Genomic DNA, 181,269 nt, shown 5'->3' on the forward strand with positions numbered 1-181,269 from the left:
TAAGTAGTACGAATATCGCTTAAAGCGGTGGCAAAAGTGATAAAAGCAGTTTGGCTTTGGTATACAAAAGCCAGCGTCTTGAGACGCTGGCTAGTGGAAGAGGCTTATAGCCTCAGAGAAAACCACCCGTTTTACGGGTGGTTTTTATTCGCCATGATACACTATAAGAATATTAGATGATATATTATTACTATTTACATATGATAATAATTGTTATATGATGTGACCATAAAGCGGAATTCAGAAACCATTGAAGAAACAAATATTTTTTTGCCTATATATGTGAAAAAATTAACAAAAAGGAGAATTACTATGGATCAAAAAACAATCAGCCAAGACATTTTGCTAAGAATGGTTAAATCATTCGTAAAAAATGAAGTGGCTCCATATGATATGGAAATAGATCACACACGTTCTTACGTAAATGATCTATTGGCAAAGATTAAGCAAAATGACTTTTTAAGTCTAATGTTGCCTGAGGAATATGGTGGTGCCGGCTTTGATGGACGAACAACGGCTAAAGTAATTAATGAGATTGCCAAAGGTAATGCTAGTTTAGCTGTTACTTTAGAAGGTCACTTCAAGTCGATCGACCAGATTGTGAAATATGGTAATGATGAACTAAAAAATGAATACTTGCCACAGACTAAGAATCGTATTATGGCCTTCTCGATGACCGAACCAAGTGGTGGATCTAATCCGATGGGAATTAATTCACATGCTGAAAAACGTGGAGATAAGTGGATCATCAATGGTGATAAAATTATGATCACTAACGGTGGATTGGCTGAAATTTATTGTGTCTTAGTCAAAACAGCTCCAACCGAATTATCATTTTTCGTGGTTGATAATGAAATGGAAGGTTTTGAATACGGTAAGCAGGAAAATTTCTTAGGTCTTACAGGTGTTCCAGTCGGCGAAATTGTTATGGATAATATCGAAGTTGACGAATCACACTTACTTGGAAAAGTTGGCATGGGAAAAGAAATTGGTGACAGTGCTCATAACGACGCTCGTGTTTTAATGGGAGCCGTTTTAACTGGAATCATGGAACACGAACTTGACTTAGTTACTGATTACGCAACTCACAGAAAGGCTATTGATACGCCAATCATTCAAATGCAGGGAATTCAGAGAAAAGTTGCCGATATTGCTATTTCAAAGGAAACAACAAAATTGCTTTATCAAAAGGCTGCTTGGATGAAAGATCACGGTCAAGATTACGAAGAAGAAGCTGCCATGGCAAAAGCCTATGGATCAAGAAGTGCCGTTAAAGCTGGTGATGATTCATTACAGATCTTGGGTGGATATGGATACAGTTTGGATTATCCAGTTGAGCACTTGATCAGAGATGCCCGTGCAATGGAAATTGCCGAAGGAACCGTTGAAAAGATGAGAACTGCAATTGCATTAAAAGAAGCGGAAAGTCGCGCTTAGGAGGATATTATGAAAATAGTCGTAGGAATCAAACAAGTACCAGAAACAACTAACGTTAAAATCAATGAGAAGACTAAGAATATTGACCGTCGCGGCATTAGCGGTGTGATCAATCAATATGACCGTCATGCTTTGGAAGCTGCTTTTGAAATAAAAGCTAAAACGGGTGCAGAAGTTATCGTCATGACTATGGGTCCAGATGACTTTGTAGTTTCTTTACAAGAAGCTTTGGCATTGGGAGCTGATTCAGCCGTATTGTTATCTGATCGTGCTTTTGCAGGTGCTGATACTTTGGCAACTGGTTATGTTTTAAGTGAAGCCATTCAAAAAATCGGGGATGTAGACCTAGTTATTTTGGGACAACAGTCAGTTGATGCTGATACTGGTCAAATGGGTCCGATCGTTGCTGAATTTTTGGGAATTTCTCAAGTCACTTATGCTAGTAAGATCGATGTTGACAACGAATCTCTTCATATTAAACGTTACCTTGAAACAGTTGAGCAAGATATCACCGCTAAATTACCAGTATTGCTAACGGTGACTGATCAAGCTAATGAACCAAAATACGTTAATGTAGTAGAGATTGCTAAGAGTTTTGAAAAACCAGTTACGACATGGCATGCTAGTGATTTAAATCTTGATGATGATCGTGTCGGTCAAGCGGGATCTCCTTCAGTTGTAAGAAGCATCTCTTCACCAGAGGCTGTTGTGAAAGATAACCATAAATTAGCTGAGAATCCTCAGGACGCTGCCGATGAATTAGTTAAAATCTTAAAAGAGAAAAATATCTTAGTGGAGGACAAATAAATGGAATTGTTAAAAGAAAATTGGATTTTTGCTGAAGTAGATTTAAATAAAGTTAATCCGATCACTTACCAATTGATTACTAAAATGAATCAAATTAGTAACTTACCTGTTACTGTTGTCCTCATTGAAGGTGCTTCTGAAAGTTTAGAAGATGACATTAAAGAATATGGTCCTGATAAAATCATTACTATTAAAAACGATCAGTTATCTCAAGGTAATGATTTAGAAATGACTAATGCTTTGGATACTTTAATAGAAAAAACTGGTCGTCCTAACAGTTTTGTGTTTGCCGCAACTGTTGTCGGTCGTTCGCTTGCGCCAAGACTTCAGGCAAGACTTAGAACTGGTTTGACAGCTGATTGCTTGGATCTTCATTTTGAAGATGACGATACACTGGTACAAACAAAACCTTCATACGGTGATAACATCATGTGTGAGATCGTTGTACCAAATCATCGTCCTCAAATGGCTACAGTTCGTTCCAATGTCTTTGAAGCTAAGAAATTTAACAATCCAATGACTAAGGTAATTAACATTACTAACCTGAAAGTTATATCTGATCAGCAATTGACTATTGCAAGTAAAGCATTGCCACAGAAGAGTGCGAAGAGTATCAATGAGGCAAGCAGAATCGTCGCTATCGGTCGTGGTGATAAGACCGAAGAAAACTTAATAAATGCAAAGAGATTAGCTGATAAAATGCATGCGGTTATTGGAGTAACTCGTCCATTAACTGACCTGGAAGAATTCGATATTAATGATCAAATTGGTCAAAGTGGTCAAAGTGTATCGCCTGAGATCCTTGTAAACTTGGGTATTTCTGGGGCTGTCCAGTATACAGCCGGTATCTCTAATGCTAAAACTATTGTGTCTGCCAACACAGATAAGGATGCTCCGATCTTTAAGTATTCCGACTATTACTTCGTTGGGAATGCTGAGGAATTTTCTAAGGCGTTAGAAAAGGCGCTACAATAACAGGTAAAGCGGTTTTCATCATTTGATGGAAATCGCTTTATTTAGTTTATATAATATCTAATATTTGCAAATGAAATTCATATTTGTTAGGGTAAATATGTGTTGCTATTATTTATAAATTATGAATAATGGCGTTTTTATTACTTGGAATAATAACTTATAAGACTTATTTTAAGTCTGAAATGAACAAGATTATGATTAAATAGCTCTCACTAAATTGAGGGCTAATTTTATTCATAACGACATATACAGAATAGGGAAGAAGGATTTAATGAGTAAGAAAGTTGAAGTTAAAAATTTAACTAAGATTTTTGGTAAGCACGTTGGCCGTGCCAAGGAACTTATAAAACAAGGTAAATCTAAATCGGAAATTCTGAAAGAAACTGGAGCCACCGTGGGAGTGGACCAAGCAAATTTTGAAATTGATGATGGCGAAATATTCGTTATCATGGGACTTTCAGGTAGTGGTAAATCTACATTAGTACGTATGATCAATCGCTTGATCGAACCAACTGACGGTGAAGTATTGATCGATGGCGAGAATCTAATGGAGATGGATAAGAAGACTCTTCGTGAGGTTCGTCGTAAGAAAATGAGTATGGTTTTCCAAAATTTCGGATTACTACCTAATAGAACGATTATGGAAAATGCCGAATATGGTTTGGAGATCCAAGGTGTTGATAAAGAAGAACGCCGTAAGAAAGCACAAAAGGCTTTGGAACAAGTTGGTATCACCGGTTATAACGATGAATACCCTGATCAATTATCTGGTGGTATGCAGCAACGTGTTGGTCTCGCTCGTGCTTTAGCTAATGATCCACAGATACTTTTGATGGATGAGGCCTTTTCAGCACTTGATCCATTGAATAGAACTGATATGCAAGATCAATTGTTGGATATTCAAGAAGGCTTGAAAAAGACGATTATCTTTATCAGTCATGACTTAAATGAGGCGTTAAAACTGGGTGACCACATCATGATCATGCGTGATGGTGAAGTTATTCAAACGGGAACACCGGAAGATATTTTGACACATCCTGCTAACGATTATGTTGAAGAATTTATTGAGAATGTTGATCGTAGTAAGGTTCTAACTGCCGGTAACGTTATGATCCGTCCCGTGACGATCAATATTGACAAGGCTGGTCCAAGACTTACTTTGAAACGTATGAAGAATAATGAAGTTTCAACTGCTTATGTTGTTGATAACAAGCGTAAATTGATCGGTATCGTCGATGCTAATGATGTTATTGATTTGGTTAGACACGATAGCAGTGACCTTCGTTCAGTGGTTAAGACGGATGTTCCTACTACTAATGAAGAAACTCCTATTTCTGATTTAATGGATGATATTTCACAGACAGGTATTCCATTTGCCGTAACTAATGACAAAGGACAACTTAGAGGAATTATTGTTCGTGGTGCCGTACTTGGTGCCCTTGCAGGAAATGAGGTGAGCGAATTTGAGTAGTATTCCACAATTACCATTAGCTGATTGGATCGATAGTTTCGTCAATTGGTTGGTACAATTTACAGGTTTTTTCAATGCGATAACAAATTTTATCGGCGGAATAAATAACGCCTTTCAATGGGTCTTTGATTTGATCCCAATTTGGCTCTTTATTGCTTTGATCTTAGCGTTAACTTTCTATGTTAATCGAAAAGATCAACGTTGGAGCTTACTGATTTTTGAATTTTTAGGTTTATTGTTGATTTGGAATTTAGATTTCTGGCGTGATATGACACAAACTTTGACTTTAGTTTTGACGTCTAGTTTGATCGCACTAGTTATTGGTATTCCGTTGGGTATTTTGATGGCTAAGAGTCACATTGCTGAAGTTATCTTGAAACCAGTTCTTGATTTCATGCAGACAATGCCAGCCTTTGTTTATCTGATACCAGCTGTTGCACTATTTGGTATTGGGATGGTTCCCGGTATCGTCGCTTCAGTTATCTTCGCCATGCCTCCAACAGTTAGAATGACTAACATGGGTATTCGTGAAGTACCTGATGAGTTGATCGAAGCAGCTGATTCTTATGGATCAACTGAATGGCAAAAGTTGTTCAAGGTCGAACTTCCAATTGCTAAAACAAGTTTAATGGCCGGAGTTAACCAGAGTATGATGTTATCTCTATCAATGGTCGTTATTGCTTCCATGATCGGTGCCATGGGTCTTGGAACTAAAGTTTACTTTGCCGTAGGTAGAAATGATGCTGGTGGTGGTTTCGCCGCAGGTCTAGCAATCGTTATCTTAGCAATTATTTTAGACAGATTAACTCAATCATTAACAAGAGATCATAAAAAATAGGAGGGATTGTTTGAAGAAAAAATTAAAGCTTTTAAGTCTTTTCTTTGTAACATTACTGATTATTCCAGTGATCACAGCTTGTAGTTCACAGACAAAACCTTACAATAGTAAGGGAAAGTTAGGTTCACAAATAAATTACACGGTCACTGGGATCGATGCCGGAGCTGGTATCATGTCTTCAACTCAAAAAGCTTTAAAAGCTTATGGACTAGAAGATCAGAACTGGCAACTGCAAACTAGCTCGACCGCTGCAATGACCAGTACTTTGGACAAAGCCATCAAAGACAAGCGCCCAATCGTTATTACTGGTTGGCAACCACATTGGATGTTTACTAAGTATCCCATCAAATTCTTAAAAGACCCTAAAAATGTTTTCGGTAAGTCTGAAAGTATTCATACGATCGTTCGTAAGGGTCTAAAAGAGGATAAGCCAGAGGCATACACGATTTTGGATCGTTTCCACTGGAAACCAGCCCAAATGTCTGAAGTTATGCTAAAAGTAAATAATGGGATGGACCCACAAAAAGCTGCCAAAGAGTGGATCAAGGCTAATCCTAAATTAGTTGCAGAGTGGACTAAAGGTGTTAAAAAAGTTCATGGTAAATCATTAAAAATGACTTATGTTGCTTGGGACTCTGAAATTGCCTCAACTAATGTGATCGCGCAAGTATTGCGTGACCAAGGTTATAAGGTAACGATTCAGGCTATGGAACAACAACCAACTTGGGCTGCCATAGCTACAAAGGCCGCTGATGCACAAGTTAGTGCCTGGTTACCTAAGACGTCTGGTCTGTACTATAAAGACTATAAGGGTCGTTTTGTTGATTTAGGACCTAATTTGAAAGGTGCTAAAGTCGGTTTAGCTGTACCTAAGTATATGAAGAATATTAATTCAATTGAAGATTTAAAAAATAAATAGAATCTCAAAAAGGACGAAACTTTTGTTTCGCCCTTTTTATGTACTGATGGAATATTATATATGACTATTAAATATAAAAAATATATATTTAGAAAATTACCAATATGAATATGGTAAGCGATTGCTCAGGAGTATATAATTCTAGATATGAGGATATTATATTTTTATATAGAGGTGTTCGCCGAATGAACATACAGTATTTTGTAGATAGAAGAAAAAAACTAGGACTATCGCAAAGAAATCTTAGTGATGGTGTCTGTACTCAAGCAACTTTGAGTAAATTTGAGAATAATGGTCAAATTCCATCACTGCGAATTCTGATTCAGTTATGTAATCGTTTGGATATTTCTTTAGACGATATTATGGGTATCAGCGATAGCAAATCCAAGAAGATAGTCACGTCAATGAATGAAGTTGAATTCAATTTGATTATAAGTGAATTTAACAAATCTTGGAAAATTATGAACCAAATCGACGTTCAACTTTTAAAAGATGATAAAGATGCTTTGATGCAATACTACTATTTGAAAGGATATCTGAATATCCTCGATAAAAGCGGTGATCTTTTTGAAGCTGTTTTCGATTTTAATCAGATCCTGACAGATCTTGATCCCGACGGGAAAACAATTTTTACTTTCTTAGCTTATACCGGGATGGGAATGGTTTATGCTAAGCAATCAGATTCCGATAAGAGTGAATATTATTTTAGCAAAGTCTTTAATGATATTTATGGGATGCCGATCGATGATGTCAGTAAAATATGGCGCTATATCAGTATTATCTTTTATTGTGGAGTTTATTACTCTAACCAAAAAGATTACGAGACGGCCAATACATTGTTAAATTATGGTGTAAAGGTATGTGCGGATAATCATGTGACTTACTATATTGCTAGGTTGTATTTACAATTGGCGGTTAATGTTTGTGATACACAGGGGGCAGATGAAGAGTTACATGGTTTGTTGAATCGTGCTAAGGTTTTCTCTGAGTTTAATCGTAATCATAACGAGTTGGTTGAGATCGAGAAAATGATAAAAGAATGTGGCGAATAGAATAGTATATGTTTGCCGCCTGCGGGTGCGCGGGACGGTCTGCTGTGGGAACGATGCCAGCCAAGGTCTGGCATCTCGGTTTTGAGCTTTGCTTTGCAAATCTCGAAACTCGTCCATTCTGTAAGCTCGTCTTCGACAATCTAACAGAATTTTCACTGCTGGCCGTCCCTCGCACCCGCTGGCTAGTTTTGATTTTTATTATATATATAGAAGTTTTGGAGTATCCATTTTGGATACTTCTTTTTTTGTGTATGATCATGGGTGAAATAAAACTGAGTCGGAGGTTGATAGAAATTTTACCTGCAGTAAAAAGGATGACTTTTGAGATTTGCACAGCAAAGCTCAAAATCAAGACCAGAGACCTCGGCTCAGGTCGGTCCTACTGCAGGTAAAAATTTCTATCAACTGGAGACGGAAAACAACTATCGAAATAAAATAACTAATATGATATGCTTAATATCCTTTTGAACAAAATTAAAATTATTGGGGGTTTGACATGACTGATACACAATTTATCGAGATAGTGAACGACCGCGAAAATAACCTGAAAAATATTAATTTGAAGATTCCAAAGAACAAACTGACTGTTTTTACTGGTGTTTCTGGATCAGGTAAATCATCGATCGTTTTTGATACGATTGCTCAAGAAGCTGGGCGTCAATTGAATAGTACTTACAATAGTTTTACAAGATTATATTTACCTAAGTACAAGCGACCAGATGCTGATGAAATTCATAATTTATCGACGGCGATCATCATTGATCAAAAGCCACTAGGTGGTAACGCTCGTTCTACTTTAGGAACGATCAGTGATATCAGCCCCTTATTTAGAATTTTGTTTTCGAGATTTGGCATGCCCAAATATGGTAATGCCAGTAACGCGTTTTCTTTCAATGATCCCGAAGGAATGTGTCCGCAATGTGAGGGTATCGGTAAGAGTTACGTTGTTAAACTGGATGCGGCTTTAGATTATAATAAGTCGCTAAATGATGGTGCTGTATTGTTACCGGGATATTCTAAGAATTCATTTTATTTACAGACGTTACTAAATTCTGGATTATTTGATAACGATAAAGTTGTCAAAGATTTTACTGATGATGAGATGGAAAATCTATTAAATGGAGAATCGAAGATAACTGTTAACTATAAAGGTAATTCGATGCAAACCAATTATGAAGGTGTCATCAAGAGATTTTATCGTACTAATATTCAAGAGAATAAAACTATGAGTGATGGTGCTCGTAAACAAATCGAAAAATTTGCTGAAATGTCAACATGTACCATGTGTCATGGAACGCGTTTCAATGACGACGTTTTAAAATCTAAGATCAATGGATATAATATTTTCGATTTAACAAATATACAGTTGGATATTTTACTGAAAACTTTGGATCAGTTTACGGAGAAATCGATGAGTTCTTTAGTAGAAGAATTGAAGAAACGGATTAAAAGTTTGATCGATATTGGCTTAGATTATTTGAGCCTAACTAGAGAGACTTCAACTCTTTCTGGTGGTGAAAGTCAGCGTGTTAAGACTGTTAAGTATCTTTCAAATAGCTTAACGGATCTGATTTATATTTTGGATGAACCCAGTACGGGATTACATCCAAGGGATGTTCATCGATTAAATGATCTATTACTTAAATTACGTGACAATGGTAATACGGTATTGGTGGTCGAACATGACCCTGATGTAATAAAGATTGCTGACTTTATTGTTGATGTAGGTCCTAAAGCCGGTATTCATGGTGGTCAGATCCAATTTACAGGGAGTTATCCTGAGTTGCTAAAATCGAAGACCTTGACCGGTGAGTATTTACTTCATGAATTGCCAATGAATCAACATCCTAGGGTGGCCGACAAATTTATCAGTAGTACTAAGAGTGATTTGCATAATTTGAAGAATGTCCAATTAGATGTTCCCAGTGGTTTATTCACCGTCATAACGGGTGTTGCAGGATCTGGTAAGAGTACTTTAGTAGAGCAAGTATTTGCTAAAGAAAATCCCGATGCAGTGGTTATCGATCAGACCCCATTGCATGCCAATAGTCGATCAAACTCAGCCACTTATACTGGAGCCATGAACGATATTAGAAAACTATTCGGTACAGAGAACGGCGTTGAAGATGGATTATTCAGTTACAATTCCAAGGGTGCTTGCCCTAACTGTAAGGGTAAAGGAGTGATCGAACTCAACATGTCATTTATGGATAATTCAGAGATTGAATGTCCAGTATGTCATGGTGGACGCTTTGACCCTGAAGTATTGCAATATAGATATAAAGATAAAAATATCGTCGAAGTTATGGACCTGACGATTGAAGAAGCAGTTGAATTCTTTGACGATAAAAAAATTAAGTCCAAATTGAGGAAGGTTCAAAATGTTGGTTTGGATTATTTAATGCTTGGTCAATCGCTGAGTACCATCTCTGGTGGTGAAAGCCAACGTTTAAAAATTGCCAAAGAGTTGAGTAAAAAAGGAAATATTTTCATATTAGACGAACCAACAACTGGTTTACATGTTTCGGATACAGAAAATTTAATCGGAATTATTAACGACTTAGTTAATAAGGGTAATACCGTTGTTGTTATTGAACATAACGTTGATGTTATGCGTAGTGCGGACTGGATCATTGATATTGGTCCTGATGGTGGTTCTCGCGGTGGCGAGATTATTTATCAAGGTCCGGTTAGTGGCTTAGTAGGTAATAAGGATTCAGTTACTGCTAGATATATTTAATGTTTTTTTCCGCCTACTTGCACGAGGGGCAACGACCTGGGGTGGGACCGGCCAGCCAAGGTCTGGAATCTCGGTTTCGAGCTTTGCTTGTCGCAAATCTCAAAACACGTCCATTCTGTAAGCGCGCCATCGCCCTCATGCACTACGGTTAAATTAGCTTTTGCATATGAATAATATAGAAGGATTTGAATTCAGAATGATTCTGAATTCAGATCCTTTTTTAATTGGTGAGCATATAAAGTAGTGTTCATCTTCACATAAAAACACAATAAAAGTCTACAAATTTGAGTGTTGTAGTCGTTCGCATAATAGTTGGAATTAGTCAAATTTGTAGGCTTCATAACCACCACCAACTTAAGAAAAAAAATATTTCAAAATATGAGGGGCACTAATAAATAAATTTATGTAAGCTATTACCACAAGATGCTTTTCAGCAAATAACAATCGTTATTTCTAACAATTGTTTAGTATATATGAACACGCGAGGTGGTAAGTATGAAAAGAGTACGTGGTATTTTTTACCCTATAATATTTTCATTAATGTGTATCTTAGGAGTACTGACATTAAATAGTATGAAAATTAAAGCAGCTACTAGCAGTGATGTTTCTGTTAGTGTTGAAACGCCGGTTTTGGAGGCTAAGACAAATGCCTATGTTGTTGACCAGACTTTGAAATCAAAAATCAGTACTGACAATACGATCATGGATAGTCAAGCACAGTCGTATGTAGACACGGATACTGTCAATCCTGGCGATGATTTGGAATTTAATTATTTAATGCTTTTTGACAATGGTGATGCAATTTCTAATATGCGTGCAACTATCAAATTACCTGACAACGTTACTTTTGCAACAGGTACATTGGGTCAAGTGGTTTACTTATCTAGTGACGGGACTAAATCAACTAGTGTAGATATTTCTTCTGACGATATAAATACTGATAGTAATTCTTTGACTCTACCAGTTGATGATATTGGTACGGGAAAAGATTATGCTTCAGCTCGGATCGTTTTGAGTGCTAAAGCTGGTTCAGCTGGTAAAACAGTTGCTGCATCACATGTTGATTATGAGGCTGACAACTATGATGACGCTGCTGATACGCCTAAATTTACGATTAAAGACTCTGCCAATTCAATTGTTGCGGCAACTAATAATAGCTCCGTGCAAGCATTTGAAGGTGAGAATTTTAACTTAATTGGAACGATGGACTACAAGAATAACGATGGTGTAGTTTTTAAAAATGAAAATATGTATATTTACTATACGATCGATGGTGTGGCACAATTACCAGTTCAAGATACTGCTAGTAGTGATAAAAACTTTTCACTTATCATGCGGCCTCTAGCACTGGGCAGCCATACGATAACAGTTCAAGTCGTTCAACCAAACTACAACGATACTGGTGAAACAATTGTTTCAAATATTTTAACTTATGATGTTAATGTTACTGCTAATTCATTGATCATAACTAAGGATAAATCTTTTGCTGGAGACGGATATACAGTTAACGATAATGATCCCGTTGATATTAAGGGTACTTATGAACATGCTAATGGTGACCCGGCTCATGGTACAAAGAATTCATTATCGATAACAGCACAGATCACATCCAAGGCCGATACAGATGACCCTAATGTTCAAGATGAATATAATGTTGATGCTCCCGGGATAGCAGGGACTAAATATGATGACGATGGGACTTTTAGTTTTCAAGTGGTTCCAGTTGTATACAAAATGGGAAATCATGGATTTTTAATTGATCAATCACTAAGTTACGAAGATTATATTAAAAAATACGGATACGTTGGGTTGGAAGTTGGAAAAAATATAGTGACGGTCAAATTGACTGACGCTAAGGGACATGAGTCAGATGAAACACAATTTGTCATAAATGTACCTGATGTACAGCCGGAATTAAGTTTGGATACGACAGACATATATTCAAATAATCCTAATACTGGATTAGGTGCTGATTACGACATTCCTATGAATGTATCTTATGTTGGGAAGAAATATCAATTCTCAATGTCGACTATTTTTACTATGAATACTTTGAATGATGTTTCAATGAGAAATGCAGTGTATACAAGTGATGAGCTTCAAACTGAAGAAAGTGTCATTAGCGGTATCATGATGGTAAATTCACTGACTAAAAAGTCGCTTTATGGATTCTCGGCTGATGATCCGGTAATAGCTGATAAACCTTATCCCGCTTCGTATTACTACCGTGATGCCTATGGTAGAAAATCTAATACTGTTGATTACACGATTACTTTCCGCTCAAAATATATAAGTATTAAAACTGACGATAGTTATAAATTTAAGAATTTCAAAAACTTTGAACTCACTGGAGGTAACAACAAACGTGACGGTGATTGGGGAGTTGCGGTTGAAAGTTTCAAGTCTAGTTGGACTTTAACGGCCAAAGCTACACCGTTTTACCAATATCCTGATGGGAAAGATCCTATCAAGTTGAATAGTCAAATGGTTTTTGTTAACCCTGATGATTCTAATAGTTCAACAGAATCTATGGAAAATAATCCAGTTGTTGTAGATAAATATACTGGTTCTAGTGCTTCCGATAAGGTCATTACGACAGATGTTGCTTCCAAGTGGGCCGATGATTCGGGTATCCTATTGACCAGACCTGGGGGATTGGCTAGTTACGTTGGAACATATACATCTACTATAACTTGGGAAGCCGCTGATAGTGTTTGATTTTGCCGTCTCCATGACTGAGAATATTGACCGGCTATGCGGACCGGCACGAGCCAAGGTCTCGTACCTCGGTTAAAAGCCTTGCAAAGTTCAGCAAGTCTTTTAACTCGCCCGATGTTGTAATGGCTAAAGCCATAACAACACTTTCATAGCTGGTCAATATTCTCATTCTCTCCGCCTCGAGTTGTGTTTGAAATAATCTATTTAACTATATAGAATAAGAGTTGTACTACACTTGATTTATCAGGTGTGGAACAGCTCTTTTTTTATTGAATATATTAAAGTATGTCATATTTGGTTACACTTTCGTGTTTTTAGCTTGTCTATGCCACTTTTAGCAAGAATTTCTTAACTAATATGAAGCGCAAGTGTGGCCGAATTACTGTAATATATTAGTATAAAATACTTTATAAATTAAATTTAAAAGATAAATATCAAATTGTTGGAATTTTCAAGTTACAGGCGGGGTGAAAAATATGAAGAACAAGGGGAAGTTCATCTATTCTCTGATGCTTTCTATAGTTGGGATAGTCTTTTTCGTATTAGCAAGTGGTTCACAGGTCAAGGCTGCAGATAGTGAAATGTCTGTTAGTGTCCAAGATGCTGTTTTAAAAGCTGATACTAACGCATATGTTGTCGATCAGACAACTAAATCCAAGATCAGTTCTAATAATACTGTTCTAGATGATCAAGCTGCATCATATGTTAATGCAGAATCAGTTAATCCGGGTGACAGTCTGGAATTTAACTATCTGATGAATTTTGTCAGTGGTGAAGCAACTGCCAATATGACAGCGACGATCAAACTACCTGATAACGTGACATTTGCGACTGGAACAATTGGTAAGGTGGTTTATTTGTCGAGCGATGGTAAAAAGACTACTAGTGTTGATATCCCCGACACTGATCTCGACAAAAAGACTCTAACAGTTCCGATCGATGACATTGGAACCGGAAAAGATTATGCATCTGCACGCATTGTCTTAAGTGCTAAAGCTGGTGCCGCTGGTAAAACAGTTGATCAATCACATATTGACTATGAAGCCGACAACTATGATGATGTTGCCGACACACCTTCATTTGACATCAAAGATGCATCTAACTCTATTGTGGCAACTGCAGATAACAGTTCAGTAGGTACATATGAGCTTGATGATTTTAATTTAACCGGTACCATGGACTATAAAAAAGATGACGGCGTCGTATTTGAAAATAAAAACATGTATATCTATGCCACCATTGATGGTAAAGAACAAGTTATTGCGAATGATACGCAGAGCGCTGATAAGACATTCAATCTGCTTATGAAAGGATTACCTATTGGTGATCATAAAATAACCGTTCAAGTTGTTCAGCCAGATTATAAGAGTACTGGTGAAACAATTGTTTCAAATATTTTGACTTATGATGTTAATGTTGCTACTAATTCTTTGATTATTACTAAGGATAAAGCATTTGATGGTGATGGATATAAAGTTAATGATAACAACCCAGTTGATCTTAAAGGTACATATAAGCATGCGGATGGTAGCCCTGCACATGGGACTTCAAGAGGTCTAAGTATAAGTTATCAAATAACATCTCGTGCCGATACGGATACTCCTAATGTACAGGATGCTATCAGTGGAACTGATAATGATAATGGTAATATTGATATTCCTCTGAATCCTTTATTCTATAATAAAACTTCAGCCGGTACAATTTTGGATCAAGCACTATCATTCGATGACTATATTGCTAAATATGGTTACAAGGGATTAGAAGTTGGTAAAAATGTTGTTACTATAACACTGACAGATTCTAAGGGACATGAATCTGATCCTACTAAATTTGTCATCAATGTTCCTGACTTTACACCCGAGTTCACTGTTGATACAGAAGATGTAAAGTCTGATTCTGCTAGTAATAATACAATAGGAACCTCATATAATGTGCCTACGACGGTAAAATATCCCGATGGATACAAATTTTCAACTGGTAATATTTTTGGTTTCAATAAGTTAAATGGAATTGAGAAACCCGCTTTTTCTTCTCCCCCTCTTGATAATGTTTCAGAAGGAGATCAAATATTTAGTGTTTATATAGATTCTGATGATAATTATGGAAACATTGATAAGGATGTTCCCTTAGCAGGTGCATTACATTTTAAAGATGTGTATGGCAGAACAGCCAAAGATGCAGATTACAATGTGGTTTTTAGATCTCACTATGTTGATATCAATGTAGGAACCAATCTTAAATTTAAGAATATGAAAGAATCAATGCTTGTGGAAAATGATACCTTTATCCAAAGGGATGGAGATTGGAACATTTCAGTAAATAGTTATAATTCACCTTGGCTTCTAAGAGTTAATGCAACGCCTTTTTATAAACAGGTTGATAATGGCAGTTCTAATATTAAGTTGAATGCCAATATGAGTTATTTACAGCCTTCAGAGGATAATTCGCCAGGAAGATTTCCAATTATAGGTTCTGAAAGTAATACTGAGATTGATCAGATGGGTCCCGGATTAGTTGAAAAAGATCAAAAAATGACAAGAAATGTCTCTGAAGGGTGGAATGATACAGATGGTATTTTACTTCGTCCATCATATTCTTTTATAGGTTATGCAGGTACGTATACTTCAACAATGACTTGGGAAACGGTGGATAGTCTTTAAATCTAACGATTTAAAGGCTTTTTTGATCCAATCATCAATTTCCACCAAACTAAATATAGTATTTTGATACGCATGTATAATGGAATGAATATAAGATACTTAAAACTCAAATAATTTTGTAGAATCAAAATATCTAAACCAATTATTCAGGTGCGAGGTATTGCTATGAATAAAGTAAGCCTTATATCTCTTATCTTTCCCATAACAAGTTTAATGATGCTCTTTATACTGGCAACTGATACTAAAGCTGATCAAAGTGAGGTCTCTGTTGGTGTGCTTGAACCGGTACTGACGGCGAAGACTAATGCCTGCGTAGTTGATCAAACTTTAAAAGCTAAGATTAGCAACAATAACGCCGTTATGGACCTACAAGCTCAATCATATGTTGATACTGACAGTGTTAATCTGGATGATGAAGGAATTTTATTTGCGGAAAATTCTAACTATACGACCTATCCGGGTACTTATACATCAACTATTTTTTGGGAAGCTACCGACAGTGTCTAATTTATTCAATAAAATTTAATTTTGATGTGATCCCTGCTGCAGTAAGTGGCAAGGATCTTTTTTATGCACGATTATGTGAAATAATTTAAATTAATGTTGAAACTTCTAATTTTTAGCGTTAGTATACAAACATTCAAAACAAAAGGAGGTTACCGCATATGTTTAATAAAAAATCGCAAGTCAAAATTAACACAGCTGTAGCTTCTTTATTAGTCTTATTACTCTGACGCAGGACTCTGACAATTAATGTCGAGCCCTATTTGCGTTATTGGATGGGGCTGGACGTGTAACTAACACCCCATCTAATCGATGAGGTGTTTTTTTGTAGTTAAAATATTGAAAGGTGTGTGTCAAATGGGAAAATATCAAATCGCTGTATTATCAGGGGATTATATAGGTCCAGAAATTATGAAGGCTGGATTGAAAGTTTTGCAGGCGGTTAGTAAAGATAAGAATTTTGATTATGAAATCAAGGAGTTGCCGTTCGGTGGTGCGGCAATCGACAAAACTGGTGATCCATTACCACAAGAAACTTTAGATAAGTGTAAAGCCAGTGATGCGATTCTATTAGCAGCCATCGGCGGACCCAAGTGGGATCAGTCACCAAAACGTCCCGAAGAAGGCTTATTAGCAATCAGAAAATCATTAGGATTATTCGCTAACATTCGACCGACTAATATCAGTTCAGTGATGAAACCATATTCACCAATCAAGATTACCGATCCAGTCGATTTCGTTATCGTTAGAGAACTTACTAGCGGTATCTATTTTGGACAACCGAAATCACAAACTAAAGATGAAGCAATTGATACTATGCGTTATAACGCTGATGAGATCACAAGAGTTACAAAGATAGCCTTTGATATGGCGATGAAGCGAAAACACCATGTCACTTTAGTTGATAAGGCCAATGTCTTGGCTACCAGCAAGTTATGGCGTCAGATCGTAGGTGCGATTGCTAAAAAGTATCCAAAAGTAACCTACGATACTAGCTATGTTGATGCGGCCGCTATGAAGATCATCTCTGATCCATTCCAATTCGATGTGGTTTTAACAGAAAATCTTTTTGGAGATATCTTGAGTGATGAAGCCGCTCAAATAACCGGATCTCTAGGTACTATTCCTTCAATGAGTAAAGGCCAGACGGGTCCAGCACTCTATGAACCGATCCATGGGTCAGCGCCAGATATAGCTGGAAAGGGAATCGCAGATCCAATATCAATGATCAAATCGGTCGCTATGATGTTGGACAACTCCTTTAATAGAAGCGATTTAGCGCAAGAAATTTATCTTGCCATTGATCGTTCGATAAACAAAAAGGTCACGACGCCAGATCTTGGTGGCACAAGTTCCACACAAGAAGTTACAGAGGAAATTATCAAATCAATTCAAGAAAGCAGGAATGAATATGTCACAAACGATGTTCGATAAAATTTGGGATAAACATGTAATTACTGGAAAAGTTGGTGATCCACAATTGATGTATGTCGATTTGCAACTACTACATGAAGTTACCTCACCACAAGCTTTTGAAGGATTAAGAGAGAATAACCGAAAAGTAAGATGTCCAGATAGAAATTTTGCCACGATGGATCATAATGTTCCAACGATCGATATTTTTAACATCAAAGATGTAATTTCTCGAAATCAAATCGATACATTAGGAAAAAATGCTAAAGAGTTTGGAGTCAGATTAGCAGGCATGGGTAGTGAAGATCAAGGAATTGTTCACGTTATCGGACCACAATTAGGATTGACACAACCGGGCATGATCATTGTCTGTGGAGACTCACATACTGCGACTCATGGAGCTTTTGGATCTATCGCATTTGGAATTGGGACCAGCGAAGTTGAGCATGTCTTGGCTACGCAAACCATTTGGCAGACTAAGCCTAAAACGATGGGGATTCATATTCATGGCAAGCTTCCTAAGGGGATTTTTGCTAAAGACATCATTATGGGGATCATTGCTCGTGAGGGTGTGGCTTTTGGAACTGGATATGCTGTTGAATATTACGGCGATACTATTTCCAACATGAATATGGAAGAGCGAATGACCATCTGTAATATGTCGATCGAAGGTGGTGCCAAGATGGGCAGTATTCAACCTGATCAGACAACGTTTGACTACGTTAAAGGACGTAAATATGCACCTAAAAAAATCGATCAGGCTATCGAATATTGGAAACAATTCAAGACAGATGACGAATCAGCTTTTGATAAAATTATCGACTTTGATGTCAGTGATTTAGCTCCATTTGTTTCATGGGGAACTAATCCAGGGATGTCGGTACCAGTCGATAAACCATTCCCAGAAATTAAGAATGCTGACGATAAAAAAGCTTATGACTATATCGGCTTACAACCCGGTCAAACGGCTAAACAGATTCCCATCGGCTATGTTTTCTTCGGCTCATGTACCAATGGTCGCTTGTCAGATTTAAAGATTGCTGCGAATGCACTAAAAGGACATCACATTGCCAAAGGTGTGACGGCACTGGTAGTTCCTGGATCACGTGAAGTTAAGGAACAAGCTGAAAAATTAGGAATTGATCAGATTTTTAAAGATGCTGGTTGTGATTGGCGTGAACCAGGATGTTCCGCTTGTTTAGGTATGAATCCTGATCAAGTTCCTGCCGGCGTACACTGTGCCTCAACTTCAAATCGTAATTTTGAAGGTCGTCAGGGTGCAGGTGCCAGAACACATTTGGCTAGTCCAGCCATGGTGGCCGCCGCTGCTGTTCACGGTCACTTTATTGATATCAGAAAGGAAGCAATTTAATGAAGCCTATTACACAGATTACTAATACAACGATTCCTTTAATGAAGGACAATATCGATACTGATCAATTGATCCCTAAGCAGTTTTTGAAAAATATTTTAAAAACTGGCTATGGAAGAAATTTATTTTATGATTGGCGGTATTTAGCAAACGGGGCAAAGAATCCAGACTTTATTTTGAATCAAGATAAATATCAGGGTGCTAGCATTTTGATCACGGGGGACAACTTTGGTTGTGGTTCATCGCGTGAACATGCTGTTTGGGCATTGAAAAATTATGGATTCGAGGTAGTTATTGCCGGAGGATACAGCGATATTTTCTATATGAATAGTACAAAAAACGGTTTACTAGCGATTACGTTGCCAAAAGATCAACGTGAAATTTTAGCTAATATTTCTGCGAATGAAGAGATAACAGTTGATCTACCTAATCAAGAAGTACGATACAAGGATCATAAATTTACCTTTGAAATTGATCCGTTGTGGAAGCATAAATTTGTTAATGGACTGGATGACGTTGCCATAACTATGGGATACGACGAACAAATCAGTCAGTACGAGGCCAATATGCCAAATTTTAATTAGGATTGAAGGGATGTTTTGTGGAAATTCAAGAAAAAATGCAATTGCAGAGTAGACTCGATCGGACACATGAGTCACCGCTATTTTATAAGGTTTTCGCACTAGTATCAGGAGGGATGATCCTCGATGCAGCTGACGTTTACATGGCTAGTGCGGTTGCCAGTACAACGCTGAAAAATAATTGGTCAACGATTCAGCAAAATTCATATTTTCTATCAAGTGGTTTTTTAGGATTATTTATTGGTTCAATAATTGCTGGATTTGTCGGTGACTTAAAAGGTAGACGTGTTGCCTATCAGATTAACTTGATTCTATTTGGAGCATTCACATTCTTAGGTGCTTTTGCTCCCAATATGACATTCTTAATATTTTGTCGGTTGATGTCCAGTATTGGATTGGGTTCAGAAATCGTTACTGGTTATTCGATGGTCAACGAATTTGCACCGATTCACAGTCGTGGTAAATGGTGCGCTACTACTTCGTTGATTGCTAATTGTGGAGCACCGATCACAATGCTATTGTGTACGATGATTATTCCTAAGTTTGGCTGGCGACCAATGTTTGTTGTTATTGGAGTTATTGCTGCTATTCTCTGGTATTTGCGTCGTGATATTCCAGAATCTCCACGTTGGTTGATGACGCACGGACGTGAAGTTGAGGCACGATCAATAATCGAACGTTTGGAAGTTAACGGTAGTAATGCTGTGGAAATCAATGTAAAACCTCACGAACAGGTTCATCATTCATTTGCTATTAGTTTGTTTGTCGCTACTGTGGCCGTTTCAGCTACTATAATTTGTCAGTACACTTTCACTTCTTGGGTACCAACACTACTAGTTCAACGTCATATTAATATTGGAAATTCATTGGGATTGTCCACCTTGATGATGCTGGGTGCACCGGTTGGATGTGCTATCGGTGCGTATCTTGTGGATAGGATTGGTCGCAAGATGACAATTGTTCCAGCATTCTTCTTTACAGCTATCTTTGGGATGATTTATGCACAACAATCACAAGTATCTGCTGTTGTTATTGTTGGTTTCTTGTTGACAACCTGTTTCTATATTTTGATGGCTAGTGTCGTAGCCGTATACGTGGCGGAACTCTTTCCAACTAAATTTAGATTTAGAGGTTCAGGTATTGCCAACGGTATCGCTAAATTATTCACCGTAGCCATGCCGATCGTAGTTGCTTGGTTATTGTCATTCACTGATGCCAATGTAATTTTTTGGATCATCAGTGCGATTGCTGTTTTTGCGGGAGCAGTCGTTTGGTTCTTGGGTGATGAAACTAATCAAAAAGATATTAATTAACAAAAAAATCGACTAAATTTTAGTCGATTTTTTGTAGTTAGTCGGGTAAGATTTGAACACTTTGAATCAATTCGTTTTTAACAGTTATTTCAAAGGGACTAGTGCCATTAAATCCATTTCCAGTCACTTTTAGATTTACGATCCAGTTACCAGAACTGTCTTCTTTAGCATCAACCAGTTCAAAATGTGATTGTTTACCAATGTTGTCTGTTTTGTTCCAAGTAGAAATTTCCTTAGGACCGTTGTAAATATTCCCCCAGTCATTCAAACTAGCATCTTCTGAAAATAATCCAACAAACGATTCTGAATTACCTTCATTTGTATATTTAATGAAATTATTAATAGCAACAGGCAAATTTGTTTTACTCATAGTAATCTCCTCAATAATCCTTTGCCTTAATAAAAACACTTTACTTGGAGTAAGTAAACGTACTTGCCTTTTAACGTTAATCGGCTAGACTAGTTATAGTAGAAAACTTGAGGTAATTATATGTTGGATAAAGAAATTAATATAACTGATGCTGAATGGCGGATCATGCGTGTTATTTGGACACTCGATTCAGCTACATCTAGAGAGTTGATCGATATTTTAGGTGAATCAATGGACTGGAAGCCTGCCACTATCAAGACTTTGTTACGACGTTTGTCTGATAAAGGAATAGTAGAAACGAAGAAAGACGGTAATAAATTTATTTACACTGCCACAATGGATGAAAATGATACAATCGACCTTGCCTCAAAGAAATTTTTCAATCAAGTCTGTGCTAAAAAAGTTGGTTCGGCGATTGCTTATTTGATTGATAATTCCGAACTGACTCAAGACGATGTGGATAAGATTCAGAGTTCTTTAGACTCTAAAGAACCAGTCAAAGAAATCGAGTGCAATTGTATTCCGGGTAATTGTGATTGTTAGGTAAAATGTAAAAAGATATCTGATTTATTTTCAGCGGCGGCTATGGCTGTCGCTTTTTTTGTTGCCAATACAAACGTATGTTTGTATAATAGAGTTGCAAACAATTTTGGGGGATGAACAAGATGTACGATTACAGTTACGAGCCCAGACATGTGATTTTTATGATCGACAATAAGTCTTTTTATGCGTCAGTAGAGTCAATTGAACGTGGCTTAAATCCATTGAAGTCAGTATTAGTCGTTATGTCACAAGCTGATAATGCCGGAGATGGATTAGTTTTAGCCTCGTCACCAATGGCAAAGAAGCTCTTTAATATTTCTAATGTTACTCGTTGCAGCGAGGTACCGGTCAATGATCCTCGTCTAGTTATTGCGGCACCAAGGATGAACCTTTATATCAAACGTAACTTGCAGATCAATGAAATTTTCAAAACTTTTACAGCTGAAGAAGATATTCAACCTTATTCAATTGATGAATCAATTTTAGATATGACTCACAGTTGGCACTTGTTTGGTGAGAGTCCATTTGAAGTGGCACGTAAAATTCAAATTGAAGTAAAAAAAGAATTAGGACTATACGTAACCGTTGGTATAGGTGACAATCCTTTATTGGCAAAATTTGCTTTAGATATTGAGGCTAAGCATGATTATAGTTTAATTGGCGAGTGGCATTATGAAGACATTCCTGATAAATTGTGGCCGATTCATAATCTTAGTCAGCTATGGTCGATCGGTAAGCGGACTGCTGCCAAGTTGGAGAAAATAAATATTTATTCTGTTTACGATTTAGCCCATCATGATCCCTACATGTTAAAGCAGAGATTCGGTATTATGGGCAGTCAGTTGTTTGCTTTGTCATGGGGCATAGATCGTTCGGTAATTAGAAAAAAATATCGTGCGAAAGAGAAGTCTTATGGAAATTCACAAGTTCTGCCTAAAAATTATGAAAAGCAAGCAGAGATAGAGGTAGTTATCAGGGAACTGGCGGAGCAGGTGGCTTCCAGATTACGAGCTCATCATAAATTGACTGGGTGTATCAGTTTAGGTGCCGGATTCGCATATAAGGACAAACAGATAACAAACAGTAGTGGTTTTGTCCATTCAATGAAGATCGAACCAACTAATCTTAATAAAGAATTGGCCGATACGGCTATCCAAATGTTTCGTAAATATTGGCAAGGGCAGGCAATTCGTCACTTGTATTTCTCCGGGGATAAATTATCTGATGATAATGTTTTGCAGTTGGATCTATTAGATGATAAGCAGGCTAGAGTAAAAGAAAAACAAGTCGATGAAACCATCGACTCGATCAGAAAAAGATTCGGTTTTAAGTCGATCGTAAAAACTTCCAGTTTATCTAAAGGCGCTACGGCAATTAGTCGTAGTAAATTAGTTGGTGGTCACAATGGAGGTAACGCATATGACTGAATACGATTCGGATTTGGTGACGCGCTTCCTACATGAATATCAAGATCGAGGAATGATGAAGTGGAATGGATTCTATTTATCGGATCATACGTCTAAGTTTAATAAAATGGCTAAGAGCGACCAAAAGAACCGTGAACGGTCACATTCTGAACAGATGGAAAATACTGAAATTAATGCCGTCATTAATCAAGCCATAGTCAAAAAGTTAGCGGTCGTCATCGAATTAAACAGTCGTACTTTAGATAATGAGATACCAGAATTTATCGAAGGAAAGATAACTGGGTTCTTGGGTAATGAGTTATTTATTGGTCAAGAGGGTGTTGCTTTAGATGAGATATATTCAATCAAAATAAAAAAGCAATGAAGAGAGGGATTTTCTTCATTGCTTAATTTCTAGGGGATGTATTTAGTATAGAAGGGTAATTCGTAAATAAAGATGATTTGTATCAAGTTTAAGCATTTTGATAATTTTTAGCTTTTAAGTTACTGATCGTTAGCATGAAGATCAAGCTGATGACATAAAGTGTTGAGATGAAGGTCATAACTGTCATGATATTGTAGTTATCTAAGATCCAACCGATAGCTAAACTTGAGAAACCACCGATACAGCGTCCTGTGTTCATAATGACGTTATTAGCCGTGGCACGGATTTCTGTTGGATAAAGGCGACTGACAACAGCTCCGTAACCAGCGAACATTCCGTTTGAGAAGTAACCGACAATTGCGCCAACGATTATCAAGGAGAGCATGTTAGTTGGCAATGTTAGTACGAATACGCCGATAGCTGATGCAGTTAAGAACAATCCGAAAGCTAGACGAGGTCCTAAATTGTCTAAGATCCAACCGAAGGTCAACATTCCGGCACACATACCAAGGATAGTAGCAATCATCCAAGTTGAACTGGCAACTGTTAAGTTGAGTTGTTTTTGCATGATTGTTGGCAACCAGTTCATAAGTCCAAAGTAACCGGCGATTTGAACGATAGCCATGATCATTAGTGCAAATGTTTGATAGGCGATCTTTGGTGTAGCAAATAATTCTTTAACACTACCATGCTTAGTCTTGGAGGATTTAATGAAAGTATCACTTTCACGCAAGTGATGTCTGATGAAAAATGTGATGATAACAGGGATGATACCGAATAAGAAGAGTGCGTTCCAACCTAGAGTTGGGATAACGATCGTTGCAAGCAGTGCGGCAAAGATAGCACCGACTTGACCAGCCATACCGACCCAAGATGATACTCGACCGAGCTTTTTCTTAGAAAAACTTTCAGCAAGGACGGTCATACCGATACCGTACTCACCACCACCACCGATACCGGCTAAGAATCTGCAGATGTAGATGGTTGTGAGGTTGTGAGCGAAGAACATTGCTCCAGTTGCGATAGCGAAGATAAAAATTGTATAAGTAAAAGTCTTGATACGACCGAATTTATCGGCTATGATTCCAAAAAAAATACCACCCAATAACATACCAACATTAGTGATCGTGGAAATTAATCCCGCTTGGGTTCCGCTCAAATGCAATTCGGCAATGATAGAAGATAAGGCGAATGATAGAAACATTACGTCCATGTTCTCCAATCCGAAACCTGCAGTTGTGGAAGCGACCACTTTTGCTTGGTAGTTATCTGGATGGTTTGATTGTGTAGATACTATTTTCATTCTATTTTCCTCCAAAATGGACGCTCACGGGCGCCCTTTATTTTGCTTGAAAACATAGTAGCATGCAGAAATAATATACACAAGTGTATAAGCCTTTCGAAATTTGATCAATCGCTGATGCGACAAGGCTTAAAAAAATTAATATTTATTCTTTTATGAGATGGGCCCGATAGATAATAACACCAGTAACCGCTAAAAGAGCAGCGAAGACTGCTATTACGATCATGATATAAGAACTCTTTTTAAAAATACCAAATAGCACTGGTCCAAAAGCCGCCAGAAGGTAACCAGCAGATTGTGCCATACCGGAAACTTCAGCTGTTTGGTAGGGATTAGTAGTCTTATTAGTGAAGAAGAAAATGGCTGTATTGAAAGCAATTCCTTGGGCAACTCCAGCAATGATAGCCCAGATGACTAAGTAGACTCCAGAAGTAGTATTAACTAGAAATGCTAAGGGAGCAACAAAATAACCTAAAACTACACAAGTTGTTAAGAGTCCCATTCCGACCTTTTTGGGAGCTAACATGGGCACAATAAATGACAGTGGTAACCCAGCAATTTGTAAGACTGTCAGCAGGTTACTGGAGAAGATAGTTGTAACGCCATGATTGGCTAGAACCGTTGGTAGCCAAGTTAAAAGTGAGTAGTAGATCAATGATTGGAAACCAAAGTATAACGTTATTAACCAACCTAAAGATTGATTCCAGACGCTGTGATAATTAGGGGTTTCTTCCTCTTTGTCAGCAGCGTCTCTTTGATTATTTTTAACGTTGGGAATCCAAAAAATAAATGCAATAATACCCATAACTGACAAGATGGCTAGGGTAGAACTGAGGCTGATCCGAGTTATCAGATAACCGGAAAATGCGGTTCCAATGGCACCGATCAGAAGCATTGATAAAGTATATAAAGCTGTGCCTAACGGGATTTGCTTTGGCATGTGGTCCTTGATGATGGCTGGAACTAAGACGTTTCCACTGTCGATTCCGATACCGACGAGAGCTGTTCCCAAGAAAAGCGCCCAGACGGTTGGGATAACACGCAGATAGCTACCTGCCAAAAGTAGAATGAAGAATAGAAGAATCGTTAATTCGTTACCTTTACGTTTAGCGATTTTAACGATGATCGGTGAAAATATAGCGAAAGCAATCAAAGGAATGGAGGTCAATAAACCTGCCATTGAGCTAGGAATATTGAGATCACGCTCAATACTTCTAAGCAGCGGCGGCATGATAGTGATCGGCAAACGCAGATTGGCTGCGATCAACATCATGCTGAATAGAAAATAGTTCTTTGATGTTTTGGGTGTATTTGTTTCGGATAATGAATTCAAAAGATATCCCCCTCAATATTAGTTACTTAATCATTCTAGGACAGAATAATGAATGGAACAAATTAAATAGGGATGTGCAATCTGCACATCCCTATTAAATTACTATCTATTTAGCAGCTTTTTCTTTCTTATCGGCACGTTTTCTAAACAAGTAGATAATGGCAGGTAAGACTGTCAAAGCACTGATCAATGAGTAACCTGTATCAAGTACAGTAATTAGACCAAATGATCTAAGAACTGGGAAACTTGAGAACATGATGGCTGAGAAACCACCCATAACGGTTAATCCTGAAACAGTGATAGCTTGTCCAACATGAGATACGGCATCAATAATGGCTTGTCTGCGCGTGACTTTATTGAGTCGCTCCTCACGATATCTCTCTAGGATCAGGATCGTAAATTCGGTACCGATACCTAGAACTAATGAACTTAAAGCAATTGTAACTGGGTTGTATGTTGTATGCATTAACCAAAGAGTTAGTGGTGAAAGTCCAAGTACGACCAAAATAGGAAGCACTGGATAAACAGCTAATCTGAACTCGTGGTAAACCAATAACAATACAACGAAGATAATGATCAAGCCGGCAAACATGATCAAGTTATGATTTGAAGTTACGTTACTTACACCGATCAACATCATAACTTGTGGACCTGCAGGTGAGATCTTCAAGTCATTATGATTACCACCAATATCCTTGGTGATCTTATCCATCAAGTTTTGTTGTTCTTTAGATGAAAGATGTTGGTTGACCTTAAATTGGATCGTAGCGTATCCATTATTATTACTAATAACTGTCTTCTTCAATGAATCAGGGATGTTCTTGATTCCAGTATTCATAGTTGATTGACTAGAATTTAGAGAACCACCTAATTGCTTATATGTAGATGAAAGACTAGTTACACCAGTAATATCTTTATACTTGTTGTTTTCTTTCTTACCCATTTGGTCGATACGTTTCATGGTAGCTTTATCACGAACGTCGTCGCCTTTAACTAGGTAATTGATATAAACGGTTGAACCAACTTGCTTTTGAAGATACTTAGTATTTTGCAATTCAGACATATCTTGAGGGATCATCTTCAAAATATCTGTTTCAGTACCGATATTTCTTTCAACGAAGAATCCAAATCCTCCAAGAACTAATGCAATGATAAATACCCATGCTGCATGCTTAGTAACGAACTTAGCATAGCTAGCTAACCAGCCGGATAAACGAGTTGTACCATTCTTATGTTTTTCTTTTCTGATCTTATTCTTAGCGACAAATTTAGCGTGAGCTTTTTCTGAACCGTCTAAGAGTGTGAAAGTACTAAACATCATGAAGAACTCAACAATGTAGACACATAAAACACCAAGTGCCAAAGTTACACCGAATTGTTTCATCATTGGAGCTTTAGAGAAGAACATAGTTAGGAAACTAAACATCATAACTACTAAAGCAATTCCGACAGCAGGTCCCATCTTAGTAATAGAAAGCTTGATCGAACCTTCTGAATCTTCAGAGTTACGATACTCGTCTTCGTAACGGTTTTGGAACTGAACCCCAAAGTCGGTACCAAGTCCAATAATAATTGGTAGAGTAGCCATTGTGGCAAGTGTGATAGGAAGGTTGAACCAACCCATCAAACCGAATGTCCAAATCAGACCAATTAGAACGAATAGTAATGGTGATAATCTTCTTCTAACAGGGAAGATCAAGGCCAAGATGATCAACATGATGATCACAGCAATAACAACCATGACAGCCATGTTTTGGATAACAACGTTTTTAACTTGTCCGATAACTACAGGAGTACCGGCAGTTCTGACTTTAACGTTGCCCTTAAAGTTAGTATCTTTAACAGCCTTATGAACGTCTTTCATCAATTTAACATTGGTGTCCATGTCGGTTGTATTCTTAGTATTAACCATTAATACGGTATGTTTAGCGTTCTTAGGTAATAATTGCGAAATGGCAGATGGAACTTTACCGTTGTCACTAAGAAGAATGTCTCTTAAGAGTGCGTTAGACATATTTTGTACCTTAGGGATCATTGGTAGGATACTTTGTTCAAGTGCTTGTTTTTGTTGATCATTTAAGATCGTCATTGTATAAGCTTGAACTTGTTTAGTCTGAGTAGCCGTCAACATTCCCATAAGTTGAGTTTGTGCAGATGCTTGGACTTGTGCGGCAGCAGCTTGTTGTTGTGCTGCGGGTAGTTGAGCAATTTTAGCAGTAGCCTGTTGTTGTGCAGCAGCCACTTGTGCTTTTTGAGTATCTGTTAAAATCGTTGGTACAAATTGTGTAACTTGAGCTGTTTGCTCAGTTGTTAATGAACCTTGGATCTTAGTCATCAAAGCAGCCTTTTGCTTATCAGATAATGAGTTTAAAACATCCTTTTGAATCTTAGGAGTTAAAGTAAGATTTAACCCCTTCATATTAGAAGCTTGAGTTGGATTATCAGCTAATTGTGACAATTCATCATTCATTAAAGCTACTACATTAGTAGTTCCACGAACGTTGTCCAATTTGCTGATCTTCTTGTCCAGCGTATTGAGCTTCTTCATATTTTTTTGTGATAGTATTTGATCCTGCTTGCCACTTACCATGACATAAACAGCATCACCACCGAAGTTCTTTTGATAAGTTTGCGTATCTTTATAAGGTTTAGAATTGGAATTAACGAAAACATCATTACTGAATTTCATTTCAATTCTAGGCAAACCTATGGCAAGAATTACGGTAATAGCTGCAACAATAGCGATCCACATTTTGGCATGCTTGTGGACACTATTGCTGAGTGTATTGAAAAATTTCTCCATAATAATCTCATCCCTTTCAGAGTTTTCCTCATAATGACGATTATAGCTATTCGGGAAAAAAAATTAAGAAACAAAAAAAGCCACCAGTCTCAAAATGAGACAAAGTGACGATTCTGTATTATAAATTAGACCATTTTTTGAAGAAACTTTCAGCAAATCCAGTGAATTCCTTCATTGGTACTTGAAAGTCGTGATCTTCGAGATACTCAACTAATCCAACTAATCCACCAACAATGAAGCTGATCATTAATTCTGGTGTATCAGATGTGATGATCGTTTGGATCAACGGGTCATCTTGACTTTCAGGTTCTTTATACTTACGTTCAACTAAATCTTTCAAAATACTGCGAAACTCTGGATAGAGATTGGCCTTAGTTTGATATTGAGGTGAGATGTGGCGCATGAAGTTATTGTTGGTTTCGATGAAGTCAGCAATCTGAGCAACAATCGTTTCGGCATTATTAGTGTTGCTGATCAGGTCATCTAATAGGTAGGCAAAGACGGATCGCAATAAAACGAATTTGTCAGTGAAGTAACGATAGAAGGTACTGTGATTGATCATAGCCTCCGTGCAAATATCAGCAACAGTGATTTTTTCAAAGGATTTCTTCTCCAATAAAGAAATCATTGCGTCGATGATATTTTTCTTTGTTCGCTGTGTTACTTGTGACATACTCTTCCTCCTAAAATACTTTTACATCTTCATAACGAGTCATTAATTGATTAAAGTCGTAGTCTTTTAATTTTTTAACATTGTCTTTACCATTGAAAAAGGCCGTTAAACTACCAGCTAACATCAGATTCAATGGTAGATCGGCAACATTTCTGACAGCAACGACAGGGATGTTGTTAGCAAAGGCATAACCGCATTCCCAAACTGTTCCTGAATCAGGTTCTGGTTCGTTTTCTTCTATCTTATAGTCTAACATTGCGACAACAACATCAGAAACGTTGATATTGTTAATGTCATGTTTGAAAACAGCTGATTGCCATTCAAAGGAGCCAACTTTTGCATCAGTGTATTCAGCACTAGCAGGGCGGAAGATATCTCCGATAGTTTCGTTTTGTTCTAATAGTGCTTGGATTTCATCGAGTCGTTTGACCTGTTGTTCATTGAAGAAAGGTCCGGCTAAATAAATACGATTTTTCTTGTTCATAAGAGTCTCAAGATAAGGAAACCCAGTATTTCAATGCTGGGAGGAATTATCGGTTTATGAGACTGCCTTTCTTAATTATAGTTTGTGTTATTTCCTTTTGATTTTTAATTGGAACATACGTTCTGGTGCGGGTATAATATATATATAATCTTGATCAGAAAGGAGAGACAAATGCGTAAATCAATGGCAGATTACCAGTACCATTACGGCTTGAAAGTTAGATGTTATCCTTCAGACAGGCAGAAACAAATCATTGAACACAACATCAATGGTTCTAGGTTTGCTTACAATGAAATGGTTGCCATTGATAAAGAATTGTATCAACTCCGTAAATGTGAGTTGTACATCAAACAAGTACAAGATCGAATTGACTATTTAACTAAACGTAAGGAAAGCACTAAGTATTTATTTTTCTTACACTCATGGCTACGTCAGCTCAATGTTGGAACTGATGTAACCAGTATGGCTATTAGAAGTTATAAGGCTGCATGGAAAATGTTTAGAAAAGTCCATTCTACTGGTATTCCAAAATTCCACAAGAAACAATATTCTGGTAGTTTTCAACTACCAAATAGATACTCGTCAAAGATTTCAACGCCATCTTTGTTTAATGGAAAAATCAGGTTTATTGACAATAAGCACATGAATATTTTTTTGATTGGACGTATCAGAGTGTCTGGAGGTCACAAGATATTATTGAATTATTCTGATATTCGTATGGGAACTGTAACTGTATCAAAAGACTCAATTGGAAACTATTACATTTCACTTCAACTAGCTTCTGATACACCTTTTGTAGAATCCAACAAAAACACATGTGGATCACTTGGAATAGATCTTAATACCGAGAATTTTTTAACTACTTCTAATGGAGATGTTGTAGCTAATCCAAGGTATTATCGGAAGAACAAGAAACTCCTTGCCAAACAACAACGAATTCTTTCAAGGAGACATCTCAGAGCTAAGAAGGAACATCGTTCATTGCGGGACTCAAAGAACTACCAAAAACAAAGAGTACTTGTTGCCAAACTAAGTAATAGCGTAAGTAATCGTCGAAACAACTTCTTAAATGAAACATCTACTGCACTCATCAAGAACCACGATTTGGTGGTAGCTGAAGAATTAAGAAGTAAAAACTTATTAAAAAATCACGCATTAGCTATGAGTATCAGTGATGCTGGTTGGAGAACATTTCTACAAATGCTTGAATACAAAGCAGAAATGTATGGGACAATTTTTGTTACGGTTGATCCAACGTACACGACTCAAACATGTTCTGATTGTGATTACGTTATGAAGGGTGAAGAAAAGTTAACTCTTTCCGATAGAACTTGGATTTGCCCAAACTGCAGACAATACCATGTTCGAGATCACAACGCAGCCAAAAACATATTGGCTAAAGCAATATAAAAATATTAAGTCCGTTTGGCAACTTGCGGACTTTAAAGACCTTGGTAATTACTATGTAAGACCTGGAATACTTCGGTATATAGGCAACGGTGTATCTAGGTAAATTGTGATGCTATTGTAATTAGTTGCATTAGTTCTCACAAGCTCCCTACTTCAGTGGGGAGTAGTTGACAAAACTCTCCTTTTTGATATGTACCTATTATACTGGAAGCAATCAAAAATTCCTTATAATTTCCTTTAAACAAATATTATTTTTCGCGAATTATAAATGTTTTGAAACTTGATATTATTTTTTCGTGTAATGAGTTGAAAATTCTTTAAAAGTTCAAATTTAGATGGTATAAAGAACATAGCACGGAGGATGACGAGCATGGAAACTAAAAAAGATTTAAAAAAGAACAAGCGCAATGTAAGTTACTTAGCATTATTTGGCATCGTAATGGCCTTCATTCTATTAATATTTTAGAAACCATTTTAAAATTCAAATCAAATATAGTCAGTGGAGAAATTATCCCCACTGGCTTTTTATTTTATAGAATTATTCGCACAATAAGGACAAAGTCCCTGAATTATTCTGCTATACTAAATTCGTAATAAATTGAAAAGAGGATTAATTATTATGAAATTGGGGAAAATAGGGATGTCTGCTTTAGTATTGCTTTCTTTAGCCGCACCAGCTGCTGTCGGTATGGCAACTACAACAACTGTTAATGCCAGTGATCAAGATGTTTTAACTAGTACGTCAGATGATGGAACCGGAATCGTCATGCATATTTATGGTATTGTCCATGTCAGCGATGTTGTTACTCATAAAGCTTTTGTACCAATGGTTTCATTTAATGAAGATGGAACAACTTCACCAGTTACTAACAGAGCTTTGTTAAATGACACTCCTTGGCAATCAGATATTCAAAGAATTGCAAATGATACTAGGTATTTCCGTGTATCGACGAATGAATGGGTATCTTCAGCATATGTGACTAACTACGAGTATATAAGTGGCTAAACATTTAGGGGGGGGAATATTAAAATGAAATTGAGAAAAGTGATTTTATCAGCGTTATTGTTAGTATCATTAGGAGCTCCAGCAGTAATGAGTTCCGCTACAACTGTTAATGCTGACTATGAAGAACCAGGAACAACCGTATATGTATTAGGTGTTATTCATGTGGCCGATATTGTTACTCAAGGAAACTTTGTGCCAATGGTTTCATTCAATGCGGATAATAGTGTCTCTCCTGTTACTAACCGTGCGCTGCAGAATAACACACCTTGGAGATCAGATATGAGAAGAATAGGTGCAGATGGTGAAGAATACTTTCGTGTATCAACGAATGAGTGGGTCAATTGGGAATATGTAGCAAGTAACGAACTCATAAGCGAATAAATCTAAAAACTCTCAACTTGCCTAAAAGCAAATTGAGAGTTTTTTTAAATTATTTTTTAAAACGATTGCGATATTTCAAAGCAACGTTTACCAAACTAAGTAATACTGGAACTTCGACAAGTGGACCGATAACGGCTGTGAAAGCTTCACCGGAACTGATGCCGAAGACACTGACAGCTACGGCAATTGCTAATTCAAAGTTATTACTTGCAGCAGTCAATGATAATGAGGCCGCAATGGGATAACGGGTGCCACGATGATGAGCCATGCCAAACGAAATAAAGAACATGATCAAGAAATACAATAGAAGCGGAATGGCAATTCTAACAACATCAAGTGGTAATTCAACGACCTTTTCACCTTTAACAGAGAACATAACGATGATGGTAAAAATCAATGCCCAGAAAGTTATCCGACTGATTTTGGGAACGTAGACATTCTCGAACCAACTCTTACCTTTGAAATGAATCAACAAATAATGAGAGCTGATCCCGGCAAGAAATGGAATACCAAGATAAATAGCTACACTCTTGGCAATCGATGCCATAGGGACGCTGACAGTGTGTGTCTGCAATCCGAGCCAACCCGGAATAATGGTGATAAATAGGTAGGCGAAGAATGAATAGAAAACAATTTGAAAAATAGCGTTAAAAGCAACTAATCCAGCAGTGTATTCACCATCGGCCTGAGCAAGTTCACTCCAGACAATAACCATGGCAATACATCTGGCCAAACCAATCATGATCAGACCGGTCATATAACTAGGATAATTGTGTAAAAAGATAACCGCTAAAGCAAACATGACGATTGGACCAAGAACCCAATTTTGGAACAGTGAGATTAGAAGTGTTTTCCAATCCTTAAAAACATGTCCCATTTCTTCATATTTAACTTTGGTTAGTGGTGGGTACATCATCAAAATCAATCCAATTGCGATTGGAATTGAAGTTGTACCAACTGACATGCTATTGATAACGTTAGCCGTGTTAGGCCAGAAGAAACCAACAGCAACACCGATGATCATAGCTAAAATGATCCACCAAGTCATATAACGATCAAAAATAGATAGTTTCTGACTAGTTTTCTCCAAAATAAATCCCCCCTAAATTTGTATATATAGATAAATATCTATGTAACCATTTTCATGATAACTTAAATAGATTGTGAAATCAAAAACTATTTGGGGTTGGGGTGGCGCCCACGGTAGTGAGGGTGGCTGGCCTGCCGTGCGAGCGGTGAGAGCCAAGGTCTCTCACCTCGATTTTGAGCTTTGCTTGCGCAAATCTCGAAATCGTCGATTCCGTAACGACAGAAGACCGCCGCCGTAACGGAATTTTCACTGCTGGCCACCACTCTCACTACCGTGGGCTTTATTTGTTTAAGAATTAATATATAGTGGATCAAGTTTTTAAGATTATAGAGCAATATAAAAAGAGAAAACCCAGTAATCGAGTCCCCAGACTAAGGCTGGGGACGGTCGCGTAACAGGTGGAATTACTCAAAGTCTCCAGCGACAGTCAAACAGCCAACAACCACTCAAAACTACTTGTCAGGTTTAACCAACGAGTTGTCATTAGTACCAAACCACTTCTCATTTATTTTTTGCAATTGACCATCATTAGCCAACTTTTGAAAAGCGTTGTCGATCTTTCTCTTCATAGTCTTGTCACCTTTTCTCATACCAACAGCGAAGTCTTCACCATCGAAGCCACCAGTTGTCATTTGATATGAATCAGGATCTTTTTCGTGCTTGATGTAATATCCAGCATAAACACTATCGATCAATAGTCCTTGAATTCTGTTAGCATCAAGGTCCATCAGTGCGTTGTTGAAGGAATCATACATAACAGGTGATTGATTCTTGATGTAATCTTTTAGCATCTTAGGGTGTTCATCTAATAAACTGGCACCAGAAGAACTAGTTTGAACACCTAGGGTTTTATCTTTCATACCAGCAAAACTATTGATGTTTTGTTTTTTCTTTGTGACCAATATTTGGCGATTAGCCATGTAAGGACGTGAGAAGGCTAATTGCTTTTGACGTGCAGGTGTAATGGTATAACCGTTCCAGATGAGATCAATTGTACGATTACGCAATTCAGTTTCTTTCATGTTCCAATCGATCGGTTGAAAGTCAGCCTTGATACCGTATTGTTTAAAAACGGCTTTGGCAAGGTCAATATCATATCCTACTAATTGACCATTCTTTTGACGAAAGCCCATGGGAACAAAGGTATCGTCTAAACCGATAATGACACGGCCACGTTTTTTGATAGTTGACCAAGTGTCAACGGTGTTGGCCTGTTTGGCGACTGACTCGGAACTGGTACTGCTTTGACAACCGCTCAAAATGGTTACGAAGCAAGCCAAGAGGGCGATCATTGCAAATATTTTCTTTTTCATAATTTAATCCCCCTGATAGTTATTTGTTAATAGGTTTAACTTCGAGTAATTGATCGGCAATTTTTTTGGCAAATTCAGGGTCGTGGGTAACGACGATTTGAGTAATACCAGTTTTCTTGAGATCAAGGATCAATTGAGCTACGGCATCACGCAAGCTAGGATCAAGGGCTGATGTAGGTTCATCGTAGCAGAGAATCTTTGGCTGCATTGCAAGAGCACGGGCAATGGCAACACGTTGTTTTTGACCACCAGACAATTCAAAAGGATATTGATCAGCGTGGCTGGATAATTCCAATTGTGCTAGTAAATCTTTAGCTGCTTTTACGGAAGTCTTTTTATCTTTTTTTAGAACCATTTCTGGTGCTAAAGCGACATTTTGAAGAACTGTCAAATGGGGGAAAAGATTGAAATCTTGGAAGACTACACCGACAACACGTTCTTTGGCAGATTCATCGGCAGGATCAAAAGGTGCTCCGTCGAGCATAAATTTACCAGAATCGGCTTTTTCAAGTCCGGCGATACAACGAAGTAAGGTTGTTTTACCAGCACCTGAAGGTCCAACAACACTAAGAATGGCGTTGTCCTTAACTTCAAGATTTAAGTTATTTAAAATAGTTGTTCCTTCAAAACTCTTTGTGATATTTTCTAGCTTTAGCATAAAAATTCCTCCCAAATCCTAACGATAGTAGCTGAAGTGTTTCTCTAAAATACGTAAAACCCAAGTGCAGACGAGTGTTAACAATAGATAGATAACACCGACTAGTAATAATGGAACTAAGGTAACGTCACGCGAACTGGCAATATTTCCGGCACGGAGAAGGTCGCCTAATCCGATTACGTATACTAATGATGAATCCTTAACCAAGTTGATAACTTCATTACCAATTGATGGTAAGACGATTTTCAAAACTTGCGGTACGATAATTTTTCTGATCGTTTGCCAATAATTTAAGCCCAGAACCTTGGCTCCTTCAAATTGACCTTTACTGATAGCTCCAAAACCACCACGGAAAATTTCAGCAAAGTAAGCTGTGTAATTTAATATGAAAGCGAACAATGCGGCATCATATCTTTCAAAAACGATATGGAAGAAAGGCATGTTTGGCAATCCATAAAAGACGAAGATCAATTGTAGTAACAATGGTGTTCCACGCATGACCCAAATGTAAAATGAAACTAACCAGCTGAGTGGTTTAAATCTTGAACTGCGTCCTAGTGATACCAAGACACCTAATGGTAATGAACAAACTAAAGTCCAAAAGAAAACCTTCAGTGTCATTACGGTTCCGCTTAATAGCGAAGGTAATATTTCTAAAATATAGTGCATGTTTTTTCCCCCTGACTGTACAAAAAAAGTCCTCCAGCAAATATGCTAGAGGACGTCGTGACGTGGTTCCACCTCAATTTGTTAATGCTTCACAGCACTAACCTCAGGAAGTTATTGTAACAAAAAAGCCCTCTTAGTCATACGACTAAGAGGGCGATTTAACGCGGTACCACCTCTGGCTTCTTAATATCTCACGATACCAAGCTCACGAAGTTACAATAACTTCAGCGATAACGGCGCTACCGAAATAACCTACTAAGGGTTCAATTATTTAACTTACAGATGTGTTTCGTTACTTACCGGATCGACTCCCACCACCGTCGACTCTCTGGACCAAATAAAGTAATTACTCTTCTGTCATCGTTTTTGTACTGTTTAAATGTTGAAACTATCGTACGTCCTTCTAAATCGAAAGTCAAGAATATTATTATATATTCGATTGACAGTATTATAAATATATACTATATTAATAACTAATCAATATTATACGACGTATAGTATTATAGAAAGAGGAGATTATATGGCAATCCAAGCCTCAACCGAGATTTTGGAGGGAAGTGTCTTAGCTCTGCTCACTAGAGAGGACTACTATGGTTATACGATAACTAAAGAAGTTCAAAAGGTATTTCCAATTTCAGAATCAACTATGTATCCGATCCTGCGCCGCCTAAAGAAAGAAGGCTGGTTAGAAACATATGACCAGGCCTATGAAGGTAGGAATCGTCGATACTATAAAATAACCGAATTAGGAGAATCACAGTTAACTTCTATAAAGAAAGATTGGTCTGACCTAAAAGAAGCTACAGACAAAATTTTGGAGGATAAAGATGGAGAATAAAGCTGTAAATGAATACATTGATGAATTAAAAGTTTATTTACATCCATTAGATGAATCAGAACGAAATGATGTTTTGGAATTCTATCGTGAGTATTTGATTGATGCAAATTTGATTACAACTGACGCAATTGTGAACGAGCTGGGACTTCCCAAGAAATTGGCCAGAAAAGTCTTAGCTGATTATTCAATTAAAATGTCTGAGGATAATTATCAACATGTGGATAATGGACGCATCAGTGATAATGAACGTTTCAAAAAGAATCTGGGTATGATCGGGTTGATCTTACTAGCTTTAATGGCATCGCCAATCGCCATTCCTGCTGCTTTTATTTTAGTTCTAGGCTTAGTTTTATTCTTTGGCTTGGGAATATTCTTTATTCTATTGTTTATGTTCTTATTAGCATTGTCAGTTATTTTAGGGATCGGGGCCATTTTTATTGGTATATCGGTGATCTTTGAATCAATTGCCACTTCGGTCTTTTATATCGGTGCGGGATTATTGATCCTTGGTATCAATTTCTTCATTATTCCGATCGTTATAGCAGTTATTCGTTGGGTCTTTGACCTTGTAGTTATCTTCTTTAGATGGCTAGGTAAAAAATTACTTTATGGACGTAATACACCAATGAAGGGGGAAAATAAATAATGCGTAAGTATTTTGTAACTGGCTTCTACCTATTAGTTTTAGGAGCCATCCTCTGTGTCGGTGGATTTTTGGCTGGCGGCGTGCAAATGGTTGCTTGGAATCATGGATTTAAGATCTCTGAAAAGGTTAATGAAACGAACGATTTGAGTAAATTTTCTAAAGTTAAAGTAAAAGGCAAAAATGTTGAAGTTAGAGTTCAAAAAGGCAATAAGTACTCGATACATATAGTTGGTGATAAATTACAGGCACCAACGTATGAGGTGAAAAAAGACACGCTAGTCGTTACAGGTCATAAGAGAAGAGCGGCTGTCAATTGGGAAGATAGAGGCGAGCAGGTCGTTATAACGGTGCCTAAAAAAGAGAGTCTAAAGAAAATGCACTTTGACTTAGCCGATGGCAATGTCAGATTGAGAAACTTGAAGATCGATAAATTAACCAAATCTGATAAGCATTGGAGCAGTGACGCTACAATTTACCTCGATAATGTGACCGTTACTGAAAAAAATGATAGTAAGTTCTTCCTTGATTATGGTTATATTCAAATCAAGGATTCGACTATTAATAATTTAAATTTTGTAGCTGATGATGACACAATCGTTGATGTTAAAAATTCTACTTTGAATAATTATAAATTCAATATGAGTGACTCGAAATTGAAAGTTGCCAATTCGACGCTAAATGGTGGCTCAATTCATATGGATGATGGACATGTTCATCTTCACTATAATGATATCAAGGGAACAAATGATTATATATTGACTGACGAAAGTACCTTAAAGACCGAATCCGGCAAAATGAATGGAGTTGATCTAAACGCTAAAGTTATTGATTACTTTGGTGAAAGAAAAGATGGAACTTACCAATCTAATCCGGATTCTGAAAATTTATTAAGAGTCAACGCCACTGACGGTACGATCCGCGTTCGCTAAATTAGTGTCGCAAGATAAGTTTTGATATAATGGCGTTATTGTGAGGGATATTAATGAATAACGCTAATTATAGAAAAGTTTCACTTTTAGAAGTTAGAAAACAAGCACGACAAACGTTTCGCAAAGATATCAAAGGGAATATTGCCTTGAATATTTTTCCGATCATCTTGCGTTTTATTGGAATGTATTTCATGGTCAAAATTTATACACAATGGTTTGCCAACTTGGGTATAAATATCAGTAATACGCAACAGGCTACTGAACAGTTGACCAAAATAATGCAAAAGATGTCATCCAGTCCAGAGGCTGCGTCTAAATACGTTTTGACGTTGACGCCTGCCACAAGTCTGGCAATTTATGCATTCACACTCTTTTTCTTGATGATCTGTATTGGAGTTTCATATACGTTGGTTGATTATATGAGAAATCCTGATTCACAGATCAATGCTTTGAAGGGGAGCTTACAAGTATTCAGTTCGCAATACTTCTTCCCAGTAGTAATGTTATTAGTTATTTTAGGATTTTTCGTTGAAGCAGGGTTAGCAATCTATATCATTCCAGGTATCTGGTTTATGTTGATGTTCTCTCAGATTTTCTTAGTCTTCAAAGATAATCTTAATAATACTGGAAAGTGGTCGTTACGTTCTGCGTTTGGCAGTTTTAGCGGTAGTTCTCGATTGATGAGAGGTTATAAGTTTTCACTATTGTTATTAGGTATCGAGTTTTTCTTCTGGGAAATCTTGAATCTTATGACTTCTGAATTGTTGTCGATCTGGTTACATCCTTATGAACAGCTTACATTGGCTGCTTTTTATCAGAAAATAACTGAAAGTAAAGAGTAGTTTTGCTTTGCCGCTGGGGATTTCAAGTAATTCCACCTGTTGTGCGACCGTCTTCGGCCAAGGTCCGAAGACTCGATTCCAAGCTTTGCTTGCGCAAATCTCAGAATCGTCAGTGGAGTAAAACTCCACTTTCACAACTGGTTCCATTACTTGAAATCCCCAGCTAAATTTCTGTGAGTATTCGTATAAAAATAATGCCCCGTAAGTATACGTATTGTATATTTACGGGGTGTTTTGGTATGTAATGTGTTTTTAGTTTTGCACCATATTCAAATGAGTAGCAAATTCCCTTTTTAAGTTCTATTCATTTAAATATAATTCTGGTAAATTATTTAGAAACTGTTTGCGCACTGAATCAGTTGTCAAATTGACCTTGCCAAAATGAATCCAATTGGTATTTTGTGGGTTGATGCCTAAATCAGCAAAAGTTCGATTAATAAGGTTACCTTGAATAGGATTTCCAGATTTATTTATTAAATATTCTTTGGTTATGGTTGAGGTCGTAATAACAGTGGCTTTAGAAATATATGTTAGAAGTCCCTTCCAAGGTTGATCTTCATATGCAAAATGCTTCAGCATGACTTTGTCAAAAAAACCTTTCAATTCTGCGGGAACGTTGTGCCACCAAATTGGAGTAATAAAAATTAATTCATTAGATTTACTTATTTTCTGCTGATATGATTTAACTAATTTATATGGAGTTTCACCACGACCATACATTTTTAATTCTTCTGCCGAGAATCGAGGTTCAAAATTGTCTTTGTATAAATCGATGATTTGATAAGATTGTTCTGTTTCATCGAAGTGTTTAGTTAATGTTGATAAAATTGCATGATTATAACTGCCCGTATAGGGATGTACGTAAATGATAGTTTTCATGAATTATTTCTCCTTTATTAAGTTAATTTATTGTATGGTAGTATGTCGTTAACAACAAGTACGCAAATAAAGGTGCGGTACTTACCTAAAGGAGAGTATAAATGGAAGATATTAATTATATTAAAGAAAATCGCTTAGAAGATACTGGTTTCGCTTATACTTTAAAATTAATAAGTGGTAAGTACAAAATGCAGACATTATATGCAATATCATTAAATCAAGGTCCGTTAAGATATAATGAACTAAAAAGGTTACTTACGCCCATATCATTTAAAAGTTTAGCTAACACACTCCGTGAGTTAGAAGCGGCAAAGTTAATATATCGAAAGGAATATCCTAAAATACCTCCAAAAGTGGAGTATGGTTTGACAAAATTAGGTGAATCCTTGATTCCAGTTTTGGATGCTATTTGTACTTGGGGCGAAAAACAGATGAAATAGTTTTGGTATGTAATATGTTTAGCTTCCGTCAGTGGAGTAGAATTATACTCTCACAACGGATTCCATTATTTAAACTATCTGACTAAGTTGTTTGAAATAATCAAAAAAATAAAATATCCCGTAAGTATACATATCGTATATTGCGGGGTATTTATTTTGGATTGATATAATGCTATCAGAGTTTTTGTATAGTTGTTTGGAATTTATAGTATATTAAAATATCTCTTCTATTCCTAAAGGAGTAAACAAATCAAGCCGAAGATGAATAGGAAAGTCTGCCTGCTGTGGAACCGGCATCAGACCATGGCTGAGGCCGGTTCCACAGCAGGCAGACTTTCCTCTCCACCGTAGGCGGAATACCAACCTATATCTTAATAACCTGTGTCCGAGAGCGTAACTTCAATAAAGGACCATTAAACTTGTCCAATGCTTGTGTCAGTTCCATACCGGTCAACTTGTCACCGAACTGAACCACATCATATAAAGCATTTGACTTTTTCAGCATAAAATTGGCTTTTTCAAATTTATGATCCAGATAAAACTGATGATATTGTGACTGCTTTTCTTTTAATGGACCTACCATCAGACAAATATGTTTCTTGTGAAACGTCCTAGTCAGTTGTTCTAGAGCTTTACCACCAAATCCTTGTCCTTGAAATTTTTGGTCGATAGCTAAGTAGCGGACTAGAGCCGTGTCCTTATTTCTGATCACATAGGTGAAGCCGATCCATTGTGATTCATTGTATATGCTGAACAATCTGACAAATTCTTTTTTTGATCTGGATTTAAAAAGCCAGAGAGGAATGCGTTCATTTTGAGAAAAGTTTTCCTTATAAACACGTTCAATTTGTTTCATATCAGCATTTGCTTTATTTTCATCTAAAATTAACATGATCTATCTCCAATAAAAGTTTCTCTTACTTCTAGTATAACTGACAAGTTATATTTTTCACGTTTTTGTTTTCTCAATATGAAAGCGGTAACATATATTTGAAATTTAAAACTACTTGGAGGCAAGGGGAATGGCAAAGTATCAGGATCGTTTGGATTCAATCAAGAAGAACTATGGAACTTTGACTAAAGCATCTGGTGAAGTCGGCAAGGACTTCTTAGCTATGCACGCCGCTGCTTTGGAAGATGGTGCGATTTCACATAAAAACAAGGAATTGATGTGTCTATGTGTGGCCATTTCGATTCGTTGTGAAGGCTGTATTTTAGATCATTTGAACAACGCTATTGAAGCAGGCGCAACAAGAGAAGAAATTGTTGAAGCTGTCAATACTGCAATTCTTATGAGCGGTGGTCCAGCCTATGTTTATGGTGGAACAGCACTTGAAGCTATGGACGAACTTCTTAAATAGACTCCAAATAAATAAGCAAAGGGAACGAGGAAGCTCTTGAAACTTATTTAAAGTAATTTTAAAACAAAAACGCATCCATTCATTTGCTATCGTCGGCAGATGAATAGATGTGTTTTTTGTTTACTTTCTTTCTTCAACGAAAATATAATCAATTGCTTTGGCTCCAATAGTCAACATGGTACCATCGTCTTTTTCAACGACTAAAGAGCCGTCAAATTTTTCATGTTTGATAATTCTGATCGTATCGTCAATTTCTAGACTTAAACTACCAAAATATTGTAGAAAGTCATAATTATCAGAGATACGAACGATTTGGACGTGGACGCCATCTTTGACCATACTCAATAATTTGTCGTCAGCATCGGTTTCTCCTTGACCATTACCGGGGATAATTCCACCGTGTGGACAACGTTGAGGATGGCCTAGAAAATCATTTAGTTGCGTCATTAAGTCATCATCAGATGAATGTTCCAAAGCATCAGCGTGATTATGGACGTTATCGACTGGATATTTTAGGCAATCATGTAAAAATACTTCCCACAAACGGTGAGTTTTGACCAATTTTTCTGAGACTTTATTTCCCTTGGGAGTCAAAGTGATCTTATTATAAGGTGAATGTGTCAAATAACCCTCGCTAGCTAACGAATTAAGCATTTCTGTAACCGAAGGTGCAGAGACATTCATAATTTCTGAGATACGCTTGTTGGTAATTTTTGTAAAATCAAAATTCAACTCGTAAATAGTTTTAAGATAATTCTCTTTGTTAGGTGACAATTTTTTTACCTTTCGTGTGAACTAAATTCTATATTAGTTAATTAATTATAACGCAGATTGAAATTTTTGGCCGATCAATAATGTTAAAATAATTGATATAGGAAGGGGGAGGATCAATGAACGTGCCAAAACGTAAAATTGATTGGTTTGGACTCGTATTTGGAGTTTTATCATTGTATGTTGGCTATTTAGTGACGTGGTATCCATTGAATAGTCTTTCGGCAATCGCTTTTATTATAGGTTTATTAGCTATTTTGAGAGGTGATTATCGGCTTTGGTTTGGTTCACAAATGGGGCGTTTTTTAGGCTCAAATAATGGTTGGACTGTTCTCTCGGCGATTGCCAATATTATTATTGGTATTATTTTTATTGTCCATATTAACGTGGGCGTAGCGATAACGGTATACATGTTTGCTATTTGGTTCTTGTTGGATGCAATTTTCCAATTGCTTACCGCTAGATTCTATCATTTCTTCGGAAAAAAATATTATTGGATAATTGTTATCGTAGGTGCATTGAACCTAATATTTGCCATAGTTTTATTATTTAATCCGGTTTTATCAGGAGGAGTTATTGTCTTTATGTTGGCATTTTTCTTCTTTACCACTGGTATTGCTGAAATTATTGAGGCATTTTAGTAAAAAGTATTTTGCAAAAATACCTTATCTGATAAAATAAAGGGTGAATAACGCCGTCTTAGCTCAGATAGGTAGAGCATCACCATGGTAAGGTGGGGGTCGTCGGTTCAAATCCGATAGACGGCTTTTATCTCGTTTGAATTTTCGCCGAGGGGACGGAGTAATTCCACCTGTTGTGCGACCGGCGCGAACCGAGGTTTCTCGCCTCGATTTTGAGCTTTGCATGCGCAAATCTCAGAATCGTCAGTGGAGTAAAACTCCACTTTCACGACTGGTTCCATTACTCCGTCCCCTCGGCTAGTTTTATGTTTATGATATTAATATTCCTTAGCGTTACACGTTGATCAATGTGTATGCTGAGGATTTTTTTATTTGGAGTTTTGTTGGAGAGCTGAAGTAATTTCGCCTGTTGTGCGACCGGCGCGAACCGAGGTTTCTTGCCTCGATTTTGAGCTTTGTATGCGTAAATCTCAGAATCGTCAGTGGAGTAAAACTCCACTTTCACAACTGGCGAAATTACTTCATCTCTCCAGCTATTTTATCTTTATTAAATTAAATACTCCTCAGCCTTTTACATTTAAGATGATGTATGGACTAAGGAGTATTTTTTAATTTTAAATTATTATATCGATCGAGCCGAAGGAAGTGGGAAAATTGGTCAGCGGTAAAAGTTGCGTTAGTACGGTGGTTTTCCGTGCTTACGCAACAGACGATTACGAGATTTGCGTAGCAAAGCTCATAATCGAGTTCTCAGATCTTGGCTGAGAACGGTCTAACCGCAGACCAACTTTCTCAACGACCGCAGGCGGCAGTACAAAGCCATTATCCCAATGTTCCACCAATCAAATAAGTTATCAACATAGTTAAACTACCGGTAATAACATTCCGAATAATAAACTTTAAGGAATTGTTGTGACCTAATTTAGAACTGATATAGCCAGTTCCCATCAATGCTAAGATCATAGCAAACATGGTTCCGACTATTTTATAAGGATCAGGGATAAGTGTTATCGATATCAGTGGCAAAACTGCTCCACAGATAAAGGAAAAGAAAGAACAGATTGCAGCGTGCCAAGGATTGAAGTAGTGATGCAATTCAATGTTGTACTTGCTGCGCAAGGTTGTTTCTAGTCCATGTGATTTCATTAGTTCTTTAGAACATTGTGAAGCTAGTTCTGGAGAAAGTCCTTCATTGATATATTTTTGCGTCAAACGATCGGTTTCTTCCTCACGATGTTCATTTAAAGTTGTCTCTTGTAATCTGGTCATTGTTTTTTGGGTATCACGTTGAGTACTAACTGAAACGTATTCTCCACCAGCCATGGAAAAGGCACCGGCAAACATACCTGACAATCCGGCAATGAGTAAGGCCATCTGTCCTTGATTCGCTCCAGCAACACCGAGAACGATACCGGCAACTGAAATAATGCCATCATTTGCTCCCAGAACTCCGGCTCGAATAATATTCAATTTTTCCGATAACCGATAATTACTGGTTAGTTTTTGCATTTTTACTGTGCCCAAGGATATTCCATTTTTCATACGCCAATCTCCTTAACAACTATTAATTACCTACATTATAGGGTCTTTAGTAGCGTTTTCAAATAGTATTGGAATAATTACTATATAAAGTAGTTTAATTATTTTGTATTCCATTCACCAATATCAAAAATTAATTGACTTAAATGCTGGTTTGACAGTCATTGTTTCTAGCGTGATAATTTATTCGATTATTAAATTTTATAAGTATTTTTTTGTCTAGGGGGGCAAATTCAATGACTAAAAAAGGAAGTAAATGGGCACTATCGTGTGTGGCGACTAGTGCGGCCGTTCTTTCATTTATTGCAGTTTCAAATAATACCTATGCCGACGTTAATTCAGCACAGCCAGCTGCAGATGTAACTACGACGAATACTAATACTGATCAAAATGATGTAAACAGTAATACAAATAATCAAAATCAACCAACGCAACCACAACCACAACCACAACCACAATCTCAAACGCAACAATCACAAGTACAGCCAGTACAACCTGTTAATAACCAGAATGTTCAATTGAGAAATTCCAATAGAATGTACATCCAGTCTATTGCACAGGCGCCAACTAATGTTGGATCAACAATACCTGCACCAGCAACACAAGCGACTCAAACACCAGTAACGTATGCATCTAATGATGCTGTTCAAGACGGTGGAAATGTTGAAGATGATCATCCAGCTGTTAATAATCTGTTAGACTATGCGGCTTATTTCCATATTTTTGCTAACGAAGCAACTTTGAATGCTCATACTAACGGTAATGTTGCTGTTGGGACTTTGACCGGCAATGTTAACTTTGGTACTAATATCAAAGAAGAACTTTTGGATAAAGATATCTCATATATTCAAAATATTAACAAAATTGCTAATAGTTCATTTGTTTCTGGGGGAAATACTAGAACGAACAAAGTGGTCTTTGGTGACAATGTTGATGTTGACGTTTCTAACGCTACCCGTACTAAAGTCGATGGAACGGATATTGATCATCTAAGTGATGCAGAAACATATGAAGATAAGAATGGTAATACTTACATTGACTTTGCTAAGATATTTGCCAATTTGGATATAAAGTCAGAGCATTACGCTTTGATGGATCCTAACGTGGAAGTTAAGGCTTCTGATTTTCCTGACCAAAATAAGCGTGTGATAAATTTAGGAGAAGTAAAACCTAACGATCAAAATCAAATTGTTATTAATTTGTCTAGAGATGTCTTGGAAGCAAATACTCCTTTGACAATTTATGGCTTATCACATGATGAAACCGGTACGACAGTCATTATCAATGTGGATACTGAAGGTGAAAGCAATTTCAATATTAATTCACAGATAAAAGTTATTTACAATAATAAAGATAATCGTCCTGATCCAAGCAATAATTCAGATGAGGAACGTCCTAATCAAGAGACCGAATACTTTGGCGATAATCATTTGTTATGGAATTTTTATGATAGTGAAGCTAGCAACAAAATCTATGGTGGAACAATCAATGTTGAACGCCCATTCCAAGGCAGTATTTTAGCTCCAGAAGCAACAATCAATGCTAATCAAAATCTTGATGGTAACATCGTCGCCGATAAAGTTAATGTAAATGCTGAAACTCACAGATGGGATCTTCAAGATTCTTCTAAAGAAGGGACTTTTATTCCACCAATGACATTGCCTGGTATAGGAAATCCGGAGTTACCTGGTTTTGGTGTTGACCCAGTTGATCCCGAAAAGCCAACCGATCCTGATGATAACGGCGGTGGCGATAACGGTGGTAATACCACTGACCCAGAGAAGCCAACTGATCCTGATGATAACGGCGGTGGCGATAATGGTGGTAATACCACTGACCCAGAGAAACCAACCGAACCTGACGATAATGGCGGTAATACTACTGATCCAGATAAACCTGAGCCAACCGATCCAGAAGAACCAACTGATCCCGAGACCCCAACTGACCCAGATAATAACAAGGGTGACGAAGATAATAACGAAAATGAAGAAACAGATGAAGATGGTAATGAAGAAAGCGAAGAAGCTACTGATGAAGATTCAGACGGCTTACTTCCAGGCGGTTCACTTACTAACGGTTCATCCGAAAATAACCATAATTTGATAACTGGTGAAACTAATGCAGCTACTTCAAATTCAAATAATAACTCAAATTCCAATAAGACAACTGGTACTACATTCCCACAAACAGGAATGAAGTCAACTGGTTTGATCAGTATTCTAGGAGTTGCTTTGGCAGCAATTGTTGGAATGTTTGGATATAAGAGACGTAAACGTAATTAAGCTAGGAAAAGTTGATAATTAAATTTATCAACTTTTTTTGTTAAATCTTAAGCTCTAACTGACAGACAATCGGCATGTGATATAATTACTAGGAAAATTCATTGATTGGAAGATATATTATGCGCGTAGGAGAATCTCAAAGTACCGACTTTACCAGATATTTGATCTGGATCGTGTTTGCGGTCGGAACGCTTGCCTTAAAGAATATTGTTGCAACTGAAAAAGGGCTGAACAATACTCTGGCTGCTGTTTTTTTTATTGTTGGATTGTTTTTAACTTTTTTGATGGTACGGAGATATCTGCGAGAGAGAAACTCATTTGTCGATAATCCCGATGGATTCGTGGAATCGCTGACTGCCAATATCGGATTTGTTGCTTTAATGGTTATTTTGGTCTGTGCAATGAGATTAGCAGTTAGTTATTTACAGGTTACTGGTAAATTGCCACAGTTCGTTAATGACGATATTGCGAGTTCTGATCAGAAAGTATTCCTATTCAATTTAGTTGCTAATGTGCTGATCATTACTGTTCAGCAACAGATGGTCCAAACAGGATTCTTTTTTAATTATTTCTTTAGGAAGAGTACATCTGGGAATGCCATTACTGGTGTAATCCTCAGTGGTGTGATTGCCGGAGCAATTACTTTGCCGGGATCGGTGATTCAATTCTTCATGAATATGGCATTAGGTTGGTGTATGGCTTTGACTTATCTATACACCAAGGATGAAAAAATGGCTATGTTAGTTGCTATTATCAGTGCCGTTGTTGGAACAATTTTAATTTAAGGCTTACTATACTAAAAGTTTACATTCACCTGTTAGTCTGTATTCAAAAGCTAATGAGGTGATAGGATGATTATCAGATCAATCGTTTCAAGTTATAATATGACATTATTACCTGAGTACCTTGTTGGTATGATTCAACAAAAAAGGCCACCTTTATCTTTATAAAGAATGGTCAAATCAAAAATAACTCCTGAGAATTTTTCTCAGGAGTTATTTTTTTAATGTTTATTTTTAAAAATAAAGAATTTTGATAGAACGTAATTACCGATAATTGCCAAAAGCTGACCAACGATTTTTGAACCAGTACCATTGGCACTAAGAAGAGAAATCCCAATCCAAAGTGTGGCTGATTCAATCAAGAAAGTTAAAATTCTAGTTCCATAAAAAGCTAACATTTCTCTAAAGGCGGTGTTTGATTTGTGACGGAAAACGATAACTCGATCAACCCAGAAACCAGCTTGAACACCTAAGAACCAAGCAATAATATTAGCAAATTGATAATTAAGATGTACTACACGATAGAAAATGAAGAATGCACCAAAGTTTACAACAACTGAAAGTAATCCCCAAAGTAGATAGCGAACGGCTTGCTTACCGGTACTTTCTTCAATAACTGGTGTTTCTTCGGAATTAAAAACGGTTCCGGCATCGTTAAGACCCTCGGAAATATCGTCAATAACTTTTGTTAGTGAACTTTCTTCAAGGTCTGTTTTTTTATTCATGATATTCATCTCTCCCAAATTTAAAGCCTATACATTTATATTAAACCTTTTTATTGAGTCTAGAATAAAATTTATTTATCTGAAGCAGATTAATTGGTTACTTTTGCTTTTCCCAATAATGGAGATAAGTCTTTTTCAGCACATAATGTCAAACTATGCATGGCTCTTGTACAAATTGTGTAGAGAGTATCGCGGCTTCTAGTATCAGGGTAGTTTTCACTAGAGATATTGTGACCAATAACGGCATCGAATTCTAGTCCCTTAGCTAGATAAATCGGTAAGACAAGGATTCCTTTAGGGATAGAGCGGAAGTCGGCAGTTACTAGTGTGATCAAGGATTCGTCACTGAAGTGAGTATAGACTTGTTCAGCCTGAGCCTGATTTCTGGTTAGGATAGCTACTGTCCCGTATTTTTTGTTGAGCTCACGAGCAGCTTTTTTCATACCTTCATAGTAACTAGTTTCATCATTAAAAACTTTAACAACTGGATCTTCTCCTTTTCTGGAGAATGATTTGACCTCGTCACCATTAGGCAAAAGGTTTTTGGCAAAGTTAGTTATTTCAGCGGTTGAACGGTAACTTTGATTCAAGGTTATCGTTGTCACTTTCTTATCTTTAAATAATTCATGAATACCAGTTATCAAATCTTTATTACGATACGAACTTGTCAAAATATCCTGTGCTTTATCACCTAAAAGAGTCAACTTAGCATTAGGGAATGACTTAGAAATATATTTGAGCTGAGCCATGGTGTAGTCTTGGATCTCATCGATAAAGATATGTTGAATATTACGATTAATGCCGCTTTCAGTGATGAAATTACGTAGATAAAGAATTGCTACGGCATCACTTAATCCCAGCTTATGAGCTTCAACACTGTGGTCAATTGCTTCAACCATAGTATTCCAGATACTATCTGAAACTAAATCTTGTTTTAGGTTATTTAGTATGAAGACGTATTCTTTATAAGGATCAAAGAAATAGTTGTTGATCAAAGCGTTATAGATCGGAGCATAACGGTCACGTAAAAATTCTTCAGCAATGATCGAACGTTGATTAGTTGATTCCTCAATATTATTGTCAGTGATGATTTGCTGGAAATCTTCATCTGAAAGATTATCAATTTCAGCCTGAACCCAATCTTCGTCACGATCTTCATGGATTCTCTCTTTTAAACGTTTGATCAAAGTATTTTTAGTTTTTAGAAAACGGTCGGGAATACTGTAAGCCTTGTTTTTAGAGTTATAAATATCAGCAATTTCTTCCTTAGTAAAGAAGGGCTTTCCTTCAAAAATGACATCTTCAAAATATAAAGTGTGATCTTTATTAGACTGTTCGATCTGTTCCAGCTTATCTAGAAATTCAGAGCTTTCCTTGAATAAGCGGATCTTAATAGTAGTTTCAGGAAGATTATGTTCATCTTTTTCGTAGCGTTCGAACATTGTTTCCACTTGAATACCAGTTAGGCGTAAGGCAATAAATTCATTGAGAGTGACTTGACGCATATTACGTTCACCTAGACTTGGCAGAACTTCAGAAATATAACTACTAAATAGTCTGTTTGGTGAGAATAAGATGATTTTATCAGCGTCTAGAGTTGAACGACTGTGATACAGCAGATAGGCGACACGTTGCAAGATAGCGGATGTTTTACCACTTCCGGCAACACCTTGAACCAATAGAACATCGGATTTAGTATCGCGAATGATAGTATTTTGTTCACGCTGGATCGTTGCCACGATGTTTTGAAGATATTCGTCGTTATATTCACTAAGGACGGATTGTAGGATCTCATCGCCGACTGTTTCATTAGTATCGAACATGTTTCTGATTTCATTGTGTGCAATTTGAAATTGACGTTTTTTTTGAAGGTCAACTTGCGCTGTTCCAGTTGGAGTAGGGTAGCTGACGTTTCCGAGTGTACCGTTGTAATAAATTCCGGATACTGGTGCACGCCAATCGTAAATTAGAAAGTCTCCATCGTCATCTTGTAAAGTTGAAGTACCGATGTAGAGTGTATCTTTCTCTCCATCTTCGACGATATCAATTCTTCCAAAGTATGGCGAACCTTGTAGGTTTTCTAGTTTTAACTTATTTGATTCGAGAATGTTTTCATTCTCAACTGCTAGAGAAACTAACTGTTTCTGTTGTTGAACAGAAGCGTTGGTTTCCATTTGGTCATCGACTTCAAGGGTATTGACCTTAGTATTCTCGCCATAGTTACGCTCGATCTTACTAGTTTCTGTGTGAGCCTTAGCTAGACTTTCGGTGGCACGTTCAATTTTGTTGTCGATTTTATCAGCAATTTGATAAACTCGTTGTTGTTCTTCTTCTTTTGTTTCATTAACTGTCATTAACGTCCCTCACATTGACAATTTGTCTGTTTTTCACTATGCTATAAGCAATTAGAGTATAGTAAAGCATAAGCATTTTTAAGTACTATTTCAAGTAAGTTGAATCAGAGAATGACTTCTAGGCTGCAAAAGTCATCGACCTTGAATTAGGAAATGGAATGGGTGGTCACCTTACAGCCTTAGAGTGGTAGAGATAATTCTACAAAACAGGTGGCACCACGTGTAAGCGTCCTATTGGTAATTTCAATAGAGCGCTTTTTTTATGCTAATTTTAGGAGGAAATTATGAAAACAAATACAATTCTAACTGGGGATCGTCCCACAGGAAAACTTCACATTGGACACTATTTAGGTTCATTGAAGAACCGTGTTAAGTTACAAAATGAAGGTAAATATAATATGTTTATCATGATTGCCGATATGCAGGCTTTCACTGATAATGCTAGAAACCCCGAAAAAGTTCGTAACAGTTTGATTCAAGTTGCACTTGACTATTTGTCAGTTGGAATTGATCCTGCTAAGACAAATATTTTAGTACAATCACAAATCTCAGCCTTGAATGAATTAACAATGTATTATTTGGATCTTGTTTCAGTTTCACGTTTGGAAAGAAACCCAACTGTTAAATCAGAGATTCAACAAAAGAACTTTGGACAAAGCATTCCTGCTGGTTTCTTAACATATCCTGTTAGCCAAGCCGCTGATATCACGGCTTTCAAAGCTGATACTGTGCCAGTTGGTGACGATCAAGAGCCAATGTTGGAACAAACTAGAGAAATCGTTCGTACTTTCAATAGTACATATAAGAAAGATGTCCTTGTTGAACCAGAAGGTGTCTTCCCACCTAAGGGTCAAGGTAGATTACCTGGTATCGATGGTAATGCCAAAATGAGTAAATCATTAGGCAACTGTATCTATCTTTCAGATTCTGCTGACGATGTAACCAAGAAAGTTATGTCAATGTATACTGATCCAGAACATATCCACGTTGAAGATCCTGGTAAGATCGAAGGCAACACAGTCTTTACATACCTAGACGCATTTGCAACTGATCAAGCTAAAGTAGCCGAATTGAAGGAACAATATCAAGCCGGTGGTTTGGGTGATGTTAAAGTTAAACGTTATCTAAATGATGTTTTGCAAGAAATGCTAGAGCCAATTCGTCAACGTCGTGCCGAATACGAAAAGGATTTACCAGGCGTTTATGATATCCTTAAAAAGGGTAGTGAAAGAGCTAACGAAGTGGCTAACCAAACCCTTTCAGAAGTTAGAAGTGCTATCGGAGTCGATTATTTTAAATAAAAAAAATCTATTAAAAAACATCCTTATTCAAATTGAGTAATAGGGATGTTTTTTAAAAGATTTATATTCAATTTGAGGAGAAAAAATGAAGCCTACAATTAATGACGTTGCTTTTGAAGCAGGAGTATCAAAGAGTACCGTTTCGCAATTTTTGAATAAACGTTATCAATACATGAGCACTACCACGCGTCAAAAAATTGCTGAAGCAATTGAAAAGTTAGAATACCACCCTAACCAAATTGCTAAGAGTCTGAAACAAAAAAACACTAATGTAGTCGCCTTTATTTGTGCCAATTTATCATCCAGATTTTCACTAGAATTACTTGCTACTATCGAAAACTATTTTCAAAAAGTAGGATATTCAGTCATCATTGCCAAAACGGATGATGATCCTAAAAAAGAACGAGAGTTGATTGAATCCTTTATTGCTCGTCAAATCGACGGGATAATTGTTTTCCCAACATATGAAAATAAAGAGTTCTATGAAACTCTTCATAAGCAAAAGATTCCAATAGTGTTTGTCGATCGTTTACTAAAGGGTGTTGATATACCTAGTGTTTTGCTAGATAACAAAGCGGCTGGATATGAAGCAACTAAGATTATGCTGGATAAAGAACATAAAAAAATTGCCATATTGACTTTCCCATTGGGTGACGATATTACGACTCGTGTTGAACGTTTGGAAGGGTACAATCAGGCTCTTAAAGAGGACGATATTACTGAAAACTCAGAATATATTATCAACTGTCAACGTGAAGAAGTCAGTGAAAAGCTGACCGAGTTAATGAACCTTGGCAATCCGCCAACAGCATTAGTCATCACTAATGACATTCTATTAGAGACTGTTTTGATGTGGGTCAAAGAACATAATATATCTGTTCCTAATGAGCTATCATTGGTTGGAATTGATAACGTTAGTTTTGCTCGTTTATTTGATCCGGAGATCACCACATTGGCTCAACCAATTACAGATATTGGCGAAAAGGCTTCAGAATTATTACTAGAAATTATTAAAAATAAATTTGATCCTAAGAGTGAGCTAAGGGTTACTAGATACCGTCCAGAGATACATTTACGTTCCTCAGTTAAAGAAAATGATTAGAAAATAAAAAAAGAAAACGCTTGCAAAGATATTCACAAGTGTTATATTAAATTCAGATAAACCGATTTAGTGAATTTTTGTTAATAACCTAAATTCATGTGATCGAGTGAGGCTGAATTTTTTTTGGAGATTTACTAAACCGGTTTATTTAGAAATGGATTTCTTTGCGCAGAGAGACCATAAATAAGTCTTAATGGGGGTATTCTGATGGATATTTTTATTGAAATCATTAAAAAGCCGGCTATAATCATCGCCTTAGTTACGTTGATCGGTTTGATTGCAATGAAGAATAAACCTTCAAAAGTTATTACGGGAACCATTATCTCTTTTGTAGGTTTTTCAATGATCAAAATGGGTAGCGGTATTTTAGCCACTGTATTGACTGCATTTAGTAAACTATTTAACAGTGCATTCAATGTCGAAGGTATTGTGCCTAGTAACGAGGCCATGATGGCCATGACAATGAAGGACTTGGGAAGTATTGCCTCGTTGATCTTGGTCGTTGGTTTGGTAACAAATATTTTGGTAGCAAGATTCACCCGTTTTAAAGCTGTTTATTTATCTCTACACTTGGCATTATTCAGTTCTTTCGCCATTGCCGCTGTTTTTGAAATGATTGGTTTAAGTAATATCTTGGCAATTGTTTTTGGTGGTATTGGGTTAGGATTCTACATGGCAATTTCTCCAAGTTTATTGGGGCATTATACAAAGGACGTTGTGGATTCAGAGGAATACACGATTGCTCATTCTGGAACATTGGCTTACTTATTAGGTTCATTTGTTGCCAAGAGATTTGGTAATAAAGAACACGATGCAGAAAAAGTTAAGATGAATGATAAAGTTATGTTCCTGAAAGATCCAATCGTTGCCACAACATTGACAATGTTCATTTTATTCATTGTTACTTGTATCTTTGCGCAACAAGCTGTTTTAAGTAAAGTTACTCTTGGTGAGAACTCATTTATTTTCTCACTTGAGAACGCCGCAACTTTTGCTGCTGGTCTTTACATTGTTAAGGCCGGTATCAAGATGTTTATCGACGAGATCGTACCTGCATTTAAAGGATTTGCTAAGATCTTTGCTCCTGGTTCAATTCCTGGTGTTGATGTTTTGGTCTTATTCGATAAGGCACCAAACACTGCTTTGATCGGGTTCTTAGTTTCGTTCCTAGTAGGTGTAGTTATGATCGTTATCTTGCCACTAGTTGGAATGCCAGTAATCGTACCTGGCTTGATGGCTTGTTTCATTACTGGTGGTGCTTCAGCAATCTTGGGTAATGCTGAAGGTGGTATCAGATGTGCTGTTATAGCTAGTGCAATTGATGGTTTATTACTTGCCATTATGCCAGCCGTATCATTAGCACTATTTAGTACACTAGGTGTTCACGGAACAACTTTTGCCGATCCCGATATGATTGGTTTGGCAGGGTTATTCTGGTTAATATTCCGTTGGTTTTAATTGATTCATAGAGATTTCTAAAATAGAAGGGAAGAATGGATTATGTTTTTTTATGATAAAGATATTAAATTAGGTAGAGTAGACGACAACACATTGAGAAAGGTACTTTCATATGGCGAAGGCCTAATGAATACTTTGGTAGTATTTGAAAAGGGATTAGCACCTGATTCAGTTATTCCTTATCACAAACACGTACATGTACAAACTACATATGTATTGAAGGGTTCATTCAAATTTTCGATCAAATACCCTGATCACACAGATACACAAGAAGTTCATGTTGGAGATACAATTTATTTCCCAAGTAATTTGGAACATGGATGCATTCCATTAGAGGATGACTCCAGACTTATCGATTCATTTACACCAATTCGTGAGGACTTTTTATAGGATTGGTTTAAAAAATTAAAAACGTTTTCTTATAATATGCTGTATTTAACTCTTGATTTTATCAAGAGTTGGGTATAGCATATTTTTTGTTGCTATTTTACAACTTTTATTTTTTATTTTAGTGAGGAAAAGTATGGATGATTATAATTTAATCGGTTTTGCGGTTCGATTTATTATGCAAAAGAAGCGAATTATTCGACGGTATCTAAAGGATACCGATTTGAATTTGGTTGACTGTATGGTAATGATGATCACTAATCGACATCCTAATTGCAATCAAGAAAAGATTGGGGAAATCACATTGTTTGATGGTGCCATAATTGCTCGTTCTCTAAAGAAGCTTGAGCAAATGGAATTCGTTATTCGACAGGTTGACCCTAATAATCGTCGTAAGAAAATTGTTCAGATCACTTCAGCGGGTGAAGAATTTGTTAAAAGACTTCGAGCTGACTTTAAAGATGCCAATAATGAAATTTATTCAAATTTGACTGGTGAAGAGCTAGATCAATTGGAGAAAATTTTGACTAAAGTCTATGCAAATTTCGATAACATTAAAATACCCAATAAGTAATTTAGAGCAATATTATAGGAAGAAGGAAATGCATTATGGGTTCAAGTAATGAACACTTGGATATAAATGGAAAGCCATTTAACCGTAATCTATTGGTTTTGGTTCTTTTGGTCGGTACATTCTGTACAGTTTTAAACGGTACAATTTTAACTACAGCTTTTCCAACTTTGATGAAGGAATTTAACGTAACTACTTCAGCTGTTCAATGGTTAACAACTGGATTTTTGATGGTTAACGGTATTATGATTCCTGTCACTGCTTGGTTAAGTAATAACTTTAGTACAAAAATGCTTTATATTATTGCTATGTCAACATTCTTAATTGGAACAATTATGTGTTTTACTGCTCCAAATTTTGGAACTATTCTAGCTGGTCGACTGATTCAGGCTGTTGGTGTTGGTATTACAATGCCACTTATGCAAGTTGTTATGCTGTCAATTTTCCCAGCTAACCAACGTGGTACTGCCATGGGACTTGGTGGCTTAGTTATCGGACTTGCTCCAGCCATTGGACCTACTTTGTCAGGTTGGATCATTGATAACTTTACATGGAGAGATCTTTTCGGAATGATCATTCCTATTGTTGTTATTGTTCTTATTTTAGCTTTTATTTTTATGCGTCCAGTTATTCAAACAAAACGTACAAAACTAGATATATTGTCACTTATTTTATCAACCTTAGGATTTGGTTCGGTTCTTTATGGATTCAGTTCTGTTGGTGATGATGGTTGGGGTTCACCAATTGTTCTTTCAACTATTATCGGTGGTATCATTGTTATTCTATTGTTCGGTTATCGTCAATTGAAGATGGATACACCATTCTTGGAGTTACGTGTCTTTAAGGTTAAGAAATTCTCCATTGCTGCTGCCTTGTCATCAGTAACTAACATGGCCATGATCGGTGTTGAAATGATCTTGCCATTGTATCTTCAAATCGTTAAGGGTATGAGTGCTTTTCATTCTGGATTAACATTACTACCTGGTGCACTTTTGATTGGTGTCATGAGTCCGATCACTGGTCGTGCTTTTGATAGATTCGGTCCTAAAGACTTGGCCCGTATAGGTATGTTCTTATTAACAGCCGGAACTATTCCTTTCTTATTCCTAACAAAGACAACACCGGTACTTGATATTGTTGTCTTATATATGATCCGTATGTTTGGTATTTCAATGGTCATGATGCCTGTTACGACAGACGGTATGAACTCTCTACCATTTGACTTGATGAGTCATGGTACAGCTGTTAATAACACTGTTCGTCAGGTATTCAGTTCAATGGGTACAGCTATTTTGGTCAGTGTCTTGACTAATGTTACAAACAACACTAAACCAGGACATTCATTACTAGTAAAGGCTCCATTACAATATAAGAATGATTTCTTTAATGCCACTCTAGGTGGTTATCACGCTGCCTTTATGGTTGCCATTTTATTCTGTTTGGTTGCCTTTGGTATTACATTTATGGTTAATAACAGTTCTAAATCAAAAGAACTTAATATAAACAATATTGATGAAGTGGCAGGTGATAAGTAATGATAATTGTTTCAATAATTATTTGTGCAGCTTTAGCTTATTATTTTGCAGTCTTTCTTCAAAATAAAAAAGTTGGTTATGGTTTATCATTTACCTTTATTGCATTATTTTTGATTAGTATTGTTTTATTGGTACTTAATGAAAATAATCATTTCGGTATGGAAAAAGTTACTTCATCAAGCACTGAACAGATTCAAACTGTTAATAAAGGTTCTAAATTATTACTTTATAAGAAACTTGGAACACAAGGTAAGGAAGATGTGTATGTTTATCGCACACCTGAAACTGCCAAGGATAAAAAGCCTCAAACAACCAAAGTTGATTTACATGTTACTAATAAGGTAAAAGTAGGAAACTACGATGCCGCAACTTTAACTAAGAAAACAACTCGTTGGGAATATAAAAATGACTTCTACTCATTCTTGTTTGGAATTTCAGATAATAACAAGGAATTCATCAAGCAGACAAATACCTTTAAGGTTGGTAAGGATTGGTTAGTTTTAACAACTGATCAGGCTAAAGAATTGAGTAAAAAGGCACAAAGCAAATCATTTAAGACTCAGATGAAGACAGAAGGGGCAACTTATGTTAAGGCCGCAATGATGAAGGCTATGCAGGAGAACCCAACTATGACTTCAGCTCAACAAAAGAAAGTTCAAGAGCAAGCTACTAAAGCCTTTAAAGCTCAAGCTATGGAAAAATTAGTTGAGGAGATCACTGAAAAATAATTAACGTTTTCCTGAATTATATATAATAGAAGAAACACGAAAAAAGCAGTTATTCGCCGAGATTACGAATAGCTGCTTTTTTGCTGATCTAATAAGGAGTTGTTTTTTTGCGCGCCTAGAATAGGTGTATACAGGAGAGTTGATCTGGGCGCGCAGTTTTATTTAACATCTAAGGAAACGACACCTAATCCGTTGTCGAATTTAGCTTGCCAGTTTCCTTTAGTAAGTGATGGTGGTAAGACGAAAGTACCTGACGATACACGTTGATCCTTTTTGAGCGTTTTACCTTGTGTAGCCAATTTGTCCACTAACCATTTGAGAGATTTCAGAGGATTTCCTAATACTTCTGAAGACTTGCCTGATTTCAATTCTTTACCATCGTGAGATAAAGTACAGCTTACATTTTCTAGTGTCGCTACATCTTTAAAGAGCTTAGTATCGAATTCTTCTCCGTATACGACTACACCACCGACAGCAGCATCAGACATAACCATGTATTTTGAAAGACTAGGGAACCAGTCTTTGAATCGTGAATCTGGTACTTCTAATGCTGGAGCAACAGTTGTCTTATTTAGTAAATCTTCTAAAGAGTCATCTGAACTAAGATCTTCTTTAGCTCGAAAAGCTAACTCTACTTCAACAAGTGGTTCCATGAGATCACTTAAATTCACGCTTGTAGGTGCTTTTAGAAAGTGGTCGGCCAATTGGGCACCATATAGCGGTTCATCAGAATCAAACATATCCTGAGTTTGTTTGCTGGTAAGTGATACTTTATATCCGCCTACGGGACCGTCCTTTAGTTTCATCAACTGATCTTGAACACGATAAGCGGCGTTGTCATCTGGCGCACTATTTGACCAATCGGATTCTGTTAAAGGTTTCTGAGATTTCCAAGCCTCAAATAGTGCTTTGGCAAATTTTGTTTCTGTTTCTGATAAAGTATTTTCTTTAACTGCTGAATTTTCTGACATAAGTGGAGCCTCCATAAATTTTATTTAAATTTCTAATCTGAACTTTAATCTGACCTTTACTAATATTGGATTCCATAGAGACTCACCTCACTTATATTTTTATTGAATAAAAAACGTCCTTTGACGACTTAATATCATCAAAGGACGTTTAAAACGCGTTACCACCTTTATTTACAACATTATTACTAATGTTGCCTTAAACAAACTGTGAACAATTTGCCGGCACGATAATGAGTGCAACCAGTGCCATCTACTTTGGTTTCCCATTTTGAGGCACAACTGTCAGGTGATATTGAAGATACATATACTATTGTCTCGCATCGACCGACAACTTTCTGAAGTAGTCTGTATTTCAAGTTCCTGATGAACGTTTATTTATTCGTTTGATTGCTATTAATTTAATTCTTTTATTACAAAATGTCAACCGAATATTAAAAATAGATTAGTTTGATTTTAATTTATTCAGAATTGAACTCAGAAAAGTATACTTAGGATTACTCGTTATTTGTCAACAAAGCTTTTTTAAAACACGGTTCTAAATATCAAAATATTTGTTGTATAGGATATACATCAGGGTGATAATGAAATTATTGGAGAGGGGGATTTTATGGGAATTAAAGGAAATCTTATTTTAGCTGTGGCAGCTGGTTCGATGTTATTTATGACACCGAGAGTAGTCCAAGCAGATGAGGTGGATCAGACACAGACACAGGCTGTTACGGCAACTGATAATTCGGTAAATGATACAACATCGAATCCAGCTAATACTGAACAGCCAAGTAGCTCAGTCACACAACCAGTGTCGACTACACCTGCTTCAGCAGATAATACAAATAATACAACAACTGCAGATACGACAACAACGGTAAACAATCAGAATCAATATAGCGATGAAGCAGCTGATGGTATTTTTCATGTCAACGGTTCAATTGCTTTCTTATATCAGGGAGATGGTACGAGAGTTGATAATCGTGCTTTAGGTGCTAATACACCTTGGTATACCGATACTAAGAGAACTTGGAATGATGGTTCAGTTTATTATCGTGTTTCTACTAATGAGTATGTAAATCAAACATCCGGTAATTTTAAAAATAACGTTGAGGATTACAGCGGAACTGCCAGTGTAACTTATGATAGTGATGTTAAGTTATATCAAGGTTATGGCAAGAATGCTGTAGATACAGGTAGTACGGTATCTCAAAAATCTGATTGGAAAGTGGATAAGCGTGTTTCAAATGGGGGTCAGTATTGGTATGAAGTTGGAAATAACGTTTGGTTACCACAATCATCAGTTGTCATTAATGACAGTACATATCCAGAAGCTGACTGGGTTGCAGGTGTACCACTGATCTCGCAACGTCCGGAATTGCCTAATGGTTGTGAAATTACTGCCGTTACTATGATGTTGCAGTATGCCGGAGCAAACGTTAATAAGATGCAATTAGCATATGAAATGCCAAGAAGTTCTGATCCTAACTATGGTTATATGGGTCAACCTTGGGATAGTACAGGTGTCACGATTTTTCCATCAGCTTTAATGCGTTTGGTAGAAAAATATGCTGGTTCAGCTAAGAATTTAAGTGGACAAGGTCTGGATGCTATCAAATATCAAATCAGTATTGGTCATCCGGTAGTGACATGGCATACATTACATGGATTCTTATATCATGCTTTGACAGTAACTGGTTATGACAGTAATTATATTTATTACAACGATTGCTGGTTAAATCAGTCTATGCAGATGGGTATAAATGAATTTATTAGTAATTGGAATACACAAAATCGTATGGCAATTAGCTATTAATTAATTGTTTTTTAAAAAAGATATATACAAGGGGAAAATAATGAAAAAGAACCAGGTATTTTTGTGGAGTAGTTTTGTTTTATTGTTAGCCATTGGAGCAAATCAAGAAACTGCAAAGGCTGATACAACAAATACGACTGATCCAACATCAGTTCAAGTACAAGGACAAGCTGCAGAAGTGCAACAACCTGTTGATCAAGCCGTAGCTGATGCACCTCAAACAAATTCAGTTCAAGATACAACAGTTCAAGCAAATTCTGAACAAGCTTCAACTACTCAAACAAATACAACTCAAAGTACAACAGATACGTCAGTTCAAGATACGACAGCTCAAGCTGATACAACAGATACAACAAGTAATGCCAACCAAGGTGTTATTACACCTGTTAATGGCGGAGTTGTAACTACTTTTGACAAGATCACACGTTTATATCGTGAAGATGGAACTATGATCGATAATTTTGGATTATCAGCTAATTCACCTTGGAGAACTGATAAGAAGTTAGCTTTAAATGCACAAAATTATTATCGTGTAAGTACCGATGCTTATGCCAATTCTAACGATGTTACTTTGACATTCGGTGCTGATGCTGATGGAATTGTTCAAGTTAAAGGTAATGGTGCAGTTCCTTATTCTCGTGAAGATCAAGGATTCACAAAGAATGATCAAAATAGTAATTTCGCAGCTGGCTCATTGTGGAAATACAATAAGACAGATGACTTAGACGGTTTAACTTACTATCAAATTGGAAGTAACGTTTGGGTAAATGCGTATGACGCCGCTCCTTATGTTGCTTATCAAAACCCAGCTGGCTGGCTACAGGTTGAGAATGCTCAACTTCAACCAGAAGGTCCTGTCGGTTACGAACTATATAATGACGTTGAAGGTGTCAAAGTTTGGTTAGTAAGAAGATACTTTGGTCAATCAAACAGACACACTATTTATGATGCAAATACTGCATATTATGTCAGAAACTTCCAATCAAATCATGGCTTGCCAGTAACCGGAATTGTAAACTTGGCAACGTGGACAGCTATGGGATTCTCAGAAGACTCATGGTATGGCATTGATTCATATGTTGCACCACTTCAAACAAACACGTTAAGCACACGTTCAGATCATATTGAAGCTATGATCAATCAAGCCTACAAATATGTTGGTCAACCTTGGATCTCTGGTGCTTCAAGTTCACCAGAATATGGTGTTGATTGTTCTGGACTAGTTGTTCAAGCTTTGTATGCTTCAGGTGTTAATCCATCACCTGTAACATCAATTCAACATGCACAACCTGGTAATGAATGGAATTCACGTATGTTGTTTACAGATAATAGAATTCATGCCGTTAACTTTAATGATCGTCAAAGAGGAGACTTGATTTTCTTCGCTGATCCTTCAACAGGTATTGTATGGCACGTAGGTATTTTATTAGATGCTAACTCAATGATCGATTCATGGGGACCTTACGTTGGTACTTCAGGTATTTACAGCGGTAAAGGTACAATCGTCGGTGTTAAACGAGTATTTTCATAATTTTTGAATTGTTTAAGAGTAGATGAAAATCTGCTCTTTTTTATTGACTTCATTAGTGGTTTTCGGGCAGACTTTTACATGCAAATATTTTGGCTAAATCAAAGTTAATGTCATAATTGAGAAAGCCAATATAAGGGGTGACATGAGTGAAAAATATTTTAGAAATCAAGGATCTTTCTTATCAAGTAGGGGACAACAAAATTCTCAAACATATCAATTTACAAGTTGAATCTGGACAGTACCTTACTTTTATCGGACCATCTGGTAGTGGGAAAAGTACTTTGATGCGAATAGTAGCTTCAATGTTGACAGCCACTTCGGGTGATGTGGTTTTTGATGGCAAGTCGATTAAGGATTATGAGCCGACAAAGTATCGTCAACGTGTTTCGTATGCTTTTCAGCAACCGACATTGTTTGGAAAAACAGTCAAAGACAATTTGGAGTTTCCATTCTTAGTGCGTAATCAGGAATACGACCAAAAAAAGGCCATCTCGGCATTAGAGATGGTCAACTTAGATGAGAGTTATATCAATAAAAGTGTTAATGATATTTCTGGTGGTGAGAAACAGCGGATCGCTTTATTGCGTAATTTGTTATTTAGACCAGAGATTTTGATCACTGACGAAGTGACTACAGGTCTTGATACGGAAAATAAAGAAATCGTCCATCAGATGTTGGAGAAATTCAATAAAGAAGATCAAATGACAATTTTACGGGTAACACATGATGAGTCAGAAATTGAGCACGCTGCACACAAAATTACTATCAAGGATGGTGAAATGATCTAATGTCTAATAATTTAACCGTTTCAAATACGACCTTAGTTTGGGGCTTTGGTCTTGTTCTAGTAGCGTTAGTGATCGGATATCGTGAGAAGTTGGGGATCAATAAAGATGTCTTGATCGGAGTTGCTCGAGCCATCGTTCAATTGTCAATTGTTGGGTATATATTAAAATTTGTTATCAAAACGGATGATAACTGGCTGACGATGGCCTGCTTTGTTATCATTGTTATCAATGCTTCTTGGAATGCTGGCAAGCGTGGGAATGGAATTCCTAAGGCTTTTCGGAATTCTCTCTTAGCAATCAGTGTTGGTACGGTAGTTACTTTAGGCACTTTAGTTTTAACAGGTTCAATTAAATTTGTTCCAGAGCAGATCGTCCCAGTGACAGGTATGATCGCCAGTAATATCATGGTTGCTATTGGTCTGTGTTACCGCAATATGTTGCAGACTTTTACTGATCGTGAACAGCAAGTTTTGGAAAAATTGGCTTTAGGAGCCGACATTAAATTAGCCTCGATCGATATTTTACGCGACAGTATCAAAAGCGGTATGCAGCCGACAATTGATTCGATCAAAACACTTGGTTTGGTAAGTTTACCGGGGATGATGTCGGGACTCATCTTTGCTGGAGTAGATCCAGTTAAAGCTATTAAATATCAGATCATGGTTACCTTTATGCTATTGGCTTCAACTGGATTAGGTTCAATTATTTCTTGTTACCTGGGATATCGCGAATTTTATAATCAACAAAAGCAACTGAATTCAAAATTATTACAATAATTTGTTTATTACAGTTGCTTTACAGTTGCCGGCAAATCTAAAGTTTTTCTTAAGAATATGTTATATTTACACTGTTGAAAAGATCAATGGTTTGAAAAAGACCAAATTAAATTAGAATTATTACAAATTTTCGGGGGATTTCTCTTATGATTAAAAAATCACTACTAACAAGTGCTATCGTTTTAAGCACGCTTGCATCTGCAGCTGCACCTATTTCAGTATTGGCTGCTGATACTAATTCAGACGCCAATGTTGAACAAACAAGTTCAGACTCAAATGCAAGTAAGACTACAGATACAAATGTTATTGCAGGATCAGACGTAAAAGAAGCCGATCCCGATATTGCACATATTGAAACAGTACAACCTTCAGCAGCTAAGAGTTCAGCTCAAGGTGCTTTGGTTCAAGCAGCTTCAGGTACTACATCACAACAACAACAAGCATTCTTAGATATGGCTGTTCCAATGGCTCAAAAGGCCGCTAATGAATATGGTGTCTATGCATCAGTTATGTTAGCTCAAGCTATTCTTGAAAGTGGCTGGGGAGCATCATTACTAGCAACTCAAGGTAACAACTTGTTTGGTATCAAAGGTGATTATAATGGTGCCTCTGTTACTATGAAGACTTCTGAATGGAGTGCTTCACAAGGTTGGTATACTATTTATGCTAACTTCCGCAAGTATCCTAGTTATTACGAATCATTTGCTGATAATGGTGATAAGCTTCGTAATGGTGTTTCATGGGATTCTTCTTACTACAAGGGTACATGGAAAGAAAATGCATCATCTTACAAAGACGCTACTGCATGGCTACAAGGCAGATACGCAACAGCTCCAACATATGCAAGTAGTTTAAATAACGTTATTGAAACATATAACTTAACTCAATATGACAAAAATGAAACTGACGATTCATCAACACAAGCACCTGGAGATGTAAATGTAATTAAGGTTAATAATTCTAATGCTATTTACGTTCCAATGGTAACTTTCAATGGCGATACAATTGGTAAAGCTACTCGTGGTTTACAAAACAAGACTCCATGGCAAACAGACCAAGTTAAGACTTATAATGGACATGTCTATTACAGAGTTTCAACTAACGAATGGGTCGAAGATACATACGTAATTTAGAAAATTAAAACTTTGTGAAGAAAAGACCTACTATGTAGGCCTTTTTTTTTATATAATTGTTTCAATGGGATGTGATGCAATGTGAAGTTAGCAGTAATCGAAATAGGATCTAACTCCATTAGGACATCAGTGTATCGTTCATCAAAGCGTAATCGCTTCAAAACGCTGGATCGTTGGCGTGAACCAGTACGACTAGGTAAATCAATTGCCCAAAGCCGACTATTAACTAATGATCAAATTGAAGAGACCATTGATGTTTTAAAAGAATTTCAAGATAGAATTAGAAGATATGATGTAGATCGGATCAGTTTGATAGCCACAGCTGCTGTCAGATTGGCAAAGAACCAAAATCAGTTGGTCTTTGCCGTGCTCAAAGAAACGGGTCTGCAACTAGATATCATCGATGAAAAGGAAGAAGCATTTTATGATTATGTTGCCGTTCGCAACACGATGAGAATCAAAGATGCTTTGATAGTTGACGTTGGTGGCGGAAGTTCAGAGATCAGTTTGGCCAAAAAAGGTCGTCTAAAATATGGTCTAAGTATTCCGATAGGTGCTATTTCTATCTCTGATGTTCATTTAAAGAGTAATCCGATCAAAGAACATGAGTTGGAAACAGCTCGAAAAGATATCAGCAGACGTTTAGAGAGCTTGAAGTGGATGAACACAAGCGCCACATTTGTGGGCTTAGGTGGTACACTAAGAGCGGTTACAAGTATTCTGAATCGCGAAGGCAAACGTAAAAAGAACCTCCACAATTCGGTTATTACTTGTGAGCAATTAGATGATTTATTTTATAAATTAGCTCATGCAACAGTAGAGGAACGCAGTCACATCAAAGAATTGAGTGATGGGCGTTATGAAGTTATCTTAGGTGGTATTTTAATTATTTCTGAGATAATCAAAAAAACCCCCGCTAAGGAAATTCGCTTTTCAAATTTCGGTGTGCGTGAGGGTTATGTATTTAATTATTTCCACAAAATGGATCGTCAAGATTAGGCACGACTAGGTAGAACTATTTTTGAACTTTCAATGATGTGATTTTCCATGCCATGAAGTAATTCATTCATCCAAAATCCACTTGTAAGATTTAGTTCGGTATCTAGTGCGTAAACCTTTAAGACGTAATCATGAGTTTTATCGGGTGGAACGGGTCCATTGTAGCCAACTGCATGCTTGTCAGTTTCACCAAGCAGGGGACTAGCAGAACTGTTTTTACCTTGAATGACTGATTCAGGAGCTATTTGACTGTAATTTTCAGGAATTGCATCAACAAGAGGAATATTAGCCGCCGTCCAATGAATCCATTCAAAACCACAAACAGGAATTGAATCAGGATCAGTGAAAGTGAGTGCCAAACTCTTCGTATTTTGAGGTATATCCTCTAAATTAATTGGGAAACTGATTAACGGTTTCCCATTTTTAATAGTTTCTTTTTCGGCGTATTTACCGTATTTATCAGGCAATAGACCATCAACTAACGCAACATTTATTTTCATATTATATTCTCCTTAACTTGGGATAAAAGAGGTAATTATTGATGGAAAAAATAGAAAGAAAAAGTATATCTAGTAACATCTTAGAACAAATCGACAGGATTGAACAATCCAGTAATAAGAAAGTTGTTATAAGTTCTGATTATAAAGATCATAGAACTTTGACCTTAGATCAAGCAAGCCATGAGATAAAAGCTGATGAGATCGACGTTGTCGTTACCAACGAAGTTTATCGTGATTTTGTTTTGGCACATGAGTTGTATCATGTTGAAATTGAATTATCTGATGGACCTAAGATTTATAACGCTGTTACTAGTGGTCATAATGACGTTGACGGTCGAATCATTTCGACAGCTAACTCATTACAAGAGACATTGGAACATGCCTTAATAGTTAAAAAACAAACTGAAGACGGCACTTATACACATGATATTAAGATGAAGTATTTGGAGGGGATCGGAGAAGCACTTGATCCAGGAGTTGAGATCGACCCAGCCAATATGAGATTCTTCAGAACATTGTTGATCTTTGATGCGATGGTATTCGGGGAACATACTAAGGATTATTCTTTGAAAGAAGAATATCCAACTTCATTTAAATATGCTAAGAAGTTATCGGATGTTTTAGATGATAATGATTTAACATCGAATTTCCAATCTCGTCGAGCTTTGATCCGCTTATTGGAAGATTACAATGATGTGATCATTTCTAATGGTTTTGAAGGAATGCACTATCATGAATTCTTGAATATCACGCCAGTGATCTCAGAACGTCAATTACGCTTGACTTTAAACCAAGTTTATCAAATCAAGCATTCTAACTTTGCTGATCGCAGATATAATGAAAAAGCATTTGTTCTATTAGGAATCAATGACGGTCAAAGTGTGGCTTCATTAGATATCGACCCTAATAAAGTTGATCCAGAATTTTATCAGAAATATTATCAACAGACAGTTAAAGAAACGTTTGAAAGTAATGACGTACATTATCTAATTAGATAGGAGGGTTTTTATGTCAGACGAAATTACAGAACTCAAGGATTTGATCGAGAAAGCAAAGTTCGTTACTTTTTTGACTGGTGCAGGTGTATCAGTGCCGTCAGGAATTCCTGATTATCGTTCAAAGGGCGGAATTTATCATACAGGAAGTTTTGAGACGACTCCAGAATACATGCTGAGTCATGATAATTTAGTGAATCATCCGGATGCCTTTCATGATTTTACCGTGGAAAATCTTTATTATCCTGATGCTAAACCAAATATTATCCACAAAAAGATGGCTGAGATCAGCAATCAAAAGGGTATGATCGTGACACAAAATGTAGATATGCTGCACACTAAGGCTGGAGCTAAAAATGTCATAGAATTTCATGGCAATCTATACGATAATATTCACTGCCTAACTTGTGGTAAAGAGTTTGACTATAAATACTATCTAAAAGACGGCAGACATCATGAAGATAATGGTGTCATTCGTCCAGGTACGACTGTTTTATATGGTGAAAGTGTTAACCCGATCAATTTAATGGGGGCACAAAAGGCAGTATCTGATGCTGATTTGATCGTAGTTGTCGGAACTAGTCTAAAAGTATATCCTTTTGCTGGATTACTGCGCTATCGTAAAGAAAATACAAAATTAGTAGTTGTTAACAAGGCTGATTTAGATGTTTCAGAAGCTGATCTTTCAATCGCTGACGATGCAGTGAACGTCTTTGAACAACTTTAAACAAAATTATTAATGATTCTCTGGAGGATTTAAGATACATGACTGATAAGAAAACTTTTTATATTACAACTCCGATCTATTACCCCTCAGGTAAGTTGACGATTGGAAATTCCTATACAACTATCGCCGCTGATACTTTGGCACGTTATAAACGTAATGAAGGTTACGACGTTTTCTTCCTAACAGGAACAGATGAACATGGTCTAAAGATCGAACAAAAAGCTGAAGCTAAAAACATGCAACCTCAAGAATATGTTGACATGATGGCTAGCGACATCAAGAAACTTTGGAAATATTTGGAAATTTCAAACGATAAGTTCATCAGAACTACTGATGATTATCATGTTAAAGCCGTTCAAAAAATCGTTGAACGTTTGATCAAGCAAGGCGACATTTACTTAGGTGAATATACTGGTTGGTATTCAGTCGATGATGAGGAATACTTCACAGAATCACAATTGGCCGAAGTTTACCGTGATGATAACGGCAAAGTTATTGGTGGACTTGCTCCATCAGGTCACGAGGTTCAATTGGTCAAAGAACCTTCATATTTCTTCAAGATGAGCAAATATGCTGATCGTCTATTGAAGTATTATGAAGACAATCCAACATTCATCGAACCAGAAATTCGTAAGAATGAAATGATCAATAACTTTATCAAACCAGGTTTGGAAGACTTAGCTGTTTCAAGAACTACTTTCAAATGGGGTGTGCCAATTCCTAGTGATCCTAAGCACGTTGTTTATGTTTGGGTCGATGCTTTGTTGAACTATATTACGGCTCTAGGTTATATGGGTGAGGACGATTCGCTATTCAAGAAGTACTGGCCAGCTAATGTTCAATTTGTTGGTAAGGAAATCGTTCGTTTCCATACTATCTATTGGCCAATTATTTTGATGGCACTCGATATCGACCTTCCTAAACAAGTCTTTGGACACGGTTGGTTGTTGATGAAAGACGGTAAAATGTCTAAATCTAAAGGTAACGTGGTCTACCCAGAAATGCTTGTTTCACGTTATGGACTAGATTCACTACGTTATTATTTGATGCGTGCAATGCCATTTGGTAATGACGGTGTCTTCACTCCAGAAGATTATGTTGATCGTATTAATTATGATTTAGCCAATGATCTCGGAAATCTTTTGAACAGAACTGTTTCAATGATCAATAAATATGATGGCGGCAAGATTGTTTCAATCGATACACTAACTGACTTTGACAAAGACTTAGAGAAGACTGCTAATGACACTATCAAAGATTACCGTGAGCACATGGATAAGTTTGAATTTCCTGAAGCACTTGCTAGTGTTTGGGCATTCATCAGTCGTGCAAATAAGTATATTGATGAAACAAAACCTTGGGTCTTGGCAAAAGATGATGAAAAGAAGGCTGAACTACAATCAGTTCTTGGTCATTTAGCTGAATCATTGCGTTTGATTGCTGTATTGATCAGTCCAGTTATGACTCAATCACCATACAAGATCTTTGCTCAACTCGGTTTGAACTTTGAAAACGATGCTGCGGTTGAATTTGGTAAGACAGTTGTTGGTCGCACAGTAACTGACAAACCAGAGCCAATTTTCCCACGTCTTGACGCTGAAGAAGAAGTTAAATATATCAAAGACAAGATGGCCGAAGAACAAGCTAAAAATGGCGCTGGTAAGATGAGTAAATCTGCCGCTGCTAAGAAGAAAGCTCAAGAAGAAAGTAAAGATGACTATCCAAAAGAAATTGACTATGATGACTTTGCTAAAGTTAAGATGGTCGTTTGTGAGATCTTAGATGTTAAACGTGCCGAGAATGCTGATAAGTTATTACAATTCAAGTTGGATGACGGCTCAGGTATCGATCGTCAAATTCTTTCAAGTATCTATGAATTCTATCCAAACTTTAAAGAATTGATCGGTAAGAAGGTTATCGCTGTCGTTAACTTGAAGCCAAGAAAGATCCGTGGCGAATGGAGCAATGGTATGCTTCTTTCAACTGAAAAAGGTGACGATGTACAATTAGCAATTGTTGATAATTCACACAAAAATGGAGCTGTTTTAAGCTAATGCAAATTTTTGATTCGCATACACATTTAAATGACGAGGCCTTTGCAGGTAAAACTCAAGAGTATATTGATCGTGCCAAAGAACTTGATGTTGACGAGATGGCTATTATTGGTTCAAACGAAGAATTGAATATTGAAGCTATCCGCTTAGCACAAAATTACAAGCATTTACATGCTGTGATCGGCTGGCATCCTGAATTCGTAAAAGAATACAATGAATCTCAATTGATCAATCAATTAAAGTTGCCTGAAGTTGTAGCTATTGGTGAAATTGGTTTGGATTATCATTGGCCAGAAAATCCTAGTCATGAAGAGCAACAAAAAGTCTTGATCCAACAATTGGATGTAGCACAACAATATGATATGCCAGTGTCGATTCACTGTCGGGATGCTTTTTCAGATATGTATAATATTTTGAAGAATCATGATATGTCGAAGTCAGGTATTATCATGCACAGTTTTAATGGTGATCTTGATTGGTTAAACAAGTTCTTAGATCTTGGTTTGATGATTTCGTACAGTGGTGTGGTTTCTTTCAAGAATGCACCCGAAGTTCATGAATCAGCCAAACATACGCCGTTGGATCGGTTGCTCGTTGAAACTGATGCCCCTTATTTAGCACCAACACCATATCGTGGACATCAAAATGAACCGGGATATACTCGGTTTGTGGTTGATGCTATTGCTAAATATAAAGATATTGCACCAGACGAAGTTGCTAAGCATACGTTTGAGAATGCTAGAAAAGTTTATAGAATAGATTAAGTATGAAAAAAATAAAAGAAATTATTGTAGTAGAAGGTAAGTCTGATACTAACCGTTTGAAGGATTGTTTAGGTGAAGTAGATACGATTGAAACACGCGGATCAGCTTTAAATGAGGAAACAATTCAACGAATTAAAAAAGCTCAAGTAGATCGTGGAGTAATTATTTTTACTGATCCTGACTTTAACGGAAATCGTTTGAGAACAATTATTCAAAAGGTTGTTCCGAATGCTAAACAGGCCTTCTTGCCTAGAAGCAAAGCTGTTCCTAAGAAGAGTGACGGTAGTTTAGGAATTGAACATGCTCGTGATGAGGATATAAAAAAAGCTTTAGCGGATGTTTATTCCACTAAAGAGCTTGAAGATGAATATACTAATGCCGATATGGTCGACCTTGGTTTGTCAGGGGATGCCGCTTCGTCCAAACGTCGCGAATTTGTTGGCTTAGAACTGAAAATTGGCTACACTAATGCTAAGCAGTTCTTGAATCGTCTGAATATGTTCAATGTAGCTCCGGGTGATTTGATAGCAGCGGTTAAAAAATTTGATAAAGGGAGTTCACATGACTCAAAGTAGATTAAGCATTTCTGATCCAATTCGTACCAATGATATTATGCGCAAATATAAGTTACGGGCTAAGAAAAGTTTAGGTCAGAACTTTTTAACTAATGAGAAAGTTCTGGATGATATCGTTGATGCTAGTGGATTACAATCTGATGAAATAGCAATCGAGATCGGACCTGGTATTGGAGCCTTAACTGAAAAGTTAGCCCAAGTTGCCGAGCAAGTTTACGCCTTTGAGATCGATGAAACCTTAATACCAATTTTGGAAGATACACTAAGTTACTATGATAATATTGAAGTTTTTAATGAAGATATTTTGAAAGTTGATTTAGATGAATTCGTTAGAGAGCATGGATTAGAAGGTAAGACTATTAAAGTAGTTGCTAATTTGCCTTACTATATAACGACACCGATCATGTTGAACTTGATAAATAGTGACTATCCTTTCCAATCATTAGTTTTGATGATGCAAAAGGAAGTTGCCGAACGTGTCACTGCTAATCCGGGTCATCGTGAATACGGCTCATTGACGATCGCCGTTCAAACTAGAATGACGGCTAGGATCGATCGTATCGTTAGTGCCAAATCATTTATTCCTCGTCCAAAAGTTGATTCAGCTGTAGCTGTTTTGGACAGAATCCCAAGTGATAAATATGACATTGAGGATCCTGAATACTTTCATAAGTTGATCCGTTCATCATTTGCTCATAAGCGTAAAAATTTGATGAATAATCTTCTTAACTGGCAAGGTCGAACTGATGAAAATAGAGCTAAAATCAGTGCTGCTTTTGAAAAGTGTAATATTGCTGATAATGCACGTGGAGAACAAGTTTCGATTGAGCAGTTTAAACAACTAGCCGTTGAACTAAAGAAAGTAATGTAAGCAAACCTGTTATTATAACCAACTCTTGCTTATTATGCAAATACGTGGTAAAATGGCACTCCTAAGGAGTGATTATAATATGCCAACGTCATTGAAGACAATTAAGAGCCGTTTAGATGAACACTTAGGTGAAGGTCTAACGGTTGTAGCACAAGCAGGTCGTAAGAAGGTTGTTCGTCGCAAGGGTACTTTAGCTGAAACTTTCCATTCAGTATTTGTAGTCGACTTAGATCAAAATGAGAACTCATTCGAGAGAGTTTCATATAGCTATGCCGATTTACTTACTAAATCTATCGATATTACTTTCGATAGTGAGGAAACTGAAGAAGTAGAAGCTGACGCCGAATAAGTCGCTCCTTACAGAGGATCACGAGTGTAAAGTGATCCTCTTTTTTTGCGCTCTTTTTTTAATCAAAATTGCTATTAATTTCCTTAAGACCGAAATCTGACAATTATATTTAAATATATTGATAAAAATATATGACGCTTATCTGTATAATATAATTTATGGAAACGAAAACAAAGTAGAAAGTAGGACTTAGAGACATGAAAAAAAGTGTAAGTATGATTATTACTGGACTCGCTGCGGGAGCACTTTTGACGAGTTCGATGATCAACGTACCAACTATTCAAGCCGCTAACGTGGAAAATAGTACAAGTAAAACATCAAGTGATGATGTTGATGAAAATGGAATTTCAGAAAGTTTGAAGGCAGCATTAGTTAAAGGCAAATATTTTAGTGATGAAAGTGAAATAACTCCCGAAAGTCTAAGTGAATTAACTGATCCAGCTGGTTTGGGACTATCTTTGGTGATGTCACAAGTTACAGATATTTCCGGGCTTCAATATGCAACAAAAATTACTAAATTGGATTTAGGATTTAATAAGATAACCGATTTGACTCCATTAAGGAATTTGAATTTAACACGTTTGTCAATCAACAATAATCCGAATTTGATTGATTTAAGTCCATTGGAGAATATGACTAATTTAACTTATCTCCATATGGAAGGAGATAACATCAGTGATATTACTCCGCTCAAGTCATTAACCAATATCACTGATTTAAAAATTTCAGAAAATCATATCATTGATTTTAGTGCTTTAGATAATATGACGGCTATTACTGCATTAAATATGACCCCCCAAACAATAAGTGAGGATTCGGAAGAATTAAGTAAGAATAGTTTTGAAATAGACCTAAATGATTACCTTAGCTCTGGTGGAACAATTTCTGATGCGACGGCAAGTATCAAAGGTAGTGACGCAGAGGTTGGAGTAGACGATAAATCTAATGTTGTTACGGTTTCAGATATTACGGCAGGAGATACTCTAACAATTAACTTCGTTGAGACGATTAATATAAACGGGGTGGATAAAGATGTTAGTATGACTATCACTCAGCCATATACAATCGGTGACGGAAATGTGGTTACAAAACCGGTTACTATGAAGATTGGCGATACTTGGAATGATAGTTTGGGATTTGTTAGTGCCACAGATCCTTTTGGTGATGAATTAACATTAGAAGATTTCGATGTCAATACTGGTATTCTCAATACAAATACAGAAGGTGATTACCAAGTAACGTATACTTCCAAAGACTTTCCAGGAATAACTGGAACTGCTGATGTTACGGTAGAAAAAGACAACAACACTGGTGGCAACAATTCGGGTGGTAACAATAACGGATCGAATACTGGTGACGTATCTGAAATAGATGAGATGTTACTAACTAGTAAAAAAGCTGATTCGATTGCTATCTATGATGCTAATGGAAATAAAACTTCAGACAAAACTCTTAGTGGTGTGACTGACTTTACAACAACTAAAAAGAGCGTTGTTAATGGAGTGACTTATTATCAAGTAGGTGACGACGAATGGGTCAAAGAAAGTGATGTAGCAGAATACTTCGAGTATTCCGGAACGGTTCAAACTAACTCTGATTCAATCAAAAAATTGTCGAATCTAAATGGTGACAGTTCAAATCGTGGTTTGGCACAGACGACTGATTGGCAAGCTGACCGTTACGCATATATTAATGGTAATAAGAGTTATCGTGTATCGACAAACGAATGGGTAGCGGCAGATCAAACTTTAGAAATAACTCCAGTTAGCGGAGTGTTAACAATTAATGAAGAAGCTACACTTTATCATGACAATGGTAAGAAGTCTGACCGTGGTTTGGCTGCTAATTCAGCGTTTGTGACTGATAAGACTGCTACGATCAATGGTGAGAAAATGTATCGTGTATCAACAAATGAGTGGGTGCCGGCAAGTCAGGTTACTATGAATTAGTTTTTTTATTGTCTACGGACATGAAGAAAGTTTGTCTGCTATGCGACCGATTCCAGCCAAGGTCTGGAATCTCGATTTTGAGCTTTGCTTACACAAATCTCAAAATCGTCGATGCTGTAAGAGCGACTACGTCACCCTAACAGCATTTTCACAGCTGACAAATTTCTTCATGTCCTCCGGCTTGATATGCGGTGAGCTGTAAATAATAGTGAACATTACTATAAAGATGATTTCAACATTTCGTTGGAATCATTTTTTGTTTTAATTGGTATTGAATATAATTCTCCAATAACAGCCGGAGATTTTTAGTAATGGAACCAGTTGCCACAATGGCGTTGGAACGGTGAATTTTCCGTTCTTACGGCATGAATGATTCTGAGATTTGCGTAAGCAAAGCTCAAAATCGAATCTTCAGACCTTGGCTGAAGATGGTTCGGCAACAGGTAGAATTACTAAAAATCGGAGGCGACATCCCAAATCACAACCCCCAAATACAATAAAGTTCTTGAAAATCTTAATAAATTGATGGAAAATAAGTGAATTAGTGCATTATTTACATTATAATTTTAAATAGAACACGTTTTTTGAGGAGAAAAAAGATGAAAACACGAAGAAGCGAACGTTTGATTGACATGACACGCTACTTATTAGAACGCCCACATACGCTGATTTCATTGGCATTTTTTGCCAAGCGCTTTGAATCAGCTAAGTCATCTATTTCAGAAGATCTGGGGATCTTAAGAAGAACTTTTATGATCAGAGGGATCGGAGTTTTGGAGACCTTGCCAGGTGCTGGTGGCGGAGTGATCTTTACACCGGGTATTTCTAAACATGAGGCAACTGAATTTATTGAAGAAACTTCCAAACGTCTAGTTGAGCCTAGTCGTATTTTGCCAGGTGGATATTTATATCTGACGGATTTATTAGCTGAACCTGATTTATTGAGAACAATCGGTCGTATGATCGCAACTCAATATTCCCAAAGTTCGATTGATGTGGTCATGACAGTCGCTACTAAAGGTATTCCCATTGCTCAAAGTGTTGCCAGCTTCTTAAATATTCCTTTTGTTATCGTTCGACGTGATTCTAAGATCACTGAAGGTTCAACTATCAGTGTCAATTATGCGTCTGGTTCTTCAGATCGAATTGAAAAAATGGAGTTATCAAAGCGCAGTTTAGATGAAGGATCACGTGTATTGGTCGTTGATGATTTCATGAAAGGCGGCGGTACGATAAATGGTATGCGCAGTCTGATTTCAGAATTCAACGCCATTTTTGTTGGGGCCACTGTTTTTGCAGAGAATATTAAAATGGATCAAGAATTACGAGATAAGAACGTTACGTCAATTTTTAAAGTCGAAAATATCGATACAAATAACAAAATAATTAGGATCGAACCGGGCGATTACTTGACTAAAACCGATTTCAGTTATTTTGAGTAAAACCTAATTGAGCATAATGGAATAAAAATGCTATTATATATAAGGATATTTGAATGACTGAAAAGGAGTTTCCGATGTCAAATCGTTATGTAATAGTTCTTGCTGCCGGTAAAGGCACAAGAATGAAGTCTAAGCTTTATAAAGTTTTGCAACCAGTTGCTGGTAAAGCAATGGTCGATCATGTTATGACCCAAGTCGAGCAATTAAAGCCCGACTTGATCGAAACTGTGATCGGTACTGGTGCTGAGAAAGTTGAAGATCTTTTAAAAGACCGTACAAAGTATGTTCTACAAAAGGAACAACTTGGAACAGCTCATGCAGTTTTGCAAACTGAAAAGGATTTGGGTACTAAAAAAGGAATGACGCTGGTTGTTAGTGGTGATACACCATTATTTACAGCCGAAACTTTTGAAAACCTATTTAACTACCACGAAAAAGAACATGCAGCAGTCACAGTTTTAACTGCTGCTGCAGATGAACCTTTTAGTTATGGAAGAATCGTTCGTGAAGACGATGGCAGTGTTTCTAAGATCGTCGAAGAAAAAGATGCAACAGAAGCAGAAAAAGAAATACATGAAGTTAACACTGGGATTTATTGCTTTGATAACGAATTATTATTCAAGAGTTTACATCAAGTAAAGAATAATAATGCGCAAGGTGAATATTATTTACCAGATGTTGCCTCCATCCTCAAAGAACAAGGTAAAAAAGTCGTTGCTTACCAAATGGATGATTTTAGTCAATCAATTGGTGTTAATGATCGAATTGCTTTGTCACAAGCCGAAAAATTGATGCGTAAGAGAATCAATGAATCACATATGCGTGATGGTGTGACCTTAGTTGATCCTGATAATACTTACATTGATTACGGTGTAGAAATCGGCAATGACACAGTTATTGAACCAAATGTTAAAATCTCTGGTCAGACAAAGATCGGTTCCGATTGCTTGATCGGCTCAGGTTCTAGACTTGAAGATGCTACAATTGAAGATAACGTTAAGATCATTAGTTCAACCGTTGAAAGTGCAACTATGCATAAGGGCAGTGACTTGGGTCCTAATTCTCACTTGCGTCCAAAGGCAGAAATCGGACAAGATGTTCACGTTGGTAATTTCTGTGAAGTGAAGAATGCAAAGATCGGTGATCGTACTAAAGTAGGACACTTAACTTATGTTGGTGATGCTACATTAGGAACCGATATTAACGTCGGCTGTGGAGTTGTCTTTGTTAATTATGATGGTGTTAAGAAGTGGCACAGTAATATTGGCGACCATTCATTCATCGGTAGCAATTCTAATATTATTGCTCCGGTCGAAATGGCAGATCATTCATTTATTGCTGCTGGTTCAACCATTACTAGTGACATACCTAAGCATGCCATGGCAATAGCAAGACAGCGTCAAACAAACAAAGAAGATTTTTGGAACAGATTACCACTATCAAATAGTGAAGATTGGAAATAAGGGTGGAAAATTAATGTCATATCAAATGAGTGATAGACCAATTAAAATTTTTGCATTGAATTCAAATAAACCTCTAGCAGAAAAAATTGCTGAGGAAGTTGGACTTCCTTTAGGTAAGTCATCCGTTACGCGTTTTAGTGATGGTGAAATTCAAATTAATATTGAAGAAAGTATTCGTGGTGCAGAAGTGTTCTTAGTTCAATCAACTTCAGCTCCAGTTAACGATAACTTGATGGAATTATTGATCATGATCGACGCTTTGAAGCGTGCTTCAGCTCATGTTATCAATGTTGTTATTCCATATTATGGCTATGCAAGACAAGATAGAAAGTCACGTTCACGTGAACCTATCACTGCTAAATTAGTTGCTAACATGCTTCAACGTGCCGGAGCCGACAGAGTTCTAGCACTTGACCTTCATGCTGCACAAATTCAAGGATTCTTTGATATCCCTGTTGATCATTTGATGGGTGCTCCATTGTTGGCTGATTATTTCTTGTCAAATCATCTAGAAGAAGGCGCCGTAGTTGTTTCACCTGATCATGGTGGTGTTACACGTGCCAGAAAACTTGCTGAATTCTTGAAGACACCAATTGCTATTATTGATAAGAGAAGACCTCGTGCTAATGTGGCCGAAGTTATGAATATTATCGGTAATGTTAAAGGCAAACGTGCCATCATTATTGATGATATGATCGATACAGCCGGTACAATTTCTCTAGCATCACAAGCATTGATCGATGCCGGTGCTACTGAAGTTTATGCATGTTGTACACATCCAATTCTTTCTGGCCCAGCTATTGAAAGAATTGAAGCTTCTCCAATTAAACAATTGATCGTTACAGATTCAATTAATTTGCCAAAAGAAAGAATAATCGACAAAATGGTACAAGTTTCAGTTGGACCATTAATCGGTGATGCAATTCGTCGTATCCATGAAAATGAACCAGTTAGTCCATTATTTGATACACGTTTCAAACGTAACTAAATAAAAAGAACGGAATTTTTCCGTTCTTTTTTGCTAACTAAAAATAGACAAAGGTAGGGAACATACATGGAAGAAGTTAATACATATCTTGAAGATCTAAAAAATACGATTGAACAAAGAGATCCTAATCAGACTGAATTTAAAGAAGCTGCTTTCGAGGTCTTGGATAATCTAAAACCGGTTTTAAAACGTCATCCAGAATACATTGAACGTAATATTTTAGGATCATTGATCGAGCCGGAACGAGTATTTCAGTTTAGGATTCCTTGGCAAGCAGACGATGGTTCTTTTAAAGTGAACCGTGGTTTCCGTGTTCAATACAATTCAGCGATTGGACCTTACAAAGGTGGCTTGAGATTACATCCCAGCGTTAACTTAAGTATCGTTAAGTTTCTAGGTTTTGAACAGATCTTCAAAAATAGTTTAACTGGACTTCCTATCGGTGGTGGCAAAGGTGGTAGTGACTTCGATCCTAAGGGTAAATCAGATTCTGAAATCATGCGCTTTTGTCAAAGTTTTATGACCGAATTACAAAAACATATCGGTCCAGATCTGGATGTCCCCGCCGGTGATATCGGAGTTGGTGGACGCGAGATTGGTTTTCTTTATGGACAATACAAACGTCTTAATGGTTCAAAGCCGGGTATTCTTACAGGTAAAGGACTTGATTATGGTGGTAGTTTAGCTAGAACTGAAGCCACTGGTTTTGGCTTGATCTATTATCTCAATGCTTTATTGAACGGACAAAATGATAAGTTGGCTGGCAAGAAAATTAAAATATCAGGATCAGGTAACGTAGCCATCTATGCTTTACAAAAAGCTACTGAATTAGGTGCTAAAGTTGTAACTATGTCAGATTCTAATGGTTGTATCTTTGATCCTAATGGAATTGACCTTGATATTGTCAAACAAATCAAAGAAGTTGAACGTGGACGTATCAGCGAATACGTTAAACGTGTTGAAACTGCTACATATTCACTAGATTCGGTTTGGGATCTCGATATCAATTATGATATTGCCTTGCCATGTGCCACACAAAATGAAATTAACGAAAAACAAGCTGAGTTGATGGCAGTTAATGGGGTTAAGTATGTTGCTGAAGGTGCAAATATGCCAAGTACGCCTGATGCTATTACAGCTTATAAGAAACACAAGATCATCTATGCTCCAGGTAAAGCTGCCAATGCTGGTGGTGTCGCTGTATCTGCTCTTGAAATGAGTCAAAATAGTGAACGTTTATCTTGGACTTTTGAGGAAGTAGATAAACTATTGAAAGATATCATGGAAAGTATTTACGCTAAATCGGCTCAAGCTGCGAAAGATTATGATCTTGGTGATGATTATCAAGCTGGTGCTAATATTGCCGGTTTTGAAAAAGTTGCTCGTGCTATGTATCAACAAGGATTGGTATAGGGTGTCGTCTCTAAAATTGAGAATATTTAGCTTCTATGCGGAACGGGTCGAACACGCCCGATGTTGTAAGAATTAAATTCCACAGTGGATAAATATTCTCGGTTTTTCGTCTAAATCCATATCTATACGAAAATATGTGGCATAAACGTGTAACAAAACATAGCTTTTTCCGCTTAAAACAAATGGCTCCAGTAATCCAAATTCGGATTACTGGAGCCATTTGCCTTAATGCTCGAAAGTTGACCATGTTTTGTCACACTCTCTATTTTTAATACTTAATATCTTCGATTATGGTCGTTTCGTTGTTGGTATCTTAATAAGTCACGGATCTGTTGCAAATATTCTAGTTGTGGATCAGTTTCTTCGACGTTTTCATCAAATTTACTTCTTGAACCGTCACGACGCATTTTGTTCATTAATTTAACGATCATAAAGATCACAAACATAATGATCAAAAAGTTGATGAGGGCATTTATGAAGTCACCAATTAGAAATGTTGCGCCCAAAAATTGAAATTTCATATCTGTTAGGTCGATTTGACCAATAAATAGACCGATCAATGGGTTAAGAATATAGGTAGTCAAGGCTGATACCAAACTATTAAAAGCGGCACCAACGATAACACCAACAGCAAGGTCAACAACACTACCACGAGAAATGAATTCTTGAAATTCCTTAAACATGTCGCGCAATCTCCTTCTTCGTTGTTACTTTATTGTTGATTAAAAGTACAACAACAACTTTACTATATTTTTGAGTTTTTAAAAGGGGATGTAATCAGAATTTTATTTAAATTTATTTATTCAGTAATTTTTGCAATATGCTCTTTGTATGCTTTTTTAACATCACGTAGTGAAGTAAGGTGTAATTTTTTGTTGACTTCATCAGTCATAGCTTGCTTTGTACCGGCATCCCAGTGATAAAAGTCTGACATGTATTCGATAACTGGGGTTTGAATTTCCTTTTCATGCTCAATATTAAATAACATTTGACTGCTGCGACGTAATAGATAGTCGATAGGATGTTCGACCATTTCAAATTGAAGTCCATACTGTAACATTGCCCAATCGATCCTAGGTAAGTTATTTTTTGAGGCATCCTTTGGCAATAATTTATAAACTGTTAAAACATTTGATCCATATCTTTGAACTAATTGTTCAGCTTCTTCACGTTCAAGGTCATAGTTTACAACGCCTTCTTGAGCCATCTTATCGAAGAATGATAACCAACCTGAATCACCGCCGACATCACCACCTGATAGGGTCAGGTTTTCAGTCTGTTCAGATTTGTATTCAAAATTACCTTCAGCATCCAATTGACGTGCCACCAGATCGACGATCTTTTCGGCCATTTTACGATAGCCAGTTAATTTGCCACCAGCAATTGAAAGCAAGTTGGAGTGTGACTGGAAGATCTCATCTTTACGAGATATTTCAGAAGGTGATTTGCCTTCTTCTTGGATCAAAGGACGAACGCCGGACCAACCGGATTCAACATCTTCAGGTGTCAAAGCCTGTGGAAGGTCGAACATCTGATTAGCTGCAGCCAAGATATATGTGACATCTTTGACCGTGATATTTGGTTCTTTAGGGTCGTCGTTCCAAGTTGTATCAGTTGTTCCAATGTAAGTTTTACCTTCACGAGGGATGGCAAACATCATTCTGTTATCGTGAAAAGGTGTATCAAAATAAATGGAATTTGAAATCGGGAACTTTTCGTGATCAATTACTAAATGGACTCCTTTAGTTAAGTGCAAGTGTTTGCCGACATTTGATCCATCCATTTCTCTGATCTCATCAACCCATGGGCCACAGGCGTTAATAACTTTTTTAGCGAATATCTCACCGGTCGTACCAGAAACTAAATCTTTGAATATAACACCACAGACTTTATTTTGACTGTCATACAGTAATCCGGTTACTTTGGTGTAATTAGCAATCAGGGAACCTTCTTCATTAGCTTTCTTGACCACTTCCAAGGTTAGTCTAGCGTCATCAGTGCGATATTCTACATAGACGCCTGAACCTTTGAGATTTTCACCTTTAATAAATGGTTCTCTCTCTAAAGTTTTCTTAGGGTCAAGCATATATTTTCGTTCAGATGACTTTACTTGAGCCAAACGGTCATAAACATCTAAACCGATCGAAGTGGTGAATGGTCCAAATGTTCCTCCGTAATAAAAGGGGAGCATCATTTTTAAAGGAGTAGTGATCTGTGGAGCATTGTTATAAACAATGGCACGTTCACTACCAACTTCATGAACCTCATTAATTGCAGCTTGTTTTAAATAACGCAATCCACCGTGAACTAATTTAGTTGAACGGCTAGAAGTACCAGAAGCAAAATCACGCATTTCCAAGAGTCCAGTTTTGAGACCACGAGTCTGAGCGTCAAGCGTAATGCCGCTACCAGTTATTCCGCCACCAATGACCAAAAGATCTAATTCTTGATCCTGCATAGATTTCAAATTATCGATTCGAGTCGTATTTGAAAATTCTTTCATAAATAAGCTCCTCCTTGAAGATTATAATTACATTCTATTAAAATAAGCCAAAAGTTGAAAGCGTTTCAAACTGAAATAAAATTAAACAATCATATCATTATGGATATGACTTTGAAATGCTTGATAATAGTCACTGAAAATATCGTTAGAATGTTCTACTATCATGGATTTAGGGAAATAGAATCTCTCATCTCCACTGATCTTTCCAGTCAGAGCATTGACTAAACGGCTAATGGTTGAAAGTTCGATTAAGGAACCATCATCTTGCATAATTTCAATTTGAGTTTTACGTTTGTGCTGTCTGGGATTATAAATGTCGTACGGTAAGTCGAAACTAGTGTTGATAGCCGTGTAGTAATCTTTGTCAAAACCAGCACTCTCAACTAAATCAGCTAATTCAGGTAATTTTTCTTTAGTATCAGAATTATATTGAGCTGATTTAAAAGGCTTTCGGCTTAAGAAACGATAGGCAAGATCCTTTAGGATCTCGTCTGGATAATTTTGCCAAAGCGTAAAATAGGTATTTAAAATTCCGTCATCAAGCGACAAATAGTCGTCGATACTAACGTTACCAGTAAAGAAAGGTACTAACAGACTAGGCATTTCAAAGCCATTCATTTGATTATGTTCATAAAGATCTTTGGCACGTTGCAACAGCTTAGTTAGGACAACTTCCATACCACGTGATACGGGATGGAAATAAATTTGTTGATACATTTGGAAACGACAGAGGACGTAATCTTCAACGGCATGCATACCATCGTTGTCAAAGGCGATCCCTTTATTGTAAGGACGCATGACACGTAAAATCCTTGTGAGATCAAACATACCGTATTTGGTTCCAGTAAAGTAGGCGTCACGTAACAAGTAGTCCATTCGATCGGCGTCAATTTGACTGGAGATCATTTGTACGACTTGTGGATTAGGATAGGTATGGTCGATAACGCTGGCCACCTTTTCGGGAAAGTCATCAGAAACTTGTTTTAAAACTTGATTGATCTCCGTTTCTGGTGAAGTAATAATTTTTTGAGTCCACATTTCGTGGTCGGTATCAAAGATGTGTTCAAACGTATGTGAATAAGGACCGTGACCTAAGTCGTGTAATAAAGCAGCACAGAGAGCAACGATTCTCTCATCGTCATTCCAAAGCCCGTCACCAGGTTTTTTAGTTGGATAGTTTCGCTGAAAGTTGTCACAGATCTGACGAGTTATCTCATAGACGCCCATACAGTGTGTGAAACGAGAATGTTCAGCACCTTGAAACGTAAATGATGATGTGCCTAATTGTTTGATTCGACGTAAGCGTTGAAATTCCTTAGTATTGATCAAGTCCAAGATTACTTTGTGTTGAACATGGATGTAATTGTGGATCGGGTCACGAAAGACTTTCTCTCTTGGCAACATTTGAATTTTCATTCATTGACCTCCGCTAATTTATTATTTTTGTAAATCAAATCTTCCATTGTTTGTTGGTAAGCATCGAGATAAGGGGCGGACTTTTGCACGATATTGAATTGCGAACGATCGATCGTATATGTTTGTTCGATCGTATCGAGAATATTTTTCTTAGCCATATCGATCGTTAAATCTTGATCTAATAGAATATCCAGACCTTCCATACAGTGAATGTCGATTTTAGGAAAGCCGATTTTCTCATTGACGGGATAGTCACTGATCTCATAGAAATCCTTCATGAGCTGAGAACGCTTTTTTTGATTGCCGGTAATACTGATATATGCCATGATTGCCACACCATCTCCGGAACGTCGTTGAGAAATACCGGCGATCTTTTTACCATTGATACTTAAATCGTAAGTTCCTGGACAATATGAGCGTTCGATCGTACCAGTAGCAATATCATCTGAAAAAGCCTGTTGCATTATTTTGTGCATTTCTTCATATGCTTGGTCAATTGTGATATTGTTTTTATCAGGTAAAAATAACGTGAAGTTTAAGATTCCGTCATCTGTCACGACACCGAGACCACCTGAATTACGAACGTAGTAGATATAATCTTTGTCGGCTAAACTTTTTAGTCCGCCTTGGAGATTACTCAGACGTTGGTCTTGTAGTCCTAAAATTACGGTCGGCGGTGTAGTCCAGAAATGAGCCACTGGCATTTTGCTTTCGGAAACAAAACGTAAAATGGCCCCAGTATCTGCAAATGGATTGAGCATTTCTTCATCTTTTTGAATTTGTTGGTCGTATAATAATATTGTATTGTTCATTGACTGGATCACTTCTTCTAAATATAATTGTTATTTTAATTTTATCATGTAGAGGCGCTATATATTGGAAAATAATAGTTTAGATGTAAATGTAGAGTTGAATATGGAGGTTTCTCAAGCAGGGGAATTGACACATACGCGAATTTCGGAACTGGGGAAATTAACTCGTGTCGGTAATTCAACTTATTTACGCTTTAACGAAAAGCTTGAAAACAACGACCGAGCCAAAATAATGGTAAAGGTCGCTGATAACGGAGAGATTCATCTAAAGCGTGTTGCTGAGGCCACAAACTTGGCTTCATTACTATATTTTACGGATCAAGAACATAATAGCGGACATCTGCAAACGGAATACGGAATCATGCCATTGCAGACTTTTACTAGAAATTCTCAAGTAGAAATTCTCGATAGACCGCTTTCAGGAAAAATAAACATTGATTATGACTTGATTTACGATAATAATATAGTAGGAAATTATAAGTTTAGATTGATTTTTAAGGCGTAGCTAGATATGATTATAAGTAAGACGCTGCGAAAGGACGTGTACCGTTTGGAACTTGAAAAATTCAAGAATCAAAATAAAGAGGAGCTTTCTCTAATTGAGGTAGCCTACGAAATCCTTGATAATAATAACAAAGAAGCCATGAACTTCTCTAACATTGTTAATAAAATTCAAGATTACTTAGGTAAGACTGACGATCAGATTAAAGAAGGTCTTCCACAATTTTATACCGATTTGAATAATGACGGCAGTTTTCTCTCGCTTGGGGAAAATGTCTGGGGATTGCGTGAATGGTATCCATTTGACTCTGTTGATGAGGAAGTTAATCATCCTGAGGACAACGGAACTGAAAATACTCACAAGGCAGCTCAAAAGGTTAATGCTTTCTTGAGTGATGATGATGAAGATGATGACGTAATTGATTATGATAGTGATCTAGAAGTAAATGAAATGGATGATGACGATGAGAGCAGTGACACAACAAGTGGTCCTGACTTATCTAAATTCACTAATTCTGATTTAGCTGTTGATGATGACAGTGATGACGAGCAGGATACAGGTCTAGATGATGGTATCGAAGGTCAATTAACTGAATTTGACAGTGACGACGCTGACGCAGACATCGACTTAAACGAAGAAGACGATGATGACGACGACGATGAAGATGATGAAAACGATGACATCTAATTTTATAGATTAAAAGTTTGACGATTGAGTTATATAACAGTATTATATTGTTTGGGCTCTATTAGATTGTCTAATTACAAGTTCCCTGTTCAGTGTGAATAGGGGACTTTTTTATTTTTATTTAAGAAATCCCTTTCAAAAATAGCAATAGTATGTGGAGGAAAATATGACTAAATATATTTTTATTACAGGTGGAGTTGTTTCATCTCTTGGCAAGGGTATCGTTGCTGCATCCCTCGGTAGATTATTAAAGAATCGCGGACTTAAGGTAACGATGCAAAAGTTTGACCCTTACATCAATGTGGACCCAGGAACTATGAGTCCTTATCAACACGGTGAAGTTTATGTAACAAACGATGGTACAGAAACTGATCTTGACCTTGGACACTATGAAAGATTTATCGACAATGATCTTAACAAGTATTCAAATGTTACAACCGGAAAGATCTATTCTGAAGTAATTCGTCGCGAACGTCGTGGTGATTATAACGGTGCTACTGTACAGGTTATTCCACATATTACAGATATGATCAAACAAAAAATTATGCGTGCTGCTACTACTACAGACTCAGATGTAATTATTACAGAAGTCGGTGGTACTGTAGGTGATATTGAATCACTTCCATATCTTGAAGCATTGCGTCAAATGAAGTCAGAAGTTGGTTCAGAGAACGTTGTCTACATCCATACTTCTTTAGTTCCATATTTAAGAGCTGCTGGTGAAATGAAGACTAAGCCAACACAACACAGTGTTAAAGAATTACGTGGTATCGGAATCCAACCTAATATTTTGGTTGTTCGTACAGAACAAGAAATGCCACAAAGCATGAAAGACAAGATCGCATCATTCTGTGATGTTGATTCAGAAGCTGTTATTGAATCACGTGATGCTGAATCACTTTATGACATTCCTTTGAACCTTCAAGCACAAAACTTCGATGATATCGTATGTCGATACTTGCACTTGAATACTAAAGAAGCTGACATGGGCAACTGGAATAAACTAGTAAATCGTGTCCATAACTTGAAACATACTACAAAGATTACTTTGGTCGGTAAGTATACAAAGTTACAAGATGCTTATATTTCTGTTACAGAAGCACTTCGTTCTGCTGGATATGTATATAATACTGATATAGAATTAAAGAAGATCTCAGCTGACGAGATTACTGAAGATAACGTCGCTGAACTTCTAAAGGATGCTGATGGTATTCTAGTACCTGGTGGTTTTGGTAGCCGTGGACTAGAAGGTATGATTACAACTATTAAGTATGCCCGTGAAAATGATGTTCCTTATTTTGGAATTTGTTTAGGTATGCAAATGGCAAGTATCGAATTTGCTAGAAATGTTGCTGGTATTAGTGATGCCACAACTGGTGAAGTTGATGCTGATGCTGATAATAAGATCATTGATATTATGGCTGACAAGAAAGATCTTGAAGATCGTGGTGGTACATTACGTTTAGGTGCTTATCCATGTAAATTAAAGCCAGGTACAAAGACTGCTGCAGCTTATGGCAATCAATCAGTTATCCAAGAAAGACACAGACACAGATATGAATTTAATAATGATTATCGCAAACAATTTGAAGATCTTGGACTAAGTTTCTCTGGTGTTTCACCTGACAACCGTTTGGTAGAAATTATCGAAATCCCAGAAAACAAATTCCATATTGCTGTGCAATATCATCCTGAATTCCTATCCAGACCAACAAAGCCAGAAGGATTATTTAAGGCATTTATCGGTGCTGCATCTGGTCTTGATGAAGAAAATATGTAGTATTAGTCAATAATAGTTAGGGAAAAGCTTATGCAAAAACTTGTAATAAATGGTGGAAAAAAGTTATCAGGTGAAGTTACGATTGGAGGCGCTAAGAATAGTACAGTGGCGCTTATCCCGGCCGCAATTTTATCAGATACTCCTGTGGTATTAGATTCAGTGCCACAAATTAGAGATGTTAAAAACTTACGTTCAATTTTGCAAGATATGAACGTTTCTTCTTCAATGGAAGATGATGTATTAAAGATTGATCCGACACAGATTCAATTTGCCGAATTACCTAGTGGTAAAGTAAGTAGTTTGCGTGCCTCGTACTATTTTATGGGTGCAATGCTAGGTCGTTTTGGTAAAGCAGTGGTAGGTTTCCCCGGTGGGGATGACATTGGACCTCGTCCTATTGATCAACATATCAAAGGCTTTGAAGCACTTGGGGCACATGTTGAAAATAAACATGGACAAATCATTATTACGACTCCAAACGGTGGTTTGAAGGGCGCTAAGATTTTCTTAGATATGGTTTCAGTTGGTGCAACTATCAATGTTATTCTGGCAGCCGTAAAGGCCAAAGGAACAACTGTGATAGAAAATGCCGCTAAAGAACCAGAGATTATTGACTTAGCAACTTTTTTGAACAACATGGGAGCAGTGATCCGTGGCGTAGGTACTGAAACTATCCGAATTGAAGGGGTAGATAACCTTCGTTCAAATAATGCTCATACAATTATTCCCGATCGCATTGAAGCAGGAACTTATTTAAGTTTGGCTGCAGCAAACGGCGGTGGAATTTTAGTAAAGAATATTATCAGTGAACATTTGGATGCCTTTATCGCTAAGCTCGATGAAATGGGCGTAAACTTGGATATTGGTGAAGATAGTATTTATGTTAAAGAGTCACCTAACCTAAAATCAGTTAATATTAAAACGATGCCGTATCCTGGTTTCGCAACGGATCTACAACAACCCATAACGCCGTTATTGATGCAGGCAAGTGGTGAGGCAATGGTAATAGATACCATTTATCCTAAGCGAGTTAAACACATTACGGAATTGAATAAAATGGGTGCTAATATCACTAGTGAAGATGATTTGATCTTAGTTAGAGGTGGAGCTCATTTACAAGGTGCCGAGGTGTCAGCTGAAGAAATTCGTGCTGGAGCTTGCTTAATGATCGCCGGGTTGATTGCTGACGGTCAAACTGTGATCAATAACGCTGAAAATATTCTTCGAGGATATGATCAGGTCGTTAAGAAATTGCGTGCTTTGTCAGCAGATGTTGCCTTGGTGGGTACAGATGATCTAATTTAGTATTGACAAATTAATATTATGTTGGTAAATTTACTTTTAGATTAAAACAAGAAGGGGAGTGCAGCCGTTGAGAAATTAAGTTGAAATTTTAAATTATACAAAATAACTGTGTAATTTGACTTCGACTTTATTTCTACAACTGCGCCTTCCTGTAATATTTAAAACGGAAGAACGCTGTTTGTGTAGCGTTCTTTTTTTGTTGGAATGAAACTGGTCAAATGCACAAAGGAGTGCATGCTATATGGGAACTATTCAAATAGAAAATATGAGTTATAAATATGATCAAATGGTGAATAACTTGTTTGATTCGCTTAATTTACAGATAGATGAAAGTTGGAAACTCGGTTTGATCGGACGCAATGGTCGTGGCAAGACAACCTTGATGAAAATTTTATTAGGTAAATTACCATACCAAGGTAAGATCGTCTCCAACTTGAACTTTTATTACTATCCACAGACCGTTACTGATAAAGATCGATCAACGGTTGAAATCGTCAAAGAATTGACTGACCTTGAAGATTATGATCTTTGGAAAATTGAAGTTGAGTTGGATAAACTTCAAGCTAAGGCGGATATCTTAGAACAAAACTTTTCAACTCTAAGTCCAGGTGAACAGACAAAAGTCTTATTGGCAATTTTGTTTATTGATGACTATGGCTTTCAACTGATCGATGAGCCAACTAATCATTTGGATATAGAGGGACGTAAAGTTGTCGCCGATTATCTAAAGAGTAAACAAGGCTTTATTGTTATCAGCCACGACAAAACTTTCTTGAATGAAGTTATCGATCATGTTATTTCGATCAATCGTCAAAATATTGATGTCTACAAAGGCAATTTTGATGTTTGGGAACAAGAGAAGAGTCGTCAAGATGCATCTCAATTAGAAGAGAAAGAACAACTACAAAAAGATATTTCAAGATTGCACGAGACAGCCGTTAAACGGGAGAACTGGTCTAATCAATCTGAAAAGCAGAAGAATAAAACTGGTTTGCAAAAAGTAAATCTCGATAAGGGATTTATTAGTCATAAAGCGGCCAAGATGATGAAGAAAGCTAAGACGGTTTCTAAACGTGTCGATTCGGAAATTGAAAAGAAACAAGGCCTGCTTAAGAATATTGAGATCGAAGAACCGATCAAACTCAACTATAAGGAAGTAACACATCCTAAAACGCTTGTGACAGTTGATAACCTGGAACTAGTCCATGATGAAGTAAAGACACCTGTAATCAGCTTTAAGGTACCGATCAACCAAGTTGTTTCATTAGTCGGACGTAACGGTATTGGTAAGACAACTATCTTCAAGCAAATTTTAGGCATTAAACAACCATTTAAGCAGAATGGTGAGTTGAAGATTGCTAACAGCATCAAAGTATCTTATTTGGCTCAAGAAGACGAATTAACTGGTGAGATCAGACAACTTGCTGAAGATAGAAAAATCGATCCAGAAATGATTTTCTCTAACTTGCGTAAATTAGGTTTTGAAAGAAATTTGTTCGATCAACCAGTTGAGAGTATGAGTCAAGGACAAAGAAGAAAAGTTGCATTGGCAATCATCTTATCTCAAGAAGCAAATCTTTATTTGTGGGATGAACCTTTGAATTTCTTGGATGTTATTACTCGCCAACAAATTGTCGATGCAATAAAAAAACAGCATCCAACGATGCTGCTGATCGACCACGATAAAGACTTGATCAATGAAATATCTGATCAAAAAATAATCTTGGAAAACTAGAATTATATTGAATATTATTGCTATCCATGATAACATTAAACACCGTTAGTAAATTTAATCTCTATTTCTGCAAAAGATTTAGGGCAAAGGAGCGACATAGAATGAAAACAGGAATTCATCCAGATTACCATCAAGTTGTATTCATGGACTCATCAACAGGTAAGAAATTCTTAGCTGGTTCAACAGTTAACTCAAGTGAAACAACAGACTTCGAAGGTAACGAATACCCATTAATTCGTGTTGAAATCTCATCAGACTCACATCCTTTCTACACTGGTAAACAAAAGTTTGCTCAAGCAGATGGACGTATCGACCGTTTCAACAAGAAATATGGTTTGCAAAACAAATAAAAAGCCATCCTTTCTCGGGAAGGCTTTTATTTTTTAGCTTTTTTTGACTTCATGTGTGAGAATACCCAACCGAAGTTGACTAAAGCCAAGATACTTGTACTTATGAATACAGCAGAGTAGCTTAGAATGCTGGAGATGTATGAACCTATTAAAGGTCCACAGACATTTCCGGCAGCCTGAAATGAAGCATTGTATCCGAAGATTCGTCCGGTATATTTCGCATCAGAGTTCTTTGCCAGAAGGGTCTGAACTTGTGGAAATAGACAAGCGTCAGAAACTCCGACTAAGAATCTCAACATACCTAGTTGCCAAACATTTGTAACAAAGGCTTGTGGAATATATACGATAACGGCGAATAGCAGACCGCCGATCAAAATCTTTTCTGTACCGATCTTATCACCTAGTGCACCAAATCTTGGTGCGGCGATAACATTAGCGATTCCGGGCATTGCAGCTATTACCCCTGCAATTAGGGTGACTTTGTCTGACCCGTGCATCAATTGCTTAACGTACAGACTGATGATCGGATTGATTGAATTATTGGACATCTGGATGATCATTGTTGTAACAAACATTGCCAGGATTAAGTTTGGATTTTTAGACTTATGGAAAATTTCAGATGTGCTGGCTTCTTCATCTTTAGTAACTGGTTTGAAGTCTTCCTTTATAAAAATGACTACAAGGATAAAAGCTGTAAACAGCAGTGATCCAGTAACCATAAAGGGAATTCGGAAACCTAGGTATTGTGCGATAACACCACCTGCAAGTGGTCCTAGTAAGGTACCAGAGATAACGCCGGTATTTAATGTACCGAGAGCTTTCCCACTTTCGGACCTTGGTGCAGTTGATGCGATCAAGGTGCTAGCGTTACTAACGAAACCTGAGAAGACACCCTGCAATAGTCTTAAAGCGACTAATTGCCAAGGAGCAGTGACGAATGCTTGTAAGAAAATTACAATCGACATTCCTAAGGCGGCACGGATCAGCATTAGTTTTCTACCTTTACGATCGGCGATCTTTCCCCAAATAGGAGAGGCGATTGCCATGACTAAAAAGGTTGCTGAGAAGGCCATACCATTCCAGATCACAAGTTGGCTTTTGGTTAAATTGCCTAGCTGATTAATGTATAATGGCATAAAGGGTGTAATCATACTAAAGCCGATTCCGGTCATGAAAGTACTGAACCAGAGAACTTTTAGATTTCTTTTCCAATAGTTATTACTCTGTGGCTCGTCTTTTGTCTGGAAAGTCATAGTAAATTAAGTCCTTTCTAAGTATTTTAGTATACTCTTTTTATATGAACAGTATTAAATATTTTTTTTAGAATTGGGGAATTCTTTTCATGAAAATGAAGTTAAAAGAAGTTTATTCTGCTTTAAAATTAGACGTTGACGATATTGCTGATATTGACGTTACTGGGGTCTGCTTTGACAGCCGTAAAGCTAAGACTGGCGACTTGTTCTTTCCATTAAAAGGGGAACGTGACGGTCACGATTTTATCGACAGTGCAGTTAAGAATGGTGTGCATGCCACAATATGGCAAAGTGATCATGAGATTCCCAACCATGATATTCCTTATGTCGTGGTTAAGGATGTCTCGAAAGCTTTCGATACTTTGGCTAAATACTATCTTGCAAAAGTTAACCCTAAGGTTATAGCAGTAACTGGTAGCAATGGTAAGACAACTACAAAAGATATGATTGCTAGTGTCTTAGAAACAAACAATAATGTTGCCAGGACCCAAAAGAGTTTTAACAATGAAATCGGTGTTCCATATACGATCTTAAATATGCCTATCAATACTGAAGTTTTAGTAGTAGAAATGGGGATGGACCGTACTGGCCAAATCGAACACCTCAGCAGTTTAGCTAATCCCGATATTTCAGTTATCACAATGATCGGTGAAGCTCATATCGAGTTTTTCGGTACTAGAGATAAAATTGCTGATGCTAAGATGGAAATTGTTTCACACTTGCAAGAAGATGGCAGATTCATATATAACGGGGATGAGCCTTTACTTAGAGAACGGGCAAAAAATGTTAAGCAACGCAAGTATACTTTCGGAAGCAAGGATGATGAGACCCTTTATGCAACTGAAATAAATGCTGGTAAGAATTCTACAAGCTTCAAGACCAATCTTTGGCCAGAGATTGAATTTACAATTCCAATGATGGGCGATTATAACGTGAATAACGCACTTGCAGCATTATTGGTTGGACTAGAATCACATATTAAACCAGAAGCAATGCAGAAGGCTCTAAAGAACCTTTATGTAACAGAAAATAGAACTGAGTGGTTGAAAGCAAGTAACGGCGCTGACATTTTAAGTGACGTTTATAATTCTAATCCAACCGCTGTGATCGAAGTTTTGAGCAACCTCAAGAATATTCCAACAGAAGGAAGAAGAATCCTTGTACTGGGTGATATTTTAGAGTTAGGCGATGCTTCTAGGGAACTACACGAATCATTGGCAGACTATATAAATTCAGACGATTTTGCCAAAGTATATTTGGTCGGCGACTATATGAAATTCTTGGCCGACAAGCTGGCTGTAAAATACAGTTCAGACGATTTGAATTGGTATCAAAAAGATCAGTTAGACAAACTAACTGACGATATAAAGAAAGAATTAAACTCAAGTGACACATTATTATTAAAAGCAAGTCATGGAATCCATTTAGAAAACGTTTTACATGCGTTAATTTAAGTTTGCCATTTGAGAATGATAGAGAAACGTGATAAAGTAAACGTCTGTGATTTTATCGTGTTTTAACTTGGAGGATTTTTGTGAAATTTAACGAATTAAATTTAGATTCAAAACTATTAAGTGCTGTTGATGAAGCCGGGTTCGAAGAAACAACCCCCATCCAAGCACAAACTATTCCACTAGTATTAGCTGGTGATGACGTAATTGGACAAGCCCAAACAGGTACAGGTAAGACAGCTGCCTTTGGACTTCCTATCTTGGATGCAGTAGATACAGCTTCAAGCGACATTCATGCCTTGATTATTTCACCTACAAGAGAGTTAGCTATTCAAACTCAAGAAGAGTTATACAAATTAGGTAGTAAGAAAAAAGTTAGAGTTCAATCAGTATATGGTGGCTCTGACATTAGAAGACAGATTCGTTCTTTAAAGAATCACCCTAACGTTCTTGTTGGTACACCAGGTCGTTTACTCGACCACATTAACCGTCACACGGTTAAGTTAGCAAATGTAAAAACAGTTGTTTTAGATGAAGCTGATGAAATGTTGGACATGGGATTTGTTGAGGATATCGAAAGTATCCTTTCAAATGTTCCTCATGAACATCAAACATTGTTATTCTCAGCTACAATGCCTAAGCCAATCATGAAGATTGCTGACAAATTTATGACAGAGCCAAAAGTTGTTAAGATCAAGTCAAAAGAATTAACAGCTGACAATATCGATCAATACTTTGTTAAGGCCCGTGACTTTGAGAAATTTGACCTTATGACACGTATCTTTGATGTACAAGCTCCAGAACTTGCATTGATCTTCGGACGTACAAAACGTCGTGTTGACGAATTGACAAGAGGTTTGCAAGCTCGTGGATACAACGCCGAAGGTATTCATGGTGACTTGTCACAAGATAAAAGAACTAGCGTTTTACGTAAGTTCAAATCTGGAAAATTAGACTACTTAGTAGCTACTGATGTTGCTGCCCGTGGACTTGATATTTCTGGTGTATCACATGTTTATAACTATGATATTCCTCAAGATCCTGACAGTTACGTTCACCGTATTGGACGTACAGGTCGTGCCGGACACTCAGGTGTTTCTGTAACATTTGTTACACCAAACGAAATGAGCTACTTACGTACGATCGAAAACCTTACTAAAAAACGTATGACACCACTTGCTCCACCTTCAGATACTGAAGTTCTAAAGGGTCAAATGGAATCTGTTAAAGATGAAATTAAAGATACTTTAGCTCACAACAAGATGGATCGTTTCGACGACATCGTTACTGAATTATTAGGTGAGTATTCAGCTGAAGATCTTGTCAAAGTATTGCTAAATGACATGATCAAGGATGCCGAGAGTGTTCCAGTTAAGATTGCTCCTGAAAGACCACTTCCATCAAGAAAAGTTAGTCGTAACAAGTCTGGTCATGGAAGACGTCATCGTGGTAATGGCGGCGGTAATTACCGTGGCGGCCGTGACGACCATCGTTCAAGAAGACATGATGATCATCGTGGTGGACACTCAAACCATTCAAACAGTGACAAACGTCGCAGTGGAAATGGCAACGGTGGTAACAAGAAGAAACAAGGTCAATCAAAGAAGTCATTTAAGATTAGAACAACAATCTAAGCTTGATAATGTAGAAATACAATAAAATGATTTATAATAAGTATTATGAGGGGACAAGGTAATTAATTTTACTTTGTCTTTTTTTGAGAAAAAATGATGGAGAATGATAGATGATAAAAGGATTGGGAGTAGACATTGCCGAAATTGAGCGAGTAAGAAATATCTACAAACGTTTACCAAAGTTTGCAGATAAGGTTCTTACGTCTGAAGAATTTGAAATATTTAATACCAAAAAAACTGAGAAGGCCAAGATGACCTATTTAACAGGGCGTTTTTCTGCTAAAGAGGCTTTTACTAAAGCTATGGGCACAGGTCTAGGTAAGATTGGTTTTCACGATTTAAGTATCCTTAATCACGAATCAGGTCAGCCTTACATCAAAACAGATATTTTTTATGGTAAAATATTCATTTCCATTTCAGATACGGATGAATTAGTGATTACGGAAGTAATTCTAGAGGAGGATAATTAATGTTACCATCAACACATAGACCTGCCTACGTTGAAGTGAGCCTAGATAATTTAAAACATAATTTACAAAGTGAGATTGCAAGTGTTCCTAAAGGAACGGCAGTATTTGCCGTTGTAAAGGCGAATGCTTATGGTCATGGACTCGTCAGAGTAGCGCAAGCAGAAGTTGAATATGGAGCCTCTGGACTCTGTGTGACAACATTAGATGAAGCTCTAGAGATACGTAATGCTGGAATCAAAGTTCCCATTTTAGTTTTGAGTATTACTCCAGTGCAGCATGCAATTTTAGCAGCCAATAACGATATTTCTTTGACGATCGGGTCACTAGATTGGTTAGAACAAGCTGTTAAAGAAAATGTTTCTGATTTGAAGATTCATATTGGTGTCGACAGTGGTATGGGTCGAATCGGCTTCCGCAATAAAGCTGATTTGATCGAAGCCTGCAACTATATCAAAGATAATCCTGATAAATTTATACCGGAAGGATTGTTTACACACTTTGCTACAGCTGATAACCCCGATAAAACCTATTTCTTGAAGCAAGTTGCACGTTTTAAGGAATTGAAGTCAGACCTACCACTAGATTTCAAGTACGTTCATTGTGCTAATACTGCCACTGCTTTATGGCATCAAGACTTGGCCATTAATATGGTCCGCTTCGGAATTGGTCTATATGGACTTAATCCGTCAGGAACAGATATTCCTGAAGTTCCGTTTGAATTAAGACCTGCGTTGAGTCTTCATTCAGAATTAGTCTTTGTTAAAGAAATCGCAAAGGGTGAAAAAGTTGGTTATGGGGCTACTTATACTAGCGACAAGTCAGAATGGATCGGTACTGTTCCGATTGGATACGCTGATGGCTGGTTGAGAAGGATGCAAGGTTATGATGTTTTGATCAATGGTCAGAGATGTCAAATCGTGGGACGCATCTGCATGGATCAATTTATGGTCCGCCTACCTAAAGAATTACCAGTTGGAACTAAGGTTACTTTGATCGGTAAAGACGGTAATGAAAAGATAACCGCTACTGATGCCGCTAAATACGCTGATACTATCAACTATGAGATTCTCTGTTGTTTGACAGATCGGCTACCCCGGATCTATAAATAATCCGGAATACAAAAAAAGGATGATGCCTAGGCATCATCCTTTTTTGCTGCAGAAATATTCCTACAGTACATTTTTAGTTTGAATTGTGAACAATCCAATTTATATTCTCTGGCGGGAATGTGTGGGAATCGAACCCACCCAAGAAGCTACTAACCCCTCATACTAGTTTTGAAGACTAGAAGGAACACCAGAACCTATCCACTCCCAAAAACAATGATAGCATAAAAATTTCAATATTCAATGTGGCATTTTAAAAAATCCTATGCAGGGTTAATATATATTCCATTTGTATATAAAATCTCTACATTGTGATTGATTGTGTTAACAGATGTAATCGGACAGTATACTACAAAGAAAGGTATATTGGTAGTGTGTCAAGTGATTTTTTAATTTAAATAAATATGTAAATTGCTATTAAAATTATGAATATTTTGTGATACTATGAACTTGCGAATGAAAACGTCAACAATATTTCGCTATCATATTTGGAGGGAGGTGAAATGATGGAAAAAGTCACATATTTACTAAAACAACATGTTGGTGCACCCGACAAGCCAATTGTCGAAGTTGGTCAACATGTTCTAAGAGGGGAACTTATTGCAGAACCTAATGGATTAGGTGCTAATATCCATAGTAGTTTAACAGGAACAGTCACAGCCGTTGAGGATGACAGAATTATTCTAGATCCCGATGAGGAACAAGACATGGAGGACTATGTCAAACTTCCTGAAACTGATGATTATCTAAAAGCAATTGAAAATGCCGGTGTCGTAGGTGCTGGTGGTGCTGGATTCCCAACAGCAGTAAAACTTTCAAATAAGATTCCCGGCGGTTATTTAATCGTTAATGCCGCTGAATGTGAACCACTATTTTGTCATAATACTGAGGTTGAAGAACGTTATCCAGAACAAATTGTTCGTGGAATTAAATATTTACTAAAGATCACAGGAGCTAAGGTTGGTTATATTGCAATCAAGAAGATTCACCATGCTGCAGTACTTGCACTTGGTAAAGCTTGCAAGAATGAACCAAATATTCAAGTCAAATTCTTGACTAATATGTACCCAGCTGGTGATGAAAGAGTTATTGTCAGACAATTACTCGATATAGTTCTTAAACCAGGTGAGTTACCTATTAAGGCCAATGCAATCATTCAAAACGTTGAGACAGTTAAGAGAATTGTCGAAGCTATTGAATTGAGAAAACCTGTTATTGATAAAGATATTACCGTTGATGGAAGAGTTAAGGAACAATCGACTGTATACGAGAATATTCCGATCGGATTGTCAGCTAAACACTTTATTGATGCATCAGGTGGTTACGTTAATCCACATGGTGATATCACAGTTGGTGGTCCATTTACTGGACACACTGGTAGTGAAGATACACCTGTTACAAAGACAACAAGTGGATTCTTAGTAGCAATGCCATACCCCGATACTCATGGTAAGAAGTTCGGTATTCTTGAATGTGAGTGCGGTGGTCAAGAACCTCGTCTTAGAGAAATAGTTGATAAAATGGGTGGAAAAGTAGTATCTTTCCGCCGTTGCAAGAGAATGGTTTTAGTAAATGGAAGATATCGTTGTAGTCTTCCAGGAATTTGTCCTGGACAGGCAGATGCAGTCCTTGGAATGAAGAAAGAAGGAGCTGAGTCAATTTTGACTGGTACATGTCAGGATTGAACAAACACCGTAACCGGTGTAGCTCCTCGTGTAGGAGTTTCAGTTTATCATTCTACAGATCACGTTTTAAGAGCAGCAGGTCATAGACTATATCGTAAACTTCCATCTGATTTTCAATCTAAGTAATTTTCAAGGGAGGTAGACAGGATATGTCTATAACTAAAGAAACAGCCATGGACCATATTAATGATCCAGCTGTCCTATGCTGTAGAGCAGAGGGCGGAATTACTATCGAAGCACCAAATTTGGAAGATCCATCATTATTTGATGACTACGTTGATTCCGGACTTCTAGAATTACCAGATGATGTTTTAAAGATTGGTCAAGTACTAGGCGCAACATTGAGCAAAACAACAGATGCACTTATTCCTTTAACAGCTGCAAATGTTGATAACATTCAATCAATGGATGACGATAGTGATGACGATGACGCATCAGCTGATGACGATAGTTCAGATGCAGACAATGCACCTGTAGCTACTGAAGACGTGAATACTGCACCAAGTACAACAGTTGCACCAGCCTCTGTTGCAAGCACTTCTAATGGAACAATCAAGATCGATATTGCCGAAGGTAAAGGAATTCATTTAGAAGTTCCTATGGCCTCAGCAGTATCAGCTGCACCAGCAGCTCAAAGTGAAGCTAAATTAGCAGCTGACGGTAATGCCGCTGCACCAGCTTCAGATGACTCAGCAGACGCTTCATCAGATGATGACGAAGTAGAAGCAAAAGTTATCAGAGAGCTAGAACGTGATCACGTTCAAATCGACAAAGTAGTATTTGGCGACAAGACTGAGATCGATGGTACAACTTTGACTATTAGAACACCTAAAGACTTGTGTAAAGAAGCTGTTGAAACTCAAGATATCGTTAAAGATATGACTTTAGATATCATTACACCTGACGATTATGACAAATATAGTGAAACAATCATGGATGTTCAACCTATTGCTACAAAGACTGAAGGAGAAATCGGTACAGGTGTTACACGTGTAATCGATGGAGCTGTCTTCGTATTAACAGGTACAGATGAAAACGGAGTTCAAATTGGTGAATTCGGATCATCTGAAGGTGAAATGAGCAAGAATATTATGTGGGGTCGTCCTGGTTCTCCAGATAAAGGCGAAATCCTCATTAAAGCTCAAGTAACAATTGAAGCAGGACGTAACATGGAACGTGTAGGTCCTTTGGCTTCCCATAAAGCCGCTGATGTTATTACTCAAGAAATCAGAGAAGCCCTTAAGAAGGCTGATGCTGGTCTCATTACTAAGAAAGATGAACTCAAACAAGTACGTCATCCAAAACAAAAACGTGTTGTTATTGTTAAGGAAATCATGGGACAAGGTGCTATGCACGATAACTTGATCATGCCCGTAGAACCTGTTGGTACATTAGGTGCTAAACCTAACGTTGACCTTGGTAACTTACCAATCATGCTATCACCTCTTGAAGTATTAGATGGTGGTATTCACGCTTTGACATGTATTGGACCTGCTTCTAAGGAAATGTCTCGTCACTACTGGCGTGAACCAATGGTTCAAGCTGCTATGGACGACGAAGATATTGACTTAGTAGGTGTATTGTTTGTTGGTTCACCACAAGCAAATACTGAGAAATTCTACGTTTCTAAGAGACTTGGAATGACAATTGAAGCAATGGACCTTGATGGTGCTATTGTTACAACTGAAGGATTTGGTAACAATCATATTGACTTTGCATCACATCTAGAACAAATCGGTTCAAGAGGCGTTCCTGTTGTTGGTATGTCATACTGTGCCGTTCAAGGTGCTCTTGTTGTTGGTAACAAGTACATGGACGCAATGGTTGATAATAACAAATCTGCTCAAGGTATTGAAAATGAAATTCTTGAGAATAACACATTATGTCAAGAAGATGCAATCAGAGCTCTAGCTATGTTGGAAACAAAGATGGCTGGCGGTAAGATTGAAAAAGCTGAACGTAAGTGGAATCCAAATGTTAAGGAAAATAACCTTAAGGTTATCGAAAAACATGATGGAATCAAGATCGACAGAGCTCCAAATGAGCAATCATTGCCAAAGAGCAAGAAGAGACTTGAAATCTACGAAAAAGAATAATGAATGAAGGGTAACTGGTATGGATAATTACGATTTATTAAATTACGCATCTACAGAACGACTTTTCGAAGGAATCATTTCTGAAGTTACAGATGCAGGTGTCATGATTGAATTAAAGGGAAGATTAGGTACTCTCAAAATACCTAAGAGAATGTTGATTTCTGAACATGAACCACAAATTGGTCATGAAGTAGGATTCTTAATGTCCTATCCCGAAGTCCTATCCGAAACCCCGAATGCAGATTACGTTAAAGCTATTGATGATTATAAAAAACATCAAGTTGAGATAAAACAGCGTACTAAGGAAAGGAAGGAAGAATAATGTCCTTAAAGAAGTATGATGGCTTACAGTCAGAAATTTATGTTCCTATCACACCTCAGCCTGTTTGGGCACCTGTTACAAAAGAGCTGAAAGATATGAAGATCGGAATTGCTACGGCTGCTGGTGTTCATCTAAAGAGTGATAAAAGATTTAATCTAGCCGGTGATACAAGTTACCGTGAGATCCCTTGGGATACAAAAACGGATGATTTGATGGTATCACATGGTGGTTATGATAATAGTGATGTTAATAAAGATATTAACTGTATGTTCCCAATCGATAGATTGCGTGAACTTGCAGATGCAGGCTTTATCAAAGGCTTAGCACCCACAGAATATGGTTTCATGGGTGGTGGTGGTGACATCGAAGCCTTTACAGATAAAACTGGTCCAGAAATTGCTCAAAAATTAAAGGCTGAAGATGTTGATGCCGTAATTATGACTGCCGGTTGAGGAACTTGTCATAGATCTGCCGTGATCGTGCAGAGAGCAATCGAATCCGTTGGGATTCCTACAATTTTAATTGCCGCATTACCTCCAGTAGTACGTCAAAATGGTTCACCTAGAGCTACAGCTCCTCGTGTACCAATGGGTGCTAACGCTGGTGAGCCTCACAATGTTGAAATGCAAACAGGCATTGTTAAGGATACTTTGAAGCAATTCGAAATTCTTGATTCACCAGGAAAAATTGTGCCTTTACCATATGAATATATAGCTAAGGTCTAGTTTGACCATAAAAGGAGGGTATATATTATTCCCTCCTTTTATTGTTAGTAAGGGGATTTTCAAATGAATAAAAATACTCTAACTATAAATGCATTTTCAATGCAAGATGTCACAATTGGACCAAAGTATCATATAACAAATACCAGTCTAGAGATTCCAGATCATCCATTGTTTGATATTGACGATCGGTTAAAATCCATTAAGGTCAAACTAGTTGATCCCAAGGATTGCCATTTTAAAATAAATACAATTATGGATGTTATCCCAATTTCTACAAAGGTTTTGGGTAATATAGGCTACGGCATGTCAAACACACTGACTGGTGTCAGTGTGATTTTGACTGGTGCCGATGAAACTGGTGTGCAATTGCATGAATTTGGTTCTTCAAATGGCTATCTTGATGAAAAAATTAAATTTGATACAGATGGTACCCCTAGTTCTGATGATACGATCATCTTAATTGATGTGACTTTGAAATCAGACTTTGAGTTCAATCGTAAAACCTGTGAAATGGTGTTTAACAGTGCTGATCAGTTTTTACAACCGATCAGAGAAGAATTGAAAGTTATGAACGGTCGCAATGCTGCTGAAAGCTTTGAATATGAAGATATTAAACATCCGGGTAAGCCAAAAGTTGCTGTCGTAAAAGAGGTAGCTGGACAAGGTGCCATGTACGACAATATGGTTTTTGCAAAAGAGCCAGGCGGTATTGAAAAAGGTATATCCATTATTGATATGGACAATATGCCCATTCTACTTTCTGCGAATGAATACCGTGATGGTGCTATTCATGCCTTAGTTTAGGAGGTAGTGAAATGGGTATTGGACCTTCAACAAAAGAAACAACTATGCATCATTTCCATGATCCACTAGTCAGAGTTGTAGCAAGCGACCCTGATGTAGATTTTCAAGGAGTTATCCTCGTGGGAACACCTCAAGATAATTATCTAAAGAATCTGGTAGGTCGAAGAACTGCTTTTTGGCTCGAAGCTATGCGTACTAACGGAGCTATTATTTCAGCCGACGGTTGGGGAAATTCCGATGTGGATTTCATTAACACAATGACTGAGATAGGTGACAAAGGTATCAGTATAGTTGGGCTGAAGTTTATTGGTAAGCAAGCGGGATTTGTGGTCGAAAGCGAACACACAAAATTTGTATTAGATATCAATAAATCAAAAAGTGGAACTGAAACTGAAATTGTTGGTGACAATAATCTTAATGAAAAAGACGCTCATAAAGCGTTGGGACTATTAAAATTAAAAATGAGAAAAGATGGACAAGTTCCAAAATAGGAGGAAAACATAATGCAATTTAGTAGAAGCATGACTGCAATCGATTCACATACAGCTGGAGAAGCAGCTAGAATTGTTACCGGTGGTATTCCAAAGCTAGTTGGTAACACAATCGCTGAGAAAAAGCAGTATTTGATCGACAATTATGATGATATTAGAACATCACTCATGTTAGAGCCAAGAGGACATCATGAAATGTTCGGTGCTTTCTTACTTGAACCATGTAATCCAGAAGCCGACTTTGGTATCGTCTTCATGGATACTGGTGGTTACTTGAATATGTGTGGTCACAACACAATTGCTGCTGTTACAGCTATCGTTGAAACAGGTATGGTTGATGTTGAACCAGGCGCAACTGAAAAGAAGGTTGTCTTAGACACACCTGCTGGATTAGTTCACGCTGTTGCACATCTAAAAGAAGGACTACAAGTAGAAAGCGTTTCATTCCAAAACGTACCATCATTCCTATACAAGAAAGACGTTAAAGTAAATGTTCCTGATATTGGGGAAATTACTTTGGACATCTCATTTGGTGGAAGTTTCTTCGCAATTTTACCAGTTTCAGAAATTAATGAAAAAATTGAAACAAGTAATTCACAAAAATTAGCAGATGTAGGTATGAAGATCTTGCACGCTGTTAATGATCAAGTTGAGATTCAACATCCAACTTTGGACCACATTAAGACAGTTGATTTAGTTGAAATGTATGGCGAACCAAAAGATGAAGAATCAACACTTCAAAATGTTGTTGTCTTTGGTGACGGACAAGTTGACCGCTCACCTTGTGGTACTGGTACAAGTGCTAAGATGGCTACATTACATGCTAGAGGAAAACTTGATATTGACGAGAAATTCGTTTATGAAAGTATTCTAGAAACAAAATTCTACGGCCGTGTTGTTAAGGAAGTAGAAGAGGGCGGACTACCAGCAGTAATTCCAGAAGTTACTGGTTCAGCCTGGATCACAGGATTTAATAATTTCATGTTCGACCCAACAGATCCATTGTCAAAAGGTTTCGAACTGAAGTAGAGGAGGAAACGCCGTGGTTTTAGTTGTACAAATTATTCTAGCAGTAGTATTAATCTACTTTGCTATCATATTTTTCGCAGATTATTATAAACACAGACATGAAAACGACGGTAACATTGTTGTTGCCGGAGTTATCGGTGCAATTACCAATTTCTTAGATACATTAGGTATCGGAAGTTATGCACCTACGACCTTATTATTGAAGGTTACTAAATTTTTGAAATCAGATAAACTGATTCCTGGTACACTTACAGTTGCCTGTACCATTCCAGTTATCACAGAGGCATTTCTATTTATTGATGCCATTAAAATGGAAGGTGCAACCTTGTTATCAATGGTTGCCGCAGCTGCTATTGGATCATTCACTGGTTCAAAGATCATGACAAAATTCAATGAAAAAATCATTAGAATTATCATGGGTATTGCGCTATTCTTAACGGCTATCTTAATGTTACTATCACAACTAGGTGTCATCAGTGCTTTAGGTGCTGGTAATACAGCCCTTGGACTTCACGGTAGTAAATTAGTTATTGCTGTTGTTGTTAACTTTATTTTGGGTGCACTTATGACAGCCGGTGTTGGTTTGTACGCACCATGTATGGCCCTAGTTTATATGTTAGGAATGAACCCAGCCGTTGCATTCCCAATCATGATGGCTTCATGTGCTGTGCTTATGCCAGTTGCAAGTAGAGAATTCGTTAAATCAGGTGACTACAATAGACGTGGTAGTATGGGTATCACAATTGGCGGTATTATCGGTGTTGTAATTGCCGTAACATTCGTTAAGAGTCTTGACCTAACTGTTCTAACATGGCTTATTATTGTTGTTGTTACATATACTGGTCTATCAATGCTTTATCAAGGTATCAGACAAAAGAACGCGGCTTAGTTTTTAAATTGAGGTTTCTATTGAGGTTTTATTAAATTATACGGAGGGGATTATTATGGATACAGCTGATAGATTGATTGTTTGTGGTGGATGTAATGCTAAACTTGGTCCCGGAAAATTAGAGAACATTTTAAAGGATCTACATCAAGATAAAAAACCAAATGTAATGGTTGATTTTGAAACAACAGATGATGCTGCTATTTTAAAAATAAATGATGACACTGCAATTATTCAAACAATTGATTTCTTCCCTTCAATGGTAAGTGATCCGTATCTATTCGGACAGATTGCTGCTACTAATGCTCTTAGTGATGTTTGGGCAATGGGTGGTTCAGTAGTTTCTGCTTTGAATATTGTCGGTTTCCCTGAGGAAATGAATCAATCTATTTTACACAAGATCCTAAAAGGTGGACTCGAAAAAGTAACTGAAGCCGGTGGCTTCTTGGCGGGTGGTCATTCCATCCAAGATCACCGTCCAAAGTACGGACTTTCAGTTAATGGTATCGTTTCACCTAAGAAGGTTTTGAGAAATGATACGTGTAAATTAGGTGATGATCTGATTTTAACCAAACCTTTAGGTGTTGGTATTGTCACGACTGCATACGGAGCTGAACAAATCGGCGAAGAGGAATTTAATGAAGCCATTAAAAGTATGACGACATTAAATAAATACGCTGCTGAAATTATTAGAGATTATCCTGTAACAGCATGTACTGATATTACGGGATTTGGCCTCTTAGGCCACTTAAATGAATTTTTACATGACGAATATACTGCTGAACTAGATTCAACAAGTATTCCCATGATCCCCGCTGCATATGATTGTGCTGAAGAGCTATTAGTAACCGGTGGTGGCCAACGTAATCGTATCTTCTTAGATGGCAAGATCGACTTCACTTTCGATGATCCTGCACTTGAAGAAATTCTGTTTGATCCCCAGACATCAGGCGGTTTGATGTTCAGTGTAGATCCAAAATATACTGATGAAATATTAGACAAATTAAACCAGTTGGAGCTTCCCAGTGCAAAAATTGGTAAGATTGTACCGAAGGGTGATTCAGAGATCGTAGTTAAATAAGGAGAGTGTAATTTTGGAAAAAATTAATGCGTTAGATAAAGTTTGTCCAGCACCAATTATTATGGCAAAGAGAGCCTTGAAAGAAACTGATGAAGTTGAAATATTAGTAGACGATGATATGGCACCTCAAAATCTTAAGAAGTTAGCTGACCAAAAGAGCTACGACTATGATGTTAAAAAAGGTGATAATAATCAGTTCACTGTCACATTAAAGAAAACTGAAAAATCACATGATCAAGCCGAAAGTTCTTCCCTCAATGACCAAGGCAGTTCATATATCGTTGTGATCAATACAGACATCATGGGGCATGGAGACGATACCCTTGGTAAGAATCTCTTACATGGGTTCGTATCTTCATTAACTGAACAAGATGTTTTGCCTGATAAGATCCTTTGTTATAACGGTGGTGTAAAACTACTTGTTGAAGGATCAGATTATTTAACAGACTTGAAGGCCCTTGAAGAAGCTGGCGTCCAAGTTATGGGATGCGGAGCATGTCTCGACTACTTCAACTTAAAAGATAAACTAGCTGTAGGTACTATCACCAATATGTTCAGTATTGTTGAAATGATGAGACAACAGAATCGTATCGTAAGACCAGATTAGAGGCTAAGATAAAATGGAAACAAAATTTGGATTATTGACATTTTCAACTACGCATCAGGCCATCGCAACAAACGAACTTTTAAAGAGTAAACAAGAGTTTGAAACCAGCATAATTTCGACACCTGGAAAGATTTCGGCTGGATGCGGTATGAGTGTCAGGTTCAATTATTCAGATAAAGATGCTATTTTGAAACTTTTAGCTGATGAAGATCTGCAGTTTCAAAACATCTATGTGGGAACACGTGTAGGTGTCAGAATCACTTACGAATTAGACGATTAAAAGGAGTTATCATGGAAACAATAGGTCAAGATCAAATAATTATAGCGACTGCAGGACATGTTGATCACGGTAAAACTACTTTAATCAAAGCTTTGACAGGAATCGATACTGATTCCACAGAAGCAGAAAAAAAGCGAGGCCTAACCATTAACTTGGGCTTCGCTTTTTTCGACTTACCGAATCATGAACAAGTAGGTATCGTTGATGTCCCTGGTCACGAAAAATTTCTAAAAAATATGATTGCAGGACTTAGTGGAATAGACTTAGTTCTCTTAGTTGTTGATGCCGCTGAAGGTATTATGCCTCAGACAATTGAGCACGTTGACATTATGTCATTACTTGGAATCGACAATTATATTGTTGTTTTGAGTAAGATCGATACAGTCGATGATGAGATGAAAGAGTTAGTTACAGAAGACGTTAAAGACTTCTTAGACAAACATAAAATCGATGCACCGATCCTCGATGTTGATGCTATCAGTGGTACCGGTATGAAAGAATTGATCAAGGTTATGGATGAAAAAATTGAAAACATCGAAAAGCCTAAGGTCAATGATATTCCAAGAATCAATGTAGACCGTTCATTTTCTATCAAAGGCTTTGGTACGATCGTTACCGGAACACTGCTTGAAGGTGAATTGAATACTGATATGACTCTGGAAGCCTTTCCTAGCGGTAAACAAACTAAAATAAGAAATATCCAAGTTCACGATCGCAACGTAAAGCGTGCTGAACCCGGAACTAGAACAGCTATCAATTTGACGAATCTAAAGACATCCGAGATCCGCCGTGGGGATGTTTTGACACTTCCTGACAATATCAAGAAGACGTGGATGCTCGATGTTGACTATAAGATGTTGCCAGATAAGGATGCCAACTTACTAGGGTTGTGGACTCGTGTTCGTGTATATTTAGGTGCACGTGAGATCATTGCTCGAGTGGTTCCTTTAGGTATCGAACAAATTGATGCTGATAAAGATAACTATCTCCAACTTCGTTTGGAAGAACCAGTTGCCGTCAAGAAGGGTGACCGTTATATTTTACGGACGTATTCACCTATGGTTTTGATCGGTGGCGGTAGTGTGCTTGACCCTAATCCGGACAAGCATCGTCGTTTTAATGAAAAAGTATTGAAGCAATTATCAGTCAAAGCCTCTGGTAATCAAGAACAAATCGTCTTAGATTTCCTTGATAATTCGAGTGCTTTAGGATCAAAGATCCCTGAATTGGCAGACTATTTGAACTTATCCAATGATGATGTTCAAAAGATGATCAGTGATTTGGTAAAACAAAAAGAAGTTGTTAAGATATCTGGTTTGATCATCAAAAAGTCTAAACTAGAAGATTTCGATAAAGAAATTCTCGACACACTTTGGAATTACCATAAAAAGAATCGCCTGCAAAAGGGGATGCCAAAAGAGGAATTGATCACTAAGTTCAAGATTTCAGTTGATGACAATAAGATAATGGAAAAAATCTTAAAGAAGATGGCTGAATTAGGACAGATCAATATCTTAGGATCACTGATCGCTGCTGGTGACTTTGAGGTCAAATATAACAAGTATCAACAAAAGGCTCATGATGAAATTATTAGTGAGTTGAATAAATCACCATTGATGCCACCTAACTTTGATGATCTAATCGGATCTGATAAGACTAAGGAAGAAGTGCTTAAGGCTATTGAAGGTGAAGAGGTTCTTCGTTTAGGTGAAAAAAACGTTATGTTAAAATCCGCCTTTGACGAAGTGTCCAAGAAAGTCGTTGATTATTTGAAAGAAAATGAAACGATGACTTTGGCTGAATTCAGAGATTTAACTGGAGCTAGTCGTAAGTACGGAATGATGACACTTGAGTATATGGACAAGTTAGGAATTACTCGTAGGAAAGAAAATATGAGAATTTTGGCAAAGAAGGAATTATAATGATCTATTTTGATAATGCTGCAACTACTGCAATTAAACCCAAAGAAGTCGGAGAGAGCGTTTCAAATGTTTTGGTAAGTGGTCTTTATGGTAATCCCGGTCGTGATTCATCTGAATTCAGTGTTAACAGTGGGGTTGTCGTTAATCAGACTAGAGACAAGCTTGTAAAGCTGTTTAATGTTCCATCCAATGATTTAGTCACATTTACGACTAATGTCACTGAGAGTCTTAATACAGTTTTGAAGGGTATCCTTAGGGAAGGTGACCATGTCATCACAACTGATTACGAGCACAATTCTGTTTTGAGACCTTTGGCTCAATTAAAAGAGAAACGAAATGTTGACGTTGATTATGTAACTTTTGATAAAGAGACAGGGTTACTCTGTGTTGAAGATTTTGAAAAGTATTTGAAACCCAATACTAAAGCTGTTGTCTGCAATAATGCATCAAATGTAACTGGCTATGTTTTGCCGATCAAACAGATCAGTGGGTTTTGTCAGAAGCATGATCTATTATTGATCGTTGATGCAGCTCAAACAGCTGGAGTCGAAGACATCGATATTCAAAGAGATAAAATTGATGTTCTTTGCTTTACTGGTCACAAATCATTGTATGGGCCACAAGGTATTGGAGGGATCTGTTTTAGAAAGCCAATCGAAATTGAACCACTAAAGAGCGGTGGAACTGGAATTGATTCTTTCAACACGAGTATGCCTAAATTCTTCCCAACACGTCTTGAAGCGGGAACAATGAATGTGCCTGGTATCGTTGGCCTGTCAGCAGGTATAGATTACGTAAATAAAAAAGGTATTGATAATATTAAAAATTATATTAATGGTCTTGTTTCAAGAATCATGGAAACTTTACAACAATACCCAGAAATCAAGATCTATACTCCATTTAATGCTGAAATCACTGGTACAGTAGGTTTTAACATTGGTGATATTGATTCTGCTGAAGTCGGTCAGTGGCTTTGGGATAATTACCAAATTGCTACTAGACCTGGAGCTCACTGTGCTCCACGAGTTCATGAAAGATATGGCACAGTAGAACAAGGTATCGTTAGAATTTCATTGTCCAGTTTTAATAAGGATGAAGAAGTGGATACTTTCCTAAAAGCAATCAAAGAATTTATGGATATTTATAGAAGGGGACTCTAATGGATCAAAAAAAGTTATTCAGAAGTTTACCATCAGTTAATGATTTGCTAAATTCCGATAAGATATCAGAATTGTCAAAAACAGTCGGTGCTAATGAACTGAAAAACTTGGTTCAAGAAGCAATTGAAGATGCTCGTCAATCAATTTTGAGCGGTGATATAACTGATGCCGGCGAAGTATCGATTGAATGCATGTATCAAGATTTACTAAGTAAGATGGATGATGATCGAGTTTTAGAATTACAACCAGTTATCAATGCTACGGGAGTAATTCTCCATACTAATTTAGGACGTGCCAAGTTGGCCGATTCAGCCCGTCATGCTATCGACGCCATTGCTAGTAATGCAACTAATTTGGAATATGACATTACTTTAGGAGAGCGTGGCGATCGTTACAAGGCAATCGGCAAGTTGGTCAGTGAATTGACTGGTGCCGATGATGCGATTGTTGTTAATAATAATGCAGCAGCCGTAATGCTAGTCTTGAGTACCTTCTTTAGTAATAAAGAGATCATTACTTCTCGTGGTCAATTAGTTGAGATCGGTGGTTCGTTCAGAGTACCTGATATTATCACTTCAACTGGTGGTATCTTGCGTGAAGTAGGGACAACTAACAAAACTCATCTACGTGATTATGAAAATGCCATTAATGAGAATACTGGTGGTTTTTTGATCGTTCATACAAGTAATTATAAAGTTATCGGCTTTACCGAAACACCTGATTCTAAGGAATTGAAGAAGTTAGCCGAAAAGTATGATTTACCACTTATGAATGATCTAGGAAGTGGTTTGATGCTTGACCTATCCGAATATGGTTTAGGCAAAGAACCAACTATCAGCCAAGAATTACAGAATTGTGATTTAGTTATGTTCTCAGGTGATAAATTACTTGGTGGACCACAAGCTGGTATTATTGCCGGTAAGCAGAAGTATATCGACAAATTAAAACACAATCAGTTATTGAGAGCTTTGCGTGTTGACAAGATGACTTTGGCTGCTTTAACTGAAACTTTGAAGATTTATCGTGATCCAGAAAAGGCTATGACTGAAATACCAGTCTTGAATGCCTTAACTGTTATTGAGGATAAGTTAAAAGAACGTGCTGAAAACTTGTTGTCATTGATCAAAGAGAAGACTTCGTTTGATGCTGAAATAGTTGCTGGAGATACAGTTGTTGGTGGGGGTTCATTCCCAGATGTTAAATTACCAACATACTTGTTAAGTCTTGAGTCTGATATTCCGGTTGTGAAGTTAGATAAGCTTTTGAAATATGTTAAATATCCATTGATTTCAAGAGTTCATGATGAAAGTATTTTGTTTGATATTAGAACAATTGATGATCCAGAATTTGATAAGATCATTACTGATTTAAATGAAATCAAGAAATGAAAAAAGAGATCAGCTAGTTTACTAGCTGATCTCTTTTTATTATAGTGTGTGTTTATCTAAAAGTTTTCCGGAATTCAAATCATCGATTTCTGAAACTATAAAGCTCTTTTTCTCTAAACGAGTGATGATATTCTTCAAATCTTCGATGGTTGTTTCAGCAGGCAAAGTAAAGAGATTTCTTCTTACAACTTCATTTGTCTTTGCATCAAGCGTGATACAACCTGATATTGAAACGTATTTAGCAATGATCTTTAACATCTTTGCCAGATCACCACGTTCACCGGTTGAGCTAACTGTTAAAACATAGCTGCTGACTTCCAGATTCCAAGCGTCAGACAACATTGTCAAAAGACTGGCATGAGTCAAAATACCATAAAACATATTTGATTCATCCAAAACGGCAATGTAAGGAAGATCTTTGATATTAAAGAATACTTTGAAGAATGGTGAATCAACATTAATTGTCTTGGTAGCATTCTTCATCAGAGTTGTGACGGGAAGACTCATGTCGCCTCCACGTGATTTATGACGGTAGATGTGCATTTTGTAAATATTTCCCCTAAATATTTGACCGCTTTCATCTAGGATAGGAACACACCTAAAACCTGATTCCTCAAGGACTTTCAACGCTTCTTCAAGTGTGACAGTTTCTTTTACTGTAACTAATTTATCTTTTTTAAGTACTAATGACTTAACTAACATATATTTCACATCCAATCCAACTATATGAAAACAATGATACAGTAAATTTTCACAAAAAAAAAGAATGCCTAGGCATTCTTTTATCAATATTAAGGATTATTGACGACCCTTGATACCTGTAGCTTCAAAACCATCTTTAAGAATCTTTGTAAGTTCTGCAGCTGATTGTTTCATTTGTTTTGATTCTTCGTCATTTAATGGAACTTCAATGATTTGTTTTAGACCTTTACGGTTGATGATAGCAGGTGAACCGATATAAATATCAGAAACGCCATATTGACCAGTCATCATGTTTGATAGTGGAAGAACAGTGTTCTCATCACTTAGCAAGGCTTTTGAAATTCTTGCAAGAGCAGTACCGATACCGTAGAATGTAGCACCCTTAGTATTGATAATGTCGTAAGCTGCGTTAACAACCTTCTTGTAGATAGCGTCAAGAGTATCTTGTGTAACTTCTGGATGTTGTTCCATCCATTCAGCCATTGTTACGCCACCGATTGATAGATGTGACCAAGCAGCGAATTCTGAATCACCGTGTTCACCCATGATATATCCGTTAACTGAACGAGGGTCAATTCCTAATTCTTCACCAACGAATTTTTGTAGTCTAGCAGTATCTAGTGATGTACCAGAACCGATAACACGTTCCTTAGGGAAGCCTGAAAGTTTCCAAGTAGCGTATGTCAAGATATCAACTGGGTTTGCGGCAACCAAGAAGATACCATTGAATCCTGATTCAACGATTGGATCAACAATTGTCTTCAAGATGTTAAGGTTTTTGTTAACTAGATCAAGTCTTGTTTCACCTGGTTTTTGTGGTGCACCAGCAGTGATAACAACAAGATCAGCATCTTTAGCATCTGAATATTCACCAGCGTGAATGTTCTTAGGGAATGAGAATGGAAGTGCATCAGCAAGATCCATTGCGTCACCCTTAATCTTATCTTTAGCGATATCACAGATAACTAATTCTTGTGCAATACCTTGTAGTGTCATAGCGTAAGCAAATGTTGAACCTACAGCGCCGTCACCGACTAGAAGTACTTTTTGATGATTCTTTTCGTTTGTTGGAGTCGTCATATTAAATATCATCCCTTCAAAATAAATATGTTCCGCATACAATTATACAAATAAAGCATGAAAATAAACAGGGGCATTGTAAAAAAAGTAAAAATTAACTAGTTTTAAAATGATATAATTGAAGTTCGAAATGAGGTATTGATATGAAATTAATCGTTGGTTTAGGAAATCCCGGAAAAAAGTATGATCGCACAAAACACAACATGGGTTTTATGACGATTGACAAATTAATGGATGAATATGGTCAAACACAGATGAAAAAGGACTTTGAAGCAGAATATTGTAAATTCAAAGTTGAAACTGAGACAGTCTTTTTAGTTAAACCATTAACTTTCATGAACGAGTCAGGAAGAGCAGTTAAATTCTTGATGGGCTATTATCAAATTCAACCAGATGAAATTATGGTCATTCACGATGATCTAGATATGCCAATTGGTAAAGTAAGATTACGTGCCAAGGGTTCAGCAGGTGGTCATAATGGAATTAAGAGTATAATTTCATCTGTTGGGACACAAGATTTCAAACGTATTAAGATAGGTATCCAGCATCCTCAGAAACAAACCGTTGTAAATTGGGTCTTAACACCATTTTCAAAAGATAACGAACCAGTTGCCTTAGCTGGAATTGATAAAGCAGCCGATGCCGTTAAAGATTGGGTTGCTGGAGATAGCTTTGATCAATTGATGAATAAATATAATTAGAGGGCGTAGGAGGGGCGTTCAGCTTCTGAGCATTGCCTAGAATAACGAAGATGACGTTTTATGTCATATTCGTTATTCGTAGCAAGCACAGGAAGTTGCCCCTCCGTAGCCCGTTTAGGATAGAGGGTTTAGAGAAAGGCGTTCAGCTTCTGAGCATTGCCTAGAATAACGAAGATGACGTTTTATGTCATATTCGTTATTCGTAGCAAGCACAGGAAGTTGCCCCTCCGTAGCCCGTTTAGGATAGAGGGTTTAGAGAAGGCGTTCAGCTTCTGAGCATTGCCTAGAATAACGAAGATTACGTTTTATGTCATATTCGTTATTCGTAGCAAGCACAGGGAGTTGCCCCTCCGTAGCCCGTTTAGGATAGAGGGTTTAGAGAAGGCGTTCAGCTTCTGAGCATTGCCTAGGAGAACGAAAATGACGGTTTGTGTCATATTCGTTATTCGTAGCAAGCACAGGAAGTTGCCTCTCCGTAGCCCGTTTAGAGGGTAGATCCCTCAGAAATATAAGAACAAATAAATTGTTCTCACAAAAAAGGGGCCAAAATTGAACTTAATAGATTTTATTGCTAAAAAGTTAGATTTAGGGAAATTTATTAGCCAAATCAAACCAGATACCAAGAACATGCTAACTGGTTTGACGGGCTCAACAATTTCCCTTTTTGTGCTGGAATCATTAAAAGAAACAAATAAGAAAATATTGATGGTGGAAAATACTAATTTCCACGCCAATAAAACATATGATGACTTAAATCTGCTCGACAGTGAGCACGTACATATTTTTCCAGTTGAAGAGGCTATTTCAACTGAGATTGCTACCAGTTCACCAGATGAGTTGAGTCAACGGCTGGATTCTCTGAATTTTTTGATCAGTGATGAATCGGGAATCGTCGTTACGTCAGTCGCCGGTTTGGAATATGCGTTATCAGATAAAGAGTTGTTTAAAGCAGCTCAGTTAAATATTACAAAAGATCTTGAATATGACTTGGAAAGTTTGAACAGCACTTTTGTTCAGATGGGTTACAACAAAGATAAATTAGTTGCTAAGCCGGGAGACTTTGCGATCCGTGGTGATATTGTCGATATTTATCCATTGAATGTTGATAATCCGGTTAGAATTGATTTCTTTGGTAATCAAGTTGAGAAAATTAAATACTTCGATGCTGAAACACAGCGCAGTTTGGAAGAACTAGACAGTATTAATTTGTCACCAGCTAATGATCGAGTAATAACTGATGAGCAGATTCAAGCTGGATTAAAGAAGTTAAATAAGAGTTTTAATAAGCAATTAGATGCCGCAGATAAAGATACCAAAGATAATTTGCAGACGGCTTTTGGACAAATCATTGAAGAATTGTCAGAGAATATGCGTCCTGATAACATTGGAAGTATCATCAATTATTTAAATGATAAGCCAAGTAGTTTGTTGGATTACTTGAGTAGCGATGATTTGATTATTTTCAATGAATATAATCGTTTATTGGAGCAGTCTAAAGACAATTTGGCTGACAATCAGTCATGGTTAGCGAGTCAATTAGAGTTTGGTAAAAGTTTGCCTGAGCAGACGATTCGTCAAGATTTTATTGATGTACTGAAAGATAATAAGAATCCACAAGTATATTTATCAGCCTTTCAACAAGGTATGGGGCATATCCGTTTAAATCAGTTAGAAAATGTTCCAGTCAGAAGTATGCAACAATTCTTTAGTCAAATGCCGCTGCTAAAATCAGAGGTCGAACGTTGGCAAAAACAGGACTATACCGTTTTACTACTTATTAGTAATGAGAAACGAATTTCTGCTATCAACAACACCTTGGTTGACTTTGGAATTAAAGCCACTCTGACAGATGACAAAGTTATTGAACACCAGACACAGATCATGAATGCTCGTTTGGGATTGGGTTTTGAAATACCTGAAGAAAAAGTTGCCATTATCACAGAAAAAGAGCTATTCAATAAGCAACCTAAACGAAGACGTCATCAGACTTTAGCTAATGCAGAACGTTTGAAGAGTTATAACGAACTAAAACCAGGCGACTATGTTGTCCATGTCAATCATGGTATTGGTAAGTTTATTGGTATGCAGACGATGGAAGTTGATGGTAAACATCAAGACTACATAACAATCGAATATCGTGATGATGGTAGATTATTCATTCCTGTATCACAACTTGATATGGTGCAGAAGTACGTTTCGGCTGAAGGTAAATCACCACGAGTCAACAAACTTGGTGGTAATGAGTGGCAAAAAACCAAGCGTAAAGTTCAATCCAGTATTGAAGATATTGCTGATGATTTGATAGATTTATATGCTCAACGTGAGGCTGCTAAGGGCTTTGCCTTTCCTAAAGACGATGAAATGCAGCATGACTTCGACAATGCTTTCCCATATCCAGAAACACCGGATCAATTGCGTTCAACTGACGAGATCAAGCGAGATATGGAAAAGAATCATCCAATGGATCGTTTGTTAGTTGGGGATGTTGGCTTTGGTAAGACTGAAGTTGCCTTGAGGGCGGCTTTTAAAGCTGTTGAAGCAGGTAAACAAGTTATCTTCTTAGTACCAACGACCTTGTTGGCTCAACAACATTACGAAACGATGAAAGACAGATTTGAAGGATTCCCAGTCGAGATCGGTATGTTGTCCAGATTCCAAACTCGTAAGCAGAGTAAGGAAATTGTTGAGAAAATGGAAAAAGGTGAACTTGATATTGTTGTGGGAACACATCGTTTATTATCAAAGGATGTAAAATTCCACGATATTGGTTTACTTATTATTGATGAGGAACAGCGTTTTGGTGTTAAACATAAGGAAAAAATCAAGCAATTAAAGTCTAATGTGGATGTTTTAACATTGACCGCAACGCCGATCCCCAGAACTTTGAATATGTCGATGCTTGGTGTACGTGATCTGTCATTGATCGAAACGGCACCAAGTAATCGTTATCCAGTCCAAACGTACGTCATGGAACAGAACTATCAAGTTATAGCTAGTGCTATTAAGCGCGAGATGGAACGTGGTGGTCAGGTCTTTTATTTGCATAATCGAGTTGAAGACATGGAGCAAGTTGCCAATCAATTACAAGCGTTAGTACCAGAAGCTAGGATCGCTACGGCACACGGTCGCATGACTGAAACACAAATGGAAGGTGTCATTTCTGACTATTTGAATGGCGATTATGATGTTTTGGTAACGACGACAATTATTGAGACGGGTGTTGATATGCCAAATACCAATACTTTGATCGTGGAGAACTCGGACCGTTATGGATTATCACAACTTTATCAGATCCGTGGACGTGTTGGACGTTCTAGCCGAGTTGCCTATGCCTATTTGATGTATAAACCTAATAAAGTTTTAACAGAAGTTGGTGAACAACGTCTGGAAGCAATCAAGAACTTTACTGAACTTGGTTCAGGATTCAAGATTGCTATGCGAGACTTGTCGATCCGTGGTGCCGGTAATTTACTTGGTAAACAACAACATGGATTTATTGATTCGGTTGGATTCGACCTGTATACCCAGATGTTAAATGATGCTGTGGCTAAAAAACGTGGTCATACTAAAGCTGAAAAAACGAATGCCGAAGTTAATTTGGAATTGGAAGCTTATATACCTAAGACTTATATCAGTGATGAACGTCAAAAAGTCGAGTTATACAAACGTATTCGTCAAATTGATTCCGATGAGAACTATCAAGAAGTCCGTTCAGAGTTATTAGATCGTTTTGGTGAGTATCCAGATGAAGTTCAAAACTTATTAGATATTAGTTTGTTGAAGACTTCATTGGATGAATCACTTATCAACAGCGTTGTGATGAGAAATGGCATGATAAATATTAAATTTGCTAAAAAAGCCAATGATTATTTGACCGGTGATTTAGTGTTCAAATTCTTAGGTAATACAACTATGAAGGCGACAGTCCACAATAACAATGATGAATTTAAGATTACCTTGGATTCAGGTAGTGTCAAAAAAGGTGAATGGTTCAAACAATTTGATACCTTCGCTCAAAAAATGGCTGAAGAGTTTGATAAATTAAAGAAAGTTAAAACAGAAGAATGAGAAAAGAAACCTCAAGAGCCATACAGGGGACTTGGATTCTGACGATTGCCTCACTGTTATCTGAATTATTGAGTGCAATCTATCGGATACCTTTGCAAAATATTGTTGGGGATCGGGGCTATTTCATTTATCAACAGGTTTATCCCATTTATGGGATATTTTCTGTCTTAGCATTGTCGGGATTACCAGTAGTGATCTCAAAAGTTTTTGCACAACAAGGTAGTGATGCTGCTAAAAGTAGACTGATGAAGAATACTTTTGGATTGTTACTGGCGGTCTGCATCTTGATTACTATTTTGTTGTGGGGAGCATCTAAAAAATTAGCATTTTTTATGGGTGATCCTAATTTATATCATGAAGTTCGTGCGGTATCGTTAACGTTTCTGTTGATACCGTTTGAGGCGAGTTTACGAGGGTACTTTCAAAGTGAACTGATCATGGAACCGAGTGCCATTTCGCAAATATCTGAACAATTGGTCAGGATCATTGTGATCATAGGGGCTGCGATGCTATTTGGCAAAGGGATGCTTGATGAATATCAGATGGGGACACTTGCAAATAGCGGTGCCTTTATCGGTGGACTATTTGCGGTAGTAATTTTAGGGATCGCAATGTTAGTCAGGCATCCACTTGTTAAAAGTAAGCAGTCGTCTGATTTGAAATTGGAAAAGGGTTTGAGCTTAGAGGTTGTTTTAATAATCATCTTCACTGGTGTGACGATCTTCTATCAGTTTATCGATTCATTTTCGATGTTGCGTTTACTGATGAGAGCTGGACACCAGTTAGCTGAAGCAGAAATCCTAAAGGGTGTCTTTGATCGTGCGCAACCGTTGATTCAATTAGGCATCGTTATTTCATTGTCATTTGTTTCGACAATCATGCCGCAATTAAAATCAGATAAGTTTGATATGAATAAACAATTGATCGGTAAAATGATGCGTGTTTGCCTGTGGTTGGCTACAGCAGAAACGGCTGGATTGATCTCATTGATGCCAGTCGTTAATACGATGTTGTTCACTAATTCAGATGGATCATTTGCTTTAGGTGTTTATATGTTGTCGATCGTGATTGTTTCAGGGATCAACTTGTTAATAGCCGTTACGAGCAGCGATAATGAAAAAAACCTAGTCAAACTGGTAATATTCTTAGTATCGCTAGTAGCAAAAGTTGTACTTAATATTTTATTGATACCACATTTTGGTATCGTTGGTGCGGCCTTAGCAACCGTCTTGAGTGAACTAATAATCCTAAGTGGTCTATTGATGATTTATTCAAAAGATCGGGGAACATTGTTGATCGGTCGCAGGTTCACAGTCAAAGTATTATCGTCAGGTTTATTTATGGCTTTATGCATCAGAGCGTTAGAAAAGTTTATGAATCACTATTTGTTTTTAACACGAGTGAACAGTGTTTTAATAAGCATAGTATTGATCCCAATAGGTATAGTTATCTACTTGTATTTATCGAAAGTACTAAACATTTTGGATAAATCAGAGTGGAAGATATTACCAATGGGAAAACTATTTATAAAAATTATGAGGATTGAGTGAAAAATGAGATTAGATAAATTTCTAAAAGTAAGTCGTATTATTAAAAGAAGAACAGTTGCCAAAGAATTTGCCGACAACGGACGTGCTACGGTCAATGATCGTGTAGCAAAATCATCAACTGATGTATCAGTAGGGGATGTCTTGGAAATGCACTTTGGTGAAAGAACTATGAAAGTCAGAATCCTTAACATCAAAGAAACAACTAAGAAGAGCGATTCAGAAGAGATGTTCGAAGAAATCGACTAAATGTTGAGATTAGATTAAAAAGCTTAGAAAACGGTTCAAATCAAGCCCCAAAATTGGTATACTCAATGTATTAATTTCTAGGGGAGTAGTAGCATGGAAGTACATAAATTAGCTAACTCTAATGTCTCAGTTTTAAAACCGAAACAAGTAAATAATTCCCAAAATACTAGTCGAAGTAACTATGTTCTAAAAATTCATAAGCGTCGATTAGCCGCAATTGGGATTGTTTTTGCATTAGTGATTTGTGTACTGGGCTTTCAAATAATTAGTGCTCATCAAGCTTATTCAAAAACAGTTGGCAACATTGAAGTTAGCCAAGAAAAATTGAGTAAACAAAAAGCAACTAAACATGATTTGAAGATCGAAAAGTCACAACTTAATAATAAGAGCTATCTAGAGAAATATATTCGTGAGAAGTATATGTACTCAAAACCTGGTGAACAGATTTATAATTTGCCAGATTCAGCTAATACTTTTCAAAAATAGGGAAAGGGATTTTTTTATTTAGATGACAGTTGAAGTAGGATCCAAAGCAGAAGGTAAAGTTACTGGAATTACAAATTTTGGAGCATTCGTTGACCTAGGAGAAGGACAAAGCGGAATGGTACACATCAGTGAAGTTGCTGATGGATACGTTAAAGATATCCACGATGTCTTAAAGGTCGGAGATACTGTAAAAGTTTTGGTTCTTAATGAAAAGGATCATAAAATTGCATTGTCTATTAAGCAAGCCAGTGACAGACCAAGACCTAAGCGTCACTTTGAAAAGAAACCGCAACATAAACCGGTAGAAAATTTTGATGATATGATGTCTGACTTCATGAAACAAAGTGAAGAGAGAATGACTACCATTCGTAAAAATACTGAAGGTAAACGCGGTGGCCGTGGTGGCCGTAGAAGCTAAATTAATTAAAAAAGCGTTTCGTTTACAAGTCGTAGGCGAAGCGCTTTTTAGTATATAAGAAGGACAGTATGAGAATAGAAAATGAATTGATCGGAGCAGTAAAAAAGGTTTTACACAAGTACCAGGCCAAACGAGTTTTGATTGCTGTTTCTGGTGGTGTAGATTCGATGGTCTTATTGACAATTGTCAGTAAGCTTTTTTCCAACAAAGACTTCGGCGTGGTCAACGTTGATCACGACTTGCGTCCTAGTAGTGCTGAAGAAGTAGAATTTTTGAAAGATTTTTGTCAGCAACATGATTTTAAATTCTATACAACTAAGTGGACTAATCATCCGAGTGATATTGGTATGGAAGCGGCCGGTCGCAAGTTTCGCTATGACTTTTTTGCCCAAGTAATGAAGCGTGATAATTACGACACATTGCTGACAGCACATCATGCTAATGATTTAGCTGAGAATATTTTGATGAAGCTGATCCGCTCTGGAAATATTTTTGAGGTCACAAGTCTTAAACAAAGACGTAATTTTACAGTAGGACAATTAGTCAGACCGCTGTTGCAATTCAGCAAAGCTGACTTAAAAACCTATGCTAAGACTAGAGAGATAAAATACGTTCAAGATGAGACAAATTTTGAGAATATTACTATGCGTAATCGATTACGGAATAACATTTTTCCAGAATTAGAACAGGAAAACGGTCAAGTATTGTCACACTTTAATTTATTTGATCAGCAGTTGAATGCTTTGATTGATTTGGCTGTAGATAAATTTTCTCAGATAGAATTACAAATGGATATATCTAATTTGGCAGGTAAGTTAATGCCTGTAAAAGTTTTGGATCATAATCAGCAGACCTTATTTTGGGGAAGCTTTTTTACTCGAAAACTACCTATCTCCGTCAGCAATAAACAAATTGACCAAATAATAGAGGTAATTGAAAATGATCATCCTAATGCGTCTGTTAATTTAGAAGATAATTGGATCTTTCAAAGGTCATATGAGCGTTTTATAATTCGGAAATCGCAATCCTTAATAAATTTAAAAAAATTGATTCAAGTCAATCAAACCGTCAAAATAAATGGGTATAATTTAGTTGTAAAACGTGTTCCAGTTTCAGAAGCAGATATATTAGTTAATAAAATTCCTGAGCAAATTATGCTGCGAACAAGACAGGCGGGTGATAAATTAACTTTAGATAATAATCGCCATCAGAAATTAAGCAAACGATTCATTAATAAAAAGGTTCCTGAGTATCAAAGAGATCATTCAATTATTTTATTATTTGATAATCAGATAGTATGGGTTGAAAAAATCTATAAGATAAGCGATTATTTTAAACAAGGTAATTATGGTTTCAAAATAGACTTTAGATGAGGTAGGAAAATGAATTCAGATATCGAAAGGGTTCTAGTATCACAAGAAAAAATCGAGGAAACAAATATTCGACTAGGTAAAGAATTGACCAAAGACTATGCTGACAAGAATCCCTTGTTTGTTTGTATCTTACGTGGTGCTGCTATGTTCATGATGGATCTAGTAAAAAATATTGATATTCCAATGGAATATGATTTCATGGATGTTTCCAGTTATGGTGGTGAAAATACATCAACTACTGGTGAAGTTAGGATCATTAAGGATTTGGATACACCATTGAGCGGTCGTGATGTGGTTATCGTCGAGGATATCATCGATACTGGGTACACGTTAGATCGTTTGATCGAGTTGTTTAAGACTCGTAACGCTAAGTCCATTAGGATCGTTTCATTTTTAGATAAACCAGCTAGAAGAATCAAGCATGTTCATGTAGATTATGTTGGTGTTCAGATACCGGATGCCTTCGTTGTAGGGTATGGAATGGACTTCGATGAACATTACCGTAACCTGCCTTATGTCGGCGTTTTAAGCCCAGAGGTTTATTCAACAAAATAATTAGGATAGCGGTATAATTATTATTGCGTTAATATCCACCAATGTTACAATATGTAGCGTCTAATTAATTAGGAGGAAATGTATGAAAAACAATCGAAATAGGTTAATCAATAATAGCCTGTTTTACATCTTGCTCTTTGTTGTTTTGGTGCTTGCAGCAAGTTGGTTTGCTGGTGGTCAATCCTCAGATCAATCTAAAACGCTGAGCCAAGATCAATTTATTACTCAACTTAATAAAGGAAAAGTTAAGAGTTTTAAAATCGAGCCTATCGGAGGAGCTTATCAAGTAACTGGTGAATACAAGAAAGCTCAGAAGACTTCGGCTACTAAATCAGTTTCTCTATTTAGTCGTAGGCAATCAACGACAACGTCAGAAGTAACACAGTTTACTTCTACTGTATTGCCTAACAATGATACTTTAAAACGAATCAATAACGCAGCGGAAGCTAAGAGTGTTAAAACGACTGCTGCTCCTAAATCACAATCCTCACAATGGATTTCATTGATTCTAACCTTAGTCTTACCATTCCTTCTCTTCTTCTTCATCATCTTTGCAATGATGGGTCGAGGCGGACAAGGTGGCGGATCTAATCGAGTTATGAACTTTGGTAAATCCAAAGTTAAACCTGAAGATCCTAAGAAGAACAAAGTTAGATTCTCTGATGTCGCTGGTGCTGAAGAGGAAAAGCAAGAACTTGTTGAGGTTGTTGAGTTCTTAAAAGATCCAAGAAAGTTCGTATCGCTTGGTGCTAGAATCCCATCGGGTGTGTTACTCGAAGGTCCTCCTGGTACTGGTAAAACCTTACTTGCTAAGGCTGTAGCTGGTGAAGCTAAAGTTCCATTCTATTCAATCTCTGGTTCTGACTTCGTTGAAATGTTCGTCGGTGTCGGTGCATCTCGTGTTCGTGACTTGTTCGAGAATGCCAAAAAAGATGCTCCATCAATTATCTTTATTGATGAAATTGATGCTGTTGGTCGTCAACGTGGTTCTGGTACCGGTGGTGGTAATGATGAACGTGAACAAACGCTTAACCAATTATTGATCGAAATGGATGGATTTACAGGTAATGAGGGTGTCATCGTTATGGCCGCTACTAACCGTTCTGATGTACTTGATCCTGCCTTGTTACGTCCAGGTCGTTTTGACCGTAAGATTTTAGTTGGTCGTCCAGATGTTAAGGGACGTGAAGCTATTCTTAAAGTTCATGCTACAAATAAACCATTTACAGATGATGTCGATCTAAAAGTTATTGCTCAACAAACCCCTGGTTTCGTTGGTGCTGACCTTGAAAACTTACTTAACGAAGCTGCCTTAGTTGCTGCTAGACGTGGTAAACAAAAGATCGATCCTTCTGATATTGATGAAGCTGAAGACCGTGTTATTGCTGGACCAGCTAAGAAGAATCGTGTCATTTCTGATAAAGAACGCCATATGGTTGCTTATCACGAAGCTGGACATGCTCTTATTGGATTAGTCCTAAGTGATTCACGTGTCGTTAGAAAAGTTACGATCGTTCCACGTGGTAAGGCTGGTGGTTATGCCATCATGCTTCCAAAGGATGATCAAAACTTAATTACTAAGAAAGAATTAACTGAACAAATTGCTGGTTTGCTTGGTGGTCGTACAGCCGAAGAAATTATCTTTGGTTCGCAATCATCCGGGGCTTCAAATGACTTTGAGCAAGCCACTCAAATTGCTCGTACAATGGTTACTGAATATGGTATGACTGATCGTTTAGGCCAAGTTCAACTTGAAAAGAACGGTCAACCATTCGGTGGTGGAAGTTACCGTGCCGAACCTTCATATTCAGAAAGTACAGCTAATGCAATTGATCAAGAAGTTAAACGTTTCCTTGATGAAGGTCATGAACAAGCTCGTGAAATCATCGAGAGTCACCGTGAACAACATAAATTAATTGCTGAAGCATTGCTCAAGTATGAAACACTTGATGAAAAGGAAATCTTAAGTCTCTTCAATTCAGGCAAGATGCCCGATGGTGACTTGAAAGAGGAGTTCCCAAGTGAAAGTGCTGCTACTTTTGAACAAGCTAAACGTGCTGTTGAAGCTAAGGACGCCGCTAAGCAAAAGTCTGACGATTCTAAAGAAGAAGACAGTAGTACTGATACTGAATTCCCTTCAGAAAAGAAAGATGACGACAGTCATAGTGACGATAAGCCAAATACTGATGAATCAAGTGATCAAAACAATCACGACGATACACAGGATAAATAAAAGAAGCGACTCGTTTGAGTCGCTTTTTTGAATGAAAAATATAGGAGAATACAATGACAGATACATTAACAAAATCAGTTTCTAAAGATGGAAAATTCAGAGTATACGTAATCAACGCAACTGATACAATTGCTGAAACTCAAAAAAGACACGACACTTGGTCTAACTCAACAGCCGCTTTAGGCCGTACAATGATCGGATCGATTTTAGTTGCTACTTCAACACTTAAAGAAGATGAAGTTTTGACAACAAGAGTTGTTGCTGATGGACCCGCCGGTGCGATTGTAGTTGATGCCAATGCAAAAGGAACCGTCAAAGGATATATTCAAAATCCGCATGTTAGTTTGCCACTTAATGATGACCATCATATCGATGTCAAAGGTGCTGTTGGTACAAACGGGACTTTAAGCATCACTAAAGATCTACATATGAAAGATCCTTTTACAGGTCAAGTTCCGATCGTATCTGGTGAAATTGGTGCCGACTTTACATACTACATGGCGAAGTCAGAACAGATCCCATCGGCTATCGGAGTTTCAGTTTTTGTACAACCCAACGAGACTGTCGGTGCCGCCGGAGGTTTCTTGATCCAAACGTTGCCTGGTGCTAATGACGATGACATTACTAGGATAGAGAATAACCTTAAAATAGTTCCTAATTTATCAACTCTTTTGAATGAAGGATTGACTAATGAAGAAGTGTTGAATAAGTTGATGAATGGTGCTGATATGAAAGTTCTTGATACAATGCCAATCGCTTTTAAGTGTGATTGTTCAAAAGATAAATTCTCTAAGTCTTTAGCAACTTTATCAAATGATGAACTTCAAGCTATGATCGATGAAAATCATGGTGCAGAGGCTGTCTGTAAATTCTGTGGTAATAAATATCAATTCAGTGAAGATGAATTACAAAGCATTATTTCTGAAAAAAAGTAATGATGTTTGCCAATTAAATATAAAATTTGTTATCATGACAAGTTGTAAATAAAAACGTGAAAAGTTTTTTGAGGTAGACAGTATGGAATGGAAAATAGGTAACGTTACAATCTCTAATCAGGTTGTCGTTGCACCTATGGCAGGTATTACTAATTCATCCTTTCGGGTCACTGCAAGAGAATTTGGAGCTGGATTAGTTGTCTGTGAAATGATCAGTGATCAAGGTATTAGGCATCGTAATCTTAAGACCTTGGGCATGATGCTTGTGGACCCTAAGGAACATCCAGTTAGTATTCAAATTTTTGGCGGCACGACTGAATCATTGGTCAGCGCGGCTCGGTATGTAGCCGAAAATACTGGTGCTGATATTATTGATATTAATATGGGATGTCCAGTGAAGAAGGTTACCAAAATTGGTGCTGGTTCCAGTTGGCTCCGTAATCCGGATAAACTTTATGAGATGGTAAAAGCCGTCAGTGAATCAGTTGATAAGCCAGTCACAGTCAAAATGAGAACAGGTTGGGATAATGATCATATTTTGGCAGTTGAAAATGCATTAGCCGCTCAAGAAGCTGGTGCCTCAGCTGTAGCAATGCACGGTCGAACCAAGTCACAGATGTATAGTGGCCATTCCGACTGGGAGCTTTTACACGAAGTGGCGCAACATTTAACCATTCCTTTCATTGGCAATGGGGATGTTGTGACACCTCAAGACGCGAAAGCAATGATCGATGATGTCGGTGCTGATGCTGTAATGGTGGGTCGAGCTGTCATCGGAAATCTTTGGCGTTTGAACGAAATGAATCATTATTTGGAAACAGGCGAGTTGCTTCCTGAACCAACTATTGGAGAAAAAATTAATATGGCTAAACTTCAACTCCAACGTCTGGTAGACTTAAAAGGTGAGCATGTTGATGTTCCAGAATTTCGTCAACAGGCAGCATATTATCTAAAGGGGATTCCCCATGCAGTCAGAACTCGTGCTAAAGTAGTGAATGAAGATTCAGTACAGGGAGTTTTTGATGCACTAGATCAATTTGTTGAAAGTTACGAACAACGAGAAGCGAGATCTTCAAAAAATTTCGTAGACAGGGGGAAAAGTTTTGAGTAACGAGAATAAGAAAAAGCAACCAACTAAAGAAGATATAAAGAAGACAAGAGTCATGAATGACCAACTACGGGTCAGACGTGAAAAACTTCAAGAACTTTATGATGAAGGTGTAGATCCATATGGTTCACGTTTTGTCAGAACTGATTTGGCAAAAACACTTCAAGACAAATATAGCGAAGAAGCTAAGGATGTCTTAGAAGAACAAAATACACCAGTTATCATCGCAGGTCGTATGATGACTAAACGTGGTAAGGGTAAGGTTGGATTCGCTGATATCAAAGATAGAAGCGGTAAGATCCAAATTTACGTACGTAAAGACGAAGTCGGTGAAGAAAACTATCACATTTTCAAACGTTCAGATATCGGTGATAACTTAGGTATCGAAGGTCATGTTATGAAGACTGATATGGGTGAATTGACTGTTAAAGCTACTAAGGTAACTATGCTAGCTAAGTCACTTCGTCCACTACCAGATAAATTCCATGGTTTAACAAATGTTGAACAAAAGTATCGTCAAAGATATCTTGACTTGATTGCTAATGATGACAGTTTTGATCGTTTCAAGAAACGTTCAAAGATCATTTCAGCTGTTCGTGAATATTTAGACGGTGAAGACTTCCTAGAAGTTGAAACACCAACTTTGAATGCCCAAGCCGGTGGTGCTAATGCTAAACCATTTATCGCCCACTACAACGCCTTGGATGAAGACATGTATCTTAGAATCGCTTTGGAGCTACCTTTGAAGAGATTAGTCGTTGGTGGATTTGAACGTGTCTATGAAATTGGACGTGTTTTCCGTAACGAAGGTCTAGATACACAACACAGTCCTGAATTTACATCACTTGAAACATATGCTGCATACTTTGATTTCAATGATGTTATGGATGAAACAGAAGGCATCTTTAGACATGCTGCTCAAAAGGCACTTGGAACAACACAAATCACTTATCAAGGTGAAGATGTTGATTTAGGCAAACCTTTCAAGCGTATTTCAATGGTTGCTGCTATCCAAGAAAAGACTGGTATCGACTTCACTCAAGAAATGACAATTGATGAAGCTCGTAAACTTGCTGATGAAAATAATGTTCACTACGAACAATATTGGAAAGTCGGTCATATTATCAATGAGTTCTTTGAAACTTTCGTTGAAGAAAATATCAAAGAACCAACATTCATCTATGGTTACCCAATTGAAGTTTCTCCTTTAGCTAAGAAGAATAAGAAAGATCCAAGATTCGTAGACCGTTTTGAAGTTTATATCCTAGGTCATGAATACGGTAATGCCTTTACTGAATTGAACGATCCAATTGATCAACGTGAAAGATTTGAAGCTCAAGTTGCTGAAAGAAATGAAGGTAATGACGAAGCTGAAGGTATCGATAATGATTACGTTGAAGCTCTAGAATACGGTATGCCTCCAACAGGTGGACTAGGTATTGGTATTGATCGTTTAGTTATGTTGCTTACAGATGCACCAACAATTCGTGATGTTGTCTTGTTCCCAACTATGAAGCCAGAAGACAATAGTAATAACCCAGAATAATTAAATATAAAAAAAATAAAAAAGTTAACGAAAATTCGTTGACTTTTTTTGTTGTTTTTAGGTATACTAATATAGTTGTTGAAACAGAGCACGACATGGAGGATTAGCTCAGCTGGGAGAGCATCTGCCTTACAAGCAGGAGGTCACAGGTTCGATCCCTGTATCCTCCATTAAGCGCAAGCTTAGTGGTCCCATGTTTTGCGGGTGTGGCGGAATTGGCAGACGCGCTAGATTTAGGTTCTAGTGTCCAGTGGACATGAAGGTTCAAGTCCTTTCACCCGTATTCGATATTTAAAATATTGAAGTCGATTTTAAATGCATCACTTGATGCCGACTTAGCTCAGTTGGCAGAGCATCTGTCTTGTAAACAGGGGGTCGGAGGTTCGAATCCTCTAGTCGGCATTATTATGCGGAAGTAGTTCAGTGGTAGAACATCACCTTGCCATGGTGGGGGTCGCGGGTTCGAATCCCGTCTTCCGCTTCATTGATAACACAGATAAATCGGGAAATAGCTCAGCTTGGTAGAGCGCTACGTTCGGAACGTAGAGGTCGCAAGTTCGAATCTTGTTTTCCCGATTTGATAAAAGAGATCATCACTTCTTATAGAAGTTGATGATCTCTTTTATTTGTGCTGATTATTAATGTGATTCCTAATAAATATGTAATAATAGTAGTTAAGAAATGTAAGCAGACGAAATGCTTAATTACCCTATGAGTTAAATCACTTGCATTTTTACACAACAGAATTATACTTTCTACACCAAGAAATTTATAAGTCGAGGTAGTTAAAATGGACAAAGTATTTACCGAAAGCGCTAAGAACGCACTTGTTTTGGCTCAAGAGCAGGCCAAGACATTTCATCACAATGCTGTTGGAACAGAACATATTCTTCTAGGATTGACTATGGAGAACGATGGTATTGCCGGTATTACTTTGAGAGATCTCGCCGTTAGTGAACGCGATGTTGAAGAAGAAATCGAACATCTAACTGGTTACGGAGATGTCTCATCTAATACCGCCAAGGGTATTTACCTCCCTTATTCTCCTAAGGGACAAAAGATCCTTTCAAATTCACAAGATGTTTCTGATCAATACAACACTAGTCGTATTGGAACAGAGCATATTTTATTGGCCATTTTAGACGATACTGATAATTTAGCAAACCGAATTTTAACTAATTTAGGATTAAGTTTAACTAAGACAAAGAATCTGCTTCTTAACAAGATGGGGATGTCAACTAAGAGTGGTCCTCGTGGTATGGCTGCTAACATAGCTAATGCTAACCGTAAAAAGAAGCAACCAGCAGGAACACCTACACTTGATTCATTAGCACGTGATTTAACTAAGATTGCAGCTGATAATCAAATCGATCCTGTTATTGGCCGTAAAAAAGAAGTCGAGAGAACTATTCAGATCCTTAGCCGTAGAACTAAGAATAATCCAGTATTAGTTGGTGAACCAGGTGTTGGTAAAACAGCTATTGCCGAAGGTCTAGCTAGTTATATTGTTAAAAAAGAAGTTCCACTTGATATGCAGAACAAACGTATCATGATGCTTGATATGGGTTCATTAGTAGCTGGTACTAAGTATCGTGGTGAGTTTGAAGATCGTTTAAAGAAAATCATTGAAGAAATTTATAAAGATAAGCACGTTATTTTATTTATTGATGAATTACATACTTTGATTGGTGCTGGTGGCGCTGAAGGTGCCATTGACGCCTCAAATATCTTGAAACCAGCTTTAGCTCGTGGTGAATTGCAATTGATCGGTGCCACAACTCTAAACGAGTATCAAAAGTACATCGAAAAGGATAGTGCTTTGGAACGTCGTTTCGCTAAGATTGTCGTTGAAGAGCCAACTGAAGATGAATCCGTTGAAATTCTAAAGGGATTACGTCCTAGATATGAACAACATCATGGTTTGATCATTTCAGATGAGGCTATTGAGGCTGCAGTTAAACTTTCAACACGTTATCTAACAAATCGTTTCTTGCCAGATAAGGCCATCGATCTAGTTGATGAAGCTTCTGCTAAGGTAAGGATCCATAATGTTTCTAAGCATAATGATCTGGATGATTTGACTAGCCGTTCAATGAAGTTGATCGATGACAAGAATAATGCCATCTTAGATCAAGATTTTGAAAAAGCTGCTAAGATTCGTGAGAAGGAGCAAGACCTTCAAGAAAAGATTGCTGAACTAAAAGAAGCCAAAGAAACAGGTCATGCTAAACAACCAGTTGTTAAGGTCAGTGATATTGCTGAAATTATTGCTGAATGGACTGGTGTTCCGGTTAAACAGATCACTCGTAAAGAGAGTGAACGTCTATTGAATCTTGAAAAAGAACTTCATAAGCGTGTTATCGGACAAAATGATGCCATCAGTGCTATCTCTCGTGCCATTCGCCGTGCTAGAAGTGGTATGAAAGATCCAGATAGACCAATTGGTTCGTTTATGTTCTTAGGACCTACTGGTGTTGGTAAGACTGAACTTGCTAAGTCAATTGCTGAAGTTATGTTTGGTTCAGAAGATAATTTGATCCGTGTTGATATGTCAGAATACATGGAACAATACAGTACTTCTAAATTGATCGGTTCAGCACCTGGCTATGTTGGTTTTGATGATGGTGGTCAATTGACTGAAAAAGTCAGAAATGAACCTTACTCAGTTATCTTGCTTGATGAGGTTGAAAAAGCTCATCCAGATGTCTTCAATATCTTGTTGCAAGTTCTTGATGATGGTATCTTAACTGATGCTAAGGGACGTAAAGTCGATTTCCGTAATACGATCATTATCATGACTTCTAACTTGGGTGCCCGTGCATTGCAAGAAGACAAGTCTGTCGGATTCGGTGCTAAAGATGTTCAGGATGATTACAAGGAAATGCAAAATCGTATCAATACGGAATTGAAGAAATTCTTTAGACCAGAGTTCTTGAACCGTATTGATGAAACAATCGTCTTCAAGTCCTTAGATCGTGATCAACTTAAAGCTATTGCTAAGATCATGAGTGGTAACTTGAGAAAACGTCTTGAAGATCGTAAAATCGAACTCGTTATCTCACCGGCGGCTTACAGTGATCTGGTTAAAGATGGCTATAATCCCGAGTATGGTGCTCGTCCGATGAGAAGAACTATTCAAAGAGAGATCGAAGACCCAGTCAGTGAGCTCTTGCTTATGAATAAAGTAGGCGAAGGCGACACGATCAAAGTTGGTTCTAAGCAAGGAAAATTGACTGTGACTGTTTCAGAAGAAAAAAAGCAAAAGAATGAAAAATCACTCACACACTAATCTCTATCTATTGACATTATTATTTATAGGTAGTATTATCTTTTGTGAGATTCAAAGTTCAAAACGTAAGTCACGATCTATTGTCCGTGGCTATGCCGTATAGAAAAAGCAAAAGTAGAATTTAAGATTCTATTTTTGGTTTTTTTTTGCCTAAAAACAGGTAATAAAAACGTTTTCTTGCAATTTGTAACGAAAATGTAATATTCGGCCTGCGTTTGAACAAATTATATGTTGAGGTGAAAAATTTGACTTATCATAACGTTAATTATGGTGCACACCGTGTTCGTCGTAGTTATGCAAAGATCAAGGAAGTACTTCCACTGCCAAATTTAATAGACATCCAAACAAATTCTTATAACTGGTTCTTAGATGAAGGACTTAAGGATATGTTTGATGACGTTATGCCTATTGATGATTTCGGTGGAAATCTTTCATTAGAGTACGTTGATTACAAACTATTGGAACCTAAATACACAGTTGAAGAAGCAAGACAACATGATGCTAACTTTTCAGCACCATTGCATGTCACGTTGAAATTAACTAACCATGAAACAGGCGAGATCAAAACTCAAGATGTTTTCTTTGGCGATTTTCCAATCATGACAGAACAAGGTACCTTTATTATTAATGGTGCCGAACGTGTTATTGTTTCTCAATTAGTACGTTCACCTGGTATTTATTACAATTCAGATACTGACAAAAATGGTCGTATCAACTTTGGTACAACAGTTATTCCTAACCGTGGTGCTTGGTTAGAATTTGAAACAGATGCTAAAGGTTTGGGATACGTTAGAATCGACAGAACTAGAAAATTACCTATTTCTGAATTGATCAGATCATTAGGTTTTGGTGCTGATTCTGAAATTCTTGATATCTTTGGTGAGAATGATACTTTGAATTTGACTCTTGAAAAAGATGTTCATAAAGATACAAGTGATTCTCGTGTTGAAGAAGCATTGAAGGATATTTACGAACGACTCCGTCCCGGTGAACCTAAGACGGCTGATTCATCTCGTTCATTGCTCTATGCTAGATTCTTTGACCCACGTAGATATGATATGGCCTCAGTTGGTCGTTACAAGGTCAACAAGAAGCTCAACTTAAAGACAAGACTATTGAACAAGACATTGGCTGAAACACTTGCTGATCCTGATACCGGTGAAGTTATCTTGGCTAAGGATACAGTTCTTGACCGTGAAGCTATGAACAAATTGAGTCCATACCTTAAACGCGAAGATTTCAAGACTGTTACTCTTCAACCATCCGATGAAGGTGTATTGACAGACCCAATCACAGTTCAAATTATTAAAGTTTATTCAGAAGCTGATAACGAAAAAGTTGTTAACATGATCGGTAATGGTCATATTGATGCCAAACTTCGTGTTATTACACCTGCAGATATCTTGGCTGGTATCAACTACTTCTTGAACCTTAAAGAAGGTATTGGTAACACTGATGATATTGATCACTTGGGTAACCGTCGTATTCGTTCAGTCGGTGAATTACTTCAAAACCAATTCCGTATTGGTTTGTCACGTATGGAACGTGTTGTACGTGAAAGAATGTCAATTCAAGACTCAGCAACTGTTACACCACAACAATTGATCAATATTAGACCAGTTGTTGCCTCAATCAAGGAATTCTTCGGTTCATCACAATTGTCACAGTTCATGGATCAGACTAACCCACTTGGAGAACTAGAACACAAGCGTCGTCTATCTGCCCTTGGACCTGGTGGTTTGACTCGTGATCGTGCCGGATATGAAGTTCGTGACGTTCACTATACTCACTATGGCCGTATGTGTCCTATCGAAACTCCTGAAGGACCTAATATCGGACTAATCAATAACTTGGCTAGTTACGCTATTATCAATGAATATGGTTTCATCGAAACACCATATCGTCGTGTTTCATGGGATACACATAAGGTTACAAACAAAATTGATTATTTAACCGCTGACGAAGAAGATAACTATGTTGTTGCTCAGGCTAATACTAAGCTTGAAGAAGATGGTAGTTTCTCTGACAGCACAATTTTAGCTCGTAAAAAAGATGACAATATTGAAACTACACCAGAAAAAGTCGATTACATGGACGTTTCTCCTAAACAAGTAGTTTCTGTTGCTACAGCATGTATTCCTTTCTTGGAAAATGATGACTCAAACCGTGCCTTGATGGGTGCTAACATGCAACGTCAGGCCGTTCCTTTGGTCAATCCACATGCACCACTTGTTGGTACAAGTATGGAATATATTGCTGCCCATGATTCTGGTGCCGCACTTATTGCTAAGAATGATGGTGTTGTTGAATATGTTGATGCTAGAAAGATCACTATTAAACGTAATGATGACAGCACAATTGATGAATATAAAGTAACTAAGTTCCGTCGTTCAAATAATGGTAAGAGTTATAACCAAAGACCTATCGTTAGAAAAGGTGAAGAAGTTAAATCTGGAGATATTATCGCTGATGGACCAGCAATGGAAAATGGTGAATTAGCTCTTGGACAAAACCCATTGATTGCCTTTATGACATGGAATATGTATAACTACGAAGATGCCATTGTTCTTTCAGAAAAATTAGTTCGTGAAGATGCTTATACTTCAATTCATATTGAAGAGTATGAATCAGAAGCACGTGATACAAAACTTGGACCTGAGGAAATCACTCGTGAAATTCCTAATGTCGGTGAAGAATCACTTAAAGATCTTGATGAATTTGGTATTATTCGTATCGGTGCTGAAGTTCGTGACGGTGATATCTTAGTTGGTAAAGTAACTCCTAAGGGTGTTACAGAACTATCAGCTGAAGAGAGATTACTACATGCTATCTTTGGTGAAAAAGCTCGTGAAGTCCGTGATACATCACTTCGTGTACCACATGGTGGTGGCGGAATTATCCAAGACGTTAAAGTCTTCACTCGTGAAGCCGGAGACGAATTGGATCCTGGTGTTAATATGATGGTTCGTGTCTATATCACTCAGAAACGTAAGATCCAAGTTGGTGATAAGATGGCCGGACGTCATGGTAACAAAGGTACTGTTTCAATCGTTGTCCCTCAAGAAGATATGCCTTATATGCCAGACGGTACACCAGTTGATATTCTTTTGAACCCAATGGGTGTTCCATCTCGTATGAATATCGGACAGGTACTTGATCTTCACTTAGGTATGGCTGCTAGAAAACTTGGAATTCACGTTGCAACACCTGTTTTTGATGGTGTTCAAGATGATGAACTTTGGGATATCGTTAAAGAAGCCGATATGGATTCAGATGGTAAGTCAACACTTTATGATGGACGTACTGGTGAACCATTCAAAAACCGTGTAGCCGTTGGTGTTATGTACTATATGAAACTAGCTCACATGGTTGACGATAAGCTTCATGCTCGTTCAATCGGACCTTACTCACTAGTTACTCAACAACCACTTGGTGGTAAAGCACAATTTGGTGGACAGAGATTTGGTGAAATGGAAGTTTGGGCTCTTGAAGCCTATGGTGCCGCTTATACTCTACAAGAAATTTTGACATACAAGTCAGATGATATCGTAGGTCGTGTAAAGACTTATGAAGCTATTGTTAAGGGTGAAAGTATTCCTAAGCCAGGAGTTCCAGAATCATTCCGTGTTCTTGTTAAAGAATTACAAGCCTTAGGTCTTGATATGAAGGTTCTTGACTCTCACAACAAAGAGATCGAACTTAGAGATATGGATGAAGACGATGATACTGTAAGTATTGACGCACTATCTAAACTCGCAAAACAACAAGAAGAAAAACGTGCAGAAGAAGAAGCCAAGAAGTTGGAAGAATCACAAGATACAACTGCTGACTCACGTACAAAATCAGAAAACTAGTCAAAATAATGATTAGGGAGGATACCTTTTGATAGACGTTAATAAATTTGAAAGTATGCAAATAGGTTTAGCATCTCCTGACAAGATTCGTAGCTGGTCTTATGGAGAAGTTAAGAAGCCTGAAACAATCAACTACCGTACTTTGAAACCAGAAAAAGATGGTCTATTCGATGAAAGAATTTTTGGACCAACTAAAGACTGGGAATGTGCCTGTGGTAAATACAAACGTATCCGTTATAAGGGTATTGTTTGTGACCGTTGTGGTGTTGAAGTTACTCGTTCAAAGGTTCGTCGTGAACGTATGGCTCACATCGAATTAGCTGCACCAGTTACACATATCTGGTACTTCAAGGGAATCCCATCACGTATGGGTCTTGTCTTGGACATGAGTCCTAGAAACCTTGAAGAAGTAATTTACTTTGCTTCATACGTAGTTATCGACCCAGGTGATACAGACCTAGAGAAGAGAACACTACTAACAGAATCCGAATATCGTAAGAAACGTGAAGAATTTGGTAACAAGTTTGTTGCTAAGATGGGTGCCGAAGGTATCAGAGATTTACTTAGCCAAGTTGATATGAAGGCGGAGATCAAAGAATTACGTGAAACACTAAAGACTGCTCAAGGTCAAAAGCGTACACGTGCCATTAGACGTTTGGACATTCTTAGTGCTTTTGCTAAGTCTGGTAACAAACCGGAGTGGATGGTAATGGAGGCAATTCCCGTTATCCCACCTGATTTAAGACCAATGGTTCAACTAGAAGGTGGCCGTTTTGCCACATCTGATTTGAACGATTTGTACCGTCGTGTTATCAACCGTAATAATCGTTTGAAGAGATTGTTGGATCTTCATGCTCCAAATATCATTGTTCAAAACGAAAAGAGAATGCTTCAAGAAGCTGTTGATGCCTTGATCGATAATGGTCGTCGTGGTCGTCCTGTTACAGGACCTGGTAACCGTCCATTGAAGTCACTTTCACATATGCTTAAAGGTAAGCAAGGACGTTTCCGTCAAAACTTACTTGGTAAACGTGTTGACTATTCAGGTCGTTCAGTTATCGATGTTGGTCCTACATTGAAGTTCTATCAATGTGGATTACCTCGTGAAATGGCTTTGGAATTGTTCAAACCATTCGTAATGCATGAATTAGTTAAACGTGAGATTGCCTCAAACGTTAAAAATGCTAGAAGAAAGATCGATCGTCAAGATGACGACATCTGGGATGTACTTGAAGATGTAATCAAAGAACGTCCAGTTCTACTTAACCGTGCCCCTACACTTCACAGACTTGGTATTCAAGCCTTTGAACCTGTTTTGGTTGATGGTAAGTCGATCCGTCTTCACCCACTAGCATGTGAAGCTTATAATGCCGATTTTGATGGGGATCAGATGGCTGTCCACGTTCCTCTATCAGATGAAGCCCAAGCTGAAGCACGTATGTTGATGCTTGCTGCCCACCATATTCTTGCTCCTAAAGATGGTAAACCTATCGTTACACCATCACAGGATGTTGTTTTGGGTAACTACTACTTAACAATTGAAACAAGACATATGACTGGTGAAGGTAAGATCTTTACTGATGCTAACGAAGTACAAACTGCACTTCTAAATGGTGACGTACATTACCATACAAGAATTGGTTTAGCTGTTGACTCAATGCCAAACAAACCATTTACTGATGATCAAAGAAGTAAGATCATGGTCACAAGTGTTGGTAAAGTAATCTTTAACGAAATTCTTCCTGAAGATTTCCCATACTTGAATGAACCTACTGATGATAATTTGACAAATGGTGTTCCTGACAAGTACTTCCTAGAGAAGGGTGAGAACATCCAAGAAAAGCTTGATGAAATGGAACTTGTTGATCCATTGAAGAGTGGTTACTTGAGTGATATTATTGCCCAAATCTTTAAGACATACCGTGTTCAAAGAACATCTTCATTGCTTGATGATATGAAGGAATTAGGTTACACAATCTGTACACTTTCTGGTTTAACAGTTGGTGTTACTGATGTTCCTAACTTAACTGAAAAACCTGAGATCATCGAAAAAGCTCATAAACAAGTTTCTTCAATTTCTAAGCAATTCCGTCGTGGACTTATCACTGATGAAGAACGACATGACCGTGTTATCAGTGTTTGGAACGATACTAAGGATGAAATTCAACAATTATTGATCGATTCCTTTGATCCAACAAACCCTATTTCAATGATGTCTGATTCTGGTGCCCGTGGTAATATCTCAAACTTTACACAGCTTGCTGGTATGCGTGGACTTATGGCCGCCCCTAATGGTGGTATGATGGAAATCCCTGTTATTTCAAACTTCCGTGAAGGCCTATCTGTTTTGGAAATGTTCATGTCAACTCACGGTGCCCGTAAAGGTATGACCGATACAGCCTTGAAGACTGCCAACTCAGGTTACTTAACACGTCGTCTTGTTGATGTTGCTCAAGATGTTATCGTACGTGAAGAAGATTGTGGTACTGACCGTGGACTTCTAGTAAGTTCAATCATGGAAGGTACAGATATGATCGAACCATTGTATGACCGTCTAGTTGGACGTTATACACAAAAGACTGTCAAAGATCCTGAAACTGGTGAGGTTCTAGCTGCTCGTGGAGTACTTATGGACGAAAACTTAGCTCAAAAGATCGTTGATGCAGGTGTTAAAGAAGTAACAATTCGTTCAGCATTCACATGTGATACAAAACATGGTGTATGTAAGAAATGTTATGGTAGAAACCTTGCTACTGGTGAAGAAGTTGAAATTGGTGAAGCAGTTGGTACTGTTGCTGCTCAATCAATCGGTGAACCAGGTACACAGCTTACTATGCGTAACTTCCATACCGGTGGTGTTGCTGGTGGCGACGATATTACACAAGGACTTCCTCGTGTTCAAGAAATCGTTGAAGCTAGAAACCCTAAAGGTCTTGCAGTTATTTCTGAAGTTGACGGTACTATTACTGCCATCGATGAAAATCCTGCTGAACGTACTAAAGAGATCACTGTCGAAGGTGCAATTGATACTAGATCTTATAGTGTTCCTTATACATCAAGCGTTGCGGTTGCCGAAGGTGACCATGTTGACCGTGGTGGTAAGTTAACACAAGGTTCAATTGATCCTAAGGAATTGATCAAGGTTACAAATGTTCAAACAACAGAAAATTACTTACTTGCTGAAGTTCAAAAGGTTTACCGTATGCAAGGTGTTGATATTTCTGATAAGCATTTCGAGGTTATGATCAGACAAATGCTACGTAAGATCAGAATTCTTGACCCTGGTGATACAGATGTTCTACCTGGTCAATTAATGGATATTTCCCAATTTACAGATCACAACCGTGAAACATTGTTTAACGGTGGTATTCCTGCAACTGGTCGTCCAGTATTGCTTGGTATTACTAAAGCCTCACTTGAAACAAATAGTTTCTTGTCAGCTGCTTCCTTCCAGGAAACAACGAGAGTTCTTACTGATGCATCTATCAGAGGTAAGAATGATCCACTTCTTGGACTTAAAGAGAATGTTATTATTGGTAAACTTATCCCTGCCGGTACTGGTATGGCTAAGTACAACCACATGGAACCAAAGAAGACTGGTCCTATGGCTGATAACTCAATCAACGGAGCATATACTATTTCTGATATTGAAGCTCAAATGAAAGCCGAAGATGCAACACATCCCGGTAAATAATTATTAAAAAGACAACCATTCGGTTGTCTTTTTTTTATGCTCTAAATGTGCTATTTTTTTAGTGAACAAAAGGAGGAGACATATGACTAAGCAGCAACTTGAATTTAAGAACAATAAATTTGAAATTGATACTTATTGGTTAGATCCGCTAGGGGACTATGAAAATGAGCCAAAAAAACCTTTAGCGATAATCTGTCCGGGTGGAGCATATAAGTTTATCGCTGGACGTGAAGCACAACCGATTGCTTTGAAGTTTGCATCAGAAGGTATACATGCAATTGTTTTTGATTATCCATTGATATCTGATGATCGACCAGTCTATCCGTTAGTATTACAAGAACTTGCTACTTTATTAAACTGGGTCAAAGGTCAAGCTGATACATATAATGTTGATCTTGATAAATTATTGTTGGTTGGCTTCTCCGCTGGGAGTCATATTGTCGCTAACTTTAATACATTGATGACTAATGAAGAAACTCGGTCTAAAATTTTTGATGATGAGATAATGGTTCAACCATCTGCTAATATCATCGGATATCCAGTTATTGATTTGACGTTAGGATGGCCTGAAGAAGATTGGGCTATGAAGATCAGTCCCGATATTTTCTATTGGCAAGCTCAGGAACATTTGACACAGGATTCTAAGCCAACATTTATTTGGCAAACTGTCACAGATCAAACGGTCCCTGTTATGAATTCGTTAGTCTATGCTCAGAAGATGGAGTTCTTGAAGATACCGTATGAATTGCATTTGTTTGCTTCAGGCGGACACGGCTCATCATTAGCAACTTATGTCACTCAAGAGCCAGGTAATGAAGATAATGTTAACTTTGCCAATGCCAAGTGGTGGGAATTATGTATTAACTGGTTGAAGGTTAGAAATATTTTACCTAATAATTAAGACTACGGCTGTAGATATAGTTATGTAGGGTATGAATCGGAACTTATTGTTAGAAGTGAGATAGAAATTGACTAAACACAATAAGCAAGCTAGTAGGATTATTTTTAGAATCGAATCAAGACCAACCAGTATTGCAAGGATAGTTAATATTTCAATATCACCTAGGCCGATACCTTTGTATAAGTAATTAAGTAATATTAGTAGTGTATAAACTATCAAAGCTGGGATAAAATATAAGTGCTGAATGTTGAGAATTATTATGGGAACAAACAGCAGGTAACTGGACAGATAAACGTAACCAAAGAAGTGATCACTAAGTGCCAAAAGGGTAAGGACAGTAAAGAGTGGTATTACGAAAGTGAGATCTTGGTGCGTTAACGATGTTACCAGCAAAAAAAGTCCACCGACTGTTTCAGTTAGTGGATAGAATTTATCAATTGGTTTATTACAATCTTTACAATTACCTTTAGCTATTAGATAACTCCAGATCGGAATTATTTCAAACCAGTGTAAAGTCCTTTGACAACCATCACAACGTGAACGTCTAATTGGGTCAATATGAGGATATTCATGAGCAATTACTGTTAAAAAGGACACCAAACTGGTACCTAACGTAAAAATTAGAAAGTTGAAAATATAATTCATCTTTTATCACCTCAAAAAGAAATTACGTAAATCATCCCCAAGTTGCATTGACATAGTTATTTTTAGATGATATTCTAGTAGACGTGCTTTTATTGGCAGCAAGGTAAATTGTTTATAAATATAAGCTCATAATGTACACCACTAACGTGGTTTATTATTTTTCCAAAATTGTGAACCACCTGGATGTGTGTACTTAAATTTTTAGGAGGAAACTTTTAATGCCTACAATTAATCAATTAGTTCGTAAAGGCCGTAAGTCAGTCAGCTCGAAGTCAAATTCACCTGCCTTAAACTTCGGTTACAACAGTATGAAGAAAGTTGCTACAAAGAACCCAGCTCCACAAAAACGTGGTGTTGCAACTCGTGTCGGAACAATGACACCTAAAAAGCCTAACTCAGCTTTACGTAAGTATGCCCGTGTTAGACTTTCAAACCTTATTGAAGTTACAGCATACATCCCAGGTGTTGGACACAACTTACAAGAGCATAGTGTTGTTCTTGTCCGTGGTGGCCGTGTTAAAGATTTACCTGGTGTTCGTTATCACGTTGTTCGTGGTGCTTTAGATACTGCCGGTGTTGATGGACGTATGCAAAGTCGTTCAAAATATGGTGCAAAGAAGCCCAAGAAATAATAATAATTAAGAAATAATAACGTAATAACGGAGGAATTTAATATGCGTAAAGGTAGAGCTCCAAAACGCGATGTTTTGCCAGATCCAATGTATAACTCAAAATTAGTAACTCGTTTAATTAATCACTTGATGTACGATGGTAAGAGAGGAACTGCTTCATCAATCTTATATCGTTCATTTGATATCATCAAAGACAAGACTGGTAACGAACCATTGGACGTGTTCGAAGAAGCAATGAACAATGTTATGCCAGTTCTTGAAGTTAAGGCCCGCCGTATCGGTGGTTCTAACTACCAAATCCCTATCGAAGTACGTCCAGATCGTCGTACAACACTAGGTCTACGCTGGATTGTTAGCTATGCTCGTTTACGTGGTGAACACACAATGGACGAACGTCTAGCAAACGAAATCATGGATGCAGCTAACAACACAGGTGCAGCTGTTAAGAAACGTGAAGATACACATAAGATGGCCGATGCTAACCGTGCATTCGCTCACTATCGTTGGTAGAATCTAGTATATTTGAAAGGAGAACTAAGTTTTAATGGCTAATAAACGTGAATTCCCATTAGAAGATACCCGTAACATTGGTATCATGGCTCATATTGATGCTGGTAAGACAACTACTACAGAACGTATTTTGTACTATACTGGTAAAATTCATAAAATTGGTGAAACACATGATGGTGCTTCACAAATGGACTGGATGGCTCAAGAACAAGAACGTGGTATTACTATCACATCAGCTGCTACAACTGCTGAATGGAAAGGTAACCGTATCAATATTATTGATACCCCAGGACACGTTGACTTCACAATGGAAGTTGAACGTTCACTACGTGTTCTAGATGGTTCTATTACAGTTCTTGATGCTCAATCAGGTGTTGAACCTCAAACTGAAAATGTTTGGCGTCAAGCTACAAACTACAGTGTTCCACGTATTGTCTTTGTTAACAAGATGGATAAAATCGGTGCTAACTTTGACTACTCAGTACAAACACTTCATGACAGATTAAACGCAAATGCACACGCTGTGCAAATGCCTATTGGTGCTGAAGACAACTTCGAAGGTGTTATCGACTTGATCGAAATGAAAGCCGATTTATATGACGAAGATGAATTAGGTACAAAGTGGGATACAGTTGATGTTCCTGATGAATATCTAGAAAAAGCTAAAGAAAAACGTGCTGAATTAGTTGAATCAGTTGCTGACGTTGATGATGACATCATGGAGAAGTACCTTGATGGCGCTGAAATCAGTAACGATGAACTACGTACAGCAATCAGAAAAGCTACTATTGCTTTGAAATTCTTCCCAGTTCTTGCAGGTTCTGCCTTCAAGAATAAGGGTGTTCAAATGTTAATGGATGCTGTTGTTGATTACTTACCTTCACCACTTGAAGTTCGTCCATACAACGCTACAGATCCTAAGGATGAGAGCGAAGTAGAACTTATGGCTGATGACAACAAACCATTTGCTGGATTAGCATTTAAGATCGCTACTGACCCATTCGTTGGTCGTCTAACATACATCCGTGTATATAGAGGAACATTGGAATCTGGTTCATATGTATTGAACGCTTCTAAAGACAAGCGTGAACGTGTTGGTCGTTTGCTACAAATGCATTCTAACCACCGTAAGGAAATCCCAGAAGTATTCTCAGGTGATATCGCTGCTGTTATCGGATTGAAGAATACTACAACTGGTGATTCTCTAACTGATCCTGATGATCCATTGATTCTTGAATCATTGGATATTCCAGATCCAGTTATCCAAGTTTCTATCGAACCTGATTCAAAGGAAGATAGAGACAAGATGGATATCGCTATCCAAAAACTATCTGAAGAAGATCCTACTTTCCAAGCTGAGACAAATCCTGAGACAGGTGAAACACTTATCTCTGGTATGGGTGAGCTTCACTTGGATATCATGGTTGACCGTATGAAACGTGAGTTCAAGGTTGCATGTAAAGTTGGTGAGCCACAAGTTGCTTACCGTGAAACATTTACACAACAAACTAGTGCTCAAGGTAAATTCGTTCGTCAATCAGGTGGTAAAGGTCAATATGGTGATGTTTGGGTTGAATTTACACCAAACGAAGAAGGAAAAGGTTTCGAGTTCGAAGATGCCATCGTCGGTGGTGTTGTTCCTCGTGAATACATTCCTTCAGTTGAACAAGGTTTGAAGGAATCAATGGAAAATGGTGTTCTTGCCGGATACCCATTGATCGATGTTAAGGCTAAGTTATATGATGGTTCATATCACGAAGTCGATTCATCAGAAGCTGCCTTCAAGATCGCTGCTTCAATCGCTTTACGTAACGCTGCTAAGTCAGCTGGTGCGGTAATTCTTGAACCTATTATGAAGGTTGAAGTTGTTGCTCCAGAAGAATATCTTGGTGATGTTATGGGACAAATTACTGCTCGTCGTGGACGTGTTGAAGGTATGGAAGCACGTGGTAACGCTCAACTCGTTAACTCATTCGTTCCACTTTCAGAAATGTTCGGTTACGCTACAACACTTCGTTCAGCTACACAAGGCCGTGGTACTTTCACAATGGTATTTGACCATTACGAAAAAGTTCCTAAGTCAATTCAAGCTGATATTATCAAGAAGAATGGCGGAAACGCAGAAGAATAGTAACTAAAAAACAACCTGAAAAATTCAGGTTGTTTTTTTGTGTCTAAAAGTAGAAATTAAATTTTTTTCTATTATTGACTGATTTTAATAATAATAGTGAAATTATGATAAATATCAAAGCTTCTATAATACTGTAAAGATAGTCGTCAATTGTTACTTTACCAGTCATGATTTGACTGCCTGATGAAGCAAATGCAAGAATATCAATCAGTGAGTGAATGATGACCGGTCCAAAGAACCAGTCAGTATATAGATAGATTGCAGATAAGAACATTCCTAAGGCAACCGCAAAGATCACTTGTAAAATGGTATTGTTAATACTTTGTCCAACACTAGTATTAGGCAGATGAATCAGACCGAATAACAAACTACTTAAGAAAACTCCATAGTAGATTTTGAATTGACTGTTTTTGAATACAGACAATAGGATTGTTAGTATAGCAAAACGGAAGGTCAGCTCTTCTGCAATACCTGCTTCCAAACCACTTAGAATATTTGTAACGGTAAGGTGGGCATGGAAGTCATATGACGTGAAGATATTCAGCAAGTTAGTACCAGATCCAAATCCATTCCAAATGATAAACCAAATACTGAAGATGCCAAGTGCAATCAAAACTTTTAAATTACTTTGTCTGGCGAAAACAATTTTAGGTAGTCGGTAGCCCCAAGAATACATCGCCGTGAGAATGATTATAGTAAAGATTAATGCTCCAAGAAACGATGAATTCGATAGAACTTTTATTATTGGATTTCTGACGATGTTTGTATCCATAGTCATTACATCAAGAGAGCTCAGTCCGTTAAAGACAAAAAGGAAGAGCGTAATGACTAGTTGCATAATTTTAGTTTTGATTTCACCAATCAGGATCACAGTGTAAGGAATGTACATTACGATCGCGTAAGTTAAAATCAGGAATATCAATCCAGAATTCCAGTTATAAATCGTAGACTGGATCAAGAAGGAAATACTTACAGGAATAAAGATTGCTTGAAAAATTATTTGAAAGAAGCGATTTATTTTGACCAGTTTCTTCCTATTAGAATCAAATGGAATAAGTAGAGCCAGCAGATTTAATATCATTAGGATGAATAATCCCAGTTCGTGTTGCTGGATCCCGAATCCGAAAGCAATAAATCCATTAATGAAAATTTGAATCTTAAATAGCAAATTTGAAATTGCTTTGGTAGGATAGGACATGGAAACCTCCTTTTCTGTGATGCATTAATTATCGCACAGTTTAGTATAAAAATTATCTGAAGAAAGTTTTCGATTTAATATCGTAAATTGTCTTGAAAAGGACAAAATAATCGTGTATTATTATAAAAGTGCTTATTTCAAAAAGAAGTATGTGCCCATTGGTATTTAAATAAATATCGACGGCTTAGAAGTGAAAGGTTGCGACACACCCGGCCGCTTTGCCACGGCAGGGTTGGCGGATATTTTCACGGAGCCGGTCATCTTGAAAGAGAGAAAAAGGAGGTAACCCCATGGCAAGTCAAAAAATTCGCATTCGTTTAAAGGCTTATGAGCATCGTATTCTAGATCAATCAGCTGATAAAATTGTGGAAACAGCAAAAAGAACTGGAGCAACAATTTCAGGTCCAATTCCATTGCCTACAGAACGTTCACTATATACAGTGTTGAGTTCACCACATAAGCATAAGGATTCTAGAGAACAATTCGAAATGCGTACACATAAGAGACTTATTGATATTGTTAACCCATCACCAAAGACGGTAGATTCACTTATGAAGTTGGATCTCCCATCTGGTGTGGATATTGAAATTAAATTATAATTATTAAAAATAAATTATTGGAGGTGCAAACATGGCCAGAAAAGGAATTCTTGGTAAAAAAGTCGGAATGACTCAGATTTTCACTGATAACGGCGAACTTGTTCCAGTTACAGTTATTGAAGCTGAACCAAACGTTGTTATGCAAGTTAAGACAGTTGAAACTGATGGTTATGAGGCTGTTCAATTAGGTTTGGAAGATCGTCGTGAAGTATTGACAAACAAACCTGCCAAAGGTCATGCAGAAAAGGCAAACACAACTCCTAAACATTACATTCGCGAATTCCGCGATGTTGAAATGGGAGATTACGAATTAGGTGGAGAAGTTAAGGCTGACACATTTAATTCAGGTGATATTGTCGACGTTACAGGTATTTCAAAAGGACACGGTTTCCAAGGTAACATTAAGAGATTTGGACAAGCTCGTGGACCAGAGACTCACGGTTCTAGATATCACCGTGTTCCCGGTTCAATGGGTGCCATCATTAACCGTGTTTTCAAGGGTAAGATGCTACCAGGACGTATGGGTAACAACCGTGTTACAACACAAAATCTTGCAATTGTAAAAGTTGATGCTGAACGTAATGCAATTATGATCAAGGGTAATGTACCCGGAGCAAACAACTCACTAGTTAAAATTCAAACAGCTGTTAAAGCTAATCAAAAATAGGAAGGAGGAAATGAGTTATGACAAAAATCACAGCTTATAAAGATAGCGGTGCTGAGAACGGTACTGTAGAAGCAAATGATTCAATCTTTGGTATCGAACCAAACAACAACGTAGTTACAGATGCAGTTATTATGCAACGTGCCTCATTAAGACAAGGTACACATGATGTTAAAAACCGCTCTGAAGTTCGTGGTGGTGGTAAGAAGCCATGGCGCCAAAAAGGAACTGGACGTGCTCGTCAAGGTTCTATCAGATCCCCTCAATGGGTAGGTGGTGGTGTCGTATTCGGCCCTACACCAAGATCTTATTCATATCGTCTTCCTAGAAAAGTTAGCCGTTTGGCATTGAAGTCTGTACTTTCACAAAAAGCTGCTGACGGTAACCTAATCGTTATTGACTCAATTTCATACGACAAACCAAGTACAAAGAACTTTGCACAATTACTTAATAAAGTAGGTGCTGACAAGGCTCTTGTAGTTGTCGAAGATGGTAATGACAATGTTGCTTTATCTGCAAGAAATATTGATAAAGTTAAGGTTGTAGCACCAGAAGGTGTAAACGTACTTGACGTTATTAACGCCAATAAGTTAGTTGTTACAAAAGCAGCACTTTCTAAGATTGAGGAGGTGCTTGGATAATGAGCGCAAGAGACGTAATTATTCGCCCAGTTATCACTGAAAGCTCAATGGACGCCATGAGCGACAAGAAATACACATTTGATGTAGCTCTTGACGCAAACAAGGTACTTGTAAGACAAGCCATTGAAGAAATTTTCGGTGTTAAGGTTAAAAAAGTAAATATTATGAATGTTTCTGGTAAGAAGAAGCGCCAAGGTCGTTATGTTGGTTTAACAGCAAAACGTCGTAAGGCTATCATTACTCTTACAGATGATTCAGATGAAATTAAGATTTTTGATGAAGAATAAATAAGGAGGTCAAATAATGGCGATTATCAAGTATAAACCAACCACAAACGGTCGTCGTAATATGACTGGTTCTGACTTTGCGGAGATCACTAAGACAACTCCTGAAAAGACATTGCTAGAATCACAAAGCCATACAGCTGGTCGTAACTCATACGGTCATATTACAGTACGTCATCGTGGCGGTGGTCACAAACAAAAATACCGTATTATCGATTTCAAACGATTAAAAGACGGTGTAAAAGCTACAGTTAAGTCAATTGAATATGATCCTAACCGTACAGCTAATATTGCTTTACTACACTACTCAGATGGTGTTAAGTCATATATCTTAGCTCCTAAGGGTCTAGAAGTTGGACAAGTTGTTGAATCAGGTGTTGATGCAGATATCAAACCAGGTAACGCACTTCCACTAGAAAATATTCCAGTTGGTACAATTCTTCACAACGTTGAATTAAAACCTGGTAAGGGTGGCCAATTAGGTCGTTCTGCTGGTACATCAATTCAATTGCTTGGTAGAGATGGTAAGTATTCATTACTTCGTTTACCTTCAGGTGAAGTTCGTATGATTCTTTCTAAATGCCGTGCTTCTGTCGGTGCTATTGGAAATGAACAACACGAATTGATCAAGATTGGTAAAGCTGGTCGTAAACGCTGGCAAGGATTCAGACCTACAGTTCGTGGTTCAGTTATGAACCCTAACGATCACCCACACGGTGGTGGTGAAGGTAAAGCTCCTATCGGTCATCCATCACCAATGTCACCATGGGGTAAGAAGACCTTGGGTAAGAAGACTCGTTCATCACATGCCAAATCTGAAAAGCTTATCATTCGTCACAGAAAAGGTAAGTAATTATTTCATTAGAATAATATAAGGAGGACATAAGATGAGTCGTAGTTTAAAAAAGGGACCATTTGCTGATGCACATTTGATGAAGAAAATCGAAGCACAAGCAGATTCTGACAAAAAGTCAGTTATCAAGACATGGTCAAGACGTTCAACAATTTTTCCTAATTTCGTAGGATACACAATCGCAGTTCATGATGGTCGTAAGCATGTTCCAGTTTACATCCAAGAAGACATGGTTGGACACAAGTTAGGTGAATTCGTACCTACACGTACATTCCATGGTCATGGTACAGACGATAAGAAGACAACTAAGTAATAAGAAGGGAGACTTAAAAGATGGCAGAACAAGAAATTACATCTGCAACAGCCAGAGTAAAAAATGTTCGTATTGCACCTCGCAAAGCTCGCCTTGTTATTGATCTAATAAGAGGCAAGAATGCTGCTGAGGCACTTGCAATGTTACAATTCACACCAAGAGCAGGCTCTCCAATTATTGCTAAAGCTCTTAAGTCAGCAATTGCGAACGCAGAACATAATTTTGATTTGGATGCCCAAAACCTATTTGTTAGCGAAGCATTCGTTAACGAAGGACCAACTTTGAAGCGTTTCCGCCCAAGAGCTAAAGGTTCAGCATCACCAATCAATAAGAGAACAAGTAGTATCACTGTTGTAGTAAGTGAAAAAAATTAGTATTGGAGGTAATTTGAGTGGGTCAAAAGATTAATCCAGTTGGATTCCGTGTCGGCGTTATTCGCGACTGGGATGCAAAATGGTACGCAGAAAAAGACTTTTCAACATTTTTACATGAAGACCTTAGAATTCGTAAGTATATTGAAGATAAACTTTCAAATGCTTCCGTTTCAAGAATTGAGATCGAACGTACTGCAAAGAACGTTACCGTTTCAATTCATACCGCAAAACCAGGAATGGTTATCGGTAAGGGTGGTTCAGAAGTTGAAAAATTACGTAATGAACTAAATAAGCTAGTTAACAGAAACATTCACATTAATATTATTGAAATTAAGAAACCTGATTTGGATGCAAAACTTGTTGGTGAGAACATTGCTCGTCAACTAGAAGCTCGTATTGCATTCAGACGTGCACAACGTCAAGCCGTTCAACGTACAAGACGTGCAGGTGCTAAAGGTATCAAAGTTCAAATCTCTGGTCGTCTAAACGGTGCCGATATGGCTCGTAGAGAATGGCATACAGAAGGAACAGTTCCTCTACACACATTGCGTGCAGATATTGACTACGCATGGGTAGAAGCTGCTACTACATATGGTAATTTAGGTGTTAAAACTTGGATCTACCGTGGTGAAATCCTACCAGCCAAACCAGTACATAATGATGCAAAAAACGAAGAGAAAGGAGAATAATCTATGCTAGTACCAAAACGTGTAAAACACCGTCGTGAATTCCGTGGAAAGATGCGCGGAGAAGCTAAGGGTGGTAAAAGTGTTGCCTTTGGTGAATATGGTTTGAAAGCACTCGATTCAAGCTGGATCACTAATAGACAAATTGAAGCAGCCCGTGTTGCTATGACTCGTTACATGAAGCGTGGTGGTAAGGTTTGGATTAAAATCTTCCCTCATAAATCATACACCGCTAAAGGTGTTGGAGTTCGTATGGGTTCTGGTAAAGGTGCACCTGCAGGTTGGGTTGCCCCAGTAAAACGTGAGAAAATCTTGTTTGAAATAGGTGGAGTTCCTGAAGAAGTTGCTCGTGAAGCCTTGAGACTTGCATCTCACAAATTGCCAGTTAGAACAAAGTTTGTAAAACGTGAGGAAGTAGGTGGCGCTGATGAAGGCTAGTGAAATCAAAGAGCTAACTGCTGCTCAATTACAAGATAAAGTTAAAGAATATAAAGAAGAACTTTTCAACTTGCGCTTCCAACAAGCCACAGGCCAATTGGAAAACACAGCTCGTTTAAATGCTGTTAGAAAGAACATTGCAAGATTAAGAACTGTTCAAAACCAACAGAACAACGATAAATAATAAACAGGAAGGGAGATATCAAGTTGAGCGAAAAACAAGAAGACCGTAACAGTCGTAAAGTATATCAAGGACGCGTTGTTTCAGATAAGATGGACAAGACAATTGTTGTTGTTGTTGAAACATACAAGAAGCATCCAGTTTATAAGAAGCGTGTAAGATATTCAAAGAAGTACTACGTTCAAGATGAGAATAACGAAGCTAAGGTTAACGATGTTGTACGTATCATGGAAACTCGACCTTTGTCAAAGACAAAGCGCTTCCGTTTATTAGATATCGTCGAGAAAGCAGTTATTATCTAGTTTAAAACTGATGAGAGGAGGACCAAGAAGTGATTCAACAAGAAAGTCGTCTAAAAGTTGCAGATAACTCTGGAGCTCGTGAAATTCTAACTATTAAAGTTCTTGGTGGTTCAAACCGTAAGACAGCTAACATCGGAGATGTTATTGTTGCTACTGTTAAACAAGCAACACCAGGTGGCGTTGTTAAAAAGGGTGACGTCGTTAAGGCAGTTATCGTAAGAACTGTATCCGGTGCTCACCGTACAGATGGTTCTTACATCAGATTTGATGAAAATGCTGCGGTAATTATTAACGCTGATAAGACACCTAGAGGAACTCGTATTTTCGGACCTGTTGCTCGTGAATTACGTGATAATGATTTTATGAAGATCGTATCATTAGCACCAGAAGTTCTATAAAAAGATCAATATAATTCAGGAGGTGCTGAATAGTGTTTGTAAAAACTGGAGACAATGTTGTCGTTATTGCCGGTGATAGCAAAGGTACACAAGGCGTAGTTAAAAAAGCTTTGCCACGTGAAAACAAAGTTATCGTTGAAGGTGTGAATGTCGTTAAGAAACATTCAAAGCCAAGCAATACACAACCTCAAGGCGGAATCGCTGATGTTGAGAAAGCTATTAGCGCAACTAACGTAAAAGTTGTAAAGAAATCATCTGATAAAGAAGACAAGTAAGAAAGGAGAAAACTAAATGGCTAATGCATTAAAAGAAATGTATGTAAAAGAAATTACACCATCAATGATGGAAAAATTCAATTACACATCTAACATGCAAACACCAAAGATTGACAAGATCGTTTTAAACATGGGTGTTGGTGATGCTATTGCTAACTCAAAGAATCTTGATGAAGCAGTAGAAGAATTAGGACTTATAGCTGGTCAAAAACCTTTGATCACAAAGGCTAAGAAGTCTATCGCCGGATTCAGATTACGTGAAGGTATGTCAATCGGTGCTAAGGTTACACTTCGTGGTGACCGTATGTATGACTTCCTTGACAAGTTAATTAATATCGCTTTACCTCGTGTACGTGATTTTCACGGTGTAGGTACTCGTTCATTCGATGGTCGTGGTAACTATACACTAGGTATTAAAGAACAATTGGTTTTCCCAGAAATCGATTATGATAAGGTTAACAAAATTCGTGGATTGGACATCGTTATTGTTACAACAGCTAACACCGATGAAGAATCACGTGAATTATTAACACAATTAGGAATGCCATTTTCAAAATAATTAATGGAGGTCAAATTCAATGGCTAAGAAGTCTCAAATAGTACGTAATCACAGACCTGCTAAGTTCTCTTCACAAGAGTACACACGTTGCGAACGTTGTGGTCGTCCACATTCTGTATATCGTAAGTTCAAGCTTTGCCGTGTTTGCCTTCGCGAATTGGCCCACAAAGGTCAAATTCCTGGCATGAGAAAAGCTAGTTGGTAAGATATTAAAAGAGGAGGTAAAATAAATGGTCATGACAGATCCTATTGCGGATTTTCTTACAAGAATCCGTAACGCAAATATGGTTAAACATGAATCTCTAGAAGTTCCTGCTTCAAACATTAAGAAGAGCATGACAGAGATCTTGAAGAATGAAGGATTTATCAAAGATTACGAAATCATTGAAGATAACAAACAAGATGTTATTCGTATTGTCTTAAAGTATGGTAAGGATCAACAACGTGTAATTACTGGTTTGAAACGTATTTCAAGACCTGGTTTACGTAGTTATGTAGATTCAGATAATGTGCCTAAGGTCCTTAATGGATTAGGTATTGCTATCCTTTCAACATCAAAAGGTGTTGTAACTGACAAAGTAGCCCGTGCACAACGTGTTGGTGGCGAAGTTCTTGCATATATTTGGTAAAATTTTTAAAAGATAAGGAGGTGCACGAATTTGAGTCGTATCGGTTATAAAGTAATTGAAGTTCCAGAAGGAGTTACAATTACTACAAAAGATGAAGATATTACTGTTAAAGGCCCTAAGGGTGAATTAACAAGACATTTTGATCCAAAAATCAAGTTAACTCTTGAAGGTAAAGAAGCAAAGTTCGATCGTGAAAGTGATAATGATAAAGCTCTTCACGGAACAATGCGTTCAAACCTTAACAACATGATTCTTGGTGTTACAGAAGGTTTCGAAAAGAAACTTGAACTTAGAGGTGTTGGTTACCGTGCACAAGTTAAAGGTGACACACTAACACTTTCTGTTGGTTTCTCACATCCTGTAGTTATGGATGCACCTAAGGGTATCAAGATTGAATCACCTTCAAATACTGAAATCAATATTTCTGGTATCAGTAAACAAAAGGTTGGTCAATTTGCTGCCGTTATCCGCGACGTACGTCCCCCAGAACCATATAAGGGTAAAGGTATTCGTTATGTTGACGAATATGTCCGTCGTAAAGAAGGTAAAACTGGTAAATAGTAAATAATTAGTATGAGGTGAAAATTGTGATTTCTAAACCAGATAAAAATAAAGCACGTCAAAAGCGCCAAAAACGTGTGCGTGCCAAGATCTCTGGTACTGCTGAGCGCCCACGCTTAAACGTATTCCGTTCTAATAAAAACATTTACGCTCAAGTAATTGATGACGTAAAGGGTGTAACGCTAGCAAGTGCCTCATCTCTTGATAAAGAGGTAAAAGACGGTTCTAAAGTTGATGAAGCTGCAACCGTTGGTGCATTAGTTGCCAAAAGAGCACAAGATGCTAAAGTCAGTGAAGTTGTCTTTGATCGTGGCGGATATATCTACCATGGTCGTGTACAAAGTCTTGCTGAAGCAGCTCGTGAAAATGGGCTAAAATTCTAGAAGGAGGAAACCAAATTTATGACATATATCGATCCATCTCAAATGGAATTAGAAGATCGCGTTGTCTCAATCAACCGTGTCACAAAGGTTGTTAAAGGTGGACGCCGTCTACGTTTTGCTGCTATCGTAATCGTTGGTGACAAAGCTGGTCACGTTGGATTCGGAACTGGTAAAGCTCAAGAAGTTCCCGAAGCTATTCGTAAGGCTGTTGAAGATGCCAAAAAGAACTTAATTAACGTTCCTATGGTTGGCTCAACTATTCCTCACGAAGTTATTGGTAGATTCGGTGCTGGTAGAATTATGTTGAAGCCTGCTGTCGAAGGTTCTGGTATCGCAGCCGGTGGTGCTGTTCGTGCCGTCCTTGAATTAGCCGGTGTTGGTGATATTACAAGTAAATCACTTGGTAGAAATACACCAATCAACGTTATTCGTGCAACAATCGAAGGATTAAAAGAAATTAAGACAGCTGAAAGCGTTTCTGAGATGCGCGGAATTTCAGCCCAAGAATTGCTTAACTAAAAGAAAGGTGCGTAATTATGGCTAAACTTAAAATTACTCTTATTAGAAGTGCAGCTCACCGCCTTCCTGCTCAACGTACAATTGTTAAAGAACTAGGACTCGGAAGAGTCAATAGCTCAGTTGTTAAGCCGGACGATCCTGCAATCCGTGGTGCTGTATTAAAAATCGCTCATCTAGTTAGCGTTGAAGAAGTTAAAGATTAATAAATTTTAAAAGATTAGGAGGTGCAAGAATGGAACTAAACGAACTTAAGCCAAGTGCTGGCTCAAGACACTCAAGAAAGCGTCTAGGTCGTGGTACTTCAAGTGGCCAAGGTAAAACTGCTGGTCGTGGACAAAAAGGTCAATTAGCTAGATCAGGTGGTAAAACACGTATTGGTTTTGAAGGTGGACAAATGCCATTGTTCCGTCGTATGCCAAAGCGTGGATTCAAGAATATCAATCGCAAGGAATACGCTATTGTAAACCTTAAAGATTTAAGCAAATTTAATGACGGTGCTGACGTTAATGTTGATACATTAAAAGAAGCTGGAATTGTTAAGAAACAATTCAACGGAGTTAAATTACTTGCTAACGGAGAAGTTAGTGCTAAATTAACAGTTAAAGTTACAAAAGTTTCTGAAGCTGCTAAAAAAGCAATTGAAGCTGCTGGTGGAACTGTAGAGGTGATCTAATGCTTAAAACTATCAAAGATGCTCTAAAGGTGAAGGAAATCCGTCAAAAGATCCTCTTTACCTTGTTGTTACTTGTTATCTATCGTTTGGGATCACAAATTACGGTACCTGGGGTCAATGCTGCGGCAATGGACAAGGTTAGTTCTTCAGGGTTAGTTCCCCTACTAGATACTGTTACCGGTGGTGGTCTTGCAAATTATTCTATTTTCTCAATGGGTGTTTCACCATTTATCACCGCACAAATTGTTGTTCAACTTTTACAAATGGACATTGTTCCAAAGTTTGTAGAGTGGAGTAAACAAGGTGAGGTTGGTCGTAGAAAACTAAATCAAGTAACGAGATATTTGACGATTGTTTTAGGTTTTGTTCAATCAATCGGTATTACTGCTGGTTTTAACCAACTTAGTGGTTTAGGACTTGTAAAATCTCCTAATATTCAATCATTCGCTACTATCGGTATTATTTTGACCGGTGGTACAATGTTGCTTACTTGGATTGGTGAACAAATCACTGATAAAGGGCTAGGTAACGGAGTTTCTGTTATCATCTTTGCCGGTATTATTGCTAGATTCCCTAACGGGGTTTACCAAATTTACCGTGACAACGTGATCAACTCAAGTTCTGCTGACTTAGTTAAGAATATTGCATTCATGGTTGGATTGGTTATAGCTGTTCTGATCGTTGTACAATTTGTTACATATGTACAACAAGCTAACAGAAGAGTGCCAATTCAATATACAAGACGTGCAGCCGGAAGTGGTAGTGAAAGTTTTCTACCATTAAAAGTTAACGTTGCTGGTGTTATTCCCGTTATCTTCGCTAGTTCATTTATTGTTACACCTCAAACTATTTTGATGGCGTTCCAAGCAAATCACAGTGAAGATACATGGTATCAAGTATTAACAAATATATTCAGTATGCAGACAACAACAGGATCCCTGCTATACACATTGCTGATTGTGTTATTCACATTCTTCTACGCATTTGTTCAAGTAAATCCTGAAAAACTCGCAGAAAACTTACAGAAACAAGGGGCTTATATCCCTGGTGTCTGGCCTGGTAATGAAACAATTAAGTTCATGTCAGGTATTTTGATGAGACTGTCAACTGTTGGTTCAGTATTCTTAGGATTAGTTTCATTGCTTCCATTACTAGCCGCTAATATCTTTGGCTTACCACAGTCTATCGGACTTGGTGGTACAAGTTTATTGATTATCGTCGGTGTAGCATTGGAAATGGATCGTCAATTAAGAGGTCTATTGATGAAGCGTGAATACGTTGGTTTTATTAGATAATAGGAGATGTGACAATGAATATCGTATTGATGGGTTTACCCGGAGCTGGTAAAGGTACTCAAGCTGAAAAAATTGTTGAAGATTTTAATGTAGTTCATATTTCAACTGGTGATATGTTTAGACAAGCTATGGCTGATGAAACCGAAGTTGGTCTAAAAGCTAAGAGTTTTATGGACAAAGGTGAGTTAGTTCCTGACGACGTTACCGAAGCTATTGTTGAAGAGCGTTTGGCTAAAGATGACGTTCAAAAGAATGGATATATGCTTGATGGATTTCCGAGAACTCTTGAACAGGCAAATGCTTTACAGACAATTGCAAAGAATGTAAACAAACCAATAGATGCTGTCATCTATATTGATGTAAAGCCTGAATCATTAGTTGATCGTTTATCTGGAAGATATATTTGTTCTAAATGTGGAGCAACTTATCATAAGATTTATAATCCTACAAAGGTTGAAGGAACTTGTGACGTCTGTGGCGGACATGATTTCTATCAACGTGATGATGATAAACCAGAAACTGTAAAGAATAGATTAAAAGTTAATATTGAAATGAATACACCATTAATTGATTTTTATGATAAGTTAAACTTGTTATATAAGATCAATGGTGAACAAGAAATAGATGAAGTTTATAACGAAGTAAAAAAAGTTTTACAAAGTCTGTAAAACTTTTTACTTTGAATTGTTTACATAACTAAAAAATTATTGTATAATTTCGCGGTATATGCAGGCGAATTTCATCCCGATGGAGGTTAATGTCTTTGGCAAAAGAAGATGTCATTGAAGTAGAAGGTACAATTTCAGAAACATTGCCTAATGCAATGTTTAAGGTAAAACTTGAAAATGGGGCAACTGTATTGGCTCATGTATCAGGTAAAATCCGTATGCACTATATCAGAATTTTGCCCGGTGACAAGGTTACCGTGGAATTATCCCCTTATGATTTAACCAAGGGAAGAATTACATATAGATACAGATAATAATTTATTTTAATGGAATGGAGGTTCCAACATGAAAGTAAGACCATCCGTTAAACCTATGTGTGAGCATTGTAAGGTAATCAAAAGACGTGGACGCGTCATGGTTATTTGCTCTGCAGATCCAAAGCACAAACAAAGACAAGGATAATATAAATATAGGAGGTGCAATTAATGGCTCGTATAGCAGGTGTAGATTTACCTCGTGATAAGAGAATCGTTATTGCCTTAACATACATTTTTGGTATTGGTAATACAACAGCTCAAAAACTACTTAAAGATGCCGGTGTTTCCGAAGACGTTCGTACAAGAGATTTAACTCCTGATCAAGAAGATAAGATTCGTGCAGAAGTTGATAAAGTACGTGTTGAAGGTGACTTACGTCGTGAAGTAAGTATGAATATCAAGAGACTACAAGAAATTGGCTCATATCGTGGTATGAGACACAGACGTGGATTGCCCGTTAGAGGTCAAAACACAAAGAATAATGCAAGAACTCGTAAAGGTAAGAAAGTATCTATCGCGGGTAAGAAGAAGTAATTATAAGATAGGAGGTTAATTCATGGCACAAAACAAAGGTCGTAAACGCCGTACTAAGAAACATATTGAAGCCGGAGTTGCACATATCCACTCTACTTTCAATAACACTCTAGTTATGATCACTGATGTCAACGGAAACGCTGTTTCATGGTCATCAGCTGGTGCACTAGGATTCAAAGGAAGCCGTAAATCAACACCATTTGCTGCACAAATGGCTGGTGAAGCTGCTGCTAAAGAATCAATGGAACAAGGTATGAAAACAGTTGAAGTAGCTGTTAAAGGTCCTGGTTCAGGTCGTGAAGCTGCAATTCGTTCATTACAATCTACTGGATTGGAAATTACAGCAATTCGTGACGTTACACCAGTTCCACATAATGGTTCACGTCCTCCAAAGCGTCGTCGTGTATAGAATGGTTTTGGTTTTATACCCATATGAACTAAGCTACACACATTTCGTTTTGAAAGGGGAACTAACCGAATGATCGAATTTGAAAAGCCAACGATTACTGCTGTCGAAGAGAGCAGTGACTATGGTAAATATATAATCGAACCGTTGGAAAGAGGATATGGTACAACACTTGGAAACTCTCTACGTAGAGTTTTGCTTGCATCATTACCTGGTACAGCGGTATCAGACATTCAAATAGATGGTGTATTACATGAATTCACAGCTATTGATGGTGTAATTGAAGACGTTACTCAAATCGTACTTAACGTTAAAAAGTTAAACTTAAAATCTCATGCTGAAGACGGACTTAAAGCTGAAGTTGACGTAGTCGGCCCAGCCACTGTTACAGCTAAAGACATTAAAGCTGATGATGATTTAGAGATCCTTGATCCAGAACAATTTATTTGTACTGTTTCCGAGGGTGGACATTTCCACATGCAATTAACTATTAAAAATGGTCGTGGATATACTCCTGCAGAACAAAATAAAACCGACGAAACACCTATCGGTGTTTTACCAGTTGACTCAATATTTACTCCAGTAGATAAGGTTAACTACCAGGTTGAAAACACTCGTGTGGGTAAGAGAAACGACTTTGATAAGTTGACCATTGATATCTGGACAAATGGTTCTATTGGACCACGAGAAGCTATTAGTTTATCTGCTAAAATTCTTACAGAACACTTAACTAGTTTTGTGAACCTCACAGAAGAAGCTAAGAGCGCTGATATGATGATCGAAAAAGAAGAAACACAAAAAGAGAAGAAACTTGAAATGACAATTGAAGAATTGGACTTATCAGTTCGTTCATACAATTGTTTGAAGCGTGCCGGTATTAATACTGTGCAAGAGCTTACTGAAAAATCTGAAGCTGATATGATGCGTGTTCGTAACCTCGGACGTAAGTCATTGGTTGAAGTTAAAGAAAAGTTATCTGATCTTGGATTGTCATTAAAGCAAGAAGACTAAAAGTTAAATTTAAACAGGAGGTATAGACATGGGCTACCGTAAATTAGGACGTACAAGTTCTCAAAGAAAAGCAATGTTACGCGATTTAACTACTGATTTAATCATTAATGAACGTATTGTTACAACTGAAACTCGTGCTAAGGAAATCAGTCGTACAACCGACAAAATGATTACCTTAGGTAAACGTGGCGACTTACATGCTCGTCGTTTAGCTGCTGCTTACGTTAGAAACGAAGTTGCTAATATTACAGAAGATGATGATGCGGTTGTTATTCAATCAGCACTTCAAAAATTGTTCAGTGATATTGCACCTCGTTACGAAGATCGTAACGGTGGATATACACGTATTTTGAAGACTGCACCTCGCCGTGGCGATGCAGCTCCAATGGTTATTATTGAATTAGTTTAATTAATAATCGTTTATTAATAAAAAAATCAGTCATTCTGATAAATTAGTGAGTGTTAAGATGATGGCAATTGCCAAGTCTATCTCTGAGATCCTTTGAAAAGGGGACACTAATTTGTCGAATGATTTTTTTTTACCCAAAATGTATTTTTTTCGATATGATAGAATTAGCATATTATAAGGGGTACTCAATTGGAAAATATAATCTCAATCAAAGATGTTACATATACATACCCAGAATCAAAAAAGCCGGCTATCAATAGGCTTTCTTTGGACATCTATCGTAATGAATGGTTATCTATAGTTGGAAAAAATGGTAGCGGCAAGTCTACCTTAGCTAAATTGATCGATGGTCTGATTGAAAGTGAGACTGGGACCATCATTGTTGACGGTCAGGAAGTGAACGAAAAGAATATTTGGGAGATCCGTTCAAAAATTGGAATCGTCTTTCAGAATCCTGATCATCAATTTGTTGGTGCTACAGTTGAAGATGATGTAGCTTTTGGATTGGAGAATCAAGGTATTCCCAGAGATGAAATGGTCAAAGAGGTCGATGCAGCACTAAAAATGGTCGATATGCAGGACTATAAGACACGTGACCCACAATCACTATCTGGCGGTCAAAAACAACGTGTTGCGATTGCTGGGGTGCTTGCTACAAAACCCTCGATAATTATCATGGATGAGTCGACAAGTATGCTTGATCCTAATGGTCGAAAAACAGTTTTAGATCTGGTGAAACAATTGCGTGAGGAGCAGAATATGACTATTATTTCGATAACTCATGACATTGAAGAAACTGAACTATCTGAAAGGATCGTTGTTTTACGTGACGGAGAGGTAGTTCAAAAAGCTGATCCGAAGGCCATCTATGATATAGGCCGTAAATTGACAAATTATGGCTTAGAGGAGCCTTTTTCAAGTCAAGTCGCATATTTACTTAAGGATGAATTAAAATTGCCTGAGGGCTATTTAAATGAAGAGGAGCTAATTGAAAACATATGGAAATTATCTTCAAAAATGTAACTCACTCATATGAAGCAAATAGTCCGCTTGAAGGACTGGGATTGGATGATGTTTCTTTAACGATCCATGACAAGAAGTTCACTGCTATTGTTGGTAAAACAGGTAGTGGTAAGTCAACTTTAGTTCGTCACATTAACGCCTTGCTTAAGCCAACTTCTGGAACAATTTTAGTTGGTGATCGTGAGATTACCCCTGAAACAAATAATAAGAATTTAAAACCTTTGCGTAAAAATGTCGGTATGGTCTTTCAATTCCCTGAAAGTCAGTTATTTGAGGACACTGTGGAAAAAGATATCATGTTTGGCCCAATGAATTTCGGTATGTCAGAAGCTGATGCTAAGAAATCGGCACATAAAATGATAGAATTAGTTGGTTTGGGAAAGGAATATTTAGATAAGTCTCCATTTGATTTATCTGGTGGTCAGATGCGTCGGGTTGCGATTGCTGGGGTTCTCGCTAGTGAACCAGAAACCATTATTCTTGATGAACCGACAGCCGGATTAGACCCTGTTGGTCGAAAAGAGATCATGGATTTATTTAAAAACTTGCAAGAGCAGGGTAGGACGATTATCTTAATTACGCATAATATGGACGATGTGGCTAATTATGCGGAAGAAATGGTAGTTATCCACGATGCCAAAGTTAAAGCTGTGGGTAAACCTAAAGATATCTTCAATGATAGAAGTTTATTAACAGATGATATTTTAACTTTGCCACGCAGTGCTGTTTTTGCACAGAGATTAGCTAAGAAAAACTTTTCTTTTCCACAATTACCCATTACAATCAGTGAATTAACAACTGAAATAAAACGACAAGTTCATGGTGATTAAATGAATAAATTAATACTTGGTAGATATTTGCCTGGAGACTCGATTATTTACCGACTAGATCCGCGGGGCAAATTTTTAATAACATTTTATTTTATTGGTATTGTATTTTTAGCAAATAACGTTGCTTCATATGGCTTCTTGTTGTTATTTGTCTTATTCGCAGTTTATATTTCTAAAATTAATTTAGGATTCTTTATTAAGGGATTACGGCCGATGCTGTGGCTGATTTTATTCACAGTTTTGTTACAACTATTCTTTACCCCTAGTGAAAATCCTCTGTGGCATTGGGGAATCTTTACCTTATCCACAGACGGAATGCGGATAGCTGCTTATATTTTCATTAGATTTGTACTGATCATATTTATTTCCACACTTTTGACTTTGACTACGACGCCGATTGAAATATCTGATTCGATCGAGAGTATCCTAAAGCCATTAAAAGTAATTAAGTTTCCGGTTACCCAAGTGGCTTTGATGTTGTCGATTGCTTTGAGATTTGTTCCTTTATTGATCGATGAAACGACGAAAATCATGGATGCACAAAGAGCGCGTGGTGTGGACTTTGGCGAAGGTGGGATCATGCAACGGATCAAGTCGTTTGTACCAATTTTGATTCCACTGTTTGTCAGTAGTTTTTCGATAGCATATGATTTAGCAATTGCGATGGAATCTCGTGGATATAAAGACGGTGAAGGACGCAGTAAGTATCGAGTTCTTAGCTGGTCAAAACGTGATTATATGGCGCTGGTCGTTATGTTATTGATAACAATTATTCTATTATTTATTCGGAGTTATTAGATGACAAGATATAAGTTAACGGTTGCCTATGACGGAGCCAAGTTCCATGGCTTTCAAAGACAGCCTAAATTAAGAACCGTGCAAGGAGTCTTGGAAAAGGCTCTTTTTAAAATGACTAAAGGAAAACAGATAGATGTTTTTGGATCCGGACGTACAGATGCTGGTGTACATGCTTTAGGGCAAGTGATCCACTTTGACTATCCAGGTAATATTCCAGCAGATAGTATGCTGAAAGCAATCAATTCGTTGATGCCGTTGGATGTGTTAGTTAAAGATTCTGAGATGGTTGATGAAACCTTCCATGCTCGTTTTGGAGTAAAGAGAAAGACTTATCAATATCGTGTTGACTGTGGAAAATATACTGATCCCTTTAAAAGGTTTTACACAGGTCACTATCCGTATAAGATCGATTTGAAAAGAATCGAGTCTGCATTAGTGGATCTGAAGGGCACACATGACTTCAGTAGTTTTGCGGCTTCTGGCGGTGTGATCGAAAATAAAGTTAGAACTATTTATGAGGCTAGTGTAAAATATAATGCATCTCAAAATGAATTAGTCTTTGAATTTACAGGAAATGGTTTCCTATATAATATGGTGCGGATCTTGGTTGCTACATTACTAGAAATCGGCAATGGGCGTCGGGATGTTCATGATTTATTGCGACTTTATGAAGTCAAAGATCGTCAACAGGCACGTGGAACTGCGCCTGCTAGCGGGCTCTATTTAAAACAGGTATTTTACTGAAATTTATCTGTGGATAATTATTGACTTATAGGCAAATACCAAGTATTATTGTTGTTGGTATTGTTTGCCCCACGATGAGCCCCGGAAACTTATTGAGTGTCAAACAGACGAGAAACTGGAGGAAATTATGCGTACAACACCATTAGCAAAAGCAAGTGAAGTTGAACGTAAATGGTATGTAATCGATGGTGAAGATGTCGTTTTAGGTAGACTTTCATCAGTTGTAGCTTCAATTCTTAGAGGTAAGAACAAGCCAACTTACACACCTAACGTTGATACAGGTGATAATGTAATTATCATCAATGCAGATAAAGTAAAATTAACAGGTAAAAAAGCCAAGGGAAAGATTTATTATTCTCACTCAGATCATCCAGGTGGTTTGAAGAGCATTAGTGCCGGTGAAAAGAGAGCAACAAAACCTGAATTGTTTGTTGAAGACTCAATCCGCGGTATGCTACCTAAGAACAGTCTTGGTCGCCAAGAAATCATGAAGTTGCATGTTTATGCAGGTCCAGATCACAAACACCAAGCACAAAATCCAGAAGAGTTGGATATCAACAAACTAATTTAAGGAGGAAAACATTTTGGCACAAGTATCATATGCTGGAACAGGCCGTCGTAAAGATTCAACGGCTCGTGTTCTATTAGTTCCCGGAAACGGAAAAATTACTATCAACAAACGTGATGTCAAAGATTACATTCCTTTTGACAATTTGATTGCTGATATGAAACAACCATTAGATATTACTGAAACAGGCGCAAGTTATGACGTTATTGCTAACGTTAACGGCGGTGGATTTTCAGGACAAGCTGGAGCAATCAGACATGGTATTGCTAGAGCACTTCTAGAAGTTGATCCAGACTTCAGACCTACTCTTAAATCAGCTGGATTCTTAACACGTGACCCTCGTATGAAGGAACGTAAGAAGCCAGGTTTGAAGAAAGCTCGTAAAGCTTCACAATTCTCAAAACGTTAATATATTCCAGATATTACACTTTGGACGCTCACCTTTTGGTGGGTGTTTTTTTTGTTTATAAGTGTAAAATGAAAGTATAAATATATTCATAAAGGAGGCTGCTTCTATGTGTGGGCGATATATGTTTCAACCAACTGAAAATGCAGAGATAGAAAGAATTTATCAATTGGCTAAGGCAGAGGGATACGATCCTAAAACTGGTGAAATTTTTCCTACCGATGAAACAGCGGTTATAGTTGCAGGATTACAGCAAGTGAAGGTTGTTGCTATGAAATGGGGTTACCCAGGTTTTAAACCCGGACAGTCAATTATTAATGCGAGATCAGAGACGGTTGTTCAAAAACAGATGTTTTCTAATGGCTTTAAGGAACATCGTTGTGTCTATCCTACGACCGGATTTTTCGAATGGACCGCAGACAAACAGCGTTATTGGTTCAATTATGGCAAAAAGCCGGAAACTATGTATATTGCTGGATTTTATGACTATTTTGATGGACAGCCTTGTAGTTGTTTGCTAACAACTAAACCAAATGATTCTATTGTTAAGATACACGATAGAATGCCTTTGATTTTAAGAAAAGATCAGATAAAGGCTTGGTTATATGATGACAAATTTGCTTTTGAATTTTTGAAAGCACAGATGCCACTGTTGAATTCTGTAAATGGATTACCTAATTTTGAAGACTAAAAAGGAACGACCGTCTGGTCGTTCCTTTTAATTTACCATTTGTTCTTGTACGTATTGAGCATACAATTTATGATTATTTATCAATTCAGTGTGTGTACCGTGACCAGTAACTTTACCATGTTCAATAAAGTAGATTTGGTCAGCATCAACAATTGTGGATAGTCTGTGTGCAATAACAAGAGTTGTCCGACCAATCATCAATTGATCTAAGGCACGTTGAACTTTTTCTTCTGATTGTGAATCTAAACTGGCTGTTGCTTCGTCGAGCATTAGAATTTTTGGATCACGTAGGAAGGCACGTGCAATCGCGATTCGTTGCTTTTGTCCACCAGATAATTTAACGCCTCGTTCACCAATTTGAGTATTTAATTGTTCGGGAAATTCTTTGACGAATTGATCAGCATAGGCTAATTCTAGACCATGCCAGAGTTGTTCGTCAGTTAACTTTTCATCAAGGCCGTATTGTAAATTGTCTCGAATACTGCCGGCAAAAACAGCGCTATCTTGAGAAACATAACCGATCTGCGAACGCCAACTGTTCATGTTGATATCTTGAATTTGATTATCGCCAACAGTAATTGTTCCAAAATTTGGTTCGTAGAATCGCTCTAATAGTGAGAAAATAGTCGATTTTCCACCACCACTAGGTCCCGCAAAAGCAATAACATTATTTGGTTTAGCCTCAAATGAAACATTTTCCAGAATAGGGTGTTCAGGTGAGTAACTAAAGGAAAGATTAGTAGCCTGGATCGATTGACCCTCAACATCAATTGTTTCACCGATTTCAACGGGTTCGATATCAGTATTAAGAATGTCTTGAACACGTTCAGTTGAACCCATAGCTTTTTGCACTTGTGAGAAGAAGGTTGCAAAGTTAGTTATAGGGGAAATAATGTTGAATAAATATAATAGAAATGCGACTAGTGAACCGCTTGTTAATGTTCCTGCTGAAACTCTGACGGCGCCATAACCTAAGATACCAACAAATATTCCTAACATTGCCGTCATCATGATGGGTTGAAGTACAGCTTCCACTTTGGCATCTTTAACACCTAAAGTGAATATCTTGTTGATAAAATTGCCACCACTAGATTTTTCAAAGCTTTCGCCATTGCTGGCTTTGATCAAACGTACTTCAGATAGTTTTTCGCTTGCATCAGCATTAAAATCAGCGGTTGCAGCTTGTAATTGTCGACCTAGTTTAGAAAGAATTCGTCCCACAGGCAGTAAAATCAATACAAAAATCGGCACAGCGCTAAACATGATAGCTGCCATCTTCCAATCCATCAAAAAGAGAATGACCATTGATCCGATTAATTGGATACCACCAGTAATAAAATTAGGAAATTGGGCTGTGACTAGTTCTTTAATGACAGTTGTGTCGTTCACTAAACGAGAACTGCTCTCACCAGATTTGTGATCATCGAAATAACCAACCGGTAGTTTTAAAAGATGGTCCCAGAGTCTTTCTCTAAGCGTTTTGACCGCACTTTCGCCGACATAACGCAGTAGAAATCCTCCAACGGTTCCAAATCCTAGTTGGACGACAAATGCTAAAACTAGGACCCAAAGCATTCGTCCATCTATTTTTGCTAAATTACTAGTATCAACTAGCCCTTTAGTTAACTGTGGTACGACTAGACTTGCACCACTGGTTACTAAACTCAATATCATTCCTAGGACAAAGATTGCCTTTTTAGGATTGACACTGTTGATAAGTTTGAGAAAATCTTTGATCTTCATATTGCCTTTAGCTTTTGGCAAATCTTCCATTACCATTGAATGATTGTGCATTGTTTTACCTCTAAATTTTAATAAAATTCTCTACTATGTCTAAAATCACGACGGAAGTTTCTTCCACGTCCAGGCATAAATCCACCACGAGGACCACAGAAATTGTTATCGTGCATTGCTCTGTGCATAACTTTACGCATCTCATCAGGTGACATCTTTTCCCAATCGTCACCAAACTTTTCCATCATAGTTGCATGGACTTTTTGCATATTTTTCATACGATCCATTGGATCTACAAAACGAGCAGACTGTTGCTTAAATTCTTCACTCCAGCCATCGGAGATTTTTTGAAGATAAGCTCCAAATTGTTTCTTTTCTTCATCATTTAAACCAGCAAAGAAGTCGTCATTACTATCCTCATTTTTTTGATGAGCATTCTCGTCGGCTTTTTTTTGACCGCTTTTAGTCAGGTAGACTAGTTTATTACGCTTATCCTTTTCGTCTTCTTTTCTTGTAATATCGTCTGATAGCTCAAGCTTTTTTAATAGTTCAGCAATTGAACTTGGACGGAGATTCAAAATATCAGCTAAGTAACTTTGACTTAATCCATCTTCTAAACGTAAGATTGCTAAAACTCTTTGTTGTCCAGTAAGACGTTGTTTATTTTGGTGCATAAAATTGTTACTAGCCTGACTGACAAAATTTAATTGCTTCATCAATTTATTTGTTAATTCACTCATAATAGTTTCCTCTTTCTTTTTAAAATTAATTCGGTACCGAATCTTTATTTCACTCAGCATTATAGTTCGGTACCGAAGTAATTGTCAAATGTTTTATTCAAAAAAATTGAGCAAATTTGTCAAAATGCCAATTTGAAGGCCTTTGGATTGTATCTAAAAAATAACTAACGTATGTTGTTGATATGATTCAGGGAGGTATAAGGATGAAACACCATACTTGGGATAGTAAGATAAGGAAAATTATCTTGCTATTGATGTTATTCACCATAGGTTCGCCAGCTCAAATTGCTTTAGCAGATCAAACAAGTACCTCGACCGAAAATGTAAGTAATTTTTCCATCAAAGATTATGAGAACAGCTCGGCACTTCAATTAGCAAAAGCCGTTCGTAGTAAGAGAGTTACTAGTGTGCAATTAGTAAATTTTGCATATCAAGAGATTGAAAAACAGGATAGTAGTTTACACGCAATGATAACTTTAAGAAGAGACGAGGCTTTGAAAGAAGCTAATGAAATACAGGATACTGGGCAACCATTTTTAGGTGTGCCGATTTTATTGAAGGGATTGGGACATACTATTAAAGGTGGGAGCAATACTAATGGATTGTATTTCGAAAAAGATGTCGTTACACAAGGGACCAGTCGGATAACAAAAGCTTTTCAAGATGAGGGATTTATTGTTATTGGACAGACCAATTTCCCTGAGATGGGTATAAAAAATATTACAGATTCAAAATTGTATGGACCAACAGGGAGTCCGTGGAATCCTAAATATCAGTCCGGTGGTTCATCAGGAGGCTCGGCCAGTGGAGTGGCAGCAGGATATGCACCAGTTGCTACTGGAAGTGATTCAGGTGGTTCAATCAGAATACCTGCTTCATGGAATGGAATTATTGGATTTAAGCCCTCAAGAGCGGTTACTAAATTTGATTCAAAGTCTGAGTACAACCAAACAAGTCATTTCGCTGAAACTAAAACGATGGCTGATGCAAATAAACTATTTGAAGATTTTTCTAATGGTACAGCTGACGATGTTAAATTAGATCCTAAAACAATGAAAATAGCTTACACGACGCAATCTCCAGTCAATACACCAGTTAGCGCCGACGCTAAACGAGCGGTCAAGAATGCTGTTGATTTCTTGAAGTCACAGGGATATCAAGTAGAAGAAGTTAAGTATCCTGTTAACGGAATGGAATTGATGAATGACTATGATATTATCGGTGCTGGTTCTTCTGGGATAATAAATTATTTAGCCAAAAATAAATTGAAACGGGATCTGGAAATTGGGGATGTAGATTTAACGACATGGGCTATTTATCAATTAGGTAAAGCTATTACTAAAGATGATGTTTCGAATGCTTGGGACTCAGTCAATAAAATGACAGAGCAGATGCAGCAATTTCATCAAAAATATCCTATTTTTCTAACTCCTACCACAGCTTCAACAGCACCAAAAGTTGGAGATCCATTGATGACTAGCAATTTAGAAAAACGTATTAGAAATATGGATGGACTGTCTAAGGAAGATAAAACAAAATTGGTATTGGATCAGTGGATTCCTGCACTGACGTATTCACCGTTTACACAAATTTCAAATTTGACCGGAGAACCTGCTATTAGCTTGCCAACATACATTTCTTCAGCGGGATTACCATTGGGTATTCAATTAAACGCTGCTAGAGGTAATGATCGATTATTATTACAAATTGGCGATCTATTTGAAAGTAACAATAAATTTAATCAAAGACATGTAGAAAATAATTCACATAATAATGTTGTAAATAAGCCTAAGCCAACTTTGAAACCAAAGCCTATTCCGCAACCACAACCGCAACGTCCAGTTTCAGTTCCTGGGCTACAGGTTGATGACGGTTCATCAAATATTAAACAACCTGCTTCAAAAGAAAATAAACGACTGGTTAAAGAAAATCATCCGGACTACTCGCTAGTTGGTAATCGAGTCTCTATTGCGAAGCCCGACATAAAACATCAAATATTGCCTCAAACTGGTAATAAAAAATCAGCCTTGAGTATAGTAGGAATTATTGCTTTTTCAGGAGTGATCTATTTAGAATTTGTAAAAAAGGAATCCTAAGGGATTCCTTTTTGCATATATTTTGTTTGCGATTACATTCTTCTGTATACTTACGTTGCATCTGAATATATCTGAGGTGACTAATGGATAAAGAATATCAGGGAACTAATAGATTGCTTCTGGGAATAGTCTTAAGTGTATTGACATACTGGCTTTTCGCTCAATCACTTTTGAATATGGCCCCGGATGTACAGTCAGATTTGCAAATATCATCAGGAGTATTGAATACTGGAGTGTCAATTACCAGTCTTTTTTCAGGTATTTTTATTGTTGTAGCTGGTAGTTTGGCGGATAGACTAGGAAGAGTTAAAACTACTTATTTGGGAATCATACTTAATATTATCGGTTCACTGGCTTTGATTATTGCTAACGGATCATTGTTATTTATTTTGGGACGAATTTTACAAGGAATTTCAGCTGCATGTATTATGCCGGCAACGATTGCCTTGGTGAAAGAATATTATCATAATGATGATCGGCAACGAGCTCTAAGTTACTGGTCAATTGGATCATGGGGTGGATCAGGGCTGTGTTCATTTTTCGGAGGATTTATAGATAGTAATTTTGGTTGGAGATATGTATTTGTCATTTCAATTATGTTTTCAATTTTGAGTGGAATACTAATATGGAAAACTCCAGAGTCAAAGATAGAAATTAAATATTTAAAGTCTTTTGATTGGTTAGGTATGCTTGTTTTTATAGTTTTTGTATTGAATCTAAATATATTGATTTCAAATGGATTATTATTCAAATTCAATATAATGGGATTAGTATTAATAGTTGTCCTGCTAATAAGTGGCTGGATATTTTTTAAAGTGGAGATAAAAATCGTTAACAAATTTGTCGATTTTAAATTATTCACTAATAGGAGTTATTTAACAGCCGTTATATCGAACTTTCTTCTAAATGCGATGATTGGAACATTATTGGTTGTTAATTCATATGTTCAACAATCCAGAGGTTTGTCGGCAGTAAAAACAGGAAGTCTGTCGATCAGTTATTTAGTATTAGTGTTGTTGATGATCCGAGTGGGCGAAAAGATCTTACAAAAAGTTGGACCTAAAAGACCAATGATATTAGGTTCAGTCATATCAACATTAGGGGTTCTATTAATGTCTCTGACGATGATAGAAAGTAACTATTTGATGATGGTAGTGATCGGATATGGATTATTTGGCCTGGGATTTGGATTGTATGCCACTCCATCTACAGACACGGCTGTAAGTAACGCTCCATCTTCTGAGGCTGGGGAGGCTGCTGGAATTTATAAAATGGCCAGTGCTCTAGGAGGTGCCATCGGAACATCGATTTCTGCCAGTGTGTACAGTGCTTTTAATGATTATGATCTAGGTGCATTACTAGGTTTATCGATCAATGTTGTGTTTGGAATTTTAGCGTTGATATGCATTGTATTTTTTTTGCCAAACGATAAGAAAAAGTAAAATAATCAATTAAAAAAACCAGACTGAAAATGTCTGGTTTTTTTCTGCAACTTTAACGAATCTTTACATAAGCTAAATTATTTATTTACATGACCCTGTTATTCTTAGTCTGTTCCTAAAAAGAAACAGAAAGTTGGTATTAGATTTATGAAAAAAGGGCGATTATTAACGGTATGTTTAGGTTTAATGTTATTGCTCGTTGGAATTGTAACGGGATGCTCAAACCAAAGCTCCGCTAGCTCTAACGGTAAAAGCGATAAATTAACAATTGTTTTTTATCCAAATGAGTCGGCTAAGAACTTCTCGGCTTCACGTGAGGAATTAAAGAAACAATTACATGAAGCAACTGGTAAGAAAGTTGAAATCCAAACAACAACGGATTACAACGTTGCTATCGAAGCAATTTCTTCAGGTAAGGCACAATTAGCTTTCATGGGTGCTGATGGATATATCCAAGCACATCATCAAAATGCTAAGGTTCAACCATTACTTATCCAATCTGGTGAAGATGGTACAGAAAAGGGTGCAAGTTACCGTTCTTACCTAATGGTTCCTAAGGATAAGGTTGATGCTTACAAGTCAGGTAGTGACTTTAACATCGATAAGATCAAGGGTGAAAAGATTTCATTCGTTTCATCAAGTTCAACATCTGGTTTCGCGGTTCCTACTGACGAAATTCAAAAGCACTTTAAGTTGAAGAACAAAGATGAATTATCTGAAGGTGGCAAGTTCTTTGATAAAGTTCTTTATGGTAATTCACATCCTGGATCAGCAGTTAACTTATTAAAAGGTGACGTTGATGTCGCAGCTTTTGATGATATTGATCTAGCACCATTTATGGATGTTTCAGAAGGTAGTTATGACAAGGTAGGCTCAACATTTAAGGTTAAGGCCGATGCTGATGCACCATTCACAGATTACCGTGGAAAAGAAGTAGTAAGTATTTCAGTTCTTCCAGTTCAAAATGGTCCATTGGTTGTTAATACAAAAGCAATGAGCGATAAAGATCGTAAGGCCATTGAAGATAGATTTACATCAAAAGACGTAACTGAAAACGATAAGTTATTCGGTAAAGAAGGTTCAAAAACAGCAACTCTATGGCAAAAGAAGAGTGCTAAAACAACCCTTCTAAAAGTTACTGACAAGTGGTATAAACCAACACACGAATTGGTTGGTAAATAAGGGGAACGCTATGCTAGAAGTAAAGCATTTAACTAAGAGTTATCAAAAAGATAAGCCAGCCTTAACAGATATTTCTTTTTCAGTTGAACCGGGCAACTTTTTGGCCATAATTGGTCCTTCAGGTGCAGGTAAAACAACTATTCTACGTAGTTTAAATCAATTGATCAAAGATGATGATGGTCAAATTTTATTAGATGGATCTGATATTAGATCTGATAATAAAGCGCAGTTACGCAAGCATCGCCGTCAAATCGGAATGGTGTTTCAAAACTATAACTTGGTTGAAAGATTGACTGTTATTGAGAATGTTCTACATGGACGTTTGGGATATAAGTCAACATTAGCAGGGATGTTCGGAATTTATTCTGAAGAAGAGAAGAAAGAGGCTTTGGAACTTCTGGATAAAGTTGGACTTAAAGATTTTGCACTTCAACGTTGTTCTGAACTCAGTGGAGGCCAAAAACAACGTGTTGGTATCGCTAGATCTTTGATTCAACATCCTAAAGTTATTTTATGTGATGAACCAATAGCTTCGCTAGATCCAGCCTCTTCACATACTGTAATGCACCTTTTGAAGCAACTTACGATTGAATTTAATATTATATGTGTGGCTAATTTACATCAAATTAATTTGGCAAAAAAATATGCTGATCGTATTGTTGGAATTCGACAAGGAAAATTAGTTTTTGATGAAGAATCCAGTATGCTTTCAGAAGAAATTTTGGAGACTCTCTATGACCAAACGATTTCAAAGGAGCTTGAATAATGTCTTCACCAATAAAATTTTTGGCTCAAAAACATCGAAAACAAACAGCAATAATCGCTGTTATTGGAAGTATTTATGTATTAAGTAGTTGGATCTTAAATTTTGATAGTTTCAGTGGTTTTACCGCTGTTCCTAAGGCTTTTACTTGGTTAGGTGTTAACTTTTTCCCTACATCAGAATCAGTAGAACTTTTACCACGCATATGGCAAAAGTTAATTGAAACGGTCGCCTTGGCCGTTTCTTCTACTGTCGTGGCAGCTATCATTGCGTTATTTGTAGCTATTTTGGGATCTAAAGCTACTGGGATTAATAATTATGTACATGTAATCGTACGTGGTATTGCTTCTTTCTTCAGAAACATACCACTTGTAGCTTGGGCAATGATTTTACTTTTTTCTTTCAAACAAAGTGATTTCACAGGTTTTCTGGCCTTGTTATTGATGACAGTTGGGTATTTGATAAGAGCGTTTATGGAGATAATCGAAGATGAAGCTAGTGAAACAATGATGGCTTTAAAAGCCACTGGTGCTAGCTATTTCCAAGTTATTTTTCAAGCTGTTTTACCACAAATTATGCCTAGTTTAATCAGTTGGGTATTGTATATGATTGAAAACAACGTTCGTGATGCCACTTTGGTTGGTATTTTAACTGGAACAGGAATCGGATTTATATTTGATCTGTATTTCAAAAGCTTCAGATTTGATGCTGTTGGTATGACGATCTTGGCCATAATAATTGTTGTTATTGTGTTAGAAGTACTATCCAACCAGATTCGGAAGGTGATTTTATGATAACCCGTGGTGATATTCAAAATGTTAGTGGGTATAAAAAACCACAACCACCAGAGAAAAAGGTTAAACTGCGCAAATTTAATTGGTCCAGGGTGATGATTTATGCGGTCATGGTTGTACTGCTTTCCGTAACAGGATATACCTTGACACATCTGGATACGGCCAATGTAAAAATTGGCGACGCTATGCATGGATTAGTGATGACTTTAAATCAAATTTTTCTACAGCCTAGGGCTGGTAGTGATGGGATAATGCCGTTACTTTCAGCATTAGGAATTAGTTTATTACTGGCCATTATGACAACAATCATTGGTGCGGTAATTGGATTTCTTTTTGCAGTAATTGCTTCAAGAAACTTAACTAATGCCTATTTTGGGGCAATTATCAGAGTTGTTATGGCAGTTATTAGAGCAATACCGACAATTGTGTGGGTTCTTATTTTCTCTATTGTTTGTGGCTTGGGTACTAACGCTGCAATTTTAGGATTAAGCTTCCACAGTATTGCCTATCTAACAAAAGCATATTCTGAGAGTATTGAGGAAATTGATCAGACAACGATCGAAGCATTAAAAGTAACAGGTAGTAAATTTTGGGTGATTGTTTTCCAAGCAATTTGGCCAACAATTATTGCATCTTTAGTATCGTGGACATTTATTCGATTAGAAATCAATTTTGCTAATGCGATTGCAGTAGGAGCAGCCGCCGGTGCTGGTGGTATTGGATATCAATTGTTTGTAGCTAGTGGAATGAGTTTTGATTTCCATGAAGTTGGATTTATTGTTTACTTGATTATCGGAGTAACAATATTACTAGAGTTTATTGCCGTTAAACTAAGACAAATGTATATAACTAAGTAGTGAAAGGAAATACTATGATTAAAGCAGTAGTTTTTGATTGGGCTGGAACTACCGTAGATTACGGAAGTTTAGCTCCAGTGATTGCTTTTAAAACAGCATTCAATGACGCAGGTATTGAAATAAATGACCAAGAGATCCGTCGTGATATGGGTATCACTAAATGGGATCATATTGGAAAATTATTGAAAATGCCAGATATCTTTAAACAATGGGAAAAGGAATATAATCGTCTTCCCGATTTTCAAGATCGTCGTAAATTATATGAGGATTTTCAAGCATGTCTTTTAGATTATGTAAGAGATTCAACTGAGTTGAAGCCATACACGCTTGATACATTTAATTATTTAAAGGATCAAGAAATTCGTGTTGCTACGACAACAGGCTATACTCCTGAAATGATGAAATTAGTTCAAAATAGTGCCTATGAGTTGGGCTATCGTCCAGAACTAGTTTTAACTTCAGAAGATGTAGATGGTGATGGTCGTCCTTCTGCTAAAATGATCCAGAAGATCATGACTGAATTTGAATTGTGTGATCCCAAGGAACTTATTAAAATAGGTGATACTCTTGTTGATATCGAAGAGGGTAGAAATGCCGGTGTAAATACGATTGGAATTGTTGAAGGAAGTAGTTTAATGGGGCTTTCTGAGCAAGAATTCGATTCTTTATCGGATGAAGAAAAAGAAGTTATTAGACACAGAGTTGTGAATGAATTTGCTAACGCAAATGCTGATATTATTATTAATAATCTATCAGAATTACCAGAAGCAATTAAATTTTTAAATCAATCAGAGGAAAAAATAGCTAATGGAAAATGAAAATAAGTATTTATTATTAACTCCAGGTCCTTTGACCACTAGTTCAACAGTTAAAAGAGCTATGGAATTTGATTATTGTACATGGGATGAAGATTATAAAGGTATCACACAAACTATTAGAAGATCTTTACTTGATATAGCTCAAGTTAGTTCAGATAAATATACTTCTGTTTTGATGCAAGGTAGTGGAACTTATGGAGTTGAATCAGTAATAAGTTCAGTTATTCCTGACGATGGAGTCTTGATGATTGCAATGAATGGTGCTTATGGTGAGAGAATAGGCCAAATGGCAGATGTATATGGGATAGATCATGTTGATTTGATAATTGACGAGCAACAGCCTATTACTCTTGAATCTGTTAAGCAAATGTTGAATAGATATCCATCAATTACTCATTTTGCAATGATCCACTGTGAAACTACCACTGGTATTTTGAATCCAATAGAAGATATTATTCCATGGGTTCATGAACAAGGAATAATTACTATTGTTGATGCAATGAGTAGTTTTGGTGGTATTCCAATTGCTGTTGAAGATTTAAAAATCGACTATTTAATCAGTAGTACTAATAAATGTATTCAAGGTGTTCCAGGATTTTCATTCATTATCGCCAATGAAGAAAAATTAAAGGAAACAGCGGATAATGCAAGAACTCTTTCATTAGATCTATTTAGTCAATACGATGAAATGGAAGCTAATCATGGTAAATGGAGATTTACTTCACCAACACACGTAGTTCATGCATTTGCGCAAGCACTAATTGAATTACGAGTCGAAGGTGGCGTTGAAAAACGTTTTGAACGTTACCAAGATAATCAAACAAGATTGTCTGAAGGAATGAAGAAGTTAGGCTTTAAACCATTGATTGATCTCGAATGGCAATCGCCAATCATTACGTCATTTAAGTATCCAAGTGATGATTTTGATTTCAAAGATTTCTACAATAAATTGAAGGAATCAGGTTTTGTGATTTATCCTGGTAAATTATCTGAAGTACCAACATTTAGAATTGGAAATATTGGTGAAGTTTATTCAGAAGATATTACAAGACTCTTGAAGGTTATTGAAGGTTTAAGTCAAAAAATTTCTTAAGTAAAAAATAAAAGCGGTTGGAACTCAATTGAGTTCCAACCGCTTTTTGTATATATATTATTTAAAAATTAAAATCCTTTTTTAATTTTATCGGCAAGGGTATTGAATTCTTTTGATTTTTCAAGCCATTCTTTGTTATCGGGGCTTGAACCAACACGTTTGTCTTCATTCAATGTAGCAATTTTTTCCATGTCATCATCGGTTAATTCAAAATCAAAAATATCAATATTTTGTTTGATTCTATTTTGATGAATTGATTTAGGAATAATGACTTCACCACGTTGAATATGCCAACGAAGTACTACCTGAGCAACTGACTTGCCATGCGCATCAGCAATTTTCTTAACTAATTCATTATTAAGAACGCTGTTCTTACCACCACCAAGTGGACTCCATGCTTCGTGAACAATATTTTCTTTATTCAAGTATTCGTGCATTTTATTTTGTTGATTAAATGGATGAGTTTCGATTTGATCGATCATCGGCTTGATTGTTGCTGTTTCCATCAAGTGTTCAAGTTGATAGTCTTGGAAGTTTGAAACACCAATAGCTTTAATTTTGCCATCTTTATATAAATCTTCCATTGCGCGCCATGTTTCTTCATATCCAGGTGCTGGCCAGTGGATCAATAATAGATCCAGGTAGTCTAACTTTAATTTATCTAATGATCTTTGGAATTGAGCCATTGTATCATCATATGTTCTAATATCGTTCCAAATCTTAGTTGTAATGAATAATTTAGAACGATCGATCCCTGAAGCAATGATTCCTTCACCAACTGCTTCTTCATTATCATAAAAACTTGCAGTATCGATATGTCTATATCCGGCTTCAATAGCCCACTTGACACTGTTTATAACTTCATTTTCGTCACTAATTTGAAATACACCCAAACCTACTTGAGGTATTTTAACGCCATTAGCTAATTCAATATCTGGAATACTCATATTCTGTTTCCCCCTCTAAATTTATAAAAGCACTTTCCATTATAAAGAAAGCGCCTTCAAAAAATCTAGTCTTTTTAGAATAATCCTCCGGCTAGATTATTCAAGTTTGGCTTGTCTACAGCAACAATTAGTTGCTCATTAACAAATGCTTCCAATCCTAGATTGCTCATTTCGCGTCCATAACCGGAGTTCTTAACACCACCAAATGGTAGTTCTGGCAATGTATACATGAATGTATTAACGAATTCCATACCTGTTTCAACTTGACTGGCAACTTTTACACCATGTTCTTTACTTCCTGAGAAAGTAATACCGCCAAGTCCATAATTTGAATCGTTGGCAAGATCAATTGCTTCTTGATCACTGTGTACTTTATAAATATGTGCAACTGGTCCAAACATCTCTTCTGAGTAGGCAGGATTATTTTTATCAATATCTGTCAAAATCGTTGCAGGGAAGAATTGTCCCGGTAGATCAATTGGTTCATTACCATAAGCAACTTTGGCACCGGCAGCAATTGCTGTATCAACTTGTTTTTGTAGTTTTTCTTTAGCTCTTGCTGAAGACATTGGTGCCAAGGTAGTTTCAGGATCCATTGGATCTCCTGGTTTTAAGTCGGCAAATTGCTTGCTTAGGCGATCAACAAATTCATCATATAGATTATCAGCTACAATGAAACGTTTAGAAGATGTACATACTTGTCCAGCATTATAGATACGGACATTACGAGCGACCTTCATAACTTCATTTAAGTCAGCATCATCCAACACGATAAAGGCATCGGTACCACCAAGCTCCATCGTATTTTTCTTCAAATTTTGTCCAGCAGCAGCGGCAACGGATTTACCACCACGCTCTGAACCTGTTAAAGCAACGCCTTGAACACGTGGATCGGCAATAATATCTGAAACTTGATCATACGATAGGAATAGGTTCTTTAGACTACCAGCAGGAGCACCAGCATCATTAATAATTTTTTCAAATGAAACAGCTGATCCAGGGGTATTTGAGGCATGTTTTAAAATCATTGGATTTCCGACCATGAAGTTTGGAGCAAAGACACGCATGATTTGATAGTAAGGAAAGTTCCAAGGCTCGACCATCATTATGATTCCCGTTGAATGTTTCTCTACCCAAGCATCTCCGGCACCGGATTTGATTTTAGTAGGTTGGAGTAATTCTTCTGAATGATCGGCAAAATAGTCGGCAATTAAGGCACATAATTCGACCTCACCAACTGCTTCTTTGAACAGCTTTCCCATGTCTTCAACGATAATTTTACCTAATTCGTCTTCATTTTCTCTTAAAAGATCCGCAATTTTGTGTAATACAGCGGAACGACTCGCAACTGATTCAGTACGCCATTTCTTGTATAAAGCGTGTTCCGTCGTCAACGTAGATTCAATATCTGCAGCCGTTGCATTAGGATATGTTTTTAAAACCTCATTAGTAAATGGATTGATTGTCTGATAAGCCATTGTAATTCCTCCAGTTTCCAATTTTGATTCAGATAAAACGTTTACAATTACAAGTTTACCTATTAGAGGGTGGTCTAAGTCAAGCAATACAGCTTGTATAAAATTGAGCAAGTGGTCTTTTTTTTACATTTGTGAAATTAGCGGTTAAATACTAACTAGATTAGGTATACCCTAATCACAATATTAAATGAATAGTACTTATTTATATATTGGTACGTATCTATATTATTGGATAACCTTGATCTGACAAGGTTATTTGTTACATTACATTTTTCGTAAACGCTTGCAACCATATAAATTTGTGTTACTATATAAATATAATTTGATATAGAGAAAACCGGTTTCTGTATTGGAAATTATCAAACTTATATTTTTTTGTAATTAGATGTGAAGCAATTCACGAGGGAGGCAGCTTTATGCAAATCAAAAAAGGCATCGAAAAAATACCTGGTGGTATGATGGTCGTTCCATTATTCCTTGGAACATTAACAAATACTATCTGGCCAGGAATCGACAAATTCTATCCAGGTTTTACAGGGAACTTCTTAGTAGGTACTTCAGTTATCCTGTTCATGTTCTTCTTTAGTGTTGGAACAACAATTGACTTGAAGTCTACTGGATATATTGCTAAAAAAGGTTTATCGCTACTTATTGTAAAGGTCTTATTAGCCGGATTATTAGGTGTAATTATTAATCATTTCTTGCCAAGACACGGTGTTACCACAGGTCTATTCGCCGGATTCTCTGTTTTGGCTGTTATCGCTTCGTTTAACGAAACTAACGGTGGTTTGTATATGGCTTTGATGACAACACTTAACCGTGACGAAGATGCTGCTGGATTCCCATTCATCAGTATTGAATCAGGACCATTTATGACAATGGTTACAATGGGTGTTGCCGGAATTGCTCAATTCCCATGGCAAGCATTAGTTTCAACATTGATTCCATTTGCTATTGGTATCACATTAGGTTCATTAGATCATTCATTTAGAAAAATGTTCAAACCAGTTGTTCCTGCAATGGTTCCATTCTTCGCATTTACACTGGGTTACAGCTTGAACTTCGGTATGATCTTCAAGTCAGGTTTCATGGGTATTTTCATGGGTGTTATCGTTGTTCTTGTTTCAGGTTCAGTATTGGCACTTGTTGACCGCTTCTTCACAGGATCAGATGGTGTTGCCGGATGGGCTGCTTCATCAACTGCCGGAGCTGCTGTTGCTGTTCCTTATGCAATTGCTGAAACAAATCCAAGTTTTGCTTCAACTGCTGCATCAGCTACTGCTATTGTTGCTACAAGTGTTTTGGTTACATCAATCTTGACACCTATCGTAACAATGTACATGGAAAAACGTGCTCGTAGAAGAGGACTACCAATTGTTCCTAAGAAGTATGAAGGTAAGTTTGCAGAGTCAATTATGGCTAAAAAAGAAGAAGAAGAACTTAAAGCTAAAGACGAAGCTAAATTAGCTGCAAAAGGAGATTAGTTATGGAAGACAGACAAATACTAAATCCAAAAGAATTTGCTTATCATTTTGTTGATTCAATACCTGTTGAAAACAACAAAGAACGTTTTGAAGCCAATGCTAAAAATAAGTTAGTTGCATATCTAACTGCTTATTATTTAGCTGAAAAGTTCAACGGTATGGAAGGTAACATCTTAGATTCAGCAAGAGATAAAAAAGTAGAAGACATGAGCTTGTCAGAACTTATGCAAAAAGTATCAGAGTTATCGTATTTCTAAAATAATATTGGAGGAATTTCAAATGTCATTTTCAATGAAAACAAATTATACACATAGTCCTAAGGATATTGAGCACTATTCAACAGATGAATTACGTGATCAATTCTTAATGGAAAAACTATTTACACCAGGCGACATTCTTCTAACATATACATACAACGATCGTATGATCTTCGGTGGTGTAACACCAACTGATTCACCACTAGAAATCAAGCTAGACAAAGAACTCGGTGTAGAATACTTCTTACAACGCCGTGAACTAGGTGTTATCAACATCGGTGGTAAAGGTTCAATGACTATCGATGGTAAGAAAGAAGAAATGGTTAAGCACGATGGCTACTATGTAGGAATGGGAGTAGAACACGTAGTATTTGAATCAGATGATGC

The 181,269-nt window shown here is 37.3% G+C and carries 175 protein-coding genes, 7 tRNA genes, 2 pseudogenes and 1 other annotated feature; of the genes and pseudogenes, 152 read left to right on the top strand and 32 right to left on the bottom strand.

The genetic code is table 11. The annotated features are described in order from the left end of the window. Window positions 1–312 precede the first annotated feature (312 nt). The 15 genes from EKM60_RS01805 (at window position 313) to EKM60_RS01875 (ending at window position 20,800) form a co-directional block, all read left to right on the top strand. Window positions 313–1,437, top strand: a complete 1,125-nt coding sequence (locus EKM60_RS01805) for an acyl-CoA dehydrogenase family protein (RefSeq protein ID WP_125711887.1) — start codon at window positions 313–315, stop codon at window positions 1,435–1,437. A 9-nt stretch (window positions 1,438–1,446) separates the two neighbouring features. Further along, window positions 1,447–2,244 (top strand): electron transfer flavoprotein subunit beta/FixA family protein, encoded by a 798-nt coding sequence (locus EKM60_RS01810; RefSeq protein WP_125711889.1) that lies wholly within the window; start codon window positions 1,447–1,449, stop codon window positions 2,242–2,244. Beyond that, window positions 2,245–3,219 carry an electron transfer flavoprotein subunit alpha/FixB family protein gene (locus EKM60_RS01815; protein ID WP_125711891.1) on the top strand — a complete coding sequence of 325 codons (975 nt, stop codon included), beginning with the start codon at window positions 2,245–2,247 and terminating at the stop codon, window positions 3,217–3,219. Between the two features lie 271 nt (window positions 3,220–3,490). Beyond that, on the top strand, window positions 3,491–4,690 hold the full coding sequence (locus EKM60_RS01820) for a quaternary amine ABC transporter ATP-binding protein (RefSeq protein WP_125711893.1): 1,200 nt from the start codon (window positions 3,491–3,493) through the stop codon (window positions 4,688–4,690). Further along, window positions 4,683–5,528 carry an ABC transporter permease gene (locus EKM60_RS01825; RefSeq protein ID WP_125711895.1) on the top strand — a complete coding sequence of 282 codons (846 nt, stop codon included), beginning with the start codon at window positions 4,683–4,685 and terminating at the stop codon, window positions 5,526–5,528. The genes EKM60_RS01820 and EKM60_RS01825 overlap by 8 nt, the downstream gene beginning before the upstream one ends. 61 nt (window positions 5,529–5,589) lie before the next feature. Further along, complete coding sequence (locus EKM60_RS01830; RefSeq protein ID WP_404811380.1) at window positions 5,590–6,447, top strand: glycine betaine ABC transporter substrate-binding protein; 858 nt, start codon at window positions 5,590–5,592, stop codon at window positions 6,445–6,447. A 185-nt stretch (window positions 6,448–6,632) separates the two neighbouring features. Then, entirely contained in the window at window positions 6,633–7,499 is an 867-nt protein-coding gene (locus tag EKM60_RS01835; protein ID WP_125711899.1) for a helix-turn-helix domain-containing protein, read from the top strand. A gap of 496 nt (window positions 7,500–7,995) precedes the next feature. Continuing rightward, window positions 7,996–10,239, top strand: a complete 2,244-nt coding sequence (locus tag EKM60_RS01840) for an ATP-binding cassette domain-containing protein (RefSeq protein ID WP_125711901.1) — start codon at window positions 7,996–7,998, stop codon at window positions 10,237–10,239. Window positions 10,240–10,812: 573 nt separating this feature from the next. Beyond that, the gene (locus EKM60_RS01845; RefSeq protein WP_125711903.1) at window positions 10,813–12,957 is read left to right on the top strand and encodes a hypothetical protein; all 2,145 of its coding nucleotides are present in this window, start codon (window positions 10,813–10,815) and stop codon (window positions 12,955–12,957) included. Window positions 12,958–13,433: 476 nt separating this feature from the next. After that, window positions 13,434–15,617, top strand: coding sequence for a hypothetical protein (locus EKM60_RS01850; RefSeq protein ID WP_125711905.1), 2,184 nt, complete (start codon window positions 13,434–13,436; stop codon window positions 15,615–15,617). Between the two features lie 165 nt (window positions 15,618–15,782). Beyond that, the gene (locus EKM60_RS01855) at window positions 15,783–16,124 is read left to right on the top strand and encodes a hypothetical protein (protein WP_125711907.1); all 342 of its coding nucleotides are present in this window, start codon (window positions 15,783–15,785) and stop codon (window positions 16,122–16,124) included. A gap of 354 nt (window positions 16,125–16,478) precedes the next feature. Beyond that, window positions 16,479–17,555 (top strand): 3-isopropylmalate dehydrogenase, encoded by a 1,077-nt coding sequence (gene leuB, locus EKM60_RS01860; protein ID WP_125711909.1) that lies wholly within the window; start codon window positions 16,479–16,481, stop codon window positions 17,553–17,555. Continuing rightward, on the top strand, window positions 17,533–18,906 hold the full coding sequence (leuC, locus tag EKM60_RS01865) for a 3-isopropylmalate dehydratase large subunit (protein WP_125712174.1): 1,374 nt from the start codon (window positions 17,533–17,535) through the stop codon (window positions 18,904–18,906). Before leuB ends, leuC begins: the two co-directional genes overlap by 23 nt. Then, window positions 18,906–19,490 (top strand): 3-isopropylmalate dehydratase small subunit, encoded by a 585-nt coding sequence (gene leuD / locus EKM60_RS01870; protein ID WP_125711911.1) that lies wholly within the window; start codon window positions 18,906–18,908, stop codon window positions 19,488–19,490. The genes leuC and leuD overlap by 1 nt, the downstream gene beginning before the upstream one ends. Before the next feature lie 35 nt (window positions 19,491–19,525). After that, window positions 19,526–20,800, top strand: a complete 1,275-nt coding sequence (locus EKM60_RS01875) for an MFS transporter (RefSeq protein WP_125712176.1) — start codon at window positions 19,526–19,528, stop codon at window positions 20,798–20,800. Window positions 20,801–20,837: 37 nt separating this feature from the next. On the opposite strand, the gene EKM60_RS01880 is transcribed toward EKM60_RS01875, so the two are convergent. Then, complete coding sequence (locus tag EKM60_RS01880; RefSeq protein WP_125711913.1) at window positions 20,838–21,170, bottom strand: nuclear transport factor 2 family protein; 333 nt, start codon at window positions 21,168–21,170, stop codon at window positions 20,838–20,840. Between the two features lie 120 nt (window positions 21,171–21,290). Between EKM60_RS01880 and EKM60_RS01885 the strand changes: the two genes are divergently transcribed. The 3 genes from EKM60_RS01885 (at window position 21,291) to EKM60_RS01895 (ending at window position 23,504) form a co-directional block, all read left to right on the top strand. After that, a complete protein-coding gene (locus EKM60_RS01885) occupies window positions 21,291–21,713 on the top strand; it encodes a CopY/TcrY family copper transport repressor (protein WP_125711915.1) in 423 nt (140 codons plus the stop codon). Between the two features lie 122 nt (window positions 21,714–21,835). After that, window positions 21,836–23,140, top strand: a complete 1,305-nt coding sequence (locus tag EKM60_RS01890; protein WP_125712178.1) for a Y-family DNA polymerase — start codon at window positions 21,836–21,838, stop codon at window positions 23,138–23,140. Further along, window positions 23,133–23,504, top strand: a complete 372-nt coding sequence (locus EKM60_RS01895; protein WP_125711917.1) for a hypothetical protein — start codon at window positions 23,133–23,135, stop codon at window positions 23,502–23,504. The genes EKM60_RS01890 and EKM60_RS01895 overlap by 8 nt, the downstream gene beginning before the upstream one ends. 88 nt (window positions 23,505–23,592) lie before the next feature. Here the strand turns inward: EKM60_RS01895 and EKM60_RS01900 are convergent, their stop codons facing one another. The 5 genes from EKM60_RS01900 to EKM60_RS01920 all read right to left on the bottom strand — a co-directional run bounded on the left by EKM60_RS01900 (window position 23,593) and on the right by EKM60_RS01920 (window position 30,100). Then, window positions 23,593–24,807 carry an MFS transporter gene (locus EKM60_RS01900; protein WP_125711919.1) on the bottom strand — a complete coding sequence of 405 codons (1,215 nt, stop codon included), beginning with the start codon at window positions 24,805–24,807 and terminating at the stop codon, window positions 23,593–23,595. 145 nt (window positions 24,808–24,952) lie between these two features. Beyond that, window positions 24,953–26,140, bottom strand: a complete 1,188-nt coding sequence (locus EKM60_RS01905; protein WP_318530682.1) for an MFS transporter — start codon at window positions 26,138–26,140, stop codon at window positions 24,953–24,955. A 106-nt stretch (window positions 26,141–26,246) separates the two neighbouring features. Further along, window positions 26,247–28,943: an efflux RND transporter permease subunit gene (locus tag EKM60_RS01910; protein ID WP_125711921.1), complete on the bottom strand. Its 2,697-nt coding sequence runs from the start codon at window positions 28,941–28,943 to the stop codon at window positions 26,247–26,249. 118 nt (window positions 28,944–29,061) lie between these two features. Then, on the bottom strand, window positions 29,062–29,616 hold the full coding sequence (locus tag EKM60_RS01915) for a TetR/AcrR family transcriptional regulator (RefSeq protein ID WP_125711923.1): 555 nt from the start codon (window positions 29,614–29,616) through the stop codon (window positions 29,062–29,064). 10 nt (window positions 29,617–29,626) lie between these two features. Further along, complete coding sequence (locus EKM60_RS01920; protein ID WP_125711925.1) at window positions 29,627–30,100, bottom strand: nucleoside 2-deoxyribosyltransferase; 474 nt, start codon at window positions 30,098–30,100, stop codon at window positions 29,627–29,629. A gap of 171 nt (window positions 30,101–30,271) precedes the next feature. Here EKM60_RS01920 and EKM60_RS01925 point away from each other — a divergent pair, with 171 nt between their 5' ends. From EKM60_RS01925 to EKM60_RS01935, 3 genes are all read left to right on the top strand, one after another. Beyond that, the gene (locus EKM60_RS01925) at window positions 30,272–31,510 is read left to right on the top strand and encodes an RNA-guided endonuclease InsQ/TnpB family protein (RefSeq protein ID WP_125711927.1); all 1,239 of its coding nucleotides are present in this window, start codon (window positions 30,272–30,274) and stop codon (window positions 31,508–31,510) included. Between the two features lie 640 nt (window positions 31,511–32,150). Beyond that, window positions 32,151–32,516 carry a hypothetical protein gene (locus EKM60_RS01930; RefSeq protein WP_164508293.1) on the top strand — a complete coding sequence of 122 codons (366 nt, stop codon included), beginning with the start codon at window positions 32,151–32,153 and terminating at the stop codon, window positions 32,514–32,516. Window positions 32,517–32,540: 24 nt separating this feature from the next. Continuing rightward, window positions 32,541–32,897 carry a hypothetical protein gene (locus EKM60_RS01935; RefSeq protein WP_125711931.1) on the top strand — a complete coding sequence of 119 codons (357 nt, stop codon included), beginning with the start codon at window positions 32,541–32,543 and terminating at the stop codon, window positions 32,895–32,897. Window positions 32,898–32,946: 49 nt separating this feature from the next. Here the strand turns inward: EKM60_RS01935 and arsB are convergent, their stop codons facing one another. From arsB to EKM60_RS01955, 4 genes are all read right to left on the bottom strand, one after another. Further along, the gene (gene arsB, locus EKM60_RS01940; RefSeq protein ID WP_125711933.1) at window positions 32,947–33,987 is read right to left on the bottom strand and encodes an ACR3 family arsenite efflux transporter; all 1,041 of its coding nucleotides are present in this window, start codon (window positions 33,985–33,987) and stop codon (window positions 32,947–32,949) included. A 452-nt stretch (window positions 33,988–34,439) separates the two neighbouring features. After that, window positions 34,440–35,300, bottom strand: a complete 861-nt coding sequence (locus EKM60_RS01945) for an amino acid ABC transporter substrate-binding protein (RefSeq protein ID WP_125711935.1) — start codon at window positions 35,298–35,300, stop codon at window positions 34,440–34,442. A 19-nt stretch (window positions 35,301–35,319) separates the two neighbouring features. Then, the gene (locus EKM60_RS01950; RefSeq protein WP_125711937.1) at window positions 35,320–35,958 is read right to left on the bottom strand and encodes an amino acid ABC transporter ATP-binding protein; all 639 of its coding nucleotides are present in this window, start codon (window positions 35,956–35,958) and stop codon (window positions 35,320–35,322) included. A gap of 18 nt (window positions 35,959–35,976) precedes the next feature. Further along, entirely contained in the window at window positions 35,977–36,627 is a 651-nt protein-coding gene (locus tag EKM60_RS01955) for an amino acid ABC transporter permease (protein ID WP_125711939.1), read from the bottom strand. 146 nt (window positions 36,628–36,773) lie between these two features. Beyond that, window positions 36,774–36,997, bottom strand: a binding site (T-box leader). Between the two features lie 150 nt (window positions 36,998–37,147). Between EKM60_RS01955 and EKM60_RS01960 the strand changes: the two genes are divergently transcribed. Genes EKM60_RS01960 through EKM60_RS01975 form a run of 4 tightly spaced genes read left to right on the top strand, consistent with a single transcriptional unit; the run spans window position 37,148 to window position 39,882 of the window. After that, window positions 37,148–37,465 carry a PadR family transcriptional regulator gene (locus EKM60_RS01960; protein WP_125711941.1) on the top strand — a complete coding sequence of 106 codons (318 nt, stop codon included), beginning with the start codon at window positions 37,148–37,150 and terminating at the stop codon, window positions 37,463–37,465. Then, window positions 37,455–38,111: a DUF1700 domain-containing protein gene (locus EKM60_RS01965; protein ID WP_125711943.1), complete on the top strand. Its 657-nt coding sequence runs from the start codon at window positions 37,455–37,457 to the stop codon at window positions 38,109–38,111. The genes EKM60_RS01960 and EKM60_RS01965 overlap by 11 nt, the downstream gene beginning before the upstream one ends. Continuing rightward, on the top strand, window positions 38,111–39,040 hold the full coding sequence (locus EKM60_RS01970; protein ID WP_125711945.1) for a DUF4097 family beta strand repeat-containing protein: 930 nt from the start codon (window positions 38,111–38,113) through the stop codon (window positions 39,038–39,040). Before EKM60_RS01965 ends, EKM60_RS01970 begins: the two co-directional genes overlap by 1 nt. 53 nt (window positions 39,041–39,093) lie before the next feature. Beyond that, complete coding sequence (locus EKM60_RS01975; RefSeq protein WP_125711947.1) at window positions 39,094–39,882, top strand: DUF975 family protein; 789 nt, start codon at window positions 39,094–39,096, stop codon at window positions 39,880–39,882. A gap of 300 nt (window positions 39,883–40,182) precedes the next feature. Here the strand turns inward: EKM60_RS01975 and EKM60_RS01980 are convergent, their stop codons facing one another. Continuing rightward, a complete protein-coding gene (locus tag EKM60_RS01980; RefSeq protein ID WP_125711949.1) occupies window positions 40,183–40,761 on the bottom strand; it encodes an NAD(P)H-dependent oxidoreductase in 579 nt (192 codons plus the stop codon). A gap of 101 nt (window positions 40,762–40,862) precedes the next feature. Here EKM60_RS01980 and EKM60_RS01985 point away from each other — a divergent pair, with 101 nt between their 5' ends. Continuing rightward, window positions 40,863–41,201 (top strand): winged helix-turn-helix transcriptional regulator, encoded by a 339-nt coding sequence (locus tag EKM60_RS01985; RefSeq protein WP_125711951.1) that lies wholly within the window; start codon window positions 40,863–40,865, stop codon window positions 41,199–41,201. 364 nt (window positions 41,202–41,565) lie between these two features. Here the strand turns inward: EKM60_RS01985 and EKM60_RS01990 are convergent, their stop codons facing one another. Then, window positions 41,566–42,093, bottom strand: a complete 528-nt coding sequence (locus EKM60_RS01990; RefSeq protein WP_125711953.1) for a GNAT family N-acetyltransferase — start codon at window positions 42,091–42,093, stop codon at window positions 41,566–41,568. Window positions 42,094–42,223: 130 nt separating this feature from the next. Between EKM60_RS01990 and EKM60_RS01995 the strand changes: the two genes are divergently transcribed. Beyond that, entirely contained in the window at window positions 42,224–42,562 is a 339-nt protein-coding gene (locus EKM60_RS01995; RefSeq protein ID WP_125711955.1) for a carboxymuconolactone decarboxylase family protein, read from the top strand. Window positions 42,563–42,682: 120 nt separating this feature from the next. Here EKM60_RS01995 and EKM60_RS02000 read toward each other — a convergent pair whose 3' ends face one another. Then, window positions 42,683–43,336 (bottom strand): metal-dependent transcriptional regulator, encoded by a 654-nt coding sequence (locus EKM60_RS02000; protein WP_125711957.1) that lies wholly within the window; start codon window positions 43,334–43,336, stop codon window positions 42,683–42,685. A 116-nt stretch (window positions 43,337–43,452) separates the two neighbouring features. Between EKM60_RS02000 and EKM60_RS02005 the strand changes: the two genes are divergently transcribed. Both EKM60_RS02005 and EKM60_RS02010 read left to right on the top strand, forming a co-directional pair. Next, complete coding sequence (locus tag EKM60_RS02005; RefSeq protein WP_125711959.1) at window positions 43,453–43,974, top strand: HdeD family acid-resistance protein; 522 nt, start codon at window positions 43,453–43,455, stop codon at window positions 43,972–43,974. Between the two features lie 52 nt (window positions 43,975–44,026). Continuing rightward, window positions 44,027–44,100: transfer RNA gene (locus tag EKM60_RS02010), tRNA-Thr, on the top strand. A 696-nt stretch (window positions 44,101–44,796) separates the two neighbouring features. Here the strand turns inward: EKM60_RS02010 and EKM60_RS02015 are convergent. Further along, the gene (locus EKM60_RS02015; protein WP_225426981.1) at window positions 44,797–45,516 is read right to left on the bottom strand and encodes a VIT1/CCC1 transporter family protein; all 720 of its coding nucleotides are present in this window, start codon (window positions 45,514–45,516) and stop codon (window positions 44,797–44,799) included. Window positions 45,517–45,749: 233 nt separating this feature from the next. Between EKM60_RS02015 and EKM60_RS02020 the strand changes: the two genes are divergently transcribed. Both EKM60_RS02020 and EKM60_RS02025 read left to right on the top strand, forming a co-directional pair. Next, window positions 45,750–47,795 (top strand): collagen-binding domain-containing protein, encoded by a 2,046-nt coding sequence (locus EKM60_RS02020; protein WP_125711961.1) that lies wholly within the window; start codon window positions 45,750–45,752, stop codon window positions 47,793–47,795. 119 nt (window positions 47,796–47,914) lie between these two features. Further along, window positions 47,915–48,580, top strand: a complete 666-nt coding sequence (locus EKM60_RS02025; protein WP_125711963.1) for a CPBP family glutamic-type intramembrane protease — start codon at window positions 47,915–47,917, stop codon at window positions 48,578–48,580. Window positions 48,581–48,798: 218 nt separating this feature from the next. Here EKM60_RS02025 and EKM60_RS02030 read toward each other — a convergent pair whose 3' ends face one another. Together EKM60_RS02030 and helD are read right to left on the bottom strand one after the other, a co-directional pair. Then, entirely contained in the window at window positions 48,799–49,302 is a 504-nt protein-coding gene (locus EKM60_RS02030; protein ID WP_125711965.1) for a GtrA family protein, read from the bottom strand. Window positions 49,303–49,391: 89 nt separating this feature from the next. Beyond that, window positions 49,392–51,656, bottom strand: coding sequence for an RNA polymerase recycling motor HelD (gene helD, locus EKM60_RS02035; protein ID WP_125711967.1), 2,265 nt, complete (start codon window positions 51,654–51,656; stop codon window positions 49,392–49,394). 284 nt (window positions 51,657–51,940) lie between these two features. On the opposite strand from helD, the gene trpS reads away from it, so the two are divergent. From trpS to EKM60_RS02070, 7 genes are all read left to right on the top strand, one after another. Then, window positions 51,941–52,957, top strand: a complete 1,017-nt coding sequence (gene trpS / locus EKM60_RS02040; protein WP_125711969.1) for a tryptophan--tRNA ligase — start codon at window positions 51,941–51,943, stop codon at window positions 52,955–52,957. Between the two features lie 85 nt (window positions 52,958–53,042). Continuing rightward, a complete protein-coding gene (locus EKM60_RS02045) occupies window positions 53,043–54,059 on the top strand; it encodes a LacI family DNA-binding transcriptional regulator (protein WP_125711971.1) in 1,017 nt (338 codons plus the stop codon). 207 nt (window positions 54,060–54,266) lie between these two features. Beyond that, window positions 54,267–55,517, top strand: coding sequence for a PTS ascorbate transporter subunit IIC (locus tag EKM60_RS02050; protein ID WP_125711973.1), 1,251 nt, complete (start codon window positions 54,267–54,269; stop codon window positions 55,515–55,517). Between the two features lie 42 nt (window positions 55,518–55,559). Beyond that, window positions 55,560–55,907 carry a cupin domain-containing protein gene (locus EKM60_RS02055; RefSeq protein ID WP_125711975.1) on the top strand — a complete coding sequence of 116 codons (348 nt, stop codon included), beginning with the start codon at window positions 55,560–55,562 and terminating at the stop codon, window positions 55,905–55,907. A gap of 133 nt (window positions 55,908–56,040) precedes the next feature. After that, on the top strand, window positions 56,041–56,478 hold the full coding sequence (locus EKM60_RS02060; RefSeq protein WP_125711977.1) for a MarR family winged helix-turn-helix transcriptional regulator: 438 nt from the start codon (window positions 56,041–56,043) through the stop codon (window positions 56,476–56,478). A 35-nt stretch (window positions 56,479–56,513) separates the two neighbouring features. Next, window positions 56,514–58,010 (top strand): MDR family MFS transporter, encoded by a 1,497-nt coding sequence (locus EKM60_RS02065; protein WP_125711979.1) that lies wholly within the window; start codon window positions 56,514–56,516, stop codon window positions 58,008–58,010. Beyond that, window positions 58,010–58,738, top strand: coding sequence for a DUF4811 domain-containing protein (locus EKM60_RS02070; protein WP_125711981.1), 729 nt, complete (start codon window positions 58,010–58,012; stop codon window positions 58,736–58,738). The genes EKM60_RS02065 and EKM60_RS02070 overlap by 1 nt, the downstream gene beginning before the upstream one ends. A 158-nt stretch (window positions 58,739–58,896) precedes the next feature. Here the strand turns inward: EKM60_RS02070 and EKM60_RS02075 are convergent, their stop codons facing one another. Further along, a complete protein-coding gene (locus tag EKM60_RS02075; RefSeq protein ID WP_125711983.1) occupies window positions 58,897–59,724 on the bottom strand; it encodes a 2-keto-4-pentenoate hydratase in 828 nt (275 codons plus the stop codon). Window positions 59,725–60,316: 592 nt separating this feature from the next. On the opposite strand from EKM60_RS02075, the gene EKM60_RS02080 reads away from it, so the two are divergent. The 6 genes from EKM60_RS02080 (at window position 60,317) to EKM60_RS02105 (ending at window position 66,740) form a co-directional block, all read left to right on the top strand. Continuing rightward, complete coding sequence (locus EKM60_RS02080; protein ID WP_125711985.1) at window positions 60,317–61,513, top strand: C39 family peptidase; 1,197 nt, start codon at window positions 60,317–60,319, stop codon at window positions 61,511–61,513. Between the two features lie 40 nt (window positions 61,514–61,553). Continuing rightward, window positions 61,554–63,044: a peptidoglycan-binding protein gene (locus EKM60_RS02085; RefSeq protein ID WP_125711987.1), complete on the top strand. Its 1,491-nt coding sequence runs from the start codon at window positions 61,554–61,556 to the stop codon at window positions 63,042–63,044. A gap of 146 nt (window positions 63,045–63,190) precedes the next feature. After that, entirely contained in the window at window positions 63,191–63,832 is a 642-nt protein-coding gene (locus EKM60_RS02090) for an ABC transporter ATP-binding protein (RefSeq protein ID WP_125711989.1), read from the top strand. Continuing rightward, window positions 63,832–64,608: an ABC transporter permease gene (locus tag EKM60_RS02095; protein ID WP_125711991.1), complete on the top strand. Its 777-nt coding sequence runs from the start codon at window positions 63,832–63,834 to the stop codon at window positions 64,606–64,608. Before EKM60_RS02090 ends, EKM60_RS02095 begins: the two co-directional genes overlap by 1 nt. Window positions 64,609–64,754: 146 nt before the next feature. Beyond that, window positions 64,755–65,741, top strand: coding sequence for a glycoside hydrolase family 73 protein (locus EKM60_RS11305; protein ID WP_125711993.1), 987 nt, complete (start codon window positions 64,755–64,757; stop codon window positions 65,739–65,741). Between the two features lie 81 nt (window positions 65,742–65,822). After that, complete coding sequence (locus EKM60_RS02105) at window positions 65,823–66,740, top strand: Ppx/GppA phosphatase family protein (RefSeq protein WP_125711995.1); 918 nt, start codon at window positions 65,823–65,825, stop codon at window positions 66,738–66,740. Here EKM60_RS02105 and EKM60_RS02110 read toward each other — a convergent pair. Further along, window positions 66,737–67,240 carry a YbhB/YbcL family Raf kinase inhibitor-like protein gene (locus EKM60_RS02110; RefSeq protein ID WP_125711997.1) on the bottom strand — a complete coding sequence of 168 codons (504 nt, stop codon included), beginning with the start codon at window positions 67,238–67,240 and terminating at the stop codon, window positions 66,737–66,739. The two genes, EKM60_RS02105 and EKM60_RS02110, sit on opposite strands and share 4 nt — an antisense overlap. Window positions 67,241–67,281: 41 nt before the next feature. Here EKM60_RS02110 and EKM60_RS02115 point away from each other — a divergent pair, with 41 nt between their 5' ends. From EKM60_RS02115 to gdhA, 12 genes are all read left to right on the top strand, one after another. Continuing rightward, window positions 67,282–68,238, top strand: coding sequence for a hypothetical protein (locus tag EKM60_RS02115; protein ID WP_125711999.1), 957 nt, complete (start codon window positions 67,282–67,284; stop codon window positions 68,236–68,238). Window positions 68,239–68,260: 22 nt separating this feature from the next. After that, window positions 68,261–68,962, top strand: coding sequence for an NAD-dependent protein deacylase (locus tag EKM60_RS02120; RefSeq protein WP_164508295.1), 702 nt, complete (start codon window positions 68,261–68,263; stop codon window positions 68,960–68,962). 38 nt (window positions 68,963–69,000) lie between these two features. Further along, entirely contained in the window at window positions 69,001–71,016 is a 2,016-nt protein-coding gene (metG, locus tag EKM60_RS02125; RefSeq protein WP_125712003.1) for a methionine--tRNA ligase, read from the top strand. Continuing rightward, the gene (locus tag EKM60_RS02130) at window positions 71,016–71,780 is read left to right on the top strand and encodes a TatD family hydrolase (protein WP_125712005.1); all 765 of its coding nucleotides are present in this window, start codon (window positions 71,016–71,018) and stop codon (window positions 71,778–71,780) included. Before metG ends, EKM60_RS02130 begins: the two co-directional genes overlap by 1 nt. 2 nt (window positions 71,781–71,782) lie before the next feature. After that, the gene (rnmV, locus tag EKM60_RS02135; protein ID WP_125712007.1) at window positions 71,783–72,355 is read left to right on the top strand and encodes a ribonuclease M5; all 573 of its coding nucleotides are present in this window, start codon (window positions 71,783–71,785) and stop codon (window positions 72,353–72,355) included. Next, window positions 72,342–73,226: a 16S rRNA (adenine(1518)-N(6)/adenine(1519)-N(6))-dimethyltransferase RsmA gene (gene rsmA, locus EKM60_RS02140; protein ID WP_125712009.1), complete on the top strand. Its 885-nt coding sequence runs from the start codon at window positions 72,342–72,344 to the stop codon at window positions 73,224–73,226. The genes rnmV and rsmA overlap by 14 nt, the downstream gene beginning before the upstream one ends. 79 nt (window positions 73,227–73,305) lie before the next feature. Beyond that, window positions 73,306–73,575, top strand: a complete 270-nt coding sequence (locus tag EKM60_RS02145) for a Veg family protein (protein WP_125712011.1) — start codon at window positions 73,306–73,308, stop codon at window positions 73,573–73,575. A gap of 197 nt (window positions 73,576–73,772) precedes the next feature. Further along, window positions 73,773–75,524, top strand: a complete 1,752-nt coding sequence (locus EKM60_RS02150; protein ID WP_125712013.1) for a leucine-rich repeat domain-containing protein — start codon at window positions 73,773–73,775, stop codon at window positions 75,522–75,524. A 599-nt stretch (window positions 75,525–76,123) separates the two neighbouring features. Next, window positions 76,124–76,966 carry a pur operon repressor gene (gene purR, locus EKM60_RS02155; RefSeq protein ID WP_125712015.1) on the top strand — a complete coding sequence of 281 codons (843 nt, stop codon included), beginning with the start codon at window positions 76,124–76,126 and terminating at the stop codon, window positions 76,964–76,966. Window positions 76,967–77,040: 74 nt separating this feature from the next. Next, complete coding sequence (gene glmU / locus EKM60_RS02160; protein WP_125712017.1) at window positions 77,041–78,429, top strand: bifunctional UDP-N-acetylglucosamine diphosphorylase/glucosamine-1-phosphate N-acetyltransferase GlmU; 1,389 nt, start codon at window positions 77,041–77,043, stop codon at window positions 78,427–78,429. A 13-nt stretch (window positions 78,430–78,442) separates the two neighbouring features. Then, window positions 78,443–79,417: a ribose-phosphate diphosphokinase gene (locus EKM60_RS02165; RefSeq protein WP_125712019.1), complete on the top strand. Its 975-nt coding sequence runs from the start codon at window positions 78,443–78,445 to the stop codon at window positions 79,415–79,417. 66 nt (window positions 79,418–79,483) lie between these two features. After that, a complete protein-coding gene (gene gdhA, locus EKM60_RS02170; RefSeq protein ID WP_125712021.1) occupies window positions 79,484–80,830 on the top strand; it encodes an NADP-specific glutamate dehydrogenase in 1,347 nt (448 codons plus the stop codon). 275 nt (window positions 80,831–81,105) lie between these two features. Here the strand turns inward: gdhA and mscL are convergent, their stop codons facing one another. The 4 genes from mscL to EKM60_RS02190 form a co-directional block, all read right to left on the bottom strand. Beyond that, on the bottom strand, window positions 81,106–81,513 hold the full coding sequence (mscL, locus tag EKM60_RS02175) for a large conductance mechanosensitive channel protein MscL (RefSeq protein WP_125674976.1): 408 nt from the start codon (window positions 81,511–81,513) through the stop codon (window positions 81,106–81,108). Window positions 81,514–81,629: 116 nt separating this feature from the next. Beyond that, window positions 81,630–83,333: a glycerol-3-phosphate dehydrogenase/oxidase gene (locus EKM60_RS02180; protein ID WP_125712023.1), complete on the bottom strand. Its 1,704-nt coding sequence runs from the start codon at window positions 83,331–83,333 to the stop codon at window positions 81,630–81,632. 81 nt (window positions 83,334–83,414) lie between these two features. Further along, complete coding sequence (locus tag EKM60_RS02185) at window positions 83,415–84,749, bottom strand: HD domain-containing protein (RefSeq protein ID WP_125712025.1); 1,335 nt, start codon at window positions 84,747–84,749, stop codon at window positions 83,415–83,417. Beyond that, window positions 84,746–85,561, bottom strand: coding sequence for a lipoate--protein ligase family protein (locus tag EKM60_RS02190; protein WP_125712027.1), 816 nt, complete (start codon window positions 85,559–85,561; stop codon window positions 84,746–84,748). Before EKM60_RS02190 ends, EKM60_RS02185 begins: the two co-directional genes overlap by 4 nt. Window positions 85,562–85,625: 64 nt before the next feature. On the opposite strand from EKM60_RS02190, the gene EKM60_RS02195 reads away from it, so the two are divergent. The 6 genes from EKM60_RS02195 (at window position 85,626) to EKM60_RS02220 (ending at window position 91,920) form a co-directional block, all read left to right on the top strand. Beyond that, on the top strand, window positions 85,626–86,066 hold the full coding sequence (locus EKM60_RS02195; protein WP_125712029.1) for a DUF1934 domain-containing protein: 441 nt from the start codon (window positions 85,626–85,628) through the stop codon (window positions 86,064–86,066). A gap of 45 nt (window positions 86,067–86,111) precedes the next feature. Then, window positions 86,112–86,750: a DNA-directed RNA polymerase subunit delta gene (gene rpoE, locus EKM60_RS02200; RefSeq protein ID WP_125712184.1), complete on the top strand. Its 639-nt coding sequence runs from the start codon at window positions 86,112–86,114 to the stop codon at window positions 86,748–86,750. Between the two features lie 166 nt (window positions 86,751–86,916). Beyond that, entirely contained in the window at window positions 86,917–88,530 is a 1,614-nt protein-coding gene (locus EKM60_RS02205; RefSeq protein ID WP_125712031.1) for a CTP synthase, read from the top strand. A 30-nt stretch (window positions 88,531–88,560) separates the two neighbouring features. Next, entirely contained in the window at window positions 88,561–89,835 is a 1,275-nt protein-coding gene (locus EKM60_RS02210; RefSeq protein ID WP_125712033.1) for a UDP-N-acetylglucosamine 1-carboxyvinyltransferase, read from the top strand. A 241-nt stretch (window positions 89,836–90,076) separates the two neighbouring features. Then, window positions 90,077–91,570: a ribosomal protection-like ABC-F family protein gene (abc-f, locus tag EKM60_RS02215; protein WP_125712036.1), complete on the top strand. Its 1,494-nt coding sequence runs from the start codon at window positions 90,077–90,079 to the stop codon at window positions 91,568–91,570. A 101-nt stretch (window positions 91,571–91,671) separates the two neighbouring features. Next, window positions 91,672–91,920: a type B 50S ribosomal protein L31 gene (locus EKM60_RS02220; protein ID WP_125712037.1), complete on the top strand. Its 249-nt coding sequence runs from the start codon at window positions 91,672–91,674 to the stop codon at window positions 91,918–91,920. A gap of 26 nt (window positions 91,921–91,946) precedes the next feature. Here EKM60_RS02220 and EKM60_RS02225 read toward each other — a convergent pair whose 3' ends face one another. Next, window positions 91,947–93,173 carry a multidrug efflux MFS transporter gene (locus tag EKM60_RS02225; protein ID WP_125712039.1) on the bottom strand — a complete coding sequence of 409 codons (1,227 nt, stop codon included), beginning with the start codon at window positions 93,171–93,173 and terminating at the stop codon, window positions 91,947–91,949. A gap of 89 nt (window positions 93,174–93,262) precedes the next feature. Here EKM60_RS02225 and EKM60_RS02230 point away from each other — a divergent pair, with 89 nt between their 5' ends. The 4 genes from EKM60_RS02230 to alr all read left to right on the top strand — a co-directional run bounded on the left by EKM60_RS02230 (window position 93,263) and on the right by alr (window position 97,837). After that, on the top strand, window positions 93,263–94,627 hold the full coding sequence (locus tag EKM60_RS02230) for a UDP-N-acetylmuramoyl-tripeptide--D-alanyl-D-alanine ligase (RefSeq protein ID WP_125712041.1): 1,365 nt from the start codon (window positions 93,263–93,265) through the stop codon (window positions 94,625–94,627). An 80-nt stretch (window positions 94,628–94,707) separates the two neighbouring features. Then, window positions 94,708–96,258: a DEAD/DEAH box helicase gene (locus EKM60_RS02235; RefSeq protein ID WP_125712043.1), complete on the top strand. Its 1,551-nt coding sequence runs from the start codon at window positions 94,708–94,710 to the stop codon at window positions 96,256–96,258. Window positions 96,259–96,368: 110 nt separating this feature from the next. Then, the gene (gene acpS, locus EKM60_RS02240; protein ID WP_125712044.1) at window positions 96,369–96,728 is read left to right on the top strand and encodes a holo-ACP synthase; all 360 of its coding nucleotides are present in this window, start codon (window positions 96,369–96,371) and stop codon (window positions 96,726–96,728) included. Continuing rightward, window positions 96,728–97,837, top strand: a complete 1,110-nt coding sequence (gene alr / locus EKM60_RS02245; protein WP_125712046.1) for an alanine racemase — start codon at window positions 96,728–96,730, stop codon at window positions 97,835–97,837. Before acpS ends, alr begins: the two co-directional genes overlap by 1 nt. A 109-nt stretch (window positions 97,838–97,946) precedes the next feature. Here alr and EKM60_RS11085 read toward each other — a convergent pair. Beyond that, window positions 97,947–98,043 (bottom strand) — tRNA-Sec (locus tag EKM60_RS11085). 297 nt (window positions 98,044–98,340) lie between these two features. Here EKM60_RS11085 and prdC point away from each other — a divergent pair. The 14 genes from prdC to selA all read left to right on the top strand — a co-directional run bounded on the left by prdC (window position 98,341) and on the right by selA (window position 112,310). Further along, complete coding sequence (gene prdC / locus EKM60_RS02250; protein ID WP_263853079.1) at window positions 98,341–99,645, top strand: proline reductase-associated electron transfer protein PrdC; 1,305 nt, start codon at window positions 98,341–98,343, stop codon at window positions 99,643–99,645. Between the two features lie 23 nt (window positions 99,646–99,668). Beyond that, window positions 99,669–101,615 (top strand): D-proline reductase (dithiol) proprotein PrdA, encoded by a 1,947-nt coding sequence (prdA, locus tag EKM60_RS02255; protein ID WP_125712048.1) that lies wholly within the window; start codon window positions 99,669–99,671, stop codon window positions 101,613–101,615. Between the two features lie 19 nt (window positions 101,616–101,634). Next, the gene (locus EKM60_RS02260; RefSeq protein ID WP_125674949.1) at window positions 101,635–101,937 is read left to right on the top strand and encodes a CBO2463/CBO2479 domain-containing protein; all 303 of its coding nucleotides are present in this window, start codon (window positions 101,635–101,637) and stop codon (window positions 101,935–101,937) included. Further along, on the top strand, window positions 101,937–102,662 hold the full coding sequence (prdB, locus tag EKM60_RS11265; RefSeq protein ID WP_125712050.1) for a D-proline reductase (dithiol) protein PrdB: 726 nt from the start codon (window positions 101,937–101,939) through the stop codon (window positions 102,660–102,662). Before EKM60_RS02260 ends, prdB begins: the two co-directional genes overlap by 1 nt. 63 nt (window positions 102,663–102,725) lie before the next feature. Then, window positions 102,726–103,466 carry a proline reductase cluster protein PrdD gene (prdD, locus tag EKM60_RS11270; protein WP_125712052.1) on the top strand — a complete coding sequence of 247 codons (741 nt, stop codon included), beginning with the start codon at window positions 102,726–102,728 and terminating at the stop codon, window positions 103,464–103,466. 11 nt (window positions 103,467–103,477) lie between these two features. Further along, window positions 103,478–103,957 carry a glycine/sarcosine/betaine reductase component B subunit gene (locus EKM60_RS11275; protein ID WP_125712054.1) on the top strand — a complete coding sequence of 160 codons (480 nt, stop codon included), beginning with the start codon at window positions 103,478–103,480 and terminating at the stop codon, window positions 103,955–103,957. 12 nt (window positions 103,958–103,969) lie between these two features. After that, the gene (locus EKM60_RS02280; protein WP_125712055.1) at window positions 103,970–104,986 is read left to right on the top strand and encodes a proline racemase family protein; all 1,017 of its coding nucleotides are present in this window, start codon (window positions 103,970–103,972) and stop codon (window positions 104,984–104,986) included. 13 nt (window positions 104,987–104,999) lie between these two features. Next, complete coding sequence (locus EKM60_RS02285) at window positions 105,000–105,875, top strand: TSUP family transporter (RefSeq protein ID WP_125712057.1); 876 nt, start codon at window positions 105,000–105,002, stop codon at window positions 105,873–105,875. Window positions 105,876–105,930: 55 nt separating this feature from the next. Beyond that, complete coding sequence (selD, locus tag EKM60_RS02290) at window positions 105,931–106,953, top strand: selenide, water dikinase SelD (protein ID WP_125712059.1); 1,023 nt, start codon at window positions 105,931–105,933, stop codon at window positions 106,951–106,953. Window positions 106,954–106,966: 13 nt separating this feature from the next. After that, the gene (yedF, locus tag EKM60_RS02295) at window positions 106,967–107,560 is read left to right on the top strand and encodes a sulfurtransferase-like selenium metabolism protein YedF (protein WP_125712061.1); all 594 of its coding nucleotides are present in this window, start codon (window positions 106,967–106,969) and stop codon (window positions 107,558–107,560) included. A 13-nt stretch (window positions 107,561–107,573) separates the two neighbouring features. After that, window positions 107,574–107,840: a DUF3343 domain-containing protein gene (locus EKM60_RS02300; protein WP_125712063.1), complete on the top strand. Its 267-nt coding sequence runs from the start codon at window positions 107,574–107,576 to the stop codon at window positions 107,838–107,840. Between the two features lie 11 nt (window positions 107,841–107,851). Continuing rightward, window positions 107,852–109,762, top strand: a complete 1,911-nt coding sequence (selB, locus tag EKM60_RS02305; RefSeq protein WP_125712065.1) for a selenocysteine-specific translation elongation factor — start codon at window positions 107,852–107,854, stop codon at window positions 109,760–109,762. Further along, a complete protein-coding gene (locus tag EKM60_RS02310; protein ID WP_125712067.1) occupies window positions 109,762–110,922 on the top strand; it encodes an aminotransferase class V-fold PLP-dependent enzyme in 1,161 nt (386 codons plus the stop codon). Before selB ends, EKM60_RS02310 begins: the two co-directional genes overlap by 1 nt. Then, on the top strand, window positions 110,922–112,310 hold the full coding sequence (gene selA, locus EKM60_RS02315) for an L-seryl-tRNA(Sec) selenium transferase (RefSeq protein ID WP_125712069.1): 1,389 nt from the start codon (window positions 110,922–110,924) through the stop codon (window positions 112,308–112,310). The genes EKM60_RS02310 and selA overlap by 1 nt, the downstream gene beginning before the upstream one ends. Before the next feature lie 39 nt (window positions 112,311–112,349). On the opposite strand, the gene cbpA is transcribed toward selA, so the two are convergent. After that, window positions 112,350–113,012, bottom strand: coding sequence for a cyclic di-AMP binding protein CbpA (gene cbpA, locus EKM60_RS02320; protein WP_125712071.1), 663 nt, complete (start codon window positions 113,010–113,012; stop codon window positions 112,350–112,352). 96 nt (window positions 113,013–113,108) lie between these two features. Further along, complete coding sequence (locus tag EKM60_RS02325) at window positions 113,109–114,092, bottom strand: L-lactate dehydrogenase (RefSeq protein WP_125712072.1); 984 nt, start codon at window positions 114,090–114,092, stop codon at window positions 113,109–113,111. A gap of 143 nt (window positions 114,093–114,235) precedes the next feature. Here EKM60_RS02325 and pth point away from each other — a divergent pair, with 143 nt between their 5' ends. From pth to EKM60_RS11175, 22 genes are all read left to right on the top strand, one after another. Further along, entirely contained in the window at window positions 114,236–114,793 is a 558-nt protein-coding gene (gene pth, locus EKM60_RS02330) for an aminoacyl-tRNA hydrolase (RefSeq protein WP_125712074.1), read from the top strand. 549 nt (window positions 114,794–115,342) lie between these two features. After that, complete coding sequence (mfd, locus tag EKM60_RS02335; protein WP_125712076.1) at window positions 115,343–118,861, top strand: transcription-repair coupling factor; 3,519 nt, start codon at window positions 115,343–115,345, stop codon at window positions 118,859–118,861. After that, on the top strand, window positions 118,858–120,411 hold the full coding sequence (locus tag EKM60_RS02340) for a putative polysaccharide biosynthesis protein (protein WP_125712078.1): 1,554 nt from the start codon (window positions 118,858–118,860) through the stop codon (window positions 120,409–120,411). Before mfd ends, EKM60_RS02340 begins: the two co-directional genes overlap by 4 nt. Before the next feature lie 3 nt (window positions 120,412–120,414). Beyond that, window positions 120,415–120,657, top strand: a complete 243-nt coding sequence (locus tag EKM60_RS02345) for an RNA-binding S4 domain-containing protein (RefSeq protein ID WP_125712080.1) — start codon at window positions 120,415–120,417, stop codon at window positions 120,655–120,657. 93 nt (window positions 120,658–120,750) lie between these two features. Next, the gene (locus EKM60_RS02350; protein WP_125712082.1) at window positions 120,751–121,143 is read left to right on the top strand and encodes an FtsB family cell division protein; all 393 of its coding nucleotides are present in this window, start codon (window positions 120,751–120,753) and stop codon (window positions 121,141–121,143) included. Window positions 121,144–121,165: 22 nt separating this feature from the next. Further along, window positions 121,166–121,561, top strand: a complete 396-nt coding sequence (locus EKM60_RS02355; protein WP_125712084.1) for a S1 domain-containing RNA-binding protein — start codon at window positions 121,166–121,168, stop codon at window positions 121,559–121,561. Window positions 121,562–121,629: 68 nt separating this feature from the next. Beyond that, the gene (tilS, locus tag EKM60_RS02360; RefSeq protein ID WP_125712086.1) at window positions 121,630–122,934 is read left to right on the top strand and encodes a tRNA lysidine(34) synthetase TilS; all 1,305 of its coding nucleotides are present in this window, start codon (window positions 121,630–121,632) and stop codon (window positions 122,932–122,934) included. Between the two features lie 9 nt (window positions 122,935–122,943). Beyond that, entirely contained in the window at window positions 122,944–123,489 is a 546-nt protein-coding gene (hpt, locus tag EKM60_RS02365) for a hypoxanthine phosphoribosyltransferase (RefSeq protein ID WP_125712088.1), read from the top strand. A gap of 82 nt (window positions 123,490–123,571) precedes the next feature. Next, window positions 123,572–125,722, top strand: coding sequence for an ATP-dependent zinc metalloprotease FtsH (gene ftsH, locus EKM60_RS02370; RefSeq protein ID WP_125712090.1), 2,151 nt, complete (start codon window positions 123,572–123,574; stop codon window positions 125,720–125,722). 53 nt (window positions 125,723–125,775) lie between these two features. Further along, on the top strand, window positions 125,776–126,657 hold the full coding sequence (gene hslO / locus EKM60_RS02375) for an Hsp33 family molecular chaperone HslO (RefSeq protein WP_125712092.1): 882 nt from the start codon (window positions 125,776–125,778) through the stop codon (window positions 126,655–126,657). An 82-nt stretch (window positions 126,658–126,739) separates the two neighbouring features. Then, window positions 126,740–127,768 (top strand): tRNA dihydrouridine synthase DusB, encoded by a 1,029-nt coding sequence (gene dusB / locus EKM60_RS02380; RefSeq protein ID WP_125712094.1) that lies wholly within the window; start codon window positions 126,740–126,742, stop codon window positions 127,766–127,768. A gap of 52 nt (window positions 127,769–127,820) precedes the next feature. Then, window positions 127,821–129,311 carry a lysine--tRNA ligase gene (gene lysS, locus EKM60_RS02385; RefSeq protein WP_125712188.1) on the top strand — a complete coding sequence of 497 codons (1,491 nt, stop codon included), beginning with the start codon at window positions 127,821–127,823 and terminating at the stop codon, window positions 129,309–129,311. 97 nt (window positions 129,312–129,408) lie between these two features. After that, window positions 129,409–129,481 (top strand) — tRNA-Val (locus tag EKM60_RS02390). 30 nt (window positions 129,482–129,511) lie between these two features. Then, a tRNA-Leu gene (locus tag EKM60_RS02395) sits at window positions 129,512–129,594 on the top strand. Window positions 129,595–129,640: 46 nt separating this feature from the next. Continuing rightward, a tRNA-Thr gene (locus tag EKM60_RS02400) sits at window positions 129,641–129,713 on the top strand. Window positions 129,714–129,720: 7 nt separating this feature from the next. Further along, window positions 129,721–129,792 (top strand) — tRNA-Gly (locus tag EKM60_RS02405). A gap of 21 nt (window positions 129,793–129,813) precedes the next feature. Further along, window positions 129,814–129,887, top strand: a tRNA-Pro gene (locus EKM60_RS02410). Between the two features lie 214 nt (window positions 129,888–130,101). Then, window positions 130,102–132,600, top strand: a complete 2,499-nt coding sequence (locus tag EKM60_RS02415; RefSeq protein ID WP_125712096.1) for an ATP-dependent Clp protease ATP-binding subunit — start codon at window positions 130,102–130,104, stop codon at window positions 132,598–132,600. A 245-nt stretch (window positions 132,601–132,845) separates the two neighbouring features. Next, window positions 132,846–136,454 (top strand): DNA-directed RNA polymerase subunit beta, encoded by a 3,609-nt coding sequence (gene rpoB / locus EKM60_RS02420; RefSeq protein ID WP_125712190.1) that lies wholly within the window; start codon window positions 132,846–132,848, stop codon window positions 136,452–136,454. Window positions 136,455–136,482: 28 nt separating this feature from the next. Next, window positions 136,483–140,148: a DNA-directed RNA polymerase subunit beta' gene (gene rpoC / locus EKM60_RS02425; protein WP_125712098.1), complete on the top strand. Its 3,666-nt coding sequence runs from the start codon at window positions 136,483–136,485 to the stop codon at window positions 140,146–140,148. Window positions 140,149–140,230: 82 nt separating this feature from the next. Then, window positions 140,231–141,049, top strand: coding sequence for an alpha/beta hydrolase (locus EKM60_RS02430; protein WP_125712100.1), 819 nt, complete (start codon window positions 140,231–140,233; stop codon window positions 141,047–141,049). 237 nt (window positions 141,050–141,286) lie between these two features. Further along, window positions 141,287–141,427 (top strand): hypothetical protein, encoded by a 141-nt coding sequence (locus tag EKM60_RS11175; protein WP_225426986.1) that lies wholly within the window; start codon window positions 141,287–141,289, stop codon window positions 141,425–141,427. Between the two features lie 12 nt (window positions 141,428–141,439). On the opposite strand, the pseudogene EKM60_RS11355 reads toward EKM60_RS11175, so the two are convergent. Beyond that, window positions 141,440–141,694: pseudogene (locus tag EKM60_RS11355) on the bottom strand (prepilin peptidase); the annotation flags it as partial. Window positions 141,695–141,912: 218 nt separating this feature from the next. On the opposite strand from EKM60_RS11355, the gene rpsL reads away from it, so the two are divergent. Genes rpsL through fusA form a run of 3 tightly spaced genes read left to right on the top strand, consistent with a single transcriptional unit; the run spans window position 141,913 to window position 144,967 of the window. Then, window positions 141,913–142,326 (top strand): 30S ribosomal protein S12, encoded by a 414-nt coding sequence (rpsL, locus tag EKM60_RS02440; protein WP_125593333.1) that lies wholly within the window; start codon window positions 141,913–141,915, stop codon window positions 142,324–142,326. A gap of 42 nt (window positions 142,327–142,368) precedes the next feature. Further along, entirely contained in the window at window positions 142,369–142,836 is a 468-nt protein-coding gene (gene rpsG / locus EKM60_RS02445; RefSeq protein ID WP_057766372.1) for a 30S ribosomal protein S7, read from the top strand. Between the two features lie 34 nt (window positions 142,837–142,870). Next, a complete protein-coding gene (fusA, locus tag EKM60_RS02450) occupies window positions 142,871–144,967 on the top strand; it encodes an elongation factor G (protein WP_125712105.1) in 2,097 nt (698 codons plus the stop codon). A gap of 43 nt (window positions 144,968–145,010) precedes the next feature. On the opposite strand, the gene EKM60_RS02455 is transcribed toward fusA, so the two are convergent. Next, the gene (locus tag EKM60_RS02455; RefSeq protein WP_125712107.1) at window positions 145,011–146,165 is read right to left on the bottom strand and encodes a CPBP family intramembrane glutamic endopeptidase; all 1,155 of its coding nucleotides are present in this window, start codon (window positions 146,163–146,165) and stop codon (window positions 145,011–145,013) included. Window positions 146,166–146,455: 290 nt separating this feature from the next. Here EKM60_RS02455 and rpsJ point away from each other — a divergent pair, with 290 nt between their 5' ends. The 36 genes from rpsJ to EKM60_RS02635 all read left to right on the top strand — a co-directional run bounded on the left by rpsJ (window position 146,456) and on the right by EKM60_RS02635 (window position 165,197). Next, window positions 146,456–146,764: a 30S ribosomal protein S10 gene (gene rpsJ / locus EKM60_RS02460; RefSeq protein ID WP_125593336.1), complete on the top strand. Its 309-nt coding sequence runs from the start codon at window positions 146,456–146,458 to the stop codon at window positions 146,762–146,764. Between the two features lie 31 nt (window positions 146,765–146,795). Continuing rightward, window positions 146,796–147,431, top strand: coding sequence for a 50S ribosomal protein L3 (gene rplC, locus EKM60_RS02465; protein ID WP_125593337.1), 636 nt, complete (start codon window positions 146,796–146,798; stop codon window positions 147,429–147,431). Between the two features lie 17 nt (window positions 147,432–147,448). Further along, window positions 147,449–148,069 (top strand): 50S ribosomal protein L4, encoded by a 621-nt coding sequence (gene rplD / locus EKM60_RS02470; RefSeq protein ID WP_125712110.1) that lies wholly within the window; start codon window positions 147,449–147,451, stop codon window positions 148,067–148,069. After that, window positions 148,069–148,356: a 50S ribosomal protein L23 gene (rplW, locus tag EKM60_RS02475; protein ID WP_125712112.1), complete on the top strand. Its 288-nt coding sequence runs from the start codon at window positions 148,069–148,071 to the stop codon at window positions 148,354–148,356. Before rplD ends, rplW begins: the two co-directional genes overlap by 1 nt. A 16-nt stretch (window positions 148,357–148,372) precedes the next feature. Beyond that, window positions 148,373–149,206, top strand: coding sequence for a 50S ribosomal protein L2 (gene rplB, locus EKM60_RS02480; RefSeq protein WP_125712114.1), 834 nt, complete (start codon window positions 148,373–148,375; stop codon window positions 149,204–149,206). Window positions 149,207–149,240: 34 nt separating this feature from the next. Beyond that, entirely contained in the window at window positions 149,241–149,519 is a 279-nt protein-coding gene (gene rpsS / locus EKM60_RS02485) for a 30S ribosomal protein S19 (RefSeq protein WP_125712116.1), read from the top strand. A 20-nt stretch (window positions 149,520–149,539) separates the two neighbouring features. Further along, a complete protein-coding gene (gene rplV / locus EKM60_RS02490; protein WP_125674873.1) occupies window positions 149,540–149,893 on the top strand; it encodes a 50S ribosomal protein L22 in 354 nt (117 codons plus the stop codon). Window positions 149,894–149,910: 17 nt separating this feature from the next. Then, window positions 149,911–150,582 (top strand): 30S ribosomal protein S3, encoded by a 672-nt coding sequence (gene rpsC, locus EKM60_RS02495; protein ID WP_125712118.1) that lies wholly within the window; start codon window positions 149,911–149,913, stop codon window positions 150,580–150,582. A 3-nt stretch (window positions 150,583–150,585) separates the two neighbouring features. Continuing rightward, on the top strand, window positions 150,586–151,017 hold the full coding sequence (rplP, locus tag EKM60_RS02500) for a 50S ribosomal protein L16 (RefSeq protein WP_125674869.1): 432 nt from the start codon (window positions 150,586–150,588) through the stop codon (window positions 151,015–151,017). Further along, window positions 151,007–151,201 carry a 50S ribosomal protein L29 gene (gene rpmC, locus EKM60_RS02505; RefSeq protein WP_125674867.1) on the top strand — a complete coding sequence of 65 codons (195 nt, stop codon included), beginning with the start codon at window positions 151,007–151,009 and terminating at the stop codon, window positions 151,199–151,201. Before rplP ends, rpmC begins: the two co-directional genes overlap by 11 nt. A 23-nt stretch (window positions 151,202–151,224) precedes the next feature. Beyond that, the gene (rpsQ, locus tag EKM60_RS02510) at window positions 151,225–151,500 is read left to right on the top strand and encodes a 30S ribosomal protein S17 (protein WP_125674865.1); all 276 of its coding nucleotides are present in this window, start codon (window positions 151,225–151,227) and stop codon (window positions 151,498–151,500) included. Window positions 151,501–151,529: 29 nt separating this feature from the next. Continuing rightward, the gene (rplN, locus tag EKM60_RS02515) at window positions 151,530–151,898 is read left to right on the top strand and encodes a 50S ribosomal protein L14 (RefSeq protein ID WP_057766345.1); all 369 of its coding nucleotides are present in this window, start codon (window positions 151,530–151,532) and stop codon (window positions 151,896–151,898) included. A gap of 32 nt (window positions 151,899–151,930) precedes the next feature. After that, the gene (gene rplX, locus EKM60_RS02520) at window positions 151,931–152,173 is read left to right on the top strand and encodes a 50S ribosomal protein L24 (RefSeq protein WP_125712120.1); all 243 of its coding nucleotides are present in this window, start codon (window positions 151,931–151,933) and stop codon (window positions 152,171–152,173) included. 16 nt (window positions 152,174–152,189) lie between these two features. Further along, a complete protein-coding gene (gene rplE / locus EKM60_RS02525) occupies window positions 152,190–152,732 on the top strand; it encodes a 50S ribosomal protein L5 (protein ID WP_057766340.1) in 543 nt (180 codons plus the stop codon). Window positions 152,733–152,751: 19 nt separating this feature from the next. Then, window positions 152,752–152,937: a type Z 30S ribosomal protein S14 gene (locus EKM60_RS02530; protein WP_125712122.1), complete on the top strand. Its 186-nt coding sequence runs from the start codon at window positions 152,752–152,754 to the stop codon at window positions 152,935–152,937. 25 nt (window positions 152,938–152,962) lie between these two features. Further along, window positions 152,963–153,361 (top strand): 30S ribosomal protein S8, encoded by a 399-nt coding sequence (rpsH, locus tag EKM60_RS02535; protein WP_125712124.1) that lies wholly within the window; start codon window positions 152,963–152,965, stop codon window positions 153,359–153,361. Between the two features lie 30 nt (window positions 153,362–153,391). Continuing rightward, complete coding sequence (rplF, locus tag EKM60_RS02540) at window positions 153,392–153,922, top strand: 50S ribosomal protein L6 (RefSeq protein ID WP_125712126.1); 531 nt, start codon at window positions 153,392–153,394, stop codon at window positions 153,920–153,922. Between the two features lie 17 nt (window positions 153,923–153,939). Next, complete coding sequence (gene rplR / locus EKM60_RS02545; protein WP_318530683.1) at window positions 153,940–154,305, top strand: 50S ribosomal protein L18; 366 nt, start codon at window positions 153,940–153,942, stop codon at window positions 154,303–154,305. Between the two features lie 18 nt (window positions 154,306–154,323). Then, complete coding sequence (gene rpsE / locus EKM60_RS02550; RefSeq protein ID WP_125674851.1) at window positions 154,324–154,824, top strand: 30S ribosomal protein S5; 501 nt, start codon at window positions 154,324–154,326, stop codon at window positions 154,822–154,824. Window positions 154,825–154,841: 17 nt separating this feature from the next. Continuing rightward, a complete protein-coding gene (rpmD, locus tag EKM60_RS02555) occupies window positions 154,842–155,027 on the top strand; it encodes a 50S ribosomal protein L30 (protein ID WP_057766328.1) in 186 nt (61 codons plus the stop codon). A 29-nt stretch (window positions 155,028–155,056) separates the two neighbouring features. Beyond that, the gene (gene rplO, locus EKM60_RS02560; RefSeq protein WP_125674849.1) at window positions 155,057–155,497 is read left to right on the top strand and encodes a 50S ribosomal protein L15; all 441 of its coding nucleotides are present in this window, start codon (window positions 155,057–155,059) and stop codon (window positions 155,495–155,497) included. Next, window positions 155,497–156,792: a preprotein translocase subunit SecY gene (gene secY / locus EKM60_RS02565; RefSeq protein ID WP_125712130.1), complete on the top strand. Its 1,296-nt coding sequence runs from the start codon at window positions 155,497–155,499 to the stop codon at window positions 156,790–156,792. Before rplO ends, secY begins: the two co-directional genes overlap by 1 nt. 14 nt (window positions 156,793–156,806) lie before the next feature. Continuing rightward, a complete protein-coding gene (locus tag EKM60_RS02570) occupies window positions 156,807–157,460 on the top strand; it encodes an adenylate kinase (protein WP_125593353.1) in 654 nt (217 codons plus the stop codon). Between the two features lie 95 nt (window positions 157,461–157,555). Continuing rightward, complete coding sequence (gene infA, locus EKM60_RS02575; protein WP_010018544.1) at window positions 157,556–157,774, top strand: translation initiation factor IF-1; 219 nt, start codon at window positions 157,556–157,558, stop codon at window positions 157,772–157,774. Between the two features lie 31 nt (window positions 157,775–157,805). Continuing rightward, complete coding sequence (rpmJ, locus tag EKM60_RS02580) at window positions 157,806–157,922, top strand: 50S ribosomal protein L36 (RefSeq protein WP_010018546.1); 117 nt, start codon at window positions 157,806–157,808, stop codon at window positions 157,920–157,922. A gap of 23 nt (window positions 157,923–157,945) precedes the next feature. Beyond that, window positions 157,946–158,311: a 30S ribosomal protein S13 gene (rpsM, locus tag EKM60_RS02585; protein ID WP_125712132.1), complete on the top strand. Its 366-nt coding sequence runs from the start codon at window positions 157,946–157,948 to the stop codon at window positions 158,309–158,311. A 22-nt stretch (window positions 158,312–158,333) separates the two neighbouring features. Next, on the top strand, window positions 158,334–158,720 hold the full coding sequence (gene rpsK / locus EKM60_RS02590; protein ID WP_125674841.1) for a 30S ribosomal protein S11: 387 nt from the start codon (window positions 158,334–158,336) through the stop codon (window positions 158,718–158,720). Window positions 158,721–158,789: 69 nt separating this feature from the next. Continuing rightward, window positions 158,790–159,728: a DNA-directed RNA polymerase subunit alpha gene (locus tag EKM60_RS02595; protein ID WP_125712134.1), complete on the top strand. Its 939-nt coding sequence runs from the start codon at window positions 158,790–158,792 to the stop codon at window positions 159,726–159,728. A gap of 28 nt (window positions 159,729–159,756) precedes the next feature. Then, window positions 159,757–160,137, top strand: coding sequence for a 50S ribosomal protein L17 (rplQ, locus tag EKM60_RS02600; RefSeq protein WP_125674836.1), 381 nt, complete (start codon window positions 159,757–159,759; stop codon window positions 160,135–160,137). 189 nt (window positions 160,138–160,326) lie between these two features. After that, window positions 160,327–161,160, top strand: a complete 834-nt coding sequence (locus tag EKM60_RS02605; protein ID WP_125712136.1) for an energy-coupling factor ABC transporter ATP-binding protein — start codon at window positions 160,327–160,329, stop codon at window positions 161,158–161,160. After that, window positions 161,136–161,990: an energy-coupling factor transporter ATPase gene (locus tag EKM60_RS02610; protein WP_125712138.1), complete on the top strand. Its 855-nt coding sequence runs from the start codon at window positions 161,136–161,138 to the stop codon at window positions 161,988–161,990. Before EKM60_RS02605 ends, EKM60_RS02610 begins: the two co-directional genes overlap by 25 nt. Beyond that, window positions 161,991–162,788 (top strand): energy-coupling factor transporter transmembrane component T family protein, encoded by a 798-nt coding sequence (locus tag EKM60_RS02615; RefSeq protein WP_125712140.1) that lies wholly within the window; start codon window positions 161,991–161,993, stop codon window positions 162,786–162,788. Further along, complete coding sequence (truA, locus tag EKM60_RS02620; RefSeq protein WP_125712142.1) at window positions 162,789–163,532, top strand: tRNA pseudouridine(38-40) synthase TruA; 744 nt, start codon at window positions 162,789–162,791, stop codon at window positions 163,530–163,532. 127 nt (window positions 163,533–163,659) lie between these two features. Further along, the gene (rplM, locus tag EKM60_RS02625; protein WP_125712144.1) at window positions 163,660–164,103 is read left to right on the top strand and encodes a 50S ribosomal protein L13; all 444 of its coding nucleotides are present in this window, start codon (window positions 163,660–163,662) and stop codon (window positions 164,101–164,103) included. A gap of 13 nt (window positions 164,104–164,116) precedes the next feature. Beyond that, on the top strand, window positions 164,117–164,509 hold the full coding sequence (rpsI, locus tag EKM60_RS02630) for a 30S ribosomal protein S9 (RefSeq protein WP_191988509.1): 393 nt from the start codon (window positions 164,117–164,119) through the stop codon (window positions 164,507–164,509). A gap of 106 nt (window positions 164,510–164,615) precedes the next feature. Next, window positions 164,616–165,197, top strand: coding sequence for an SOS response-associated peptidase (locus EKM60_RS02635; RefSeq protein ID WP_125712146.1), 582 nt, complete (start codon window positions 164,616–164,618; stop codon window positions 165,195–165,197). Window positions 165,198–165,224: 27 nt separating this feature from the next. On the opposite strand, the gene EKM60_RS02640 is transcribed toward EKM60_RS02635, so the two are convergent. Both EKM60_RS02640 and EKM60_RS02645 read right to left on the bottom strand, forming a co-directional pair. After that, window positions 165,225–166,991 carry an ABC transporter ATP-binding protein gene (locus tag EKM60_RS02640; protein WP_125712148.1) on the bottom strand — a complete coding sequence of 589 codons (1,767 nt, stop codon included), beginning with the start codon at window positions 166,989–166,991 and terminating at the stop codon, window positions 165,225–165,227. A 17-nt stretch (window positions 166,992–167,008) separates the two neighbouring features. Then, entirely contained in the window at window positions 167,009–167,671 is a 663-nt protein-coding gene (locus EKM60_RS02645) for a MarR family winged helix-turn-helix transcriptional regulator (RefSeq protein WP_164508294.1), read from the bottom strand. Window positions 167,672–167,874: 203 nt separating this feature from the next. Here EKM60_RS02645 and EKM60_RS02650 point away from each other — a divergent pair, with 203 nt between their 5' ends. From EKM60_RS02650 to phnW, 8 genes are all read left to right on the top strand, one after another. Further along, window positions 167,875–169,767 (top strand): amidase family protein, encoded by a 1,893-nt coding sequence (locus EKM60_RS02650; RefSeq protein ID WP_225426985.1) that lies wholly within the window; start codon window positions 167,875–167,877, stop codon window positions 169,765–169,767. Between the two features lie 83 nt (window positions 169,768–169,850). After that, the gene (locus EKM60_RS02655) at window positions 169,851–171,209 is read left to right on the top strand and encodes an MFS transporter (protein ID WP_125712154.1); all 1,359 of its coding nucleotides are present in this window, start codon (window positions 169,851–169,853) and stop codon (window positions 171,207–171,209) included. Window positions 171,210–171,356: 147 nt separating this feature from the next. Next, window positions 171,357–172,391, top strand: a complete 1,035-nt coding sequence (locus tag EKM60_RS02660) for a phosphate/phosphite/phosphonate ABC transporter substrate-binding protein (RefSeq protein WP_125712156.1) — start codon at window positions 171,357–171,359, stop codon at window positions 172,389–172,391. A gap of 10 nt (window positions 172,392–172,401) precedes the next feature. Next, window positions 172,402–173,157, top strand: a complete 756-nt coding sequence (gene phnC / locus EKM60_RS02665; RefSeq protein WP_125712159.1) for a phosphonate ABC transporter ATP-binding protein — start codon at window positions 172,402–172,404, stop codon at window positions 173,155–173,157. Further along, window positions 173,157–173,948, top strand: a complete 792-nt coding sequence (gene phnE, locus EKM60_RS02670; RefSeq protein WP_125712161.1) for a phosphonate ABC transporter, permease protein PhnE — start codon at window positions 173,157–173,159, stop codon at window positions 173,946–173,948. Before phnC ends, phnE begins: the two co-directional genes overlap by 1 nt. After that, on the top strand, window positions 173,945–174,805 hold the full coding sequence (locus EKM60_RS02675) for a PhnE/PtxC family ABC transporter permease (RefSeq protein ID WP_125712163.1): 861 nt from the start codon (window positions 173,945–173,947) through the stop codon (window positions 174,803–174,805). Before phnE ends, EKM60_RS02675 begins: the two co-directional genes overlap by 4 nt. A 14-nt stretch (window positions 174,806–174,819) precedes the next feature. Then, window positions 174,820–175,623: a phosphonoacetaldehyde hydrolase gene (phnX, locus tag EKM60_RS02680; RefSeq protein WP_125712165.1), complete on the top strand. Its 804-nt coding sequence runs from the start codon at window positions 174,820–174,822 to the stop codon at window positions 175,621–175,623. Further along, window positions 175,613–176,716: a 2-aminoethylphosphonate--pyruvate transaminase gene (phnW, locus tag EKM60_RS02685; RefSeq protein ID WP_125712167.1), complete on the top strand. Its 1,104-nt coding sequence runs from the start codon at window positions 175,613–175,615 to the stop codon at window positions 176,714–176,716. The genes phnX and phnW overlap by 11 nt, the downstream gene beginning before the upstream one ends. A 68-nt stretch (window positions 176,717–176,784) precedes the next feature. On the opposite strand, the gene EKM60_RS02690 is transcribed toward phnW, so the two are convergent. Further along, window positions 176,785–177,663 (bottom strand): aldo/keto reductase, encoded by an 879-nt coding sequence (locus EKM60_RS02690; RefSeq protein WP_125712168.1) that lies wholly within the window; start codon window positions 177,661–177,663, stop codon window positions 176,785–176,787. A gap of 74 nt (window positions 177,664–177,737) precedes the next feature. Then, window positions 177,738–179,141: an NAD-dependent succinate-semialdehyde dehydrogenase gene (locus EKM60_RS02695; protein WP_125712170.1), complete on the bottom strand. Its 1,404-nt coding sequence runs from the start codon at window positions 179,139–179,141 to the stop codon at window positions 177,738–177,740. A gap of 416 nt (window positions 179,142–179,557) precedes the next feature. Here EKM60_RS02695 and EKM60_RS02700 point away from each other — a divergent pair, with 416 nt between their 5' ends. The 3 genes and pseudogenes from EKM60_RS02700 to EKM60_RS02710 all read left to right on the top strand — a co-directional run. Next, window positions 179,558–180,625, top strand: a complete 1,068-nt coding sequence (locus tag EKM60_RS02700; RefSeq protein ID WP_125712172.1) for a 2-keto-3-deoxygluconate permease — start codon at window positions 179,558–179,560, stop codon at window positions 180,623–180,625. A 2-nt stretch (window positions 180,626–180,627) separates the two neighbouring features. Continuing rightward, entirely contained in the window at window positions 180,628–180,882 is a 255-nt protein-coding gene (locus EKM60_RS02705; RefSeq protein ID WP_125674795.1) for a hypothetical protein, read from the top strand. A gap of 22 nt (window positions 180,883–180,904) precedes the next feature. Continuing rightward, window positions 180,905–181,269: pseudogene (locus EKM60_RS02710) on the top strand (5-dehydro-4-deoxy-D-glucuronate isomerase); the annotation flags it as partial.

It is taken from the genome of Companilactobacillus kedongensis, assembly GCF_003946625.1.
Taxonomy (GTDB): Bacteria; Bacillota; Bacilli; order Lactobacillales; family Lactobacillaceae; genus Companilactobacillus; species Companilactobacillus kedongensis.

Coding starts and splice junctions, on each gene's coding strand:
- EKM60_RS01805 (WP_125711887.1), top strand. CDS start 313: ATGGATCAAAAAACAATCAGCCAAGACATTTTGCTAAGAATGGTTAAA.
- EKM60_RS01810 (WP_125711889.1), top strand. CDS start 1,447: ATGAAAATAGTCGTAGGAATCAAACAAGTACCAGAAACAACTAACGTT.
- EKM60_RS01815 (WP_125711891.1), top strand. CDS start 2,245: ATGGAATTGTTAAAAGAAAATTGGATTTTTGCTGAAGTAGATTTAAAT.
- EKM60_RS01820 (WP_125711893.1), top strand. CDS start 3,491: ATGAGTAAGAAAGTTGAAGTTAAAAATTTAACTAAGATTTTTGGTAAG.
- EKM60_RS01835 (WP_125711899.1), top strand. CDS start 6,633: ATGAACATACAGTATTTTGTAGATAGAAGAAAAAAACTAGGACTATCG.
- EKM60_RS01840 (WP_125711901.1), top strand. CDS start 7,996: ATGACTGATACACAATTTATCGAGATAGTGAACGACCGCGAAAATAAC.
- EKM60_RS01845 (WP_125711903.1), top strand. CDS start 10,813: ATGAAAATTAAAGCAGCTACTAGCAGTGATGTTTCTGTTAGTGTTGAA.
- EKM60_RS01850 (WP_125711905.1), top strand. CDS start 13,434: ATGAAGAACAAGGGGAAGTTCATCTATTCTCTGATGCTTTCTATAGTT.
- EKM60_RS01855 (WP_125711907.1), top strand. CDS start 15,783: ATGAATAAAGTAAGCCTTATATCTCTTATCTTTCCCATAACAAGTTTA.
- leuB (WP_125711909.1), top strand. CDS start 16,479: ATGGGAAAATATCAAATCGCTGTATTATCAGGGGATTATATAGGTCCA.
- leuC (WP_125712174.1), top strand. CDS start 17,533: ATGTCACAAACGATGTTCGATAAAATTTGGGATAAACATGTAATTACT.
- leuD (WP_125711911.1), top strand. CDS start 18,906: ATGAAGCCTATTACACAGATTACTAATACAACGATTCCTTTAATGAAG.
- EKM60_RS01875 (WP_125712176.1), top strand. CDS start 19,526: ATGCAATTGCAGAGTAGACTCGATCGGACACATGAGTCACCGCTATTT.
- EKM60_RS01880 (WP_125711913.1), bottom strand. CDS start 21,170: ATGAGTAAAACAAATTTGCCTGTTGCTATTAATAATTTCATTAAATAT.
- EKM60_RS01885 (WP_125711915.1), top strand. CDS start 21,291: ATGTTGGATAAAGAAATTAATATAACTGATGCTGAATGGCGGATCATG.
- EKM60_RS01890 (WP_125712178.1), top strand. CDS start 21,836: ATGTACGATTACAGTTACGAGCCCAGACATGTGATTTTTATGATCGAC.
- EKM60_RS01895 (WP_125711917.1), top strand. CDS start 23,133: ATGACTGAATACGATTCGGATTTGGTGACGCGCTTCCTACATGAATAT.
- EKM60_RS01900 (WP_125711919.1), bottom strand. CDS start 24,807: ATGAAAATAGTATCTACACAATCAAACCATCCAGATAACTACCAAGCA.
- EKM60_RS01910 (WP_125711921.1), bottom strand. CDS start 28,943: ATGGAGAAATTTTTCAATACACTCAGCAATAGTGTCCACAAGCATGCC.
- EKM60_RS01915 (WP_125711923.1), bottom strand. CDS start 29,616: ATGTCACAAGTAACACAGCGAACAAAGAAAAATATCATCGACGCAATG.
- EKM60_RS01920 (WP_125711925.1), bottom strand. CDS start 30,100: ATGAACAAGAAAAATCGTATTTATTTAGCCGGACCTTTCTTCAATGAA.
- EKM60_RS01925 (WP_125711927.1), top strand. CDS start 30,272: ATGCGTAAATCAATGGCAGATTACCAGTACCATTACGGCTTGAAAGTT.
- EKM60_RS01930 (WP_164508293.1), top strand. CDS start 32,151: ATGTCTGCTTTAGTATTGCTTTCTTTAGCCGCACCAGCTGCTGTCGGT.
- EKM60_RS01935 (WP_125711931.1), top strand. CDS start 32,541: ATGAAATTGAGAAAAGTGATTTTATCAGCGTTATTGTTAGTATCATTA.
- EKM60_RS01945 (WP_125711935.1), bottom strand. CDS start 35,300: ATGAAAAAGAAAATATTTGCAATGATCGCCCTCTTGGCTTGCTTCGTA.
- EKM60_RS01950 (WP_125711937.1), bottom strand. CDS start 35,958: ATGCTAAAGCTAGAAAATATCACAAAGAGTTTTGAAGGAACAACTATT.
- EKM60_RS01955 (WP_125711939.1), bottom strand. CDS start 36,627: ATGCACTATATTTTAGAAATATTACCTTCGCTATTAAGCGGAACCGTA.
- EKM60_RS01960 (WP_125711941.1), top strand. CDS start 37,148: ATGGCAATCCAAGCCTCAACCGAGATTTTGGAGGGAAGTGTCTTAGCT.
- EKM60_RS01965 (WP_125711943.1), top strand. CDS start 37,455: ATGGAGAATAAAGCTGTAAATGAATACATTGATGAATTAAAAGTTTAT.
- EKM60_RS01970 (WP_125711945.1), top strand. CDS start 38,111: ATGCGTAAGTATTTTGTAACTGGCTTCTACCTATTAGTTTTAGGAGCC.
- EKM60_RS01975 (WP_125711947.1), top strand. CDS start 39,094: ATGAATAACGCTAATTATAGAAAAGTTTCACTTTTAGAAGTTAGAAAA.
- EKM60_RS01980 (WP_125711949.1), bottom strand. CDS start 40,761: ATGAAAACTATCATTTACGTACATCCCTATACGGGCAGTTATAATCAT.
- EKM60_RS01985 (WP_125711951.1), top strand. CDS start 40,863: ATGGAAGATATTAATTATATTAAAGAAAATCGCTTAGAAGATACTGGT.
- EKM60_RS01990 (WP_125711953.1), bottom strand. CDS start 42,093: ATGTTAATTTTAGATGAAAATAAAGCAAATGCTGATATGAAACAAATT.
- EKM60_RS01995 (WP_125711955.1), top strand. CDS start 42,224: ATGGCAAAGTATCAGGATCGTTTGGATTCAATCAAGAAGAACTATGGA.
- EKM60_RS02005 (WP_125711959.1), top strand. CDS start 43,453: ATGAACGTGCCAAAACGTAAAATTGATTGGTTTGGACTCGTATTTGGA.
- EKM60_RS02015 (WP_225426981.1), bottom strand. CDS start 45,516: ATGAAAAATGGAATATCCTTGGGCACAGTAAAAATGCAAAAACTAACC.
- EKM60_RS02020 (WP_125711961.1), top strand. CDS start 45,750: ATGACTAAAAAAGGAAGTAAATGGGCACTATCGTGTGTGGCGACTAGT.
- EKM60_RS02025 (WP_125711963.1), top strand. CDS start 47,915: ATGCGCGTAGGAGAATCTCAAAGTACCGACTTTACCAGATATTTGATC.
- EKM60_RS02030 (WP_125711965.1), bottom strand. CDS start 49,302: ATGAATAAAAAAACAGACCTTGAAGAAAGTTCACTAACAAAAGTTATT.
- helD (WP_125711967.1), bottom strand. CDS start 51,656: ATGACAGTTAATGAAACAAAAGAAGAAGAACAACAACGAGTTTATCAA.
- trpS (WP_125711969.1), top strand. CDS start 51,941: ATGAAAACAAATACAATTCTAACTGGGGATCGTCCCACAGGAAAACTT.
- EKM60_RS02045 (WP_125711971.1), top strand. CDS start 53,043: ATGAAGCCTACAATTAATGACGTTGCTTTTGAAGCAGGAGTATCAAAG.
- EKM60_RS02050 (WP_125711973.1), top strand. CDS start 54,267: ATGGATATTTTTATTGAAATCATTAAAAAGCCGGCTATAATCATCGCC.
- EKM60_RS02055 (WP_125711975.1), top strand. CDS start 55,560: ATGTTTTTTTATGATAAAGATATTAAATTAGGTAGAGTAGACGACAAC.
- EKM60_RS02060 (WP_125711977.1), top strand. CDS start 56,041: ATGGATGATTATAATTTAATCGGTTTTGCGGTTCGATTTATTATGCAA.
- EKM60_RS02065 (WP_125711979.1), top strand. CDS start 56,514: ATGGGTTCAAGTAATGAACACTTGGATATAAATGGAAAGCCATTTAAC.
- EKM60_RS02070 (WP_125711981.1), top strand. CDS start 58,010: ATGATAATTGTTTCAATAATTATTTGTGCAGCTTTAGCTTATTATTTT.
- EKM60_RS02075 (WP_125711983.1), bottom strand. CDS start 59,724: ATGGAGGCTCCACTTATGTCAGAAAATTCAGCAGTTAAAGAAAATACT.
- EKM60_RS02080 (WP_125711985.1), top strand. CDS start 60,317: ATGGGAATTAAAGGAAATCTTATTTTAGCTGTGGCAGCTGGTTCGATG.
- EKM60_RS02085 (WP_125711987.1), top strand. CDS start 61,554: ATGAAAAAGAACCAGGTATTTTTGTGGAGTAGTTTTGTTTTATTGTTA.
- EKM60_RS02095 (WP_125711991.1), top strand. CDS start 63,832: ATGTCTAATAATTTAACCGTTTCAAATACGACCTTAGTTTGGGGCTTT.
- EKM60_RS11305 (WP_125711993.1), top strand. CDS start 64,755: ATGATTAAAAAATCACTACTAACAAGTGCTATCGTTTTAAGCACGCTT.
- EKM60_RS02110 (WP_125711997.1), bottom strand. CDS start 67,240: ATGAAAATAAATGTTGCGTTAGTTGATGGTCTATTGCCTGATAAATAC.
- EKM60_RS02115 (WP_125711999.1), top strand. CDS start 67,282: ATGGAAAAAATAGAAAGAAAAAGTATATCTAGTAACATCTTAGAACAA.
- metG (WP_125712003.1), top strand. CDS start 69,001: ATGACTGATAAGAAAACTTTTTATATTACAACTCCGATCTATTACCCC.
- EKM60_RS02130 (WP_125712005.1), top strand. CDS start 71,016: ATGCAAATTTTTGATTCGCATACACATTTAAATGACGAGGCCTTTGCA.
- rnmV (WP_125712007.1), top strand. CDS start 71,783: ATGAAAAAAATAAAAGAAATTATTGTAGTAGAAGGTAAGTCTGATACT.
- rsmA (WP_125712009.1), top strand. CDS start 72,342: ATGACTCAAAGTAGATTAAGCATTTCTGATCCAATTCGTACCAATGAT.
- EKM60_RS02145 (WP_125712011.1), top strand. CDS start 73,306: ATGCCAACGTCATTGAAGACAATTAAGAGCCGTTTAGATGAACACTTA.
- EKM60_RS02150 (WP_125712013.1), top strand. CDS start 73,773: ATGAAAAAAAGTGTAAGTATGATTATTACTGGACTCGCTGCGGGAGCA.
- purR (WP_125712015.1), top strand. CDS start 76,124: ATGAAAACACGAAGAAGCGAACGTTTGATTGACATGACACGCTACTTA.
- glmU (WP_125712017.1), top strand. CDS start 77,041: ATGTCAAATCGTTATGTAATAGTTCTTGCTGCCGGTAAAGGCACAAGA.
- EKM60_RS02165 (WP_125712019.1), top strand. CDS start 78,443: ATGTCATATCAAATGAGTGATAGACCAATTAAAATTTTTGCATTGAAT.
- gdhA (WP_125712021.1), top strand. CDS start 79,484: ATGGAAGAAGTTAATACATATCTTGAAGATCTAAAAAATACGATTGAA.
- mscL (WP_125674976.1), bottom strand. CDS start 81,513: ATGTTTAAGGAATTTCAAGAATTCATTTCTCGTGGTAGTGTTGTTGAC.
- EKM60_RS02180 (WP_125712023.1), bottom strand. CDS start 83,333: ATGAAAGAATTTTCAAATACGACTCGAATCGATAATTTGAAATCTATG.
- EKM60_RS02185 (WP_125712025.1), bottom strand. CDS start 84,749: ATGAAAATTCAAATGTTGCCAAGAGAGAAAGTCTTTCGTGACCCGATC.
- EKM60_RS02190 (WP_125712027.1), bottom strand. CDS start 85,561: ATGAACAATACAATATTATTATACGACCAACAAATTCAAAAAGATGAA.
- EKM60_RS02205 (WP_125712031.1), top strand. CDS start 86,917: ATGACTAAATATATTTTTATTACAGGTGGAGTTGTTTCATCTCTTGGC.
- EKM60_RS02210 (WP_125712033.1), top strand. CDS start 88,561: ATGCAAAAACTTGTAATAAATGGTGGAAAAAAGTTATCAGGTGAAGTT.
- abc-f (WP_125712036.1), top strand. CDS start 90,077: ATGGGAACTATTCAAATAGAAAATATGAGTTATAAATATGATCAAATG.
- EKM60_RS02220 (WP_125712037.1), top strand. CDS start 91,672: ATGAAAACAGGAATTCATCCAGATTACCATCAAGTTGTATTCATGGAC.
- EKM60_RS02225 (WP_125712039.1), bottom strand. CDS start 93,173: ATGACTTTCCAGACAAAAGACGAGCCACAGAGTAATAACTATTGGAAA.
- EKM60_RS02230 (WP_125712041.1), top strand. CDS start 93,263: ATGAAAATGAAGTTAAAAGAAGTTTATTCTGCTTTAAAATTAGACGTT.
- acpS (WP_125712044.1), top strand. CDS start 96,369: ATGATAAAAGGATTGGGAGTAGACATTGCCGAAATTGAGCGAGTAAGA.
- alr (WP_125712046.1), top strand. CDS start 96,728: ATGTTACCATCAACACATAGACCTGCCTACGTTGAAGTGAGCCTAGAT.
- prdA (WP_125712048.1), top strand. CDS start 99,669: ATGTCTATAACTAAAGAAACAGCCATGGACCATATTAATGATCCAGCT.
- EKM60_RS02260 (WP_125674949.1), top strand. CDS start 101,635: ATGGATAATTACGATTTATTAAATTACGCATCTACAGAACGACTTTTC.
- prdD (WP_125712052.1), top strand. CDS start 102,726: ATGAATAAAAATACTCTAACTATAAATGCATTTTCAATGCAAGATGTC.
- EKM60_RS11275 (WP_125712054.1), top strand. CDS start 103,478: ATGGGTATTGGACCTTCAACAAAAGAAACAACTATGCATCATTTCCAT.
- EKM60_RS02280 (WP_125712055.1), top strand. CDS start 103,970: ATGCAATTTAGTAGAAGCATGACTGCAATCGATTCACATACAGCTGGA.
- selD (WP_125712059.1), top strand. CDS start 105,931: ATGGATACAGCTGATAGATTGATTGTTTGTGGTGGATGTAATGCTAAA.
- EKM60_RS02300 (WP_125712063.1), top strand. CDS start 107,574: ATGGAAACAAAATTTGGATTATTGACATTTTCAACTACGCATCAGGCC.
- selB (WP_125712065.1), top strand. CDS start 107,852: ATGGAAACAATAGGTCAAGATCAAATAATTATAGCGACTGCAGGACAT.
- EKM60_RS02310 (WP_125712067.1), top strand. CDS start 109,762: ATGATCTATTTTGATAATGCTGCAACTACTGCAATTAAACCCAAAGAA.
- selA (WP_125712069.1), top strand. CDS start 110,922: ATGGATCAAAAAAAGTTATTCAGAAGTTTACCATCAGTTAATGATTTG.
- cbpA (WP_125712071.1), bottom strand. CDS start 113,012: ATGTTAGTTAAGTCATTAGTACTTAAAAAAGATAAATTAGTTACAGTA.
- EKM60_RS02325 (WP_125712072.1), bottom strand. CDS start 114,092: ATGACGACTCCAACAAACGAAAAGAATCATCAAAAAGTACTTCTAGTC.
- pth (WP_125712074.1), top strand. CDS start 114,236: ATGAAATTAATCGTTGGTTTAGGAAATCCCGGAAAAAAGTATGATCGC.
- EKM60_RS02340 (WP_125712078.1), top strand. CDS start 118,858: ATGAGAAAAGAAACCTCAAGAGCCATACAGGGGACTTGGATTCTGACG.
- EKM60_RS02345 (WP_125712080.1), top strand. CDS start 120,415: ATGAGATTAGATAAATTTCTAAAAGTAAGTCGTATTATTAAAAGAAGA.
- EKM60_RS02350 (WP_125712082.1), top strand. CDS start 120,751: ATGGAAGTACATAAATTAGCTAACTCTAATGTCTCAGTTTTAAAACCG.
- EKM60_RS02355 (WP_125712084.1), top strand. CDS start 121,166: ATGACAGTTGAAGTAGGATCCAAAGCAGAAGGTAAAGTTACTGGAATT.
- tilS (WP_125712086.1), top strand. CDS start 121,630: ATGAGAATAGAAAATGAATTGATCGGAGCAGTAAAAAAGGTTTTACAC.
- hpt (WP_125712088.1), top strand. CDS start 122,944: ATGAATTCAGATATCGAAAGGGTTCTAGTATCACAAGAAAAAATCGAG.
- ftsH (WP_125712090.1), top strand. CDS start 123,572: ATGAAAAACAATCGAAATAGGTTAATCAATAATAGCCTGTTTTACATC.
- hslO (WP_125712092.1), top strand. CDS start 125,776: ATGACAGATACATTAACAAAATCAGTTTCTAAAGATGGAAAATTCAGA.
- dusB (WP_125712094.1), top strand. CDS start 126,740: ATGGAATGGAAAATAGGTAACGTTACAATCTCTAATCAGGTTGTCGTT.
- lysS (WP_125712188.1), top strand. CDS start 127,821: ATGAATGACCAACTACGGGTCAGACGTGAAAAACTTCAAGAACTTTAT.
- EKM60_RS02415 (WP_125712096.1), top strand. CDS start 130,102: ATGGACAAAGTATTTACCGAAAGCGCTAAGAACGCACTTGTTTTGGCT.
- EKM60_RS02430 (WP_125712100.1), top strand. CDS start 140,231: ATGACTAAGCAGCAACTTGAATTTAAGAACAATAAATTTGAAATTGAT.
- rpsL (WP_125593333.1), top strand. CDS start 141,913: ATGCCTACAATTAATCAATTAGTTCGTAAAGGCCGTAAGTCAGTCAGC.
- rpsG (WP_057766372.1), top strand. CDS start 142,369: ATGCGTAAAGGTAGAGCTCCAAAACGCGATGTTTTGCCAGATCCAATG.
- fusA (WP_125712105.1), top strand. CDS start 142,871: ATGGCTAATAAACGTGAATTCCCATTAGAAGATACCCGTAACATTGGT.
- EKM60_RS02455 (WP_125712107.1), bottom strand. CDS start 146,165: ATGTCCTATCCTACCAAAGCAATTTCAAATTTGCTATTTAAGATTCAA.
- rpsJ (WP_125593336.1), top strand. CDS start 146,456: ATGGCAAGTCAAAAAATTCGCATTCGTTTAAAGGCTTATGAGCATCGT.
- rplC (WP_125593337.1), top strand. CDS start 146,796: ATGGCCAGAAAAGGAATTCTTGGTAAAAAAGTCGGAATGACTCAGATT.
- rplD (WP_125712110.1), top strand. CDS start 147,449: ATGACAAAAATCACAGCTTATAAAGATAGCGGTGCTGAGAACGGTACT.
- rplW (WP_125712112.1), top strand. CDS start 148,069: ATGAGCGCAAGAGACGTAATTATTCGCCCAGTTATCACTGAAAGCTCA.
- rplB (WP_125712114.1), top strand. CDS start 148,373: ATGGCGATTATCAAGTATAAACCAACCACAAACGGTCGTCGTAATATG.
- rpsS (WP_125712116.1), top strand. CDS start 149,241: ATGAGTCGTAGTTTAAAAAAGGGACCATTTGCTGATGCACATTTGATG.
- rplV (WP_125674873.1), top strand. CDS start 149,540: ATGGCAGAACAAGAAATTACATCTGCAACAGCCAGAGTAAAAAATGTT.
- rplP (WP_125674869.1), top strand. CDS start 150,586: ATGCTAGTACCAAAACGTGTAAAACACCGTCGTGAATTCCGTGGAAAG.
- rpmC (WP_125674867.1), top strand. CDS start 151,007: ATGAAGGCTAGTGAAATCAAAGAGCTAACTGCTGCTCAATTACAAGAT.
- rplE (WP_057766340.1), top strand. CDS start 152,190: ATGGCTAATGCATTAAAAGAAATGTATGTAAAAGAAATTACACCATCA.
- EKM60_RS02530 (WP_125712122.1), top strand. CDS start 152,752: ATGGCTAAGAAGTCTCAAATAGTACGTAATCACAGACCTGCTAAGTTC.
- rpsH (WP_125712124.1), top strand. CDS start 152,963: ATGGTCATGACAGATCCTATTGCGGATTTTCTTACAAGAATCCGTAAC.
- rpsE (WP_125674851.1), top strand. CDS start 154,324: ATGACATATATCGATCCATCTCAAATGGAATTAGAAGATCGCGTTGTC.
- rpmD (WP_057766328.1), top strand. CDS start 154,842: ATGGCTAAACTTAAAATTACTCTTATTAGAAGTGCAGCTCACCGCCTT.
- rplO (WP_125674849.1), top strand. CDS start 155,057: ATGGAACTAAACGAACTTAAGCCAAGTGCTGGCTCAAGACACTCAAGA.
- secY (WP_125712130.1), top strand. CDS start 155,497: ATGCTTAAAACTATCAAAGATGCTCTAAAGGTGAAGGAAATCCGTCAA.
- EKM60_RS02570 (WP_125593353.1), top strand. CDS start 156,807: ATGAATATCGTATTGATGGGTTTACCCGGAGCTGGTAAAGGTACTCAA.
- rpmJ (WP_010018546.1), top strand. CDS start 157,806: ATGAAAGTAAGACCATCCGTTAAACCTATGTGTGAGCATTGTAAGGTA.
- rpsM (WP_125712132.1), top strand. CDS start 157,946: ATGGCTCGTATAGCAGGTGTAGATTTACCTCGTGATAAGAGAATCGTT.
- rpsK (WP_125674841.1), top strand. CDS start 158,334: ATGGCACAAAACAAAGGTCGTAAACGCCGTACTAAGAAACATATTGAA.
- EKM60_RS02595 (WP_125712134.1), top strand. CDS start 158,790: ATGATCGAATTTGAAAAGCCAACGATTACTGCTGTCGAAGAGAGCAGT.
- rplQ (WP_125674836.1), top strand. CDS start 159,757: ATGGGCTACCGTAAATTAGGACGTACAAGTTCTCAAAGAAAAGCAATG.
- EKM60_RS02610 (WP_125712138.1), top strand. CDS start 161,136: ATGGAAATTATCTTCAAAAATGTAACTCACTCATATGAAGCAAATAGT.
- EKM60_RS02615 (WP_125712140.1), top strand. CDS start 161,991: ATGAATAAATTAATACTTGGTAGATATTTGCCTGGAGACTCGATTATT.
- truA (WP_125712142.1), top strand. CDS start 162,789: ATGACAAGATATAAGTTAACGGTTGCCTATGACGGAGCCAAGTTCCAT.
- rplM (WP_125712144.1), top strand. CDS start 163,660: ATGCGTACAACACCATTAGCAAAAGCAAGTGAAGTTGAACGTAAATGG.
- EKM60_RS02635 (WP_125712146.1), top strand. CDS start 164,616: ATGTGTGGGCGATATATGTTTCAACCAACTGAAAATGCAGAGATAGAA.
- EKM60_RS02640 (WP_125712148.1), bottom strand. CDS start 166,991: ATGCACAATCATTCAATGGTAATGGAAGATTTGCCAAAAGCTAAAGGC.
- EKM60_RS02645 (WP_164508294.1), bottom strand. CDS start 167,671: ATGAGTGAATTAACAAATAAATTGATGAAGCAATTAAATTTTGTCAGT.
- EKM60_RS02650 (WP_225426985.1), top strand. CDS start 167,875: ATGAAACACCATACTTGGGATAGTAAGATAAGGAAAATTATCTTGCTA.
- EKM60_RS02655 (WP_125712154.1), top strand. CDS start 169,851: ATGGATAAAGAATATCAGGGAACTAATAGATTGCTTCTGGGAATAGTC.
- EKM60_RS02660 (WP_125712156.1), top strand. CDS start 171,357: ATGAAAAAAGGGCGATTATTAACGGTATGTTTAGGTTTAATGTTATTG.
- phnC (WP_125712159.1), top strand. CDS start 172,402: ATGCTAGAAGTAAAGCATTTAACTAAGAGTTATCAAAAAGATAAGCCA.
- phnE (WP_125712161.1), top strand. CDS start 173,157: ATGTCTTCACCAATAAAATTTTTGGCTCAAAAACATCGAAAACAAACA.
- EKM60_RS02675 (WP_125712163.1), top strand. CDS start 173,945: ATGATAACCCGTGGTGATATTCAAAATGTTAGTGGGTATAAAAAACCA.
- phnX (WP_125712165.1), top strand. CDS start 174,820: ATGATTAAAGCAGTAGTTTTTGATTGGGCTGGAACTACCGTAGATTAC.
- phnW (WP_125712167.1), top strand. CDS start 175,613: ATGGAAAATGAAAATAAGTATTTATTATTAACTCCAGGTCCTTTGACC.
- EKM60_RS02690 (WP_125712168.1), bottom strand. CDS start 177,663: ATGAGTATTCCAGATATTGAATTAGCTAATGGCGTTAAAATACCTCAA.
- EKM60_RS02695 (WP_125712170.1), bottom strand. CDS start 179,141: ATGGCTTATCAGACAATCAATCCATTTACTAATGAGGTTTTAAAAACA.
- EKM60_RS02700 (WP_125712172.1), top strand. CDS start 179,558: ATGCAAATCAAAAAAGGCATCGAAAAAATACCTGGTGGTATGATGGTC.
- EKM60_RS02705 (WP_125674795.1), top strand. CDS start 180,628: ATGGAAGACAGACAAATACTAAATCCAAAAGAATTTGCTTATCATTTT.